Source organism: Neoroseomonas lacus (assembly GCF_014644535.1).
Lineage (GTDB): Bacteria > Pseudomonadota > Alphaproteobacteria > Acetobacterales > Acetobacteraceae > Neoroseomonas > Neoroseomonas lacus.
In genome coordinates this window covers 1-222752 of the sequence record NZ_BMKW01000012.1, presented here as the reverse complement: position 1 = coordinate 222752, position 222752 = coordinate 1, and the positions used below count along the sequence as shown (strand labels likewise).

Sequence of the window (222752 nt, the reverse complement as noted above, 5' to 3'; positions counted from 1 at the left end):
CCGCCGCGCGCCGGCCCGAAGTCGCTGCGGCGCGGATGGTCATGTGGATGCTGATCAGCGGCCTCTTGTAGGATAGGGCAGTCGTGAGATTACCAGCCCCAAAACGTCCAGGCATTCGGCGATCTGGATCGCCTCACACACTAGCCGCTCGCCACCGAGGGTGATCTGGCTTGGCACGTCGATGATCAGCCCCCGTCGTCTCCGAAACCCCTTCACATCCTGTTGCAGGGCTCAGATGGGAAGCCACCCGCCCCTAACCCGGCCACCACGCACAGCATGCGGAACCTCCGCCTCCCCTCCCGGGTCCGGTCCTCGACGAAGTCGTAGGCCCAGACATGGCCCGCATGCTCCAGCCTGAGCTGAACGCCGGACCCGTCCGCCAGCCAAAGGCGCCCTCGATTCGGCGGCCGCTGCGGTACTTTCAGCCCTGCCCGCCGCCAGATCCGCTCCGCCCGCTTGCGGTTCACCGCCCAGCCGGCGTCCCGTCGCAGTGCGGAGATCCGGTGATAGCCGTAGCGGCCATAGCGTTTCGCCTGCTCGATGATGTCGGCCGTCAGTCGGGCCTCATCGTCCACCCCGCGCGGCGCCTTTCGCCGCGTCGAGCGCTGCTGCCCCAACACTCGGCAGACCTTCCGCTTAGACGTGCCAAGCTCGCGCACCACGTGCTCGACGTAAACCCGGCGCCGCGCAGAGCTCACCATTCTCCCGAAGCGGCCTCCTTCAGCATCATCTTCTCCAGCGTCAGGTCCGACACGGCCTTGCGAAGCCGGGCATTCTCCCGCTCGAGATCTCTCAGCCGCTTCACATGGTCCAGCTTCAGACCGTCAATCTCCGTCCGCCAGCTGCAGTCCGTCGGCTCCGTCACGCCTATCGCGCGCACTGGCCTGCCGCCATCGGTTCTGACACGCGCTCCGACAGCGGCAACTCACACGTTGCATCGAGGCTCAGGCAGGCCACGAACGCCAAGGCCCTCGACGGCGAAGAGCCCGCCGGCGTCCTCCGCCGGATCCTCGAAGCGCAGGCTTCGGGAGATCGAGGTCACATAGAGCACGTCCAGACCGCGGCCGCCGAAGGCAACGCTCGTCGGATAGCGCACCGGAAACTTGAAATGCGACACTATCCGGCCCGCCGGATCAAAGCGCGCGATCGTCGCCGTGCGGATCAGCACCGACCACACATGCCCCTCCGCATCGACGGTCGCGCCGTCGGGTGCGGTTCCAAGGGGGCGCAGATCGGCGAAGACCCGTCTTCCCGATGGCGTGCCCGAAAGTGGGTCGTAGTCGAACGCCCAGATCGTCTGGCGCGTACTGTCTGCGAAGTAGAGGATCCGACCATCCGGGCTAAAGCAAGGGCCATTGGATGTGGCGATGTCCTCGACCAACAGCTCGGCCGTACCCTCCGGATTGAGCCGGAACAGGCCGCCGACGACGGGCTCGTCTTCAGCACGATGGAGATGCATCGTGCCAGCGACGAAGCGCCCCTGCCGGTCGGTCTTCCCGTCGTTCAAGCGGACATTCGGATGGCCCAGCCCGAGCAACGCGAAGGGATCTGTAACGCCCGTGGCGAAGTCGTGGCGATGGAAGCCATTCTGCAGCGATAGGATGGCACCGCCCGAACGGCACAGCGACATCGATCCGACCGGCGCGGGTACGACGAAATCCTGCCGCTCGCCGCTGACCGGATCCAGCCGGTGAATCGTGCCGCCGAGGGAGTCGATCCAGAACAGGCGCTGCGTCTCAGCGTCCCAGATCGGGCCCTCCCCCAGTCGATCCTTCGTCGCACCGACGCGGGTGATGCGCATCAGTCGAGCCGCAGATTGATGGACCGGATCAGCGTGCCCCAGCTCTCGCGCTCGCTCTCGATCATGGTGCGGAACTCGTCGGGGTTGTTGCCGATCAGGTCGGCGCCTTGCGCGGCGAACTGGTTCACCAGCGCCTCGGCCCTCTGCGCCTGATGGAGGGCTTCGATCTGTCGCGCAAGCACCGGCCGCGGCGTCCCCTTCGGCGCGAAGGCGCCATACCAGTAGGAGATGGCGATGTTGCCGAAGCCCTGGTCGGCGAGCGGCCGCACGCCCGGCAGCATCGGCACTTCATGATCGGCGGTGATGCCCAGTGCCTTGATCCGTCCCGCGGCGACCATTTCCGCATGGGCCGGCACGCCATCGAAGGCGAGCTTGATGTCGCCCGCCATCAGCAATTGCTGCATGCCGAGCGAACCGCGATAGGACACATCCGACATGCGGATGCCGGTGACCTGCTTCATCCGCTCGCCACACAGATGCCCGATCGCGCCGGGGTTCGCACCGTAGAGAATCGGCTGCGGCTGCGCATTCGCCCAGGTGATCAGGTCGGGGATGCTGTCCGGCGCGTCCTTGCTGACGTAGAGCACCATATGCGCGCGCATCGCCATGGTCATCGGCTCGAACTGGTCGAGCCGCACCGGTGGCGTCGCGTAGAGATTGGGCAAGGTTGCGAAGGTGGACGACGAGGTCAGCAGGATCGTCTCGCCATCCGGCCGCTGCTGGGCGACGTGCTGAGCGGCGATGACGGTGTTGCCCCCGCTGCGATTGTCCACCACCACGGGCTGCTCGAGGATCGGCTGCATCGCGGCGGCCAGGCGTCGCGCGAGGATGTCCGGCTCGCTGCCGCCATTGAAGGGGACCACGATGCGCAACGGCCGCCCCTGCGCACGGGCGGGGCTCGCAGCACCCATGACGAAGGGCGCGGCCAGCAGCGCGCGCCGGGTTGTCCTGATCATCTCGGCATCCTCCGTTGTCATTCAGTCTTCGGCGCGGAAGGCGACCAGCGCATCGAGCGCGCAGGCTCCCGTCTCCCGCACCAGGAAGGGATTCACTTCGACGCTGTCGATCTCATCCGCGTGGGCCGCGGCGAAGCGCGACAGGGCGCAGAGCGCCTCCACCAGCGCTGCCCGGTCGAGTGCCGGCCCGCCGCGCCAGCCCTTGAGCAGCGCCGCCCCGCGCGAGGCGTCGATCAGCGCCTCCGCCCGTTGCGGCGTGAGCGGTGCCGAGGCGAAGGCGACGTCGCGGAACAATTCCACCGCCACGCCGCCGAGGCCGAACATCACCATCGGCCCGAAGACCGGGTCGGTGAGCGTGCCGATGATGGTCTCGACGCCGCCGCGCGCCATCGGCGCGACCAGCACGCCGTCCAGCCGCGCATCGGGCCGTGCGATGCCCGCGCGTTCCGTCAGCGTCGCGAAGGCGGCGCGCACGGCGGTGCCATCCGCGACGTTCAGCATCACGCCGCCGACCTCCGTCTTGTGCGGAATGTCGTCGGACAGGATCTTCATCACGACCGGATAGCCGAGCCGATCCGCAGCCGCGACGGCGGCTTCCGCACCCGCACAGGCTTCCTCGGGCAGCACTGACACGCCGGCTGCGGCGAGCAGCGCCTTGGCCTGCGCCTCATTCGCGACGGTCATGCCGAGCGGGGCGGCCGTCGCGATGCCAGGCACGGGCTCCGCCTCGGCCTGGAGCCGCCGCAGTCGCGCAGCACCTGCCACGGCGCGCACGGCGCGGGTCGGGTCCTCGAAGACCGGCACGCCCATGGCTTCGAGTTGCTGACGCACCTCGTCGATATGCGTCATCACCGCGACGACGGTACGGTCGGGCTGCCTGCGCCGCAAAGCGAGGAAAGCGCCCTCGACCTTCGGGAAGCGCGTCATGTCGCGGCCGAGATGCGCCAGGTAGAAGAACAGCGCACCGAGATCGGCCCCGCCCATCATGGACTGGCTGATCGTCTCGATCACGTGCAGCCGGCCCGCGAGCTGCGCGGTGGTGTCGATCGGGTTGCGGCCGCCGGCCATCGGCTGCACGGCGCGGATGGCGTCGAGCGCATCCACAGACAGCGCCGGGACGGACAGTCCTGCCTCGATGCAGGCGTCAGCCATCAACACGCCGATGCCGCCCGAGACGCTGACGATGCCGGCACTCACAAGCGGCGGCAGCGGCGCGATGGCGCAGAGATAGGCGACATCCAGCATCTCCTCGATGGAGGAGACGCGCAGCGCGCCGCATTCGCGGAAGACCGTGTCGATGACGCGGTCCTCGCCGGCGAGCGAGCCGGTATGCGTCGCCGCCGCGGCCGCGCCGACCTCGCTGCTGCCGACCTTCATGATGATGACGGGCTTGCGCAGGGCGGCCGCCTTCAGCAGGGCGCGGCGCAGGCCGTCACCGTTGCCGCATCCTTCGAGGGAGGCGCAGATGACCCGCGTGCCGGGGTCGTCCGCCAGGTAGTCGATGGCTTCCGCGACGTCGATGTCCACCTCATTGCCGGTGGCGATGGCGCGGCTGATACCGATGCCGCGGAAACCCGCGACGGCGTAGATGTGCGAGCCGTAGGCGCCGGACTGCGTTGCCACGCCGACGCTGCCCGGCGGCGGCTTGGCCGTCGCCAGAAGGCTCGAGAAGGTGCCGAAGAAGCCATCAGGCGGGGAGATGCTGCCCAGGCAGTTGGGCCCGGTCAGGCGGATGCCATGGGCGCGCGCCTGTTCGCCAAGCCGCGCCTGCATCGCGACGCCCTCGCCGCCCTCCTCGGCGAAGCCGGAGGAGAGCACCTGCGCGAATTTCACGCCCCTGGCTGCGCAATCCTCGATCGCCTGGGCGACGAGCGGCGCGGGCAGCAGGATCAAGGCGCAGTCGGGCGTCTCCGGCAGGTCGGCGACGCTGCGCCAGGCCGGCAGCCCCTGCACTTCCTTGGCGCTGACATTGATCGGGTAGATCCGGCCTTGATAGCCGAGTTCCTTCAGATGCAGCAGCGTGCGGCCGCCGAGCTTCTCCGGGTCGCCCGAGGCACCGACGACCGCAACGGAACGCGGCCTGAACATCTTCTCCAGCGGATGCATCGGCCTGCCCTCACGCTGCGGCGACAAGCAGGCGCTGGGCCTGGACGCTGCGGTCACCGTATTCGAACTCCGCCATCATGATCCGCCGCGCCAGGCGGATGGCCTGCAAGCCCTCGGTCATGCCCATGCCGCCGTGGCACTGGATGGTGGATTGCGCGATGAAGCGCCCGGCCTCGCCGAGGCGCAGCTTGGCGAAGGCGATGTCGCGCCAGGCCTCGGGCCCACCCGCCGCGGTGGTGCGCAGCGCGTGGGACACTAAGCCGCGAAGGTTCTCGTATTCCACATACATCTCCGCCACGCGGTGACGCAGCGCCTGATGCGTCGCCAGCGGCACGCCGAACTGCACGCGGTTGAGCAGGTAGTCGATGGTCTGCTCCAGCAGCGCCCCGGCGGCGGAAACGCATTCGACGCAGGTCAGCAGCGCGCCAAGATCGCGCGCCTCGGCCGCGCGCCGCGCAACGGCTTCACCGCGCGCGAGGGTATCGGCGCCGATGCCGGTGAAGCGCCAATCGGCGGAAGGCCGGCCATCGATGCGCTGGTAGCGCGTGATGGCAACGCCGGGCGTGTCGACAGCCACCAGCAGCAACGCATCCTCGACGACGACTACTGCATGGGTCGGGTCGGGCGGGGTCTCGATGCCGACGACCGCACCGGTCAGGCGGCCATCGGCGAAGCGGAGCGCGTCGGCTTCGTCGTCACGCGCCGCTTCGGTCGGTATCAGCGCGATGCGGAAGCGACCCTCGGCGAGCGGCGCCACCACGGCCGGGTGCCCCGCCAGCAGATGCGGCAGCACGCCGCAGGCGGCGACGATCGGCAACGGCAGCCCGCCACGCCCGGCGCCGCCGACCAACGCGGCGAGGTCGGACAATTCGCCGCCGGCGCCGCCAGCCTCCTCGGGGATCGCCGTGGTGATCCAGCCAAGTTCGGCGATGGCATCCCAGTGCCGCCGCAGGCAGGCCGCCTGCTCGGTGGCGTCGGCGATCTGCGCGAGTTCGGTGTCGGCCGCCAGGCCGATGCTGCAGGCCTGCTCGAAGGCGTCGCCGCCGATGATGGGTTTGGCTGTGAAGGGCATGCGCGTCAGATTCCGAACAGCTGCTTGGCGATGACGTTCTTCTGCACTTCGCTGCTGCCGCCATAGATCGTGCGGACGCGGCCATACATGTAGTTCTGCACCCATTCGATGCCGGGGGCCTCGGCATTGGCGCCGGCGGCATCGGTCGGGCGGAAGCGCGGCGCGAGGCGTTCACCCACCGCATCCAGCGCGATCTCCGCGACATGCTGCGAGGTCACGCTGGTGGACAGTTTCAGCACGGAGGGCAGCAGGCCGAGCGAGCGGCCTTCCATGGTCGCCGCGATGGCTTCCTGCCCGAGCGCCTGCGCACCGCGCAGCTCGGCCTCGGCCATCAGCAGGCGTTCCTCCAGCGTGCTGCGCTTGAGCGCATGGCGCGGTGCGGCGAGTTCCTGCGCGAGCAGCGCGCGGGTGCGTTCGAGGTTCTTCAGCATCGGCGCGACATTGGCGCCGCCGAGGCGCTCGCGTTCCAGCAGGAACTTGCCATAGGTCCAACCCTGGCCTTCCTCGCCCACGCGGTTGGCGACCGGCACGCGGACATTGTCGAGGAACACCTCGTTGACATGGTGCCAGCCGTCGATGGTGCGGATTGGGCGGATGCTGATGCCAGGCGAATCCAGCTTGATCAGCAACAGGCTGATGCCCTGCTGCTTCTTCGCCTCCTTCGAGGTGCGGACCAGCGTGTACATCCAGTCCGATTCTTGCGCGTGGGAGGTCCAGGTCTTCTGGCCTTCCACGACATACTCATCGCCTTCCCGTCGCGCGGCGGTGCGCAGCGAGGCGAGGTCGGACCCCGCGCCCGGCTCGGAATAGCCCTGGCACCACCAATCCTGCCCGCTGAGGATGCCGGGCAGGAAGCGTTGCTTCTGCTCGTCGGAACCGAATTCGATGATGACGGGCCCAAGGTGGCGCAGCCCGTGATGGTACTGCGGCGGGCAGTCGCATTCGGCCATCACCTCGTCGAAGATGTGGCGCTGCTTCAGGTTCCAGCCGGTGCCGCCATGCTCCTTCGGCCAACCGGGAGCGCCCCAGCCATGCTCGAACAGGATCTTCTGCCAGGGGTACCAGACCTTGCGCGACAGCTTGCGATAGGTCGCGACCACCGCGCGTATCTCCGGCGGGCAGCGCATCATCGCGAAGTCGCGGACTTCCTCGCGGAAGGCGTCGTAGTCGATGGCGGCGGTCATGATGTTCAGCGTCCCTTGAAGACCGGCTTGCGCTTCTCGATCTGCGCGGTGCGGGCTTCCTTCGCGTCCTCGGTCTTGGACAATTCGTAGGTGAAGTTCTGCTCGAAGCGATAGGCGTCCTTGGGCGGCATCAGCTCGACCATGTTGCAGCTTGTCTTGGCATACTTGATGCCGAGCGGGCTCTTTTCCGCGATGCGCGCGGCCATCTTCATGGCCTCGGGCAACAGTTCCTCCGGCTTCCAGACGGAATCGACGACACCGAGGCGATACAGTTCGGAAGCGGGGAACTTGTCCCCTGTGAACATCAACCGCCGCGCGAAGGAGCGGGTGAAGAACTCGTTGGCCATCGCCGCGCCGCCGGCCAGCCCGACGTCGATCTCGGGCATCGAGAAATAGGCAGTCTCCGACGCCATCATGATGTCGCAGGCGGTCATCAGCCCGAAGCCCGCGCCAAGCGCCGCCCCGTTCACCGCCGCGATCACCGGCTTGGCGCATTCGCGGATGGCGTTGTTCGTCTCGCGCGTGATGCGGTTGTGGTGCCAATAGGCACCGGGGATGCTGGGATCCGGCCGCTGCTTCAGATCCGCACCGGCCGAGAAGATCTTGCCCTGTCCCGTCAACACCAGGACGCGAATGTCCTCGCGGTCGTTGGCCAGGTCGAAGATTTGGATGATGCGGTCGCGCACCTCGGCATTCACCGCATTGACCGGCGGCCGGTTCAGCGTGACCAGGCCAATATGGTCGGCGACTTCAAGCGTCACGACATCGGAAGACATGGCAATGCTCATTTCCTGAAGGATGGATCAGCCGGCCTGGATGCCGGCACGTCGGATGACCTCGCCCCATTTCGCCGATTCACGGGCCAGCATGGCGCCGAGCTCCTCGGGCGAGCTGGAGACCGGCGGGCTCGATCCGGCGGCCTGCATGCGGGCCTTCAGCTCGGGATCGGCCAGCACCTGGACGAGCGCCTGGTTCAGCCGCCGGATGATGGGCTCGGGCGTGCCGGACCGCACGCAGATGTAGTTGATGACGCCCACCTCGAAGCCCGGGATGGTCTCGCCGATGGTCGGCACATCGGGAAGCTCCGCCATGCGTTCGGCACTTGTCACCGCGATCGCGCGAAGATGTCCGGATTGCAGCAGCGGCAGCATCGGTCCGTAGGAGTCGATCGACATCGTCACACGTCCCGCCGCCACGTCCTGCAGGGCGGGGCCGGTGCCGCGATAGGGCACGTGCGACATGCGGATCCCGGCTTCCATGCACAGCAATTCGCCGGCGAGGTGACTGCCGGCGCCGATGCCGGAACTCGCGAAGGTCAGTTCGCCCGGCCGCGCCTTGGCAAGGGCGATGACCTCGGCGACGCTGCGTGCGGGAACGTCACGATGCACAGCCATCACATAGGCGCCGCGCGTCAGCAGGCTGACCGGCGCGAAGTCGCGATCCGGATCGTAGGGCAGCGACGCCATGAGATGCCGGTTCGTGATCAGCGGGCCCGGCGTGCCGTAGAGCAGGGTGTAGCCATCCGCGGGCGCCTGCGCGACTGCCACGGTGCCGATCGTCCCGCCCGCGCCGCCGCGATTTTCCACCACCACGGCCTGGCCCAGGACCGCGCCCAGTGGCTCGGCCACCAGGCGCGCGGACGGGTCGGCCCCGCCGCCCGGCACGAACGGCACGATCATACGCACCGGCCGCACCGGATAGGACTGCGCAACCGCCGACCGGGCCGCGGCAGCCGTGGCGAGACCACCCAGCAGGGCCCGGCGGGTCGTCATGCCCGATCCAGTTCGTTCGTTGACCATGGCCTGGTTCCCTTCCCGCGCCGACCGGCTCTCCAGCACTGCAGGCTGATCGACCGGTCAGTCAATGCCTCCAGTCTGGCGTCAGGGCGACGATCCCGCAAGTGCCCACTGAACGGTATTGCGCATGAAAGTGCCCTGGCCTTGCGGCGCGGGCCGGGTCGACATAGCCTTACCGCAATTGACCGAACGGTCAGGTCTCGCGGCAAGGCTGGCGGGACCCAAGGAGAGGAGATCGCCATGTTCACCACCACGCGACGCCTGCTGCTCAGCCTTGCCCTGCTGCCCGCAGGGCCCGCCATGGCCGACGACCAGAACCTCACCATGGGCGTCGGCTCCCCGGTCTCCTCGCTTGATCCGCACTACCACCTCCTGCGCTCCAACAACGAGGTGGCGCAGATGCTGTTTGACGGGCTGCTGACCACCGATGCACGGGCACAGCTCCAGCCCGGTCTCGCCGAGAGCTGGCGCACCGTGGGCGACGACATGTGGGAGTTCACGCTGCGCGAGGGCGTGCGGTTCCACGACGGCACGCCGCTGACCACCGACGATATCGCCTTCACCTTCGAGCGCATCCCGCAGATGCGTGGTCCCGGCGCCTCCTTCTCGGCCATGGTGCGGCCGGTGCAGCGGCTCGAGATCGTCAGCGACCGCATCGTGCGGATGCACACCAGCCGACCCGCCCCGCTGCTTCCCACCTATCTGTCGCAGGTGATGATCCTCAGCCGGCGACTGCATGCCGAGGCGACCACCAGCGACTTCAACAGCGGCAAGGCGGCGATCGGCACCGGCCCCTTCCGCCTGGTCTCCCATGCGTCGGGCGACCGCATCGTTGTCGCGCGCAACGACCAGTACTGGGGGCCCAAGCCGCAATGGGCCGGCGTCACCTACCGCATGATAACCAATGATGCGGCGCGCACCGCGGCGCTGCTGTCGGGCGATGTGGACATCATCGACCAGATATCGACGAGCGATCTCGAGCGACTGCGGCACGACAACCGCTTCCGCGTCGCGGAGACGACCAGCCTGCGCGTCATGTACATCACCCTGGATGGCACGCGGGAGCCGCCGGTGCCGCTGCTGTCCGCGCAGGGGGATCGCAACCCGCTCGCCGATCCGCGGGTGCGGCGCGCTCTCGCCATGGCGATCGACCGCCGCCAGCTTGTCGAACGCGTCATGGAAGGTGCCGCGCTGGCGACGGCACAGTTCATGCCCCCCGGCAGCTACAGCGCCATCCCGGACCGGCCCGTGCCGGCGGCCGATCCGGCGGGTGCCCGGCGGCTGCTCGCCGAAGCCGGCTATCCGCAGGGTTTCCAGATCACGCTGATGGGGTCGAACGACCGCTACATGAACGACGCACGCGTGGTCCAGGCGATCGGCCAGATGTGGACGCGCATCGGCGTGCGCACCACGGTCGAGGCCCAGCCCTATGCGACGTTTATCGGACGCGCGACGCGGCGCGAGGCGCCCGCCGCGCTCCTGACATGGGGCAACTCGACCGGCGAGGTCTCGGTCCTGCTGAACTCGGTGCTGCGCACGCCCAACCGCGATCGCGGGCATGGCGCCGCCAACCGGCTGCTGTATTCCAACCCGGCGATGGACGCCCTCGTCGCCGCGGCGGAGGTGGAGATGGATGACGCGAAGCGCGAGGACCTGCTGCGTCGTGCCAGCGCCGCCGCGTTGGACGACGGCATGCTGGTGCCGCTCTACCTGCAGAATGCGCTCTGGGCGATGCGGTCGGGCCTCACCTACGAGGCACGCATGGACGAACGCAATGACCCGACCACGGTGAGGGCCGCCGCGCGCTGAGCCGCGCGGCCGAACCAGTCAGATGTTGGTGGTGGTGATGCCACCATCCACCGCCAGCACTTGGCCGGTGACGAAGCTGGCCTGGTCGGTGGCGAGGAAGCAGATCGCGCGGGCGATGTCCTCCACCGTGCCGAGCCGCCCGAGCGGCGTGCGCGCGATGCGCCGCTGGTCCTTCTCTGCCGTGCGATGCTTCTGCGTGCCCTCGGTCGGCACGGCCGACGGCGCGATGGCGTTCACGCGAATGCCGCGCGGCCCCAGATCCGCCGCCGCGGCGCGGGTGATCCCCATCACGCCCGCCTTGATGCCGCTGTAGACGATGGAGGACGGCGTCGCCCGCAACCCAGCAGTGGAAGCGACATTGATGATCGCGCCGCCGCGTTCGGCGTCCATCGCCTCGGCCGCGGCCTGGATGCCCCAGATCACCGATTTGAAGCCGACCTCGACCATGCGGTCCACGGTTTCGGGCGCGATGTCCGGCACCGCCTGGTAGCGCACCCACGCGGCGTTGTTCACCAGCACGTCGAATCGCCCGGCCCGTTCGGCGAGGCCCAGCACCGCCGCGCGCATGCCGTCCCGCGTGCCGACATTCTGCGCGATGCCGATCGCCTTCCCGCCCGCCGCCTCGATCGCCGCGACCGTCGCGTCGACGAAGTCCTGCTTGAGGTCGTTCACCCCGACCACCGCACCCATCGCCGCCATCCGCAACGCCGTGGCGCGACCGATGCCGTTCCCCGCGCCGGTGATCAGCGCTGCGCGCCCCGCCAGCATCATGTCCTGAAGTTCCATGCTCTTCCCCTTCATCCCGGCACGATCAACGCATCCAGCGCCACCGCGCCTTGGCCCGCCGGACGCACCAGCAGCGGGTTGATGTCGATCTCGGCGATATCGGCCGCATGCTGCGCGGCGTAGCGCGACAGCGCGGCAATGGCGGAGGCCGCGGCGGCAAGATCCGCCTTCGGCCGGCCGCGCGCGCCATCCAACACCGCGAAGGCCTTGAGGCTGCGCAGCATGGCCATGGCCTCGGCCTCGTTCACCGGCGCGGGGCGTACCGCGACATCCTGCAGCACTTCGGCGAAGATGCCGCCCAGCCCGACCAGCACCACCGGGCCGAAGACCGGGTCGCGCTTCGCGCCAAGGATCATCTCGGTCCCGCCGTGCATCATGGGCGAGACGAGCACGCCCTCGATGCGGGCGGCGGGCGCCGCGGCACGCACCCGCGCCAGCATCGCGTCATAGGCCTCGGCGACGGCCTCCGCGCTGTCCAGGCCGAGCATGACGCCGCCGACCTCCGTCTTGTGCGGCAGGTCGGGCGAGACGATCTTCAGCACGACCGGCAAGCCCATCGCCATTGCCGCCTGCACGGCTTCGGCGGTGCTGGCGACAACGCGTTCCGGCAGGACCGGCACGCCGGCCGCGGCCAGCGCCTGCTTCGCCCCTGCCTCGGAGCGCAGTGCGGCCCCGTCGATCGTCGGCGCGGGCGGCAACGGGGCCGGGAGAGGCGGCAGCAACCGCGCCGCCGCCAGGTCGCAAAGCCCCGCCAGGGTCTGGGTTGAGGGCGCCACCCCATCCACCACGGGAAACCCCATGGCGGTGAGTTCCGCCACTGCATCCGCCGGGCCATGCACGGCGAGCATCACCACTTTGTCGGGATGCTTCTCCCGCACCGCACGCAGCGTCGGCATGTAGACGCTGCGCAGCCGCGGCAGATTCAGAGAGGCCGACATCAGCACCAGCAGCGCGTCGCAGGCATCGTCCTCTAGAAGCGCGGCCAGGATCGCCTCAAGGATCGCCGGCCGGCTCGACATCTGCGCCGTCGCATCCACCGGGTTGCGTGGCGAGGCATAGGGCACGACGTCCAGGATGCGGCGCTGCGTTTCGGCGGATGGCGACGGCAACGATAGCCCGGCAGCGGAAGCGGCATCCGCCAGCAGCACGCCGAAGCCGCCCGACGCCGTCAGCAGCATCGTGCGCCGCCCCTTGGGCAGGCGGTCGCCCAGCACCGCGGCCGCATGGCCGAGGTCGAGGAGTTGCTCCACGCTGTGCACGCGCACGGCGCCGGCGCGGCGGAACACGGCATCGAACACCGCATCCGACCCGGCCAACGCGCCCGTGTGGGATGCCGCCGCCGCCTGGCCCGCCTCCGAGGCGCCGATCTTCAGCACGATCACCGGCTTGCCGGCTTCGCGCGCCATCTCCAGCGCGCCGGTCAGGCGCGCGGCGTCGCGGCAGGTCTCGAGCACGCAGAGGATCACCGTCGTCGCATCGTCGCGCGCGAGGAAGGCGATCGCGTCGGCGATGTCGACGTCGCATTCATTGCCGGTGGTGATGAAGCGGCTCGCGCCGATGCCGCGCTCGCGCGCCAGCAGCGCAGTGTAGCTGCCGATGTTGCCGCTCTGCGAGGCAATGCCGAGGGGGCCAACCGGCGGCAACCCGTTCTCCAGCACCACCGAGAAGGTCGCGATGCTGCGCTCGGCGATGGAGGCCGCACCAAGGCAGTTCGGCCCCAGCACGCGCATGCCGCTGCGCTGCGCTGTCGCGCGCAGCCGGTCCTGCATGGCGAGCCCGGCCTCGCCGAGTTCCGCGAAGCCCGAGGAGAAGATCACCGCCGCCTTCACGCCCTTCGCCGCACAGGCGTCGAGCGCATCACCCGCGGCCTCGGCGGCGACGGCGATGATGGCGAGGTCCGGCGCTTCCGGCAGCGCCTCTACCGACGCGAAGGCCGGCAGGCCCTGCACCTCGGTCGCGCGTGGATTAACCGGGTAGACCGCGCCGGGAAAGCCGAAGCGGCGCAGCAGTTCCACCGGCCGGCCGCCGATTTTCGTCGCATCCTGCGACGCGCCGACGATGGCGATCGACCGCGGGGCGAAGATCGCCTCGAGGCCGGCACCGAGCGCCGCCATGGCTCAGCGCCCCTTGAAGTTCGGCTTGCGCTTCTCGACGAAGGCCGTGCGGGCCTCCTTCGCATCCTCGGTGCGCGACAGGGCGACGGTGAAGTTCTGCTCGAAGCGGTAGGCGTCGCGCTGCGGCATCAGATCCACCATGTTCGCCGAGGTCTTGGCGTAGTTGATGGCGAGCGGGCTCTTGTTGGCGATGGCCTCGGCGTAGCGCATCGCTTCGGGGAGAAGCTCGGCGGCGGTGGTCGCCTTCTCGATGATGCCGCGGCGGTAAAGTTCCGCGCCGGTCAGCCGCCAGCCGGTGTACATCATGGTCCGCATGGCCGAGCGGCCGAAGATGGTGCGCAGCATCGCGCCGCCGCCGGCCAGGCCGACATCGATCTCGGGCATGCCGAAGGCGGCGTCCTCGGCGGCGAGGTAGATGTCGCAGGCGGCCATCAGGCCCAGCCCGGCGCCGAGCGCCGCGCCATTGACCGCGGCAATCACCGGCTTGGCGCATTCGCGGATGGCGTTGCCGGTTTCGCGCGTCACGCGGTTATGGGCGTGGAAGGCGCCGGTTTTGGTCGGGTCGGGCCGGTCCTTGAGGTCGGCGCCGGCGCAGAAGGCCTTGCCGGCGCCGGTGAGCACCGCCACGCGGATGTCGTCACGCTCCGAGACGGCATCGAACACCTCGATGATCGCATCGCGCATCGCCCGGTTCAGCGCATTCACCGGCGGGCGGTTCAGCGTGACAAGCGCGATGTGGTCAGAGACCTCGAGCTTGACGATGTCCTCGGTCATGAACGGTTCCTTCCCATTGCTGCCGGACCCCATGAGGCTGACCGGTCGGTCAGTCCATTCCTACAGCGACCCTTGACGGCGTGCAACTCGGGAGAATTTCCGGTGGCCGAATCGTGGCGCCTATCGTGCCTTCAGCCCGTTGAAGATCAGGTCGAAATAGGACTCGGCGATCTGTCCCGGCGTCAGGTCCTTGTCCGGCCTGTACCAGCGATGCATCCAGTTCAGCGCGGACAGCACGAGCCGACCGGTCAGTGGCACATCGACCGCGCGGAAGTCGCCCGCGTCGATCGCATCCTGGATGAGTTGGCGGATCAGGCCCTCATAGCGGTCGCGCCACATCACTCGCTCCTTGTGACGGCGCAATTCCGGGTCGCTCCAGAAGGCGGCGGTCGAGGCGATCCAATTGGACCGGTAGCGTTGGAAATAGTCGCCCGTCGCGGTCATGAAGGCGCGGACCCGATCCGGCGGCGTGCCGTTCTCCGGCAATCGGTCCACTACGAATTCGTACAGCCGCTGCGTCGAGCCCAGCGCAATACGCGCGTAGATCTCGTCCTTGTCGACGAAGTGATGGTACAGCAGCGACTTCGAGATGCCGCAGGCCTCGGCGATGTCGCGCATCGAGGTGCCGTCATAGCCCTTGGTGGCGAACAGGCGCGCCGATTCACCCAGGATCTGCAGCATGCGGTCGCCGTTCTCGTTCACCTCGCCCGCAACGGCCTTCACTGCGGCACGCGCCATACGGTCTCTCCTTCGCTGCCCGGAGCACCAGGCCGCCCCGGTTCCGACCGGGCGGTCAGTCCGCCATAGTCGCACAGGCGAATCGGCGATGCCAACAGCGCCGAGTCACTCCAGCGTCACGCCGACACGGCGGATGATCGCACCCCACATCTCCTTCTCCTCCGCTATCATGGCCGCGAAGGCCGCGGGGCTGTTGGTTTCAATGACCGCCCCCTCATGCACCAGCGCGCGCCACAGTGGAGCGTCCTGCATGACGGCGAGTGTGGCCGCATGGATGCGCGCCAGCACCGGTTCGGGAATGCCAGCCGGTGCGAACAGCCCATACCAGTGCTGGCGGCCGAGATCGCTCACGCCTGACTCGGCGAAGGTCGGCGTTTGCGGCAGCGCGCCGACCCGGGTGTCGCCGGTCACTGCGATCACCTTCGCGCGCCGCTCGCCCACCAGGCCGAGCCAGGCCGGGATGCCATCGATGGCGAGCGGAAGGTCGTTGCGCACGATACCCTGCTGCATCGGTCCCGTGCCGCGATAGGGCACGTCGATCATGGTTATGCCCGCGGCGATCTGCAGCGCCTCGCCGGTCAGGTGCGTGGAGTTGCCACGTCCGGTGATGCCGTATTGCAGTGGGTCGCGCGCCGCCTTGGCGAGCGCCACGACGCCGGCCAGGTCATTCGCTGGAAGGTCGACATTGGCATAGAGCGCAAGGCGGGTGCGGATCAGCAGCGAGATCGGCTGGAACTGCGCGTCGGTGTAGGGCAGCCGCCGAAACAGGAAGGGATTGGTGAGAAAGGTCGTCGAGGTACCCATGAACAGGGTGGTGCCGTCCGCCGGGGCCGCGGCCACGAACTCCGCGCCGATGATCGTCGTCGCTCCGCCGCGATTGTCCACCACGACCGGCGAGTCGAGCCGCACCGCCAGCGCCTGTGCGAAGAGCCTAGCGAAGAGATCCGGGCCGCTGCCCGCACTGTACGGAACCACGAGGCGGATCGGCCGAGCTTGCGCGCGTGCTGGTCGGCCGGCGGCCAGGGCGATGGTCGCGCCAAGCGCGACGCGACGGGGCATGCGGAATGCCATGGTGCTTCCTCCGACGGTTTCTTCCCGACGCAGATCTAGACGGTGACTGACCGGTCGGTCAATGGACGGGAGGCGCATTCCCCTGCACAGCCTCGGCCAGGAAGTCCAGGAAGGCCCGTGTCTTCGCCGGGACCAGACCGGATTGACGGAAGACCGCATAGATGCCGAGGTCGAAGCCGGTATTGGTCACCCGCAGGCGCGGCAGCAGGCGCCGCAGGCGGCCCGAGGCAAGTTCGTCGCGCACCGTGTAGTCGTCCAGCAGCGCGATGCCATGCCCGGCGAGCGCCATCTCCCGCAGCACTTCGCCATTGTTGACCGTGAACCGTGCAGGGATCGTCAGTTCTTCCAGCACGCCCTGGTCGAGAAACCGCCAGACCACATCTTCCGGGCCCTGCCAGTAGGTGATGCACTGCTGCGCTAGAAGGTCTCGCGGCACGGCAACCCGCGGCATCCGGGCAAGATAGGCGGGGCTTGCCACCAGCATGCGCTCGCAGCGCAGCAGCCGCCGCTGCATCAGCGCGGCATCGGCGGGCGGGCTCAGGCGAAGTTCGACGTCGACTTCCTCTTCGGCCATGCGCACCGGGAACTCTGTCAGCCGCAACTCGACCCGCAATTCGGGGTAGCGCGCCTGGAAAGCCGGCATGAGCGGTGCGACAACGCGCATGCCGAACATGAGCCGGGAATGGACGCGCAACGTGCCGCGCGGCGTTGCCTGCAGGGCAGCGGCCGCAGCCTCGGCATCGGCGATGTCCTGCAGGATGGGCTCAAGCCGGGCGAGGTATTCCCGGCCGGCTTCGGTCAGCGTCAATGTTCGGCTGGTGCGGTTCAGCAGTTGCACGCCGAGGCTCGCCTCCAGCGCGGCCATCTGCCGCGACACCGATGCCGGCGACAGTCCGGCGCGCCGGCCCGCGGCGGAGAAGCTGCCTTCGCGTACCGCGCTCACGAAAAGCTCCATGGCTTGTAGCCGCCGCACATCCTCACCTTTACGTCAATCGCAAAGATCCTGTGTCAACTTACCGTATTGTTGCGTGGAGTGGCCAGCGCCTAGGCTCATCCCATCGCAGACAGGGGGGAATACTCATGGAATTCGGCGTCTTCATGCTGATGCAGCAGCGCGGCTACCACCAGACGTCGGATCAGGTGCTCCGCGCGGCCGTCGAGCAGACCATCGCCGCCGACCAGGCCGGCTTCGACACCGCCTGGTATGCCGAACACCACTTCTCCAACTACGGCCTCTGCCCGTCGCCGTTGATGATGGTCTCCCACATGGCGGGGCAGACGAAGCGCATCCGGCTCGGCAGCGCGGTCTGCGTGCTGCCCATGTACCATCCGGCGCGCCTGCTCGCCGAAGCGGGCTTTTGCGACGCCATCTCCAACGGGCGGCTCGAGCTTGGCATCGGTTCCGGCTACCAGAACTACGAGTTCGAGCGCTTCGGCGTGAAGATCGAGGAAGCGCTGCCGATCTTCCAGGAATTCCTCGACATCCTGAAGCTCGGCATGACGCAGAGGGGCTTCAGCTACGAGGGCAAGCACCTGCACCTGCCACAGACTGCCATCAGCATTCGCGCGGTGCAGAAGCCGATGCCGCCGATCTGGATCGCCACCGGCAATCCCGACACGATGGGCCTCGCGATCCGGGAGGGCCATTCGCTCTTCGTCACGGCACTGCTGCACGGCACCGAGAAATTGCAGCAGATGCGCGCCATGCTGTCAGGCATCGCCGAGAAGGAAGGCCAGGACATCGATGACACGCGCGTCGGGCTGCTGCGCTGCGCCTTCGCCAGCGATGACGAGGCAGAAATCGAGAGCTATTTGGAAAATGCGCGCTACCAGCGGCGTATTTCGGAAGCGCTGAAGTTCCGACGCGCCCATTCCGATGACGGCTTCCTAGTGCGGGAGGAGGAAAGCCCCAACGACGTCCCGCTCGAGCAGATGCGCGCCAACCTCCCGGTCGGCAGCGTGGACCGCGTGATCGAACGCATGGTCGAGGAGATCCGGATCCTCCGGCCGAAGCACGTCGCGATCCAGATCCAGCCCGGCGACTTCGACACGAGCGCCACGCTTCGGCAAATCGCCCTTTGGGGCGAACGCATCATTCCAGCCATCCGGCAGGAGCTTGCCAAGGACGCGACGTCTGCTTCCAAGGTCGCTGCGTGACGGGATGATGGGCTTGCGGCGGAGTGGCCACATCAATGGTTTCGGCGAACGGGATCGCTGTCTGTACAGGTAACCCCCACACCGAGAGACGCCACGCCGCGTGACTTGCCGGCCCTGCCCGCAGCAGGGCCGCGGCCGCATCGGTGCGCATCGCTGATATCCAAGCCCGTCGTCGCCCGGCAGGGTCGCTGCCAGCGGCGACAGACATCGACGCCCGGACCGCCATGCCGGCCGGCTCGAGGAGATGTCCGACCCTAGTGAGGCCTGGCTCAGTGCGGCGAGCGGCCACAAGCCATGCAGGCGCTCTCATTCAGGTCGTCGCAGCTTGGCATCCCCTAAGGCGAGCCGGCGCGCCACGCCGATCGGTTGCGCTTCAGGCGCGAGTTCACGCGCCCGAACTTGCCGTAGCGTGATGCGCCCGCCACTGGCGAGCGGCACAAGACCCTCGCCGACAACCGAGTGCGCCGGCGTCTCCTTGGCGTGTTTGAGTGCACGTGCATGGCTCGCCCCGCGAAGACAGGCCGGCATTGTCGTCGACTAAACGCCGCTGCGCGAATCTGTTGGCGGCCAGCATCCCTGGGCCTGGTGGGGCACTCCCTGCAAGTCGCTCCAAGTTCCCGCGCTTCGTCGCATCGGGAAACACGCAGAGCGTGAGGATTCCCGTTTAGCTCCAGCCGAGTTGGCGTCCCAGCGTTCAACCTTTTGGCGCCGACATCGCCGCTCACCTTCCGCGAGAAGGTGAGATCGACGTGTCTCGGCTGCCAGGATGCGTCGCCAGGGGCCAAATCCACAGCCACGGCCCCGCTAATCCAGTACCAGTTCCGGATACCCATCCGCAGCAATCCGCTCGCACCAAGCGCGATAATCCGGCGCGCTGCCGCTGTAGCGCGCGATGACGCGGGTCTGCTTGCCCTCGACATTGCTGTTCACGCCGGTGAACCAGGAATCCACCTGGTTCGACAGCAGCCCCTCGCCGCATTCCATGACATGGGTCATCCAGGCGGCAACCGCCTCGGGCCGCGCCGCGACATGGCGCTGGCCGTGCTGTTGCATGAACGCCAGCAGTCGGCTCACCCAGTCGACATTGTATTCGATGCTGCGCGGAATGTTGCCGAGTGCCGTATGTGGCCCGAGCAGCATCAGCAGATTCGGAAAGCCCTCCACCAGCATGCCCATCAGGGTCTGCGCGCCGCCGGACCACTTCTGCTTCAGCGTGACGCCGCCCTCGCCGCGGATGTCGATCCGGTCGAAGGAGCCGGTCAGCGCGTCGAAGCCGGTGGCGAAGACGATGATGTCGAAGGCGTAGTCGGCGTTGCTGGTGCGGATGCCGGAAGGCGTGATGCGCTCGATCGGCGTCTCCTTGATGTCCACGAGCGTGACGTTGGGCTGGTTGTAGACCTCATAGTACCGCGTCTCGAGCGGGACGCGACGCGTCCCGAAGCCGTGATCCGTCGGGATCAGCTTCTCCGCCACAGCCTGGTCCTTCACGCGGCTGCGGATCTTGCGGGCGATGAAGTCCGAGACGATGGCATTGGCCGCCGGGTCGATCAGCATGTCGCGGAACAGGCCGACCCAGATGCCGAAGCCCGGCTCGCTGTAAAGCCTTTCGAGGAAGGCTTCGCGTACCTCGGCAGTGACCTCGAAGGTGCCGCGCGGATCGCCGGTATGCAGAAAGCAGGCAAAGGTCTCCTCGCACCGACGGAAGATGTCGGGGTAGGACGCCTTGATCTGCACCTGTTCCTCATCCGTGATCGGACGATTGTGCAGCGGCGCGCACCAATTCGGCCTGCGCTGGAACACGGTCAACTGTGCGGCGGTCTTTGCCACTTCCTGGATGGTCTGCACGCCCGTTGCGCCCGTGCCGATCACCGCAACGCGCTTGCCTACGAAATCGACCGGCTCATGCGGCCAGTAGTAGGTGTGGAAGGATTGCCCCTGGAAACTGTCGCGCCCTTCGATATTCGGCAAGGTGGCGGCCGAAAGCGGCCCGACCGCCGTGATCAGGAAGCGCGCGGCGTGGACGCTGCCATCGTCAAGCGTCACCGCCCAGTCCCGGGTCGCCTCGCGATAGACCGCGCTGGCGACGCGGCTGTTGAACTGAATGTCACGCCGCAGGTCGAACCGATCCGCGACATGGTTCAGATAGCGCAGCGTCTCCGGCTGCGGCGCGAAATGTTCCGACCAGCTCCATTCCTGCAACAGTTCAGGCGAGAAGGAGAAGCCGTAGGAATAGCTCTCGGAATCAAAGCGCGCTCCCGGATAGCGGTTCCAATACCAGGTGCCGCCAACGCCGGTGCCGGTCTCGAACACGCGCACGCGCATCCCAAGCTGTCGCAACCGCAGCAGCTGATACATGCCGGACATGCCGGCGCCGATGATGATGGCGTCGAAATCATCGCTCATGGTCAGTCCACCCATTCACCGCCGCGCATCAGCGGCACGGCCTCGCCGTTCTCGTAGATGCCATCGACATCCGTCTCGGCCGAACCAATCATCCAGTCGACATGGATCAGGCTGCGATTGGCGCCGGCGGCGTCGAGCTCGGCGGCGGTCAGGTCATCGCGCACGAAGCACTTCGAATAGGCCTGGCCGAGCGCTATGTGGCTCGCCGCGTTTTCGTCGAACAGCGTGTTGAAGAACAGCAGGCCGGATTGCGAGATCGGGTTGGAATTCGGGACCAGCGCGACCTCGCCCAGCTGCCGCGCGCCATCGTCCGTGCCGATCATGCGTTCGAGCACCGAGGCACCGCTGCTCGCCGAACTCTCGACGATGCGCCCGCCCTCGAAGCGCACGGCGATGTCGCGAATCAAGGTGCCTTGATACGACAGCGGCTTCGTCGCGCGCACGACGCCCTCGGTCATCGCCGCATGCGGGGTGGTGAACACCTCCTCGGTCGGGATGTTGGGGTTGCCGCTGATGCCGTTCTTGGCTGGGCTCGCCCCGCCCATCCAGGCATGGCCATCGGCGAGACCGACACGCAGATCCGTCCCCGGCCCACGGAAGCGCAGCGCGCGGAAGCGCTTCGCGTTCAGCATGTCGCGACGGCGCAGCAGCGCGGCATTGTGGTCGCGCCAGGCAGCAACCGGGTCGGGCGTGTCGACGCGGGAGGCCTTGAAGATCGCATCCCACAGCTTCGCCAGCGCGACATCCGGCACGTCGTCGGGGAACACCGTCGCCGCCCAAGCCGGCGTGGCGGAAGCGACCAGCGTCCAATTGATCGCCGAGGTCACGATCAATTCCAGCGCCGGCTGATACGCCTTCGACCGCGCCCGATTGGCACGCGCCACCTTCTCCGGGTCTTCGTTCGCCAGCAGGGAGGGATCGTCGCCAACCACCGCCAGCCGGGCCGCGCCGGAACGGAAGGCCGCCGCCATGCCGTCGAACAGCCAGCCCGGCGCGGTGTCGAAGCTCTCGTCGCGCGCGAAGCGGTAGCGCGCGAGCGCCGAGCGGTCATCCGACAGCAGCGTCGTCACCAGCGAGGCGCCGGCCTTGTAGGCCTGCTCGGTGATGCGGCGCGACAGGTCCAGCGCCTCGACCGAGGCGGTCATCACCAGTTCCTGCCCCGGAGCCAGGTTCAACCCCACCCGAACGGCGAGTTCGGCCAGGCGGTCGAGCCGCGCCTCGAAGGTCATCGCCGCACCGGCGGCTACGTCGTCATTCATCGATCGCCTCCAAAGCCCCGCGCGCCGTGGCGCCGAGGACGAAACCGTCATAGCCGCGCGCCGCCACATCGGCGCAGGTCGCGCGATACCGCGCCATGCCGCCGGCATAGGGCATGAAGACACGCGGCTTGCCCGGCACATTGGCGCCCAGATACCAGGAATGCCCCGCCTGCGGCAGCAGCGTCGCATTGGCGGCATCGTTCACATGCGCCACCCAGCCTTCCATCGCCTCGGGCGTCGGCTCGATGCACGGAATGCCGTTGGCGCGCAGATGCGCGATGCAGTCGGTGATCCATTCGACATGCTGCTCGATGCAGACAGGCATGTTGGTCAGCACCGACGGGCTGCCCGGCCCAGTGACGGTGAACAGGTTCGGGAAGCCCGATACCTGCAAGCCGAGATAGGTCTTCGGCCCTTCCCGCCAGGCATGCTGCAGCGTCACGCCGTCGCGGCCGGTGATGTCCATGCGCAGCAGCGGCCCCGTCATCGCATCGAAGCCGGTGGCGAAGACGATGATGTCGAGCGGATGTTCGGCGCCGTCCCTGGTCAGGATGCCGTTCGGCGTGATGCGCTCGATCGGGCTCGCGCGCAGGTCGACCAGCGAGACATTGTCGCGGTTGAAGGCCTCGAAATAGCCGGTGTCGATCGGCGGCCGTTTGGTGGCGAAGGGGTGGTCGATATTGGCGAGAACGGCCGCCGTCTTTGGGTCCTTCACCACCTTGCCGATCTGCGCGCGCAGGAATTCGGCGGCGGTGTCGTTCGCCGCCTTGTCGGTCAGCAGGTCGCGGAAGCTCGCACGGAATTTCAGCCCGCCATGGTCCCAGGCGGCCTGGTAGATCGCCTCGCGTTCCTCGGGGCTGACGTCATGCGCCGAGCGGTCCTGGATCAGGAAGGGGTGGCCATTCGTCGATGCCTGCATCAGCCCGCGGATCTCTCCCGTGTTGGCCTTCGCCCAGGCCTTGAATTCCTCGGTCAGCTTCGCGTTGCGGGCAGGGATGGAGTAATTCGCGGTGCGCTGGAACACCGTGAGATGCCCGGCCGTCTCCGCGATCACCGGCGCGGCCTGGATGCCGGTCGAGCCGGTGCCGACCATGCCGACGCGCTTGCCGGTGAAATCCACGCCTTCCTGCGGCCATTGGCCGGTGTGGAACCAACGGCCGTCGAAATTCTCGCGCCCCGGAATGTCGGGCACATTGGCGGCGGAGAGGCAGCCCACCGCGGTGATCAGGTAGGTAGCGACATAGTGTTCGCCGCCTTCGGTGCGCACATGCCAGCGATTGCTCGCCGCGTCGTATTCCGCTCCCGCTACGCGCGCGTTGAAGCGGATGTCGCGGCGCAGGTCGAAGCGGTCCGCGACATGGTTGAGGTAGCGCATGATCTCGGCCTGGCCGGGGTAGCGTTCCGACCATTCCCATTCCTGCAACAGCGCTTCGTCGAAATAGAAAGCGTAGGAATGGCTTTCGGAATCGCAGCGCGCGCCGGGATAGCGGTTCCAGTACCAGGTGCCCCCCACCCCGTCGCCGGCCTCCAGCACCTGCACCGACAGGCCGAGCCGGTCGCGCAGGCAATGCAACTGGTACAGCCCGGCAAAGCCGGCGCCGATCACCACGGCATCGACGGTCTTCGCGCCGCGCGATTGGCTGGTGGCTGGGGTCATGATGGACGCCTCCTTGGTGCCGGCGACGGGCCGCCGCCGTGGCGGTCGGCCGTGCCGCGCGGCGCTGGCAATGGTTGGGAGGAAGTCTCCCGCGACGCGCGCCGCCTCGCAAGACGACATCGCGCGACCTTGCTGCGCCGCCCGCCGCTGCGTAGCGTTCCACCCGCAAGGACGGCGCGGCAGGCGCCGCACGAGGGAACGACGCCATGCCGATCATCGATGTCCAGGTGCATGTCTATGAGCGCGACCATCCGGGCCGCCCCTGGCTCGGCAAGCTGCACGGCCCGCCCGAGGTGACCGGCGACGACATGGTCAAGGCGATGGATGCCGTGGGCGTGGACGGCGCCATCATCGTTTCGATCTACGCCATGTATCGTTTCGATGCGAGCTATGCGCTGAGCGTGCGCCGCGCCCATCCGACCCGCTTCGCCCTGGTCAAGCCGGTGGACACGCGCGACCCGGGCGTCGAGGAGGCGATCGCCGATTGGGCGAAGACCGATGGCGCCGTCGGCATCCGCATCATGATGAATGACGACGTGCCGAAGGACCCCGCCGACCCCGGCGTCGGGCGCGTGCTCGCCGCGGCTGGGCGCGCCGGCCTGCCGGTCAATCTTCTGTGCTGGGGGCGGCTCGACCAGGTCGCCGGCCTCGCCGCGCGCCATCCCGGCACGCGGCTGGTGATCGACCATCTCGGCCTGCAGCAGCCCTTCGAACCGCCGGTGCCGGCCGAACCCTTCGCCGCCTTACCGCAACTGCTCGCTCTCGCCGAGCATGACAACGTCGCGGTGAAGATCAGCGGCGCCGGCACGCTCTCGCACCAGGGCTACCCCTACCCCGACATCTGGGACCCGCTGGCGCGCATCTACGACGCCTTCGGCTTCGACCGCTGCATGTGGGGCACCGACTGGACGCGCGCGACGGCCTTCCTGACCTATGCGCAGGGTGTCGATGCCTTCCGCCTGACCGATCGGTTGAACGAGACCGAACGCGCCGCGCTGATGGGCGGCACCGTCGAGAAGATCTACGGCTGGGCACCCGGCAAGCGCTGAAGCAAACGGAGGAAACGCACGGTGAATTTCAAGGACAAGGTGGCGGTCGTCACCGGTGGCGGCAATGGCATTGGCCGGGCGGTGTGCCTCGGCTTCGCGGCGCGCGGCGCCAGGGTGGTGGTGGTGGATCGCAACGGGGATGCCGCCGCCGCGGTCGCCGCCGAGACCGGGGGCAGCGCCATCGCCTGCACCGCGGATGTGACGCGTACGGCCGACGTGCAGGCCTATGTCGCCCGCGCGCTGGAGACCTTCGGCCGCATCGACTGCTTCCACAACAATGCCGGCATCGAAGGCCGCGTGGCACCGACCGCTGAGTATGACGAGGCGGTCTATGACGCGGTAATGGGCGTGAATGTGAAGGGCGTCTTCCTCGGCCTGCGGCATGTGCTACCGGTGATGATCCGCCAGGGCAGCGGCGCGGTGGTGAACACTGCCTCGACCGCCGGGTTAATCGGCACGCCGGGCATGCCGGCCTATGTCGCGTCCAAGCACGCCGTGATCGGGCTGACCAAGGTGGCAGCAAGCGAAGTCGGGCCGCAGGGCATTCGCGTCAACGCCGTCTGCCCTGGGCCGATCTCGACGCGCATGATCGCGGACATCGCGCGCCAGGTCTCGCCGAACAACCCCGACAGCGTAGAGGAGCGTTACACCGCCGGGCTGCCGCTGCGCCGCTACGGCACAGCGGAGGAAGTGGCGAATGTCGTCCTGTTCCTGTGCTCGGACCTCGCAGGGAATGTGACCGGCGCGCAGTATGTGGTGGATGGGGGGCGCACGGCGGCGCCAACGGGCGGGGCGTCGCTGGGTCGGATGGAGGTGTGACGAACTGACACGGCGTGACGGTCGTTGGAGGGGCGATGTCCCTCCAGCCTTCCCGTCACGCCGCATCCGCCTCCGGCGCATCCGGGTCGCCCGGCGCGGTCTCCCACCCCAACCCGACCAGCGCCACGGCCCGCCGCCCGGCGCGTTCGGCGCGCAGCACGATCGCACCGCGTTCCTCGAGCCAGCCGAGCATCCGCCGCGCCCGGCCCAGCGACCGGCTGCCATAGGCACGCGCGATGGTCGCATCCGACGGGCACGGCGCGCCGGCAAGCGCCGCACGAGCCAGCAGCAGATAGACGCCCTGCGCATCCTCGGGCAGCGCCTCGGCCCGTTCCACGGCGAGCGGCCAGTCGGTGCCTTCCATCGTCGCCTCATCGATGCCAGCCAGCGCGGTCGCCAATCGCCGGCGGAAGGCCGGCAATTCCATCGGCGGGCCGACAATTTCCTGAATGCGGCAGCGGACCAGGAAGTCCTGGTACAGTACCGCCGCCGGGCGGAACGGTGCCTCCGGGTCCGCCATGATCTGGCGCAGGATGGCTGCGAGGCGGCGGTCGCGCTCGGCGATTTCCTCCGCGCTGGGTGGGACGGCGGGCTCGGCCGGTGTCTCCGTCGCGGCGGGCGGGCGGTATTGCGCCAGTTGCTGCATCATGTCGGGCGCCGGCGCGCGCGGGGTGCGGCGCTGGCGCGGCGGCAGGGCGGCCTCGGGTTCGGGCGCGTTCAGGATTAGCGCGCGGGCCTCATCCATCGCCGCCTGGTCCGGTGGCGGCACCAGGCGCGGGCCGGCGCTGCGCGTGGCCGTCTCCACGCTGCCGATGCGCACCGGCAAGGGCCGGCGCGACATGGCGGGGCCGAGCGCGACGAAGGTGCCACGCGGCAGGTCGCGGAACATCTCGGCCTGGCGGCGCTCCATGCCCAGCAGGTCGGCCGCGCGCGCCATGTCGATGTCGAGGAAGGTGCGGCCCATCATGAAGTTGGACGCCTCGGCGGCGACGTTCTTGGCGAGCTTGGCCAGGCGCTGCGTCGCGATGACGCCGGCGAGGCCCCGCTTGCGCCCGCGGCACATCAGGTTCGTCATCGCCGCGAGAGCGAGGCGGCGGGCTTCGTCGGACACCTCCGAGGCCGCGGCGGGGGCGAAAAGCTGCGCCTCGTCCACCACCACCATGACGGGGGACCACAGGTCGCGCTCGGCCTCGAACATGCCGTTGAGGAAGGCGGCGGCGCAGCGGAGCTGGTCGTCCACCTCGACCGATTCGAGGTTCAGCACCACCGAGACGCGATGGCGGCGCACCAGCTCGGCATGGCGATACAGCGCGGCCTCGGAATGATCCGCCGCGTCGATCACCATATGGCCGTGCCGATCGGCGAGGGTGACGAAATCGCCTTCCGGGTCGATCACCACCTGCTGCACCCAGGGAGCGGATTGTTCCAGCAGGCGGCGCAGCAGATGCGACTTGCCGGAGCCCGAATTGCCCTGCACCAGCAGGCGGGTGGAGAGCAGTTCCTCGAGGTCGATGCGCGCAGCCTCACCCGAGGCCGCCGAACCCATCTCGATACCAACCGTCATCCGGCCACCCCCTTTTCGCCCGGGCGCGAGTCGCCCAGGCACCGCAGGGGTCCGGTCCTACCGCCGATCGGCAGAGGCCGGAAGGCGAGACAGGCGTCAGGCCGGGCGGAAGCTGATCGGCTTGGCGCCGTCCCACAGCACCGAGCGGCCGACCACCGCCAGGCGGTCGAGCCCCTCGCGGATGGTCAGCACATGGTTGCCGGCGAGCTGGCCGGCCTTGGAAGCGAAGCAGGTCGGGCCATAGGCGACCAGGATCTCGGTCTCGCTGACGCCACCCGGATAGACGATGACCTGGCCCGGGGCGGGGTAGGAGGTGGCGTTCTCGAAGCCGAGGCCGAGGTCGAAATCGCCCATCGGGATCCAGCAGGCCTCGCCCGACCAGCGGACATGGATGATTCGGTTGGAATAGGGGACGAAATCGCGGAACCGGGCGACGGTCTTCGGCGCGTCCTTCGTTTCGTAGAACGCCTCGAAGATCTCGCCGCCGATATCGATGATCACGTCCGCCACGTCGTTCGCTCCTGCTGGTATGCCGGGCTGGTGTAGCGGTTCAGCGCGTGGGAGAAAACGCTTCTCCCACGCGCCGACGGGTCAGGAATTCGGGCCGCGTTCCATCGAATAGGGCTGCCAGCGACGCAGCGCGCCCTTCGAGAGCACGGTCGGGTTGACGCAGGAAAGCGGCCACTTGCCCTGCAGGGTCAGCGCCAGTTCCTGCCCCACCCGCCGCTTTCGCGCCGGGTCGAAGCGAGACGATGCCGAGGCATTGTGCGGCGAGAGGATGACATGCGGCATTCTGTGCAGCGGGTTGTCCTGGCGGGTCGGCTCGATCTCGAAGACGTCGAGACCGGCGCCGGCGATCCACTTCTCCTCCAGCGCCTTGATCAGCGCGGCCTCGTTCACCGTCGGGCCACGCCCGGTGGTGATGAAGAGCGCGTTCTTCTTCATCTGGCGGAAATGGTGTTCCTTCAGGAAGCCGCGCGTCTCCGGGGTGTCCGGCAGATGCATGGAGACGAAGTCGGCCGTGGACAGCACCTCGGACAGGCTCGCCGGTTCCACGCCCAACGCCGAAAGGGTGAGTTCCTCGACGAACGGGTCGAAGGCCTTCATGCGCAGCCCGAAGGCCGCCGCACGGCGGGCAGTCGCGCGAGCAACACGGCCGAAGCCGATGAAGCCGAGCGTCTGGCCCATCAATCGCGGCACCGTCAGCAACTGTGGGCGGCCTTCCGCCCAGCGGCCCTCGCGCACCATGCGATCCTGTTCGATGCAGCGGCGATGTGTCGCCAGCAGCAGCATCATCGCGTGGTCGGCGACTTCCTCGATGAAGGTGTCCGGGCAATTGGTCACCGGGATGCCCCTGGCCGTCGCCGCCGCGACATCGACATAGTCTACGCCGACGGTGCCGAGCGCGATGTGGCGGCACTTGACCAACGCACCGATCATCGCTGCGCTGAACTTCATGCCCTTCGCATAGACGGCATCCGCACCAGAGGCCGCGGCGATGAAGCCCTCCTCCGTCGCCGGGCATTCGACGATCTCGGCGCCGAGCCCTTCCAGCGCCTCCATCTCGTACTCGTAGCCGCCGCCCGCGGTGGTGAAGGACGCGCCGGCGGGCGTCAGGATCGTATAGGTCGCCAAAATGGTTCTCCTGTCAGGAAAGCCGCCTCATTCCTTCACCGCACCGGTGAGGGAGGAGACGTAGTAGTCGACGAAGAAGGAATAGAAGATCGCGACCGGCAGCGAGCCGAGCAGCGCGCCGGCCATTAACGCGCCCCACTGGTACACGTCGCCGGTGACGAGCTCGGTGAGGATGGCGACCGAGACGGTCTTGTTCTCGCTGCTCTGGATGAAAGCGAGCGCGTAGATGAACTCGTTCCACGACAGCGTGAAGGAGAAGATGCCCGCGCTGATCAGCCCCGGCACCGCGAGCGGCAGGGTGATCTGGCGCAGGATCTGCAGCCTCGTCGCGCCATCGATCAGTGCGCATTCCTCAAGCTCATACGGGATCGACTTGAAATAGCCGATCAGCAACCAGGTGCAGAAGGGCACAAGGAAGGTCGGATAGACCAGGATCAGCGCCAGCGGGCTGTCGAACAGGCCGAGCTGGAACACCATTGTCGCCAGCGGGATGAATAGGATCGACTGCGGCACCAGGTAGGCGAGGTAGATGCCGAGCCCGACATACTGGCTGCCGCGGAAGCGCAGCCGCTGGATCGCATAGGCCGCCAGCGTGCTGGCGAACAGCGAGAGGAACGTGGAGGCGACCGCCACCTTCATCGTCGTCCACAGCCAATGCGGATAGGCCGTCTCGAAGAGCAGATGATAAATGTGCGAGAGCGTCGGCGACGAGATCCAGAACGGGTTGTGATTCTCGAGGTCGTAAAGCTCCGCGTTCGGTTTGAACGACGTCATCGCCATCCAGTAGAACGGAAACAGCAAGATGATCAGGAAGCAGAGCAGCGGCAGGTAGAGCACGACGACGCGTCGTGCCTTGCTGTCCCAGCTCAGCATCTCCGAGGTGTCGGTGGCCGAATGCTTGGTCTCGGCGGCGGCTTCGCTCATGGGGTGCTCCGTCGCTCGGTTAGTCGTTCGACTCGCCCTGCTGCCACTTGCGCCGCGCGAGAGCGAAGTAGCTGAACAGGGTGGCGAAGACGAGGAAGGGGATCATCGAGACAGCGATCGCGGCGCCTTCGCCCAGCTGCCCGCCGGGGATGCCGCGTTGGAAGGCGAGTGTCGCCATGATCTGTGTGGAATTCACCGGCCCGCCGCGCGTGATCGCATAGACCAGCTGGAAGTCGGTGAAGGTGAAGATGATCGAGAAGGTCATCACGATCGCCAGGATCGGCAGCAGCATCGGAAAGGTGATGTAGCGGAACCGCTGCCCCGGCGATGCGCCATCGAGCAGCGCCGCCTCGTAGAGCGAGGGTGAGATGGTCTGTAGCCCCGCCAGCAGCGAGATGGCGACGAAGGGGATGCCACGCCAAATATTCGCCGCGATCAGTGACCAGCGTGCATTCCATGGCTCGCCGAGGAAGTTGATGTTGGTCTCGCGCACATGCAGCACCTCGACCAGCAGGTAGGAAATGATGGAAAACTGCGTGTCGTAGATGAACCAGAACGCAATGGCAGAGAGGACCGTCGGCACGATCCAGGGCAGTAGGACGATGGCGCGCAGGATGCTCTTGAACGGCAGGTGGTTGTTCAGAAGTAGCGCCAGCCATAGCCCGAGCCCGAACTTCCCAACCGTCGCCACCGCCGTGTAGAAGACGCTGTAGAAGACGGCGTTCCAGAAGATCGGTTCTTCGAACAGGTACTGGAAATTCTCCAACCCGACCCACTGCCCGGCACGGCCGATCGTGGTGTCGGTGAAGGACAGCCAGATGCCCAGGCCAAGTGGATAGGTCAGGAAGACCAGCAGCAGCCCGACCGCCGGCAGCAGGCAGATGAAGACCAGGAAGGGCTTCCAGTCGAACAGCCGCGCCAGCGCACCTTGCCGCTGCCGTGGCCTGGCCCAGGTATCGATCGCTGTGACGGACATGATGCCCTCCCGCCTCGATGCGTGCCGCCGAACCGCCCGGCGGCACGCGGATGTCAGATGATCAGCGGTAGTAGCGACGGATGCGGCGTTCGGCGTTGCGGATCGCCTCCTGCGGCGTCGCCTGGCCGGAGGCCACCGAGGAATACATCTGAACCATGATGTATTCGGACTCGACGGTGCCTGCGGCCTGGCTGATCGGCCCGCTGTAGCCGCTCCAGAAGCGATGGTTCATGCCTTCCTTGTAGACAGCGATCTTCGGATCGGACGTCCACACGGCGCTGCTGCTGTAGGCCTTGAGCGGATGCGACCAGTAGCCGAGGCAGCCCGTCAGCCAGCGGTCGTACTGGTCGGATTCCATCATGAAGGCGAGCAGCGCCTTGGCGGCATTCGGGAAGCGCGTGTGCTTGAACACCATCGCATTCAGGATCGTCGCCGACTGCGGCGTCGATGCCGCGACACCGCGCGGCATCGGCGCATGTTCGATGTCCAGTGCGATCGCCTGCGTCGCCGGGTCGTTCTTCGCCGCGAAGTACAGCGAAACGCCATTCGGCGTCAGGAAGACCTGCTGCGCCAGGAAGGCCCGGTTGTTCGACGGATCGAGCCAGGACAGCGTGCCGTCGACGAAGGTCGGATACAACTCCTTCATGTAGTTCAGCGACGCCAGGGCCTCCGGGCTGTTGATCGCAACCTTGCCCTCCTCGTCGACCATGCGGCCGCCATGCGACCACAGCAGCCAGTTCGCTGTGCCGTTGCCGTCACCCACCGCATTGCCGAGCGCGAAGCCACCGGGCTTGTTGATGCGCTTCATCGCCTTCATCAAGTTCAGGAAGCCCGCATGGTCCTGCGGCACCTCGCTGAAACCAGCCTCAGTCACTGCCGACTTGCGATACACGATCGGGCCGGTCGAGCCGCCCATCGGCAGGCCGATCCAGTTGTTGGTACCGTTCTTCTTGCCGTACTTCTCGCCCAGGAACATCCAGCCGCCGTATTTCGTCCCGAGATACTCCGCGATGTCGGTCAGTTCGATGACCTTGTCGGCGTAAATGTGCGGGCTCTGGCCGAAGCCCACGACGATGTCGGGACCGGCACCGGTATTGGCGGTAACCGCCGTCTGGGACCCGATATCCTCCCAGCCGACGAAATCGGCCGTGACCTTTACGCCGGTCGCCTGGGTGAATTTCGCCAGGCTTTCGCGGAAGATCACCTCGTCGGGCGGCACGAAGCGCGAGGGGCGGATCAGGCGCAGTTCCGCATTCGCTTCAATCGGCAGTCTCGGCATCGTCGCGGGGCTGGTTGGAATGGCTGGCGCAGCCTGCGCCCACGCCTCGCCGCCCTGCATCGCCGCGGCGGCGATCGTCGATCCGGCAAGCCCGAGTGCCATGCGGCGGGTCAAATTGTTCATGATTGTTTCCTCCCGTTCCTGTTGCTTCAGATCCGTTGCCCGGACTGCCGGTCGAACAGATGGACCAGCGCCGGATCCGGCGAGACCGGCAGGATGTCCCCCGCTCGCGCCGAAACGCGTTCGCGGAAGGCACCGAGCACATGCGCCTCCCCGATATGCATCACCACCTGGGTCTCGGAGCCGGTCGGCTCCACCACATGCACCGTAGCCTTCAGCCCATCCGGGTCGAGACGGAAATGCTCCGGACGGATGCCGTAGATCACCTCCCCCGAGGCGGGCGCGCCTGGCGGCAACGGCCAGGCGCCCCCACCTGGGCCGTGGAAGGCGCCGCCCTCGATGCGCCCTTCCAGCATGTTCATCGCCGGCGATCCGATGAAGCCGGCGACAAAGACATTGGCAGGACGGTCATAGAGTTCGAGCGGCGCGCCGGCCTGTTCGATGCGGCCGTGGTTCATCACCACGATCAGGTCGGCCATCGTCATGGCCTCGATCTGGTCATGGGTGACATAGACCGTCGTCACCTTCAGCCGTTGATGCAGCTCGCGAATCTCCGAGCGCATCTGCACGCGCAGCTTGGCGTCGAGATTGGACAGCGGCTCGTCGAACAGGAAGACTTGCGGGTTGCGCACGATGGCGCGGCCCATCGCCACGCGCTGGCGCTGCCCGCCCGAAAGCTGGCGCGGGAAGCGCAGCAGCAGTTGCTCAAGGCCAAGGATCTTCGCGGCCTTCTGCACCTCGCGCTCCATCACCTCCTTGGGCGCGCCGGCCAGCTTCATGGAAAACGCCATGTTCTGGAACACGGTCATGTGCGGATAGAGCGCGTAGTTCTGGAACACCATCGCGATGTCGCGATCCTTGGGCGCGACGTTGTTCACAACCCGCCCACCGATCGAGATTTCGCCGCCGGTGATGTTCTCTAGCCCCGCGAGCATGCGCAGCAGGGTTGACTTGCCGCAGCCCGATGGGCCCACAAGAACGACGAACTGCCCGTCCTCGATGCCCACGCTGACCCCATGCAGGATCTTCGTGCTCCCAAACGCCTTCCGCACATCGCGGATGTCGACCGTCGCCATTCAGCCTCCCATTCGTGCCGGGCGGGATTGTTTTCCCCCGCCTCGCGCCGCTCCGCTCTACAGGCGGGACACAGCGGTCTCCTTGGACGTGATGAATTCCAGCAGTGCGGGCGTGCCGTTCCGCGTCTGCTCGATGCCGCGCCGGATGGCGGGAATGATCTCCGCCACCGTCGTCACCCGTTCACCATAGCCGCCGAAGGCGCGCGCCATGGCAGCATAATCGCCCGAAATGTCGGTCGAGCGATACTTTTCCGTGCTGACCGGCATGACCTTCAGCTCGATCGCCATGGAGAAGTTGTTCAGCAGGATGGACAGGATGGGGATGCGCTCGCGCACCGCCGTCTCGAAATCCATGCCGGTGAAACCGATCGCCGCATCACCCCACACATTGATGCAGAGCTTGTCCGGGGCGGCGAGCTTCGCCCCCATCGCCAATCCCAGCCCGTAGCCAAGCTGCGTCGTCTTGCCCCAGCCGAGATACGACAGCGGCGTGCGCGCCACCCAGAAGGGCGAGAGCTGGTCGCGCGGGCTGCCGGCATCATGGGTGATGATGGTGTTGTCGACATCGACGGTGCGCCACAGGTCGCGGATCACGCGATAGGGGTTGAGCGGTTCCGCATCGCTGTCCGTCTTGGCCGCCCAGGTGGCGAGCCATTCCTCGCGGTGCTGCCGGATCTCGGCGGCCACCGGCCCGGCATCGCGCGGCGCGCCGACCCGGTCCTTCAACGCTGCGATCAGCGCATCGAGCGCCAAGGCCGCATCGCCCACCAGCCCGATATCGCAGGCGATGTCCTTGTTCAAATGGTCGGGGTCGAGCGTCGCATGGATGATCTTCTTCCCCGCCGGCATCTTCACGCCGAAATTGGTCTCGGTGAAGGAGCACCCGACGCCGAAGATCACATCGGCATTGTTGAGGAAATGCCGTACCGGCTTCGGGATCGCGAGCCCACCCGAGCCGAGCGCGAGCGGATGATCCTCCGGGAAAGACGACTTGCCCCCGAGGCTCGTCGTCACCGGCGCTGCCAGCAATTCCGCGAGGGCCTTGAGCTGCGGCCAGGCGCGCGCCCAATGGATGCCGGTGCCGGCATAGATCACCGGCCGCTTCGCCCCCGCCAGCATCGCCGCCGCGCGCGTCACATCGGCCGGGTCGGGCCCGTAGCGTGTGGCGATGACGGGCGCATAAAGCAGCGGCTCCGGCACCTCCTCGTTCCACATGTCGGTCGGAATCTCGACCAGTACGGGACCGCCGCGGCCATTTCGCAGGCGCGAGAAGGCTCGGCGCAGGATATTCGGCACCTCGGCCGCCGAGGTGATCGGCTCTGCCGATTTCGTGATCCCGCGCATCTGGATCGACGAATTGAAGTTCGGGTCGACGTTGGCGATCCGCCGCGGATACCCCATCGGCAGCACCAGCACCGGGATGCTCTCCCCATAGCATTGCGCGACGCCGCCGTAGGCGTTCTCCGAACCCGGCCCGTGCTGCATGCAGAATGCGCCGATCTGCCGGCCGGAGGTGACGCGACTGATGGCATCGGCCATATGCAGGCCAATGCGTTCCTGGCGCACCATGATCGGACGGATGTCGATCTCAGCCGCATGTTCGATCAGGTGGTTCACCGGATAGCCCGTGAGGATATGGATACCCTCGCGCTTCATGATCTCGGCGATGGCGGCGCCCAGCTTCATCGTGTCGTTTCCTCGTTATCGGTGCTCTGGCGGCCCGACTGCTATGGCAGCCTAGACACCGGCCCGTCCCGTCGGCAACCCCTGGATGGACATTGCCCAAGCCACAGGCAGGCTTTCGCGGACCAGCGCGAGGCAGTCGCCGCTTCACGTTTTGATGGGCTGATCTCCTCGCGCGGCCTAGCCGCCGCGCCACACCATCGTTTAGCCTGCCGGGCGACGCGGCAAAGCCGCGCAGGGGAGACGTGACAAGATGCATCTGTCGGACCGCGTGACCGGTCTGTTCCTGGCCCTACTCGGCTCGCTGGCCTTCTGGGGGGGGTCACTGCTCCCGGCGGTGCCGGGGCAGGATGTCGGCCCGGCGGCCTTCCCCATGGTGATCGGCGCTGGCCTCGTTCTTTGCGGGATCATGATTGCCGCCGGCATTGGCCATAGCTTCGAAGCTGCGGAATCCGAGGAGGACGACCAGGCCCCTGGCCTCGCGCAGCATCTCGGACGCATGGGATGGCTAGCCGCCTTCCTGCCGCCGGTGCTGCTGATCTTCTACGTGCTCGTCGCCAATGCGCTCGGCTTCCTGCTGACCGCCGCGATCATCCTGCTGATCTCGGCGCGCGCCCTCGGCGCGACATGGCCGATGACGATCGGCACCGTGCTGCTTGCTCCGCCCTTCGTGCATCTCATCTTCTTTAGATTGCTTCGAGTGCCATTGCCCGACGGCTTACTGACGATGCCGTGGTGACACCATGAACTCCCTCCTCGAAGCCATCGCGATGGTGTCGACCGTCGAGGTCGCCATCGCCATCCTCGCCTCGGCCGTCTATGGCATGGTGATCGGCGCGTTGCCCGGCCTCACCGCCACCATGGCAACCGCGCTGCTGGTGCCAATCACCTTCTACCTCTCGCCCATCGCCGCCGTGGCGACCATCATCACCTCCTCCGCCATGGCGATCTTCTCCGGCGACATTCCGGGCTGCCTGATGCGCATCCCCGGCACGCCGGCCTCGGCCGCCTATACTGACGAATCCTACGCCATGACGCGCAAGGGCCAGGCGGAGCTCGCGCTCGGCGCCTCGCTTTGGTTCAGCGCCATCGGCGGCATCGTCGGCACCGTCGCCCTGATGGTTATGGCCCCCGCCCTGGCCGAGATTGCACTGTCCTTCTCGACCTTCGAGTATTTTTGGCTATCGCTGCTGGGGCTGATGTGCGCGACGCTGGTGGCGCGCTCCTCGCCGATCAAGGCGATCGCGGCCGCGCTGCTCGGGCTGCTGGTCGCCTGCGTCGGCATCGAGAATCCGGGCGGCGTGCCGCGCTTCACCTTTGGCAACACCGACCTGCTCGGCGGCATCGAACCGCTGCCCGCGCTGGTCGGTGTCTTCGCGGTCAGCGAGATCATGCGCGCCATGGTCTCGCCCCTGCCGCCGCCGATACCGAGTCGCAAATTCGGCTCGATCCTTGCCGGGCAGATCGACCTGACGCGACGTTTCCAAAAGCAGATGTGGCGCGGCAACATCATCGGCGTGCTGATCGGCGCGCTGCCCGGCGCGGGTGCGGACATGGCGGCCTGGGTCGCCTATGCCACCTCGAAGCGCTTCTCGAAGACGCCGGAGAAATTCGGCACCGGCCATCCAGAAGGCCTGGTGGAATCGGGCGCGGCGAACAACTCCGCGCTTGCCGGCGGCTGGGTACCGGCGCTGCTCTTCGGCATTCCCGGCGACACCATCACCGCCATCGCCATCGGCGTGCTCTACATGAAAGGGCTGAACCCGGGACCGACGCTTTTCACCGAGAAGGCGAGCAGCATGTACGCGCTGTACATCGTCTTCATCCTGGCGAACCTGCTGATGTTGCCGCTCGGCATCCTGATGATCCGCGTCTCGCGACACGTGTTGAAGGTGCCGCGCGCGGTGGCGATGCCGCTGATCCTGCTGTTGTGCGCGGTCGGCGCCTTCGCCATCGGCAACAACCCCTTCGCAGTGGTGCTCGTCGCCGTCTTCGGCATCGTCGGCTACATGATGGAACGCAACGGATATCCCGTCGCGGCCCTCGTGCTCGGCGTCGTCATGGGCACGATGGTGGAGCAGAACCTCGTCAGCTCCCTCATCAAATCCGATGGCGACATCCTGCCCTTCATCGAGCGTCCGATCTCGACCGGCCTCGCCGCGCTGACCATGACCGCTCTGCTGTGGCCGGTCGCGGTCTGGATCATCCGCCGCTTGCGGTCGCCCGAACGGGCGCGATAGCGTCATCCCGCGTCCAGGAGGAAACACAACAATGAACACGTTCACGCGCCGCGGCGCGCTCACCGCCGGTGCCCTTGCCGGGCTCGCTCCGCTGGCACGGCCCGCCTTCGGCCAGGCCCGCTACCCCATCCGCCCGGTCCAGGTCATCGTGCCCTGGGGTGCGGGTGGCGGCACCGATGCCACCGCCCGTATCGTCGCCGCCCTGCTCGAGAAGGAAATGGGCCAGCCCTTCAACGTCGTGAACCGCACCGGCGGGTCCGGCGTCGTGGGCCATTCCGCGATCGCCCAGGCGGCGCCCGATGGCTACACGATCGGCATGATCACGGTCGAGATCTGCATGATGCATTGGCAGGGCCTCACCGAGCTCAAGCGCACCTCCTACACGCCGCTAGCCCTGATGAACGAGGACCCGCCCGGCGTGCAGGTGAATGCCACCTCGCCCTACCGCGACATCAAGGCGCTGGCCGACGCGATCAAGGCGAGCCGTCCGGGCCAGTTCAAGGCATCCGGCACCGGCCAGGGCGGCATCTGGCACCTGGCGCTCGCCGGCTGGCTCGGCGCGATGGGGCTGCGCGCCGACCATGTGCGCTGGGTGCCCTCCAACGGTGCCGCGCCGGCGATGCAGGACCTCGCGGCCGGGGGCGTGGACATCGTCACCTGCTCGGTGCCGGAAGCGCGCGCCATCATCGAGGCCGGGCGCGCCCGCTCGCTCGCCATCATGGCACCGGAGCGCAACCCACAATTCGCCACTGTGCCGACGCTGAACGAATCGCTCGGCATCAACTACAGCGTCGGCGCCTGGCGCGGCATGGCGGCGCCGCTCAACCTGCCGGCACCGATCGCGCAGCAGCTTACCGCCGCGATGCAGAAGGTGTGGAACAGCCAGGAGTTCAAGGACTTCATGAACGCCCGCGGCTTCGGTATGAAGTGGGGCGATGCGGAGGGTCTCGCCAAGCACATGGAACAGACCGACGCTACGCTGGGTGCGGCGATGCGCGAAGCCGGGCTCGTGCGCGGCTGACAGCAAGGTTGGAGGGGCAATGCCCCTCCAACTGCTCATGCCTGAATCGAAGAGCCGCCGCCCCTCAACGTCCCTTGAACACCGGCTTACGCTTCTCCGCGAAGGCGGCCAGCGCCTCCTTGGTGTCCTCGGTCTTCGCCAACGCAGCCGTCTGCGTCTGCTCGTACACATAACCCTCGTGCAGCGGCATGTATTCGTTCAACGTAAAGGCACGCTTCGCCGCCTCGACCGCCAGCGGCACCTTGCCGGCGATCTCGCGCGCCATCGCCTGCGCCGCCGGCAACAGCTCGGCCTTCGGATAACAGCCGGACGCGACATTCATCCGGTACAGATCGGGCCCATGCAGCCGCCGCGCTGTCATCAGGAACATCCGCGCATCCGACTGGCCGAAATGCCGCAGCACGTGCTTCACGCCACCGGCGAGGCCGACATCGACCTCGGTCATCGCCATGAAGGCATCCTCGGCCACCAGGACGACGTCGCACACCAACGCCAGCACGCAGCCGGCGCCGATCGCTGCACCATTCACCGCCGCGATTACCGGCTTGGCGCATTCCATGACGCAGTCGAAGCCGCCACGCACCGCCCGGCTGTGGCGCGGATAGGCGCCGCGCTTCGTCACATCCGGCCGGTCGCGCAAATCCGCACCCGCCGAGAAGGTTTTGCCCGCACCGGTCAGGACAATCGCCCGGACCTCATCGCTGTCATGCAGCACGTCGAAGACGCGCATCACCTCCTCGCGGAACACGCCATTCTGCGCATTGACCGGCGCACGATCCATGAAGACTGTCGCCACACCCTCGGCAACCTCGATGCGGAAGACGGTCAGGTCCTCAAGGCCGGGACGTGTGCTCATGCCGTGAAGGCCTCGCCCTTGCTCGGCACCAGCACGCGGGCGCTGGCCCCTTCCATCTCCCGCACGAAGCCCGAGGCATCCGGCAGCAGCAGCCCGAAGGTCGCGTAGTGGCACGGAATGGCGGTGCGCACCGACGGCAGGAAGCGCTTTACCGCCAAGGCCGCGGTGCGCGGGCCCATGGTGAAGCGATCGCCCATCGGCACCATGGCGATGGCGGGTTTGTACAACTCGTCGATCAACGCCATGTCCGAGAAGATGTCGGTGTCGCCCATGTGATAGACGACCGGCTCCGCCTTGTCCTTCGGCGTCACGACGATGCCATTCGGCAGCCCGAGGCTCTGCGACACGCCATTTGCATCGAGCTCGGACGAGGAATGGAAGGCCACGGTCAGCGACACGCTGAACTCGCCCTGGTCCGTCGTCCCGCCGGTGTTCATCGGGTCGAGCGCGGTCACGCCCTGCCGCGCGAGGAACATCGCGAGATCATAGTTGGTAACCAGCTTTGCGCCGGTGCGCTTACAGATCGCCACCGTGTCGCCGATGTGGTCGCCATGGCCATGCGTCAGCAGCACATGCGTCGCCCCCGCGCTGGCCGCCTCAGGGTCGCCGTCGAAGGCCGGGTTGCCGGTCAGGAACGGGTCGATCATCACGACCGAGCTGCCAAAATCCAGCCGGAAGGCGGAATGGCCGAACCAGGTGATTTTCATCCGTGTCGCTCCGTGCTCAGGAAAAGGTCATGCGGATGGTGTCGGCGATCAGCGCGGGCTTTGCCTGGCCCTCGATCTCCATGGTCTGCCGCACCACGATGCGATGCGTGCCGTTGGCACCATCCTCCACGCCGACCAGCGCTTGGCGCAGCCGCACCTTCGCACCCGCCTGCACCGGATTGATGATGCGCACCTTGTCGGACCCGTAGTTCAGCGTGCGCGACGCCCAGGCAACCTTGTAGACGCCGGCGCCCAGCTTCGGCAGCAACGACAGCAGCAGATAGCCATGCGCGATGGTCTTGCCGCCCGGCATCTCGGCCTTAGCGCGTTCGACATCGACATGAATCCATTGGTGGTCGCCGGTCACCTCGGCGAAGCGGTCGATCATCTCCTGCGACACCTCGAGCCACTCGCCGACACCGAGTTCCTGGCCGATCAGCGCCTTCAGGGCGTCCGGTGATTCCACAACGCGCATGCGTTCCTCCTTGAATTCAGGGCGCGGAGTGTCGTGCCGGGCCGCGCCGCGATCAACCCCGCTTCCGGGCGCCGCCCGGCCGGCCAGGAGCGATCTGCGTTCGACCGCGCTCATGCGAGCCGCTCCAGGCCTCCATGTAATCGAGCACGTTCACGCGCCTGACCAATTCCAGTCAGGCACGATCTACTCTAGCCTTGCCGCATGCCCCTGCTGCCCGGCACGCCACGATTCGTCGCCGCCATGGTCGCGGCCCAGGTGCTGACGCAGATCGGCGCCTTCACCCTGCCCGCCTTGCTGCCAGTCTATATCGACCGCTGGTCGCTCTCGGGCACCGAGGCGGGCTGGCTGATCGGCATCTTCTTCGCCGCCTATGTCCCGGCCGTGCCGGTCCTGCTGGCGCTGACCGACCGCATACCGACCCGACGCATCTACCTGGTCGGCACAGGGGCGACGGCGCTCGCGCATCTCGGCTTCGGCCTGCTGGCCGATGATTTCTGGTCCGGCCTCGCCTTCCGGGCGCTGGCGGGCATCGGCTGGGCCGGGGCCTATATGCCTGGGCTGAAGGCGATCGCCGACCCGATGACGGGCAGCGCGCAGACCCGCGCGGTGTCGTGGCACGCGGCCGGCGTGGGGTTCGCCGGATCGCTGTCCTTCGCCATGGCGGGTGTGATCGCTTCGCTGGCCGGGCCGGATGCGGCCTTCCTCGCCGGCGGCATCATGGCGGCCGGCGCCTTCGCCATCGCCCTGGGAATCCTGCCCGACACGCCACCGCCGCGCCGCGCCGGTGGCCGGCGCCTGCTCGACTTCCGCCCAGTGCTGCGCAATCGCCGGGCGCTCGCCTGGATTGCGGGATATTGTGTTCATACGCTGGAACTGGCGGTGCTGCGCGCCTGGGGCGTCGCCTTTCTCGCAGCATCCTTCGCGGTGACCGCACCGCCCGCCTGGGTGCCCGGCCCGACCGTGCTGTTCACCATCGCGGGCCTCATCGGCAACGTGGTCTCGCTGTTTGGCAACGAGGCCTCGGAATGCTTCGGCCGGGCGCGCATCGTCAGCGTCGCGATGCTGGGAGGCGCGGCCTTGTCGCTGGTCACCGGCTTCAGCGCGGGTGCGCCCGCCCTGTTCGCGGTCGCCTGTGTCTTCGCCTGGAATGCGGCGATCTATCTCGACAGCTCGGCGCTGACCGCCGGCACCGTGCAAGCGGCCGAGCCGGCACTGCGCGGGGCAACGATGGGGGTACACTCCATGGCGGGCTATGCCGGGGGCTTCGTCGGACCATTGCTCACCGGCGTTGTGCTTGATGGCGCCGGCGGTGATGGCGCGTTGGCCTGGGGCTTCGCCTTCGGCCAGGTCGCGCTGATCACGCTGGCGGGCTTCGCCGTGTTGCGCTGGCTCGGCCGCCGCGCGTGACGGCCGATCCGGCCGCGGTCAGTCCACCGCGAAACAGTAGAACAGCCCCGCCCCGCCCGTGCTGCGCAGCCCGTCCTGCGTGCATCCGCGCGAGACATGCGACGCGTTCCATGACGCGGCCCGAGGATCGTTCGGCAGGCCCATCCGGTCGTGATGGCCGAGCATCGCGCCACCTTCCGCGCCGCCATAGGTCCAGTTACGACAGGTGCGGTCCTCGGTACCCGTGAAGCCTGTACCGTCGTCCTGAGAACCGGTCAGCACGTCATGCGTGTTCGGCGTGTCGCCGCGCCCATTCACCACGGCGCCGCGCTCGGTTAACGCGGTCTGCTTGGTCAGGTTGTTGTTGTCGCTGTGCAGTTCGGCGACGCTGCGGGCGATCACGACACCCTGCGCGTTGCGCCACGGCCCGGTGCCGATGCGGTCCCGCGCATTCACCGCCGGGGTTCCGGGCGCAGCACTGGTGCTTAGATAGGCGCGCCAGTTGCGCGGTCCCACGCCGGCGGCCAGCGCCAGCGACTGGCAATGCGCATCCGCCCCGGCCAACCCGCCGAGGTCGCCGCCGCGGCCACTGCCAATGCTGGTCACGAAGAAGGTCATCTGCCCCGGTTGCGGCGCTTGAGCCTGCGCGGCAGGGCAGACCGAGGCCATCGCGGCAAGCGCGGCAGCCAGCGACGTGATTCGTACCATCCGAAACCTCCCGATCCACACCCGGTCATGCGGGCGCTCTGGCAGGAGAATGGCCCAATCGGCGCCCCACGGCGACTCCCGCTGAAGTGTTCAAAGTCGGCTTAGCTGTGCGGCGCCGCTCATGCCAACGACCGAATGCTGCGACCGCCGGCATGCGTCTTATCAGGCCCTTGGACGCCGGACGAGAACCTCCCGGTTACTTGGCTTTCACCAGGCTCCCGGTGAGCCGCATGCGCGGCCTCGGCACGGGTCGGAGCCTCGTACCGCTGGTATCAGACCCGTCTGTCACGGCATCAACATCCTGGAGGCTGGACCGGATGCGGCATGCGAGGATGCGCCTGGAAACGCCGTCTCCAACGACCTGTCATGCCATCACGGCCATCGCGACGAACAGCCCGCCGGCCACTGCCACGCCGGCGCCGGTCACCTCACGCAGCCGCGACGACTCAAACCGCCGCGCCAGCAGCATGACACCCAGCCCGATCGCCGCCTGGGTCATCGCCAACGCCGCCAGATAGGCGGCAAGCGGGCCCTGTTCGGCACCGATGATCGTCTCGGCGTAGGCATGGCCATGAAACAGGCCGGCGAGCCCGAAGCCGACCGGCAGCAGCGCCGCCGGAACGCGGCGCCACAAAAGCGCGATCCCGACCGCAAGCACCGAGAATGCCACCAGCACCTCGACCGGGCCGAGCCCGAAGCCCGCCAAATGCACCAGACTGCCGCCAAAGCCACCCAGCACGAAGGCGAGGATCCCCGCGACGGCCAGCCCTGCCGTCAGCGTCGCCGCCAGTACGCCGGCGGCGAGCAGGAAGACCAGGTGATCCATCCCGATGACGGGATGTGCGATGCCTGAGATGAATGCCTGCCCCAGCGTTGAGGGCGTCGCGCCACCCATCGCGTGGTGGGCGAAGGCGGGCAGCGGCAGCAGGGCAAGCAGGGCGGCGAGGCGCTTCATGGTCGTCTCCTTTGCGCATCATCGTCGCCGCTGCGGCCCGCCCCTGCAAGGGTGTGTCGGGCGCGCTACATAGGGGGGCATGCTCGCGCAGGAACCGGTCATCCGCCTCTCCGTCTTCGCCGCCGTGCTGGTGGCGATGGCGCTGCTGGAACATGCCTTCCCGCGCCGCCCGCAACGGCTGGCCTGGCGGCGCTGGCCGTCCAACCTTGGGCTGGTGGCGCTCTCCTCGGTGCTGTTGCGGCTGGTGGCGCCAGCCGGGGTGGTCGGCGTCGCGATCTGGGCGCAGGGGCGCGGGATCGGGTTGTTCCCCGCGCTGGACGTGCCGGCCTGGGCAGCGGGGGCGATGTCGGTCGTGCTGCTCGACCTGCTGGTCTACGTCCAGCACCGGGTCTTCCATGCGGTGCCGGTGCTGTGGCGGCTGCACCGCGTCCATCATGCGGACCCGGAGCTCGATGCCTCTTCGGGGCTGCGCTTCCATCCGGTCGAGATCCTGCTCTCACTCGGCATCAAGGCCGTGGCGGTGGTGGCGCTGGGCGCGCCGCCGGAAGCGGTGCTGCTGTTCGAGGTGCTGCTAAATGCGACGGCGCTGTTCAACCACGCGAACCTGGCCTTGCCGGCCTGGCTCGACCGTGCGCTGCGGCAGGTGCTGGTCACGCCGGACATGCACCGCATCCACCATTCCGAGATCCGCGCCGAGACCGACAGCGATTTCGGCTTCTGCCTGTCCTGCTGGGACCGGATCTTCGGCACCTACGTCGCCGAACCGGCGAAGGGCCAACTCGGCATGGTGATCGGGGTCGAGGGCCTGCGTGCCGATGCCCAACAGCGCCTCGACCGCCTGCTGATCCAGCCCTTGAAGGATGGCGCCCATTGATGGCGGTCCAGACCACCCGGCGGGCCTGGCGGATGGGGTCCGGGGAAGACGGCGCCTTCCCCGGTTCACGCCCTCAGATCGGGCAAACCCCTGCCTCACACTGCAACCTTGCGAGGTCCACCGCCTCCGCCACCCCCGGATCGTGGATGCCGGCAACGATGCGGCGGAACTCGTCCTCCGACACCTCCTCCTCCGGCAGGTATTCGTAACCCAGGTCGCGATCGGGCCGGCTCGGCAGCACGGCGCAGCAGCGCAGATGCGGCTGGTGCGCGCGCAACAGGGCGCGGAAATCCTCGAGCCCGACACGATCCGTCGCGATCTTCAGCGTGTAGGACACCTGGTTGCCGCGCTCGGCGCCGATCCAATGCCGTTCCAGCAGCATCAACCAGCGATACTGCTCCTCGGGCGTCGCCTCGGGGGCAATGACCAACCGCTCGCCAAGGCCCAACCGTTGGATCAGCGGCAGGGTCGGGAAACCGACCACTGTGACGCCGGGGAAGGTCTCCAAGGCACGCGTGGGATAACCGCGGGCCGCGTAGTCGCCAATCAGCGGATCGCCGTCGGGCCCGCCACGGAACTGCACCCAGCGCAGATATTGCCGCCGCGCCGGCAGATGCGCGCCCTCGGTCAGGCCGAACAGCTTGCTGGTGGTGCCGGCGGGCTTGATCGTCGTCACCGTCGCCGGCGGCGCCATGCCGAGGCTCGCGGCGTAGCGTGTCGCCTCCTCCTTCGCCGCCGCGGAGAAGCGCGCCAGCGCGTCCCAGAAGGGCTTTGACCGCGCCTCATCCAGCAGGTCGCGAAAGGCCAGGCCAAAGCGCGCCCAGGCCCATTCATGCAGGCCGGTCGGGCCGATGCCGATGCGGTTGGTGCGCGCCACCTCGGCGGCATAGAGCGCATCCATCCGGTTCACCCGGACCAGGAAGCGCACGCCTAGCCGAACCGCATCCTCGACCCGCGCATCCCAGTCGCGCGCGACATCACCGCTCACGCCACCGGACGCCAGCGCCTCCAGCGCGACCGGGCAGGCGAGCAGCGGCGCGAAATCCGAGATCACGCAATACCCGCCGGTGACGTGCAGCACGACCTCGCCACAGGGATTGGTGGTGACCGGGAAGGCCGTTGTCGCGGCACACCGCGCGACATCTTCCAGCAGCGCCGCGCCATCCTCCACCCGATACCGCGCCGACCCCGCCTCGGCCGTCGCCGGCTTCTGGCGCGCGAAGCCGGTGCGCGCGTCCTCCAGCCGGTCGCCATTGATGAAGCCCGGCTCGCCATTGACATAGGCGCAGGCCGTCGCGGCCTCGAACAGCGTGCGGGCATGGCGCGTCATCGGCTCGTCATCCGCGCGCCCGAGCCGGTCCCAGAATTCCGCATCGACCATCAGCGAATGGTTCGCCGTCCACAGCCCGCCCTCGGCCTTCAGCCGAACGAAGCGCAGCGCGCCGGGATCGCGCCAGGATTTCGTCGCCATGCGCGCGGCACGCCGCGCACCGCCGACCTGCACCTCCGTGGACAGGATGTGGTCCGCGCGCAGCGCCTGTTCCCAGGGGCGCAGCACCTCGCCTTCCGGGTCGCGATCGCGCGCCGGTTCGATGACCTCGCGCCGCAGGTTGATGAAGGCGCGCAGCAGCGACAACGGTCCCGACGCCGGCCGCCCCTGCATGCCCTTGATCGGCACGCCGAGTGGCCGCACCCGTGAGAGGTCGATCAGCAGGGTGCGGTCACGCTCGCGCCGGAACGCCATGCCTTCCAAGATCTCGACCGCCTTTGCCCATCCCTCGCGCGTGTCGGCGATGGCGTAGTGCCGCGCATCGCCCGGCACGCGGTCGAGGTCATGCAACAATTCGCGCGCGAGGAAGCCGCGCACATCCGCCTCCTCGGCATCGCCGAAGGCGTCGAGGGACATGCCCCAGCGCAGCAGGCCGAATTCCACGCCGAAGCGATGCAGCGACGCGCGGTCCTTTGGCCAATCCGGATGGCTGGGTGAGAGATACAGCAGGAGCGCCGGCGCCATCGCCCAATCCACCGGACACAGATCGTCGTCATAGGCGCGCCCCACCCCGGCGCCGTTCAGCAGCAGGTAGAACTCAGTGAAGGAAGCGCCGGCCGTCGCGCAATTGGTGAATACCTCCATGTTGCGCGCTGCCTGGCCGGCATCACCATGCTGCAGGTGGCGGCCGGAGGTGATCAGCGCGCCGGTGGCGATGGCATTGCGCAACCGCGCCCGTTCCAGCCGCTCCGGCGCCGTGGGCGGGCGCCCGAGCAGCGCCATGTTGCCGGCGGCGACGCGGTCGGCCACGCGGCCGAAATCCTCGCCATCGGCGGCACGCAGCACGGTGCGCCTGGCGACCGCCAGGCCCATGCCGGGGTCGAAGGCGCGGGCGGGCAGCGGCACATCACCAAAGGCGGCGCCAGGGGGCGCAGGAACGTCGGGTGAAACAGGGACAAAACCGTGCATCATCTCCTCCGCCGCCGGTCGGGATACATCCGGCGGCACACTTAATATAGCGGTCGGGCGCCCCGTTTCACACCATATCTCGACATTGTGGCTCACAGCGTCGGGAGGCTCGGCGGCGCGGGCCGCCGCCTGCGGCCGGTGTCCCACCCCCCGCCCGGTGCGACGGCACGGCCCCACCTGGGCGCCGCCAGTGCCCCATTTCCCCCGCCATCAGCGCCGTGCCGCGCTTGACGTTCCGTTCCCGGAGGGCGAGACCGGCCCATCATGACCGCCGCCCCGCGCCTCCTCGCCCGTGCCCTGCTGCTGGGTGAACGCCTCGATCACCGGGGCCTGCCGCGCGAAGGGGCGCCAACCTTCGACCCGGTGCCGCTCGCCACGCCTGAAGGCTTCACCGCCTTCGCCTTCCGCTGGGGCGCGGTGGTCTTCGTCGGCGCCACCCCCGCGCAGGAAGCCGCGGTGATCGAAATGCTGAGGCCGCGGCTGACCAACGCCCTGGCCAAGCCGATCGAGGAGACCGCGCTCATCGCCGAGGGCGCCGAACAGGATGGCGTCGACCCGGATGGCGTGATCCGCCTGCGCGACCGCGCTGTCGCCCGGTTGGCGGTGGTCGCCGACGCGCTGGCGAAAAGCGCCGCCCTCGCCCATCAGGAATTGCTGCTGACCGAAGCGCTGGACCGGCTGGAACCCATCGTCACCACCCTGCGCACCGAGGGGCGGCTCGCTGCCTCCTCGCGCGCGCTGCACCGGCAGATCGGCCATGCGCTGGCCGCGCGCAGCCGTACCACCGCGCGCGTCGAGGCCGAGGACAAGCCCGAATTGCTGTGGGACCACCCCGAGCTCGAACGCCTGCACGCCCGTCTCGCCGACGAATACGAGTTGAAGGAACGCAGCGACGCGCTCGACCGCAAGCTGACGCTGATCTCCGACACCACCGAGGGCATCCTCTCGCTGATCCAGGGGCGGCGCGCGATGGGGCTGGAGATCGCGGTCGTCGTGCTGGTGGGCATCGAGGTGGTGTTCAGCGTCTGGCAGTACCTGCTGAAACCGCTACTGGGGTATTGAGCGGCGATGTCCCGCGCGGCGCGGCTGCTCGGGCTGATGCAGGCGCTGCGCCGCCGCCGCCGCGCGGTCGCGGCCGCCGACCTCGCCGCGGAACTTGGCGTCTCCCTGCGCACCATCTATCGCGACATCGTCACGCTGGTCGCCGAGGGCGCGCCGATCGAGGGCGCCGCGGGCCTCGGCTACCGCCTGCGCGAGGGCTTCTTCCTGCCGCCGCTGATGCTCACTGAGGACGAGGCCGATGCAGTGCTGCTCGGCCTGCGTCTCGTCGCGCAACGCGTCGATGCCGAGCTCGCGTTGGCGGCCGACGAGGCCTTCGCCAAGATCGCCGCCATCCTGCCACCGGCCGTCGAAGACGCGGCGGCGGCGAGCGCGCTGATCGCCGGCTCGCCCGCCGGTGCCGGCGCACCGCCCCATCTGGCCGCGCTGCGCGAGGCCATGCGCGGCGAGCACAAGGTCCGCCTCCGCTACGTCGATGCGACCGGCAAGGGCAGCGAGCGCGTCGTCTGGCCGATCGCCATCGGTTTCTTCATCGCAGCCGAGGTGCTCGCCGCCTGGTGCGAGCTGCGCGGGGATTTCCGCCATTTCCGCCTGGACCGCATCGCCGCCGCGACCTCCCTGCCCGACCGACTGCCGAAGCGCCGCCGCGTGCTGCTGGCCGAATGGCGCGCGCAATCCAACCTCGACGACTGACGGCTGCTGACGGAATCCGACACAGCCAGGCGGCATCCTTCGGCCATCCGCAACGGAGAACACGTCATGGCCGAGCCTTCCCTCATCATCCTCTATGTCGACGACGTCGCGCGCAGCGCCGCCTTCTACGAATCCCTGCTCGGCACCAGTCCAGCCGAAGCCTCGCCGGGCTTCGCCATGATCCCGCTGCGCGGCGGGCTCGGCCTCGGGCTGTGGGCGCGCGACGGCGTGGCTCCGGCGGCCGGTCCCGCCGGCGGCGGTGAACTGGCCTTCACCGTGACGGATGTGGACGCCACCCACGCCGCCTGGGCATCCCGCGGGCTGCCGATCGTCCAAGCGCCGACCACGATGGACTTCGGGCGCTGCTGCGTGGCGCTCGACCCGGACGGGCACCGGGTGCGGGCGTACAGGCCGGCCGCCATGTGATGCGCGGGCGGGCCGGCGACGTCATCCGCGCCGGTCGGCCCGGCCGTGCTGTCATGACGCGGCGAGGAATCTGCCTCCGGGTTGCCGACGATCGAGGCGGAGGATTCCCGCCTGATCGCGGCAGCCTTGCCACGACGCGACTGGTGGCGTGACGCAACGGCACCGGTGGCCGGCCCGGATCGTCCTGCTCGGCGCGGGTTCTCCCTATGGCCGTCGAGGTCCGCGGCGCGCCGGTGCGGCCGTTGGCGCAATGCCAAGGGCGTCGATCGGTACCGCCTCGGCCATCGCCATCAGCCCGGCGCGGTTCGGGTGCAGTCGGTCGCCCGCCCCGCCCACGGTGCTGTTGGGGATGAAGGATGGCTTCAGCTGTCCAGTCGCCTGGTCGATCGTCACCGCGTCGAAATCAGCGACGGCATCGAAGTTCCCCGGCGCGCGGATCCAGGCATTGATGGCGCGCCGGCGTTCATCGACCTGCGGCGTACCGTGCCCGCCATTGTAGCCGAGCGCCGTCGTCAGCGTCGCGCCGACGACGCGAATGTTGCGCTCGCGAAGGCGACGGATGCCCTCGCGCAATCCGGCGATCACCTGCTCCGCGGTGGCTTCGGTCGCGCCGAGGTCGTTGATCCCCTCCATCCAGATCACGGTCTTCACGCCCGAGACCTGGAGCACGTCGCGCTCGAGCCGCGACAGCGCCGAGGGGCCGCCGGGGATGGGCGTTGCCGGCGTGTAATCGGCCGGGCCGGTGACGCGGTTGCCGCCGATACCGGCATTGACCACCGAGACATGCGGGCCGAAGCGTGCGTGCAGCCGTCGCGACAGGGTGTCGGGCCAGCGATCGTCGCCGTTCATGGTGGTGTTGGTACCGTCCGTGATGGAATCGCCAAAGGCGACGATCACCGGCGTGCCGGGGGCGGCGCGCATCTCCACCATGTCGAGGAAGAACCACGACGCCGTGGTGTAGGGGAAGGCGGCGTCGTTCTCCTCCCGCGCATGGTCGCCGGCGCCGGGTGGCGAGACATAGCTCGTGGTCAGCGACTTGGCGTGCCACGTCATCGGCCCGGTCGACCCCGGGAGGTGGAAGCTGACGGCAAGCCGGCGCCCTTCCAGCAGCGGATTGCCGGGGCCGCGCATGAAGGGCAGGTCCACGGCGTCGCTCCAGGCCGTGGCGCCGGGGGCGATGGTGACGCTTGGCGCGCCGCTGAAGGTGACCGGACGGTTGGTGCCGCGTGCCACGCTGCCGCCGACGCCCTGCAGGCCGAGATGCACGGCCTGGATGACGAGCGGCCGGGTGCCAAAGGCGTTGGAGAAGCGCAGCCTTGCCGCCGGTCCCCAGATATCCGGGCGGACCATCATACGCATCGTCTGGTCGCGCGCGCCGGCCGGCGGGTCGGGAAAGGCGAAGGACTGGTCCGGCTGCGCGGATGGATTGCCCGACGGATAGGGGCCATGGGCCGAGGCGGTCCAGGCACCGGCCCAGACGCCGTCACGCGGCGGGCCGCGACGACGGTCCTGCGCCAGGGCGGGAGAGGAGACCAAGGCGAGCGCTAAGGGCGCCCCGAGCAGCGAGCGACGGCCGACACCTGTCATTGTCATTTCCTCCATGCCGGCGCTCTGCGGCACCGGAGGAGAAAAGCCTGAACCCGGACGATCGGCGCCGCAAGCCATGGTGGCGGGATCGGCCTGCGCCGCCGCTCCCGCCTGCGCTGGCTTACGCCGCCATCGCCGGCCGCGTCGCCCGCCAGGATGTCGCCTGTTCATAGGCATGCCCGGCGCGCAGTACCGTCGCATCCTCGAAGGGCCGCCCGACCAGTTGCACGCCGACCGGCAGCCCGCCCTCGCCGACGCCGGCGCAGACCGTCAGCGCCGGCTGGCCGGTCAGGTTGAACGGAATCGTGAAGTTGGGCGACTGGAAGGACGCCCATTTCCCCATTTCGGTGATCAACCGTGCCTCGCCGGGGGCGGCGGCGGTCAGCACCAGGTCGCAGCGCTCCATCACCCGGCCCATCGCGTCGCAAAGCTCGCGCCGCCGCCGCTGCGCCTGAAGGTAGTCGGCCGAGGAGATCGTCGCGGCCAGCGCGAGACGTTCGCGCAGGAACTCGCCGTAGTCGCGGAACTTCGTGCGCAGCCAGGGTTCGTGGACGACGAAGGCATCGGCCGCGAGGATCATCCACCCCGCCGCGTTGAAGTCGTGCAGCGAGGGCAGCGTGACTTCCTCGACGATCGCGCCGAGGCCTTCGAGGGTTTTCACCACGCTGGCGATGCCGGCGGCCATGCCTGGGCTGACGGGGCAATCCACCTCATGGAAATGGCGGATGACGCCGATGCGAAGGCCCTTCACGCCGCCGTTCAGGCGAGAGAGCAGATCCGGCTTCGGCCGGTTCGCCGAGGAGGCATCCGTCGGATCGTAGCCGGTCAGCGCATCGAGCATGATGGCGCAATCCTCGACCGTCCAGGCCAGCGGGCCGACGGTGTCGAGCGAATGCGACAGCGGCAACACGCCGCGGCGCGAGCACAGCCCGTAGGTCGGTTTGATCCCCGCCGTGCCGCACAGCGACGCCGGCCCGCGGATCGACCCGCCGGTGTCGGACCCCGTGCCGCCCAGGATCACCCCCGCCGCGACGGCCGCGCCCGTGCCCGAGGACGACCCGGCGGTGAAACGTGCCGTGTCCCACGGGTTGCGCGCCGGGGGCCAGGGCAAGTCGAAGCTCGGTCCGCCCCAGGCAAATTCGTGGGTGGCGAGCTTGCCCAGCATCACCGCGCCGGCCTCGGCCCAGGCGGTGACGGCGGCGGCATCGGCGGCCGGCACATGGTCGATCAGCACGCGCGAATGGCCGGTCGTGGGCACGCCGGCGGTCTCGTAGATGTCCTTGTGGCCGATCGGGATGCCATCGAGCGGGCCCTTCAACGTGCCGGCCATCTGCCGCGCCTCGGCGGCCTGCGCCTGGGCCAGCGCGATCTCGGGCGTGAAGCGGATGAAGGCGTGGATCTCGGGGTTCAGCGCTTCCGCCTTGGCCAGGCGGTCCTTCATGAACTCAACCGGGGAGAGCTGTTTCGCGGCGATCTGCTTCGCCGCCTCGGCGATGGTCGGGATCATCGGGCGGGCGCCTTCGGGGCGAAGGTCAGCGCCATTTCGGCGAAATTGTCGCGTGGGGTGCGCACGCGCGCGGCGAAGTCCAGCATGTGGCCGGAGACGGCGCGGATGCCCTCCTTCTCGACCTCGGTCAGCGGCAGGCCATGGCGCGCCATCAGCGCGTCGAATTGGGGCTTGTCCATCGGCTCAGGCATGGCGGCGCTCCTCGGCTATGCGTCGTTCGTCTCGAGTGCATGCTGCGCGCCAAGCCACGCAGGTCAATCCCGACGCTCAGCCCGGAACGACACCCGCGCGCGGGTATGCGCATCGCACATGCAGCCGATGCGCAAGCGCTCGCCGCCCTGCGCGCGGCACAGGCGGATCCTGCAATAGACACCTCACCGCCCCCAACAGTCCCGGCGCGGCGCGTGACAACCTCAGAAGCGACGCCGCAGACGCCTGGACAGGGCGCTGCGCGCCGGGCTTAACACCGCCATGGCCACCCCCATCACCTTTACCGCCCCGCACGCCTTCCTTGGCGCTCGCCCCGACGATCGCGCAGCGACCTTCTGCGTCGCCGGCGTGCCGATGGATATCGGCACCACCAACCGTGCCGGGTCGCGTGACGGCCCGCGCGCCATCCGCAGCGCCGCCCGCATGCTGACCGATGGCCGCCACCCCGACAGCGGCGCCGACCCGACGACACTTGACCTGTCCGATCTCGGCGAGTTCGAGATCGCGCTGGGCGACATTCCAGAAAGCCTGCGGATGATCGAGCAGCAGGCGGCAGGGCTGAACCACCTGCTCGCCTTCGGCGGCGAGCACGGCGTCACGCTGGCGTTGCTGCGCGCGCTGGTGAAGCGGATCGGGCAGCCGGTCGGCCTCGTGCATATCGACGCGCATCTCGATACCTCGGAGGATAATTTCGGCCAGCGCTTCGCCCATGGCTCGGTGTTCTGGCACGCCATCACCGAGGGGCTGATCGCGCCGAAGCGGATGATCCAAATCGGCATCCGCGCCCCCGCCTGGCCCGAGATGTATGCGTGGACGCGCGGCCAGGGCGTGACGATCGTCCCAGCACAGGACGTGCACGAGAGTACGCCGGCGGCGATCGCCGCGCAGATCCGCGCGGTGGTCGGTGATGGGCCGGCCTATCTGTCCTTCGACATTGACGGGCTGGACCCCGCCTTCGCGCCGGCGACCGGCACGCCCGAGATCGGCGGCCTCGCCACCTGGCAGGCGCAGGGGATCCTGCGGCGCCTCGGCGGGCTCGATTTTCGCGGCGCGGATGTGGTGGAGGTCGCACCCGCCTACGACGTGGCGGAGATCACTGCGCTGGCGGCGGCGACCATTGGCTGGGAGTATCTCTGCCTGCACGCCACCGCCCCCTAGCGATCGTGGTGACCGAGAGGGGCGCCGCCCCTCCCGCGCTCTCCCCGCCAAAGGCCCGAGGCCTTTGGAAACCGATACCTGGCGCCGATTCAGGCCGGGGCGACCTCGTCCAGGAAAGCGTCGACCGCCGACCAGGCCGCGGCGGCGCCGCGCGGATTACGGTCCTCCCGCAGAATTGACGCCCCATGCGCACCTGCCACCGGATTGAACTGGCGCCGGGGCCGGCCCGGCACCACGGCGAGGATCTCCGCCGCCCCGGCCTGTTCCGCCCGATCCGAATCCTGCGTGACGAAGACCGGGCAGGCAACGCGCGACGCCGCCGCGCGCACCGAAACGCCAGACAGATACTCGCCCGGCGAGAAGGCCAGCACCGCCGAGACCGACGCCCCCGCCCCCGCCGCCAGCAGGAACACCAGCGCCGCGGAATAGCTGCTGCCGAGCACCAGCACCCCGCCCTGCGGCCGACGCTCTCGCACATAGGCCAGCGCACCCTCAAGGTCCGGCATCGCCGCCATGAAGCCGGGATCGCGCGGCAGCCGCGCGGCCGTCTCGTTGCGTCGGCCCCAGCCGGGCCCGCCCGAACGCTGGTCGATCGCCAGCGTGTCGAAGCCACGCCGCGCGAATGCCGGAGCGATGGTCGCGTATTCGCCGAGATTCGACCCGGCCATGTGGAACAGCAGCACCATGCCACGCGCCGGCACACGTGACGCCGACAGCGCCTCCCCCGTCACCGCCAGCCCATCGGCGGCGCGCAAGCTGACCGGCGCCGCCACCGCCGCCCCTGAAGCCAGTGCCGCCACCCCGACCGCGGCGAGATGCCGTCGGGGCAATGCCACGCGGCTCACGCCCGCGCCGCCGCGAGAATGTCGCCATCCGTCGATTGCAGCAGCACGGCCAGCCGCTCACCCGGTGGCCGGGCTGCCTGCACCCGCAGCGCCTGGCCCTGCCAGCGGCTGGCCACCGCCATCCCGCGCACGACATTGGCGTAGGTCAGCGACCGCCCCCCATTCTCGCCGCCGCGCACCGGCACAACATGGCGCGGATCGTAGCCGACCAGCAGCAATGTCCCGGTGCCGCGCCCCTCGCCCGCCTGCACGGTGGCGGTGGCGCCATCGGTCACCCAAAGCGCCACGCCGGGCCTTGCCGCCTCGGCCTCCGCCGCGATCGCCGCCAGCACCGCACGGCGATTGGAACCGACCGCGTCACGCCGCCCCTGCACCACCAGCTGCGGCGTGTAGATCTGCCCCGGTCCATAGGCGCTATGCCGGATCGTCGCGGCGTAGCGACGCTGCCGCCGCGTCGATTCCTCCAGCGAGAAACTGTCGCGCCAGCCGAGGTTGTCCCAATAGGTGACGTGGAAGGACAGCACGAGCAGTTCCGGCCGGTCGCGCGCCAGCTCAACCAGCAAGGCATCGGCCGGCGGGCAGGAATTGCAGGATTGCGAGGTGAACAGCTCCGCGACCAGCGGCTGCGCCGGCGTGCCGGCAGCCATGGCCGGCGCGGCGATCAACGCCGGCGCGCCGGCAAGAAGGTGGCGACGATGCATACGTGGTCCCTCCGACGGCGCGGTTTGGCGCCCCTCGGCGGGATTTCGCCACCGCCCGCGCGCCGGTTACGCTACCCTCGGCGTCTCTCGGACGGCCATTTTTTCGGCCAGTTTCGCGATTGGCCAGACGATATGCGTCATTCTCACGGGGGGTACGCGTAATTTCACTTGCAATCCCATACCTAACCACACTATTTCCCGTCCGCACCCGGCGTTTCGGGTGCTGACGCCATCGCACGTGCCGCGAGGGCGTGTTTCTTGAAGTTCGGCGCCGGGCCGGCGCCGTCACCAGAAACACGCACCACAAGCAACGACGGGACGCGTCCTTTGTTCGATCCGGCCATCGCGTGGGCCGGAAGGTTCGAGGGAACCGCCTGTGTCGCCTGTCCGCCGCCTTGTGATGAGAAGCCATCGCACCAGTCGCAGCGCCTGATCCGCGCCGCTGCGTCGCCGTCCCGTCCCTAAGCCCACACCTCGGGCCGAGGGGAGTGCGGGGCGTCGTCCGCGGCGGACCGCCGGCAGGTTCCCTCCATCCCGCCGCCGCGCCCGGCCCTTTGTGGCCCGTGGCGCGGCGGCGGGCGCGTCCACCCCGTTTCCAAGGCCTGATGCGATGTCCCAGATCCGCCCGCGCGGCGCCGTCGCGCCGCTTCGCCGCCCCGCCCTGTCCAGCCGCCGCCCGAGCGTCGATGCCGTGGTTGCCGCGCTGCGCCCGGAGGAGCCGTTGCACTGCCTGCGCCCGCAGGCCGTGACCACGGCCGCGCGCGCCTTCACCGCCGCCTTTCCAGGCGACGTGCTCTACGCTGTGAAGTGCAATGCCGAGCCGACCATGCTGCGCGCCATCGCGGCCGGCGGCGTCGCGCATTTCGACTGTGCCTCGGAAGCCGAGGTGCGGCTGGTGCGCAGCCTGTTCCCCGAGGCGGCGATCCACTTCATGCATCCGGTGAAGGCGCGCAGCGCGATCCGCAACGCCTGGCAGCAGCACGGCGTGCGCGACTTCGTGCTCGATACGGATGATGAACTGACCAAGATCCTGCAGGAGACCGGCGGCGGCGATCTCGGCCTGGTGGTGCGGCTCGCCCTGCCCAAGGGCAATGCCGCCTATGACCTGTCGGGCAAGTTCGGCGCCACGCCGGTGGAAGCCGCCGCCCTGTTGCGCGCCGCGCGCCCGCATGCGGCGCGGCTAGGTCTTTCCTTTCATGTCGGCTCGCAATGCCTGGACCCGGCGGCGTGGACGCGTGCGCTCGTGCTCGCCGCCGAGGTGATCGCGGTCGCCGGCGTGGCGGTCGAGATCGTCGATGTCGGCGGCGGCTTTCCGGTCGCCTATCCGGGCTCCGAACCGCCGGCGCTGGCGGCTTTCATGGAGGCGATCCGCGCCGGCGCGGCGCTGCTGCCCGAGGGCGTGCGGCTTTGGGCCGAACCGGGCCGCGCGCTGGTCGCGGGTGGTGCGTCGGTGGTCGTGCAGGTGCAGTCGCGCCGCGGCGATGCGCTTTATGTGAATGACGGCGTCTATGGCGCGCTGTCGGATGCCGGCGCGCCGGGCTTTCGCTTCCCGCACCGGCTGCTGCGCCTCGATGGCGCGGCGGCCGAAATGACGCGGGTCTTTACACTTTTCGGTCCGACCTGTGACAGCGCGGATGTGATGCGCGGCCCCTGGACGCTGCCCGCCGATGTAGCGGAAGGCGACTGGATCGAGATTGGCCAGCTCGGCGCCTACGGCACTGCGCTGCGCACCGCCTTCAACGGCTTCGATCGCGCACATGTCACGGAAGTGTCCGATTCGCCCATGCTCGCCACACCGGGCTATGAGGTTGCCGCGCCCGCGCGCGCCGCCTGACCCACTCGCTGTCATAAGGATACAGAACGATGAAGCACGCCGCCTTCGCGGGCCGTTTGGTCATGCTCGGCTTCGGTTCGATCGGCCAGGGCGTCCTGCCGCTGATCCTGCGCCATATCGACATGCCGAAGGACCGCATCGAGATCGTCACCTCCGACGATCGCGGCGCGGGGACCGCGGCGGAGATGGGCATCAAGCACACGGTGCTGCCGCTGACGCGCGAGAATTACGAGGCCGAGTTGCGCGCGCGCCTGAGCAAGGACGACTTCCTGTGCAACCTCTCGGTCGATGTGTCCTCCGTCGCGCTCATCACGCTGTGCCGGGAGATCGGCGCACTGTATCTCGACACCTGCATCGAGCCCTGGCTCGGCGGCTATACCGACCCGTCGCTGTCGCCCTCGCAGCGGTCGAACTATGCGCTGCGTGAATCGGCACTGGCGCTGAAGACCGGCGCCGGCCCGACCGCGGTGACGACGCATGGCGCCAATCCCGGCCTTGTCTCGCATTTCGTCAAGCAGGCGATGCTCGATGTCGCGCGCGATACCGGCCACGACACGACCGTGCCGGCGACGCGCGAGGCCTGGGCGAAGCTTGCCGCCGATCTCGGCGTGAAGGTCATCCACATCGCCGAGCGCGACACCCAGGTCGCCGCTGACCGCCCGAAGAAGCGCGGCGAATTCGTCAACACCTGGTCGATCGACGGCTTCACTGGCGAGGGCTGCCAGCCGGCCGAACTCGGCTGGGGCAGCCACGAGAAGGCGCTGCCGCCTGATGGCAAGCGCCACGACTTCGGCTGCGATGCGGCGATCTACCTGATGCGTCCGGGCGCTTCCACGCGCGTGCGGTCCTGGACGCCGTTGGAAGGGCCGATGCATTCCTTCCTGATCACGCACAATGAATCCATCTCGCTCGCCGACTACTACACGCTGCGCGATGAGAAGGGTGCCGTGCTGCATCGCCCGACGGCGCACTACGCCTATCACCCCTGCGACGACGCGGTGCTCTCGGTGCATGAATTCGCCGGTCGCAACTGGGAGATCCAGCCCGAGAAGCGCCTGATGATGGAGGAGATCACCTCCGGCATGGACGAGCTCGGCGTACTGCTGATGGGGCACAAGAAGGGCGCCTATTGGTATGGCTCGCGCTTGACGGTGGAGGAGGCGCGCATACTGGCGCCTCACAACAACGCGACCTCGCTGCAGGTCTGCGTCGCGGTGCTCGCGGGGATGGTCTACGCCATCGAGCACCCGAATGAGGGCGTGCTCGAGGCCGACGAACTCGACCATGCCCGTGCGCTGGAGATTTGCTTCCCCTATCTCGGCGAAATGGCAGGGGTGTATTCCGACTGGACGCCGCTGCAGGATCGCGGCGCCCTGTTCCCCGAGGATGTCGACACCGACTGCCCCTGGCAGTTCAAGAACTTCCGGGTCGTCTGACCAATTGTCATGGGTGTATCCTCGGCAACGAGGAGACGCCCATGACCATCATCCGCCCCAACCGCCCCGCCCCGATCGGCGCGGAGGCCGTGCCCGACAGCCACGGCCTCAACCTGTTCCGCGCCGATCCGACACTTGCCAAGCTGCTGCCGCTGTATCTGCCGGCCGACCTGCTGGCGCATCTGCTGCCGCACCTCGACCGACTGGGCGCGCTTGCGGGCGGGCGGCTGGCCGATCTCGCCGCGACGGCGGATGTGAATCCGCCCGAATTGATCATGCGCACGCGGCGCGGCGAGGATGCGCAATCCATCGACTACCACCCCGCCTATCGGGAGATGGAGCGTCTCGCCTTCGGCGAGTATGGCCTCGCCGCCCTGTCGCATCGCGCCGGCGTGCTCGACTGGGATGCGCCGATGCCGGCGGCGGCGAAATACGCCATCACCTATCTGTTTGTGCAGGCGGAATTCGGCCTGTGTTGCCCGGTCTCGATGACCGACAGCCTGACCCGCACGCTGCGCAAATTCGGCGCCCCCGAACTCGTCGATCGCTACCTGCCGTCGCTGACATCGCAGGACATGGACTCATTGTTCCAGGGTGCGATGTTCATGACGGAACAGGGCGCCGGGTCGGATATCGCCAATACCGCCGTCACGGCGGCGCCGAATGAGGATGGCTCCTGGGCGCTTACGGGCGACAAATGGTTCTGCTCCAACGCCGATGCTGAATTGGCGATGGTGTTGGCGCGGCCCGAGGGCGCGCCGCCGGGCATCAAGGGCGTGTCGCTGTTCCTCCTGCCGCGGGTGCTGCCCGATGGCAGCACGAACCGCTACCGCATCGTGCGGCTGAAGGAGAAGCTCGGCACGCGCTCGATGGCCTCGGGCGAGATCAAGCTGGAAGGGGCAACAGCCTGGATGATCGGCGAGCCTGGCGCGGGCATGCGCCAGATGGCCGACATGGTGAACAACTCGCGCTTGTCCAATGGCGTGCGCGCGGCGGGGATGATGCGCAAGGCTGTGACCGAGGCGCTTTACATCGCCCATCGCCGCATCGCCTTCGGCACGCCGATCGTCGCGCTGCCGCTAATGCGTCGGCAACTCGCAAAGATGCTGGTGCGCGCGGAACAGGCGCGATCGATGGTGTTTCAGACCGCCGAGGCGCTGCGCCGGTCGGATTCCAGTGACGCCACCGCCTATCCGCTGCTGCGCATCCTGACGCCGCTGATCAAATTCCGCGCCTGCCGCGATGCGCGCATGGTGACCGGCGATGCGATGGAGGTACGCGGCGGCTGCGGCTATATCGAGGACTTCCCCGATGCACGGCTGGTGCGCGACGCGCATCTCGGCTCGATCTGGGAAGGCACCTCCAACATCGTAGCACTCGACGTGCTGCGCGCGGCGTCGCGGGAAGGTTCGCTGGAGGCGCTGGAGGCGCATCTCGCCGCGTTGCGCGCCGCGACACCGGAACCCCTGCCCGATCTGGTCGCGGCGACCACCCGCGCCTTCACCCTGGCGCGGCATGCCGGTGGAGATGGTGGGCCGGTGCTCGCACGCCAGGCGGGGACCGCGCTGTACAACATCGCCTCGGCGACCGCGATGGCGTGGGAAGCAGCGGCGATGAACCTGCCGGAACGTCGCGACCTCGCAGCGATGGTGCTGACGCACCGCGTGCTGCCGCGCGATCCGCTGGCCGGCGAGGCCGAGACTATTCCAGACACGTTGCTTCGCGACCCCGGCGACTGAGGGGCGATGAACCTTCCGCGATCTTGACGTGAATCAAGCCGCGGGGGCGGCGCGCTCGCCTATGGTTGGCTTCTTCGACGGCCGCTGCCGGCGCGGCCCGAGATTGACGGAGGTCAATCCCCATGACGGACAGCACCTCGCTTACGTCTCGCGGCGCGACGCCGGCGCGCTTCGCGATCGGCACGGTGCTGGCGGTGCGCGGTTCGGTGCTCGATCTCGGCTTTCCTGCTGACGCCCTGCCGGAGATTGGCGAGGCAGTCGAGATCGACTGGGACGGGCCAGAACGACTGGTCGCCGAGGTGCAAGGCCATCATGGTCCTGAGATGGCGCGCGCGGTCGCGATGCGCGAGACAGCAGGTCTGCGCCGCGGCACGCCGGTGCGTCGCACCGGGGCGCCGATCACCGTGCCGGTCGGCGAGGCGGTGCTGGGCCGCCTGCTTGATGTGCTTGGCGAACCGAAGGATGCCGGTGCGGCGCTGCCGGACGATGTCGAGCGTTGGCCGATCCATCGTCTGCCGCCGCCGCTCTCCGCGCAGCAGGGCAAGCACGAGTTGCTCGAGACCGGCATCAAGGTGATCGACCTGCTAGCGCCGATGGCGCGCGGCGGCAAGGCGGCGATGTTTGGCGGTGCCGGCGTCGGCAAGACGGTGCTGGTGACGGAGTTGATCCGCACCACGGTCGATACCTATACCGGCCTGTCGGTATTCGCCGGCATCGGCGAGCGCACGCGCGAGGGGCATGAGATGCTGCTCGACATGCGGCAATACGGCGTGCTCGATCGCACCGTGCTGGTCTATGGCCAGATGGCGGAACCGCCTGGCGCACGCTGGCGCGTCGGCCTGACCGCGATGACCATCGCCGAGTATTTTCGCGACACGATGCATCGCGACGTGCTGCTGCTGATGGACAATGTGTTCCGCTTCGTCCAGGCGGGCAGCGAGATTTCCGGCCTGCTCGGCCGCCTGCCCTCGCGCGTCGGCTACCAGCCCACCCTCGCGACGGAAGTTGCCGAACTGGAGGAACGCGTCGCCTCTGTCGCCGGCGCGACCGTCACCGCCATCCAGGCGGTCTATGTGCCGGCGGATGATTTCACTGACCCGGCGGTGACCGCCCTGTTCGGGCATCTCGACAGTTCCATCGTGCTGTCACGCGGCATGGCGGCGGAAGGGATGTATCCGGCCGTCGATCCGCTTGACTCCACCTCGACATTGCTCGACCCCGCCATCGTCGGTCAGGAGCATTACGACACCGCCGAGGCGGTGCGAGAAGCGATCGCGCATTATCGGTCCCTGCAGGATGTGATCGCGCTGCTGGGGCTTGAGGAACTCGGCCCGGCCGATCGCCGCATCGTGACGCGCGCGCGCAGACTGCAACGCTTCCTGACGCAACCCTTCAAGGTAACGGAGGCCTTCACCGGCAAGCCCGGCCGCACCGTTACCCGCGCGGCAACGGTCGCCGGCTGCCGCGCCATCCTCGCCGGCGAAGCCGATGACTGGTCGGAATCCTCGCTCTACATGGTGGGCGATCTTGACGAAGCGCGCGCTAAGGAAGCCACCGACACGGCGACGGCGGCCGCCTGATGCGCCTGACCATCGCCACGCCGGATGCGCTGCTGCTGGAACAGGATGGTGTCGTCTCACTGCGCGCCGAGGATGAGAGTGGCACTTTCGGCATCATGGCCGGGCATGTTCCCTTCCTGACAGCGCTCACACCGTCGGTCGTCTCCTGGCGCGACGAGAACGGCCGTGAGAAGCACTGCGCCGTACGGGGTGGCTTGCTGACCGTGCGCGACGGGCAGCAGATCGCGATCGCGACGCGCCAGGCCTTTCTCGGCGACGACATCGCGCGGCTGGAAGACAAGCTGCGCGCCGGCATCGCCGCTGCGGAGGAAAGCGAGCGCACCGAGCGCGTCGCCGCGGCACAAATGCAGGCGGCCGCGATACGGCGCATCATGGGCCTGCTGCGGCCGGGCCTTGCCGGACCGGGACGGCGTGGTGCGCCATGACCACGCCGGAGAAGCCACCCACCGACAGGTTGATCGAATCAGTGCGTCGCGAAAGCGCGCGGCGCGAGCGTCATCGTATCGAAGGCGAGCGGCCGATCGGGCTCAACCTCGCGACGATCGGCGCGCTGGGCTGGCTGTTCGTCGTGCCGATGCTGGCCGGCATGTTGGCGGGGCGCGCACTCGACCGGGCCTTCGGTAGCGGTATCTTCTGGACGGGCGCTTTCCTCGTCGCCGGCGCGGCGCTCGGCTTCTGGCTTGCCTGGCGACGGATGAACGAGATGGGACGCGACCGATGATCATGCTGGCCGAAGCCACCGCGGCCGCTGCTGCGGGGCTGCTTGCCGGTGGGCTGTTCTTCCTGGCGATGCGGCACAATGCGGAGATGTACCTCTCAGGTGGGCCGGCCTGGCGCCCGGCGGTGCTGCACCTGGCGCGGCTGTTGCTGCTTGGCGCCTTGCTGGTCGCGGCAGTACGCGTCGCCGGCGGCGCCGGGCTGCTGGGGGCCTTTGCCGGCTTTCTTGCCGCGCGCAGCCTCGCGCTGCGTGCCTGGCGGCCGCAGCCATGACGGACAGTCCGCTCACCGTCACGACGCTGTTCCATTTCGGGCCGGTGCCGATCACCACGCCGGTCGTCACCACCTGGGGGCTCATGGCGGTGCTCGCCATCGGCAGCGCGCTGGCGACGCGCCGCCTCACCCTGCGGCCGGGGGCGTTGCAGACCGCGCTGGAACTGCTCGTCTGTGGCATCGCCGAACAGATCCGCGCCATCATTCGCAGTGATCCCACACCGCTAATGCCGCTGGTCGGCACGCTGTTCATCTTCCTTGCCACGGCGAATCTGCTCGGGCTGCTGCCGGGGCTGGAACCACCGACCGCGCATCTGGAGACGACTGCGGCACTCGCCGGCATCGTCTTCGTCGCCACGCATGTCTATGGCGTGCGGTCGCTCGGGTTGAAGCGCTACCTCGCCGGCTTCGCGCAGCCGGTCTGGATCATGCTGCCGCTGAACATCGTGTCGGAATTCACGCGCAGCATCTCGTTGATGGTGCGGTTGTTCGGCAATCTCATGAGCGGCGTGTTCATCGGTGCGCTGGTGCTCTCCCTCGCCGGATTGTTCGTGCCGATCCCCTTCATGGCGCTCGATATCCTGACCGGCCTCGTGCAGGCCTACATCTTCGCGATTCTCGCCGCCGTCTTCATCGGTGCCGCCATCGGCGCCACGGACAGGAGCTGACCTACACATGAACTACGTCGAGCATGTCAGCATCGTCGCCGCCGCCTTCGCCGTCTCCTTCGGCGCCCTCGGGCCCGCCTTGGCGGAGGGTCGGGCCGTGGCTGCGACGATGGATGCCATCGCACGCCAACCGGAGTCCGCTGGCGTGCTGTCGCGCACATTGTTCGTCGGGCTCGCGATGATCGAGACCACGGCGATCTACTGCCTCGTCATCGCGCTGCTATTGCTCTTCGCTAACCCCTACGTCCGGTGATGCCGTGTCGCTCGACTGGTGGACGCTCGCGCTGCAGGCCGTCAACTTCCTCGTCCTGGCCTGGTTGCTGCAACATTTTCTGTTTCTGCCGGTGAGTCAGGTGGTGGCGGCGCGACGTGCGGAATCCAACAAGTTGCTCGCCGATGCCGAAGCCGGGCGCAAGCGCGCACAGGAGCTTGAAGGCGCGGCCCTGAAGCAGCGCGAAGGCTTCGCCAAGGAACGCGAGGCGATCCTCGGCGCGGCGCGGGAGGCCGCTGAGACGGAGGCGAAGGCGATGCTCGACCACGCGCGCGCCCAGGCCGACCAGGCGCTCGCGGAGGCGAAGCTGCGCACGACGCGCCAGGCGGAGGAAGCCGCCCGCGACCTTCGACGGCAGGCCGCGCGCCTTGCCGGCGCCATGGCCGGACGCCTCGCCAGCCAGGCGACGCCACCGGCCGAAGCCTTCCTGCCACGCCTGATCGAGGCGCTCGTCGCCCTGCCCGACGCAACGCGGCAAGCGCTGCGATCGGGGCCGCTGGAAGTCGCCAGCGCCGCGGCACTGCCAGCCGATACACAGGCCACCTTGTGCCAATCTATCGCGGAACATCTCGGCACGGATGTCGCGCTGCGCTTTGTCACCGACCCGTCGCTGATCGCCGGGCTGGAACTGCGCGGCGCGCATGCGGCGCTCCACGGCAATTGGGCGGCGGATCTCGAAGCCCTCACAGCGCGCGCCGCGGGTGATGACGGTGCCGTCTGACGCCCTGCGCGACTGGGCGAGCGACGCCGTCGCGCGCGTCGCCGCCGCCCAGATCGGCCCCGTCGCGGAAACGCTGGGTCGTGTCGAGGATGCCGCGGATGGCGTCGTGCGTGTCTCGGGCCTGGCGGATCTGCGCGCCGGCGAGATGGTGCGCTTCGCCGATGGCAGCTTCGGCCTCGCGCGCATTCTCGACCAACACAGCGTCGGCTGCGTGCTGCTCGACGAAGGCGCGCATATCGATGCCGGGCAGGTCGTGCACGGCACCGGCGACGTGCTGCGCGTACCCGTGGGCGGCGCGCTGCTCGGCCGCGTGGTCGACCCGCTGGGCCGCCCGCTCGACGGGCTCGGGCCGCTCGAGGCTTCGGACCGCGCGCCGATCGAACGCGGCGCGCCGCCGATCATCGACCGCGACCTGGTGACCGAGCCGCTGCAGACCGGCATCCTGCTGGTGGATGCGATGATCCCGTTGGGACGCGGACAACGCGAGCTGATCCTCGGTGACCGGCAGACCGGCAAGACGGCGATCGGTGTCGATGCCATCATCAATCAGCGCGACAGCGACGTGGTCTGCATCTATGTCGCGATCGGGCAGAAATCCTCCTCCGTACGGCAAGCGATCGAGGCGGTGCGCGCGCATGGCAATCCACAGCGGTGCATCTTCGTCGTCGCCGGCGCGTCCACCAGCCCGGGGCTGCAATGGCTCGCGCCCTTCGCCGGCATGACGATGGCCGAGCATGTCCGCGATGCCGGCGGCCATGCGTTGATCGTGCTCGACGACCTCACCAAACACGCCGCGACGCATCGCGAGATTTCCCTTCTGCTGCGCCAGCCGCCGGGCCGCGAGGCCTATCCGGGCGACATCTTCCACCTGCATGCGCGGCTGCTGGAACGCGCCGCGAAGCTCTGTGCCGCGAAGGGCGGCGGCTCCCTGACCGCGCTGCCGATCGCCGAGACCGAGGCCGGCAATCTCAGCGCCTATATCCCGACCAACCTGATCTCGATCACCGATGGGCAGGTCGTGCTCGACACGCGGCTGTTCCATGAAGGGCGGCGCCCGGCGGTCGATACCGGGCGCAGCGTGAGCCGCGTCGGCGGCAAGACGCAGGCGCCGGCGTTGCGCGGCGTGGCGGAGACTCTGCGCCTCGCCTATGCGCAGTTCGAGGAGCTCGAGATCTTCTCGCGGTTCGGCGCAACCACGGAGCCGCGCACGCGAGCCAAGCTTGAACACGGCCGCCGTATCCGCGAAGTGCTGCGCCAGGGCCGCCACGCGCCGCGCGACCTCGGCGTGGAAGTGGCGCTCCTGCTCGCGGTGGATGAGGGGTTGCTCGATCCCGTGCCGCTGCCGCGCATGCGCGACTTCACGGACGGCCTCGGGCCCTGGCTGAGCGGTGAAGCGGGTGACGCGCTGGCCCGTGTGCGCGACAGCGGCCACCTGACGGCCGATGACCGCGCCAGCTTGCGCGAGGCCCTGGCTCGCCGCGCTGCCGGCTTGGTGCCCGCCGCGCCATGACCGACCGCCTCGCCGGCATCGAGCAGCATATCGAGAGCATCGCGCAGCTCGGCACGGTGGTAGGCGCGATGCGCGGCGTGGCGGCGTCGCGCGTCCAGCAGACGCGGCATGTCATCGACGGCGTGCGCAGCTGGAGCGGGATCGTTGCCGCGGCTCTGGCGGAGGCGGTCGCCTTGCTGCCGCGCGATGCGGTAAGGCCCACGCCGGCAGGGCGCGAGGTGCTGGTGCTGTTCACTGCCGAACACGGCTTCGTCGGCGCCCTGCCTGAGCGCATGCTTGCAACCGCCGCACCTGATCGCGCCGCGGGAGCGTTTGTCTATTGCCTCGGCGCACGCGGTGCGGCGTTGGCGGAGGCGGAGGGTTGGAAGCCGGCCTGGACTGGCCCGATGGCCACGCAGGTCGGCGCAGCGACCGATATCGCGTCGCGCGTCGCCGAGACGATCTACGACACCTTCCTGCGCGGCGCGGCGACGCGTGTCGAGGTGCTGTTCCCTCTCGCCGCACCGGATGGGCGCGTGACGGCGGAACGGCGTCGATTGCTGCCACTGGATCTCGCGCGCTTTCGGCGTTCGAGCGAAGGCGAACGGCCGCTGACATATCTGCCGCCGGCGCGTCTGGTCGAACTTCTGGTGGGAGAGTACTTCCTGGCCGAGCTGGCGCATGCGGCGCTCGAGGCCTTCGCTGCCGAGAATGCGGAGCGGTTGCGGACCATGCAGTCGGCCCGCTCGAACATCGAGCATCGGCTTGACGACCTACATAGTGACGAGCGTCGCGCCCGGCAGGGATCCATCACCGAGGAACTGCTGGACGTGATCTCGGGTTCGACGGCGATTGCCGATTACGACCGCACCCACAGCAGTGGATAACGTGACGGTCGATCCGATGGCCCGCAGGAACACTGAGCCGGATTCCGATCAGGCGGACCACCTGATCGAGTGGAGAAGCTCGCATCGAGCAGCGATCCAGGGAGGCTTCCGTGAGCCAGAGCGACCGGAACGGCCTAGCGCCGCGCCTTGCCCTTCGCGATCTCGCGCTCGATCATCGAGCGGTCGGTGGCGCCTGATCGGCGCATGATCTCGCGCACAATGGCCGGCGAAATGCGATGACGCTTGGCGATCGACGCAACCTCTTCGTTCATCTCTGCTTCTGATTTCGGGGCAGTGGCCTCGACGGCTGGGCTTGCCATAGCGATTTCCTGTCAGGCGGCGACCGCGACATGGCCGCCTCGATGAACGCCGGCGTGCTGGCCGGGCAGTTACGCGGAGGCTGGCGGCTTCCGTTCGCATCGCTGCACGGAAGCCTCTCCAGCCGAGTGGGCCGGCAAGCTTCACCACCCCAGGGGGGAGTGATGCCGCCGGCCAGGGTCTTCTCTACCGGCGCGCCTTGCGTGCGGCATAACGTGCATCGCGCAATGCCTTCTGCTCGGCGGCGAGCGCCAAGGCACGCGCCTTCTTCTCGGCATCGAGCATCGCGGCGCGCTCTTCCTGCTCCATCGCGGCGGAGGCGGCTTCGCGCGCGGCCTCGGCATCGCGCAGCGCCTGTTCGGCAGCGAGACGCGCGAGTTCAGCCTGATGGGCGGCTTCCTCGGCGGCGAGGCGCACGGCCTCGGCGGCGGCGGCTTCGGCCTGCGCAGCACGTTCGGCCTCGCGGTCGGCGCGGCGCTTCTCGCGTGCCTCGGCGACGGCGCGCTGTTCAGCGAGTCGCTGTTGCACCACGGGGTCGTCCGGGCCGGGCTGTGCGCGGAAGCGCGCCAGCATGGCTTTGCGGGCACCGTCCGCGGCTTCTCGGCGGGCGTTGAAGTCGTCGCGCTTCAGACCTTGCATCTTTGCTTACTACTGTCCTGTGTCTCGGGTTGTGTTTGACGCTTGCCAAGGCGTCGATGGTGATCGGGGACGATCTGGCGGATCCCGGTGAGCGGGGGCGGTGCCGAAACGCCGGCCAGCCGTCACCGAGACCATGGCAGTGTCGCGCGTTGGCGCGACAGGCAGGTGGGCCGGCGATTGCCGCCGGCCCACCTGGCAGGCTTATCAGGCCTTGCGCAGGTTGGTAGCGGACATCTTGCCCTGCTGGCCGCGCTGGATGTCGTACTCGATCTTGTCGCCTTCCTGCGGCGTACCGATGCCAGAGCGCTCGACGTCGGAGATGTGAAGGAACACGTCCTTCGTGCCGTCATCAGGCTGGATGAAGCCGTAGCCCTTCGTGGCATTGAACCACTTGATGGTGCCGTTGGACATGGATTTGTACCGTTCGCGCAAAATGTCGCAGCCGCGCCGAATGGCGCGTCCGATCAATCTTCTGCTGGAGACGAGCGCCGAGCTCGATGCTCGATCGGGAGCCAAGGAGCACGCGCGGCGGGACCATAAAAAGCTGACGTGAAGTAGCTACGCCATGACGCGGCAAATTGGAAGGAACTAATCATGACCATCTGCGCACAGCAGGGTTGCGGGGCCGCGCGCCATTGGCCCTGTCGCCCGTATGACGCGAATGGCAGCCTTGAATGAATGGCGCGGCCACCTCGGTCCACATGGTGGCACCTCGCGGTCTTTTCCACCGAATACAATGAGATGCCCGGTCATCCTGTCTCAGCTGGGCTGCCGATCGGTCACTTGCGCCCCCGCAGGCCAGCATTACGTCACGCCATGGCCTCGCAACGCAACTCGAAGCGGCATTCGGGCTGTCCCGCTGCGGCGCAGGCGACCTCGCGGCAGATCGGTACACCGCTTCGCCCCGCCATCTCGAGGACGTAGCGCATGCCACCGGCGAAGCTGCCTTCGAACACGTAGCAGACGTGCCGGCCCGTCTCGGGCCCATAACCGAGGGCGAAGGCTGAATGGCGGACGACGACCGTCGCCGTCCCGGCGGCTTCGTCGAGCGCGGTGATCTCCAATTGCCCGTAGCCGCGCTGGGAGAGCCGCTTGAGGTAGTGGCGAAACGTCTCGACAGGCGTGAGGCCGTGAGTCTTGGCCTCGGCCCGGCACCATTGCAGGGCCGAGAGGTCGCTCGAGTCGTAGAGCGTCTGCCGATAGGCTTCGGGCCCGATGGCGGCCTCGACGCTCTTCTGCATGTTCACCAGGAAGTGGCGCGGCAGATAAATCATCGGCAGGCCATCGGTACGCCAGATGCCGGTTTCGGGATCGACGTCGATCGGGACTTGTGGCGCGCCCATGGCAACTCCTGACGATGCATGACCCGCGGACCATCGTGGCGAGCACGAGGTGATCGGGGAATCGCGAAGGATACAATGAGACAACGACACTCGACGCCTGGCCAGGGGGTGCGGCCTCGCCGATGCGTTACACGCCGCCGTCATGGCCGTTGGCGTCCAGGCGGCGCTCAACCTGGCCGCCGCGGGATCACCGGCAAGGCAACGTAGCCTGATGACACCCAGCCCCTCCCGACGCGCGGCGCCACATGGCTCATCCCCGTGGGTCCGCGCCTCCCCTGGCACGACCACCAGCATGCCCCCACCTGACGATGCGTCACGGCAGCCTCGCTGCCATCTTCAGGAGCCGGCTTGATGAGTGCATCGACCGAGTACACCCCGCCCAGCGTCTGGACGTGGGACAAGGCCAATGGTGGCCGCTTCGCCAACATCAATCGCCCGATCGCCGGGCCGACGCATGACAAGGATCTGCCGATCGGGCGTCACCCCCTGCAGTTGTATTCGCTGGGCACGCCGAACGGCGTGAAGGTCACGGTGATGCTCGAGGAGTTGCTCGCCCTCGGCCACCAGGGTGCCGAATACGATGCGTGGCTCATCCGCATCGGCGAGGGAGACCAGTTCGGTTCGGGCTTCGTCGCGGTGAACCCGAATTCGAAGATCCCGGCACTGGTCGACCGCAGCGGCGCGACGCCGGTCAGGGTGTTCGAATCCGGCGCCATCCTCGTCCATCTCGCCGAGAAATTCGACGCCTTCCTGCCCAAGGAGACCGCCGCACGCGCCGAATGCCTGTCCTGGCTGTTCTGGCAGATGGGCAGCGCCCCCTATCTCGGTGGCGGCTTCGGCCACTTCTACGCCTATGCGCCGAGCAAGATGCAGTATCCGCTCGACCGCTTCGCCATGGAGGTGAAGCGCCAGCTCGATGTCCTGGATCGCCGCCTGGCCGAGTCCAGCTACATCGCCGGTGAGGACTACACGATCGCGGACATGGCGATCTGGCCATGGTATGGGGGACTGGTGAAGGGCTGGCTCTACGGTGCCGCCGAGTTTCTCGACGTGCAGTCCTACGTTCATGTGCAGCGTTGGGCCGACATGATTGGCGAACGGCCGGCGGTGCGGCGCGGGCGCATGGTCAATCGCATGCAGGGCGAGCCCGCCAGCCAATTGCGGGAACGCCACGACGCGAGCGATTTCGACACCAACACCCAGGACAAGGTGGCGGCCGTCGGCTGAGCCAGGCGACGCGCGGCGAGGCTCCGAGCGTCAGGCACAACCGCTGATCGGCCACCAGCGCCCAGGGGGGGGCGGGCCATCCGACCCGCCCCCCGAAGCACATGGCGACCAGGCGAGATCAGAAATCCATGCCGCCCATGCCGCCCATCCCGCCCATACCGCCGCCAGGCGCGCCGCCGCCCGAAGTGTTCCGGTCGGGGCGTTCGGCCACCATGGCTTCGGTGGTGATCAGCAGGGAGGCGACCGAGGCCGCGCCCTGCAGCGCCGAACGCACGACCTTGGTGGGGTCGATGATGCCGGCCGCCACCAGGTCCTTATACGTGCCCGACTGCGCATCGTAGCCGTATTCGTAGGTGTCGGTGCGCAGCACCTCGCCGGCGACTACCGCGCCGTCCTGGCCGGCATTCGTGGCGATCTGGCGAACCGGCGCCTGGATCGCGCGGCGCACGATCTCGATGCCGGTCTGCTCGTCCGGGTTGGCACCCTTGAGGCCCGCCAGCTTCGTCGAGGCGCGCAGCAGCGCCACGCCGCCGCCCGGGACGATGCCTTCCTCGACCGCGGCGCGGGTCGCATGCAGCGCGTCATCGACGCGATCCTTGCGCTCCTTCACCTCGACCTCGGTCGAGCCGCCGACGCGGATGACGGCAACGCCACCGGCCAGCTTCGCCAGGCGCTCCTGCAGCTTCTCGCGGTCGTAGTCCGAGGCGGTCTCCTCGATCTGCGCCTTGATCTGCGCAATCCGGCCCTGGATCGCGTCCTTCTCGCCGGCGCCGTCGATGATCGTGGTGTTTTCCTTCTCGATCCGCACGGTCTTGGCGCGCCCGAGCATCTCCAGCGTCACGCTTTCGAGCTTGATGCCGAGGTCTTCGGAGATGACCTGGCCGTTCGTCACGATGGCGATGTCCTCGAGCATCGCCTTGCGGCGATCACCGAAGCCCGGCGCCTTCACCGCCGCAACCTTCAGGCCGCCGCGCAGCTTGTTCACGACCAGGGTCGCCAGGGCTTCGCCCTCGACATCCTCGGCGATGATCAGCAACGGACGCGTGGTCTGCGCCACGGCTTCGAGCAGCGGCAGCATCGTCTGCAGGCCGGACAGCTTCTTCTCGAAGATCAGGATGTAGGGATTCTCCAGCTCCGCGATCATCTTCTCCGCATTCGTGATGAAATACGGGGAGACATAGCCGCGATCGAACTGCATGCCCTCGACAATGTCGAGTTCGGTCGCCACGCTCTTGGCTTCCTCGACCGTGATGACACCTTCCTTGCCGACCTTGTCCATCGCCTTGGCGATCATCTCGCCGATCTCGGTATCGCCATTGGCGGAGACCGACCCGACCTGGGCGACCTCGGCCGAGCTCGAGATCTTGCGGCTGTTCTTCTCGAGGTCAGCGACGACCAGCGCGACGGCCTTGTCGATGCCACGCTTCAGGTCCATCGGGTTCATGCCGGCGGCCACGGCCTTGGCACCCTCGCGCACGATGGCCTGGGCCAGCACGGTCGCGGTGGTGGTGCCGTCACCGGCGGTGTCGCTGGTTCGCGTCGCCACTTCGCGCACCAATTGCGCGCCCATGTTCTCGAACTTGTCGGAGAGTTCGATTTCCTTGGCGACGGTCACGCCGTCCTTCGTGATGCGCGGGGCACCGTAGCTCTTGTCGAGCAGCACGTTGCGGCCCTTCGGGCCCAGCGTCACCTTCACGGCGTCGGCGAGGATGTCGACACCGCGGATCATACGCTCGCGCGCCGAGGCGCCGAACTTCACGTCCTTAGCAGCCATTGTGTTCTACCTTTGCAAATCGGTTGTCAGTGGTCGTCGCGAAGCGGCGCCTCAGGCGGCCTTCTTCGCAGCGGCCGAACCTTCGAGAATGCCCATGATGTCGGACTCCTTCATGATCAGGAGCTCCTCGCCATCGAGCTTCACCTCGGTGCCAGACCACTTGCCGAACAGGATGCGGTCGCCGGCCTTCACGTCGAGCGGACGAACTTCGCCCTTCTCGTTGATCGTGCCCGCGCCGACAGAGACGACTTCGCCTTCCTGCGGCTTTTCCTTGGCGGTGTCGGGGATGATGATGCCGCCGGCAGTCTTTTCTTCCGCGGTGACGCGGCGAACGAGAACGCGGTCGTGCAGGGGACGGAAGGTCATGCGGCCTTCTCCTTGAGCTTCTTGTGGATTGCGCTGCGGCTAGGAGAACAGGCGCTGCCGGTGGCAGCCGCTTGGCACTCTCATCGGCAGAGTGCCAATCATCTGGGCCTTCTCGGTCGGAATGTCCATCACTCATTGGATATCGTCATCAAGCCGGGCGACCGCCGTGCGTGCCCGCGCAGGTTGCCATGACAGGTGCGGCCATTCGGCTCGGCGCTGCGAAAGGCCGATCAGGATCGATCCGTTGGATCAAACTGCTGACCACGCCCCCGAAGCCCGGGACGGTATTGGCGGGCGACCTGTCGATGCGCGTCCATTGATGGTCCTGGCCGCATCCAGCAGTACCGCCACATCGATAGCGCGAGGGCGCTGCCCCTCGCGGCTCACACCCTCAGTCGCTGCTGCGATCGCCAACACCGATCGCGCTGACATCCGTGATCCACTTCCGGTGTAACCATGGCCGCAAGCCGGCGGCCAGCGAGGCCGCCTCTCCAGACCCACCCGGTCGATGTCGCCTCGGCGTGGCATTGCGCAAACAATCGACGCTGGTACGCTGGCCGGACAAGACGCGGCTCAGTCGCGCAGGTCCAAGAGGAAGCCCATGAAGATCACCCGCCGCCCGCTGCTGGCCGCGCCAGCACTCATGCTCGCTGGTCGTGCTCAGGCTCAGGGCGCACCCATCAAGGTGGGCACACTTCTTCCGCTCACCGGTGTGGCTGCGTCGGCCGGCAATTCCGCCAAGGCCGCCATCGAGCTGGCGGTGGAACTCGTCAACACGCCGCGGCCTGACCTCGCCTCGATGCCGCTGATGGCGACAACCGGGTTCCCGGCGATCGGCGGCCGGCCGCTCGAGGTGGTAATCGCCGACCAGCAGGGCAGCCCGTCGGTGGCGCAGAATCAGGCCCTGCGGCTGATCACCCAGGAACGCGTGGTGGCGCTGACCAACGGCTACCAATCCGGCCTGGCTCAGACCGCAAGCGCGATCGCGGAGCGTCACGGGATTCCATATGTGAACGGGGAGTCGGTCGCGACCAACCTGACCGAGCGCGGCTTCCGCTGGTTCTTCCGTACCACGCCGATCGGACCTGACATCGCCGCCATCTACGTGGAGTTTCTGAAAGCCGCGCGTATCGACGGGCGGCCCGTTTCCAAGATCGCGATCGTCAATGAGAACACTGAATACGGCACTTCGATTGCGGACGTGATCCGGCGGACGGCCGAGCAGGGCGGCATCAGCATCGAGTTGCAGATCCCCTACGCCGCCAACAGCGCCGATGTCTCGGCTCAGGTCCTGCAACTGAAGGGCGCTCAGCCGGATGTGGTGATCTTCATCAGCTACACCTCGGACGCCATCCTGTACGCTCGCACCATGCGCGCGCAGGGCTACCGGCCGCCGATCCTGATCGGTGACAATTCCGGCTTCTCCGACGACAATTTCGTGCAGACCGCCGGCGATATCGCGCAGGGCCTGATCAATCGCAGCGCCTTCGACCCAAGCCGTCCGGGCAGCAACTCGTTCAAGATCAATGCGCTCTATAAGGCGCGCACCGGCCGCGAGATGGATGACACGACGGCCCGGATGATGCAGGGCTTCCTGGTGGCGTGCGACGCCATCAACCGCGCCGGTTCCACCCAGCCCGCGGCGATCCAGGCGGCGCTGCGCGCCACGGACCTTTCGGCCGACCAATTGATGATCGGCTATCGCGGCGTGAAATTCGACGACAAGGGCCAGAACACCAAGGCATCCGTCTTGCTGGTGCAGCTGCGCGGGCGCGAATACGTCTCGGTCTGGCCGACTGAGACGGCAACGGCGCAATTGCAGCTGCCCTACAAGGGCTGGGAGTGAGCTACTTCCGATGATCCTCGCGCAGGTGGTGCTGAACGGCTTCCTGATGGGAGCCGTCTACGCCCTGTTCTCGTCAGGCCTTACGCTGATCTGGGGCATGATGAACGTCGTCAATTTCGCGCATGGCGACTTCGTCATGATCGCGATGTATGTCGCCTTCGTCGTGTTCACGGCGCTGCATCTCGGGCCGGTGTTCTTCGTGCCCGCCGCGGCGATGCTGTTGTTCCTGCTTGGCGTGACGGTCTATTTTGGCCTGGTACGGCATGTCATGCGCGGGCCGATGCTGGCGCAGATCCTGGGCACATTCGGTCTCGCCCTCGTGCTGCGCTACGCAACCCTGTGGATCTTCACGGCAAACTTCGTGTCGCTGCCGGAGAACCTGCTCGGCGATGTGGTGACCTTCGCCGGGCTGCGGCTGGAACCGTCGCGTGTCGCGGCGGGGATCGCGGCGCTGGCGCTCACCATCGGGCTGCATCTGCTGCTCACGCGCACCGCGCTAGGTAGCCGGCTTCTGGCGGTGGCGGAGGACCGCAACGCGGCGATGCTCGTGGGCATCCGGCCTGATCCGATGCAGGCCCTCGCCTGGGGGCTTGGCGCCGCGTGTACCGGTGTTGCCGGCGCGCTGATCGCCTTGTTCTTCTATATCTCGCCGCTGGTCGGGGAATCGCTGGCGCTGATTGCCTTCGTCGTCGTCTGCCTCGGCGGATTCGGCTCCGTTCCGGGCGCGCTGGTGGCTGGGCTGACGATCGGCGTGGTGGAATCCCTCACCTCCTTCTGGATCGGTCCGGCCTTCAAGGACGTCGTGGTCTTCGTCCTGTTCCTGGGCGTGCTCTGGTTCCGGCCGCAGGGACTGTTGGGCAAGGCATGAGTGCGCAGATCGCGGCCCGCGCGTTGACGCGCGGCGTGGGCAACCTGGTCCTGGGCGTGCTGGCGCTGGCGGCCCTGCTGTGCTGGCCGCTGCTGGTCGACAACGTCTTCTATCAGCGTATCGGCGCGCTGGTGATGCTGTCTGCCTTGTCGGCGTCGGCCTGGAACCTGGTGGGTGGCTATGCCGGGCAGATCTCCATCGGCCATGTGCTGTTCTTCGGCTGCGGCGCCTATGCGTCGCTACTCGGCTACACTTGGTTCGAATGGGCGCCGATGGTGGGCGCGCCCGTCGGCATTGCGCTTTCCTTGCTGCTCGCGACCATCGTCGGCACCCCGACGCTGCGGCTCAAGGGGCATTACTTCTCGATGGCGACCATCGCGCTGGCGGAACTCGCGCGGATCATCGTGGTCAACTCGCCGGTGCTTGGTGGTGGTGTCGGCGTCTCCGGGCCAGCCCTGCCGAGATCGATGGCCGACCTCTCCTTCATCAGCCCAGTCCCGTACTACTACATCTTCGGCGGTGTCCTCGCGGTGCTGCTGCTGTTCACCTGGCAGATGAGCCGCAGCCGCATGGGGTACTACCTGCGCGCGATCCGTGGGCAGGAACGGGCGGCGCGCAGCCTCGGCGTACCGGCGCCCCGCTTCAAGCTCTACGCGCTGCTGGTTTCGGCCGGCTTCACCTCACTCGCCGGGTCGCTCTATGCGACCATGGTCGGCTTCGTCGATCCGGACAGCGGCTTTGGCATCCTGCTGTCTGTCAAGATGGTGATCGCCGCGGCACTCGGCGGTGCCGGCACGTTGTTCGGGCCGCTGGTCGGTGCCGCGCTGCTGGTACCACTCGAGGAATTCACCAACGCGATGTTCGGCGGCGGCGGCACCGGCATCACCTATGTCGTCTATGGCGCGATCATCGTCTTCATCAGCCGCTTTGCACCGGGTGGCTTGGCCGAGATCCTGACGCGTCTCCAGGCATGGAGGGCACGTCGTGCAGGCTGACGCACCGCTGCTCGAAGCACGCGATATCGTCGTCACCTTCGGCAGCTTCCGCGCTGTCGATGGCGCCTCGCTCAGCATCGGAAAGGGCGAGATCATTGGCCTGATCGGCCCTAATGGTGCCGGCAAGAGCACCTTCTTCAACTGCCTCGCAGGCGACAGGCAACCGGCATCGGGCAGCATATGGCTGCGTGGTCACGACGTGACGCGGGCAACACCGGAGGAACATGCCCGGTTGGGCCTGGCGCGCAGTTGGCAGGTTCCGGCCGTCTTCGATGACCTCAGCGTGCGCGACAACGTCATGGTCGGCGCCTTCCTGCGCCACAGCCACAGGCGCGACGCGGCGGCGGCGGCGGACCAGGTCATTGAATTCACCGGCCTGGGGCCGATGGCCGAGGCGCGGTCCAGCAGCCTTGGCACACCGGCACGCAAGCGGCTTGAGATTGCCCGGGCACTGGCGACCGAGCCCGAGATCCTGTTGCTCGACGAGGCCCTGGCGGGGCTGACGCCAACCGAGGTGCGCATCGCCATCGAACTGGTGCGGCGCATCCATGCCAAGGGGATCACGCTCGTCATTGTCGAGCACGTGATGGAGGTGATCCTCTCGCTCGCCGATCGGGCGGTCGTGTTTCACCAGGGCAAGGTGATCGCGCAGGGCCTGCCGCGTGACGTGGTGCAGGATCCGGGCGTCATCGAGGCCTATCTCGGCCGCAGCCTCAGGCGCAAGGCAGTGCGGGCATGAGCGGGACTGAAGCGGCGCCGCTACTCAGCGTGCGCAACCTCGAAGTGCGCTATGGCGACTTGGTGGGTGTGGCCGATGTGTCGCTGGAAGTGCGCAAGGGAGAGGTGGTTGCGTTGCTTGGGTCCAACGGAGCCGGCAAGACCACGGTGCTGAATGCCATCATCGGCTTGGTAAGGCCGACGGCGGGGCAAGTGCTGTGGGAAGGCGCGCCGATCGGCGGGCTACCGGCCTTCTCGGTGGTGGGGCGCGGCCTTGCGTTGGCGCCGGAAGGCTGGCGCCTGTTCGTCAACCAGACGGTCGAGCAGAACCTGCGACTCGGCGCCACGCCGCTGCGTGACAGGCATCGCGAGGCGGCTTTGCTTGAGCATGTCTTCGCCTTCCTCCCGAAGCTGAAGGAACGACGGCGACAGGCCGCCGGCACGCTTTCCGGCGGGGAGCGGCAGATGCTGGCGGTCGGCCGTGCTCTGATGAGCGCACCGCGGCTGCTGCTGCTCGATGAGCCCTCGCTGGGCCTCGCGCCGGCCATCGTCGAGATGATGTACGAGAAGCTGCAGTTGCTGCGTGACGAGGGCCTGACCCTTTTGATCGCCGAGCAATCCGTGGAACTGGCCCTGGAGATCGCCGACCGTGGCTATGTCATCCAGACCGGGCGCTCCGTGCTGTCCGGCACCGCGGACGCGCTGGCCAGCAGCCCGGATGTCCAGCGCGCCTATCTCGGCATTGATGGCGACGAGATGCCAACGTCCTAACGATCAGGCGACCGAAGCCGCGCGAAGCGGAGCCTGGCCGATGACCCTGTGCTGCCTTGGAGGACCACCATGCGCCCACTGACCGTCGCCATGGTCTCGCGCAATTATTTCAATTTGCCGCTGTGGATCGCCCGCGGCGCCGGCTTGTTCGCGGCCGAGGGGCTCGATGTGACGCTAGACCACATCGAAGGCATCGAGGAAGTGAATGAGCGGCTGCGCGATGGCCGGGCGCAGTTGGCCTATGGTGTCACTGAGCATGTCATCCTCGATGCGGAGTCAGGAGGGCGCTCCGTGATCATCGGCGGCAATGTCAACAAGCTGCCCTTCTCGCTGATCGCCCGCCCCGGCATCGTCGGCATCGAGGGACTTCGCGGCATGCGGATCGGCGTCTCGTCGTTGCGCGCCGGCAGTTCATCGCTGATCATGAAGCTGCTGGCGGCACGCGGCCTGCACTATCCAGACGACTATGACTTGGTGCCGTGCGGGCCGATCCTCGCGCGGTGGAACCTGCTGCGCAGCGGCGGGATCGATGCCGGCCTGCAGGGCGCTCCGTTGAACAGCATCGCGCTGGAGCAAGGCTTTGTCTCGCTTTGCGAACCGCGCACCGAGGTTCCGCAATTCCAGTTCACCAGCCTTGATGTCCAGAAGGATTGGGCCTTGGCGAACGACGATGTGCTGCTGCGCTTCCTGCGCTGCTTTCTGGTTGCGCATGAACGCTTCTATAGCGATCGCGACGAGGCGAATGCAGTGGCGGTGACGGAGACAGGGATCGAACCCCGGCACGCCAACCTCGCCTGGGAAGAATACACCCGAGAAGCTATCTTCCCCCGCGATGGCGAGGCCAGTGCGGCCGGTGTGCAGGCATTGATCGAGACCAGCGCCCTGATCCGGGAACTGCCCTCACGCGCCGGTACGCATGCGGAGGACTACATCGACCGATCCTGGCTGGCACGGGCCCGGGCCTCGCTATAGAGGCGCCGGATCGCGGCGCGGGCTGCGCGACATCTCCCGGTGCGGGTTTCACGGCGGCAATAGGCCTGGCGGTCGCGCTGGTTGCCGCGGCTGTTGGTTGGGTCGGCAACGCCCAGGGGAGTGCCGGCGCGATCGCCGTGACGTTCACGCTGCCGCGATGCGGAGCACACCAGCCGGGTTCGTCGCTCGTCGTTCAACGCTGGACTGAATATCTGTCACTACGTGCGTGCTTCCATATGTCTGGTCCCGGCATTTCATGGTGCGGATTTGCCGTGAACCTCTGGGGCTCTGCGGCCCATGATCGGCAAATGAACTCGTAGGGCGTGAGGCCCTTCAGGGTCTTGAGGAGGCGGGCGTAGTTGTAGGCATCGAGGAACAGGGCGAGGTGACTGCGGAGGTCGTCGTGGCTGCCGTGGTGGTAGCGCTGGACGATGGCCTCCTTGAGCGTCCTGTTCATCCTCTCGACGTGGCCGTTCGTCCACGGGTGGTAGGGCTTGGTCAGTCGGTGCTCGATGCGGTTCTGGGTACAAGCGAGTTCGAAGGCATGGGTTCGGAAGATCTCGCCGCGCTCCATCGCCTCGCGGATGAGCGGGACGACCTGTCCGGCGTCAGCACCCTTGAGACCATCGACTTCACCGTCGCGCTGAACCTCACCGCTTGCTTCACGCCCGTCCGCAGCCCGGAAAGCAACGGCGTAACTGCCTCGTCGATTGAAGGTAGGCTCCTGAGCCAACGCTAACCAATCACCCTTCTGTTGCATTGGAAGGACCTTCAGCCAGACGAAGGTCGCGCCTGGGCCGCCGCGCAGATCGAGTCTGACGCTCGTGCTCTCGCGCTCCGCAAAGCATCGATCCAAACGGGCCGATGGCAGTCGGAAGGCGCTCGCCGACATCCCGGATGTCGACAGGCTCGAAGCACGACTCGCTGAGGTCGCAGCGCTGGCAGACGCCGAGGTGCAGCGCGTACTGGACCGCTTCCGGGAAGGTCTGAGGCCGCGAGATTGGTAAGCCCAGGCACATTCGCCGGGTCCGATCGCGATTCGCCTTAGAGCCTCACTCTGAATGCGAGCGGAACGGGGGTTGGATGGTCGGGGCGGCCGTGATTCCAACAGGTTGTCGAGACCAAGTTTGAGGAACAGCCTGATGCGGACCCCGACCACCCGCGCCCTTCATAGGCGAGATGGCCTGCCCTTCGGCAGTGAGTGACTGACGCGGAATTGGCCGTGCTGGCACCTTTGCTGCCGCCGCCTTCACGGGTGGGACGGCCACCACATTAGCCGATGCGCGAAGTCCTCAACGCGATCTTCTATGTCCCGTGCGGAGGCATTCCTTGGCGGATGCGGCCGGGCTGCTTTCCACCGCGGCAGACGGTTTATGGCTGGTTCAGTAGGTTCCGCGATCGCGGCGTCTGGGAGAGCGTGAACCACCACCTCGTCATGCTGGACCGCGAACGGGTCGGCCGAGAGACCAGCCCGTTCGCGGCCGTGATCGACAGCCAAAGCACCAAGACCACCAAAGCCGGCGGGCCTCGCGACTATGACGCCGGCAAGAACGTCCAGGGGCGCAAACGTTACGCCATGGTGGACATCGATGGCCGCCCCCTGGTTCTGCGGTGCCACGCCGCGTCAGTGCAGGACAGTGATGGCGCGATCCCTTTGCTCCAGGCCTCCAGAGGCAACTTCCCGTTCGTCGAAAAGGCCTTCGCCGACGCGGGTTACGCCGCCCGTCGCGTCGCCGATGCCTCCTGCATCGCCATCGAGATCGTGCGTAAGCCGAAGGACCAAATCGGCTTCGCCGTGCACCGAGGCGCTGGGTGGTCGAACGCTGCTTCGCCTGGCTCGGCCGTAACCGCCGCCTCGTCGAGGATTTCGAATCGACCATCACTTCCGCGGCGGCATTCCTATACGCCGCCTCCGTGTAACTGCTCACCAGACGATTGGCTCGTTCCACCTGAGTTCAGGGTCAGACTCTTACATTCGATGAGTGTTTAAGTTTGGCCAGGGCGTGGTCCCTCACCATTGGAACGCTGTCTGCTTCGACCGAAATGCATAAGCAATTTGCTCTGGGGGGCTTGCCTTCGTAGGCGGTCAGGTCTGGCATGGTGGCAGGAGGAACTCCATGACCCCCCTCACTCTCGTCGTCGTCTCGCGCAACTATTTCAACATGCCGGCCTGGCTTGGCTTGCATGCAGGATCGTTTGCCTCCGAGGGAATCGCGCTGACCATCGATCACATCGAGGGCATAGAGGAGGTCAATGAGCGCCTGCGCTCAGGCCAAGCACAGCTTGCCTACGGCGTGACGGAACATGTGATCCTCGACGCGGAAGCCGGAGGGCACCAAGCGATCATCGGCGGCAACGTGAACCGGCTACCGTTTTCCCTGATCGCGCGGCCGGGGATCGAAGGCCTCAAGGGGTTGCGCGGCAAGCGGATCGGGGTCTCCTCGCTCCACGCCGGATCATCATCCCTGATCATGCGGCTGCTCGCGGGCGAAGGCCTGAACTGGCCGGGCGACTATGACCTGGTGCCCTGCGGTCCCATCCTTGCGCGGTGGGATCTGCTGCGTAGCGGCGGCATCGACGCCGGCCTGCAGGGTGCGCCGCTCAACCACATAGCGCTCGACCAGGGTTTCGTCTCGCTGTGCGAGCCGCGGCAGAACTTCCAGTTCACCAGCCTTAATGTGGATACCCGCTGGGCAGAAGCACACCGCGATCCCCTTTTGCGGTTCCTGCGAGGTTTCCTTCGGGCGCACGAGCATTTCTGTAGCGATCGCAACTTGGCCCGCGACGTCGCAATGAAGGAAAGCGGCATTGAGCCTCACTACGCCGACCGCGCCTGGGACGAGTACACGCGCGACGATATCTTTCCCCGCGACGGCGAGGCCAGCGAGGCTGGGGTGCAGGCGCTGATCGAGGCGAGCGCCCTGATCCGCAACCTACCAACGCGCGCGCGCACTCACGCTGCCGACTACATCGACCGGCGCTGGCTGGCCGAAGCGCGAGCGTCACTGTGAACGCTTCCAATAGCCGGGGCATGGCAGAGCCCCTCGACTACGGAGACCGCGCCCGCATCGGGCTGATGGTGCCATCCGGCAACCAGGTCTGCGAGGCCGAAATCCACGCCATGCTGCCCACCGGCGTCGCCGCGCTGGTCACGCGCCTCGAATTGCGCGGCAGTTCGGAAGCCGAGTTGCTGCACATGATAGGTTCCCTGGAAGTAGCTGCACGCCTGTTGGCCGATGCGCGGCCGCGCCTGATCGGCTTCCACTGCACAGCCGTATCCACCTTCGCGCCGTCCATGGCGGGCGGCATCGTGCAACGGATACAAGACGCGACCGGCCTCCCGGGCACGACTACCGCCGATGCGATCCTCGGTGCCCTTGCCGCACTGGAGGCGCGCCGTGTGCTGCTGGTAACCCCCTACGTAGCGTCTGTGCATGAGAGAGAGATCGCCTTCCTCGCCGCGCAGGGGATAACCGTGTCCGGTGGCGCGATGATGGGACTGAACACCAATGCCGAGATGGCGGAACTCGCGCCCGAACGGATCGCCGCGCAGGTGCGCGCGGCGGCTGTCGCAATGCCGGGTGCGGATGCCTGCTTCATCTCCTGCACCGCCATCCGTTCCGCCGGGCTGATCGCACCGCTGGAAGCCGAGCTCGACATGCCGGTCATCACCAGCAACCAGGTCATGGCGTGGCACATGCTGCGCAGTTGCGCCATTGCCGATGCGGCAGCCGGGTTCGGGCGGCTCATGGACCCAGCCTGATCACCGGCTTGCCCCACCGCACCACCGCCTTATCATTGGCGCGACCCGCCCGGACCCAACCGGACCTCGAAGGAAACGCCCGATGACGCACCTCAACCGCCGCAGCCTCGGGGCCGCGGCATTCGCCCTTGCGGCCGCTCCGTCCATCCTGCAGGCCCAGGCACGCACCGTGCTGCGCATCGGCTGGACCAGCGGCGACGGTGCGCAGGACCCGTATGCGGTGGGTGCGCACCAGTTCCAGCAGGCGCTGGCGCGCCGCGTCGGCGAACGCGTGGATGTGCAATTCTTCCCGAATCGCGCCCTGGGGGATGAGCGCCCGATGCTGGATGGCATGCGCCTCGGCACCGTAGACATGGGCGTCATCACCAATGCGGTCATCGCGCAGATCGAACCCGCCTTCCAGGTGAACGACATGCCGTTCCTGTTCTCCAGCGAGGAGCAGGCGCATCGCGTGCTGGATGGTCCGGTCGGGCAGTCGCTGAAGACACGGCTGGAAGCGCGCGGCGTCATCCCGCTCGGCTACATGGAAGGCGGCTTCCGCCAGATGATCAACAACGTCCGGCCGATCGTGAAGCCGGAGGATCTTCGCGGCGTGAAGTTCCGCGTGCTGCAAAGCCCGATCTACATCGAGATGTTCCGCAGCCTGGGCGGCAACGCCGTGCCGATGGCCTGGGGCGAGACCTTCACCGCCGTGCAGCAGGGCGCGATCGACGGGCTGGAAATCCCACTCGGGGTCATCGACCAGAACAAGTATTATGAGGTGACGAAGTACCTGTCGCTGACCGGGCACATCTATTCGATGATCGGCCTGCTGATGGCCAAGCGTACCTTCGACCGACTGCCCGCCGACCTGAAGGGCCCGGTCACCGAGGCGGCCGCCGAGGCAACGCGAGCCCAGCGCGCCGCCAATGGCGCGGCGAATGCGGGGCTGCTGGAAAGCCTTCGCCGCAACAACATGCAAATCAACGAAGTGCCGGACAAGACGGCCTTCCGCCGCGGCGTGCTGCCGATGTATGAGAGCTTCCGCGGCCAGATCGGCGCCGACATCGTGCGGGAAGCGCTGGCCGCCGTGCAATGAGGACTCTGGGCCTGCTCGCCCGAGGCGTGGCGACTGCTACGCGCTGGTCCGTCGCCCTTGCCGCGGCGGGCATGCTCGGCTGCATCGTCTACCAGGTGATCACCCGTTACGTGCTGGGCGCCGCATCCTCCTGGAGCGAGGAAGCGGCGGTGCTGCTGTTCTCCTGGAGCGTCCTCGGCGGCCTCGCCCTCGGCGTGCATGACGGCTTCCATGTTCGCCTGACGCTGCTTCCCGACCTCCTGCCCAGCGGCGGGCGCGTCGGCTATGAGCGCCTGGTCGATGCTGCGACCATGGCGCTTGGCCTGTTCCTCGTCTGGTCGGCGTGGCGGTTCCTCGACATCACCTCCGGCTCCGTCTCGGCGGCAATCGGCTACCCGACGGAAATCCTCAATGCCCTCGCCATTGCCTGCGGCGTGCTCATGGCGTTGTTCGGCTTCGAACGCATGCTGCGCCCGGGTGGCGCGGTGCCCGACGACGAAGGCAGCATGGCGTGACCGAAATCACCTGGTTTCTCACCGCAGGCTTCGCCCTGCTGGTGATCCTTGGCGTGCCCTTTGCCATCTCCATCCCGCTGGTCATCTCCGGCGCGCTGATTGCGGCCGACATCGAACCGGCCTTCCTCGCGCAATCCGTCATCAGCGGGTCGCAGCAGTTCAGCCTGCTCGCCATCCCGCTCTTCATGCTGGCCGGAGAGTTGATGTCGGCCGGTGGCCTGTCGCAGCGCCTGGTGGACTTCGCCTCTACACTGGTGCGGCACCTGCGCGGCGGGCTCGCGATGGTCACCGTTCTGGCGGCGCTGGTGTTCTCGGCCATCTCCGGTTCGGCGCCCGCAACGACCGCCGCGATCGGTGCGATCATGATCCCGGCCATGGTCACGGCCGGCTATGACCGTGCCTTCGCGGCCTCCATCGCGGTCAGCGCCGGCGTGTTGGGGCCGCTGATCCCGCCCTCCATTGCCTTCGTCATCTGGGGGATCGTGGCCGAGCAATCCATCGGACGGCTGTTCCTGTCCGGCATCGTGCCCGGCATCGTCCTCGCCTTCGGTCTGCTGGTGATCTGCTGGGGCCATGCCTGGCGGAACGACGTGCCACGCCTGCCGCGCGCCAGCATCAGGGAAGCCGCGACGGCTTTTGCGCGCGGCCGCTGGGCGCTGGCTTCCCCCCTGGTCGTGCTCGGCGGGATCTATGGCGGCATCTTCACCCCGACCGAAGCGGCCGCCGTTTCCTGCGTCTATGCACTGCTGGTCGGGCTGTTCATCGAGAAGCAGTTGCAACTATCCGCGCTGCCGGCCATTTTCTTCCGTGCGATGCGCACCAGCGCGATCGTCTGCGCCATCATCGCGGTTTCGGCGGGCTTCGGCATCCTGGTGGCGCAGGAACAGATCGCGACACGCTTCGCGGCCTGGATGGCAGCCAACATCAGCGAGAAGTGGATGGCGCTCGCCGCGCTGAACATCGCCTTCTTCCTGTTGGCCGCAGTGATGGATGAGATCGCCATCATGGTGATCCTCGGTCCGATGCTGATCGCCATCGCTAATCGCTTCGGCGTGGACCCGATCCATTTCGGCGCGATCATCGTGACCAACGTGTCGATCGGCATGGCCGCACCGCCGATCGGCTACTGCCTGTTCATCGGCATGGCAATCAGCGGGCTGTCACTGACACGCATCAGCCGCGCGATCTGGCCGCAAATCCTGTGGATGCTCGTAGTGCTGTTCCTCACCACCTATGTTCCCAGCTTCGCGCTGATGTTCCAACCGGCAGCGCGGTAGCGCTGAGCACGTTCGGGCCGATGGGCCCGAACGGACGCTATAGGCTGATCGCCTGCCCCGTGGCGGGATCGAAGACGTGCAGATGCGCGGGGTCGGGACGGATCGCGACGACGTCGTCGATCGCCGCGCGATGCGTTGCGCGCACCTCGGCGATGACACGCAGCTTCGGCGCCAGTTCCACCTCGATGAGCCGTTCGCTGCCGATCAGTTCCACGATCCAGACCTTCCCGGGGATCGCACCCGGGCTGCCTGCTTCGACAATGGCCACGTCCTGTGGCCTGACGCCGACAACGAGTTCGGTCGGCGCCCCAGGCGGAATCGGAATCGGCAATGGCGTTCCTGCCACCGTCAACACACCATTCCGCAGTTGGGCCGGAATCAAATTCATCGGCGGCGTGCCGATGAATCCGGCGACGAACAGGTTGGCCGGCTTGCCATAGACGTCTTCCGGCGTACCGATCTGCTGGACCACGCCTTCATTCATCACCACGACAAGGTCTGACATGGTCATCGCTTCAAGCTGGTCGTGCGTGACATAGACCGTGGTGGTACCGAGATCGAGGTGGAAGCGGCGTAACTCGCCACGCATCGCCGCGCGCAGCTTGGCGTCGAGGTTCGAAAGCGGCTCATCCATCAGGAAGATGTCGGGGCGCCGGACCATGGCGCGGCCAAGTGCCACGCGCTGCCGCTGCCCGCCGGACAACTGCTTCGGTTTGCGGCCGAGAAGGTGCAGGATCTCGAGCACCTTGGCGACGGCGCCGACCTTCTCCTGCTTCTCCGCCTTCGGCGTCCGGCGCACTTCCAGTCCGTAGCCGATGTTCCGCGCCACATCCATCGTCGGGTAGAGAGCATAGGACTGGAACACCATGGCGATGTTGCGATCGCCAGGCGGCAGCGTATCGACGCGGCGGTCGCCGAAGCGGATCTCGCCGGCCGTCGCCTTCTCCAACCCCGCGATCAGGCGCAGCAGCGTCGTCTTGCCGCAGCCCGATGGGCCCAGCAGGGTGACGAACTGCCGCGAGGGCACGCGCAAATCAAGCGCCTTCAGGACCGTATTGCTGCCGAAGGACTTCGACAGTCCCTGCATGACGACATCTGTCATCCCTTCACCGCCCCCGCGCCAAAACCCGCCACCAAGTGGCGCTGCATGAAACCGAACAGGATCGCCATAGGCAGCGTCATGAGGACCGACGACGCCATCATCAGCGCCCAGTCCACATGCGTTCCGTCGAAGAAATGCATCACGCCCACCGTCAGCGGCAGGTTCTCCATCGAGTTCATGAACACGCGCCCGAACAGGTAGTCGTTCCACGATACGATGAGAGAGAAGATCGACGCCGCGATGATGCCCGGCAGTGCGACCGGCAGCACGATCTGACGGAATACCTGGAGTCGCGATGCGCCATCGACCAGCGCGGCCTCCTCGATCTCGATCGGTACGCCGCGGAAGAAGGCCCACATCAGCCATAGGCAGAACGGCAGCGTGATGCAGACATAGCCGAGGATCAGCGAGAACAGCGTGTCCGTCAGGTCCAGTGACACCATGGTCAGGAACATTGGGAAGACGAAGATCACGCTCGGCACCATGTAGCCCAGAATGGCGATGTAGGGCACCGACCGTTGCCCCCAGAAGCGGAAGCGCGTGAGCGAATAGGCCGCAAGCGTCGCGATGGTGATGGAGATGAGCGTCGAACCCACCGAGACGATGATGGAGTTGCCGAACCAAGTTAGGAAATAGGCAGAAGGCGCCACACCCGCGCCGGGCGCGCTGGCCACGGAACTGCCGAACAGCAATTCCCGATACGCCTCGAAGGTGACGTTCTCCGGCCAGAGGGTGGGTGGCCAGCGGAAGATCTCCTCCTTCGGCTTCAGGCTGGTGGAGATTGCCCACAGCAAGGGGAAGCAGACCACGAAAGTTATCGCGCCCAGCACCGCATACAGGATCGCCGCTGCCCAGGGTCTCATGCGGATTTGTCCTCCCGGCCAAAGCCGGAAATACGGATGTAAACCACGGATCCCGCCAGCAGCAGCAGCAGCATGATGACGCCGGAAGCAGCGCCGACCCCCATGCGCAGATTAGCGATCGACTGGTCGAAGGCGTAGAGCGCGAGATTGTAGGTCGAGGTGCCCGGCCCGCCGCGCGTCAGGAGGTAGATCTCCTCGAACTTGTTGAAGGTCCAGATAGTGCGGAAGACAATGACCACCGCCAGCACCTCGGCGAGCTGCGGCAGGGTGATGTCGCGAAACCTGCGGAGGGCGCCGGCGCCATCCACCTTGGCGGCGTCGTACAATTCGGTCGGGATGGTCTGCAGCCTGGCCAGCACGACAATCACGACAAAGGGCGTGTACTTCCAGACATTCAGCATGATGGCACTGGCCATCGCCATGTTCGGCGTGGACAGCCAGGCGATCCGCTCGTCGATGATGCCCGCCGACATCAGCAGGTGGTTGACGATGCCAATCTCGGCATTGAATAGCCAGCGCCAGTTCAGCGCGATCACCACCGTCGGCACGATATAGGGAAACAGCAGCAGGCCTCGGAACACGTTCATGCCCTTGAGCGGCTGATGCAGCAGCAAGGCCAGGCCAACGCCAATTAGCGCCTGCAGCACGGTGGACCAGCCGGTCCAGACGAGCGCCTGGGTGAAGCTCTCCCAGAACAGCGGGTCATCCAGCACGAACAGGTAGTTGTCGAAACCGACGAAGGGCTGTTCGTCCGGCCGCAGCGGATTGTAGCGGACGAAGGACAGGCGTACCGCCTCGGCGATCGGCCAGACCAGGAAGACACCGACCGCAACAATGAGGGGGAGCATGAACAGCACCCCCACTTGGCGGTCACTCAGCCGGAGTTTCACGCGATCATTACCCCAGCAGGCGACGGTTTTCGCGGCGGATATCCTCGAACTGGCGATGACCCCACTCGACTGCGGCACGCGGGTTCTCATTGTTCACCAGGATGCGCTGGGCAACCTGCGACCACACGTTGCGCCCATGGCCGATGCCGGCAAGCGGATTGATGCCCTTCTTCAGCTCATGCCCGGAATTGCAGGCGTAGGGGACGAAACCGGTGAAGATCACGTCCACGCTGCGCTTCTTCTGCTGGTACATCGGGTTGTTGAGCAGGTCCGGTGACGTCGCCTGGTCCTTGAAGACCGGACCGACATTGGGGAACAGGCTGTTCGAATAGCGCACCATCCATTCGGTGCTGTTCATCACATGGGCCATCGCCTCCTTCGCCTCGCGGATGAAGGGGTTGTTCTGGCGCGGCATGATGAAGCCGTTGATGTCGGTCCAGGACCAGCGCGCGCCGGTGCGCGGATGGGCCGGATTCAGGTAGTATTCCATCTTGTCGTAGATCGGCTTCGCCTCGTCGAAGGCGCGGCCCATGGTGCGGCCCCAGTAGAAGCTGCTGCCGGTGCGGCCGGTAACGTGCTGGTCCACCACCTGCAGAAAGCTGAACTCCACCGCCGAACGCGGCATCGTGGCATAAAGCTCCTTGATGAACTCATAGGCTTCGATCGTCGCCGGGGTGTTGAAGGTGGTCTCGAAGTTGCGGGCGGGATCCCAGGTCAGGCCACCGGCCTGCCAGATCAGTTGCTGGATATGATAGTCGCCACAAAGATTGCGGCCGAGCGCCATGGTGAAGCCGGCGGTGCCTTGCCGCTTCGCCTGGATCGCCTTGGCGCCATTCAGCAGGTCGGTCCAGGTCCAGTTGGTCGGATCCGAGAGGCCGACTTCCTGGCGCACATCATCCTGCATGATGAAAAGGCAGCCCTGGTGGTGCAGCGGCACCGCGTATTGCGTGCCCTTCCAGGTGCCGAAATCATCGATGGTGAAGCCGTCCACCAGGCGTTCGCGCGCACGGATCGCGGTGTTGACGTCCTGCATCGGCTCCAGCAGGCCCTCGGCTGCGAGCTGATAGGCGATGGGTGATTCCACGCTGATCAGCGCCGGTGGCCGGCGCGCAGCGAGGTCGGTCGCCAGCTTTGTATAGACGCCGTCCCAGGCGATCTGCTCGGACTCAAAGCGCAAACCAGGCGCATTGCGCTGCGCCCATTCGTTCAGACCATTGGTGAACACGCCGATATAGGGGCCGGGTTCGCCCCAGACCCGCGCGACGCGTTCACGCGTCTGGGCGTAGGCGGGTGCCGCGAACGCAGCGGCGGTAAGCCCGGTGGCAAGGGCGGCACGACGGCTTAGACTCATCGTCATCGTCTTGGATTCCTTCCCTTCGCCGGCCTGTCCGCTCGTTGGTTGGACGGCGTCGGTCGGCATTGATTGGAAGCGTATGGGTCTGCGCTAGGTCTGGTCAACTTGCGACGTATGGTCGAGTGCACCGCTCGTGGTGGCGTGTCTGCCGACAACGCCAGAATGCGACTGCACGATCTCGCAACCCGCTTTCGGCGACGGCGTTGGCAGGCCGGCCTTTGCAGCTACGGCCTCGATTGTCGACATAGGTGGCGCTATCGTAGTGCAGCGCACTCCACCGCAATGCTGCCGGCGCTCACGACGGCGCCCCATTGGTTGCCGCGCCTGGGACGTCGGGCGTGATGCGCAAGCACTACCTAAAGGCGCTGTCCGCAAAACTGGTGGAGGCGCTCACCAAGGATCTACCAGGCGTGCATCGTTCGACATCGAGAATGGGATCGCGAACGCGTGCTTGACGTTGTGCTGCCAGTTACACCGGCAGTCGATTCCAGAGGCCTTGCGCAGCTATCGCACGTGAGTACGCGGCTCGCGATGACAGAGATCATCAGTGTCGCTCCCGCTGCCAGGCCCGGCAATTTCCTGGTCGCTCCACCGCAAACTCCGACTGGCCGGACTATAGCAGCAAGGACGTACCCTACATGGCCGCGGGCACGGCCTCGGGCAGACCGCAGACCCGAAGGGCTTGCCCTCGATCTTTCTGTCGAAACCGACGCTGTTGATGGGTGCGAAGACACAGAATGCAACGAGATGATCGCGACCTTCGCTTGGCATCGCGCCGCTGTGGAGCGAATGGTCTGCGGCGCGGTGTGCACAGCGCTGCCCCGCTGAGGCTCCACCGCGGGGCTCGGGCTGGAAGCACCCGGAGCATCGGTCGCGGAACCGAAGCCCAACGATGACGAAGCCTTCCGAAACCCAACGCGTGATCCTCAGCAGGGCGGCACAGCATGGCGCGCTGCTCGCCGCACCACCCAAGCATCTGCCGGCAGCAGCCCGCCAGAGCGTCCTGCGCAGCCTGCTGGCGAATGGCCTGCTGGAGGAGGTCCATAGTCATCGGCCCCACAGAACGCGAACTTTTCCCGGAGGGGGTCAGCCGGCGGCGCCTGGAAGGTGATGCACCTCGACCGGCGAGCGCAGGCTGTAGGCCGCCCAATCCTCCATCAGCCGAACCCGCTTCGTGCACATGTCGCCGCGCCGATAGGCTGCTTCCACCTTATTCCCCACAGTATGGGCGAGCGCCATCGCGACAGCTTCGTGCGGGTGACCCGTCGCCTAACTGGCCCAGTCCCGAAACGTGCTGCGAAAGCCATGCACCGTCACCGCCTCGCCGCCCGCATCGCGCCAACGCGGGGCCTCGCCGTCCTTCAGGCCATCCGTCGCCATCCTCCGCACAAGCTGCGAGAGGGTCATGTCGGACAAGGGACGGCCCTGGCGCCGGCCGGGAAAGACCAGTGCGGTCGGGTCGGGCTTGCTGCCATCATCGGGCAACTGGTCCAACAACGCAGCCAGGGCGGCTTCCGACAGGGGAACGCGGTGCTCTCGGCGCGTCTTCATCCGAGCGGCGGGGACGGTCCACACGCGGGACGAAATGTCCACCTCGCGCCAGATCATCCCTCGCCCCTCCCCTGAGCGGGCGGCCGTCAGGATACAGAAGCGCAACGCCCGCGCGCCGTTCCCTGGCTTCCGGTTGAGCGCCCGCATGAAGGCCGGCATTTCCTTCAGCTACAGCGCGGGGCGATGCTCTACCGGGGCGATCATGCTGCGGCGGGGAAGCAGATGGTCCAGATGGCCACGCCATCGGGTGGGGTTCTCTCCCTGGCGCCAGCCCTGCACCCGCGCATAGTCCAGAATGGCTTCGATCCGCCCACGCAGCCGGCTGGCCGTCTCGGGCTTGGTGGCCCAGATCGGTTGCAGCGTAGCCAGCACGTTGGCCGTCTCGATCACCGCCACCGGCATGGCGCCGATGTGGGGAAAGGCGTGGGTAGTCAGGGTCGCGGTCCACTGTGCCGCGTGCTTGCCGCTGCGCCAGCCGCCTTCATGGGCAGCGACATAGAGCCCGGCCACCCGCTCAAAGGTCCGGGCACCGGCCTCATCCCCGGCCGCCGTGCGGGCCGTTTCGGTGGCTGCGGCGTCGACCTGCGCCTTCCGTTGGTCGAGGGGGTCAATGCCGTCGCCGATCAGCCGGTGCGCCTGCGCGGCCCGTTCCCGCGCGTCCGCAAGGGTGACCGCGCCGAGCCCCGCGCCGAACCGAGGCCCATGTCCCGCCGCCGGCCGGCGATACTGTAGCGGAGCATCCACGTCGCGGACCCGCTGCGCTGCACCACCAGCATCAGCCCCGACCCGTCCACACGGGTGCCGGGTCCGGCCTGCCGCACCACTAACGCCGTCAATGCCTGCTTGCTCGCCATGTCTGCCCCACAGCCTCGGCCCGAGTCGGGAATTTTCCCCACAAATGCCGGTGAGAGAGACACCCACCCCACGATCCCCACCGATTTCCCCACAACATAGGGCCGGTTGGAGCGGGATGCCATCGGACAGAGACGGGCAGCGGGAGACACAAGAATGGCGGATTTCCGACAGCCTTTAGCGAGTCACTGGATGTGGGTGGATGATTGCGAAAGTCGATGAATGGTTATCTGGCGGAGGGAGTGCGCCCAGGTTCGAACCGTCGCCGACCTGTTGCCTGGAAGACTGCCGGCAGGTGCCACGGTTGGGGCCTCAGTGAAGCTCTGGCTCTATTGGGTTAGTGAAATGCTGGCGTCCGTCCGCCCGAGCAAAAGCACGCCTCCTCTATGTGGACTTCCGCGTCATGAATGAAGATATATCTTGCTTTTTGGCTCCAGAAAGCCATATGAAAAACGATAACTTCCCTGGCGGCCGAACTTGGCCGGGCTTGGGCAAGAGATGGAACCGTAATTTAGCATGGCTTTGCGGACCGCCGACATCCTCTATAAGGACCGGCTAGCAGGCGCCCTCACAGAGACGGCCGGCCGTGGGACCCGCTTTACCTACGCCCCGGGCTGGACCGAGGACATCGCCTGTTGCTTCCCGGCGGTTCGGCGGGAACATGAATGGGCACGGGGGCTCCACCCGTTCTTCGAGCATCTCGCACCAGAAGGTTGGCTGCGTGAGCAACAGGCTAGGGTCGCTCATGTCATCGAGGAAGACGACCTCGGTCTTCTCCTGCGATATGGCGCAGACTGCATTGGCGCTGTGAGCCTGCGCCTCCCTGACGAGATAGCCCCAGCTCCTGAGATCACTGAGGCGACGGCGAGCCCCGGCAGGACGGTCTCCGGTATCCAGAAGAAGCTGCTCGTGGTGAAGGACGGGAACGGTTTCCGACCGGCAGCCTCGCAAGGGCTTGCGCCCTACATTGCCAAGTTCAACTCGGAGCGGATCAACACCCTGGTGCGCAACGAGGCTCTGAGCCTCCGCTGGACGGCCGCAGTGCTCGGCGCGAACGAGGTCACGAAGTTCGAACTGGCCCATGTGTCGGTGGTCGAAGAGACAGCTCTTATCGTCAGCCGATTCGACCGGGGGGCACGCGGCGAAAAGCTAAGGCTTGAGGACTGCGCGCAGATCCTTTGCAAACCGCGCGGGCAGGATTACGCGGGCAAGTACGATGCAGCGTATGAGGATATTGCGTCGATCATCAAACGGTACTCGGCGCGCCCGCCAATCGACCTGTTGCGCTTCTACCGCCGCCTGCTTGTCTTCGCGCTCGTCGGGAACTGCGATGCGCACCTGAAGAACTTCTCGCTGCTCGAAACACCCGCAGGACTACGCCTGTCGCCTGCCTATGACGTGTTGAATACCGCGATCTACGATGGCTTCGATCAGACGCTGGCGCTCACTATCGGCGGGCGCAAAGTAAATCTGGATGCGGCCGACGGTCCCCTGCTTCGCCGCTTTGGGCTGGAGATCGGCTTGCCGACGCGGGCGGTCGACCAGACCTTCTCGGATCTCAAGCGGCAGGTGCGCAAGGCCGCGCCGATCATCACTCCGCCCGCGGCGGAAGGCCCGGACGGCTTCGTAACCCGTTTCGCAGAGATCGTGACAAACGCATGTCTGAGAATCCTTGGGGAATAGCGCCGTTGAACTGGCGAGCGCTGGTCGACGAGGCCTTGCGGCGACGAAAGGCCGAGAAGCTTACTCAGCGGGAGCACGCCGCGCTGGCGAGCGTCAGCGTTCCGACTATGGCAACCTTCGAGCGCGGAGAAACGACGCTCACCTTGTCCAAGGCGTTCGACATCTTGCGCGTCGTCGGTCTGGTAGACGAGCAAACCGAGCAGGGAGCGCAGGAAGCATTTGTGCGCGAAGCATTCGAGCGTTGGCGCAGGCTGACGGAAGGGCTGCCGAAAGACTCGCCCGGGCGGTTCCCGCATGGCTGGTATCGCTTCGATTACTGCGTCGAAGGCGATTTGAAAACACTCAGCCTTACAGCCTTCGAGGAAATCCTCGACAAGGCGGTGACGAGGCATACGGGGTGGCCAGTGTTCTGGGTTCCACAGAGGCCCGAGATCGCGCCGCGCGAAGTGGACGGCACGATTGAGTGCTGGCTTGCCCCTGAAGGGCATGAGGGCATTGAACGTGGCTTCAGTGATGCAGCCCACAGCGATTTCTGGCGCGCGGCGCCGAGCGGCCGGCTCTTCCTTATCCGTGGATACCAAGAAGACAGCCAGGAGACGTTCTCGCCAGGCACAATCATGGATACGACGCTGCCCATATGGCGCATGGGCGAGGCACTGCTGCATGCCGAGAAATTCGGCGCGCTCATGCGAGGGAATGACCGCGCACCGCTGACGATCCGCTTCAGAGCGTTATACTCCGGGCTAGGCGGCCGCGTACTGCGCTCTTGGGCAAACCCCTTGGCCGATCTCCTGATCGAGGGGCATGCCGCTCGGAGCGATGAGGCAATGCTTGAGACTGCCATCCCTGCCCAGGGCGTCACTGCTCGTCTGGCTGAGCACCTCTTTCCACTGGTCTCCTCGCTCTACGAACGCTTCGGCGTTGTTGGTCTTTCTGAGAGCCGAGTAAAGGCGGAAGTCGATCGGCTGCTCAACAGTCGTTCTCGCTGAGGCCTACTGCCGAACGGCCGGCCATCACTCGGTACTCTCTGGGCCGACATTAGAGCCCGCCTCATCCAGCGCCGACAAGGCCTGCCGGAGATAGTCCCTGACTGCGTCCAGATCCGGCGAAGGCTCAAAGCGATCACGTTGCGCGAGGCGCAGCACAGCGAGGAAGACGGCATCGGACCCGGCCATCAGGGCGATGAGGTGTTCACCGCGCGGGCCACGCTTTCCGCCGAACCATCCCTTCACAGCGCGTTCGCTGGCGCCCGTCCAGCGCATGATGGTCTTCGCTGAGACGCCGTCCGAGGTCATTTCGCATCGCAGCGCGTCGGCTCCCACAACCTCACGGGCTTCGCGCTGCGCGGCATGAATGGCGAGGCTTCGGTGCTGCTAGAGGGCCCTGCCACTGAGCCGGCCTTCGCTGACATCCGCACGCACATCGAGGCAGCTTACGACGACTCGACTCTCTACGACACAAATCTGAAGGAGGCCTACGCCCGCTGGTATGCTGATTGGCTGGACCGCCTGCGGGCCTTCATCGGCGACGACCAGCCTCGCCCAGCTGGCGGGCGAACGCTTCTGGTGGTAGCGCAGTGCGGGTCCGAGCGCGCGCCTGTGGTCGGCCAGGCACTGTACTTCGAAATTGACAAGCGCATCGAACGGGTGAGCGCCATTGATGCTGAGGTGCACTTGTTGCTCTTCGATCAACTCCCGGCCTCGCCGCGCGCGGCCCTCGCGGCCCGCGGGACAGCTAGGCACGCGTTGCGCGGCAAGGTGCAGGCGATCGATGCTCGGTCGGGTGCAGCCGAAATCAACACCGACTGGTTCGTGGACCGCGGATTCGTGCTCCACCGCGCTCCACGCCCGTTCCGCCCGGCACTTAGTGCTGGGAAGCAGCAGGTCACGGTCGAGATCGAGCGTCCCCTGATCGAGCAGTTCGAGTACGAGTTCGGCCCCCCTGACAAATGGGTCCCGGAACTCGGGCCAGAAGAGCTTAGCGATGACGAGGCGGGCGAGGCCTGGAGCCTGGTGCTGGGTTTGATCCCGGAGCACGAGTCAGAAGCCGTGGTGGCGTCGCGGCAGGACGGCGCAGTGCAGCATCAGAGCTGGTTGCCGTTGCTGGAGTATTCCCCGGACTCGGGATCCTACATCCTGCTGTCGCGCGGGCGCCGTCGGCGTGACGGGTAGGTGTGGCGTGGCGCCTGGGCCGTCGTGCTGTCCTCCTGACCGCGCGCTGGCAACCACGGCCTTGGTGGGTTGATGGGAGTGCCACGCGGGTGATGCTCATCGGAAGCGCTTGGATGTCCCAGCGCGAATGCGAACTCGGCCGCCGGCAACGGGCCTCACGTCGCTGTTTTTCAAGCGCCTTTTCCCGCGTACGAAATCAGCCCGGTCAACAGGTGCGGAGAGAATCGGGCCTCCGGAGACGTGACCGGGGCCGCTCGCGGGCGCAGCCTGTCAACAGGTCGGGCGCCGAACCCGCAGGATAACTGCGCCCCACGGCGCGAGGGCCTCGGGCGGAGACCATATCTAGTAGGGGAAATGGCGGACAGGGTGGGATTCGAACCCACGATACGCTTTTGACGTATACGCACTTTCCAGGCGCGCGCCTTCGACCGCTCGGCCACCTGTCCGGAGGGCGCGGACCATAGTCAGGGAGCGGCCCTAGGGCAACCCATTGGCCGCGCCCTTTTCACATCAATCGGCAAACTGTCCCGCCGCTTGGATCAGCGGCCGCCACTTCGCGATATCAGCCTGCCAGAATGCCCGATGAACCTCCGGCGTCGCCCGCGCAATCGGCACAGGTGCAGTGCCCAGATCGGCGAATCGGCTCGCCACCGCCGGGTCCTGCAGCGCCTTCACCAGCGCCTGGTTCAGCCGCGCCACGATCGCCGCCGGCGTACCACGCGGCGCATAGAGACCGTGCCACACGCTTACCTCGAAGCCCGGCAGACCGCCCTGGGCCGAGGTCGGCAGGTCGGGCAACGCCGCAATGCGCTCAGGCGTCGTCACGGCAAAGGCACGCACCGTGCCGGCGCGGATCTGCTCGGTCGTGTTGGTGGTCTGGTCGCACATCAGGTCGACCGTGCCGGACACAAGGTCATTCATCGCCGGGCCAGTACCGCGGTACGGCACCGTCGTCATCCGCGTGTCGACAGCCTTCATCAGCAGCAACCCGCACAGATGGCTTGCCGCGCCGATGCCGGCATTGGCGTAGTTCAGCCCCTCACCCCGCTGGCGGATCAGCGCAACGAGTTCAGACAGGTTGGTCGCCTCGATGTTGCGCCGGGCGATCAGCGTCATCGGCACCTCGGTCACCATGCCGATCGGCTCGAAGCCGTTCACCGGGTCATAAGCCAACCGACGGTACAGTGTCGGGATCGTCGCCATGCCGATGTGGTGCAGCAGGATGGTATACCCATCCGGACGCGCGCTCGCGACGCGCTGCGCACCGATCGTGCCGCCAGCGCCCCCACTGTTCTCGACCACCACCGGCTGCCCGAGATCCGCGCCCATCGCCTGGGCGATCAGGCGTCCGACCGTGTCAGTCGGTCCGCCGGCCGCGAACGGGATCACCATCGAGATCGGTCGGTTGGGGAAATTCGCCTGCGCTAAAGCCGGCGTGGCGAGGCCCGCGGCAACCGCAGTGATCGCGACGGAAAGCGCGCGGCGGGAAATACTTGTCATGGGCGTCCTCCTGAAGCTGCGGAGGCGACGGGCCCGCAGCGGCCGCCCAAGGCAATTGGGCGAACGCCAATGCAAGTCAAGGGCAGTTCCGGGTCATGAAGCCGAAGGCTGCGCCCGGCCAGCCTCCGCCCGCTACAGTGTTGTCACGCATCCATCTTCAGAGCGGCAATGAAGGCGCTTTGCGGAATCTCGACCTTGCCGAATTGCCGCATGCGCTTCTTGCCTTCCTTCTGCTTGTCCAGAAGCTTGCGCTTGCGGCTGATGTCGCCGCCATAGCACTTCGCCGTCACGTCCTTGGACATTGCGGAAATGGTCTCGCGCGCGATCACGCGCCCGCCGATCGCCGCCTGGATCGGGATCTTGAACAGCTGGCGCGGGATCAGCTCCTTCAGCTTCTCGCAAATCTGCCGGCCACGACGGTCCGCCTGGGTGCGGTGCGCCATGAAGGACAGCGCATCCACCGGCTCGGCATTCACCAGGATCGAGATCTTCACCAGGTCGCCGGCCTCGTAGCCCTCCATCGCATAGTCGAAGCTCGCATAGCCGCGGCTGATGGATTTCAGGCGGTCATAAAAGTCGAACACCACCTCGTTCAGCGGCAGCATGTAGACCGCCATCGCACGGCTGCCGACATAGGTCAGTTCCACCTGCCGCCCGCGGCGCTCGTTGCACAGCGTCAGCACCGGGCCGAGGTATTCGTCCGGCACCATGATCGTCGCCTTGATCCACGGCTCCTGGATCTCGGCAATGACGCTCGGGTCCGGCATGTCGGCCGGGTTGTGCAGATCGAACTCCTCGCCATTCGTCCGCTTCAGCTTGTAGACGACGGAGGGCGCGGTCGCGATCAGGTCAAGGTCGAATTCGCGCGACAGCCGCTCCTGCACGATCTCCAGATGCAGCAGCCCAAGGAAGCCGCAGCGATAGCCGAGGCCAAGCGCCGCCGAGGTCTCCATCTCATAATGGAAGCTGCTGTCGTTCAGCCGCAGCTTGGCCACGCTCTCGCGCAGCTTCTCGAAATCATCGGCATCGACGGGATACAGCCCGCACCACACCACCGGGATGGACGGCTTGAAGCCCGGCAGTGCCTCGGTCGCCGGGTTGCGGTCATCGGTGATGGTGTCGCCCACATTGGTGTCGGCCACGGTCTTGATGGCGGCCGTGACGAAGCCCATCTCGCCCGGCCCGAGGCTCTCGCAGGCGACCATCTTCGGCGTGAAGACACCAACCTGCTCCACCGTATGAACGGCGCCGTTCGACATCATCCGGATGCGCTGGCCCTTGCGCAGATGCCCATCGCGCACCCGCACCAGCACCACCACGCCCAGATAGGCGTCGTACCAACTGTCGACCAGCAGCGCGGTCAGCGTCTTGGACGGATCGCCCTTGGGCGGCGGCAGCCGGGTGACGATCGCCTCCAGCACGCCCTCGATGTTCAGCCCGGTCTTGGCGCTGATCATCACCGCGTCGGAGGCATCAAGGCCAATGACATCCTCGATCTGCTGCTTCACGCGGTCGGGTTCGGCCGCCGGCAGGTCGATCTTGTTGAGCACCGGCACAATCTCATGCCCGGCATCCAGTGCCTGGTACACATTGGCCAGCGTCTGCGCCTCGACCCCCTGGGAGGCATCGACCACCAGCAGCGACCCCTCGCAGGCGGCGAGCGACCGGCTGACCTCATAGGCGAAGTCGACATGGCCCGGCGTGTCCATCAGGTTCAGGACGTAGGTCTTGCCGTCCTTCGCCGGGTAGCTGATGCGGACGGTCTGCGCCTTGATGGTGATGCCGCGCTCGCGCTCGATATCCATGCTGTCGAGCAGCTGTTCCTTCATGTCGCGCGCGGCCACCGTCCCGGTCGTCTGGATCAGGCGATCGGCGAGCGTGGACTTCCCATGGTCGATATGCGCGACGATGGAGAAGTTGCGGATCAGTTCAAGCGGCGTGTCGGTCATGGGAATCCGGCGTCGGGACGGGCGCAAGGGCGCACCCGCCTGTCATAAGGGGGGACATAGGGCAGTCGGCCCCCAAGTCAAAGCGACTTGGCGTGCGGGCGGACGGCCTTGCTGCCGCGGCATCGACGGCGCGGCCAGCCTGGTCCAGTCTTCGCGGCGGCCTGGGCCGGCGCAGGGACCGGATACCAGGATCAGAGCGCGGAGTCCCCCGGCATGTTCCAATGGCCCAACAACGCCCTCGCCGACGCAGCGCCGGCCAAGCACCGCCCCACCCCGGTGAGCGCCGCATGACCCGCCTGACGCGCGAAGCGCTGCGCGGGCGGGCGCAGACCGTGCTTGGCATCATCGACCCCGCCGAACTCGGCCCGACGCTGATGCATGAGCATCTGATCTGGGACATCCGCACCCCCACCATGCGCGCCGACCCCGACCAGGGGCCGGAGATCACGCTCTGCAACTGCTTCGCCATCAATTACGGCCGCAAGCGCAAGGTCCCGGGCAACCTGCGCTTCCGCTGCGAACCGACCGCGCTTGCCGAACTGGCCCTGATGCGGCAGGCCGGTGGGCGAACCATGGTGGAACTCACCTGCGGCGGGCTCGACCCCGACCCCGGCGCGCTGGCCAGGCTGGCGGCCGAATCCAACCTCAACATCGTCATGGGCTGCGGCCACTACGTCCATGAGTACCAGGACCCGGCCAACGCCACCCGCGGGCCGGATGATTTCGCCCGCGAGATCATCGACCAGGTGCAGCTCGGCGCCTGGGGCACGGATGTGCGCGCCGGCATCATTGGCGAAATCGGCTGCCAGGCCCCCTGGACCGCGCAGGAACAGCGCGTCATGCGCGGCGCCCTGCTGGCCATGGCCGAGACCGGCGCCGCGGTGAACGTCCATCCCGGCCGGCACCAGGACCAGCCGCAGGAGATCGCCGATTTCGTGACCGCGGCCGGGGCCGACCCGTCGCGCATCATCATCAGCCACATCGACCGCACGATCTTCGATGAGGCCCGCATCCTCCGCCTGGCCGACAGCGGCGTGGTCATCGAATTCGACCTGTTCGGCCAGGAACAGAGCTACTACGCACTCGGCGCCATCGACATGCCGAACGACGCCATCCGGCTGCGGCTAATCCGCGCCCTGATCGAGCGGGGGCACCTCGATCGCGTCGTGATCAGCCACGACATCTGTTACCGCACGCGGCTGTCGCGCTGGGGTGGCCATGGCTACGGCCACATCTTCGACAATGTGGTGCCGCTGATGCGCGAGCGAGGCTTCACCGAGGCGGAGGTCGAGGCGATCGTGATCGGCAATCCGCGCCGGCTGCTGACCTTCGTGTGACCGTCAGCGGCAGACCGGGCGCTGGGATCGTGGATACAGGCCAATCATCTTCCCCGACTTCCGGTAGACATCCGCGCCGGACACCAAGACGATAGCGGTTCGACGCAAGGGGATGTTCATGGCGGACCGACATCGGCAGGCTGGCGGCAGCCTGGCGCCGACCTGTCACGGGCGGACATCGTCGCGGGTGAAGGGTCTCGGCGCGCTGCTGGCGCTGCTCGCCCTGCTGGGCTGCGTCAACCCCGACCGCGGCATCAATCCACCTCTGCCCCGCGGCGCCCGCAATGACGGGTATGGGCTGGCGGAGATCAATGCGAGTTCCGGCCGGGCGGACCTGCTTGTGCTGGTGGCTTTCTCCGGTGGCGGCAAGCGTTCGGCGGCCTTCGCGCATGGCGCATTGCGCGCGATGCGGGATGTGCCGGTCAGCCTCGGCGGCCCGCCCTCCAACCTGTTGGAGGAGGTCGACCAACTGGCCGGCGTCTCGGGTGGCAGCTTCACCGCGGCGCATTACGCGCTGTATGGCAAACAGTCTTTCGAGACCTTCCCCGAGGCATTCCTCTACCGCAACTTCTTCGACTATGTCTGGGGCACCTACTTCCTGCCCTGGCAATGGGGCTGGCTGATCGACCCCTATGTCGGCACCAACGACCGCATGACCGGGGTCTATGACCGGCTGATGTTCCACGGCGCCACCTTCCGGGACCTGATCGCCCGCGGCCGACCGCGCTTGTCGATCAACGCGACGGACCTCGCGACCGGCTTCGCCTTTCCTTTCCTGCCCCATACGTTCGACGTGATCTGCTCCGACCTCGCCCGCTTCTCGGTGGCACGGGCGGTCGCGGCGTCCAATGGCTTCCCGCTGCTGTTCACGCCCATCACCCTGACCAACCATCGCGGGCCAAACTGCGATGCGCCGCTGCCGGTGAACCTCTCGATGATGCCCATGCTGGCGGAATTCAACCGGCGGCGGCTGCTCGAGATCGTCGCCCGCGCGGCGGACCCAGAACGCACGCCTTGGGTCCACCTTCTCGACGGCGGCATCTCCGACAATCTCGCTTTGCGGGCGACGCTGAACTTCGCCGCGCTCGGCGGCACGGACACGCCCGAATTCACCGCTCGCACGATGCCATTGCGGCGGTTCCTGATGATCAGTGTGGACGGTCAATCCGCCACCGATCCGGCGCTGTCGCGGCAACGCATGGTGAACGGGGTGATCCAGGTCTTCGACGCCGTCTCCGGCGCGCAGATCGACAACTACAACCTCGAAACACTCACCGTCGCCGCCTTCGAGGTGGACCGCCTGGTGAGCCGCCAACGCGAACGGCGCTGTCAGCAGGGTGCGGTCATCGAAGGCCATGCCTGTGACGACGTGCAGGGCCTACTGGCGCATGTGTCGCTGGCGGACGTACCGGACGCCCACACGAGAGAGAGGCTGCGGTCGATCCCGACCAGCCTCGGCCTGTCGCGGGAGGAGGTGGACCTGCTCGTCGCGGCGGGGGAGACGGTGATCCGCGGCAATGGCCCGATCGCCGCCTTCCTGGCGCCTGCGGCCCCGCGCGCCCAACCCGCACGACGCTGATCTCCGGCATCTCCCGCCAGGGTGAGCGGGCGGCGGCCGGCACGGCCGGACCTATCCCGGCGAGGGCGAGTGAGGCAGCAGCGGCGCCAACCGCCACATGGCGACCGCACCCAGCAGCGGCCCGATGCCGAGCAGCGCGAAAGCCCCGCCCACCCCCAGCGCCGCCATGGCATGGGGCAGCACGCCGATCACCACTGCCGTCAGCAGGAAGCCCAGCGAGGTCTGCACCGTCAGCATGGTCCCGACATAGTCGGGCGGCGAGAGACTGACGACGCAGGCCGAGAACTGCGCCGAATCCGCCACCACCGAGAAGCCCCACAGGAAGGCGAGCCCCAGCCCCAGCGCCGGCCAGGCCGAGGCCGGCCCGATCAGCAGCGCGCAGGCGCCGGAGACCACCATGCAGGCGGCCGCGACCTTCGCGCGGTTCCACCGGTCCGCCGCCCAACCCGCCAGCACGCAGCCGGCCGCCCCGGCCGCCACCACGCCGAACACCCAGGCGCCAACCTGCGGCCGCCCCAGCACCCCGGCCAGGAACACCCCGATCCAGGCCCACATGGCATAGAGCTCCCACATGTGGCCGAGATAACCGAGATTGGCGAGGCGCAGCCCGCGGTTCCGCCACGCCTCCAGCGCCTGTCCCGGGTGAAAAGGCGGCCGTGCACCGAGCAGCGGCCCTGGCCGGAACGGCAGGATCAGCAACGCGCCCAGCACCGCCAGCCCCCCTGCCCCGGCATAGGCGCCGCGCCAGTCCAGCGAATCCACGATCGCCGGCAGCAGGTGCGGCAGCGCCGAGCCCAGGGTCAGCGCCCCCACCACCAACCCAATCAGCAAGCCGAGATCGCCCTTCGCCCAGGAGGCAGCCAGCTTCATCCCAACGGGATAGACGCCCGCCATCGCCGCCCCGGCGACCACCCGCAACGCCAGCGCGGCCGTCCCCGCCGGCGCCACCTGCGTCTGCGCCAGCGTCGCCGCAGCGGCCAGCAGCGCGCAGGAGAGGAACAGCCGGCGCGGCTCGATGCGGTCGGCCAGCGACAGCAGCGCGCTGACCAGCGTCCCCACCACGAAGCCTAGTTGCACGCAGGCGGTCAGCCAGGCCGCATGCCCGGGTGTGATGATCCCCTGCGCGATCAGCCCCGGCACCGCGACCGTTCCCGCGAACCACACCGACAGCACCAGCACGATCGCCACCGCCAGCAACGCCATATGCAGGCGCTTGGCGGCGGCGAGGGCGGTCATGCCCGCAATACCGCCCCGGTCGCCTTGGCGACGGCGGCGACGACGCGATCGGCCACGGCCTCGATCTGCACGTCCGTCAGCGTAGCCTCGCGCGGCTGGATGGTGACCTGGATGGCCAGGCTGACCTGGCCGTCCGGCACGCCCTTGCCCTGGTAGCGGTCGAACAGCGAGACATCGCTGATCAGCGCCTTGTCCGCGCCGCGCGCGGCACGCAGCAGCGCCTCGGCGGCAACGGTGTCATCCACCAGGAAGGCGAAGTCGCGGCGCAGCGGCTGGAATGCCGGCAGGTCCGGCGCGCCCTTCTTGCGGCGCTTGGGTTCCGGCACGGCGTCGAGAAGCACCTCGAACGCCACCGCTGGCCCCGGCAGGTCGAGTGCCGCCAGCACCGTCGGATGCACTTCGCCGAAGGTGGCGAGCACCACCTTCGGCCCCTGCCGCACCACGCCCGAACGGCCGGGGTGGTAGAAGCCCGGCGCATCCGCCGTCACCTGCAACGCCGCCATCGGCACGCCGAGCGCAGCGAGCACCGCGATGGCGTCGCCCTTCGCATCCATCGCATCGACGCCGCGCGCGGGGGTGTTCCACATGCGCGGCGTGGACCCGTGCCGCACGCCGGCGGCAACGGCCGCCTGGCCTTCCGGCGTCACGTCGCGGTAGGCGGCGCCGAGTTCGCACAAAGCCACATCGCCGAAGCCGCGCGCCGCATTGCGCGAGGCTGCCAGCAGCAGCGAGGCGACCGGCGTCGGGCGCATCTGGTCGAGATCGGCGGCGATCGGGTTGACCAGGCGCAGCGCATCGGGCGTGGCACCGAACATCGCCGCGGTCTTCGCTTCCATGAAAGCGAAGGTTACGCCCTCGAGCATGCCGCGCGCCGCGAGCACACGCCTCGTCAACGCCGCGCGCGACTGCTTCGCGGTGAAGGCCGGCGGCGGAATGACGGCCAGCGCCGGCAGCGACACCGCCGGCACCGCATCCAGTCCGCCCAGGCGCAGCACTTCCTCGACCAGGTCCGCCTCGGGCTCGATGGCGGCGCAGCCCTCGGCGGCCTTGGCCGCCCGGGCGCGGTCCAGCCCCTCATACTGCGTCAGCGCACCACCACCCGCGTGATACGCGGACAGATCCGACGCCACGTCATTGCGCCAGGACGGGACGGCGACCGTGACGCTCGCCGCATCGCGCGCTTGCACCGCGAAGCCAAGGCGTTCCAGCCGCCCCATCGCCTCATCCGTCGGCAGGTCGAGCCCGCCATAGGTCGCGACGCGTTCAAACCGCAGCGTGGCGCTGCGCTTCCAGGCGGGTTCGGCGCCGGCTTCGCTGATCTCGCTGGCCTCGCCGCCGCACAGTTCGATGATCAGCCGCGTCGCCGCTTCCAGCCCGTCGCGCAGGAAGGCCGGATCGACGCCACGTTCGAAGCGCGACCGCGCATCGGTGCGCACATCATGCCGCCGACCCGACAGCGCGATGCGCACCGGGTCGAACAGCGCGCATTCGATGAAGCATTCGGTCGTCGCCTCGTCACAACCCGATGGCATGCCGCCGATGACGCCGCCGAGCGCCTCCGCCCCGGCCTCATCCGCGATCACACCATCCTCGGCGGTCAGCACGTAATCCTTGCCGTTCAGCGCGACGAGCGTCTCGCCCTCGCGCGCCATGCGCATGGTGAGGTTCGTGCCCTTCACCTTCGCCACGTCGAAGACATGCAGCGGGCGGCCGAGGTCGAAGGTGAAGAGGTTGGTGATGTCCACCAGCGCGCTGATCGGCCGCAAGCCGATCGCCGTCAGCCGGTCCTGCAGCCATTGCGGGGACGGCCCGTTCTTCACGCCACGCACAGCGCGCCCCAGTACATGGAGACAGGCGCGCGGGTCCTCGATCTTCCAGTTCAGCGGCGCCTCGTACGTCGCCGGCACCGGCGGTGCGGACCACGGCTTCAGCGTGCCGAGCCCCGCCGCCGCCAGGTCCCGCGCGATGCCGCGCACCGAGAGCGCATCGCCACGGTTCGGCGTGACGCTGATCTCGATGATCGGGTCGTCGAGGCCGGCCCACTTCACGTAGGATGCGCCGATCGGCGCATCCGCCGGCAGGTCCACGATGCCCGAATGGTCGTCGCCCAGGCCCATCTCGCGCGCCGAGAGCATCATCGCCTCGGACTTCACGCCGCGGATCTCGCCGACCTTGAGCGTGACGCCGGTGCCGGGGACGAACTCGCCCGGCAAAGCGGCGACGCCCACCAGCCCGGTGCGCGCATTGGGCGCGCCGCAGACGACGGAGCGTTCGACGCCATCACCGATATCGACGCGCAGCTGGCGCAGGCGGTCGGCGTTCGGGTGCTGGGTGGCCTCGATGACGCGGGCGATGCGGAAGGTGGCAAGCGCGGCACCGCGATCCTCGATGCCTTCGACTTCGAGGCCGATGGCGTTGAGGGTGCGGGCGATCTCATCGACGCCGGCCTCGGTGTCGAGATGGTCGCGCAGCCAGGACAGGGTGAACTTCATCGCGGCGGGCTCATTCGTGAGAGTTGAAGGTTGGAGGGGCCTTGCCCCTCCAAGCCACCCCACCAAAGGCCTAAGGGCCTTTGGAAACCAATACTTGGCGCCGGGCGCAGCATGCGGCGATCGTTCAATCGCGCATGGCCCGGCGCACCAGTCCAACAGACAAAAATAGAAGGGGGGTTCGGGGGAATACTTTCCCCCGACCCGTCAGACGCCTTCATGCAACGTCGCCGGCGCCAGCGGATCGGCCGCGTAATGACGCAGCCAGCGCACATCCGCCTCGTAGAACGGCCGCAGGTCCGGGATGCCGTGCTTGAGCATGGTGATGCGCTCGATCCCCATGCCGAAGGCGAAGCCCTGCCACTCGCGCGGGTCGATGCCGCAATTGGCCAGCACCTTCGGGTGCACCATGCCGGAGCCGAGGATTTCCAGCCAATCCCCGCCCTTGCCGAGTTCGCCGGTCTTCCGCGACCAGCCGATGTCGACTTCCATGCTCGGCTCTGTGAAGGGGAAGTAGGACGACCGGAAGCGCACCGGCAGGTCACTGATGCCGAAGAAGGCGCGCAGGAAGTCGATCAGGCAGCCCTTGAGGTGGCCGAGGGTGATGCCGCGGTCGATCACCAGGCCTTCGACCTGGTGGAACATCGGCGAATGCGTCGCGTCGTGGTCGGCGCGATAGGTGCGGCCGGGGACGATGACGCGGATCGGCGGCTCCTGCGCGATCATCGTGCGGATCTGCACGGGGCTCGTATGGGTGCGCAGCACGGGACGGCGGCCGTTCACCTCGGGCAGGTAGAAGGTGTCGTGATCCTGCCGCGCCGGATGGTGGTCGGGGATGTTGAGCGCGCCGAAATTGAACCAGTCGCCCTCGATGTCCGGCCCTTCGGCGACCTTGAAGCCCATCGCGCCGAATAAGGCGGTCAGTTCCTCCATGGTGCGGGCGATGGGATGGATGCCGCCCTCGGCGGCTGTGCCGGGGGCGAAGGGGCGCGGCGGCAGGGTGATGTCGAGCCGCTCGGCAGCGAGGCGGGCATCCAGCGCTGCGGCGTCGAGCACCACGCGGCGCGCCTCGATGGCGGCCTCGATGCTGCCCTTCAGGCGGTTGAGTGCGGCGCCGCGCTCCTTGCGCTGCTCGGCGGGCACGGCGCCGAGCCCCTTGAGCAGCCCGGACAGGCTGCCGGACTTGCCCATGACGCCGACGCGCACGGCGTCGAGCGCTCGCAGGTCAATGGCGGCGGCCAGGGCGGCTTCGGTCTCGGCCTGCAGGGAAGCGAGGTCGTCAGTCATTGGCACCATGTCCAGAAAGCACGAAGGGCCGCATCCCGTCGCCGGGAAGCGGCCCTCTGCTAAACGCTGAAGTGGCCCGGGGGAACCCCCCGAGCCAAGGCAATCAGGCGAGCTTCGCCTTCGCCTGCTCGACCAGCGCCGCGAAGGCCGCCGGTTCGTCGAAGGCGAGCGCCGCCATCACCTTGCGGTCGATCTCGATCCCCGCGGCCTTGATGCCGGCCATGAAGCGGGAATAGGTCAGGTCATGCTCACGGACCGCGGCATTGATGCGCTGGATCCATAGACCGCGGAACTCGCGCTTCTTGTTGCGACGGTCGCGGTACGCATACTGCAGCGCCTTCTCGACCCGCTCGAGCGCGGGGCGATAGGCGGTGGAGGAACGGCCAACATAGCCCTCGGCGAGCTTGAGGACCTTCTTGTGACGGGCGTGCTTCGTTACGCCCCGCTTTACACGAGCCATTGCTGCGCCCCTTCCTTACCGGTCCAGCCCATAGGGCAGCCACTGCTTCACGGTATCGCCGTCCTGCTTCGCAAGGACGAACATGCCGCGGTTCTGGCGCTTCATGGTGGTGGTCTTGGCGGTCAGCATGTGGCGCTTGTTGCCGGCGCCGGCCTTGACCTTGCCGGTGGCGGTCAGTCGGAAGCGCTTCTTAACGCTCGACTTCGTCTTCATCTTGGACATTTGGCCCTCCTGTCGGGGTCGGCGCGCCCTGCTCCGCCGCACCATGCGACGGGGACGCGTGTTCCCGGCCGGGCATGTCCATCGGGCCACGACGCGGGAGGCGGGCGTATACGCCGAGCCCCCGGCCACCGCAACCCCTCCGTCACGGCAACGAGACCTTCATGGTTGTGGTGTTTCCTAGGGGCTTTCCGATGCCGTGACGGAAGGCCCACGCCCTTGGACATCGCCACCGCCTTGCCGCCAGCGGCCCTCGATGAGGCACTCGCCCCGCATTTCGCCTCGCTGCGCGCCTTCATGGACCGCCGCATCGCCGAATTGAGCGCGGAGGTCTCCGCCTCCGTCCAACTCATGGGCATGAGCGAGGAGGCGATCACCGCCCGGCTGAGCGAGGTCCACGCCCAGGTCGCCAGGCTGATCGCCATCCCGGCCTCCGGCGCCCGCAATTCAGGGCTGGAACTGGAAGCTGTGGTGCAAGCCACGGAATCGGCCGCCGACACCATCCTCGAAGCGGCCGAAGCCATCCAGACCTGGCTCGATGGTGGGGCGCAGGATACGGAATCGATCGCCGCCCTGACACAGCGGGTGAACGACATTTTTCAGGCCTGCTCGTTCCAGGACCTGACCGGGCAGCGCATCCGCCGCGCCATCAAGCAGCTCCAGCATGTCGAAACGATGCTGGAAGGTCTGATGCCGGGCGGCGCCAGCCCCGCCGAGGGCGAAGCACCCGTCGCCAAGCTCGAAATCCTGGGCCACGAGCAGACGGTGGACGAGGCGGCCGCCGCCGGCCCCGACCTCGCCCAGGCGGAGATCGACCGGCTGCTGAACGGCTGACCAGGCCGGCATGCCGCGCGGGGATGTTCCGTGGGGGTGGAGGCCCGGCGCACACGCGGTATCGAAGCACGCCCACCCGGACGACGGCGCCGTACGGGGCGGGCAGGCGGCGTCAGGAAGATGGGCAGCCTTGTTGCGAGGGCGGGTACCCGGCGGCGGCGGCACGGCCTATATCGGGGCCATCATGGTTCCCTTCCGCAAGATGCACGGCCTCGGCAACGACTTCGTCGTGGTGGATGCGCGCGCCGCCGCGCTGCCGGTCACCCCGGCCCGCGCCGCCGCCATCGCCGACCGGCATTTCGGCATCGGCTGCGACCAGTTCATCGTGCTGGAGCCGCCGCCGCCCGGCGCGGATGTCTTCATGCGCATCCGCAACCCGGATGGCTCGGAGGCCGAGGCCTGCGGCAATGCGACGCGCTGCATCGCCTCGCTGGTCGCCGATGAGCGCGGCGCCGACCGCGTGGTGGTACGCACCATCGCCGGTGCATTGCCGGTCGAACGTCTGCCCGGCGGGCTGTGGCGGGCGGATATGGGCCCGGCCCGGCTCGGCTGGCAGGAGGTCCCGCTGGCCCGGGCAGTGGACACGCTGCATGTACCGCTCGCCCTCGGCCCGGTCGCCGACCCGGCGGCCTGCTCCATGGGCAACCCGCATGCGACATTCTTCGTCGATGACCTCGACGCCATCCCGCTGAGCGAGATCGGCCCCAGGCTCGAACACGACCCGATCTTCCCGGAACGCGCCAATATCGGCTTCGCGCAGATCCTCGCCCCGGACCGCATGCGGCTCGTTATCTGGGAACGCGGCGCGGGGCTGACCTTGGCCTGCGGCTCGGGCGCCTGCGCCGGCATCGTGAACGCCGTCCGTCGTGGCCTGACCGGACGACGCGCCACCGTCACCATGCCGGGCGGCGACCTCATCATGGAATGGCGGGAATCGGACGGCCATGTGCTGATGACCGGCCCGGTCGCCACTGCCTTCTCCGGCACGCTCGACCTCGGCGCCTACGCGTCATGACCCCGACGCCCGACGACCAGGCAGCTCCCCTGGGCAGCGGCAGCGGGGATCGGACGGCCGAAGCCGTCAGCGTGCTGACCTTCGGCTGCCGCCTCAACACCTATGAATCCGAGGCGATGCGCGACCTGGCGTCCCGCGCCCTGGCGGGCGACGCAGCGAAGGCCGGCCATTCCGGCGCCATCGTGGTGAACACCTGCGCCGTCACCGCCGAGGCCGAACGCCAGGCCCGCCAGGCGATCCGCCGTGCCCATCGGGACAATCCCGGCGCGCGCATCATCGTCACCGGCTGCGCCGCGCAGATCGCCCCCGAGAAGTGGGCCGCCATCCCCGGCGTCGAGCGCGTCATCGGCAATGCCGACAAGCTGAAGCCCGAGACCTGGGCGGCCCTCGACGCCCCCCCTGCCCCGGTCAGCGACATCATGGCGGCGACCGAGACCGCCGCGCATCTCGTCACCGAATTCGCCGGCCGCGCCCGCGCCTTCGTGCAGGTGCAGCAGGGCTGCGACCATCGCTGCACCTTCTGCGTCATCCCCTTCGGGCGCGGGCCGTCGCGCTCGGTGCCGATCGGCGTGATCGTCGAACAGGTGCGCGCCCTGGTCGCCGCCGGCTATCGCGAGGTGGTGCTGACCGGCGTCGACATCACCTCCTACGGCCCCGACCTGCCGGGCCGGCCGAGCCTCGGGCAGATGGTCCGCCGCCTGCTCGCCCTGGTGCCGGACCTGCCGCGCCTGCGGCTCTCCTCGCTGGACCCGGTGGAGGTCGATGACGACCTCTGGCGCCTGATCGCCGAGGAACCGCGGCTGATGCCGCATCTGCATCTCTCGCTGCAGCATGGCGCCGACCTCATCCTCAAGCGCATGAAGCGGCGGCATCTGCGCGCCGATGCCATCGCCATGGCCGAGCGCGCCCGCCGTCTGCGCCCCGACATGGTGTTCGGCGCCGACCTGATCGCCGGCTTCCCCACCGAGACCGAGGCGCATTTCGCCGAGACCCTGTCCCTCGTCGAGGCCTGCAACCTCTCCTTCCTGCATGTGTTTCCCTATTCCGAACGTCCCGACACCCCCGCTGCGCGCATGCCGCAACTGCCGGTGCCGCTGCGTCGCGAACGCGCCGCTCGGCTGCGGGAGGCCGGGGCCCGGGCAGCCGTGCGGCTGTTCACCGCGCGCATCGGACAGGAGGAAGCCGTGCTCTTCGAACATGCCGACCGTGGCCACACGGAACATTTCGCTCCGCTGCGTCTGTCACGCGGCATCGCCCAGCCCGGCGAGATCCGCCGCCTGCGCGTCTCCGGCGCCACCGCCGACGCCCTGCTGGCGGAGGCCGCCTGATGGCGCTGCGCGACCTCTGGACGCGCCTGCGCGGCAGCGATCCGACCCAGCCCAGCGAGCCACCCGAACCGCCGGAGCGCGACAACCCGCCCCAGCCGGCCCCGCCACCCGAGGCACCGCCGCGCCCGCCAGAGCCTCCCGCCGCACCGCCGTCCCCGGTCGAGGACCCGGTCCCCGATGCCCCGGCGGAGACGCCCCCGCCCTTCCGCGAACCCCCGGTAGAAGCGCCGCCGGTCGAACTGCCGCCGCCATCGCCATTGCCGCCCGCCGAGGCGCCACCCCCGCAAGCCAGGGAACCGGCCGCGAAGGGCGGCTGGTTCTCCCGCCTCAAGGCCGGCCTGGCGCGCTCCACCGCGAAGCTCACCGACAGCGTCACCGGCATCTTCACCAAGCGGAAGCTGGATGAGGCGGCGCTGGAGGAACTTGAGGAAACCCTGATCGCCGCCGATCTTGGCGTCGCCGCCTCGCGCCGCATCGTCGAGGGCTTCCGCAAGACCCGCTTCGGCAAGGAAGTCACCGACGAGGAGGTGAAGGCGACGCTGGCCGACGAGATCGCTGCCATCCTCGGCCCCGTCGCCCGGCCGCTGGTGATCGAGCCCGCCCGTGCGCCGCATGTCGTGCTCGTGGTCGGCGTCAACGGCACCGGCAAGACGACGACGATCGCCAAGCTCGGCAAGCAGTATCGCGATGACGGGCTGAAGGCCGGCTTCGTCGCCGGCGACACCTTCCGTGCCGCCGCGGTCGAACAGCTCCAGGTCTGGGCCGAACGCACCGGCGCGCGCTTCTTCCCGCCTGCCAAGCCCGGCGCCGATGCGGCCGGCCTCGCCTTCGACGCGCTGACGACGGCGCGGGCCGAAGGGCTCGACGTGCTGCTCGTCGATACCGCCGGGCGGCTGCACAACAAGACCGCGCTGATGGAAGAACTGCGCAAGGTGATCCGCATCATCCGCCGCGTCGATGAGACGGCGCCGCATTCCGTGCTGCTGGTGCTCGACGCCACCACCGGCCAGAACGCGGTGCAGCAGGTGAAGGTGTTCGGCGATATGGTGGACGTCACCGGCCTCGCCGTCACCAAGCTTGACGGCTCGGCCAAGGGCGGCGTCGTCGTCGCGCTGGCACAGGAATTCGGCCTGCCGGTGCACGTCGTGGGCGTCGGCGAAAAGGCGGAGGATCTGCGCCCCTTCGCGGCACACGATTACGCGCGGGGCCTGCTGGGGCTGGACTGAGGCCACCGGCTGGCGGCATCGTCCGCCCCATGACGAACAAGCCCATCGCACGCACCCCGATCCCCGACATCAACGACCTGCCGGAAGACATCCGCAGCCGCGTCCTGACGGTGCAGGAGAAGTCGGGCTTCATCCCCAATGTCTTCCTGATGCTCGCGCATCGGCCGGCCGAGTTCCGCGCCTTCATGGCCTATCACGATACGCTGATGGACAAGGCCGAGGGTGTCACCAAGGCGGAACGCGAGATGATCGTCGTCGCCGTCTCATCGCTGAACCAGTGCCAGTATTGCGTCGTCGCGCATGGCGCCATTCTGCGCATCCGCGCGAAGAACACGCTGATCGCCGACCAGATCGCCGCCAATTGGCGCAAGGCCGACATCACGGACAAGCAGAAGGCGATGCTCGACTTCGCCATCAAGGTGACGCTGCGCGCCAATGAGGTGAACGACGCGGACCACGAGGCGCTGCGCCAGGCCGGCTTCGATGACGAGGCGATCTGGGATATCGCCGCCATCGCCGCCTTCTTCGGCATGTCGAACCGCCTGGCGAATGTCACCAACCTGCGCCCCAATGCCGAATTCTACGCCATGGGAAGGGGCTGAGATGGCCGAGCACCGCTGGGAGCGCCTGACCGCGCCCGAACTCCGCGCGCTCGCCGCACGCGATGCCGTCGTCATCGTGCCGGTCGCAGCCCTCGAACAGCACGGCCCGCATCTGCCGGTCTGGACTGACAGCTTCATCGGCCACGCCGTCTCGGTGCGTGCCGCCGAACTCTGCGCCGACCTGCCGGCGGTGGTGCTGCCGCCGATGTGGCTGGGGATGTCGGAACATCACTTCCCGTTCGGCGGCACCATCAGCCTCGACTACGCGACCTTCGCCGCGGTGCTGCGCGGCATCGTGAAGTCGCTGTTGGCCGACGGCTTTTCCCGCGTCATGCTGTTCAACAGCCATGGCGGGAATATCGACGCGCTCGCCGTCTCGGCGCGCGAACTCGCCCATGAATTCGGCATCCCCGTGCTGACGACGACGATCACCAAGGTCGCGCCCGGCGAGATCACCGCCGCGCTGACCGCGCAGACGGGCATCCAGCATGCCTGTGAGGGCGAGACGAGCCTGTGGCTGCATCTCGACCCCGCCCAGGTTCGCATGGAGGAGATCGCCAACACCGTCTCCTCAGATGCACCGGCCGGCAATCCTGTGTCGTCGCGCTTCTGGTCCTTCTCCGAGCGCGCGCCGGTCACCGGCGTGCGTGGCGACCCGCGTGCGGCGACCGCGGAAAAGGGCAAGGCAATCTTCGAGGGGATGGCCGCCGGCCTGGCGAAGGAGCTGCGCAACGCGGCGAACTGGACGGTTCCCGACGATGTCTGGAGGCGCGGGCGCGCGCAGGGCCCGCGGTGATCCCACCCTTCTTCGGGCAATGGGAATCCGTCGGGCGCATCGCCGAAATCATCGCCGGCACGCTGCGCGCGGCGGATGACCCACTCTGGCCGCGTTCTGGCGCGGCGGGGGCGGCGGATTACCAACGCTGGGCCGAGCATCTGTGCGGCGTCGCCTGCCTGCGCATGGCACTCGCCGCGCGGGGCATCGCGCCGCCGCGCGCGATCGACCTTGCGCGCGAGCTGACGCATCGCGGCGGCTATGTCCTGCAGCCGGATGGCGATATCCGCGGCCTGATCTACGCGCCGGCCGCAGCCTGGTTGCGAGAGGTGGCGCGCCTGCCTGCCACGGTGCGCGTCGATGTGCCCGCCGAGGCCATCCCTGCGATGCTCCAGGGCGGCGGGATGTTCATCGCCTCGGTGCATCCGGCGATCCGCCGCGCGGGGGCGGAAGCGCCGTCGCGGGGCGGCCACCTGGTGCTGGTCTTCGGTGCCGAGGGCGGCACGCTGCGCTTCAACAATCCGTCAGGCGACACGCCTGCCTCGCAAGCCGACGCGCGGCTGCCGGTGGCCGATTTCGCGCGGTTCTTCGCCGGCCGGGGCATCGCCCTGGCAGAGTGAGTGGCGACGCACCGAACTTGCGGCCCTCGCCGCGGCGGCCCATCTCCACCCCATGTCTGACCTTCTCCGCGTCAAGCCGAATCCCGCTGACCCGCGCCTGACGCGCCGCGTCACCGGCATCGACCACACCGGCGCGCCGATCGAGACCGCCGTCACCGTCGAACGGCCGATGACGCTGTTCCTCAACGGGCAGGAGATCGTCACCATGATGACGATCGGCGACCGGCCGGAGGATCTCGCCCTCGGCTACCTGCTGAACCAGGGCATGCTGAAGCCCGATGCGGTGGTGACAGGCGTCGACTACGACGACGACCTCGGCGTGGTCATCGTCCGAACGCCGGAACGCACCGATTTCGAGGAGAAGCTGCGCAAGAAGACGCTGACCTCCGGCTGCGCCCAGGGCACCGCCTTCGGCGACCTGATGGAAGGCTTCGCGCAGGTGTCGCTGCCCAAGGCCGAGCTGCGCACCTCCTGGCTGTATCGCCTGCTGCACCGGATCAACACGCTGCCGACGCTGTATCTCGAAGCCGGCGCCATCCATGGCTGCGCGCTGTGCCTGCGCGACCAGCCGGTCGTCTACATGGAAGATGTCGGCCGCCACAATGCGGTGGACAAGATCGCCGGCTGGATGTTCCGCGAGCGCGAAACGCCGGACGACAAGATCTTCTACACGACCGGCCGGCTGACCTCGGAGATGGTCATCAAGACCGTGCGCATGGGCATCCCGATCCTGGTCTCGCGGTCAGGCTTCACCGCCTGGGGCGTGGAGCTGGCGAAGGAAGCCGGCCTCACCCTGATTGGCCGCTGCAAGGGTCGTCGCTTCGTCGCCCTGGCCGGCACCGAGCGCATCGTCTTCGATGCCGACCTAGCCTACGTCGAAGAGGAATCCGCGAAACACTGGCGCAAGAACAGCGCCGAAGCGATGGCGGCCGGCGATGATGCGTCGTGACACGCTGGGCTGCATCCTCGCCGGCGGGCTGGCACGACGAATGGGCGGCGGCGACAAGCCACTGCGCATGCTCGGCGGCCGGCCGATGCTCGACCACGCGCTTGGCCGGCTCGCCCCGCAGGTTGCCGCGACGGTGCTGAACGCCAATGGCAACGCGGCGCGCTTCGACGCCTATGGCCTGCCGGTGGTGGCGGATGGGCTGCCAGATCATCCGGGGCCGCTGGCGGGCATCCTCGCCGCTCTGGAATGGTGCGTGACGCATCGACCGGAGCTCGACTGGGTCGTGTCCACCCCCGGCGATGCCCCCTTCATCCCGCATGACCTGGTGGCGCGGCTGCATGCCGTGCGCGCCGCTGCCGGCGTGCCACTGGCCTGCGCGCGATCGGACGGCCAGACACACCCGCCGGTCGGGCTGTGGCCCGTCGCGCTGCATATGGAACTGCGCGCGGCACTCCTCGCCGGGGAGCGCAGGATCGACCGCTGGACCGCCCGCTACGGCTGCACCCATGCCGACTGGCCGACCACGCCGATCGACCCCTTCTTCAACGCCAATGCGCCCGAGGACCTTGCCGAGGCGGAACGCCTGCTGCCGCTGTTGCTTTCGGCGGACCGGCCCACCATAGACAGATGAGCGGCCGTTGAAGGAAACGCCTCCATGAAAGCCATGCTGTCGGGCATCGTCGTCGCCATCATCGTCGCGATCGGCGCCGCCTATGTCCTCGACACCGAATTCCAGCGCACTGCCGCGGTCGCCTTCACGACCACCGGCGCGCGCATCTGACGCCCGGGCGTCAGCGCAGCACCTGCGCGATGCCGAGCACAGCCAGCGCCACACCGACCACGCTGCCAAGGCCAGGCCGGCCCGGCATTTCCATGCGGCTTGGCGCGGCAGGATCGTAGAGCAACCTGACCGGTCCCGGCTGCTCGCGTCGCGCGATCATGCGCAGGTCCCGGGTCACGACACTGACCGGCGCGCCGTCCGGCAGCGTGAAGTCGATCCGCCAGGAAGGTCCTGTCTCCGTTGGCAGGAAGGTGATCCGCGCGACGGCACGTCGCCAGCGCAGCCGTCGGTAAACCCCACGCAGATCGCGCCGCAGCAGCACCGCCGCGAGAACCCACAGCAGAAGCCCCGACGTCGCCGCATCCACTACAGCATCCCGGCGAAGGGCATCACCAGCAGGCGGTCGCCGGGGGCGACGGCGATCACTTCCTCGGGCAATTCGGCAAAGCCGTCCGACTGCGTCAGCGAGGAAAGCAACCCGGCCCCCTCGCGCGGGAAATTGCGCGCGATCGTCTCACCGGCCTCGGTGGCCAGCGTGACGCGCACATATTCCCGCCGCCCGGCCTTCTTGCGATAGGCGAAATCGGCCGTCACCGCGAAGCGCGGCATCGGCCGGTCCTCCGCGCCCGCCAGGCGCAGCAGCAGCGGCCGCGCGAGGTGCAGGAAGCACACCACCGCCGCCACCGGGTTGCCGGGCAGGCCAATGACCGGTGTGCCGGCGACCACCCCCATCGCCGCCGGCCGCCCCGGCTTCACCGCCAGGCGCCAGAACACGAGGCGACCGCTGGCCTCGATGGCGGCACGGACATGGTCCTCCTCGCCCGTCGAGACGCCGCCGCTGGTGAGCAGCAGGTCGTGGCTCTTCGCGGCCTCGGCCAGCGCCGCGGCGGTGCGCGCCGGATCATCCGGCAGGATGCCGAGATCGCTCGCCACGCAGGGCAGCCCGCCAAGCAGCGCCAGCAGCGTGAAGCGATTGCTGTCGAAGGTCTGCGCCGGGCCCAAGGCGCCGCCGGGTTCGGCCAATTCGTCGCCGGTCGAGAACACGCCGACGCGCGGCAGTCGCCGCACCGCCACCACCGCCTGGCCGAGCGCCGCGGCGAGCCCCGCCTCGGCCGGGCCGATGAGCCGTCCGGCGGGCAATGCCACCGTGCCACGCGGGACGTCCTCGCCGGCCGGCCGCGCATTGGCCCCCGGCTTGAGGCCGGGCGGCACCAGGATGGCGGGGCCATCGCGCGTCACGTCTTCCTGCATCACGCAGCTATCGGCGCCGGGCGGCATGGGCGCGCCGGTGAAGACGCGCATCGCCTCCCCCGCCGCCACCGGACGCGCGGCAAGATGCCCGGCGGCCACCCGGCCGGCCTCGAGCAGCCGCGTCGGTGCGCCCGGCCGCAGATCGGCATGGCGAAACGCCCAGCCATCCACAGCGGCATTGGTGAAGGGCGGCAGCGGGGTCTCGGCGACGAGGTCGCGCGCCAGCACCCGGCCACGGGCGGCGGTCAGCGCCACCATCGCCTCGCCCTCGGCCGGCGGGATGCGCTCGGCGATCAGCGCCTGCGCCTGTTCCACCGACATCAGTGCGCCGCCAAAGGCGAAGCAGTCGTCACTGAGCTGCGCCACTCAGGCCTCCTGCCGCTGCGTCCAAGCGACGGCGTCGACCGGCTGCGCATGGGCGAGCACCAGCGCGGCGATCGCCTCGATGTCGTCCAGATGCGCGCAGGGCAGGTCGTAGGGTGCGGCGACATCGGCAGCGACGGCGACGATCCCCGGCATCTCCGGCCGCATCCAGGGCTTGGCGTTGGCGGCGCGATGCACCTCGATCTTCGGATGCGCGTCGCGCTTGAAGCCTTCGACGATGATGAGGTCGGCCGGGTCCATCCGCGCGACCAGTTCCGGCAGCGTCGGCTCGCGCGCGGTGCGCAGTTCCGTCATCAGCGCCCAGCGCGCGCCGGAGGCGACCATCACCTGCTGCGCGCCAGCCTTTCGGTGTTCCCAGGAATCCTTGCCCGGCACATCCACATCGAAGCGGTGATGCGCGTGCTTGAGCGTGGAGACGGCGAGCCCGCGCCCGATCAGGCAGGGCAGCAGCTTCACCATCAAGGTCGTCTTGCCCGCCCCGCTCCAGCCGGCGAGGCCGATGATGCGTGTCACGTCCGCTCCCCGAAATGCGACGGGCGCATGACTATCGCCATGCGCCCGTCCCATGTGCGTCCCCGGCGGCGCGCGGTCAATCGGCGCCGGCCGCCTTGGCGGTGTCCGGCGGGGTGGCGGCGCGCCCCTTGGCCAGTTCCTCCGCGACCCAGAGGTTGTGGTGCTGCTTCGCCCAATTGAGGTCCACCTGGCCAGTCGTCATCGCCTCGACCGCACCATCCATGCCGAGCGTGCCGATGTAGATATGCGCCAACATGACCGCGATCAGCAGCACCGCGGTGATGCTGTGGATCATGTGGCTGAGCTGCATGCCGGTCACATCGGTGAAGACGAAGGGGAAGATCAGCATGTAGCCGGTGACCGCCACCGCCGCGCCGCCGAGCACGGTGATCCAGAAGATTCCCTTCTGCCCGGCATTGAAGCGGCCGCTGTCAGGTTCGCCATGACCAACGAGGCCACCGCCGGCCTTCAGCCAGCGGATGTCGGTGCCGTTCGGGATGTTGTCCTTCACCCAGATCAGCAGCATCAGCACCAGGCCGAGCGTGAACGGAAAGGCGAGGAAGTTGTGCGCGTACTTGCCCCAGTGGCTGACCTCTGTGAAGGCTTCCGGCCCCATCAGCGGCAGGAGGACATGCCGGCCGAAGGTGAGGTTGAGACCCGACAGCGCCAGCACGATGAAGCAGGACGCCACCATCCAGTGATTGGCACGCTCGAAGGCGTTGAAGCGCAGGATCGTGCGGCCGGAACGCCCGCCCTCGATCGGGATGCGCCCGCGCACCAGGAAGAACACGGACAGCAGCGCCAGCATGCCCAGCACCGCGATCCCGCCCACCCAGGCCAGCGTCACATTGTGGAATTCGCGCCATTTGCGCCCCTCCGGCTGGATCAGGTTGGCGGCGCGCTGGTCGGGGATAGTGATGCGGCCATGCACGGTCTCGCCGCGCAGCAGCGCCTGCACGGCGCGTTCGTCGGCGAGCGACGGCGATGCCGTCGTACCCTGCGCCATCGCCGGCACGGCGCCGAGGCCGAGCACGAGGATGGCCAGCAAGGCGAGGATGCGGATCATCATCTCAACACTCCTCAGATCGCGACGGATTCGCGGTAGGCGGTCAGCCAGCCCCAGGCACCCGAGCCGTAGCCGCGCTTCTGCACGCGCTCACGGTAGATCTGCGCGATCACCTCGCCATCCCCGGCGAGCAGCGCCTTGGTCGAGCACATCTCGGCGCAGAGCGGCAGCTTGCCTTCCGCGAGGCGGTTCGCCCCGTACTGGATGTATTCCGCCTCGCTGAGATCCTCCTGCGGGCCGCCGGCGCAGAAGGTGCATTTGTCCATCTTGCCGCGGCTGCCGAAATTGCCGAGGCGCGGATATTGCGGCGCCGCGAAGGGGCAGGCGTAGAAGCAATAGCCGCAGCCGATGCACAGATCCTTGTCGTGCAGCACCACCGCATCGGCGGTGGTGTAGAAGCACGAGACCGGACAGACCGCCGCGCAGGGCGCATCCGTGCAGTGCATGCAGGCCATCGAGACCGAGCGCTCCCCGGCCTTGCCGTCATTCAGCGTGACGACGCGGCGGCGGTTAATGCCCCAGGGCACCTCGTTCTCGTTCTTGCAGGCGGTGACGCAGGCGTTGCATTCGATGCAGCGGTCGGAGTCGAGCAGGAACTTCATGCGAGCCATGGTGATGCTCCTCCCTTACGCCGCGCGGATCTGACAGAGGGTGACCTTGGCTTCCTGCATGAAGGTCACCGGGTCATAGCCATAGGTCGTGATCGCATTCACCGATTCACCAAGCACGATCGGGTCCGCCCCCTGCGGATACTTGCTGCGCTGGTCCTCCTGCATGAACCAGCCGGCGAAGTGGAAGGGCATGAAGGCGACACCGGGGCCGACGCGTTCGGTCACCAGCGCCTTCATCCTCGTCGCCTTGCCCTGCGGCATCTCCGGCCCGTTCACCAGCACCCAGGAACCGTCCCGGATGTTGCGGGCCGAGGCGTCGCGCGGGTTGATCTCGACGAACATGTCCTGCTGCAGTTCGGCGAGCCATGGGTTCGACCGCGTCTCCTCGCCGCCGCCCTCGTATTCGACGAGGCGGCCGGAGGTGAGGATGATCGGGAAGTTCGGCGCTAGGTCCTTCGCCCGGTTCTGCACCGACTGCCCCAGATGCGGCAGGCGGAAGGCGCGCCGGTCCGGCAGCGTCGGATACTGTGCGATCAGGTCGGTGCGCGGCGTGTAGATCGGTTCGCGATGCACCGGGATCGGGTCGGGCAGGTTCCACGCATTGGCGCGCGCCTTGGCGTTGCCATAGGCCATCACGCCATGGTCCATCGTCACCCGGATGATGCCCATGGACAGGTCGGTCGCCCAGGAGGCGGACCCGCCCTGCGCCTGGATGGAGGCCTTCTCCGCCGCGGTGAGTTCGGCATCCCAACCGAGCCGCGCCATCACCGCCGTGGTGAATTCCGGATAGCCGTCCGTCAGTTCCGAGCCCTGCGAATAGGACCCGTCGGCCAGCAGCGACACGCCGTTGCGCTCGACGCCGAAGCGCGCGCGGAAGGTGCCGCCACCCTGCTTCACATGCAGGTTCGTATTGTACAGGATGTGGGTCCCCGGATGCCGCCATTCCGGCTTGCCCCAACAGGGCCAGGGCAGACCGTAGAAGTCACCGCGGATGCTCTCCGGCGCGTCGTCCCTGGCGCGCAGCGTCACCAGGTCGAACTTGTCCTGGTGCTGCATGTGCAGCTTCATCCGTTCCGGCGATTGGCCAGTATAGCCGGTCGAGATGGCGCCGCGGTTGATCTCGCGCAGGATGCTCTCGGGCGTCGGCCGGTTGTCGATGACCTCAAGGGGCGCGAAGATTTCGGCCTGCATGCGGAAGGTCATGTTCCGCTTCGCCGCCGCCGCGTCGATCGCCCCGCACAGGCGATACATCGCCTCGTAGTCATCCTTGCTCTCGAAGATCGGGTTGACGACCTTGAAGCCCCACTGGATCGACCGGTTTGATGAAGTTCGGGTGCCCTCGGTCTCGAACTGCGAACAGATGGGAAGCAGGTACGTGTTGTCCTTGCGTTCCGACATCACCGCGAAGCTGGTCGGATGCGGATCCGCAACCACCAGCAGATCGAGCTTCTCCAACCCCTTCACCGCTTCCGGCATGCGGGTGACGGTGTTGCCGCCATGGCCGAACACCACCATCGCCTTCAGGTTGTCGCGCTGGGCGAGGCCGGTCTGCGCATTCACCGGCATCGTCACCGCGTCGAAATACCGCGTGGTGGGGATGCCGGGCGTCTCCATCATAGTCTGGCTGTCGAAGCGCGCGACCATGCTTTCGTAGGACACGCCCCACACGCGCGACCAGTGCCGCCACGCATTGGCATCGAGGCCGTAATAGGCCGGCAGCGACGTCACATCGAGGCCGAAATCCGTCGCCCCCTGCACGTTGCAGTGGCCGCGGAAGATGTTCGCCCCGGCCCCGGCGCTGCCGACATTGCCAGTCGCCAACAGCAGGATCGAATAGGCGCGCACATTGGCGGTGCCGACGGTCTTCTGCGTCGCCCCCATGCACCAGATCAGTGTCGAGGGCTTCTGCGTAGCGAACAACTCGGCGACCTTGCGCATCTGCGCCTCGGGCACGCCGGCGACGCGCTCGACCTCGGCCGGCGTCCACTTCGCCACCTCGGCGCGGACCTCGTCCATGCCGTAGACGCGCTGGCGGATGAAGTCCTTGTCCTCCCAGTTGTTCTGGAAGATGTGCCACAGCAGGCCCCAGATGATCGGGATGTCGGTGCCCGGGCGGATGCGCACATATTCGGTCGCATGCGCCGCCGTGCGCGTGAAGCGCGGGTCGATGACGATCAGGTTGGCGCGGTTCTGTTCCTTGCCCGACAGCACATGCTGCAGGCTGACCGGATGCGCCTCCGCCGGGTTGCCGCCCATGATGATCATGGTCTTGGCGTTGCGGATGTCGTTGTAGCTGTTCGTCATCGCGCCGTAGCCCCAGGTATTGGCGACGCCGGCGACGGTGGTGGAATGACAGATGCGCGCCTGGTGATCGACGCTGTTGGTGCCCCAGAAGGCAGCCATCTTGCGATAGAGGTAGGACCCCTCGTTCGAGAATTTCGCGCTGCCCAGCCAGAACACGCTATCGGGGCCCGAGGCCTGGCGCACCGCCATCAGCTTGTCGGCGATCTCGGTGAGCGCGGCGTCCCACGACATCCGCTGCCACTGCCCGCCCACCAGCTTCATCGGATATTTCGTGCGCCGCTGGCCGTGCACGATCTCGCGCACCGAAGCGCCCTTGGCGCAATGCGTGCCGCGGTTGATCGGGCTGTCCCAACTCGGTTCCTGGCCGACCCAGACGCCGTTCTGCACTTCGGCCGTCACCGTGCAGCCCACCGAGCAATGGGTGCAGATGTTCTTCACCCGCGTCACCGGCTCGGCATGGTTGACCGGCCCGGCGGCGGCCGGGCGCATCGTGGTCAGCGGTATCGCGCCGAGCGCGGAAAGCCCGACGCCGGTCACGCCCGCCTGCTTGAGGAAGGCGCGGCGATCGAGCCCACCAGAGGACAGCCCGGCATAGGCCGCCGCGAGGCGCTGCCGCCCGGCGCGCGCTTCGGAACGCTTGATCAGCATGACGCTTCGCTCCCTGGCCTGATTCAGCCGCCGTAGCGGTTGGTGCGATAGAAGGCCTGCACATCCGCGCTGTTGGCCTGGTAGCGCGCCTTCACGCGTTCGGCTTGGTCCTCCTTGCGCGCGATGCCGGTCGGGACGGAATCGGCCCGCTGCGGGTCGTAGGTGCCGGCCGCCTCGGCAATGCCGGCGGTCGCCGCTACGGCTGCGCCGCCCAGGCCCAGCGCCTTCAGGAAACCGCGCCGTTCGGCGACGTCCTTGTCCTTCGTGCTCATCTCACCCTGCTCCCAGAATGTCATGCGGGCAGCTCGATGGCCGCCTGCTCGATCTCGATGGCGGTGCGGCCGAGCCGCCCGACCGCGCGGTAGAATCGCGCCACCTCCGCCTTTTCGAGATCGGTGAAGAATCGCCCGGCCCATGGCCGGATATGCTTGTCGAAGAAGCCCTCGGCGGCCGGCGCGCCGCCGGCGAAACTGCCCGCCAGCAGCCCGGCATAGACCTCGCACACCGAGGCAATGTGGTCTTCCGGGTCGGAAGTCCCCGCGGCGCGTTCCAGCCCGAGCCGCGCCAACTCGCCACGCAACTCCGCGAGCGGCCGCTCATGCAGGAATCCGGTGAGGTAGTAGGACGCGTAGGGCAGCAATTCGCCACCGCCGAGCCCGATGAACAGGTTGTGGAATTCGCGCTCCGTCGAGACGCTGTCGGCCACCGTGGCGGCGGCGGCGAGCCCGCCATAGGCCTCGCCAAGCGCGGTGCGGCCGCCCTGCAGGCCCGCCAGGGCATCAATCAGCAGGGCGTCTGGCGCAGCGACCAGGAGGCGCCCGAGCAGCGCGAAAAGGCGCGCACGCTCCGTCGTCATGGCCTGCTCATCGGCGTCACGGATGCCCTGGACGGACATGCTGACCTTCAACTCCCCGGTCACATGATTTCCGACTAGAATACTCTGAAAATGGGTTGCAAAACAACACTTTGAAATCATTGCGAGTTGTTGCGAATTTCTCTTAACTTGGCAGGGCCGATCCATGCCGGCGCGTGGCCGGCATCGCCATGACGTCCTCCGCCAAGGGCCTCTCGGCCGCCACGACGGGTGCTGGCGGAACCGCCGCCTCCTCCGGTGCCGATACGCACGGCTGCTCGGCCTCGGGCGCGGCAGCCTCGGCCATCGGCCGGGTCGCGACCGCCTCCTCCGGCGCCGGCCCAAAGGCCTGGGCAAGCATCTCCCGAAGATTGCCGGTCAGGTTCAGCGACGCCCCCGGCACGCCATCCACGGCATTGTAGTCCCAGGCGTAATCGGCCGGCCCGACGAAGTCGCGAATGGCGGGGTCGAGCGTCCAGGCGCGCCGCAGCGCCGCGCGTTGCAGCACCGCCGGCACGCCCTTGCGCAGGAAGGCGGTGATGTCGCTCTCGAGCGTCAGGCTCTCGATCGGCGGCAGGGTCGCGAGGTCGAGCGGCAGTTCCTCGGCCACCGGCACCGCGGCGGGGACGGCCGGCACCGCTTCCGGCGCGGCCGGTTCCTCGGCGGGCAGCCCGGCCTCAACCGCGCGCTTGCGGCGTGACCAGCGGGAGAAGAAGCCTTCCTCGCTCATCCTTCCTCCAGCCGCGATCGGCGGCCGAGTGAATCGGTATCCGCACGGTCGCGCTTGCGCTTGTGGAATTCACGTTGCTTGTGGTGTTCGGCGACGAAGCGTTCGACGACCAGCCGCAACCGAGGCGAGAGCGGCAAGGCTTCCAGCAGGTCGCTGCCGGATTCGGCGTAGAGCTGCGCCTCCCCCGCATCGACCGTGACCGTCTGCAGGCGGAAACCCGGCGCGTCATCGACCGGCCGCAACACGACCCAAACGCAGGGTGAAGCCTGCTGCAGGTTGTGGATGTAGTTATCGGTATCGGTCGGGTGCAGCGCGAGATCGGCGCTGCCGGCGAAGAACAGCGTGCGGCCGGATTCCTCGCGCAGCACGGTCCAGGGCGGGAGGTCCGGCGCCTCCTCCAGCACCTCCCGCGCCAACCAGGCATGATCCGCCCAGGCCGTCACGCCGGGACGGCGTTCCGCCACCACGCCGACGGGGATGCGGATGGTGCCTGGCACTTCCAGCATCATGCCGCATCCTCCCGCGCTCGCAGCGGCAGGCCGGCGACCAGGTTCTGCGGCTTCATGCGCAACCGCTTCGCCGCATCCATCGCCAGCGCCAGGTACACCGGCCGCCCGGCAACGCGCGGCAGCACGCGCGACGTATCGGCGAAGTCCAGCACGCCGAGCCAGATGATGCGCGCCAGCCTCTCCTGCCGCACCTTCTTGCCGAGCCAGAGGTCGTTGGCGATCGCGCTCGCCTCGGCATCGAGGCCGACATGCCAGGTCCAGTTGGCATCCTCGATGACCGGCACGGCACGGATCGTCACCACCTCGCCGAACAGGTGGCGGATGAAGCGCTCCAGTGCGCGGGCGATGCCGCGCTGCCCGTCGCGCCCCTCGGCGATGTCGAGGGCGAGATCATGCGCATCCGACCGTCCGCGATAGAGATGCGCGTTGGTCTCGCCCAACACGTCCAGTTCGACCTCGCGCGGCGGCGCGCCAGCCTCGGTCAGCAATTGCCCGAGCGTGCCGAAACCGCCGTCGCGGCCCCGCATCTCGACGACCTCCTCATCCGCCAGCAGCATCGCGCCCTGGTGGATGGCGACGCGCTGCGGGCGGTAGAGCAACTCGCCGGCGCGCAGCGCATAGGGGTCGCCCTCGCCTTCCAGCGCGGCGCGGGCGACGAGGTGGGTGAGCATCTGCAACAGGATCGGCGGGATGCCCGACACACCCTCGCGATACAGCGCGATCCAGGCGCCCTCGAGCGAGGGTTCGGCGATGACGCGGTCGCGGAAGGCGAGGAACTGGCCGACATTCTCCCGCGCATCGGCATCGGCCAGGGCCGCCACCCGTGCGGCCGCGACCGCCTGGACGGGATCGTCCATCAACGCGGCATGCAGGGCGCGCTCGGCGTCGCAGGCCTCCTCGGGCGGGATGAGTTCCGGCCGGGCGAGGAAGGCGCGCCACAGATCCGCCGTCGCCGCCAGGCGGCCGTGCTCGACCAGGTCACACAGATGATGGCCGGAGGCGACCCAGAAATCGCCGGGAGAAAGCAGGCCGTTCATTCGGCACCTTTGGGCTCGTGCATCCGATTCAACTCTCCGGTGCCCGGGGCCTGCGGCGCCTCCGCCCTCCGACCATCGGCAGCTTCGGAACGGCGCATCCGATTCATCTCTCCGGTGCCCGGGGCCTGCGCCCCGGAAGCATCGGATGCGCGGGCCATGCGCGCGAGATCGGGACGGATCGGTTCCTCCTCCTCGCCCTCGACGGAGACGGCGGCGAAGACCGGCATCGTCTCCAGGCTGCGCTGATGCGGCGCACGTTCATGCAGGGTGCGGAACCGCTCGCGCACGTCGCCGCCCTCGACGCTGCGCGTGAGGGCAAGCAGCGTGCCGGGCGGATGCTCGCACAGCGTCTCGGCGAAGGCGATCTCCTCCTCGGCCGCCGCCCGCGCCGTGGCATCGTCGGGCGCGCCAAAGGCGCCGCACAGATGCGCCGCCAACGCCGCGACGGCCGCCTCGCGCTGCGCCGCGCTGGCCTCCACCACCTCGACCAGGGTGGACCAGCCGAAGGAGGAAAGCCCCAGGAAGCCGGCGCGGAAGGCCTGGCGCCGATGGCCGTCCATCGCCATGACATCGTCGTGCCAGAAACAGAACCCGCCGGGCACCGCCCATTCGCCAGGCTCGGCGGCGCGCGGGAACACCACGGCGTCAGAGGGGTCGAGCCGGATGGTGCGCGGCAGTCGCGTCATGCCGCCACCGCCTGCGCCAGCGCGATGCGTTCCCGGGCGCCGTCGCGCTGGATCAGCAAATCGCCGGTCGTCGGGTCGATGCCGCGCACCGCACCCTGCGCCAGTGTCGGGTCAAGCCGCGCCAGGTAGCGTTCCGCCACCAGCCGGAAGCCGCCCGCCTGCCAATCCGCCAGCGTCGCCATGAGATGCCGTGCCCAGCTTGCGGTCAGTTCGGCCGGGGTGGTGTCGTCATAGCCTTCCTCCAGGAGGGTGGTGCGGTCCGGGTCGAGCCCCTGCTCCACCCTCGCGCCGGCGGCGAAAGCGAGTTCGATGCCCACCACCAGCCAGTCCGGCACGGCATCCTCGGCACAACCGGGCGGGGCGGCAATGCGCGCGAGGCCGACCACACCGCCATTCAGCCGGATGGTCGCCGGCCAGTCGAAGGTCATCGCCTGCTCGGGCGGGCCATAGGCGCCGATCGCATCGACCGCCGCCGTCGCCGCCGCCAGCAATGCCGGGCGCGCGGCGGCCAGCGTCTGCTCGGGTTCGAGCACCACCGCCGCCTCGACCCGCGCCCAGGAGCGCACCCAGGCCAGCGCGCCGGCGCCATGCTCAGGCGCCATCGCCACGGCGCGCGTCATCGCGTCGCCGCCCTCGCGCAGCGCGAGGATGGGGGTGAAGACGCTCGGCAGGTCTGGCAAGGCCTCGGACACCGCGCTCCCTCGCAACATGGTTACCCTGGGCATATATGCGCAGGGCTGCTCCGGTCCAGCAGGGGCACGCGCAAGGGAGTGTCAATTGACGCGCAAGACCGACGAGCGGATCGCGCTGGTGTGCAGTTGCGAAGACAGCATGCGCCTCGACGAGAAGGCCATCGCGCGCGGCTGTGGGGCCGAATTGCGCACTGCCGAGCAGCTTTGCATGGCGCAGCTCGACCGCTTCATGGCGGCGCTCGGCACCGGCAGGCCGCTGACCGTCGCCTGCACCGCCCAGGCGCCGCTGTTCGCCCAGGAGGCCGAGCAGGCCGGCGCGCCGGCACCGACCTTCGTCAACATCCGCGAACAGGCCGGCTGGGCCGCCGAAGGCCGCGCCGCCGGGGCGAAGATGGCCGCGCTGCTCGCCGCTGCCGCCGAACCGATGCCTGCGACGCCGCTGGTGACGCTGGAAAGCCGGGGCGTGACGCTGCTGCTTGGCCGCGACGGCGTGGCGCTGGACGCCGCGGCGCGGCTGCAGGACCGACTCGACCTGACCGTGCTGCTGACCGGGGCGGAGGACGTCACCCCGGCCGCCACCGCGCCCTTCCCGGTGATGAAGGGGCGGGCGCGCGCCGCCACAGGCTGGCTCGGTGCCTTCGAGGTCACGGTCGATGGCGCCGCGCTGCCGCGCCCCTCCTCACGCGCCCGGTATGAATGGGCGCCGGGCAAGAATGGCGCGACCAGCCGCGCGGACATCGTGCTCGACCTGACCGGCAACCCGCCGCTGTTCCCGGCGCATGAGGTGCGCCAGGGCTATCTGCGCGCCGACCCGGCGGATGCCGCCGCGGTCGAACGCGCCATCGCCAAGGCCGCAGAGCTGGTCGGCACCTTCGACAAGCCGCGCTTCATCGCCTTCGACGGCGCGCTGTGCGCCCATGCGCGCAACAAGCGGAACGGCTGCACGCGCTGCATTGATTTGTGTCCGACCGAGGCGATCACCTCGGGGACCGGGCCGCTCAAGGATCAGGTCGTCATCAGCGCCGAGATCTGCGCCGGCTGCGGCGCCTGCGCCGCGGTCTGCCCGACCGGGGCGGCGACCTACACCCTGCCGCCGCCCGCTGCCCTGGCGCGACGGCTGCGGCGTCTGCTGCTCGCCTATCGCGAGGCGGGCGGCGAGGCGCCGGTCGTGCTGTTCCATGACGCGGCGCAGGGCGACCCCTTGCTCGACGCGCTGGCCCGGCATGGCGACGGGTTGCCGGCACGCGTGCTGCCGATCGCGGTGAACGAGCCGACCGCGCTCGACCTCTCGCTGATCGCCGGCGCCTTCGCCTGGGGGGCGAGTGCCCTGCGCGTACTGCTGCCGGGCCGGCCCGGGCATGGCGCCGAGGGGCTGCGGCGGAACCTCGACTACGCCAATGCTGCGCTGGACGGGATGGGGCTTGGCCACGCCACGCTCCGCGCGCGAGCGATCGAGACCGACGACCCCTTCAGCCTTGGCGACGCGCTGGCCGCCCTGCCCCACGCGGCCTTCGGCTTCGCGCCTTCCAGCCACCAGGCGGCCGGCACGCCGCGCGAGATGGCGTTGCAGGCCCTCCGCGGCCTGCGCGCCGCCGCCGCCGCGCCGGTCGAGACTGTGGCGATGCCGGCGCTCGCGCCGTTCGGCCTGGCGCGGGTCGCGACGGCGGGCTGCACGCTGTGCCTGGCCTGCACCTCGGTCTGCCCGACCTCGGCCTTCAGCGCCAATCCCGAGACGCCGCAACTGCGCTTCCTCGAGGATGCCTGCGTGCAATGCGGGCTGTGTGCGGCGACCTGCCCGGAGAAGGTGATCACCCTCGAACCCCGGCTGAACTTCAGCGAGGCCGCCGCCGCGCCGCAGGTGGTCAAGCAGGAGGAACCGGCCGCCTGCGCGCAATGCGGCAAGCTGTTCGGCACCAAGGCCTCGATCGCGCGGGTCAAGGCGAAGCTCGCCGCGCATTGGATGTTCACCGACCCGGCGCGGATGGCGATCCTGGAACTCTGCGAGGATTGCCGCGTCGCCGAGGCGACCAGCGGGCGCATCGACCCCTATGCCGGGCCGGCACGGCCGGCGACCAGGACAACCGAGGACTACCTGCGCGAGGCCGAGCGGGCGAAGCCGAAGGAGCCGTAGCCCCAGGCGTTGGCATGCTTCCTGCGCAGCCGCCGACCGCCTCGCCGGGCATCGCGCCCGATGCGGGCCGTCATCGGCATCCCGCCCCTGGCGAACCGCAGCGAGGATCCCATGTCGATCTCCTCCATCGGCCGCAGCAATGCCGCCAGCATGATGCAACAGATGCGCGAACGCATGTTCACGCAGGCTGATTCCGACCAAAGCGGCGGACTCTCCCTCGATGAGTTCAAGGCGGCGGCGAAACAGGGCGGCCCGCCACCTGGTGGGCCCCCACCAGGCGGGGCGGCAGGATCTGCCCAGGGGTCGGCCAATGCTGCCGGCACCGTGGCAAGCTCCGCCTTGGATTCGGTGTTCAACGCGCTCGACACGGATGGCGATGGCACCGTCAGCCAGGCCGAGTTGTCGGCGCGCGAGAGCCAAGGCGGCCATGGCGCGGTCAGCAGCGACGGTATGCCGGCGCTGCTCTCGGCGCAGGAAGAGTCCAGCACCGATACGACCGAGCGCAACGGCAGCGACCTCGGCCAGGCGATCGACCAGATGATCCGCAAGCTGGTCGAAGCCTATAGCAGCCAGAACAGCGGCCAATCGACCGCCACCAACGTCTCCGCCTGACCCGCCCCGCCGGCCGGTCGCCAAAACGGCGCTGAACCGGGCGGGTCTGTTACTTTACGATTTTAGGTACGAACAGGCTTGAGAAGCTGGCGTCTCGTTCGCTGGCGTCTCGTTCTATGCTTATATACCTATCATAAACCGGAATCCGACGCCAGTCCCGATGCCTCCTTGCCAACAGGCTCAAGGGTCTCACTCACCGAGGGCGCCGCATTCGCCAGAGCGCCGCGCTGACTGTCGGAGACCTGCGCTGGCAAGACCCTTCCCCGCGCCGAAGCAATCAACCGACGCAACGCCATCCGCGCGCGATAATCCTCCTGCCTGGCCAGCAGCGCGCGCAACGTCGCTATCGCGGCCTTGGTATCGCCCATGGCGTCCGTGCAACGTGCCATCATGATCTCTGCATCATGGCGGTTTCGCTGCTTCTCATCCTTCCGATCGGTGATCGACCGGGCAAGGCGTGCCGCCCTGTCGAAGTCGCCGGCCCGAAAGCGGACCTCCGCTTCAGCCATGACGACCTCGACGGTGTCCGGCGCGAAGCTCGACGCCTTCGTCACTGCCGCAAGACCAATCCGCCAGGGCGTCCGGGGCGCCCGCGCGACGGCAGTGAGATAGCCCGGATCGTCCTTCCGACATCGCATCAGCGGCGCGAGTTCATGCAAAGCCGGCGGCTGAGCGTGGACCGCCCGGAATATCGTCTTCACCGCGCCAAGGCGCGCCAGCCTTTCCGCGGCGTGATGGCCAAGAAAGGGGGCAAGCACCATTCGGGTCCGCGGGCTCGCGAGCCGCAGCGCATGTCGTTGGTCGTTTCGCGCGAAGGGATCGAAGACCAGGATGGCCTGCCCGGCGTCCACGATCGACGTTGCTGCATCACCCCACGGCCCGCTCCAATCTTGCCGCGAGCCTTCGGGATAGCGCCGATCCCACGGCACCAGCTCAGGCGATAGCGTCGATTGTGGCGCATAGGCCAGGACAGTGCTGCCAGGTACGATCGCGGAAAATGCGCAGGCAGCGTAGCCACCCATGGAGACGCCATAGAAGCTGTGCGCATCGAATTCGCGGGAGATTGCGGCAAAGCCGCCGGCACCGAACCAATCGAGCAGGTCGGCGCCGCGATACCAGTCATTCCGTCGCGGGGTGACACACAGCGCACCCATGCCCAGGCTCCGGACGAAGCGCGCACCCCAGGCAGAATCGGGGTGGCCCGGGCGGATGCCCATCGGTGGAAAAAGCAGGACGAGACGGGAACTGCCCTGAGGGACAAAGAGGTCAATCGTATAGCCCGGAAGCTCGATGCGTTCGGCGCGATCAGACATCCATGCCTCGGGCCAAAGCGCTGTTGGGCAGGTCGCTGCCGGTCGCCTGCATGCCCTCGCCCCGCCCTCTCAGTTCCGCGGCAGCCGCGCCACGGAGGGCGCATCGGGGTTCTGCGCCCGGTGGCGCAGCAGTTGGTCGGCCAGCACGATGGCCAGCATGGCCTCGCCCACCGGCACCGCGCGGATGCCGACGCAGGGGTCGTGGCGGCCCTTGGTCTGCACCTCGACCTCCCGCCCCTGGCGATCCACCGAGGCGCGCGGCGTCAGGATGGAACTGGTCGGCTTCACCGCGAAACGGGCGACCACTGGCTGGCCGGTGCTGATGCCGCCGAGGATGCCGCCGGCATGGTTGGACTGGAAGGCCACCGTGCCGTCGGGGTTCATGCGCATCTCGTCGGCATTGCCCTCGCCGGTCAGGGCGGCGGCGGCGAAACCATCGCCGATCTCGACGCCCTTCACGGCGTTGATGGACATCAGCGCGGCGGCGATCTCGGCGTCGAGCTTGCCGTAGATCGGCGCGCCGAGGCCCGGCGGCAGCCCTTCGGCGACGACTTCGATGACGGCGCCGACGGAATTGCCGGATTTGCGGAGTTCCAGCAGGCGCTGTTCCCAGCGCGCGGCGGCGGCGCGGTCGGGACAGAAGAAGGCGTTCTCATCGACGGCCGACCAGTCCCAGGCGGCGCGATCCACCTGGTCCTCGCCGACCTGCACCAGCGCGGCGCGGATGCGGACGTCCGGACCGAGGACGCGGCGCGCCACGGCGCCGGCGGCGACGCGCATCGCCGTCTCCCGCGCGCTCGACCGCCCGCCGCCGCGATAGTCGCGGATGCCGTATTTCAGGTCGTAGGTAATGTCGGCATGGCCGGGGCGGTAGCGTTCGGCGATCTCCGAGTAATCCTTCGACCGCTGGTCGGTATTCTCGATGTGCAGGGCGATCGGGGTGCCGGTGGTCAGGCCGTCGAAGACGCCCGAGAGGATGCGGACCTGGTCGGCTTCCTGGCGCTGCGTCACGAATTTCGACTGGCCGGGGCGGCGGCGGTCGAGGAAGGGCTGGATGTCGGCCTCGGTCAGGGCCAGGCGCGGCGGGACGCCATCGACCACGCAGCCAATGGCCGGGCCGTGGGATTCACCCCAGGTGGTGACGCGGAAGAGGTGGCCGATGGTGTTGTGGGACATGGGGGGCCTAGTGCGTGATGGCCAAGGGCCGGGACGGCCCGGCGGCGGCGGCGGCGGCGGCGGCGGCGGCGGCGGCGGCGAGCGCCGGCAGCGCCTTCCCCGTCGGGACGTCAAGGCGGCGGCAATGTTGGTTGCGATGCGGAAGGGACATGGCCTGCGGCATTAGAGCAGTTCGCGCGGTGGCGGGAGGGGGCCACACCTGCCCTGCGTGTCGGACCCGGCCGAAGCCTGGATCGCCCGGATCGCTGCCTCGACCACCTGCCCGGGTCCGAGCGCGCTGTCGCGGGACAGGCTGCGCCAGGCGGCAAAGCCCAGCATCACACGAAGCACCGCGCGCGGCAGGGGGCCGAACGGCGCCCCGAGCGTCTCCTCCCAACGCCGCATCGTCGGGCCGAGCCTGAGCTCGGTGACCTCCCGGGTCGGAGCGTGGACCTCGGCGTCGCGCAGCACGCAGGCGGCGAGCTGCTCGTTGCGCCGGTACCAGCCATAGATCGCGCCAAGGCCGGCCCGAAGGCGATCCGGACCTTCGGGCCAGGCGACAGGTTCCGGGGGCGGATCGCGTTCCGTGGCGAGGCCCGAGCAGGCCAGCAGAAGGCTCCGTTCATCGGGGAAATGGGCATAGAGCGTGTGGCGTTGAACGCCCGCGCGCTCGGCGACCAGGCTGAGCGGCGTTCGTGCCGGGCCGAGGCTGCCATGCAGGGCGACGGCGGCCTCGACGATACGCAGGCGGGTTTCAGCCTGGCGTTCCGCGCGGCGCTTCAGGGTGTAGGTTCGGGGCATGTGATTTTCGTTACACAGAACAGTGCATTCAATGTTGATCGCGGAACATTTTTAGGGAACATTATCGTGCAGTCAAATCAATAGTGCCTGCCGGCATGCCTCGCCAGAACCCAGGGAGGACATCATGGAAGCCAACATCGACGAGATCGCGGAGGGCATCTATCGCCTGTCAGTCCATGTGCCGGACATCGCGCCGCCGACCGGTTTCACATTCAATCACTTCCTGCTGCGCGGTGAGGAGCCGCTGCTGTTCCACACCGGCCTGCGACGGATGTTCCCCATCGTCCGTGACGCCGTGGCGCGGCTGATCCCGCCGGACACGCTGCGCTGGATTGCCTTCGGCCATTACGAAGCCGACGAGTGCGGCGCGATGAACGAATGGCTGGCGGTGGCGGCGCAGGCCCAGGTGGCGCACGGCCAGACCGGATGCATGGTGTCGCTGAACGACATGGCCGACCGCCCGCCGCGTGTCCTCGAGGACGGCGCGCGGATCGACCTCGGGCGCGGTCTGTCTGTGCGATACGTCGATACGCCGCATATCCCGCATGGCTGGGATGCCGGCGTGCTGATGGAGGAAGGCACCGGGACCTTGCTTTGCGGTGACCTTTTCACCCAGCTCGGGGGCGGCGCGGCGCTGACCACCGGTGATATCGTCGGCCCGGCCATCGCGGCCGAGGACCTGTTCCATTTCTCCAGCCTGCATCCGGGCATGGGCGCCACCATCCGCCGGCTGGCCGGGCTCGCGCCAGACAGGCTGGCGCTGATGCACGGCCCTGCCTTCGAGGGCGACGGCGCGTCGGCGCTGCGCGCCCTCGCCGATGATTACGAGCGGCGCATCGCCGCCACAGTTGCTGGCCTGGCCAGGCCAGCAGCGACTTAGCCGGGGTGGTGCGCCGCACGCGGCGGCATCACCGGTCCATCCGCGGCGCGCCGCGATAGGTGCAGGTGGCGAAGACCGTGGTGACCTCGCCCGGCGGCTGGCCGGGTTCGGGGGGGCGCATCTCGATCACGCGCTCAACCATGATGGGGCGGGCCATGTCGCAATAGCGCGCGGCCAGGGCGCTGACCGGTTGGCCGGCATCGGTGCGGTACACGATGGCATCGCCGCACCGGCAGCGGATGCGCAGGCGCTGTTCGGCCTCTTCCTCGCTGACGCGCACGGCCTCGGGGCCGGTGGTGCGGATGGCGACCCAGCAGCGGCCTTCATACGTCAGTTGGGCGCGAGCGGCGCCCGGCACCAGCAGCGTGGCGCCAAACAACGCGGCGCCACCTCCGCCTCACCCCTTCTCGACCGTGATATCCGGCGCGTCGGGGTTTTTCATGCCCACGATGTGGTAGCCGGAATCGACGTGGTGGACCTCGCCCGTCACGCCGGCCGCGAGGTCGGAGAGCAGGTACATGCCCGAGCCGCCGACTTCCTCGATCGTCACGTTGCGCCGCAGCGGGGAATTGTACTGGTTCCAGCGCAGGATATAGCGGAAGTCACCGATGCCGCTCGCCGCCAGCGTCTTGATCGGCCCGGCGGAGATCGCGTTCACCCGGATGCCGCGCTCGCCGAGGTCGGTCGCCATGTAGCGGACGGAAGCCTCCAGCGCCGCCTTGGCCACACCCATCACGTTATAATGCGGCGTGACACGTTCGGCCCCGAGATAGGACAGCGTCAGCATCGAGGCGCCCTCGGACATCAGCGCCGCCGCCCGCTGGCCCACCGCGACGAAGGAGAAGCAGGAGATATCCATCGCCTGCAGGAAGGCCGCGCGCGGCGTGTCGAGATACCGTCCGCGCAGGAACTGCTTGTCGGCATAGCCGATGGCATGGACCAGGAAGTCGATCTTGCCCCATTCCTTGGCGATCGTCTCGAAGGCCGCGTCCATGGACGCGTCATCCGACACGTCGCAGGGCAGCATGAGGGTGGAGCCGATGCTGGCCGCCAGCGGCCGGACGCGCTTCTCGAGCGCCTCGCCCTGGTAGGTGAAGGCAATCTCGCCCCCCTGCGCCGCGATGGCTCGCGCGATGCCCCAGGCAATGGAGCGGTCATTCGCCACACCCATGATCACGCCCCGCTTGCCCTGCATCAGGGTGCCGGTGGCGATCCGGGGCTCTGGCGTGGCGTCATTCATCACAATTGGGGCCCGTCTGGTTGCTGGCAGGGATCGGTGGTGCCATGGCCTCGGGGCAGGAGCAAGTGCTTCCACCCCCTTGCGGCCCTGGCGCGCGGGCCGATACAGGCAGGTGAAGGAGTACCCCCGATGAGCGGCAGCGCCACCACCGACGACCCGATCGCCCTGTTCGAAGCCTGGATGGCCGAGGCCGCCGTGTCGGAGCCGAGCGACCCCAACGCGGTGTGCCTGGCCACCGCCACGCCGGATGGCGTGCCCTCGGCACGCATGGTGCTGCTCAAGGGCGTCGATGCGCGGGGCTTCGTGTTTTACACCAACCTCGAAAGCCGCAAGGGTGGGGAACTCGCCGCCAACCCCAATGCGGCGCTGTGTTTCCACTGGAAGTCGCTGGCCCGGTCGGTGCGCGTCGAGGGCGCGGTCGAGGCGGTGAGCGATGCCGAGGCGGACGCCTATTATGCCTCGCGCGCGCGGACCTCGCGGCTGGGGGCCTGGGCGTCGAAGCAATCGCGGCCACTCGAATCGCGCTTCGCGCTGGAGAAGGCGGTGGCGGAATACGGGCTGAAATACGCGATCGGGGAGATCCCGCGGCCGGGCTTCTGGTCGGGGTTCCGCGTGCTGCCACGGCGGATCGAATTGTGGCGGGACATGCCGTTCCGGCTGCATGAGCGGCGCGTCTTTCATCGTGTAGGCGATGGGTGGCGGATCGAGACGCTGTATCCGTGATTAAGCAGGAGGGGATTTGCGCCTCCTGACCACCCCACCAAAGGCCTAAGGGCCTTTGGAAACCTCCTTTTGGCGTTGGGCATGAGGGCCGGAATGGATCGCCGCAGCGTGCAACGCGCACAGAAGCGGGTCTCGACGCCGGTCCCGGCCGTCGAGCGCGGTACCAAACGATGCCGTCCCAAAGGCCGCTGGCCTTTGGTGGGGTGCCATGGAGGGGCCGCGCCCCTCCAACCTTCCTTGTCTGCGCCACGCCCATGATCCCTACCCCTCAGGCCGAGGCGGCCGCCTTCCTCGCCCGCCTCTCCGGCGCGACGCCGGTCGAGACGCACATCTCCGCCGTCTATGTCGGCCGCGACACCGCCTGGAAGATGAAGAAGGCAGTCGCGCTGGGCTTTCTCGACTTCACCAGGCTTGAGGATCGCGAGCGCTTCTGCCGGCGCGAACTGGACCTCAACCGTCCGCATGCGCCGGCGATCTACCGCGATGTGGTGCCCATCACGCGCGGGCCGGATGGCGCGTTGCGCGAGGGGGGCGACGGGCCGGCGGTGGAATGGGTGCTGCGCATGGCGCCCATCCCGGCCGGACAGTTCCTCGATCAGGTGACGCCCGATGCGGCGCTGCTCGATGCCATGGCCGATGCGGTGGCGGTGATGCATGGGGCGGCAGAACGCGCCGAAGTCGACACGCCGGCGGTGATGCGGGCGATCCTCGATGGCAATGTGCCCTCGGCGCTGCACGCCGGCATCCCGCAAGCGCGGGTCGAGGCCTGGGCGACGGCGGCGCGGGTGGAACTGGCGCGCCTCGCGCCGGTGCTGGCGAGACGGGGGGCGCGGGGCTTCGTGCGGCGCTGCCATGGCGACCTGCATCTGGGCAATCTGTGCCTGTGGGAGGGCCGGCCGACGCTGTTCGACGCGCTCGAATTCGACGAGACGCTGGCGCGCATCGATGTTGGATACGACCTCGCCTTCCTGTTGATGGACCTTGATCTGAGGCACGGGCGCGCGGCGGCGAACCGGGTGCTGAACCGCTATGTCGCGCGGACCGGCGATGCCGGGATCGTCGCCGGGCTGCCTTTCTGGCTGTCGATGCGGGCGATGATCCGCGCCCATGTCGAGGCGGCGCGCGGGCGTGACTGGGGCGTTCTGTTGACGGCGGCGGAGGCGCATCTGCGCCCGGCGCCCGCACGGCTGGTGGCGATCGGCGGCTTGCAGGGGACGGGCAAGTCGACGCTGGCGCGCGCGCTGGCGCCGGATCTCGGCCGCTGCCCCGGCGCCCTGGTGTTGCGTACGGATGAGGCGCGCAAGCGCCGTTTCGGGGTGGCCCCGGAACACCGGCTGCCGCCGGAGGCGTATGACGAATCGGTCAGCCGGGACGTGCATGCCGAGGTCTTCGCCATGGCGGCGGTGGCGCTCTCGGCGGGCCAGGCGGCGGTGCTCGATGCCGCCTTCCTCGACCCGGTGCAGCGGGCGGCGGCGGAAGCCGTGGCGCGCGAGGCAGGGCAGGACTTTGACGGCATCTGGCTGGAGGCGCCGCTCGATGTGTTGCGCGCGCGCATCGCGGGCCGGCGCGGCGATGCCTCGGATGCGACGGAAGCCGTGTTGCTGCGGGCGGCGGCGGTCGATCCGGGGCCGATCACCTGGCATCGCGTGACGGCGGATGACGGCGCCGTCATGGCCGCGCGCGTAGGCCTTGGCATGGATGGCGGTTCCGTGTGCTAGTGTAGTCCCTCGACAAGCTGTGTTCGCAGCGAGGAAGGGGAGCTTCACATCATGGCCTATCGCCGCCTGCTGCTGCCGCTGACAGGGACCGCCGCCGGGGAAGCCGCGCTGGCGACCGCGCTGATCGCCGCGCGCGTCTGGTCCGCGCATGTCCATTGCCTGCATGTCCGCGTCGATGCGCGCGATGTCGCGCCGTTGGCGGGCGAAGGCCTGTCGGGCGCGATGATCGAGGAGATGATGGCCGCGACCGAACGCGAGAGCGGCGAGCGCGCCGATCGCGTGAAGACGCTATTCGACAAGTTCACCTCCGGCCTCGGCGGCGTGACGCTGGCGGACAATCCCGACACCGCGGCGAAGACGGGGGGGCCGACGCTGTCCTTCGAATCCATCGCGGGGCGCGAGGAGGACATCGTCGCGCAGCAGTCGCGGCTGTACGATCTGGCGGTGGTGCCGCATCCGGAGGCGGGCGAGGATGTCTCCTCCTCGGATGCGCTGCACGCCATCCTGTTCGATTCCGGCCGGCCAGTGCTGATCGCGCCACGCGTGGCACCGATCGACATTGGCACGCGCGTCTGCGTCGCCTGGAACGGCACGGCGGAGAGCGCGGCGGCGGTCGCGGCCGCCCTGCCCTGGCTGCACAAGGCCTCGGCGGTGCAGATCCTGTGCTCGGAGGAATATCAGCGGCGCGGGCCGAAGGCCGAAGGGCTGCAGGCCTATCTGCGCTGGCATTCGATCCCGGCCGAGGTCGTCGTCTTCAAGCCGCAGACGCGCGAAGTGGGCGCCGGGCTGCTCGGCGCGGCGCGCGATTTCGGCGCCGACCTGCTGACCATGGGGGCCTATTCGCATTCGCGGCTGCGCCAGCTGATCCTCGGCGGCGTGACGCGGCATGTGCTGGAGAATGCCGAGATCCCGGTGCTGATGTGCCGCTGAGGCGGCGCGCCACCGTTCGCTGACCGGTCGCGGCGGTTCCGCAAGGGCCGCCGCGATCATCGCCGCCAATGGCCGCCATCACGCCTCGACCGTGGCGAACGGCGCGGCGGAAGGCCATGTTCCGTCTCGAACAGAAGCCCGTCACGGCGGGCGCAGCGAGATGGAGAAGACCCCATGATCGACATCCGTCCCTTCAGCAGCTTGGGCAAGGCGAATTTCGGCTGGCTCAACGCCAACCATCACTTCTCCTTCGGCCATTACCGCGATGAGTCCCGCGACCAGTGGGGCCGACTGCGCGTGTGGAACGACGACGAGATCGCGCCAGGCAAGGGCTTCGACCCACACCCGCATCGCGACATGGAAATCATCACCTATGTCCGCGAGGGTGCAATCACCCACCGCGACAACCTCGGGAACGAAGGCCGCACCGAAGCGGGCGACGTGCAGGTGATGAGCGCCGGCACCGGCGTCGTGCATTCGGAATACAATCAGGAACCCGGCAAGACGACGCTGTTCCAGATCTGGATCATCCCCGATCGTCGCGGGGTGAAGCCGTCCTGGGGCGCGAAGCAGTTCCCCAAGGAGAAGCGCGAGGCGGGGTTCGAGGTGTTGGCCTCCGGCCGCCCCGGCGATGCGGACGTCGGCGCGCTGCCGATCAACGTGGATGGCGCGGTGATGGCCGCGACGCTGAAGAAGGGCCAGACGCTGGTGCAGCAGCTCGCCGAGGGGCGCGCCGCCTATCTGGTGCCGGCGAAGGGCGCGGTGACGGTGAATGGTGCCGCCGCCAACGCCCGTGACGGCATCGCCATCCGCGACGAAGCGGAAGTGAGCATCACCGCGACGGAGGATGCGGAGCTGGTGATGGTGGAGGTCGCGGCGGAGTGATTATTCCGATGGCAGTTCTATTTCTGCGGAGATAGGCTGCCATCCATGGACGTGGCCGACACTGCGGACCGCCGCCTCGCGCCGATGGAGGTTGAGGCGGCGGAACTTGAGTATCAGTGCCTGTTGGCCGAGCGGGCCCATTTCGACGCCGGCTACTGGGCGTTTCAACGCTACAAATTCTGGGGACTGGCGAGCGCCGTACTTGGCGCACTGACGACTGGCAGCGCGCTTGAAGTGGCCAGGCAGATACCTGGCGTCGGCGACGCGGGCCGGGTCGCGCTCACGGGCCTTCTCGCGCTGCTGCTGACGATCGCCACAACCGTGCTGAATTTCCTCGACCCCAAGGGGCAACGGGATCGTCACGAAGCGGCGGGAAAGAAGTTGGCGGCGCTGCGGGCGGAGGTGCGGCTGTTTCGCCGAGGCGCAAGCGCCATGAAGCCCGATGCGGAGGTGGCGTTCGCCGCACTGCTTGAGCGGCATGCGGGGATACTGGCCGACGCGCCAAGCCTCAATGATCGCCGCCATCACGCGGCGAAGAAGCAACTTGGCAGCAATGTTCACTACAACGAGTTGCGACGGATCACCGGGCGCAACACGTAGGCACTCGGGCAGCGCGAGTACGCAGAGCTGCTTGCGGAACCCTGGCGCCTGCATGATTCGATTCATGCGCGATCCGCTGCAGGCGACAATTGCACGGCGCTGTGTCGTTCCCCGCCATGCCTCGGCACGAAGCACTCCCCCAATGAGGTGCGCGCGACCAACGGCCAGGCTCGACCACACGTCAGCTTGGCGTGCGGAACGGGCACCGACCCGTGCATTGTCGGCTATCGCCACGCGGTCTGCGGCCATGCCGGTGGTTCGGGCGACGTCAGTGGCGCCAGGGGACCGCGTCGGCCGGGACCGCCACCGGCACGCGACGCGGGCGGAAATGCCAGCCCTCCGCATCGAGCCGTCGCGCCAGGCCAATCAGCGGCGGGTCGAGGAAGACCAGCGCGGAGCCATGCACCATCCCGCCCAGGATCAGTGCCGGGTGGTCGGCGCCAAGCGAAGCCTCGGCCACCGCATGCAGCAGCAGCATCTCATCCGGCGTGATGGCCGGGCAGGTCGGGCAGCCGATTTCGACCATGCGGCTCGCCTGAAGCGCGATGCCGTGCATCAGCGCATGGGCCGACAGGCCGGCGGCCTTCGGGGCCGGCGCCTCCTCCAGCGCGGCCATCACCAGCGGCAGCGGGTCATCCTTGCGCCGCGCGGCGGCGACCCAGGGGCGGATGCAGGCGGTCAGCACCAGCGTCGCGGCCGGGTCCAGCCCCTCGACCCAGCTCGGCCAGGGCGGTGCCAGGCGGGGAAAGGGCAGGATGTGACCCATCGCGGCACGACCTCATTGCATCGGGGCCGCCTGTCTAGCGCATATTGCGAATGCTTCGCAATTGCGTTTATCACGCTGTCACATCCCTGTCGTTGAATCGGCCCGCCGGGCGCGGCATTGCTGCACCCCCGGCGCCTCGCCGGGACCTGGGGAACCCGCATGGAATATTCGCGCCGCTTCAAGTTCCTGCTCTGCGCCCCCGGCTTCGATGAGGCTGGCGACCTGGAGGGCGAACGCCTGCACCAGATCGTCCGTGAGATCGAACAGGACGGCTACCAGGTGGTGCGCGCGCGGCGCGATGACGATGCGGAACTCGTGGTGCGCACCGACGCCGCGATCGGGTGCATGATCGTCGACTGGGGCAAGAAGGGGTTGCAGGGCAAATCGGCGCAGCTGATTTCTCTGACCCGCAAACGCGGTCTCGATGTGCCGGTCATCCTGCTGGTGCGCCGCCACCGGCTGGAGGACATTCCGGTCGAGGTGCTGGACGACGTTGATGGCTTCGTCTTCCTGGCGGAGGAGACGCCGGACTTCATCGCCAAGAATCTCGTCTCCAGGTTGCGCCAATATGCCGAGAGCCTGAAGACGCCCTTCTTCGGCGCGCTGGTCGATTATGCCGAACAGGGCAACATGCTGTGGACCTGCCCGGGGCATAATGGCGGCGCCTTCTATCGCCGCTCCCCGATCGGGCGGATTTTCGTCGAGCATCTCGGCGAGGCGGTGTTCCGCGACGACCTCGACAACTCCGTGCTGCAACTGGGCGACCTGCTGACGCATGAAGGCCCCGCCGCGGCGGCCGAACGCGCCGCCGCCGAGATCTTCGGGGCCGAGCGCACCTATTTCGTGCTCAATGGTACGTCGACCTCGAACAAGGTCGTGCTCTCCGCCCTGCTGGCGGAGGACGACCTCGTGCTGTTCGACCGCAACAACCACAAGGCCGCGCATCACGGCGCGCTGTTCCTGGGCCAGGCCATCCCGGTCTATCTCGAGACCGATCGCAATGCCTTCGGCCTGATCGGGCCGATCTGCCCCGAGGCGATGGAGGAGGCGGCGATCCGCCAGGCCATCCGCGACAATCCGCTGGTCACCGACAAGTCCCGCGCCGATGCGCCGCGCCCGTTCCGCGCAGCGGTGATCGAACAATGCACCTATGATGGCACCATCCTCTCGGCCGAGCAGGTGATCGCCCGCATCGGGCATCTTTGCGACTACATCCTGTTCGACGAAGCCTGGGCCGGCTTCATGAAGTTCCACCCGCTGTTCCGCGGGCGCTTCGGCATGGGGCTGAAGGAACTCGGCCCCGACAGCCCGGGCATCATCGTCACGCAATCCACGCACAAGCAGCTCGCGAGCTTCTCGCAGGCCTCGCAGATCCATGTGAAGGACAGCCATCTTGGCGATCAGCGCCGACGCGTCGAGCATCGCCGCTTCAACGAATTCTTCCTGCTGCATGCCTCGACCAGCCCGTTCTATCCGCTGTTCGCCAGCCTCGATGTCGGCGCGCAGATGATGAAGGGGCGGTCGGGCGAGGTGTTGTGGGACGACACCATCCGTCTCGGCATCGAATTGCGGAAAAAAATGCGCATGACGGCGCGCGACTTCGCCGCCACCGAAGCCAACCCCGCGCGCCAGTGGTTCTTCGACCCCTTCGTGCCCGACACGGTCCATCTCGACGGCCGCGCCGTCGCCTGGGAGGAGGTGCCGACAGATTTCCTTGCCACCGATCCGAGCCTGTGGGAATTGCGCGAGGGCGAGGCCTGGCACGGCTTCCGCCATGTCGCACCAGGCTGGGCGATCACCGACCCGAACAAGCTGACGGTGCTGACGCCGGGCTTCGACCGTGCCGCTGGCAGCTATGCCGAGCACGGCATCCCGGCGCCGGTGGTGGCCGAGTATCTGCGGCAGAACCGGATCGTCTGCGAGAAGAATGACCTCAATTCGCTGCTGTTCCTGCTGACGCCCGGTGTCGAGAGCAGCAAGGCCGGCACGCTGCTGTCGCACCTCGTCACCTTCAAGAAGCTGCACGACCAGAACGCGCCGCTCGAGGAGGTGATCCCAGACTTCGTTGCCCGCCGACCGGCGCGCTATGCCGGGATGCGGCTGCGCGACCTGTGTGCGGGGATGCACGCGCTGTACCGCGAGGCCGGCACCTCGGCGCTGCAGGGCGCGCAGTTCCGCGCCGAGCATCTGCCCGAGATCGCCATGGCGCCGCATGTCGCGGTGCGCGCCCTCGCCCGCAACACGGTGGACTACCTGCCGCTCGACCAGCTCGACGGCCGCATCGCGACGACGCTGTGGGTGGTCTATCCGCCGGGGATCGCGACCATCGTGCCAGGCGAACGGCTCGGCGACCGCGCGCGGCCGATGATTGACTACCTGCGCGCCTTCGAGGCCGCCGCCAATGCCTTCCCCGGTTTCGAGAGCGAGGTGCAGGGGCTGCATCGCGAGACGCAGGCTGACGGGACTGTGCGCTTCTACACCTACGTCACGCAGGAGTAGCCTTCGGTGACAACCGAAGGAGCCATGATGCCGAGCCTTCCCGATGGCACGCCGATCCCCGCCCTGGGCCAGGGCACCTGGCACCTGGGCGAGAGTGCCGGCGCGCGCGCGGCCGAGGCCGATGCGCTGCGGCTCGGCCTCGACCTCGGCATGACGCTGATCGACACCGCCGAGATGTATGCCGAAGGCGGTGCCGAGGAGGTGGTGGGCGAGGCGATCGGCGGCCGGCGGGACGAGGCGTTCCTCGTTTCCAAGGTCTATCCGCACAATGCGTCGCGCCGTGGCGCGGTGGCTGCCTGCGAGCGGAGCTTGAAGCGGATGAAGGTCGAGACGATCGACCTGTATCTGCTGCATTGGCGCGGGTCGGTGCCGTTGGCCGATACGGTCGAGGCCTTCGATGCGCTGAAGCGCGCCGGCAAGATCCGCCATTGGGGCGTGTCCAACTGCGATGTTGACGACCTGGAGGAACTCGGGGATGCGCTGGCGGATTGCGCGACGGACCAGGTTCTCTACAGCCTGGAGCATCGCGGCGTGGAATACGACCTGCTGCCCTTCTGCGCGCGGGCGCGGATGCCAGTGATGGCCTATTCGCCGGTCGGCCAGGGTGGGCGGATGCTGCGCCATGCCGTGCTGGGCGAGGTCGCGAGGCGCCACGGCGCGACGCCGGCGCAGGTCGCGATCGCCTGGACGCTGCGCGATGGCAATGTGGTCAGCATTCCGAAGGCGGCCGACCCGGCGCATGTGCGGCTGAACGCGGCGGCGCGGGAGGTCGTGTTGACGGCGGAGGATCTTGCGACGCTCGATGCGGGGTTTGCGCCGCCGCGGCACAAGCGGGGGTTGGCGATGTTGTGACCTGGAGAGGGGCTTTGCCCCTCTCCAGATCTCACCCCACCAAAGGCCTAAGGGCCTTTGGAAACCTCGATCTGGCACCGGGCGCCAGGGGCCGGATCAGTGCCAGAACCAGATCCTGTGCGCGGGGCATGCTTGATCGAGGCGGTCGGCCTGTGCTGCTCGTCGCCAAGAGCCGGCCCTCCCGAGAAGCTTCCCGGCAATTCACCGGAATGGCCTCCCGGCAAAGCGATCCTTGGAACCTTCATTGCGGCGTGGGCCCGGCGGCAGAACATCGTCGGGCGCCGGCGTGGATCGCGGCATTCATCCCGACCACGACGCCCGATTCCAAAAGACGGCATTCCAAAGCGCCCGGCACGTTGGCGGGGCGGCTTGGAGGAGCGGCGCCCCTCCAACCATCGCGACCCTGTACGGCGCTATCGCCGCCTCATCGGAACACCGGCACCGCGCCGTCATCCGAATTGTCCGGCATCGGGACCTCGATGTGCACGGTGGACGGGTCCACCCCCGGGCCACGCTCGATCCAGTAGGTCACGGTCTGCGGGAAGGTGATGACGACGCCGACGATGATCAGCTGCAGGCACAGCCAGGGCAGCGCGCCCCAGTAGATGTCCTTGGTCAGCACTTCCTTGGGTGCCACGCCGCGCAGGTAGAACAGCGCGAAGCCAAAGGGCGGGTGCATGAAGGAGGTCTGCAGGTTCACGCACAACAGCACGCCGAACCACACCAGGTTGATGTCGAGCTTCGCCGCCACAGGGGCGAGCAGCGGCACCACGATGAAGGCGATCTCGAAGAAGTCGAGGAAGAACGCCAGGAAGAACACGAAGACGTTGACGAAGATGAGGAAGCCGGTTTGACCGCCGGGCAGGTGCGACAGCAGGTGTTCGATCCATCGGCTGCCGTCGACGCCCTGGAACACCAGAGAGAACACCGTCGCGCCGATCAGGATGAACAGCACCATCGAGGTGATGCGCCCTGTATTGGCCATCGCCTCGCGCAGCAGGGCGAAGGTGAAGCGGCCATTGACGATGGCGATCAGGATCGCGCCCATCGCGCCCATGGCGCCCGCCTCGGTCGGCGTGGCGAGGCCGAGGAAGATGGTGCCGAGCACGAGGAACATCAGCACCAGCGAGGGCACCATGCCCTTCAGCACCTTCCAGTACAGCGGCCAGCCGCGCACCATCCGCGCCTCGGGCGGCAGCGGCGGCACCTTCTGCGGCGAGACCAGGCTGACCAGGCCGATGAAGGCCAGGAACAGCGACACCTGCAGGATCGAGGGGCCGATCGCGCCGGCATACATGTCGCCCACCGACTTGCCGAGCTGGTCGCCGAGGACGATCAGCACCAGCGAGGGCGGGATCAGCTGCGCGATGGTGCCCGAGGCCGCGATGACGCCGGTCGCGATGCGCATGTCGTAGCCGTAGCGCATCATCACCGGCAGGGAGATCATGCCCATGGCGATGACCGAGGCGGCCACCGTGCCGGTGATCGCGCCGAGCACCGCGCCCACCAGCACCACGGCATAGGCGAGCCCGCCCGGGATCTTGCCGAACAGCTGGCCGGTGCCTTCCAACAGGTCCTCGGCGAGACCGCATCGTTCCAGCACCGCGCCCATCAGGGTGAAGAACGGAATCGCCAGCAGCACCTCATTTGACAGGATGCCGAAGACGCGTAGCGGCAGGTTGCCAAGATAAGCCGTGGTGAAAAAGCCCATCTCGATCGAGATGAAGCCGAAGAACAGGCCGACCGCCGACAGCGAAAACGCCACCGGGAAGCCCAGCAGCAGGAAGACGACCAGCCCGCCGAACATCAGCGGCGGCATGATCTCGAGACTCAGCATGGGCTTACTGCTCCGGCCGGTGGTATTCGGCGAGATGCGCCGTCGCCGGGTCGTCGATGCCGCGCAGCGCGGCGATACGTTTCACGAGTTCCGACAGGCCCTGGATGCTGACCAGCGCGAAGCCGAGCGGCAGCAGCACCTTTACCGGCCAGCGGATCAGCCCGCCGGCATTGGGCGAGCCTTCGTCGCGGATGAAGGATTCCCAAAAGAACGGCCAGGTCATCCAGACCAGCAGCAGCATGCCCGGCAGCAGGAAGAAGATGATGCCGAAGACATCGATCCACAGCCGGGCACGCGGCGAGACGCTGCCATAGACCAGGTCGACCCGGACATGTTGGTTGCGATTGAGGGTATAGGCGGCGCCGAGCATCACCGTGCCAGCGAAGAGGTACCACTGCGCCTCGAGCCAGGCATTGGAGGACCATGACAGGCTATAGCGGCTCAGCGCATTGCCGGCGCTGACGACGCAGGCGCCCAGCACCATCCAGTCGGCGACCCGGCCGAAGCGTTCGTTCACCGCGTCTACGGCACGGCTGAAGGCGAGCAATGCGCGCATTCTAGTAGGCGACGGGGGCGCTTACCGCCCCCCCCTGGCAACACATGGCGCTGTGCCCCCCCGCGTGAAGTTCAGTCCGGATTAACGATTCGCCCCCCTTAGCCCTGCCGCATCACCGATGCAAACCCGTCTCGGGCTGGCGGCGGCGCGGCGGCGGGGGGTATCCTTTCCCGGTGACGCAGTTCCTCTACCGTCCATGCTGACGGCCCTGGCATTGCTGGTCGGGTTGCTGGCCGCCCTCGGCGCGGTGGCTGTGCCGCTGGCCGGCCGCCCATCGGGGGCAAGGCTGGTCTTCGGCGCGACGGCACTGGCCGGCCTGGGGCTGGTGGCCGGCGGGGTGGCGGGGCTGCTGGACGGGCCTTCGGCGCTGAACCTGCCCTTCGGGCCGCCCTGGGGGCCGGCGCGGCTGGCGCTCGATCCGCTCTCGGCCTGGTTCCTGTTGCCGCTGGGGCTGTCGGTCGGCTGCGCCGGGCTGTTCGCCTTCGGCGGCGCCCATGGGCCGGTGGCGCCGCGCGAGCTGGCGCCCTGGCCGGTCTTCGTCGCCGGCATGGTGCTGACCATCCTCGCGGCGGACGGCTTCACCCTGCTGCTGGGGTTCGAGGCGATGTCCGTCGCCTCCTGGGCGCTGGTCGCGCACGACCATGCGCAGGCCGAGAACCGCCGCGCGGCGCGGATGTATCTAGGATTCGCGGGGTTTGGCGGGCTGTGCCTGGTGCTGGCCTTCGGCGTGCTGGCGGGTGGCGCGGGGGATGTCGCCTTCGCCGCGCTGCGCGACACCCCGCCCGAGGGCGCCCGTGCCGCCGCCGTGCTCGCCCTGGTGCTGGCCGGGGCGGGGTCGAAGGCTGGCATCGCGCCGCTGCATGTCTGGCTGCCGCTCGCCCATCCGGCGGCGCCGAGCCATGTCTCGGCGGTGATGTCCGGGGCGATGACCAAGGTCGCGCTGTATGTGCTGGCGCGCTTCGCCTTCGACCTGATGGGGCCGGCGCAGCCTTTCTGGCTGGGGGCGCCGCTGATCGCCCTCGGCGCGGCCTCGGCGGTGATCGGCGCGCTGCGGGCGAACCTTGAGGAGGACACCAAGGTCCTGCTCGCCTGTTCGACCATCGAGAATATCGGGCTGATCGCCATGGGCCTCGGCCTGGCGCTGGCGTTTCGCGGGGCGGACCTGCCGGCGCTGGCGGCGCTGGCCGCGGCGGCGGCGCTGCTGCACACGCTGAACCACGCCGTGTTTAAGACGCTGCTGTTCCTGGTGGCGGGCGAGGTTCTGCATGGCGCGCTGTCGCGTCGGCTCGACCGGCTGGGCGGGCTGATCCACCGCATGCCGGTGACCGCCTGGGCGGCGCTGGCCGGCGTGGCGGCCGCCGCCTCGCTGCCACCGCTCTCGGGCTTCGCCTCGGAATGGCTGTTGTTGCAGGCGTTGCTCGCGGCCTGGCGGGTCGGCGACATCGCCTTCCAGATGGGGGTCGCCGCGGCGACCGCGCTGGCGGCACTGGCGGCGGCGCTGGCGGCGGCGGCGATGGTGCGCTTCTGGGGGCTGGTGTTTCTCGGCCGGTCGCGCACGCCACGCGCGGCGGGGGCGGAGGAGAGCACCGGCGCCGCGCAATATGCCCTGTTGCTGCCGGCCGGGCTGACCGTGCTGCTAGGGCTGCTGCCGGGGGTCATGCTCGACCTAGCGGAACCGGCGCTGCGTCTGATGGTGGGCAGCACGGCACCGCAGGCCGGCTGGTTCGCGATCGGCGCGGCCGAGGGGGGCGCGCGGTATTGGCCGGTGCCGGTCGCGCTGCTGGTCGCCGGGGCGGTCGGGCTCGCGGTCTGGGTCGTGCGCCGGCGCGCACCGGCGGGCGTGGTGGTCGGCCCGGCCTGGGATTGCGGCTTCATCACCGCGCCGCCGCATTTCCCCTTCGGCGACCCCGCCGGCCAGCCGAGCGCCGCCGGTTTCGGCCAACCGCTGCGGCGGATGCTCGGGGCCGGCCTGCTGGGCGCGCATGAACGGGTGACGATGCCGGCACCGGGCGAGACCCGGGCGGCGGTGTTGCAGGCCGGCTTCGCCGACCCGGTGCTGAGTGCGCTTGAAGGGCCCGTCCCGCGCTGGCGCGACGCGGTGGCGGCACAGGCGGAGCGGCTGCGCGGGCTGTCGATCCGCCAATGCCTCGGCCTGACCTTCGGGGCGGTGGTGCTGATGCTCGCGCTGCTCGCCTGGCTTGGGGCACATTAGCATGGCGGTGGTCTGGTCCGTCCTGGCGCAACTGCTGCACATCGCGCTGATGCTCGCCGCAGCACCTGTTCTGACCGGCGTGGTGCGTTGGCTGAAGGCGCGGATGATGGGCCGGCGCGGGGCGCATCCGCTGCAGCCGCTGCGCGACCTGCTGAAGCTGCTGCGCAAGAAGCCGGTGATGGCGGAGAATGCCTCCGCGGTGTCGCTGGCCGCCCCGTATCTGGCGGCCGGGGCGGCGATGGCGGCGGCGGTGCTGGTGCCCTCCTTCGCGCGGGGGATGGCCTTCGCCCCGCTGTCGGACCTGATCCTGGTGGCGGGGCTGCTGGCGCTCGGGCGCGTCGCGATGGCGCTGGCGGGGATGGATGTCGGCACGCCCTTCGGCGGTCTTGGCGCGTCGCGCGAGATGTCCTTCGCCGCGCTCGCCGAACCGGCGCTGATCGTGGCGGTGCTGTCGCTGGCGATCCTGGCGGGGACGACGAATCTCGATGCCATCGCCGGGGCGTTCCGCGACAGTGCCTTGGGGCTGCGCGTGTCGCTCGGCCTCGCTATGGTGGCGCTGTTCGCCGTGGCGGTGACCGAGAATGCCCGCATCCCGGTCGACAATCCCTCGACGCATCTGGAACTGACCATGGTGCATGAGGCGATGATCCTCGAAGCCTCCGGCCGGCACCTCGCGCTGTGGGAATACGCGGCGTCCCTGCGGCTGCTGCTGTGGCTGGCGTTCCTGGCTGCGATATTCCTGCCGCTCGGCCAGGCGCCGGCCGGTGCCGCGCCGCAGTGGTGGGTGGTCGGGCTGGCGGCCTGGGCGGTGAAGATGGGTGGGCTGGCGCTGGGCCTCGCCGCCTTCGAGAGCGCGATCGCCAAGATGCGGGTGTTCCGGGTGCCGGAATTCCTCGGCGCTGCCTTGCTGCTCGGGCTGCTCGGCGCGGTGCTGCTGTTCGTCTCGACGGGGCTGACGTGAGGTTCGGGCAGCTCACCTACGACCTGGCGCATCTGCTCGGCGGCGCGGTGCTGCTGATGTCCTTTGTTCTGCTGTATCAGCGGCGCATCGGGGCGGTGATCAACGCCTTCGCCATGCAGGGAACGCTGCTGGCGCTCGCCGCTGCCTGGCAGGCCCATGCGCAGCACGCGCCGGGGCTGTACCTGACCGCGCTGCTGGCCTTCGGGGCCAAGGGCGTTCTCATCCCGATCGCGCTGCACCGGATGGTGCGCGAATTGAACCTGCACCGCACGGTGGAGACCGCGCTCGGCATCGGGCCGTCGATGATCGCGGGCGTCGGGCTGGTCGGGCTCGCCATCCTCGCGGTGCTGCCGGCGACCGAGGGGGTGCGGGCGCTGGCGCGCGAGGACATCGCCCTCGCGCTGTCGGTCGTGCTGCTCGGCATGCTGATGATGATCACGCGGCGCAACGCGATCAGCCAGGTGATCGGGCTGCTGTCCCTGGAGAACGGGTTGATCCTCGCCGCCATCGGCGTCACCGGCATGCCGCTGGTCGTGGAACTGTCCACCGCGGCGCTGGTGCTGATGGTCGCCATGGTCGCCGGCGTCATCACCTTCCAGATCCGCGAACGGCTCGACACCGTCGATACCGGCAGCCTGGAAGAACATCGCGGGGAGCGTCGTTGATGCCCCTGCAATGGGTGATCGTGTTCTTCGCCTGGGCGGGCGCGGTGGTGCTGGCGGCGATGCCGAACCAGCGCCACGCGACGGTGGTGAATGCGGCGGTGAGTGCGGGGATGTTCCTGCTCGCGGTGGCACTGATGGCGCTGCCCTTCGAGCAGCATGGCTGGACCCGCACCGACGTGCTGAACATGCCCTTCGTGCTGGTCTCGACCTTTGTCGGGCTGACCACGGCGGTGTTCTCGGCGGCGACGCTGGAACAGGAAGGCTTCGACCATTGGCGCAGCCGCGCTTACCACGCCGCCTATCAGATCTTCATGGGGGCGCAGACGCTGGCGCTGCTCGCCGACAATCTCGGCGTGATGTGGGTGGCGATCGAGATCGCGACGCTCGCCACCGTCTCGATGGTCGCCGTGCACCGCACGCCGGCGGCCTTCGAGGCGGCGTGGAAATTCTTCATCCTGTGCGGGGTGGGCATCGCGCTCGCGCTGTTCGGGACCATCGTGCTGTACCTCGCCGCGCAGCCGCTGCTGACCGAGGAGACCGGGTTGTCCTGGACGGCGCTGATGGCGGTCGCGGCGCGGTGCGACCCGGCGACGCTGAACCTCGCCTTCGCCTTCCTGCTGCTGGGCTATGGCACCAAGGCGGGGCTGGTGCCGCTGCATTCCTGGCTGCCGGATGCCCATGCCGAGGGGCCGGTGCCGATCTCCGCCGTGCTGTCGGGATTGTTGCTGAACGCAGCGATGCTGGCGGTGCTGCGCGCCAAGTCGATCGTCGGCGCCAACCCCGAGGCCGTCACGCCGGGCCCCTTCCTGCTGGCCTTCGGCCTGGCTTCGGTGCTGCTCGCCGCCTTGGCCTTGTGGCGGCGCCGGGATGCGCGACGCTTCTTTGCCTGGTCGAGCATCGAGCATATGGGCATCGCCGCCTTCGCCTTCGGGCTGGGCGGGCCGGCGGCGAATCTGGCGGGGCTGCTGCACCTGATCGGCCATGCGCTGGTCAAGAGCGCGGTGTTCTTCGGCGTCGGCCGCGCCGCGCAGCTCAAGGGCAGCCAGAAGATCGCCGATATCGGCGGGCTGGTGGCGACGCACCCGGCGCTGGGTTGGGGGCTGGCCGTCGCCATCCTGGCCATCGCCGGCATGCCGCCCTTCGTGATCTTCGCCTCGGAATTCCGGCTGTTCTCGGTGGCGGCGGCGGAGCTGCCCTGGCTCGCCATCACGCTCGCGCTCGGCATGGTCACGGCGCTGGCGGCGCTGATCACCGTGCTGCAGGCGCTGTGCTTCGGGGTACCGACACCCGACAGCGGCGGTGCGCTGAATGGCTGGCGGGAGGTAGCCTCGGCGGTGCCGGTCTGGCTGCATCTGCTGGTCGCCGTGGGGTTGGGCATCGCCATGCCGTTGGGGTTGGCGACCATGTTGGCCACCGCCGCGCAGGTGATCGGATGAGCGCCAGCACCCTCATCCGCGCCGGCGCCCCGCAAGGCGCGCAACCGGCCGAGCGCTATCTGCTGGCGGCCGAAGCCTGGGCCCGCCTGCCCGCCGCGCTGCTGGCCGAGCCGGGGCTGGCGCTGCTCGCGCTCTGGGCCGAACCCGGCATGGTGCATGCGGCCTTCCTGGAGGAGGCAAGCGCGGCGGTGCTGCTCGCCTCCGCCCCGGCGGAGGGCGGCCGGTATGCCGCGCTCTCTCCTGTCCGCCCCGGCGCCATCCGTTTCGAGCGCATGATCCGTGATCTGTGGGGACTCACGGCCGAAGACGCCGTGGACCTGCGCCCCTGGCTTGACCATGGGCGGTGGGAGCTCGCTGGGCCGATGTCTGGCCAGCCCGCCGCGCTGCCCGGTGCCGAGGCGCCGCAGCCGGCATTCCTGCCCGTCGAGGGCGAGGGCATCCACCAGATCCCGGTCGGGCCGATCCATGCGGGCGTCATCGAACCCGGCCATTTCCGCTTCCATGTCCAGGGCGAGGTGGTGGTGCGGCTGGAGGCGCGGCTCGGCTATGCGCATAAGGGCACGCTGTCGCTGATGCTTGGCAAGCCGGCGCGTGCGGCGGCGGCCTTCGCGGCGCGGCTGTCGGGGGATTCCACGGTGGCGCATGGCTGGGCCTTCGCCGCCGCCGTCGAGGCTGCGCTCGGCGTGGCGGTGCCGCCGCGGGCCGTCGCGCTGCGCGGGGTGATGGCGGAGCTGGAGCGCGTCCATAACCACCTCAATGATTGGGGCTTCATCTGCAACGATGCGGCCTTCGCCTTCCCGCATGCCCGCTGCGGGTATCTGCGGGAGGGCGTGCTGCGCGCCTGCGCGGCGGCCTTTGGGCATCGGCTGATGATGGACCGCGTGCTGCCGGGCGGCGTGGCCCCCGACATCGCGGCGGGCGGGGCGGCGGCGATCCTGGCCGCGCTCGATGCGGTGGAGGCCGAGATGCCGGCGCTGCTGCGCATCTATGACAGCCATTCCAGCCTGCAGGATCGGATGGTGGGGACTGGATTCCTCGACCCCGACCATGCCGCGCGCTTCGCCGCCGGCGGGTTTGTCGGGCGTGGGTCGGGGCGCGGTTTCGATGCGCGGCTGCGGCCGGGCTATGCGCCCTATGACTGGTTGTTGCCGACCATCGCGGTCGAGACCGGCGGTGATGTCGATGCGCGGGTGCGGGTCCGTGTCGCCGAACTGGCGGCCTCGATCGGCATAGTGCGCCGGCTGCTGGCCGATCTGCCGGCGGGGGAGACGCTCGCCCCCCTGCCCGCCCTGGCCGGTGAAGGCAGTGCGTTGATCGAGGGGTTCCGCGGCGAGTGTTTCGCCTGGCTGCGGCTGGATGAGAGCGGGGTGATCCGCGGGCTGTTCCTGCGCGACCCGTCCTGGCTGCAATGGCCGCTGCTGGAAGCAGCGATCGCGGGCAACATCGTCGCGGACTTCCCGCTCTGCAACAAATCGTTCAACTGCTCCTATTCGGGGGTGGACCTGTAATGCTCTGGCCTCGCCTCGCTCGCGCCCTGGTCGGCCGGCCATTGACCGATCCCGCGCCCGCGCTGTCGCAGCCGACCATCGCCGCGCTGGGCGAACGGCTGGCGGCAACGGCGCGCGCCCGGCTCGGCCGCAGCCTGTCGATTCGCGAAATCGACAGTGGCTCCTGCAATGGCTGCGAGCTGGAGGTGAACGCGCTGCAGAACGTCGCCTACGACCTCGAGCGATTCGGGCTGCGCTTCGTCGCCTCGCCCAAGCATGCCGACGTGCTGCTGGTGACCGGGCCGGCCTGCCGCAACATGGCCGAGGCGATGGAGCGCGCCCTCGCCTGCACGCCGGAACCGCGTTGGGTCGTCGCCGCCGGGGACTGCGCGGTCGATGGCGGCGTGTTCAAGGGATCGTACGCCGTGCATGGCGGCGTCGGCGCGGTGTTGCCGGTGGACCTGCTCATTCCGGGCTGCCCGCCCTCGCCCGAGCAATTACTGGAAGGGCTGCTGGCGCTACTGGAGGCCGAGGCGCCGCCGCGGCGCGCCACGCCATAAAATTAGCCCGGCTGGATTGCTCCAGCCGGGCCAAAGACCCCGCCTTGCGGAAGGGTCAGTCAGGCGACGACCTGCCGGGAATAAGCCGTCGCGACAGAACGGAGGATCGCAGGTCACGCCTCTCGAGTGCGTGGCAGGAACCTTAATAAACCGCAACTCGTACAGGTTGTACGAAAATCGGCAACGCAACCCAACGATGGGGCATGCGGCGGGCGCCGGCGCCCGGCCGAAGGCAGCGTCCAGCGCCGCGACGCCGCCGGCATTCTCGGTCGGATGGATGATCGAGTGCGGGTCCGGGCCGGCGCCGCCGATCGGGATGGGCTTCGCGACGCCGTCGCGAACGGCCGTTCAGATTAGGCAGAGTTCGGCCAGGTCACGCCGCAGTTGCGGCGGCAGCCGGTCGAGCCCGCGTGGCGCCGGCCGGCCGGTCGCCACATCGGGCGGCGCTTCTTCCGGCTTCAGGTAGCGCCAACCCTGGAAGGCCTTCATCGGCCGCGCCTCGACCGGGACCAGCGTGGGGTCGAGCAGCAGCGCGGCGCAGGGGGTGTTGTCGTCCCATTGTTCCTCACGCAGGCCGAGGATGCGTTGGCGCACCCGCACGAAGCCGGCCACCACCCAGTAAATCGAGCCACCATCGGTGACCTCGTCGATCCGCTTGGGGAACATGCGGGTCCAGGCGCGCAGCGGCGGGTCGGTGCGCAGGCGGTCGGCTTGCAGCGCCGACAGCGCGGCGACATCCTTGGGCCCGACCGAGAGTTTGATGAGGTGCAGCACGGCCTATCCATGTCGCCTCGGCGGTCGAGTCGGCAAGTGGCCTCGTGGCCGAGGCCGGACAAGTTCCCGCGTGACAGAGCGTAACCGGGCTCGCGCCCGCGGCGAAAAGCCCCCTGCAAGGCAGCCATCTCGGTCGCCCTGGAGAGATGCCCGCATGGCAAGTGCCGCCACGCAACGCCCGCTGTCCCGCCCTCCGCGGGACCTGCGCCTCGACATCATCCGGGGGTGGCTGCAGGTGTCGATCTTCGGGGCCCATGCGGTGGGCTCGTCGTTCGGGGCCTATGGCATCCATGCCGCCTGGGGCCTGTCGGACAGTTCCGAGCAGTTCCTGTTCCTGTCGGGCTTCGTGCTCGCCTCAGTGCATACGGCCAAGGCCAGCCGGGACGGCGCGCTGGCGGCGGCGCGCGACATCTGGCGCCGCGCCTTCCGTCTGTGGCTGGTGCATCTGCTGCTGTTCCTGATGACCGGGGCGCTGATCCTTTGGGCCGAAATGGGCATTCCCCTGCCCGGCGAGGTCGACCGGCTCGGCTGGGGGACGCTCGCCCATCAGCCGCTGGTGGCGCTGCCGGGGGCGATGCTGCTGCTCTACATGCCGGTCTACATGGACATCCTGCCGGTCTTCGTCCTGTCGATGCTGGCGTTGCCGGGCTTCCTGTGGCTGGTGCAGCGGTTCGGGGCGGCGGCGCTGCTCGCCCCCGGGGCGGTCTGGGGCGGGGTGCAATTCGACCTGTGGCATTGGCCAGCCTGGATGGGCACCGGGCTCGAACCCCTGGCCTGGCAGTTCGTCTTCATGATCGGCGCCTGGTTCGGCCGGCGTGCGCTGCTGAACGGGGCGGCGATCGGGCGGGTCAACGGGGTGGTGGTGGCGGCGGCCGCGCTGGTCGCCTTCGGCGCGGCGCTTAGCATCGCCATCCGCATCGAGCCCGCCTTCGACATCGGCCTGATCTGGACGCTGGCGGGCAAGACGCATCTGGGTCCGGTGGCGCTGCTGCACGCGCTTGCCCTTGCCTACCTATTTGCCGTGCTGGTGCCGAAGGATGCCGCCTGGATGCACCACCCGCTGGCGCAGGCCATGGCGGCGGCGGGGCGGCACAGCCTCGACGTGTTCCGCACCGGGCTGTTCCTGGCCTGGGGCTTTACTGTGGCCTATCGGTTGATGCCGGGCGCCTGGTGGGTCGACCCGGTGCTGACCCTGCTTGGCGTCAGCATCCTGCTCGGCCAGGGCCTGCTGGTGGATCGCCGGCGCATGACGCCGGTCCTGGTGACGCGATGAGCGCCGCCCTCGGCTACCCCGCGCCGCCGCTGCGCTTCTTGGCTCGGCCCGTTCGTCCTATGGTGCGCGCGCAGCATAAGGGGCGCGCCGTGGCAGGCGAGAGTGACGGCCAGTGGGAGGCATGGATGGTGGCCGCGCAGGCCGGGGATGCGCGCGCCTATGACCGTCTGCTGCGCGACTGCCTGCCGCTGCTGCGCGCCATCGCGCGCCGCCGGATCCGCGATTCGCACGAAGCCGAGGATGCGGTGCAGGACACGCTGCTGACCATCCACCGCATGATCGCGACCTACGACCCCGACCGCCCGCTGCGCCCCTGGATCGTCGCCATCGCCGAGCGCCGCTGCGTCGACCGGTTGCGCCGGCGCGGCCGCGGGGCGGGACGGGAAACCCCGATCGACGACCATGCCGAGACCCTCGCCGCCCCGGCTGGCGAGACGGGTGAGGAACGTATCGCCGGCCGCCAGCTGCGCGAGGCCGTCGCCGAATTGCCGGAAAGCCAGCGCACGGCGCTGCGCCTGGCGAAGCTTGAGGACTTACCGCTGGCCGAGGCGTCACGCCGTTCCGGCCTGTCGATTGGCGCATTGAAGGTCGCGACCCACCGGGCCCTGCGCTCGCTGCGACGGCGATTGGGTGCGGAGGACGAACAGTGACCACTACCGAGGAACTCATCGCTCGCCTCTCCGCCGATCTTCGCCCGGTGCACCGGCTCGCGCCGCCCCTGCGTCGCGCGGCCGCCTGGCTTGCCTTCGCCTTGATGGTCATTGTGGCGGCGGTTGCCTGGCACGGCCCGCGACCAGACCTCGCCGATCGGCTGGCCGATGCACAGGAAATGATCCAGTGGCTTGCCTCGGCGGCGACCGGGGTGCTGGCGACGATCGCCGCGTTCCAGCTTGCCTTGCCCGATCGCTCACCCCGCTGGGTGTTGCTGCCGGTTCCCGCCGCGGTGCTGTGGGTCGGCACGCTCGGGGCCGGTTGCCTGGCCGACGTGCTGCGGATTGGGCCGCAGGCGCTGGTGCCAGGGGTGTCCTGGGGCTGCATGGGCTTCATCCTGGGCCTTGGCATTCCGCTGTCGGGTTCCCTGGTCTGGCTGCTGCGCTATGCGGCGGGCATCCGTCCCCTGCCGGTGGCGGCGATGGGCGGGCTCGCCGGCGCCGCGCTCTCGGCAGCGGGGCTGTGGCTGTTCCACGAACTCGACGGCGCGGCCGAGGCGTTGGTCTGGCATGTCGGCATGACGCTCGTCGTGGTCGGCCTGTTCCTCGCCTTCGGGCGGTCGTGGGAGACCCGCGCGACAGCGCGCTTCACCGCCGCTTAAGGCGCAGCGCACCACAATGAGGGCCCATACCTCCATGAGGCCCCCATGCGCGCCTTTCTCAATCTATCGGTCGGTCTGAAATTACTCACGACCAGTCTACTCGCCCTGCTCATGTTGGGTGGCGTCGCTGCCACGGTCATGCTGACCGGACGACAGCTGTCGGAAACCCTGGCGCATCAGGAACAGCTCAGTCAGGCTTCGGCGCTGCTGACCGAAGCGATGGGCACCGTCGCCGCCGCCCCCGCCCAGGTCCAGACCATGCTCACGGCGAACCAGGCGGACGATGTCGGGACGGCGCGCGACGGTGCCCTCGCGGCGCTGGATGGTACGGCCATGCTGGCGCGCCGCGCCGCCGACGTTGCCAATGACGCATCGGTCACCGCGCTGCTGACGCGCCTGGTGGACGCGGCCTCGGACTACGGCACGGCGATCCGCAACCAGGCGGAACAGCGCACGGGCATCATCCAGTCACGCGATGAGGGGTTCCTCGCCCGCGGTGCGGAATACGACCAGGCCTTCGAAGGGGCGAATGCGGCGATCGAATTCGACCTGTCGGGCGAAGCGCGGGAGGACGCGCGCACGCGCTTCATCGCCTTCCACCAGGGGTCCACGAACATGCGGGCCTCGACGCTGCGCTTCCTCGCCACGGGGGATGACACGCAGGCGCAGCGGGCGCGCCGGGCCGCGGCGCAGTCGCGCGTGCATCTGCGCGGCGCGGTGTCGACAGCCTCCAACCAGCCGCGCGTGAAGGAGGAACTGGAGCGCATCGGCCGCATCGCCGAGCAGGCTTCCGAGGCCGCCATGGCGACCATACAGCGTGGCCACGACCTCGCGCAGTACACGACCGATCGCGCCGAGCCGGCACGCGCGGCACTGGTCGCCGCCGTCACTGCCGCCAATGACCGGCTGCGGGCGATCGACCTCGACGCGGGCGAGGCGGTGAAGGCGGCGCTGCGTCATCAGACGACGCTCGTCGGCATCGCCGCGGGCGCGATCGCGCTGGTGCTGCTGCTCTCGGCCTGGACGCTGGCCCGCACGGTCGGCGCGCCGCTGCGCCGCATGGCCGGCACGATCGGCGCGATCGCCGCCGGGGAGGCCGCCGTCACCGTCACCGATCGCGGCCGCCGCGACGAGATCGGCCGCATCGCCGAGGCCGTGGAAGGGTTGCGCGTCATGGTGCGCGAGGCCTTCAGCCGTGGCCAGATGATCGAACAGATGCCGATCGGCGTTTCCGTTGCCGACCCGGCCAATGAGTTCCGCATGACCTATGCGAATGGCCATGCACAGGAACTGATCCGCAGCGTACAGGACCATCTGGCCGTCAAGGTCGACAGCATGGTCGGGCAGAGCATCGACATCTTCCACCAGGATCCGGGGCGCATCCGGGGGCTGCTCGCCGACCCGGCGAACCTGCCGCACAAGGCGCGCATCGTGATGGGCGAGGAGACGCTCGAACTCAACGTGTCGGCGCTGCGCGACGCGCAGGGGCAGTATGTCGGTGCCATGCTCGCCTGGCAGCGCGTGACCGAACAGGCGCGGCTGGCCGACAGCTTCGAGGGCGATGTCGGCGCGGTGGTGGATTCCGTCGCAACCTCGGCCCGCCAGATGCAGGATGCCGCGCGCACCCTCACCGACGCGGCGGCCGAGACCGGGCGCGAGGCGGTCACCGTCTCCGAGGCCGGCATGCAGGCCAATGCGGATGTGCAGGCAGTCGCCGCGGCGGCCGAGGAGATGGCGGCCTCGGTCGAGGAGATCACCCGCCGCGTCGCCGAGGCGGCCGATGTGGCCCGGCGCGCGGTGGCCGAGGCCAAGGCGACCGATTCGACCGTGCGCGGCCTCGCCGAAGCGGCCTCGCGCATCGGTGATGTGGTGAGGCTGATCGGCGAGATCGCCGGGCAGACCAACCTGCTCGCCCTCAACGCCACGATCGAGGCGGCCCGCGCCGGGGAGGCCGGCAAGGGCTTCGCCGTGGTCGCCTCCGAGGTAAAGAGCCTCGCCGGCCAGACCGCCAAGGCGACCGAGGAGATCGGCCGCCAGATCAGCGAAATGCAGGGAGCGACGACCCACGCGGTGGAGGCGATCCGCGCCATCGGCACGACGGTCGACCGCACCTCGGACATCGCTACCGCGATCGCCGCGGCGGTCGAACAGCAGGGGGCGACGACGCGCGAGATCGCGCGCTCCGCCGCCCAGGTGGCCGAAGCGACCGGCACCGTGGCGCAGCGGATCGAAGGCATCCGCAATGCAGCGGACGCCACCGGCGGGTCGGCCGCCGCGGTGTTGCAGGCGTCGAACGCGCTGTCGGGCGATGCGGCAACGCTGCGCGAACGCGCCGACAACTTCCTCAGGGCCGTGCGCGCGGCCTGATGGCGGCTGCTTGAGCCTGGCGCGGCGGCCCTGCGCCGCCACGCCGTCGACCGAAGACCGATCGCGCCAGGGTGCGTGCCTCGCGCGACCGGCACGAGGGCTGGTGCCCCCGCCGTCCTTCCCGCTCGTGTGACTTTCGCCCCAACCTGCTAGATGGCGGCCCAGCAGAGCAGGAGGCACCCATGGGCTACAAGGTCGCGATCATCGGTGCCACCAGCGCGGTGGGGCGCGAGATCATCAAGACCCTCGCCGAACGGGGCTTCCCGGTGGATGAGGCAGTGGCTCTCGCCTCGGGGCGTTCGGCCGGGCAGGAAATCTCCTTCGGCGAGAAGACCGTGCTGAAGGTGCGCGACCTCGACCGCTATGATTTCGCCGGCACGCATCTCGCGCTGTTCTCGCCGAGCGCGGCGATTTCCGCGGTGCATGCGCCGCGCGCGGCGGCGGCCGGCTGCCTGGTCATCGACAACACCTCGCAGTTCAGCATGGAACCGGGCGTACCGCTGGTGGTGCCGGAAGTGAACCCGCACGCCATGGCGAAGCGGCCGAAGAAGGGGATCATCGCCAACCCCGATGGCTCGACCATCCAGATGGTGATGGCGCTGAAGCCGCTGCATGACATCGCGAAGGTCAGGCGCGTGGTGGTGGCGACGTATCAGTCCGTCTCCGGCGCGGGGAAGGAGGCGATGGACGAGCTGTGGTCGCAGACCCGCGGCGTCTTCGTCAACGACCCGCCGCTCGCCGAACAATTCACCAAGCCGATCGCCTTCAATGTCATCCCGCATATCGACGCCTTCATGGACGATGGCGCGACGAAGGAGGAATGGAAGATGGCGGTGGAGACGCGCAAGATCCTCGACCCCGACATCCAGGTGGTTGCCACCTGCGTGCGCGTGCCGGTGATGATCGGCCATAGCGAGGCGGTGCATGTGGAGTTCGAGACCGCGATCACCGAACGCCAGGCGCGCGAGGCGCTGCGCGAGGCGCCGGGGATCACCGTGCTCGATCACCGCGACGATGGCGGCTATGCGACGCCGATCGAGATCGCCGGCGAGGATTCGGTGTTCATCTCCCGCCTGCGGCGCGACACCACGGTGCCGCATGGGCTCGCCTTCTGGTGCGTGGCGGACAATCTGCGCAAGGGCGCAGCGCTGAACGCCGTGCAGATCGCCGAGGAGGCGCATCGGCTCGGGCTGCTGGAGGCGCCGCGGCTTTCCATTCCCGGGTGATTCCGGCGTAGCCTTCCCCCGTCAACGTCGGCCCGGGCCGGCGAGGCGGGAGGACGGCGATGGGCGCACGCATCAACCGGGCGATCGAACTGCTCGGGCAAGAGCAGGCGATCTACTACACGGGCCACCACACCGGCCATGTGCTGACCGAGGCGCAGGGCCGCGCGGATGCCGCGACCTGGGCGGACTACATCAATATCGGCATGGAGCATGGCGCCTTCGATATGGCGGGGCTCGCCGCCTATATGGCGGGTCTGGTGGCGGGTGGACCGACGCGGTCAGGGCACCGCACGCCGGCGGTGATCGTCGAGGCGCCGATCGGCGGCATCGACGAAGCCGGCATCCGGCACAATGCCTGGCAGTTCCGCCAGATCCTCGGCCGTGGCGTGCATGGGGTGTTGCTGTGCCAGGCGGAGTCGGCCGCGGCGGTGCGCGCCTTCGTCGAGGCCTGCCGCTATCCGCACCAGGCGACGGGGGTGGACCCGGCGCTGCCCTACCCGCTCGCGCGCATGGATGGCGCTGTGGTGCCGGCACCGGGGGTCGGGCTGCTCGGGGTGGGCACGCGTGGGCGCGGGTCGGAACCGACCGCCGCGCCGGTCTGGGGCATCACCGAGGCCGAGTATTTCCGTCGCTGCGATCCCTGGCCACTGAACCCCGAGGGCGAGTTGCTGCTCGGCGTGAAGATCGAGAGTCCCGAGGGCGTCGCGCGCTGCGAGGAGATCCTCGCCGTCCCCGGCCTTGGCTTCGCCGAGATGGGGCCGGGGGATCTCGGCCTGTCGCTGCTCGGCGATGTGGTGGTGCGGGTCGATCCTTATGCGACCGAGGTGCTGGCGGCGCGCGACCGGGTCTTCGCGGCGGCGCGGGCGCGCGGGCTCGCCTTTCTGGAGGGATGCTCACCGGCAACCATCGCCGCGCGGCTCGATGCCGGGGTGCGCGTCATCGCCGGCGGGCAGGAGGAGACGGCGCGGGTCGGCCGTGCGCATCAGCGCCGCGCCATGGCGGTCTGACGGCTCAGGCGCGGGCCTTGCGAGGCCAGGCGAGCACCAATCCGCCGGCGGCGATCAGCGCGCAACCGGCCAGCGCCCAGAGCCCCGGCAGCCGCGCGAACAACAGCGCATCGAAGCCAAGCGCGAAGACGATGCGCGAATAGTACCACGGCGCGATGACCGAGACCTCCGCCCGCCGCACCGCGCCGGCGATGCACAGCAGCGCCAGCGTCTGCACCGCCGCATAGAGCACGGCGAGCGCCAGGTCGCCGGCACCCGCCGCGCGCCACAGCCAGGGCATCGCCGGGCCGAGCAGCACCACCCCGGCCAGCGCCCCTTGCAGCGTCGCGTCCCATTCTGTGGCGACGCCGCGGATGCGCCGCGTCAGCACCTGGTAGAACGCATAGGTCAGCGCGGCCGAGACCGGCACGGCGGCGGCCCAGCTGAACAGCTCGCCACCCGGGCGCACCACCACCAGCATGCCGGCGAAACCGAGGGCGAGGGCGATCCAGCGGCGCGGCGTCACGCTCTCGCGCAGCACCAGGGCGCCGAGCAGCACCAGGATGATCGGGGCGGTGAAGCCGAGGGCCGAGGCCTCGGTGACCGGCACCAGCGAATAGCCGAGCACGGCAAGCGTGCTGGAGAAGATCAGCATCGCCGCCGCCAGCCGCTGGTCCTTCGCGCGCGGGGGCATCGCCAGGCGGCGGACCTCGCCCGCCGGGTTCGCGCTGCGGGCGAGCCAGAAGGCCGCGCCCACCAGCACCAGCAACGAGCGCAGGAAGGTGATCTGCACCGGATGCAGCGCGCCGGCGAGGATCTTCGCCAGCGCATAGCCGAGGGTGTAGAGCAGCCCCGCCGCCAGGGTCAGCAGGATGGCCCGGGTGGCCTGACTCATCGGCTATCGGGGTAGTCGCGGCCGGGGCGGGCGCGGTACGCGGGCAGTGACCAGCTATTGGCGATGCCCGCCGCGCGGGCGCCGAAGGCGACGAGACCGCCGAACGAAATGGCCAGCACGCGGCCCGCGCCGGCTTCCTGCAGCAGGATGAACATCGCCGCACCGAGCGCGGCGGCGGTGGCGTAGATTTCCCGGCGCAGCACCAGCGGCACCTCGGCGCAGATGATGTCGCGCAGGATGCCGCCGGCCGTCGCGGTGATGGTGCCCATCAGGATCGCGACCCAGGGCGCGGCGCCGGCGCGCTGCGCGGCCTCCGCCCCCAGCACGGCAAACAGGCCGAGGCCGATGGCGTCGGCCCAGAGCAGCACGACGAAGCGCCGCTCCAGCCGATGCGCGGTGAAGAAGACCACCAGCGCGAGGCCCGCCGCCAGCGCCACCATGCCCGGCACCGCCAGCCAGAAGACGGGTTGGTTGAGAATGACGTCGCGCACCGTGCCGCCGCCGAAGGCGCAGAGGCAGGCGACCAGCATGAAGCCGACCGGGTCGAGCTGCTTGCGCGAGGCGGTCAGCGCGCCGGCGACAGCCAGGACGGCGACGGCGAGCCAAGTGAGCGCCGCCAAGAGGTGGTCGAAGGGGGTCATGGGCCGGCGCGGGACGCCATTGGAGAGGGGCCCTGCCCCTCTCCAAACCTCACCCCGCCAGGGTGCCGGGCACCCTGGACCGCCGGGAATTGGCGTCGGGCATGCCCACCTGAAAGATCGCGCCGAGCAGGATGCCGCGCGCCGGGCACGAAGCGCCCGCCATCTGCACGGCGAGCCCGCCTGGCCCAACGACAGGTATCCGTTTCCAAAGGCCACCCGGCCTTTGGTGGGGTGAGGTCCGGAGACGGGCAAAGCCCCTCTCCGTCACCGCGGCCCGGTCGCGCGCATCCGCCCCCGTCCGTCACCACCCCGCGCAAGAAGGCCGCCTCACTCCGCCGGCACCGTCGTCACCCGCCGGCTGCGCGCCTCGGACTGCGCCGAGCCGGCGCAGAGCAGCGACAGCCCCAGCAGCGCCGCGACCACTGGCAGCACCAGCCCCGGATGCCCCATGTCGATCAGGTAGCCGAGCGGCACCGGCGTGATCGCACCGCCCAGCGGCAGGCCGGCGGAGACGAAGCCGAATACCTTGCCGATCTCGCCGGGCGGGGCGGCGTCCTTCAGCATCACGTCGCGCGGGGTGCGCGAGGTGCCCATGGCCAGACCGCCAAGGAACCCCACGATCGGCAGGACGAATTCGGGCATCGGCAGCAGGCCGAGGGCGAGGATCATCGCCATGGCGAAGACCGTCAGCACCACGACGAAGCCGATCAGGTTGCGCTTCGACGTGTCCGCGACCCAGCCGCCGACCAGCGTGCCGGAGGTGGCGCCGACCAGGTAGCCGGTCAGCACCATCGAGGCGACGGCGACGGGCGTGCCCCACAGCTTTCCCAATACGGTGATGACGAAGGCCTGAATGCCCGACCCCGCCATGGAGGAGAGCAGGAAGAACGCGAAGAACAACAGGATGGGGCGTGACAGCAGGATCTCGCGCCCCGACGGCCCGCCTTCGGCTTTCCGAGCCTTGGGCTGGTCGCGCAGGATACGGCTTTGCACCAGGATGGCGGCGACCACCGGCAAGCCGAGCAGCCCAACGAACAGCAGGGCGAAGCGCCAGCCCATGGTGGCCGCCAGCAGGGCGACCACCGGCGGGGCAAGGGCGAAACCCAGATTGCCGGTGAAGGTGTGCAGCGCGAAGGCGCGGCCCATCCGGTTCTTGTCGATCGAGCCGGCGAGGATGGCGTAGTCCGCCGGGTGGATCACCGAATTGCCGATGCCCGAGAGGATGGCGAGCAGCCAGATCGCCCATATGCCCGGTGCCACCGCCATGGCCGAGACCGACAGTGCCATCAGCAGCGTGCCGCCCACCAGGAAGCGGCGGGCGCCATGCCTGTCCACCCAGAAGCCGACCGGTGTCTGCAACAGCGCCGTGGTGCCCGACATCAGCGCGACGGCGAGGCCAAGCTCGGCGAAGGAGACGTTGAATTCGGCCTGCCAGAACAGGAACAGCGGCGGCAGCGACAGCATGTAGAAATGTGAGAGGAAATGCCCGGTCCCGATCAGCGCGATGATGCGCGCATCCTGGCCGATGCCGGCGGGCGGTGGGGGGTCGGCGGGCATGGGTGCACCCTGGCCTGTGACGTTCGCGGCAAGGCTGGGCGCATGTCCGTTTTCCGTCAACGGTGCGGGAGCCTGACATTCCCTTCATGCGGATGGCGGCGGCGATAACGCTGGTGCTGCCAGACGGCGGCGTCAGACCGAGATCGAGGGGGAACGAGAACCGCCGGCGAGAATGCCGGGAAGCTCGCTGTTCAACCCCATCGATTATGACAGGCTCGTGCGAAATCCGGTGGGTGTGCTGCCGGCCTTGGAGCCCGACCCGCCAGGCATCTGGCATCGCGCGCGGCGCTCGCTTGAACGGAAGGGGCGGCGCGAATGGCGCGGGTTTTTGCGAATCATTCGCAATCCCTTGACTGGGCATCGAAAGTCGCGCCACGGATTTGACGCTGTCCCGCGCCGCACCATACAAGAGCATGTGAAAAGGCCGTTCCCCGGTTCGGGGATTGGGGATCGCGGCCCACTGGAGTTGACCGACCCATGTCGAAGATCACCGACACCCGGGAGGCCGTGATGGTTGGCCGCCGGACGGATGGCAGCCTCGTCCGCCGCCCATTGTCGCCGCACCTGCAAGCCTATGACATGATGCAGATGACCTCTGCGCTGTCGATCACCCACCGCATCACTGGCACGCTGTGGTCGATCGGCATGGTGTTCCTGGTGTGGTGGCTCGTCGCCGCCGCCGCCGGCGAGGCCTCCTTCAACGCCGCGCAATGGTTTTTCGGGTCGTTCATCGGCGTCATCGGGCTGATGGGGCTGACCGCGGTGGCCTGGTACCACACGCTGGCCGGCATCCGGCACCTGTACTGGGATTCGGGGCGCGGCTTCGACCTGCCGACGACCTACCTCACCGGCCGGGCGGTGCTGATCGGCACCGCGGCGCTGACCGCGCTGACCTGGCTCATCATGCTCATCACCTGGATCTGACGCCGATGGCCGCGCCGACGATACGTTCGCTTCGCTCCCCGCTCGGCCGCGTGCGCGGCATGGGCTCCGCCAAGGGCGGCACGCATCACTGGTGGATGCAGCGTGTCACCTCCATGGCACTGCTGCCGCTGACCATCTGGCTGGTCTTCGCCCTGGCGCGCATGCCCGATGCCAGCTGGCTGGAAGTGACCATCTGGATCGGTCGGCCGTTCAATGCCGTGCTGCTGCTGTCCTTCCTCGCCGCCGCCTTCCACCACATGGCCGGCGGCCTGCAGGAAGTGATCGAGGATTATGTGCGCGGGGACCTCGCCAAGGTCGGTTCGCTGATGGCGCTGAAGGCGGCCTGTTTCCTGCTGTGGCTGTCGGCGACGCTCGCCGTGCTGCGGATTGCGGTCTGACCGACCCCTGGCGGGGTCGCCGAAGCGACCCAGCTTGACGTGGTGACGATTGGCAGAAGGCGGACAGCGGGGCGTTCTTCCCCGTACCGCGGACAAACGAGACGGATGCGATGAACGCGATCAGCAAGCCTTCCAACGGCGCCTACCGCATCGTCGACCACACCTACGACGTCGTCGTCGTGGGCGCGGGCGGCGCGGGGCTGCGGGCGACCTTCGGCATGGGGGCGGCCGGCCTCAAGACCGCCTGCATCACCAAGGTGTTCCCCACCCGCTCGCACACCGTGGCGGCGCAGGGCGGCGTTGGTGCCGCGCTCGGCAACATGGGCGAGGATGACTGGCGCTGGCACATGTACGACACCGTGAAGGGGTCGGACTGGCTCGGCGACCAGGACGCCATCGAATACATGTGCCGCGAGGCGGTGCCCGCGATTATCGAGCTGGAGCACTACGGCGTGCCGTTCTCGCGCACCGAGGACGGCAAGATCTACCAGCGCCCCTTCGGTGGCCACATGACGCATTACGGCAAGGAACCCGCCATGCGGGCCTGCGCCGCGGCCGACCGCACCGGTCACGCCATCCTGCACACGCTGTACCAGCAGTCGCTCAAGCATAACTGCGAGTTCTTCGTCGAGTATTTCGCCCTAGACCTCATCATGGACGATGAAGGCGCCTGCCGCGGCGTGATGGCGTGGTGCCTGGAAGATGGTTCCATGCATCGCTTCCGCGCGCAGACGGTGGTGCTGGCGACGGGCGGTTATGGCCGCGCCTATTTCTCCTGCACCTCGGCGCATACCTGCACGGGCGATGGCGGCGGCATGGCGCTGCGCGCCGGCCTGCCGTTGCAGGACAACGAGTTCGTGCAGTTCCACCCGACCGGCATCTACGGCTCCGGCTGCCTGGTGACGGAGGGGGCCCGCGGCGAAGGCGGCTACCTGACGAATTCCGAGGGCGAGCGCTTCATGGAGCGCTACGCGCCGACGGCGAAGGACCTCGCCTCGCGCGATGTCGTCTCCCGCGCGATGTCGATGGAGATCCGCGAAGGCCGCGGCGTTGGCCCGCATAAGGACCACATCCACCTGCACCTGGAACACCTGGGCGCGGAGATCCTGCACGAACGGCTGCCCGGAATTTCCGAGACGGCGAAGATCTTCGCCGGCGTGGATGTGACGAAGGAGCCGATCCCGATGCTGCCGACCGTGCACTACAACATGGGCGGCATTCCCACGAATATTCACTGCGAAGTCCTGGCCGCGACCAGCACCGACCAGGACAAGGTGGTGCCCGGCCTGATGGCGGTGGGCGAGGCCGCCTGCGTCTCGGTGCATGGCGCCAACCGGCTCGGCACCAATTCGCTGCTCGACCTGGTAGTGTTCGGCCGCGCCGCGGCGCATCGCGCGTCCGAGACGATCAAGCCGGGGGCGACGCAGATGCCGCTGCCGCCCAAGGCCGGCGAGGCCTCGCTCGATCGCTTCGATCGCGTGCGCAACGCGAAGGGCAGCGTCAGTGTCTCCGACCTACGGCTGAACATGCAGCGCACCATGCAGACCCACGCCGCCGTGTTCCGCACCTCCGACCTGCTGAAGGAAGGTGTCGAGAAGATGGACAAGGTCGCCGCGACCTACAGCGACATCAAGATCGCCGACCGCAGCCTGATCTGGAACAGCGACCTGATGGAGGCGCTGGAGCTGGACAACCTGCTCGGCAATGCGCTGACCACGATCCATGGCGCCGAGGCGCGGCATGAATCGCGCGGCGCCCATGCCCAGGAAGACTACCCCAACCGCGACGACGTGAACTGGATGAAGCACACGCTGGCGCGCGTCGATGACAAGTACGGGGTGAAGCTCGACTACCGCGACGTGAAGATGCGCACGCTCACCAATGAAGTGCAGGTCTTCCCGCCCAAGGCGCGCGTGTACTAGGACCTGAACCGATGGCAACCTTCACGCTTCCCAAGAACTCCACGGTCGGCGAAGGCCGCACCTACCCCGCCCCGGCCGGGTCGAAGAACGTCAAGGCGTTCAAGATCTATCGCTGGGACCCGGATGGCGGCGCCAATCCGCGCACCGACACCTACGAGATCGATCTCGACAAATGCGGGCCGATGGTTCTCGACGCCCTCATCAAGATCAAGAACGAGGTGGATTCGTCGCTGACCTTCCGGCGGTCCTGCCGCGAGGGCATCTGCGGCTCCTGCTCGATGAACATCGACGGGCTGAACACGCTGGCCTGCCTCAAGCCGATCGACGAGGTGAAGGGCGATGTCCGCATCTCCCCGCTGCCGCATATGCCGGTGGTGAAGGATCTGGTTCCGGACCTGTCGCAGATCTACGCGCAGCTGCGCTCGGTCGAGCCCTGGCTGAAGGCTGACAGCCCGCCGCCGCCCGATGGCGAGCGACTGCAGTCCAAGGAGGAACGGGCGAAGCTCGACGGCCTCTGGGAATGCATCCTGTGCTTCTGCTGCTCGACAGCCTGCCCGTCCTATTGGTGGAATGGCGACCGGTATCTTGGCCCGGCGGTGCTGCTGCAGGCCTATCGCTGGATCGCCGACTCGCGCGACGAACACACCGGCGACCGGCTCGATGCGCTGGAAGACCCGTTCAAGCTGTATCGCTGCCACACCATCATGAACTGCACCCGCGCCTGCCCGAAAGGGCTGAACCCGGCGCAGGCGATCGGCGAGATCAAGAAGCTGATGGTCGAACGCCAGGGCTGACAGTCGCGACCGGCCGCGGCGGCGCCAGTCGCCGCGGCCGATTGGCGCCTACGGGCCGCCCTCCGTAACCTTTCTCCCGGGCTGACCGGCCGCAGCGATGCAATCGCCGGCTATGCAGCGCGCGTATCCGTGCCAGCATGGGGCACGACCCGGCCCCAGACGCCGGGCAGAGGATACGGAGAAAGAAGCCCATGACCCGCCGGACCCCCTATGTGGCCGCCCTCGGCCTCGCGGCGCTGCTGGCCGCGCCCGCCATGGCGCAGACCCTGACCATCGGTTCCGCCGCCCCGGTCACGACCATCGACCCGCATTTCCACAATGTCGGGCCGAACAACGCCCTGACCATGCACATCTTCGACCGGCTGGTGGAACGCGACGGGCGGGCGCGCCCGCATCCCTCGCTGGCGGTGTCCTGGCGCGTGGTGTTCGACACGGTATGGGAGTTCAAGCTGCGCGAGGGCGTGACCTGGCACGATGGCCGGCCCTTCACCGCCGACGACGTGGTGTTCACCTTCTCCCGCGTGCCGAATGTGCCGAACAGCCCCGGCGGCTTCCAGGGCTTCCTGCGCGCCATCACCCGGGTCGAGGTAGTCGACGCCCACACCCTGCGCCTGCACACCCGCGCGCCGCATCCGCTGATGCCGCTCGACCTCGCCTCGGTGTCGATCATCTCGCGCCATGCCGGCGAAGGTGCCGCGACCGAGGATTACAACAGCGGCCGGGCGGCGATCGGCACGGGGCCTTATCGCCTGGTCTCCTACAGCTCCGGCGACCGTATCGAGATGGCGCGCAACGACGCCTGGTTCGGCCCTGCCCAGCCCTGGACGCGCGTCAACTACCGCATCGTCAACAACGACGCCGCGCGCACCGCCGCGATGCTTGCCGGCGACCTCGACCTGATCGAGCAAGTACCGACCTCCGACCTCGCCCGGCTGCGGCGCGACCCGCGCGTGACCGTTACCGAGATCCCGTCCCTGCGCACCGTCTACATGGCGCCGGATTATTCGCGCGACGGCGGCACGCCGCTGATCACCGACAATGCCGGCCAAACGCTGCCGGTGAACCCCTTCAAGGACGCACGGGTGCGTCGCGCGCTCTCGATGGCGATCAACCGTGACGCGCTGGTCGAACGCGTGATGGAAGGTGCCGCCACCAGCACCGCGCAATGGCTGCCCGAAGGTGCCTTCGGCTACAATGCCGCGGTCCATCCGCGCCCCTATGACCCCGATGGCGCGAAGCGGCTGCTGGCCGAGGCCGGCTACCCGGACGGCTTCCGCATCACCATGCACACGCCGAACGACCGCTGGCCGAACGACGCCCGGCTGGCCCAGGCCGTGGCGCAGATGTGGACGCGCATCGGCGTACGGACCCAGGTCGATGCGCTGCCCTGGACCGCCTTCGTGCCGCGCCGCACCCGCATCGAATACGCCATGCAGATGGCCGCCTGGGGCAGTTCGACCGGCGAGGGCTCGAACTTCCTCATCAACACGCTGGCCACCAACAACCGCCAGCGGCTGACCGGGGCGAACAACAACGCCCGCTTCTCCGGCCCGGTGTTCGACGAGTTGGCGGCGCGCGGCTCGGCGACGCTGGACGACGAACGGCGCGAGGCGATCTGGCACGAGGCCGTCGCGCTCTATGCCGAGGAGGAACCGCTGATCCAGCTGATCCAGTACGTGAACACCTGGGCGGCGCGGCGCGGCCTGACGCACGAACCGCGGATGGACGAGCGCACCGTGGCCATGGGCGTGCGGCCGACGGCGCAGTAGGGGCCGCAGAGCCGCTCCGGCCTATTTTTTCACTGGTGATCGGAGAGGGGCGCGCCGCCCCTCTCGACCCTCACGCCGGCCGCCCCACCACGAAGCGTCGATAGATCGCCCCCAGCGTGATCAGCGCCAGCCCGAGCCCCAGGAAGGACAGCACGCGCCACAGCCCGACCAGCGCGTCCATGTCCACCAGGAACACCTTGAAGGTCACCAACGCGATGACGGCAAGCGCGGCCAGGCGGATCTCCCGCCGCCCGGTGCGGATGCCGATCGCGACCATCACCGCACCCAACAGCAGCCAGGCACCGGAATAGGCGTACATTTCCGCCTCGCCGATCGGCAGTGCGCCGATCTTCACCGGGTGGAAGGCGCGGCGCACCTCCAGCGTCACCCAGGCGAAGCCGGCCGCCAGGCCATAGGCCGCGAGCAGCGGCCGCGCCCCCGGTGGCTCGCGCAGTTCCGCCACGCGCGCCACCGCCCAGCCCACCAGCAGCGCGGGCAGCAGATAGGCCGGCGCCAGCGCATTCAGCACCGGCAGCGCGCCGACGTCGCGGTTGGTCACCCAGGGATTCGTCGCCAGCAGGATCAGCCCGACCAGCAACCCCACCACCCCCGCCACCCGCGCGGCCAGGAGCATCGTCACCCGCCCGCCGCGCCGATGCAGCAGCAGCGCCGCCATGGCGCAGGCGAACAGCGCGGTGCATTGCCAGGCGGCCTCGGCGAAGTCCCAGCGTTCCTCGCCCAGCGCGCCGGGATGGAAGCCGTGGCGTATCTCCAGCAGCACCAGCAGCGTGGCGAACAGCGCCGCGCCGCCCTCCAGCAACCGCACCACGATGCCGTCCCGCCCGCGAAGGAAAATCCGCGCCGCCCACCAGAAACACGCCGCCGGCACGCCATAGGCGAGCAGCAACCCGTTCAGCAGCGGCATCGCGCCCCAGTCGTAGCCGAGCACGAAGCCGTTCAGCACCAGCCGCACCAACACCAGGGCGGCAACCACCGCCGCGACGCGCCGCAGTGCATCGAGCCCCGTGCGCGCGGCGATCATCGCCAGCGGCGGCAGGAACAGCGCGACGGCGAGCGTCAGCCACTGGTCGCGGAGCACCATGGCGACGCCGAGCGCCAAGGCCGCCACCGCCGCCGCCGCATGCGCACCGGCGCGCTGCGGGTCGGCCGCCCGCATGCCCCGTGCCGCCGCGCCCACATGCAGCGCGGCAAGCGCCGCGGCCGCCAGCGCCCAGCTCGGATCGGTGGCGAAGCCGCGCACCCGGCCATAGGCGACCAGCAGCGTCACCACCGGCACCGTGGCGGCGAGCCCCGCCCAGGCCAGCCCGCCGCGCGCCTCCAGCGTCAGCCCGGCCAGCAGATGCAGCAGCGCGAAAATCAGTGCGACGGTCAGGTAAGGCGTCAACGCCGTCGGCACCCAGTCACCGGGAATGACCGTCTGCACGACGCCTTCGACGGTCACGGCCTCGTCGGTCGGCGCCCAGCCCGGCACCAGCCAGACCAGCAGCATCACCAGCCCCAATCCGGCGGCGATCCAGGGCAGCCGCACCAGCCGCGCATCACGCAGCCCGGCCAGGATCGCGACCGGCGAGAGCAGCAGGATGCCCACCGGCGCGGCGAGCCCGGCCTCGAACACCGCCAGCGGCAGCAGCCCCGCGCCGAGCAGCGCCGGGGGCAGATGCGCCAATCGCCGACCAAGCACCCCGCCCAGCGCCTCGCGCGGCAGCAGGAACAGGAAGCAGGCCGCCGCCGCCGGCACGAAGATCGCCGGCGCCCAGAGGTCGAGCCCCTGCCCGACCACCGTGCCGAACAGCACCCACAGCGCCCCGGCGACCGTCGCGCACCAGCCGAGCCAGCCCCAGGCCGTCGCCCGCACCACCATCATCGCCGCCGCGACAACCACCAGCAGATAGGCGAACAGGCCCGGCAGCGACGGGTCATCGGTCGCCACCAACGCCGGCGTGGCAAAGGCGCCGACCAGCCCGACCACCGCCACCAACGGCCCGCGCCGCAACGACAGCAGCATCCCCAGCGCGCCCGCCGCCGCCATGCCGGCAAAGCCGAGCAGGGGCGGCAGCAATTCGTACATCGCGGTGGCGGCATAGGTCGCCCCGAACAGGGCGGCGACGCCACCCGCGGCGAGCGCGGGCGGCGCATAGTCCGGCAGGCCGCCGGGGGTCTGGGTGGCGGCGGAACGCCGGGCCAGCCATTCCCCACCGAGGATCAGCGCGAGGCCGAGCAGCCCGGCCAGCACGCAGCGTATCCCCGGGCCAAGCCAGCCTTCCTCAACCGCGAAGCGGATCAGGAAGACGCCCGCCAGCAGCAGCGCCCCGGCGCCGAGCCAGACGCCCCAACGCTGGGTGATCAGTTCCTCGAGGTTGCGCTTCGGTTCGTCACCGGCCGGCCGCGACCAGGGCGGCAGCGGGGCCTCGGGGGCGGCTTCGGTCTCGGACGCCGGCGCCGCATCGTCCGCCGGCGCGGCGACCGGCGCCGCCTCGGCGGGCGATGGCGCATATGCCGGTGGCACGGCCGGCGCGGCCTCCGGCGGCCTGAATCCGGCGGATATCAGCGCACCGGCCATGCCGCCGAGTTGCGCGCTCAGGGCGGCGACCTCCGTGCGCAGGGCCTCGGCCTCGCGCCTGGCGCGCCCGGCGCGGGCGAAAGCGGCAATGCCGAGCCCCCAGCCGCCAAGGAAGATGATGCCGAGGAGAAGCGCCAGACTTTCCATGACAACCACGCTTCCAGCCCACGTCAGCCCGCGTCAAGGCGCGCCGCGCTTGCACCTGTGACATGCATCGCCTAGAAGCGGCCCGCGTCGGCACCCCTGGAGGCCGGCGCTTGTCGTGCTGGCATGTCCGCAAGGCCCCGGCACGGCGACAGCATCATTTTGAAGGAACACGACCATGGTCCAGACCATTCGGATCGAGGCCGAAGCGCGCGAGCAGGCAGGTAAGGGGGCAGCCCGCGCAACCCGGCGTCAGGGGCTCGTCCCCGCTGTCATCTACGGTGCCAAGCAGGCGTCGACCCTCGCCGCGCTCGACCCGCGCGACGTGATGAAGCAGATGAACAAGGGCGGCTGGCAGTCGCACCTGTTCGAGGTCGCGGTGAAGGGTGGCGCCACCGAGCGTTGCCTGATGCGCGACGTGCAGTTCCACCCGGTCACCGACCGCCCGATCCATGTCGATTTCCAGCGCCTGTCCGCCGGGTCGCGCATCCGCGTGAAGGTCGCCGTTCACTTCCTGAACGAAGACACCTGCCCGGGCATCAAGGCCGGCGGCGTGCTGAACGTCGTGCGCCGTGAGATCGAAGTGATGGCCGACCCGGAGAATGTGCCGGAAGCCTTCGAGATCGACCTGGCCGCGGCCGAGATCGGCGACGGCATGCGCTGGTCGGCCGTGAAGGACCAGTTCGGCGCCAAGCCGGCGATCATCGGGCGCGACTTCATGGTTGCCTCGATCGCCGCGCCGACCGTGGTCGAGGACGCCCCCGCCGCGGCCCCGGGCCCGGTCGAGGCGATCAAGCAGAAGGCGCCTGCCGCCGGTGCAGCCGCGCCGGCCAAGGGCGGCAAGAAGAAGTAAGGAAGACGGGGGAGGAACACCTCCCCCGAATCCCCCACCGCTTTTTGTCTTTTGGCGCCGCCCCCGGCGGTCATCCCCAACAGATAGAAAAAGGAGGGGGGCTCGGGGGAGTTCCCTCCCCCGACCTTTCTTTTCCTTGCCATGCCCCCGCAAGACGGACCACTCCTCTGGGTCGGCCTCGGCAATCCGGGCAGTGAGCACGCGCGCCAGCGCCACAACATCGGCTTCATGGTGCTCGACGCGATCGCGCGCCGCCATCGCTTCTCCCCCTGGCGCAAGCGCTTCAAGGGCGAGGTGAGCGAGGGCACCATCGCGGGCCGTCGCGTCTGGGCGCTGAAACCGCTGACCTACATGAATGCCAGCGGCGACGCCGTGCAGCAGGCCGCCGCCTTCCTCAAGATCCCGCCCGAGGATGTCACCGCCTTCCACGATGAGCTCGACCTCGCACCGGGCAAGGTGCGAGTGAAGAAGGGCGGCGGCGTCGCCGGCCACAACGGCCTGCGCGACATGCGCCGCGCCTTCGGTAGCCCGGAGTTCTGGCGCGTGCGCGTGGGCATCGGCCATCCGGGCCACAAGGATGCGGTGACCGGCCATGTGCTTGGCAATTTCGCCAAGCAGGACCAACCCTGGCTGGAAAAGCTGCTGGATGCGGCGGCCGATGCCGCGCCGATGCTCGCCGAGGGCCGCGCCGAGGATTTCATGACACGCGTCGCGCTGCTGACGCAGGAGACATGATGGAAGACGACCTGCATCCCGATTTCAGCTTCGCCGGCCCCGGCCCGCAGGACATGGCGAATGGCACGGCCATTCTCGCCACCGCGCTGCTGCGCGAGGCGGAAAGTCTGGCGCAGACGGCCGCCGGGCTGCGCGGCACGCTCGCGCTCTTCGCCATGGACGGCCCCGCCGAGCTGGAGGACCACCGCATGATGCAGGCCGGCGCGCGCGCGGCCTCGGTGCTCGCCGGTGCGCTGGTGCTGGTGGCGCGGGACCTGCTGCGCTTCACCGGGGAACCGGTGCGCGCGGCGCAGGAGACGCTCGGCCGGCTGCCGCATGGCTCGCTGTCGGTCGGCGAGGTGGTGGGGCACCTGCGCGCGGCGGCGCTCGCGCCGGTGACGGATGACGGCGCGGCGCGCATCGCGGCCGCAACCATCGCCGAGACCTTCGCTTCGGCATTCGAGGCCGCCTGGCACGGCACGGCACCCGCCATTGGCGGCAAAGGGGATTGAGATGGGCTTCAATTGCGGGATCGTCGGGCTGCCGAATGTCGGCAAATCCACCCTGTTCAACGCGCTGACGCAGACCGCGTCGGCCCAGGCGGCGAATTACCCCTTCTGCACCATCGAGCCGAATGTCGGCCGCGTCGCGGTGCCGGACAAGCGGCTCGATGAGCTGACGCGCGTCGGCAAGTCCCAGAAGACAGTGCCGACCAGCCTGGAATTCGTCGACATCGCCGGCCTGGTGCGCGGCGCCTCGAAGGGCGAAGGGCTGGGCAACCAGTTCCTCGCCAATATCCGCGAAGTGGACGCCATCGTCCATGTCCTGCGCTGCTTCGAGGACACCGACGTCACCCATGTCGAGGGCAGCGTCGACCCGATCCGCGATGCCGAGACCGTCGAGACCGAGCTGATGCTCGCCGACCTCGACAGCCTGGAGAAGCGTGCCTATGGACTGGTGAAGCGCGCGCGCGGCGGCGACAAGGAAGCGGTCGCGCAGATGGCGCTGATCGACCCGATCAAGGCCGCGCTCGAAGCCGGCAAGCCGGCGCGCACCGCCATCCCGAAGGGTGAGGAAGTGGCGGCGTCGCGTCTGCAGCTGATGACGTCGAAGCCCGTGCTGTATGTGGCGAATGTCGAGGAAGCGAGTGCCGCGACCGGCAACGCCTTCTCGGCGAAGGTGTTCGAGAAGGCGAAGGCCGAAGGCGCGCAGGCGGTCGTGGTCTCGGCGGCGATCGAGGCCGAGATCAGCCAGATGGCGGAAGCCGACCGGGCGGAGTTCCTGTCGTCCCTGGGCCTCGAGGATTCTGGTTTGGATCGCATCATCCGCGCCGGCTACACGCTGCTCGGGCTGATCACCTATTTCACCTGCGGGCCGAAGGAAGCGCGCGCCTGGACCATCCTGCGGGGGATGAAGGCGCCGCAGGCCGCCGGCGTGATCCATGGCGACTTCGAACGCGGCTTCATCGCGGCGGAAACCATCGGCTACGACGACTACGTGGCACTGGGCGGCGAGCAGGGTGCCAAGGAGGCCGGCAAGATGCGCGTCGAAGGCAAGGAATACGTCGTGAAGGACGGCGACGTGATGCTGTTCCGGTTCAACGTGTAAGGCCCCATCCAATCATTGCCTCCCCAGATCGGGATCGCTGCGAAGGACCGGGGCATGGGATTTCGGGCGATGGTGGCATCGAGGCGCGGATGGTGTAGCGCGGCGATAGCCGCGATCCTGGTGCTGATGGCGGGGCCCGCCTTCGCCTGTTCCTGCTCGTCGGGCGGCAATCCCGACATGCTGGTGCTGGGCGCACCGCTGGCATTCCGCGGGCGCGTGGTGGCCGTCGAGGCGCTGGACAACACACAAGCGCCCCGGCAGCGCGCCACCGTGGAGGTCACGCAGCTTTGGAAGGGCGACCTGCCCGCCAGGGTCGAACTGAGTGCGGGTGGCTCGGATTCGCTGTGTGGCGTGCATTTGTCGGTCGGCGACGAGCGCGCTTTCTTCCCCGGCCGGTTTCGCGAGGGCGGGCTGGGGATCAGCCAATGCAGCATGTGGGCGGCACGGGAAGCAGAACCGGCGTTGTCCCGGCTCGGAGAGCAGCTTTCCGCTGCCGATGCTGCTGTGCGTGCCAACCCGGATGCGATGGCCCCGCTGCTCCGCCGGGCCGAGGCGCTCCGGCGATGGCGGGACCATGACCGCGCTCTGACGGCCTATCAGGCGGTCGTCGCAGCGGCACCTGACCTGGTTTCCGGGCAGACCGGCATGGCGCGCGTGCTGCTCGGCCAGGGCCGTGCGGCGGAGGCCGTGACGGTCCTGGAGCGGGCGAAGGCGCGGCTCGGGGCGCATCCCGAATTGCTCGGCACGATCGCCCTTGCGCATGCCGCGATGGGAGACTTCCAGGATCTCTCGCAGGCTGATTTCCGCGACGCCGATCTGTCCAATATCGATCTGTCCCGACAGGTGCTCCGTGGCGCGGACTTCTCCGGCACCTATCTGAGTCGTGTTCGCCTTGAGCAGAGCGACCTGCGGGGCGCGCGCTTCGAGGGTACACGCTTCGCCGGGGTCGACATGCAGCGCGCCGACCTGCGGGGCGCAAGCTTCATTGCGTCACTCGGGTTTCCGTATGTGCTGGGCGCCGATCTTCGCGAAGCCCGGCTGGAGCGGATCGACGTGCCGGAAGGCTTCTCCTTCCGCGATGTCGACATGCGCGGCGCGACCTTGCTTGAGAGCCAATTCCGAAGCGTGGACTTCGTCGGGGTCAATTTGAGAGGTGCCCGGCTGACAACCGTTCACATGAGAAGAGGGGACTTCGTCTGGAGCAGCCTGGATGGTGCTGTCCTGCGCAACGTGACTTTCTCTGCCGTCTACATGACAGAAGCCCCGCCTGTGCCGCGACGCCTCCTGTCTGCGCCGAGCGACCTGCCTGGCGTGCGGCTGATCGACGTCCGATTCGAGCCGTGATCAGCGCCCTGGCAGCGCCGTCCGCGCCGCCCCCGTCACCGGGTCGGGCGGCGGCAGCGCCGTCCCGCGCGGCCCGACCGCCCCGGCGCGCGAATACTGGTCATCCCCGCAGGCGGCCAGTGCCAGCATCAGCAGCAGGACAGGCGCGAGGAATCGGACAACCGCGGGTCGTGTCATGTCGCCGACTTAGCACGCGCCCCCCGTCGCGCTAAACCGCCTTCGCGCAGCGCGGAGTCATCATTCCATGTCCGACCTCATCACCCCCATGATCGGCTTCATCGGCGGGTCCGGCGTCTATGACCTAGCCGGTCTCGAGGACCGCAAATGGGTGAAGGTCCGCACCCCCTGGGGCGACCCGTCGGATGAGATCCTGACCGGCGTGTTGTCCGGCGTGCACGTCGCCTTCCTGCCCCGCCACGGGCGCGGCCACCCCACGCCACCCTCCGCGCTGAACTACCGCGCCAATATCGACGCCATGAAGCGCATCGGCTGCACCGAACTGATCTCGCTCTCCGCCGTCGGTTCGCTGAAGGAAGAACTGCCACCGGGCCATTTCGTCATCGTCGACCAGTTCATCGACCGCACCTTCGCGCGCGAGAAATCCTTCTTCGGCACCGGCTGCGTCGCGCATGTCTCGGTCGCCAACCCGGTCTGCCCGCGCCTCGGCGACGCGCTGGAAGCGGCGGCGAAGACCACCGGCATCCCCTACAGCCGCGGCGGCACCTACCTGGTCATGGAAGGCCCGCAATTCTCCACCAAGGCGGAAAGCATGCTGTACCGCCAATGGGGCTGCGACGTGATCGGCATGACCAACATGCCCGAGGCGAAGTTGGCCCGCGAGGCCGAGCTTTGCTACGCCACCATGGCCATGGTGACGGACTACGATTGCTGGCACCCCGAGCATGAGCACGTCACCGTCGAACATGTGGTGAAGGAACTGTTCTCCAACGCCGACAAGGCGCGTGCCCTGGTGAAGACCGTGGTGCCCGCGCTTGGCGCGCCGCGCGGGCCTTGCCCGGCGGGATGCGACCGCGCGCTCGACTGGGCGCTGATCACGGCGCCGGAGAAGCGGGACCCGGATATTCTGGCAAAGCTCGACGCGGTGGCGGGCCGGGTGCTGTAGGCCGGGCGGTAGCCAGGACGCCGCCGCGGGTTGGAGGCATGTCCCGCGCGCCCCGGCGCAGACCGCAAGGGTGGGGGGACAGTGCTGGATTTTCGGATATGTTGCTGTTATGTTTTCGACATCAAGCGGTGAATTGCGCCTGTTCGCCATCATCGTTCGGGCGGTTAAAAGACTAAGATCCTAAAGTGCGCAATATCAATGGCTTCGGTCATTGATAATGCGCCCTGGCACGTGGCGCGCCGATCGCTCGAAGATGACGGGGCAATCCGGGGCGCCAGCGTGCGCCCCGGCATCCGTGGCCATCGCGCGGCGTGGCGGCATGCCGCAGTGCTAGGCTTCCGGGTCTCCATCGGCCACGCGCAACATGGCCGAGGGGACTGTGCGGGGCAACGCGCCCCCGCGCCCTTCCGCGCCTTATGCGATCGGCCGTCCAAGCGCCGCCAGATAGCGTTCCGCAACCCGCGCCTTGACCTCGGGGTTGATGATGCGCGGCGGGAAGCGGCCGGCCGCGAAGTCCGAGAACGCCTCTGCCGCGATGCGCGTGATCATTGAGCGGCTTTCATGCGTCACGCCGGCGGTGTGCTGCGTGCAGATCACGTTGGGCATGGACAACAGCGGGTGGTCGCCCGGCGGCGGTTCCTGCTCCCACACATCCAGGCCGGCGGCGGCGATGTGGCCCGACTTCAACGCGGCAACCAGGGCCATCTCGTCATGGATCGACCCGCGCGCCGTGGTCACCAGCACCGAGCCCGGCTTCATCGCGGCGAAGGCGTTGGCCGCCATCATCGCGCGGGATTCCGGCGTCAGCGGGCAATGCAGGGAGACGATGTCGCACTGCCCCAGCATGGTGGCGAGGTCGTCGATCTTCTCCGCCCCACGATCGGCGACGGTCGCGGCATCCACATACGGGTCGTAGGCCAGCACGCGGCAGTGGAAGGCGGCGTTCAGGATGGCCGCGGTGCGCGTGCCGACATTGCCGATGCCGACGATGCCGACCGTCTTGCCATAGAGATTGCGGCCCATGAACTCCTCGCGCCGCTGGGCCCGGCCCTCGCGCATCGCGGCGTGGCACTCGCCGAAACGCTTGAGCAGCGACAGCATCATGCCCACGGCGTGTTCGGCCACGGCCTCAGCATTGCCGCCGGCCTGGTTGACCAGCAGCACGCCCGCTCGGGTGCAGGCGGCCGGTTCGATGGTGTCGTAGCCCGCCCCCTGGGAGGCCGCCATCAGCAGGTTCGGCAGCCGCGCGAGCAACTCGTCATGCACATGCATCGGCTTCGGCAACTCGTCGCGCGAGGCGCGGACGTAATAGCCCTGGCAGGTCTCGAGAACCTTCAGCGCCGCCTCTACGCCGTCATCGAGCGTCATGCGCACGACCTCGAGCGCGGGGTCCTTCGCCGCAGTGTCGAGGAAGGACTGATGCGGCACCTTGATCAGGTAGCCGATGCGGAAACGGGCAGCGGATGCGGACACCTGGCGACTTCCCCCTTGATTGGTCCGCCTTGCGTAGCGCGGGACGCGGGGGGACGCCAGACGGGGCCGCGACGCGCGCCGCCGGCCGGCACCGGTGTGTCCGCATGGCGCGCGGGCCGGTCCCGGATGCCGGCGGGCGCCATCAGGCGCAGGTGCCGCGGCCTCTCAGCGCTGCAGCGAGATCAGGTAGGCCACCACATCGTCCAATTCCTCCCGCGAGAGGTGGAAGTCCGGCATGTTCGGGTGTGGCGTCTGCAGGAAGACGCGCAGCGACATCGAGGTGGTGGACGGCATCCGCGCGATGGAGCGGAAACTCGGCGCCGCGTCACCGGAAGGCCCAGCGCCACCCGGGGTGACCTGGTGGCAACTGGCGCACCAAGTCGTTGCAAGCCGCAGGCCCGAGGCGGGATCGCCCACCTCGGTCTGGGCGAGGGCCGGCAGGGACGCGCCGGCAAGCAGCATCAGGACAGCAAGGCCACGCATGGAAACCTCCCGTAGAGCGGCGGACAGGATGCGGCGTTGCATCTGGCAATGCCAGCGATCAGGCCAAGTACACGCCGCCGTTGATGTGGTACACCTGCCCGGTTATCCACGCCGCCGGCTCTGAGGCCAGGTAGGTCATCAGCCCTGCGATCTCCTCCGGCCGCCCCATCCGACCGAGCGGCATCGCTTTGGCCATCTCCGCCAGTTCCTCATCGGTATTGCCGTAGCGCGGCTGCGCCGTGTCGGTCAGGCCCGGCGCGATGGCGTTGACGCGAATGCCATGCGGCGCCAGCGCCAGCGCCATCGACCGCGTGATGCCGATGACGCCGGTCTTCGTCGCCGAATAATGCACGCCGAGCACCGCCCCGCGCACGGAGGAGGATGACAGGTTCAGGATGACGCCCTTGATACCGGCGGCGACCATGTGCCGCGCCGCCTCCTGGGCGCAGAAGGCGCTGCCCTTGAGGTTCACATCCAGCACCGCGTCCCACTGCGCCTCGGTCATCTGGAGAAATTCGACGCGGGGGAAGATGCCGGCGTTGTTCACCAGCACGTCGAGATGGCCGAGCCCGTCGATCGCCGCCTGCACCAGTGCGGCGCAGGATGCGGCGGCGCCGACATCGCCCTGCACCAGCACTGCCTTGCGGCCCGTGGCGGCGATGTCGACGGCAATGGCCTCGGCAGCTTCGCGGTTGTCCAGCCAGTTCACCGCGACATCATAGCCCGCGGCGGCGAAGGCCCTCGCGGCGGCGGCGCCGATCCCCTGCTGCGCGCCGGTCACCAGGACAGTCTTGGTGGTCATGCGGTGTCTCCCATGTTGCAAGGCAGCATCGCGGGGCTTGCCGAGGGACGCAACGGGTGGCACCCCTGACGCCAAGCATGAGGGAAGGAAACGCCATGGACATCACCGGGCTGTTCTCGCTGGCCGGGCGGCGCGCCCTGGTGACGGGCGCCTCGGGCGTGCTGGGCGCGCATTTCGCCCGCGTGCTGCATGGCGCCGGGGCCGCTGTCGCGCTGGCGGCGCGGCGCACGGAAGCGACCGCCGCGCTGGCCGCCGAACTTGGCGCAGGCGCGGTTTCCGTGCCGTTGGATGTGACGGATGCGGCCTCGATCCCCGTCGCCTTCGATGCGGCGGAAGCGGCGCTCGGCGGGCCCTGCGACATCGTCATCAACAATGCCGGCATCGCGGTGACCAAGCCCTTCCTCCAGCAGAGCGCGGCGGATTGGGACAGCGTCATCGACGTGAACCTGCGCGGCTGCTTCCTGGTCGGGCAGGAGGCCGCGAAACGCCTAGCCGCGGCGAAGCAACCGGGCAGCATCATCAACATCGCCTCGGTGCTGGGCGAGCGCATCATTCCGGGCGTCGCGGGCTACACCGCGGCCAAGGCCGGGCTGCTGCAATTGACGCGACAGATGGCGGTGGAACTCGCGCGCTTCGGCGTGCGGGTGAACGCCATCGCGCCCGGCTATGTCGCCACCGACATCAACCGCGACTACTTCGCGTCCGAGCCCGGCCAGGCGATGATCAAGCGCATCCCGCAGCGGCGGTTGGGTTCGCCCGACGACCTGACCGGTCCGCTGCTGCTCCTCGCTTCCGCCGCCGGCGCGCATATGACGGGCGCCACGGTCACGGTAGATGGCGGCCATTCAGTCAACCCGCTGTAGACTCCAGTTTCATCGCGCGATTCAGCTCTCCGGCGCATGGGCGCCTTCGACCATCACGCTCAAGGACGACGCATCATGGATTTCGTGCTGCCCCCGGATATCGAGGAGGTCCGCCTCCGCATCCGCCGCTTCGTCGACGAGAAGCTGATCCCGCTCGAAGCCGACCGCGCCAATTACGACGAGCACGACAACATCGCCCCTTCCGTGCTGGTGCAGATGCGCAAGGCCGCCAAGGCCGAGGGGCTGTGGGCCTTGCAGATGCCCAAGCGCCTGGGCGGGATGGAATTGCCGCGCATTGGCATGGCCGCCTGCTACGAGGAAATGAACCGCTCGATCTTCGGCCCGGTGGTGTTCAATTCGGCCGCGCCGGATGACGGCAACATGATGATCCTCGACAAGGTGCTGCCCGAGGCGATGAAGCCGCGCTGGCTGCAGCCGATCGTCAATGGCGATGTGCAATCGGCCTTCGCCATGACCGAGCCGGATGGCTGCGGCTCGGACCCGAACCTGACCTATACGAAGGCCGAGCGCGTCGGAAATGACCGCTGGCGCATCACCGGGCGCAAGCACTTCATCACCGGTGCGGGCAACGCGAAGATCTTCATCATCATCGCCCGTACCTCCGACGACGACCGCAAGGGCCTGTCCGCCTTCCTGTTCGATGCCGACACGCCCGGCTGGAAGATCGTCCGCCGCATCCCAATCATGGGGCCGGAGGAACATGGTGGGCATTGCGAACTGGAATTCGACGGGTTGGAAGTGCCCGACGACCAGCGCCTGCTCGGTGTCGGTGACGGGTTGAAGCTGACACAGATGCGTCTCGGCGTCGCGCGGCTGACGCATTGCATGCGCTGGACGGGCCTCGCGAGGCGCTCACTGGAAATCGCGATGGATCGCATCAAGCAGCGCGATTCCTTCGGCATGAAGCTGATCGACCGCGAGAGCGTGCAGGGCCTGGTCGGCCAGGCGGCGATGGAGATCGAGATCGGCCGCCTGTTGACCATGCGCGCCGCCTGGGCGCTGGACCAGGGCTCCTTCGCGCGCAAGGAGGTTTCGATGGCGAAGATCGTCGTCGCCGACGCGTTGCAGAAGGCTGTGGATACGGCGCTGCAGCTGCTCGGCGCGCGCGGCTATTCGAAGGACACTGTCATCGAGTGGATCTACCGCTACGCCCGACAGGCGCGGCTGGTCGATGGTGCGTCGGAGGTGCATCGCATGGTGCTCGCCGGGCAGCTGCGCAGCGAGGGCGACGGCTTCTTCCGCTGGGGTCAGCACGGGCATGGATGACGCGCGGCGCGCCCGCCTGACCGAATGGCTGCGGGCCGCCGCCGGCGATGCGTCGCTGACGATCACGGCGACGTCGCTGCTATCGGGCGGCGCCATCCAGCAGAACTGGGCGCTCGACGTCAGCGGCGGGCGCGCCTGGGTGCTGCGCACGGACAATGCGGCAACGCTCGCGGTCAGCCATGGTCGCGCACAGGAATACGCGCTGCTGCGCGCGGCCTTCGCCGCCGGCGTCACGGTGCCGGAGCCGCTGTTCCTGTGCGAGGACGCCGCCGTGCTCGGCGCACCGTTCTTCGTCATGCGGCGCGTCGCGGGCACCGCTGCGGGGCATCGCGTGGTGCGCAGCGACACGCTCGGCGGCGGGCGCGAGGCCTGTGTGCGCGCATTGGGGCGCGAGTTGGCGCGCATCCACTCCATCACGCCGCCGCGCGACGACCTGGCGTTTCTCGGTGCGGCGCCGGCCGATCCCTGCGCCGCCTTCATCGCCGACCAGCGCTCCGCGCTCGACCGCCAGCGCCTGCCACGGCCAGTGCTGGAATGGGGGCTGCGGCATCTGGAACGCACAGCGCCGGCGGCGGTGCCGCCCGTGCTGGTCCACAACGACTTCCGCACCGGCAACATCATGCTCGATGAGAACGGCGTGACCGCCGTGCTAGACTGGGAATTCGCGCTGTGGTCCGACCCGCATGCGGATCTCGGCTGGCTCTGCGCGAAGTGCTGGCGCTTCGGGTCCGACGCGCAGGAGGCCGGCGGCATCGGTTCGCGCGCCGCGCTGTATGAAGGCTATGGCAGCGTCGATGATGCGCGGGTGCGCTGGTGGGAAGTCGCCGCGCATATCCGCTGGGCATCGATCGCGGTGGACCAGGCGGAGCGCCACATCTCGGGCGTCGAGCGCAATCTTGAACTCGCCCTGACCGGGCACATGGTGCCGGGATTGGAATGGGAGATCCTGCGCATGGTGGAGGCCCGCGATGCTGCGTGAACCGCCCGACGCCGCCGATCTTCTCGCGACCGCGCGCGATGTGCTGCTGAACGAATTGCTGCCCGCGCTGCCGGCGGAGAAGGCACTCGCCGCCAGGATGGTGGCGAATGCGATGGCGATCGCCGCGCGCGCCGCGGCGCAGGACGATGCCTGGGAAGCCGCCGCGCTGGCGCGCATGCCCGGCGACCCGCGCGAATTCGCCGCCGCCATTCGCGAGGGCCGCTTCGACCCCGGCGCCGCGCATCACGCCGAGGCCGCCGTACTGCTCGATGAGATCACCCGCGCGCGCTGCGCCGTCAGCGCGCCGCGCGCTCTCGGCAAGGGATGAGTGCCATGGAAGACGACCTGCCGAAATCCGCGGCCAACCATGTGGCGCTCTCGCCGGTCTCCTTCCTGACGCGGGCGGCGCACATCTGGCCGGGGCGCACCGCCATCATCCATGGCGAGCGGCGTGTGACCTATGCGGAGTACCTCGCGCGTAGCCGGCGCCTCGCCGCCGCGCTGCGGCGCGCGGGCGTCGCGCCGGGCGATGTCGTCGCCGCGCTGCTGCCGAACATTCCGGAAATGCTCGAAGCGCACATGGGCGTGCCCATGGCCCATGCGGTGCTGTGCCCGATCAACACGCGGCTCGATGCGCCGACGGTGCGCTTCATCCTCGGCCATTCGGGCGCGAAGGTGCTGTTGCTGGACCGCGAGTTCGCAGCGCTGGTCGGCATCGCGATGGTGGGCGTGGCGGACCCGCCGCGCATCGTCATCGTCGATGACGCGGAAGGCCCGGGCGGTGCCGCGATCGAGGCGACGCCTTATGAGGATTTCCTCGCCGGCGGCGATGCCGACTTCCCCGTCGCACCGCCGGATGACGAATGGGCGGCGATCTCGCTCTCCTATACCTCGGGCACCACGGGCGATCCGAAGGGCGTCGTGGTGCATCATCGCGGCGCTTATCTGAATGCCTGCGGCAATGCGCTCGCCTTCGCGCTGTCGCCGCAAAGCGTCTATCTCTGGACGCTGCCGATGTTCCATTGCAATGGCTGGACCTACACCTGGGCCGTCACCTTGCAGGGTGGCACGCATGTATGCCTGCGTCGCGTCGATCCGGCGCGCATCTTCGCGCTCATCGCCGATCATGGCGTGACGCATCTCTGCGCCGCGCCGATCGTGCTCACCATGCTGATCCACGCGCCGGCGGAACAGCGCCGCAGCTTCGCGCATCGCGTCGGCATCGCCACCGGCGGCGCGGCTCCGCCCTCCCCGGTGATTGCGGCGATGGAGGAACTCGGCTTCGACGTCACGCATCTGTATGGCCTGACGGAATGCTACGGGCCGTCGCTGCTGTGCGCCTGGCAGCCGGAACTCGCCAATCTTGCCTTGCCTGACAAGGCCACCTTCATGGCGCGCCAGGGCGTGCCACTGCCGACGCTGGAAGATGCCAGCGTGATCGACACCGAGACCGGCGCCCGCGTGCCCGCCGATGGCGCCACGCTCGGCGAGATCGCGCTGCGCGGCAACACAGTGATGAAGGGCTATCTGCGCAATCCGAAGGCCAACGCGGCCGCCTTCGTCGATGGATGGTTCCGCACCGGCGACCTCGGCGTGCTGCACCCCGATGGCTACATCGAGGTGAAGGACCGCGCCAAGGACATCGTCATCTCGGGTGGGGAGAACATCTCCAGCCTCGAGGTCGAGGAGGCGCTGTATCGCCACCCCGACGTGATGGAAGCCGCCGTCGTCGCGCACCCCGACCCCACATGGGGCGAGGTGCCGCACGCCTTCGTCACGCTGAAGCCCGGGGCGACCGCGACGCCGGCGGAGATCATCGCGCATTGCCGCGCGCACCTCGCGCATTTCAAGGCACCGCGGCACGTCACCTTCGGCGACCTTCCCAAGACGGCCACGGGCAAGATCCAGAAGTTCGAGCTGCGTCGCGCGCTGCGCACGGACTGACTATTTGCCCGGTGCCTGCGGTGCCGGCTGCGGCTTTGGCGCCGGCGGTCGCGGCGGCGTTGACGGGCCGGAGATGACGTCGAAATCGTACTCGGTGCGCTGCATGATGGCCTCCTGAAGGTGGGGCCGCCTTGCACCTGGTGTCTTACGGGAAGCGGGAGATCGGAGTGTCCCGAAACGCGAAAGCCGCCAGGGCTTTGGCGGCTTTCGGGGAAACTCGGTCGCGTGACTGGTCCCTAGGCCGCTGGTGGATACCAGCGGTACCAAAATCGGGTCGTCGGGATGGTGTTCGCAACCATGGCGGCACCCTAATCCCGGCCGGGGCCACAGGGCAAGCCCGTGATTCACGCAAGGCCTGCCATCGCGATGGGCATTGCCGGTACCGCCGCGGCCGGCCGGGCGCGCAGGCCGCTTGCACCGCCCGGCCGCTCAGATAGATAGGGCAAGGACCCCCTTTCCGACGGAGCGTGTGACATGGACCGCCGCCTTCTCCTCGGCGCCGCCACCGGCCTGCTGGCCGCGCCGGCCGCCCTGCGCGCCCAGACCCTGCCCAAGATCACCATCGGCATGTCCGGCTGGACCGGCTTCGCGCCGCTGACGCTCGCCGAGCAGGCCGGGCTGTTCCGCGCCAACGGCATCGAGGTCGAGACCAAATTCGTGCCGCAGCGCGAGCGCAACCTCGCCCTCGTCGCCGGCGCGCTGAACTGCGTCGTCACGACGGTCGACACCATGATCCTGTGGGCCAGCGCGGCACCGCTCGTGCAGGTGCTGGTGCTGGACCGTTCGCGCGGCGGCGACGGCGTTGCCGTGCGCCCGTCGATCACTGGCTGGGCCGACCTCAAGGGCAAGACGATCGCCGTGGATGGCGCCGGCACCACGCCCTATTTCGTGCTCGCCTACATGATGCGCGAGAACGGGCTGTCCATCCGCGACATCACCGCCGCGACGCTGGCCCCGCAGCCGGCCGCGCAGGCCTTCGTCGCCGGGCAGTTCGACGGCTGCTCGACCTACGAGCCCTATCTGTCGCAGGTGCGCGGCATGGGGGCGGACAAGGGCAGGATCCTCGCCACCACGCTCGACTACGCTTGCGTGGTCGACACCCTCGCCTTCCAGCCCGCCTTCATCCAGGCGAACCCGGAAGCGGTGCGCCGCGTGGTGAAGTCGTGGTTCGACGCGCTGGCGATGATCGCGAATGAACCCGACCGTTCGTTCGAGATCATGGGCCGCCGCGTCAACCAGACTGGCGAGCAGTTCAAGGCCAGCGCGCAGTTCATCGAATGGCTCGACCAGGCGAAGAACAAGGACTACGTCGCCAATGGCCTGCCGCAATTCATGCAGAAGGCGCACACCGTGCAGCGCGAGACCGGCGTGGTGCGCCAGGACGTCAACCTCGCGCCGCTGCTGAACACCACCTTCCTCGGGTGAGATGAAGCCGCTCGTCCCCGTCTCGACCGGCGCCCGCATCGTGCTGGGCGCCGGTTTCTTCGTGGTCTTCGTGGCCTTCTGGGGGGCCGCAACCTGGTCCGGCTGGGTGCCGCCGCTGTTCCTGGCATCGCCGGAACGCACGCTGCTCGCCGGCTGGTCGCTGCTGACCGAATTCGGCTTCGCCGGCGACATCGCCATCACCGTGTTCCGTGTCGTCGGCGGTTTCCTGATCGCGGCGGCGGCCGGCGTGCCGCTCGGCCTGATGATGGGCGCCTTCAAGCCGGTCGAGGCCTTCTTCGAGCCCTTCATCTCCTTCGCCCGCTACCTGCCGGCTTCCGCCTTCATCCCGTTGCTGATCCTGTGGGCCGGCGTCGGCGAAGCGCAGAAGCTGTCCGTCATCTTCATCGGGTCCTTCTTCCAGGTCGTCATCATGGTCGCTCTGATCGCCGGTGCGACGCGCATGGACCTGGTCGAGGCCGCCTACACCCTCGGCGCGCGCTCGCGCGGCATCCTGCGCCGTGTCATCATCCCCGCCGCTGCGCCGCAGGTGATGGAGACGCTGCGCCTCGTCCTCGGCTGGGCCTGGACCTATGTCATCGTGGCGGAGCTGATCGGAGCGACCTCGGGGATCGGCCACATGATCATGGACAGCCAGCGCCTGCTGGACACCGGGCAGATGATCTTCGGCATCGTGGTGATCGGCGTGATCGGGCTGGTCACCGACTTCCTGTTCAAGGCGCTGAACCGGCGGCTGTTTCCCTGGGCGGTGCTGTGATGCGTCGGGCTCTGCTGGCGCTGGTCATCCTTTCCGCCGGGCTGCGTGACGCGGCGGCGCTGACGCCGACGCCGGTCCGTCAAATTCACTTCGACGGCTGGCATGCGCGCCTCGATACGGCGGCGTTGGCCGTGCTCGCGCAGATCGCCGCCGAGCCGCCAGCTGGCCGGTGGTATGTCGTCGAAGGCTTCACCGACGCCTCGGTGCCGCCGCCGCATGACCGGGCGATGGGCCTGGCGCGCGCCCGGGCGGCCGGCGCGGAACTGATCCGCCTCGGCATCCCGGCGCAGCTCGTGCACATGCGCGGCTATGGCGCGACCGACCCCTTCTCGCCGCCGCGTGGCCCGGCGGGGATGGTCGATCCGGCGGCCAACCGCGTCACGGTCTGGGTCTGCTACGCGGATGCCACCATCTGCCGTGACGTGCGGCGGTCCGCGCCATGAGCCGCAAGCGCCTGGCCATCACCGGCGTCACCCGCAGCTTCGCGGGGCATCGCGGCGCGGCGCCGATGCTCGCCCTGCGGCCGATCGACCTGATGGTCGAGCCGGGCGAATTCGTCGCCATCCTCGGCCCATCCGGCTGCGGCAAATCGACGCTGTTGCGCATCGTCGCTGGGCTCGACCAACCCACCGGCGGCACCGTCACGCTGGACGGCGTGCCCGTCACGGCGCCCGGGCCGGATCGCGGCATGGTGTTCCAGTCCTACACGCTGTTCCCGTGGCTGACCGTCGCGCAGAACATCCGCTTCGGCTTGGCCGAACGCGGCGTGCCGGAAGCCGAGCAGCAGGCCATCGCGGCACGCTTCATCGCCCGCACCGGCCTCACGGGGTTCGAGAACCACTGGCCGCGGCAGCTCTCGGGCGGCATGCAGCAGCGTTGCGCCCTGGCGCGCGCGCTGGCCAATGATCCCGAGATCTTGCTGCTCGACGAGCCCTTCGGCGCGCTCGACCACCAGACGCGCGAGCTGATGCAGGAACTGCTGCTGGAGATCTGGGACGCGGATCGCAAGACGGTGCTGTTCGTCACCCATGACATCGACGAGGCGATCTTCCTCGCCAACCGCGTCGTGGTGATGTCGGCGCGGCCCGGGCGCATCAAGGCCGAGGTGCCGGTCTCCCTGCCCTATCCGCGCGACTGGACGATGAAGACGACGCCGGCATTCGCCACGCTGAAGGCACGGCTGATGGGCGAGATCCGCGAGGAAGTGCGCAAGGCGGCGATGGCCTGAACGCGGCAGGCGGGGGAGGGCACTTCCCCCGAATCCCCCACCGCTTTTTGTCCATGGCGCTGCCCCCGGCGGTCGTCTCCAACAGATAGAAAAAGGAGGGGGATCGGGGGAGTTCTCTCCCCCGACCTTACTGCTGCCCGTTGCCCTCGACGAAGGGAAGCGCCATTCAAAGCACCATGGCGATTCCCGACAGCATCCCGCGCAGCGCCCTCATCACCGGTGGCGCCAAGCGCCTCGGCCGCGCCATGGCGATCGCCCTGGCGGAGGCCGGTTTCGACCTCGCCATCCACTACGCCGCCAGCCTGGTCGACGCCGAGGAGACGGTCGCCGCGATCCGCGCCCTCGGCCGCCGCGCCGTGGCGGTGCAGGGCGACCTGGCATCGGAGGCCGATGTCGTGCGCCTGCTGCCGGCAGCGGAGGCCGCGATCGGGCCGGTCGGCGTACTCGTGAACAACGCCTCGACCTTCGAGCGCGACGAATGGCACGACGCGACGCGCGGCAGTTGGGACCAGCATATCGAGCCCAACCTGCGCGCGCCCTTCGTGCTGACCCAGGCCTTCGCCCGCGCGCTGCCGGCCGGGGCGGAGGGCGTGGTGGTGAACATGCTCGACCAGCGTGTCTGGTCGCTGACGCCGCATTTCGTCTCCTACACCGTCTCCAAGGCGGCGTTGTGGACGCTGACGCAGTCGCTCGCGATGGCGCTGGCGCCGCGCATCCGCGTCAATGCGATCGGCCCCGGCCCGGCACTGCCCAGCCCACGTCAGTCGCAGGAACAGTTCGACCGCCAGGCGCGGTCCGTGCCGCTGCGCCACAGCACCTCGCCCGAGGAAGTGGCGCGAGCGCTGCTGGCAATTCTCGCCTTGCCATCGATGACCGGGCAGATGATCGCCCTCGATGGCGGGCAACATCTGCAATGGTCGCCCGGACAGGGCGTGGAGCCTGAGGAATGACGATCGAACCCGACGCCGCCGCCGGTGTGCGTCATGTCTTCGTGCGCGGCCTGACGCTGCAGGCGCGACTTGGCGTGTACGCGCACGAGAAAATACAATCCCAGCGTGTGGTCATTGGTGTTGATCTAGCGGTGCGCGACCCGCATGCTCCCTCCGCCGAGGGACCCGATGAATTATCAAGGGTCGTCGACTACGGGGTCGTCGCAGAAACCGTGCGTCGAATCGCATGCGCGGGACACGTTCGTCTGGCGGAGACCCTCGCGGAACGCATCGCGCTAGCGATGCTCGCGGATGTTCGCGTGTTGCGTGTGCGCGTGTCGATCGAGAAACCCGACGTGCTTCCGGATGTGACCAGTGTCGGCGTTGTCGTTGAAAGGACGCGATTTTGAAACCGTCCGCGGGCGGATTTTGTCCACTGCCCGGCCAAGGCGTGTTTGCGGCAATGCGGGTCAAGCGAAGATTCCATCTTGACGCTGCCTTCGTCGCAGCCCTTTCAAATTTATCTTTTACATTCAATAGCTTCGTCAATAAAATCAGAACCGCCCAATTCCAGGGCAGGTCGCTGAAACCCTTTTGTAACCACGTACTTCACACCTTCGGCCGCCCTTCGCCCACAGACTTATCCACAAGTTTGGTGGACAAATCGGCTCCGGGTGCCGTCATCTTGGTCGCGCCATGACCGAGCCCGCAGAACCAGGCCCCCCGCAGGACGGTTTGGCGGTCATCGAGGCCGCCCTGCCGACCCTGCCACTCGCGCCTGGCGTGTATCGGATGCTCGATGCCAAGGGCGATGCGCTCTATGTCGGCAAGGCGCATTCGCTGCGCAAACGCGTCACCTCCTACACGCAGGTGTCACGCCTGTCGGAACGCCTGCGCCGCATGGTGTTCGAGACGCGCAGTCTCGAGATTGTCACCACTGCCTCCGAAGCCGAGGCGCTGCTCCTCGAGGCGAATTTCATCAAGCGGTTGCGGCCGCGCTTCAACATCGTCCTCCGCGACGATAAATCCTATCCCTGGCTGCTGATCACCGACGACCATCCCTACCCGCAGATCGCCAAGCATCGCGGCGAACGCCGCAAGGGTGCGTCGTATTACGGCCCCTTCGCCTCCGCCTGGTCGGTGAACCAGACCATCACGGCGCTGCAGCGCGTCTTCCTGCTGCGCTCCTGCCGCGACACCGTGTTCGACAGCCGGACGCGGCCCTGCCTGTTGTTCCAGATCAAGCGCTGCTCGGCACCCTGTGTCGACCGCATCAGCAAGGATGACTACGCCGCGCTGGTGCGCGAGGCGAAGGAGTTCCTTTCCGGTGGGACGCCCTCGATTCAGAAGCGCTTGGCCGCCGAAATGGAACACGCCGCCGCGCATCTGGAATTCGAGCGCGCGGCCGCGCTGCGCGACCGTATTCGCGGCCTGACGCATGTGCAGGGAACCGACCGCGTCAATCTCGACGGCGTCGGCGATGCCGATGTGGTGGCGCTGCACCAGGCGGCCGGGCAGTCCTGCGTGCAGGTGTTCTTCTTCCGTGGTGGACGCAACAACGGCAACCGACCCTATTTCCTCAACCACGCCAAGCAGGACCAGACGGCGGAGGAGGTGATGGGCACCTTCCTCACCCAGCTCTACGACGACCTGCCGCCGCCGCCGCTGGTGCTGCTCTCCCACACGCCACCGGAGGCCGCGCTGATCGCCGAGGCGCTCACCATCAAGGCCGGCCGGCGCGTCGAACTGCATCGCCCGCAGCGGGGCGAGAAGAAGGAGGCGATCGACCACGCCGCGACCAATGCGCGCGAGGCACTGGAACGCCGGCTCGCCGAAGGCACCGCTCAGGCGCAGCTGCTCGATGGCGTGGCGACGTTGTTTGGCTTGTCGACGCCTCCCGAGCGCATCGAGATCTACGACAACAGCCACATCCAGGGTGCCAACCCCTATGGCGTGATGGTTGTCGCCGGTCCGATGGGATTCATGAAGCAGGCCTATCGGAAGTTCTCGATCAAGACGGCAGCGGGCAATGACGACTTCGCGATGATGCGCGAGGTCTTCGACCGGCGCTTCGGCCGCGCCCTGCGCGAAGATCCGAGCCGCGAGTCCGACGCCTGGCCCGACCTGGTGCTGATCGATGGCGGCGCCGGCCAGCTTTCCGCCGCCCAGGCGGTGATGGCCGAACTCGGCGTCGAGGACATCCCGCTGGTCGCCGTCGCCAAGGGACCCGACCGCGACGCCGGGCGCGAATGGTTCCACATGGCCGGGCGCGAGCCGATCCAACTGCCGCCACGCGACCCGGTACTTTATTATTTGCAGCGGCTGCGCGACGAAGCGCACCGTTTCGCGATCTCGACCCATCGCGCGGGGCGGTCCAAGACACTGACCAAATCGGAACTGGATGACGTCCCCGGCGTCGGGACCGCGATCAAGCGGCGGTTGCTCAACCATTTCGGCTCGGCGCGCGGGGTGCGCCAGGCTGGGCTGGCCGACCTCGAGGCGTGCCCCGGCATCGGCCCGGCCGCCGCGCGCCGCATCCATGACCATTTCCACCCCGGCGCGACGGTGGCCCCGCGCGCGGGGACCGGCTAAAGCAGCCTCACGCATGCCGACAGACCTACCCAACCTGCTGACGCTATCCCGCATCGCGGCCATTCCCGTATTGGTCGCGGTGGCCGCGATCGGCACGGCCTGGGGCGACATGGCGGCCTGCGTCGTGTTCAGCGTGGCCGGCATCACCGACTATTTCGACGGCAAGATCGCGCGCGACCGCGGCGTGACCTCCTCCTTCGGCCGCATGCTCGACCCGATCGCCGACAAACTGCTGGTCGGCGCGGCGCTGATGTTGCTGGCCGGGCTTGGCCGGCTGTCCGCCGCCGCGCTGTACCCGGCCATCGTCATCATGCTGCGCGAGATCATGGTCTCGGGCCTGCGCGAATATCTCGCGGAACTGCGCGTCGGCCTGCCGGTGACCAGGCTCGCCAAGTGGAAGACCGGCTTCCAGATGGGCGCGCTCGGCACGCTTCTCGCCGGCGATAGCGGTGCCTCGGTGATTGGCCTCGGCGTGCTGCCGGTCTCGCTGATCGGCGAGGCGGGGCTGTGGATCGCGGCGGCGCTGACGCTGGCGACCGGCTGGGACTATCTGCAGGCCGGGCTGCGCCACGCGGGTCAGGCCGATGCGCGGGCCGCGCAAGCCGGCGCGACGCCAGACAACACGGCGGCCAGCCCTTGAGCGTGGCGGGCGGCGGGCGCATCTTCACACCATGATGGCGGAGCGAAACACGATGCAGCGCGCATCCCGAGGCGGTGTCCTGCTGGTCGCCACCTTGCTGGCCGGCTGCGGCCCCGATTGGCAACCTTCCTGGAACATGGCGAGCAACCCGGTCGTCGAGGGGGACAGCCTGACGATCCGCCGCGTGACGGGCCAGGATGTCGAATTCACGCCGTTGGAATCCGAGAGCATGCAGGATCTGCGCGCATCGGTCGGCACACTGCTGAGCGGCACGCCGCGCGGACCCGACGCGGCACTGAGATCGGTGCCGGACTACAACCCGGTGCCGCGACCCAACATCGAGGCACAGACGCGCCGGCCGGGTTCATCCACGCCGCCGTCGGTGCTGACCACGCCGGGGCCGGACGCCACCCCGGAACCGGCGCGCCCGAGGGCGCCAACCCTGCCGCCCGCCTCCCGCGTCGAAGGCACGCAGTTGCAGGTGCCCGGCCAGCCGCCGAGCACCGTCACCGGCGGCACCGACCGCGTGCAGACGCTGAGCCAGCCGAACAGCGCCGGCGGCGGCGTTGCCGTGCGCGATGGCGGCACCACCACCGTCATCCAGCCGGGCGGCCGCGTCACCACCATCCCGACCCCGCGCTGATCCCATGCGGGTCCTCTATTTCGCATGGTTGCGCCAGAAGGTCGGCATCGCCGAGGAAGAGGTCGCGCCGCCGGCTGAGGTGCGCGACGTTGCCGGGCTGATCCGCTGGCTCGCCGCGCGGTCGAGCGGCCATGCCGCGGCCTTCGCCGACCCGCGCCAGGTGCGCGCCGCGGTGAACCAGGACTTCGCCACGCCCGACCAGCCGGTCGCGGCGAATGACGAGGTCGCCTTCTTCCCCCCCGTCACCGGCGGCTGACCATGGCACGGATCCTGGTGCAGGACGCGGCCTTCGACCTGGCCGCCGAGACTGCGGCCGTGACCGCGGGGCGGGTCGATGTTGGCGGTGTCGCCAGCTTCCTTGGCGTGTGCCGGGGCGATGACGGGCTCGCCGCGCTGGTGCTCGAGCATTATCCGGGTATGACCGAGCGCGCGATCTCCCGCATCGCCGAACAGGCCGAGGCGCGCTGGCCGCTGACTGCCTGCACCATCATTCACCGCACCGGCCGCATCCTGCCCGGTGAACCCATCGTGCTGGTGCTGACCGCATCATCCCATCGTGCCGCCGCGCTCGAATCCTGCGCCTTCCTGATCGACTGGCTGAAGACTGGCGCGCCGTTCTGGAAGCGCGAGGAATTCGCCTCGGGCGACCATCGCTGGGTCGCGGCGAAGGCCGAGGACGACGAAGCGGCCGCCCGCTGGACCGGAGCCGCGTGACGAAACCCCCGCATCTCGACGCCGTCGTCATTCCCTGCCGCGACATCAACCGCCAGCGCGCCTTTTACGAGCGCATCCTGGAAGGGCCGCCGGCAGAGACCGGCAGCGGCTGGCTGCGCTTCGACCTCGGCCATGTCAGCCTGGCGCTGCGCGCGCGCGGCGACGCGCTGTTCCCGCGCGAGGGGCAGCCGGGGGTGATGCTCGCCTTCCATCTCGATTCGCGCGACGAGGTGGAACGCTGGCATCGCCGGCTGCTGATGGCCAAGGTCGCCGTGCTGGACCCGCCGGGGCCGCTGCCCTCGGGGGAATATGCGCTGCATGCGGCGGACCCGGAGGGCAATGTGCTGTGCCTGTTCGCGTCATGAGGCGGCGGGCTGTTACTTTGGGATTTTAGGATTTTACGTCCCTATCGGCTGCAGTGCCGGTGCAGGGCACCCGTTGATTTTTGGAACATAACACGAACAAAGACGACGAGTCCATCGCAACCGCCGCGCGGAAGATCCGAGGGGGGCCGCGCCTTTGAACCATCCCGCCAAAGGGCACGTCCCCCTTGGACTGCCGTCTGTCGGCATCGCGCGTTGCTGTCAGGATGACTGCCGAGGCCCGCTTTGGCGCGCGGGGCGTCTCATACGGAGCGCGCCTGCCCGTAGTGCCCTGCGCTAGATCGAGGTTTCCAAAGGCCCTTTGGCCTTTGGTGGGGGTGGCCCGGAGGGGGCAAAGCCCTCTCCGGCTCTACCGCGGGGCGGCACCACCCCAGCGCGATTGCGGCGCCCCCCTCCGCGCTTCCGTTACCCGCCTACTCCGCGACGCGCGTCCAGCCCTCGCCCGGATTGAACGTGGTGATTGCCGCCGCCTCGCGTGCCGTCTGCGGTCCCAGGTCGCGTTCCCACACCTGCCCGTCATGGCTGACCATGAAGGTCTTGATGCCCGAGACACTGTAGCGTGCCGGCCAGGCGACCGCCGCGAAGCCGCCGATCATCCGGCCATTCACAATGTAGTCCATCGCCCCGCCCGGTGCCGCCGGGCCCTGTGATTCCAGCATGCGGAACAGGTAGCCATGGAAGGGTTGCGGCGTATCGCCGCCGCCATGCGAATAGCCCCCGGCACTCGCCGCCGCGGCCAGCGGGCCGAGCGGGCTCTCCGGCTCGCCTTCCTCGGTGTGCCAATACAGCCCGTCGCGTTGCCCGGGGGTGGAGAAGAAGCGCCGCGCATAGGTGCGAAACGCGCCGACGCGTCCGGCAGTGCGCGCATATTCGTCCTGCGCGCGCACCAGCTCGCGCAACACGTCGATGGTGTCGAGTTCATTGCGCCCGATGCGGCGGTCCACGACAGCCTGCGTCGCGGCGGCCGTGTCGAAACGCCATACGCCGCCGCGTTGCAGCATCACCAGCGGCAAGGGCCAGCCATCATCGCCGACCTGAAGCTCGGCCCGGTCAGGTGCCGGGCGAACGATCTCCGACTTCTGATCATAGGCGGTGAGGAAGCGTTCGCGCGCCGCGCGGTCCGCCACCGGGTCGCCCGAGCGCACCAGCCGCACCCCGGCGGTACCGAGGACGCGCAACGCCTGCCGGTCGCCCGGCGCGCGCAACGCGGCGACGAGCGCGGCGAAGCCGGCCTCCGGCGTCGGATAGGTCGCCGGCGGGATCGTCCGCCGCGCCGCCGGCCGGGATTCGGCGGCCGGTGCCTCAGGGGGTACCACCGGGGCCGGTGCCTGGGCCAGCGCGGCTGAGGCGATCAACAGGGCGGCGAGGCCGCCGATCAGGGATGTCCTGGTCATTGCCATGTTCCTCACCGCCGCCCGCCACCACCACGTCCGCCGCCGCCACCGCCGCGTCCGCCACCGCCGCCACCCTGACGTGCCGAGACCTGGCCCTGCCGGCTGGAGGCGCCACGCTGCGCCGCCGCGCGGTCACGCCCGCCGTCGCCCATGCCCTGGAAGCCTTGCGGTGCTTGCCGCGCCGGGGTCTGCGCCGGGCGGGCCTGCGGGCGTCCGCTCGGGCTCTGGCCGACGGCGGGGCGCTGCTGGATCGCACCACCACGGTTTCCGGGGCCACCAGCGCCGCCGGGGCGGCCGGCACCACCAACGCTGCCCGCACTGCCCGCGCCACCGGGGCGGCCGGCGCCACCGATGCCGCCTGGACCGTCCGCACCACCAGGACGGCCCGCACCACCAACACTGCCCGGACCGCCCGCACCACCGGGGCGGCCGGCGCCACCGATGCCGCCTGGACCGTCCGCACCACCAGGACGGCCCGCACCACCAACACTGCCCGGACCGCCCGCACCACCGGGACGGCCGGCACCGCCAACGCCGCCTGGACCGCCCGCGCCGCCGGGACGGCCGGCGCCACCAATGCCGCCTGGACCGCCCGCACCACCGGGGCGGCCGGCGCCACCGATGCCGCCTGGACCGTCCGCACCACCAGGACGGCCCGCACCACCAATGCCGCCCGGGCCACCCGCGCCGCCGGGACGGCCGGCACCACCAATGCCGCCAGGGCCGCCGCCGATACCTTCGCCGCGCTGTGCCTGATCCACCCGGCCGCGCATCTGGTCGCGGGCCTGATTGCGATTCGCGCCATCGACGCCGGGGCGGTTCGCGCCGACGTTGTTGCGCACCCGGTCGTTGGAATACGCCACCCCGCCACGGTGGGTGGTGTCGTGCGACCAGTTGTTGCCGCTGATCTGGTTACGGTTGACGTTGATGTTGTTGTAGCGGCTGGCATTCACGTTGATGTTGCCGCCACCCCAATTGGGGCTGCCCCAGCCCCACAGCGAACCGACGATCGCCGCGCCACCGGCGAAGGCCATGCCGGTGAGCAACGCGCTGCCGAGACCCCAGCCGACCGGCGGGGGGTAGTAGGCCGGCGGGCTCTGCGGGTAGGGCCAGGTGCCATAGACCACATTGGGGTCATAGGCCGGTACATAGACCACCTCCGGCTGGGTCGGCGCGATGGTGATGACCTGCGGGGGCGGTGCCACCACCACCGGCGGCGCGCCGGGTGCCGGCGGCGGCACGTTGACCGTCTGCGTCACATTCACCGTCTGCTGCGGGCCCGATTGCAGCGCGCCATTGGCCTGGGCGCGGCCGCGCAGCACCTGGATGCTGTTCATCACATCCTGCTGCTGGGCCAGCACGGCGTCACCGAGTTGCTGCGTCCATTCGAGCTGATCGTTCATCATGGTCAGCACGTCGGGGAAGGGCACCAGGGACTTCACCGAGGGGTCCCAGGATTGCGCCACCAGTGCCTGCGCCAGCGCGTCGCCGCGCAGCGCGGCGTTCTGGCCCTGGCCAAGCCAGCGCTTGGCCTGCACCACCTCGAGCGGGTAGGTCGAGGCCATCAGCATCTGCATCAGCAGGTCGTCGGGATAGAGCGCGATCGGGGCGAGCAGCTGTTCGAGCTGCGCCTGGGTCAGATTGTCCTGCTGGCCGGTGGTGGCGACCGGCTGCGGGGCGGCGGCCGGGGCCGGCGTGGCCTGACTGAAGGCTGACCGGGGCGGCAGCGACATGACCGCCAGCATGGCAACGGCCCCGGCGAGCAGCGAACTCGATCCCAACAACCCACGTCGCCGCCCGCCCGCCCACGAAGGCCATCCGAGCACGTCCATTCGATCCTCCCGCAGCGGCGCTGGCGCGTCCAACGCATGAGGCAGGCTACGACGGTCCAGGACATCGTGGGAGATCGCATTTGGCGGCGGCAACGAAGCCCGGTGCGGTGGCGTGACGCCCCCGCCTTGCCAGCCGGGCAGGCCGAGGCGAGCATTCCGCCATGATCTCCAACCACAGCGACAGCCTGGGGCGGGCCGGGTGGCGAGCGCGGTGCGCGCGGGCATGAGGGCGGCCGCCGCCATCCTCGCCGGCGCCGCCCTGTTGCTGTGGCCTGCGGTGCTGAACGGCTATCCGCTGGTGTTCAGCGATACCGGCGGCTTCCTGCACCAGACGCTCGGGCCGCTGATGCTTTGGGACAAGCCCTGGATCTATGGGCCCTTGCTGCATCTGACGCATTGGCGCGTCTCGCTGTGGTTGCCGATGGTCGCGCAGGGGCTGGTGGTGTCGCATTTGCTGTGGCTGGTGCAGCGCGCGCTGGGTGGGGCGGCGGCGGGGCGGCATCTGGCGGTGTGCCTGGTGGCGGCGCTGCTGACCGGCGCGCCCTTCACCGGCGCGATGTTGATGCCGGATGTCTTTGCGCCGGTGGTGGTGCTGGCGCTGTTCCTGCTGGGGCCGGGGCGAGGGTCGCTGGGCGCGGGCGAGAGGGGCTGGGTGGTGGCGCTGGCGAGTGTCGGGATCGCCGCGCATCTGTCGCATCTGCCATTGGCGGCAGCGATGGTCGCGCTGGCGCTGCTGGCCGGGTTGCCGCGGCGGCGCGGGATCGTCGATGCCGCCTGGGTCGCCGTGCCGGTCGTCGCGGCGGTGGTGCTGTTGCTGGTGACGAATTTGGTCGGGCATGGGCGCCTGGCGCTCTCGCCGCATGGGGCGACCTTCATGCTGGCGCGGTTGCAGGCAGATGGGCCGGCGACCGAGGTCATCCGCGACCGCTGCCCCGATGCGGGATGGTATCTCTGCGCCTTCGTCGATCGGCTACCGATGGACGCGAATGACTTTCTTTGGCGCCCCGACAGTCCGGTGAATCGCGATGCGGCCGGGCAGCCGCGCTTTCTCGGCGGCGCGCTCATCTCGGCCGAGGCGGGGAAGATCGTGAGCGAGACGCTGCGCGCGCACCCCGTCGCGGTGATGGAAGCGGTATTGAGCAATACACTGCGACAGATGGTCACGGTCGGGGTTGGCGACACGTTGGGGGCAGAGAACCTCGCCACCGCGCTGCGGCCGCGCATCGCCGAGGGCTTCCCGCCGCGCGAACTGGCCGCCTTCGATGCCGGAATGCAGGCGCGCGGTGTGCTGGCAGCGGTGGTGGCGCCGCTGAACGCGTTGGATGCCGGGGTCTTGCTGCTGGCGCTGCCGTTGCTGGCCTGGGGTGGCTGGCGGGCCTGGCAGGCGGGGGATGTGGTGGCGCTGGCGTATCTCGGCGCGATCCTGCTGGGGGTGGTGGTCAATGCGGCGGCGACGGGTGGGTTGTCCGGCGTGTTCCCACGCTATCAGGCCCGCATCGCCTGGCTGTTGCCGGTCGCCGCCATGCTGTTGCTGTCACGGCGGCGCGCATGATCGCGGTGCTGGCCATTCTCGGCGGGGCGGCGTTGTTGCTGTGGCCGGCGCTGCTCAACGGCTATCCGTTGGTGTTCATCGACAGCGTTTCCTATCTCGGCCAATCGCTGTTTCCGGAATGGCCGTGGGACAAGTCGCCGGCCTATGGCGGCTTCCTGGCGCTGTTCCAGGCGGGCTGGTCGCTGTGGGGGCCGGCGGTGGCGCAGGTAGTGATCCTGTCGCATTTGCTGTGGCTGACGCAGCGTGGGGTACGGGGCAAAGCCTCAGCGGTCGGGCATGGGCTGCTGTGCGCCGGGGTGGCGGGGCTGACGGCGGCGCCATGGTTCGCCGTGACGCTGATGCCCGACATCTTCGCCGCGATTGGGCCGCTGTGCCTGCTATTGCTGGGCTTCGCGCGGGAGAGGCTGGCGGCGGCCGAGGCGGTGTGGCTGGTGTTGCTCGGCGCGCTGGCGGTGGCGGTGCATCTGTCGCATCTGCCGACGGCGTTGGCGCTGGTGGTGTTCGTTGGACTTGTCTCGCGCCGCTTGGTGCCGGCGCTGCGGGCGGCGCTGCCGGTGGTGCTGGCGGTGGGCGGCCTGGTGGCCGTCAATGCCTGGGTCGTTGGGCGGGCGACGCTCTCGCCGCATGGCGCGGTGTTCCTGCTGGCGCGGCTGCAGGCTGACGGGCCGGCGGCGGCGACCATTCGCGCCCATTGCCCGCAGGCCGGGTGGCATCTGTGCGGCTTCGTCGACCGGCTGCCGATGGATAGCGATGCCTTCCTGTGGGATGCGCAGGCGCCGCCCAACCGCAGCGTCGATGGGCGACCGATCGCCATGGGCGGCATGCGCCTGGCGCCGGAGGCGGCTTCCATCATCGCGGCGACGCTGCGCGAGCATCCGCTCGAGGTGGCCGAGGCGATGACGCGCAACACCCTGCTGCAACTGCAGCGCTTCGCGGTGGGGGACACGCTGAGCGACCGGCACCTCGCACTGTCCGCCCGGCGGGCGGTGGCGCGGCTGCCGGCCTCGGCGCTCGCGGCCTTTGACGCCGGGGCGCAGATGCGCGGCGACTTGCCGGCGCTGGCGGCGCCGTGGCTCGCGCCGCAGGTGCCGGTGGTGATGGTCTCGCTGGCGCTGGCTTTCGTGGCGCTGTGGCGCGCGGTCCGGCGGCATGACCGCGTGGTGGCGGGGCTGCTGGGCGGGATGCTGGTGGCGGTGGTGGTGAATGCCTTCGCCACCGGGGCATTGTCCGTGCCGGTGGACCGGTATCAGGCGCGCATCATCTGGCTGGTGCCGCTGGCGGCGGCGCTGGGGCTCGCGCCACGTTTCGGTGTGGGCCTGACCGATGCGGAGCGGGTGCGTGCGAGGATGGGCGAATGGCAGAACTCCTCCTCATCCTCCCCATCTTCCTGATCGCCGGTCTGGTGAAGGGGGTGGCGGGCTTCGGCCTGCCGACCGTCAGCATTGCGCTGCTCGCACTGTTCCGGCCGCTGCCGGAGGCGATGGCGCTGATGTTGGTGCCCTCCTTCGCGACCAATATCTGGCAGGCGGTGACGGGCGGCACGCTGCGGCAGGTGGCGCCGCGCATCGGGGGGTTCCTACTTTGCTCGGCGCTGGCGGCCTTCCTCGCAGCGGGGCAACTCGCGCGGGCGGATGTCGTGCTGCTGTCGGGGCTGCTCGGGCTGTGCCTGGTGGGGTCGGCGGCGGTGGCGCTGGCGGCGCCCAGCCTGCCGGCGCCGGGTGCGCGCACCGAATCCTGGCTGGGGCCGCCGATGGGGCTGGTCTCGGGCGCGATCGCCGGGCTGACCGGCAGCTACATCGTGCCGGCGGCGCCCTGGCTGCAGGCGATCCGGCTGCCACGGGAGCAGTTCGTGCAGGGCTTCGGCCTCGCGGTGGTCATGGTGAACGGATCGATGGCGGCGGGGCTCGCCGGAGGCGGCATGCTGCCGGTGGGCGTTGGGCTGGCGTCATGCCTGGGGCTGCTGCCCGCCTTCGCCGGAATGGAGGTGGGGCGGCGGCTGCGCAGGCGGCTGAACGAGGCGGCGTTCCGGCAGGTGGTGCAGGTGGCGCTGGGGTTGCTCGGGGTGTGGCTGGTGCTGCGGGCGGTGGGATGAGCAGCGCGTGCGGAGAGGCGCGCCGCCCGTCGCGGTGCCGCGCCTGGCGAGAGGCCGAAGGACCGTTTTGACCCTCGACATGACGCCCCAGGCGCAGAGTCCGGCAGCGGCGCCAGTGGGTTTCAGCCCGGCGGGCTCCTACCGAATGACCAGCGCATTCCCCGGCGAGCCGATCCCGCCGCGCAGGTTCAGCGGTGCTGCGGTCATGAAGCCCGTGTACCGCCCGGTTGCCGCGCTGTCGGCGGCCAAGGCCTCCAGGTCGAAGAACTCGCCCAGGCACAGGCCGAGTCGCGCGATGGCCAGGTGCAGCGCCGGCTTCCAGGGAAAGATTGGCCAGGCTTCGACGGTCGGGTTGTCGGCGGCGACCGCGGCGATGCCGGCATCCCAGAGGAAGCGCCACATCGGCTCGTTGCCATCCAGCCCCGAATAATCGCGCGCGCCGTTCACGCCCTGGATCATGAGGTGGCGCGCCTGGGCATCCGGCGCGGCGCGAAAGGCGGTTAGCCAGCCGGTGCGCACCAGGAGGATGTCTCCCGGGCGCAGCGCCGTCCCCTGCGCGGCGAGGCAGGCGGCGAGGTCCTCGGCGGCGGCGCGTTGCCCGCCCATGGGCGACCAGTCGCGCCCGGTACGGGCGAAATGGCGGACCAAGTCGGCCAGCACGCAGCGCCCGGCGATGCCATGCGCCAATGCCTTGTCGATGCCGTTGCGGCTGTCCGCGCCATGCACGATCGAGGAGAGCGGCGCGTGGTTGTAGAAGCCATGCGTCGGGTCGGCGAAATGCGACAGCCCATCCCACTGCGTGCTGCCCTGCAGCCAGAAGCCGTCCAGCCGGTCGTCGCGAGTGACGCGGCCGGGATGTTCCTCCGACAGCATGACAGGGTGCGGCGCCTCCCGCCGGCGATGCGCGCCGGGCAGCGCTAGGCCGAAAGGCTCGTCGAGCGGCAGGTTGATGTTGAAGCGACGGCCGGTGCGGATCTCCTCGCGCGCCGCGGCGACCGTCGCCTCGGTGATGCGGTTCAGCGTGCCGACCTGGTCATCCGGGCCCCAGACGCCCCAGGACAGGGGCAGGCCGGTCGGATCATCGGGCGGGCGGGGCAGGTCGTCGTAGCGCGGCGGGTTCGTCATGGTGAGATGGTAGCGCCGCCACGGCACGCGTCACCTGCCCTCGCAGCACGGCGCGCCCGTGAAGGCCGAGATGGCATGGCGGCGGACCGCGCTGATCGCCTCGCGCCGATGATGCACGCAGCTGTCGATGGACGGCAGCGCGTCGCGCCCGGCGATCGAGGAGACATGCGGGCCAAGGTCGCGCAGCAGCCCGTCATGCATGCCGTAGATCCAGCCATGAAGGTGCAGCTCGACGCCGCGCGCCCAGGCATTCTCGACGATCGGCGTCGCCGCCACGCGGCGGACCTGCATCTCGATGTTGATCTCGCACAGCCGTTCGAAGCGGTGCGCGTCGTCGGGCATGGCGTCGAACACCGCGCGATGCTTGCGGAAGAACATCGACAGCGGCTGCAGCCAATGGTCCACCAGCGCCCCGCGCCGTTCCACCATCGCCCGCTGCACCCCGCCGCAGCCGTAATGCCCGGCCACGATCACATGCCGCACGCCGAGCGTGTCGATCGCATATTCCAGCACCGAGAGGATGTTGAGGTCGCCGGTATGCACGACATTGGCGATGTTGCGATGGACGAAGACCTCCCCGGGGTCGAGGCCCAGCACGTCATTGGCGGTCACCCGGCTGTCCGAGCAGCCGATCCAGAGGTAGTTCGGCGTCTGCTGTTCCGACTGGCGGCGAAAGAAGGTCGGGTCCTCGCGCGTCTTGCGCTCGGCCCATTCCAGGTTGCGGTCGAACAGGTGGTCCAAGGTCTCGGTCATGTCGTCCCGGGTCCGTGCCCCGCGGCCGGGGCGCCGGCGCAAGGTTGGCGCGCCGCCGGCACCGGCTACAAGCCCATTGCAGCCGCGCGGCCTGCCGAGGGAGCACGCCCAGCCCCGGGGGCGCACGCCTCCGGTCGCCCGCCGCGCCACCCTCCCCGGCGCCGCCCTGCCGCCCGCTGCCCCTGCGCTGGCCCAGCCCGGACCCGGCCGGCTGGGCGGCGTGCTGTCGGCGCTGGCGGCCGCGGCCGTGCTGGGGCACATGATGCAGTCGTGACCATGCATCGGACGACCTTGCGGGGGCAGATCGCCGCCCGCACCCGCAACCCTGGCCGGCGGCGGCAGCGGTGGCGTTGCGCCTTGGCGTTGATGGCCCTGCTGGCCGGCCCGGCGGCCGCACAGGACGACATCGTGAGCGTGGTCGGCCAGCCCGTCCTGGCGTTGGCGCAGCGGCCGGAACTGACCACCGGGCTGCGCTTCAACAGCGGGGGGCATCGCAGCGCGCTGGCCGCCCGGCTGCGCGACCCCGGCCCGCCGGTCGCGCTGGTGGCGGAGCGCTTCCTGCAGGGCTGGGCCTGCCGCCCGTCAGGCTGCCGCGATGGCGGCGTCTTCCTTGCCTATGATCGAAGTGATGAGCGCATCTACCTGATGCTGACGGATTACGGCGCTGTGCGCCTGTCGGTGCCGCCCGATCCGCGCGGATGGCCGGAGGAATTGCGTGCCGGGGTGCACGACTTCGTCCCAGCGCTGGCGGCGGCGATGGGCACGCGCTGAGCGGTCCCCGATCGGCCGGTCGGCCGATCGGGGGAAGCGCGTCAGACGAAGGCGATCTGCTCGATGGTGCCGCTGAAATTGTACAGCGTCGCGCTGGTGCCATCATCGAAATTCAGCACCGTGTCGAGGAGGCCGTCGCTGTCGACCATCAGTTGCTCGATCGAGCCGACGGTCAGGCCGCCGTCAAGGCGGATCCAGTCCCGCGCCGTGAAGTCGAGCACGATGTCGTCGCCGCCGGCCGGGCCGAAGGCGAAGATGTCGCGCCCGGTGCCGCCTTCCAGCGTGTCGCTGCCGGCACCACCATGCAGTATGTCCCAACCGGCCTGGCCAAGCAGCAGGTCGTCACCCTCGCCACCTTCGAGAGTGTCCAAGCCGCCGCCGCCCTCCAGCGTATCGGCGCCGGCATCGCCCTGCATGAGGTCGCCACCCTTGCCGCCGAGGAGCGTGTCCTGCCCCTCACCGCCCGCCAGCCAGTCGGCATCGTCGCCGCCGTCCAGCAGGTCACCGCCGGCACCGCCCGAGAGTGTGTCGAGGCCGACGCCTCCAAGCAGGACATCGTTGCCCTGATCGCCATCGAGACGATCCTGGCCGCCACCGCCGAAGAGCGCGTCCTGGCCGTCGCCGCCGAGCAGGACGTCACTGCCTTTCTGGCCCTCAAGCTGGTCATCGCCGCCACCACCAAGCAGCGTATCAAGGCCGTTGCCGCCGTCGATCGTGTCGTCGCCGAGGCCGCCCGACAGCGAGTCGGCGCTGTCGTAGCCGATGATGGTGTCGCCGCCGGCACCGCCGGCCAGCACATTGGCTTGGTTGTTGCCCTCGACGAGCATGCCTTCCGACGCCTTGGTGGTGAAGGTCCAGCTCGTATCGTCGAGGATCCCGGCGAAGGCGTTGCCGGTGATGCCGCCGGCGCCGCCTTCGGCCTGCACGGCGATGTCGTCGACCGCCCACCACCAATTGTTGCCCGCGTCGAACAGGCCGAAGCGGATGATGGCTTCGGTCGCCCCGGCCGGATTGTCGAGCGAGACGGTCACGCTCTCATTCGTCGCATCGGACTTGTAGTCGGCGGAGGAGGCATCCGAATCGAACAGCATCACGCGCGACCAAGTAACGCCGCCGTCATAGGAAACGTCGACGGCCGCCTTCTGGGTGCCTTCGGCCCGCCAGCTGGAGTCGAAGGTCACCGTCGCCGTGCGGGCCTCGACGCCGGCGAGCGAGATATTCGGCGTCTTGATATAGGCGTTGAACAGATTCGAGCCGACATCGGCCGCGCCGTCGTCATACTCGTCTGCGTCGGCCACCAGCACGGCGCCCGAGGCATTGGTGAAGTCGGCACGACCCTGGTTGCCCGTGCTGGTGGCCCAGGAATTCTTGTCCAGCACCGTCCAGCCGAAGAATTCCAACGGCCCGCCGGTCGGTGTCGTGGTGTTGTCCTTGGTCCAGCCCTCGGGCGCCTCGGTCGTGAAGTCGGTGCCGTCGCCGCCACCTTCGGTGGGGCTGACGAAGGGGCCGAGCTCGACCTTCTCGAAATCCTCGGTAAACAGCGTGATGCGCGTCGAGGTGTCGCGCAGCGCACCGTCATCGACCTGCACATAATATTCGACACCGGCTTCCAGCGTGCCGGCGAGGTCGATGGTGACCGTCTTGCCGTCAATGGTGACCGCGTCCGAGGTGACCGCGACGGATTCGAAGACGGAGCCATCGGCGACGCGACGCACGACGATGTTGCCCTCGCCGGCGACCACGGCTTCGTTGAAGCTGATGGTGAGATCGGCATCGACCGGGACCGCCGCAGCATCGTCGGCCGGCGTCGTCCCCACCACCTCGGGCGCGGCCAGATCGGCCTCGGTTGCGAAGTTCCAGGCGGTCGGATCGCTGATGCCGAAGAAACCGTTGCTGCCGTCGGTGAAGGCGCCCTCGTCGATCAGCACGTAATACGAGGTCTCGGCGGCGAGCGCCTGCGGCAGGTTGATCGTCACCGTGTCCCCGGCGACGCTGACCGCGCCGGCGGTCACATCGATGGTGGCGACGACGCTGTTGTCCTTGGCGTTGTGGATGGTGATCGTGCCCATGCCGAGTTCCACCGCCTCGTTGAAGCGGAAGGACAGGGCGGTGTCGACACCGACGCGTGCCTCGTCATCGGCCGGCGTGATGAAGGCCTCGATCTGCGGCGGCAGCGGGTCGGCGGCGCCTTCGAGCACCGAGCCGCTCTGCAGCCCATCTGAGCCCACGGTGAAGGAGATGTTGAGGAAATCGAGGATCGTCGCGACCACCGAGGTCGCCGGCACGCCATCGGCGAGGGTCGCCAGTTCCTCATTCGCGGCAATGAAGGTCCGCCGCTCGCTGTCGGTCTGGTTGCCGTGGCCGGAGCCGGTGTTCGGATCGCGGCCATGGTCGGTGGAGACAACGACCAGCCAATCCTCCTCGGGATTGGCCGCCTCGCGGGCATCGACCGCGGCCAGGATCTCGGCCAATTGTTGCGACACGGTGTTGATCGCGGCCGCGTAGGCGTCGCCAAAACCCGAATTGTGGCCGGCGCCGTCAACGTCATCGAGTTGCAGGAACATGAAGTCGGGCGCGACGGTGTCGATCATGTTGACCGCCGCATCGGTCACGGTTTGGTCGGAGAGGCCACTCAGCGCGTAGTCGATGATGCCGGACTCCACCTCGGCGGAGAAATGCCCGGTGTTGATGTCGTCCCAATGGACGATCGAGGCGATCGTCGCATCCGGGATTGCCGCATCGACCAGTTCAAAGACGCTGTCGACCTCGCCGTTGATCGCCGCGCCATTGTTGCTGGTGACGCCATGCTGGTCCGTCCAGACGCCGGTCAACAGGGTGGACCAGCCTGGTCCGCTCGAGGTTGCCTGTTCGGAATCCGTGCCTTCCTCCCCGCCGGTATAGCTCTCGACGATATCGAGGCTGTTCAGCGCCTCGGCGCCCCCTTTGAGGCCTTGCAGCAGCAGCTGTTCCAGCTGGAGCCCATCTATCCCGACAAATACGACGTGTTGTTCAGACATTCACCGCTCTCTCGCGCCATGGGGGCACCCGATGGGTGCCGGCGCAACGGGAAGTACCGTTCAGAAAAGTCAGCCCCTTCGCAGAGTGGCTAAGATTCCATGAAGAAATATCAATATGATGGTCAGCTCGGCACGAAAAAGGGCGGCTGGTTGCCCAGCCGCCCTTCTGTCCGTTGCCACGCCGGAGGCGTGGATCAGGCCTCAGCTGCCTCCTCGGCCACTTCCTGCTTCGGGCCGCTGTCGAGGCCCTTGGCGGCAACGTTGCGGTCCACAAGTTCGATCACCGCCATGGTCGCGGCATCGCCGTACCGCACGCCGGCGCGCAGCACGCGGCAATAACCGCCCGCACGACCCTTGTAGCGGTCGGCGATCTCGGTGAAGAGCTTCGCCACCACCTTCTCGTCGCGGATCTGCGCCATCGCCTGACGGCGGGCATGCAGGCCGCCGCGCTTGCCGAGCGTGATGATGCGCTCGACATACGGGCGCAGCTCCTTCGCCTTGGGCAGCGTGGTGGTGATCTGCTCGTGCTTCAGCAGCGAGGTCGCCATGTTGCGGAACATGGCGAGGCGGTGGGACGAGGTGACATTGAGCTTACGCCCAGCCATTCCGTGACGCATGGTGGTTTATCCTTAACCGGGCAGCCCTTAGAAGGGCTCCTCGACCTTCTTCGCGAGTTCCTCGATGTTCTCGGGCGGCCAACCGGTGACGGTCATGCCGAGGCCCAGGCCCATCGAAGCGAGGACTTCCTTGATCTCGTTCAGCGACTTGCGCCCGAAATTCGGGGTGCGGAGCATTTCCTGCTCGGTCTTCTGAACCAGGTCGCCGATATAGACGATGTTGTCGTTCTTCAGGCAGTTCGCGCTGCGAACCGACAGTTCCAGCTCGTCCACCTTGCGGAGGAGGTTGCGGTTGAACGGCAGGTCGTCGCGGATCTCTTCCTCGACGCGCGCGCGCGGCTCGTCGAAGTTGATCAGGATCTGCAGCTGTTCCTGCAGGATGCGGGCGGCGACGCCCACCGCATCCTCGGGGGCGAGCGTGCCGTCCGTCTCGACCGTCAGGATCAGCTTGTCGAAATCGGTGCGCTGGCCGACACGGGTCGGTTCCACGCGATACGCCACGCGGCGCACCGGGGAATAGATCGCATCGACCGGGATCAGGCCGATCGGCGCATCCTCGGGCCGGTTCTCGGCCGCCGGGACGTAACCCTTGCCGATATCGACCGTCAGTTCCATCACGAGCTTCGCCCCGTCATCGAGCGTGCACAGCACGAGCTCGGGGTTCGCGATCTCGATGTCGCCGGTGGTCTGGATCTGGCCGGCAGTGACTTCGCCAGGGCCGGTCGCGGTCAGAGCTAGCCGCTTCGGGCCATCGCCCTGCATGCGGATGGCCAGCTGCTTCACGTTCAGGACGATGTCCGTCACGTCTTCGCGCACGCCCTGGATGCTGCTGAATTCATGCAGCACGCCGTCGATGCGGATGGCGGTGACGGACGCACCCTGCAGCGACGACAGCAGCACGCGACGCAGCGCGTTGCCCAGCGTCATGCCGAAACCGCGCTCCAGCGGCTCCAGCACGACGGTCGCCGTGCGCAGCGGGTCCGCCCCCATTTCGACGGACTTCTGCGTCTCGATCAGCGAACGCCAATTCCTCTCGAGCACGATCACTCTCTCCTTCAGGCCATGCCGCCGTACAGCGTCGGGCCGCGTTCAACCGCGACCCGGGTGGCGCGTCCTCAGACATGCCACCCTAGTAGCGCGTCCTCAGACGCGACGACGCTTGCGCGGCCGGCAGCCGTTATGCGGGATGGGCGTCACGTCCTTGATGGCGGTGACGTAGAAGCCGACCGCCTGAAGGGCGCGCAGCGCCGATTCACGACCCGAACCGGGGCCGGACACCATGATTTCCAGCGTTTCCATGCCGTGTTCGCGGGCCTTGCGGCCAGCGTCCTCGGCCGCGACCTGCGCGGCATACGGCGTGGACTTGCGGCTGCCCTTGAAGCCCTGCGACCCGGAGGACGACCAAGCAATCGCGTTGCCCTGGGCGTCCGTGATGGTCACGATGGTGTTATTGAAGGACGCCAGCACATGGGCAACGCCCGAGCTGATGTTCTTCCGTTCCTTGCGCTTGACCGGGCCACGGGCGCCGGCGCGGGGTTCGCGGGCCATACTACTTCGTCACCTTCTTCTTGCCGGCGATCGCCACGGCCTTGCCCTTGCGGGTGCGGGCGTTCGTGTGGGTGCGCTGGCCGCGGGTCGGCAGACCCTTGCGGTGACGCAGGCCACGGTAGCAGCCGAGATCCATCAGCCGCTTGATATTCATCGCCTGTTCACGCCGGAGGTCGCCCTCGACGCGGTAGTCACGATCAATCATCTCGCGGATGCGAAGGACTTCGTCATCCGTCAGCTGGTTAACACGGCGGTCGTCGGGGATACCGAGCTTGCCGCAGATATCCTTCGCATTCGACGGCCCGATGCCGAAGATGTAGCGAAGCGAAATGAGCACCCGCTTGTTGGTCGGGATGTTCACGCCGGCGATGCGCGCCACAGTGCCTCTCCTGGGGCCATGCCCCGAAAACCGCCGCTTGAGGCAAGAAGCCCCTTCGGCGCAGTGAACCAGTCGTGCAACGAAAATCGGCGGCCAGAGTAACCCCCGTCCGCGGGAGGGGGCGATCTAGCCTCGGCCGCCTGTTCCGTCAACCCCTAGCGGACAGGATGACGCCGATCTGTCGGGCCACCTCGTCCATGGACGCCATCCCATCGACCCCGCGCAGCTTTCCCTGCGCGGCGTAATAGGGCAGCAGCGGTGCCGTCTGGCGGTGGTAGGCCTCGAGCCTCGCTGCCACCGTCTCGGCCTTGTCGTCGGCGCGACGGGTGAATTGCGTCCCGCCGCAGACATCACATACACCGGCCTTGGCGGTCGGCTTGAAGGTATCGTGGTAGCCCGCCCCGCAGGTGGCGCAGGTGAAGCGCCCCGCGATGCGGTCGACCAGGGCCGAGTCGTCGACCTTCAGCTCGATCACATGGTCGAGCTGTAGCCCCTTCTCGGCGAGCATGCGGTCGAGGGCGGCGGCCTGCGGCTCGGTGCGCGGGAAGCCATCCAGGATGAACCCCTTGGCACAGTCGGGGCGCGAGACGCGGTCCGCCAGCATGGCGGTGATCACCGCGTCGGGCACGAGCTCGCCCCGTTCCATGATCGCCTTGGCGGTCAGGCCGATCTCGCTGCCAGACTTGACCTCGGCGCGCAGCATGTCCCCGGTCGAGATCTGGGCGATCCCAAATTGGTCCTCCAGGCGCTTGGCCTGCGTCCCCTTCCCCGCTCCCGGCGGGCCCAGAAGGATCAGGTTCATTCGTACTTCCCCTCGCTCAGCGCGGCCGAGGCGAACCGCGCCCGCCCAGCCTGGCCTTCTTGATCAGGCCTTCGTACTGGTGGGCGAAGAGATGCGACTGCACCTGCGCCACCGTGTCCATGGTGACAGAGACGATGATCAACAGGGAAGTGCCTCCGAAATAAAATGGCACGCCATACTGGCTGATCAGGATCTCGGGGATGATGCAGACGATGACCAGATAAATGGCGCCGATCACCGTCAGCCTGGTCAGCACCCGGTCCAGATAGTCCGCGGTGTTCTGCCCCGGGCGGATGCCGGGCACGAAACCGCCATACTTCTTCAGGTTGTCCGCCGTCTCGGTAGGGTTGAACACCACGGCGGTGTAGAAGAAGGCGAAGAACACGATCAGCGCCATGTAGAGCACCATGTAGAGTGGTCGCCCATGGGCCATCATGCCGGTGATCGTCTGCAGCCAGCCTTCCTGCGTCGGATCGGTCGAGAAGCCGGCAATCGTCGCCGGCAGCAGCAGCAGCGAGGAGGCGAAGATCGGCGGGATGACACCCGCGGTGTTCAGCTTCAGCGGCAGATGGGTTGCCTCGCCGCTGAACATACGATTGCCAACCTGGCGCTTCGGGTATTGCACCGGGATGCGCCGCTGGGCGCGCTCGATGAACACCACAAAGGCGATCACGCCGAGCGCCACCAGCAGGAAAAAGATGATGAAGATGGTTGACAGGGCACCGGTTCGGCCAAGTTCCAGCGTGCTGATCAGCGCCGAAGGCAGGTTAGCGACAATACCCGCGAAGATGATCAGGCTGATGCCGTTGCCGACGCCGCGCGCGGTGATCTGCTCGCCGAGCCACATCAGGAACATGGTGCCGCCGACCAGCGTGATGACGCAGGACAGGCGGAAGAACCAGCCGGGGTCATAGACGGCGGCGCCGAATTGCCCGCGCATCGACTCGAGCCCCACGGCAATGCCCCAGGCCTGGAACACCGCGATGATGACGGTCAGATAGCGGGTGTACTGGTTGAGCTTCTTGCGACCCGACTCGCCTTCCTTCTTCAGCGTTTCCCAGGCGGGAATCGCCGCGGTCATCAACTGCACGATGATCGAGGCGCTGATATAGGGCATGATGTTGAGCGCGAAGACGGTCATGCGCCCGAGCGCACCACCGGTGAACATGTCGAACATGCCCAGGATGCCCGACCCGTGCTGGGCCAGGATCTCCCCCATCACCGCGGCATCGACGCCGGGGACGGGGATATAGGTGCCGATGCGGACAACAATAAGCGCACCCAGGGTGAACCAGATGCGCTTCTTGAGTTCGGTCGCCTTGGCGAGCACCCCGAAGTTGAGGTTCGACATCGCCTGTTCAGCCGCCGACGCCATGCCTATCCTCCTGGAGACCGTTCGACCGCGGCAGGACGCCGGCGGCCGCGACTCGGTCCCTGCCTACAAGCGCACTGCGGCGCACAGGTTTCCCCGCGCGCCGCAGCGAAGACCGGACCCTGACCTAGCCATGCGGCCGGTCGGGCACAAGGGTCACTCGGACGCGGCTTCCGCCGGCGCGGCCGTGACCGTGACGGCACCACCCGCCGCCTCGATCGCCGCGATGGCGGCCGCCGAGGCACCGGAGACCGCAATGATCACCGCGCGCTTGATCTCTCCCTTCGCCAGCAGACGGACACCCGCATACTTGGCGGCGGAACGCACCAGGCCAGCCGCCTTGAGCGCCGCTTCGTCGATCGGCTGACCGGCCGGCAGGCGCCCGTCCTCGATCGCCGCATCCAGCGTACCGAGGTTCAGGATGGCGTAGTGAACGCGGAAGATGTTCACGAAGCCGCGCTTGGGCATGCGCCGATAGATCGGGAGCTGACCGCCCTCGAACCCATTCAGCGACACGCCGGTGCGGGCCTTCTGACCCTTCACGCCACGGCCCGAGGTCTTGCCCTTGCCGGAGCCGATGCCACGGCCGATGCGCTTGAACTTCGGGCGGGCGCCCTCGTTGTCGCGCAGTTCATTGAGCTTCATGTGATCAGCCCTCCACCTTGATGAGGTGGGCCACCTTGCGGATCATCCCACGCACGGCCGGGGTGTCTTCCAGCTCACGCGTGCGATGACGCTTGTTGAGGCCGAGACCGATGAGGGTCTCCTTCTGGCCCGGCTTGCGGCCGATCGGGGACCCAAGCTGGGTCACCGTCACGGTCTTCTTTTCGTCAGCCATTCGCGGCCTCCGTCGCCTCAGGGGCGTCCTTCTTCTGGCCGAGCATGTCGGCGACCTTCTTGCCACGACGCGCGGCAACCGCGCGCGGCGAGGTGCAGCGCGTCAGCGCCGCGAAAGTCGCCTTGACCATGTTGTGCGGGTTCGCGGAGCCGGTGCACTTGGCGACGACGTCGCCCATGCCCAGCGTCTCGAACACCGCACGCATCGGACCACCGGCGATGATGCCGGTACCGGCGGGCGCCGCGCGCAGGATGACGCGACCGGCACCGAACTCGCCGATCACATCGTGGTGCAGGGTCCGGCCTTCGCGCATCGGCACGCGGATCATCGTGCGCTTCGCACGTTCCGTCGCCTTGCGGATAGCCTCCGGCACTTCGCGGGCCTTACCCGCACCCCAGCCCACGCGACCCTTCTCGTCGCCGACCACGACCAGCGCGGCGAAGGAGAAGCGACGGCCACCCTTCACCACCTTGGCGACGCGGTTGATGGTGACGAGCTTGTCCTTCAGCTCATCGCCGTCCTGACGGTCCTGACGATTGCTGTTGTCGCCGTCACGACGGCGGCCCCGGCGCTCGCGACCACCATCGCCGCCACCCTCGCCGCCGGACCTCGGTGCATATGCCATTTGTCAGCCCCTCAGAACGACAGCCCGCCCTCGCGGGCGCCGTCCGCGAGCGCCTTGACGCGCCCATGATACAGGTAGGGACCACGGTCGAAGACGACTTCCGTCACCCCGGCCGCAATCGCCCGCTCAGCGACCAGCTTGCCGACGGCCGCCGCGGCGTCCTTGTCGGCGCCGGTCTTCATTCCCTCGCGCATCGACTTCTCGATCGACGAAGCGGCGGCGAGCGTACGCCCCTGCTTGTCGTCGATGATCTGCGCGTAGATGTGCTTGCCCGAGCGGAACACCGACAGGCGCACGCGCCCGCCGGATTTCTGCCGGAGCTGGAAGCGGAGGCGACGCCGGCGGCGTGCCTCGAGGTCGAGCTTGCTGGCCATTACTTCTTCTTACCCTCCTTCCGGAGGATGGTCTCGTTCGCGTATTTGACGCCCTTGCCCTTGTAGGGCTCGGGGCCACGATAGGCGCGGATCTCGGCCGCCACCTGACCAACCTGGCGCTTGTCGGAGCCTTCCACCTTCACGGCGGTCGGCCTCTCGCAGGTGATCTTGATCCCGGCAGGGATCGGGTAGCGGATCTCATGGCTGTAGCCGAGGTTCAGCACCAGATCAGAGCCCTGCACCGCGGCGCGGTAGCCGGTGCCATTGATCTCCATGGCCTTCACGAAGCCAGTGGAGACACCCGTCACCATCGAGTTGATTAGGCTGCGCGTCGTCCCCCACATGGTCCGCGAGCGGCGGTCCGTGCGGCGGGGAGAGACGGCAACCTCGGTCGGCTTGATCTCGACATCCACGTCATCCGTGAGGTCGAGCGTCAGCTCACCGAGCTTGCCCTTGGCAGTCAGCGTGCGGCCAGCCAGCGCGAGCGTAACGCCCGCGGGAACCGGCACAGGATATTTCCCAACGCGAGACATCTGTTCAGCCCCCGTCAGAACACGCGGCAGAGGACTTCGCCGCCAACATTGGCGGCGCGGGCCTCATTTTCGCTCATCACGCCGCGCGGCGTGGAGAGGATCGACGTGCCGAGCCCGTTATAGAACTTCGGCAGCTCCGCGATCTTCGAATAGACGCGCCGGCCAGGCTTGGAGACGCGCATGATCTCCTTGATGGCGGGCTCGCCTTCCGAATACTTCAGCTCGATATCGATGAACCGCAGCCCAGGGCGCAGTTCTTCGGTGCGCCAGGCGCGGATGTAACCCTCGCGCTTCAGCACTTCGAGCACGTTCTCGCGCAGCTTGGACGCTGGCGCCTTGCAGCGCGACTGGCGCGCCGACTGGGCGTTGCGAATGCGGGTGAGCATGTCACCCAACGGATCGGACATGGACATGGCCGGTCCTTCCTTACCAGCTCGCCTTGACCACACCGGGGATCTGGCCCTTCGAGGCCAATTCCCGCAGCTGGTTACGGCAGAGCTTGAACTTGCGGTAATTCCCGCGGGGGCGCCCGGTGATCTCACAACGCAGGCGGACGCGGTTCTTCGCGCCGTTGCGGGGAAACTGTGCGAGCTTCAGCGTCGCTTCGAAGCGCTCCTCCACCGGAAGTTCGCGATCCATGATCACGGACTTCAGGGCGGCGCGCTTCGGCGCGTGAAGCTTCGACAGCTTCTCACGACGCTTGTTCTTCTCGACAGACGAGGTCTTGGCCATGCCGTCTAGGTCCTCCGGAACCTGCCGGGGCTGCCCCCGGCGGTTTTCCAAAAATCAGTTCTGGAAGGGAAGTTGGAAGGCCTTCAACAGGGCCTTCGCTTCCTTATCGGTCTTCGCCGTGGTGACGAAAACAATGTCCATGCCGCGGATCGCGTCGACCTTGTCGTAGCTGATCTCGGGGAACACGATCTGCTCCTTGAGGCCAAGGGAGAAATTCCCCCGCCCGTCGAAGCCCTTGTTCCCCGGCAGCCCACGGAAGTCACGCAGGCGAGGCAGTGCGATCGTCACGAGCCGGTCAAGGAACTCGTACATGCGCTGCTGGCGGAGCGTCACCTTCGTGCCGATCGCCATGCCTTCGCGGATCTTGAAGCCCGCGATGGCCTTCTTCGCCTTGGTCTTCACCGGCTTCTGGCCCGAGATCATCGTCAGCTCGGCGACAGCGGCGTCGAGCTTCTTCTGGTCGCCGGCGGCTTCGCCGACGCCCATGTTGATGACGATCTTCGTCAGCTTCGGCACTTCCATCGGGTTCTTGTACCCGAATTCCGAAGAGAGGGCCTTGCGCACCTCCTCCTCGTAGAAGCGGCGTAGCCGCGGCTGTTCCTTCACGTCGCTCATGCGTCGAGCACCTCGCCGGAGGCCTTCGCCACCCGGACCTTCTTGCCGTCCTCGAGCACCTTGAACCCGACCCGGGTCGGCTTGCCCGACTTCGGATCCAGCAGAGCGAGATTGGAGAGGTCGATCGACGCCTCCTTCTCGATGATGCCGCCGGGGCGGCCCATGCCTTGCGGCTTCTGGTGCTTCTTGGCCAGGTTGATGCCCTGCACGAAGGCGCGGCCATCGGCGGGGACAACCCGGATCACTTCACCCTGGCGACCCTTGTCCTTGCCCGTGAGGACCTGGACGCGATCACCCTTACGGATCTTCGCTGCCATGATTACAGCACCTCCGGAGCCAGGGAGATGATCTTCATGAACTTCTTGGCACGCAGCTCACGGACCACCGGCCCGAAGATGCGCGTGCCGATCGGCTCATTCTGCTTGTTGATCAGCACCGCCGCATTGCGGTCGAAGCGGATCACGGTGCCGTCGGCGCGGCGGACGGGGTAGGAGGTCCGCACGATCACCGCGCGTTCCACCGTCCCCTTCTTCACCTTGCCGCGCGGAATCGCTTCCTTGACGGAGACGACGATGATGTCGCCCACGCCCGCGGTCTTGCGCTTTGAGCCGCCCAGCACCTTGATGCACTGGACGCGACGGGCGCCGGAATTGTCCGCAACCTCGAGGTTGGATTCGACCTGGATCATGGATCAGGCCTCCGCCGAACCAAGGAAGGCCGGACGGTCGAGCGAGGCGCCATTGCGCTCGATCACGACCCAGGACTTCGACTTGGAGATCGGACGGCATTCCTCGATCTGCACCACGTCGCCTTCCTTGCACAGGTTGGCATCGTCATGCGCAGCGTACTTCTTCGAGCGCCGGATGAACTTCTTGTAGAGCGGATGCATCACGCGACGCTCGACCAGGACCGTGATGGTCTTGTCCGTCTTGTCGCTGGTGACCCGCCCGGTGAGGACGCGCTTCGGCATGGCCGCTGGTCTCCTCTCAGGCCTGAGGTGCGGAAGCGCGCGCACGCTCCCCGATGATGGTCTTCACCCGCGCGATGTCGCGACGGACCTGCTTGATACGCGAAAGCGCCTCAAGCTGGCCGGTCGCGCGCTGGAAACGCAGGTTGAACTGCTCCTTGCGCAGGTCGAGCAGCATGGTCGAAAGCTCATCCGCCGACTTCGCGCGGACATCGCCGATCTTTGTCGCAGCCATAATCAGGCCTCCGCACCCAGACGGGTGACGAACTTGGTCTTGATCGGCAGCTTCGCCGCACCGAGGCTGAGCGCTTCACGCGCCGTCTCGGCATTGACGCCGTCGATCTCGAACATGACACGGCCCGGCTTCACGCGAGCCACCCAATACTCGGGCGCCCCCTTGCCGGAACCCATGCGGACTTCCGCCGGCTTGGTCGAGACCGGCACATCCGGGAAAATGCGGATCCACACACGGCCCTGACGCTTCATCGCGCGAGTGATCGCGCGACGGGCGGCCTCGATCTGGCGCGCGGTCACGCGCTCCGGCTCGAGGGCCTTCAGGCCGAACCCGCCGAAGGACAGCGTGAAGCCGCCCTTCGCCAGGCCGTGAATGCGGCCCTTATGGGCCTTACGAAACTTTGTGCGCTTAGGCTGCAGCATTGTCCTTCACCTTCAGCGCTGAGGCGCCTGTTCCGCGGCGCGCTTGTCCTGCGCCATCGGATCGTGCCCCATGATCTCGCCCTTGAAGATCCACACCTTCACACCGCAGGTGCCATAGGTGGTCTTCGCCGTCGCCACGCCGTAGTCGATATCGGCGCGGAGGGTATGCAGAGGCACGCGGCCTTCACGATACCATTCCATGCGCGCGATCTCGGCCCCGCCCAGGCGACCCGAGCAGTTGATACGAATGCCGCCGGCGCCGAGGCGCATGGCGGACTGCACCGCACGCTTCATCGCGCGGCGGAACGCCACGCGGCGCTCCAGCTGCTGCGCGATGTTCTCGGCGACCAGCGTCGAGTCGATCTCGGGCTTGCGGATCTCGACGATGTTCAGCGCCACTTCGGCACCGGCCATCTTCATGAGGTCCTTGCGCAGCACCTCGATGTCCGCGCCCTTCTTGCCGATCACGACGCCCGGACGGGCGGCGTGGATCGTCACGCGGGGCTTCTTCGCCGGACGCTCGATCACGATGCGGGAGACGCCGGCGCCCTTCAGGCGCTTCAGCAGCTTCTCACGCAGCTTGAAGTCTTCGTGCAGCAGCTTCGCGTAGTCATGACCGGCGTACCACCGGCTGTCCCACGTGCGGTTGATGCCGAGGCGAAGCCCGATCGGATTGACTTTATGGCCCATATTACGCGGCCTCCTGCTCGGTGGTGGCAGCCAGCTGCTGTTCGGCCACCACGATCTTGAGGTGGCTGAACCACTTCTCGATGCGGGAAGAACGGCCGCGGCCACGCGCATGGAAACGCTTCATCACCGAAGCGCGGCCAACCTCGGCCAGCTGCACGACCAAGCGGTCGACATCGAGGCTGTGGTTGTTCTCGGCGTTGGCGATGGCGGATTCCAGCGTCTTCTTCACCGTCACGGCGATGCGACGCTTGCTGAAGGTCAGCTCGGCCACCGCGTCCTGCGCGCGCTTGCCACGGATCATGCCGGCGACAAGGTTCAGCTTGCGCGGGGAGACGCGGATGTTCCACGTCACCGCCTGGGCTTCGGTCTCCGCCAGCAGGCGGGGGTGCTTCGGCTTGCTCATCGGATCAGCCCCGCTTCGCCTTCTTGTCGGCCGCGTGACCGGTGAAGGTGCGCGTCGGCGAGAATTCGCCGAACTTGTGGCCGACCATGTTCTCGGTGACCTGCACCGGCAAGAACTTCTTGCCGTTGTAGACACCGAAAACCAGGCCGACGAACTGCGGCAGGATCGTGCTGCGACGCGACCAGATCTTGATGATCTCGTTGCGCGTCGAAGCGCGAGCGGCTTCCGCCTTGTTCAGCAGGTAGCCGTCGACAAACGGCCCCTTCCATACGCTGCGCGACATTGTCGTCAGCCCTTCGTCGCGTTGCGGCGGCGGACAATGAAGCCGTCGGACCGCTTGTTGTTACGGGTCTTCGCACCCTTCGTGGGCTTGCCCCACGGGGTGACCGGATGCCGGCCACCCGAGGTACGGCCTTCACCACCGCCATGCGGATGGTCAACCGGATTCATCACCACGCCGCGGTTATGCGGCATGCGCCCCAGCCACCGGCTGCGACCGGCCTTGCCGAGCTGCTGGTTGCTGTTGTCGGGGTTCGACACCGCACCGATCGAGGCCATGCACTCGGACCGGATCAGGCGCAGCTCGCCCGACTGCAGCTTCACCTGCGCGTAGCCACCATCCTTGCCGACCAGCTGGGCGAAGGTGCCCGCCGAGCGCGCCAGCTTGCCACCCGCACCGGGCTTCAGCTCGATGTTGTGGATGATGGTGCCCACCGGGATCGCCGCCATCGGCATCGCGTTGCCCGGCTTGATGTCGGCCTTCTCGGCCGAGATCACAGTGTCGCCCACCTTCAGGCGCTGCGGCGCCAGGATATAGGCAAGCTCGCCATCCTGGTACTTCACCAGCGCGATGAAGGCCGTGCGGTTCGGATCGTATTCCAGCCGCTCGACGAGGGCCGGCACGCCGAACTTCGTGCGACGCTTGAAATCCACCAAGCGATAGGCGCGCTTATGTCCGCCACCACGGAAGCGGACGGTGATGCGGCCGTGCTGGTTGCGCCCGCCCGAGGAATGCTTCCCTTCGGTCAGACCCTTGACCGGCGCGCCCTTCCACAGCTCGGAACGATCGATGAGGATCGTGCCGCGCAGCGAGGGCGTGACCGGGTTGAAATTCTTCAACGCCATGACTTACGCGAGCCCCGTCGTGAGGTCGATGCTCTGGCCTTCGGCCAGGCGCACCATCGCCTTCTTCCAATCCGAACGGCGGCCCGGAAAGTTCTTGAACCGCTTGGTCTTGCCCTTGACCACGATCGTGTTGACCGCGAGGACCGTGACACCGAACAGACCTTCGACAGCCGCCTTGATCTGCGGCTTCGTCGCGTCCGTCGCCACCTTGAAGGTGACCTGGCCGCGCTCGCTGTTCAGCGTCGCCTTCTCCGTCACCAGCGGCGACAGGATGGTCTGGTACATGCGTTCCCGGCCGATCACCGGGCGCTTCTGCTTCGCGTCGCTCATGCCAGCCGCTCCTTCAGCGCTTCGACGCCGGCGCGGGTGACCGCGAGCACGTCGTGCTTGAGGATGTCATAGACATTCGCGCCCATGGTCGGCAGCACCTGCACCTTCGGCAGGTTGCGCACCACGCGGGCGAAATGCTCATCCGCCGCGGCATCGACCACCAGCGCGCTGTTCCAGCCCAGCGCCTTCAGCTTCGCGGCCATCTGGCCGGTCTTGGCATCAGCGCCGAGCGTCGCGGTGTCGAGCACCACGAGCTTGCCCTCGGCCGCCTTCTGGCTGAGCGCGGAGATGAGCCCGAGACGGCGCACCTTCTTGTTCAGGCTGTAGCCATGATCGCGCACGACCGGGCCGTGCACGACGCCGCCCTTGCGGTACTGCGGTGCGCGCAGCGAACCCTGGCGGGCGTTGCCCGTACCCTTCTGGCGATAGGGCTTCTTCGTGGTCCCGGAGACCTCGCCCATGCCCTTCGCCTTGTGGGTGCCGGCGCGGCGCTTGGCGAGCTGCCAGTGCACGACGCGCGCCATGATGTCGGCGCGCGGGGCGGCGCCGAACAGCGCCTCCGGCAGCTCGATCTCGCCGGCGGCGGCGTTGTCGAGAGTGATGACGTTGATCTGCATCTCTACGCCCCTCAAGCCGCGGCCGTCGGGAAGGGAGCGTCAGCGTGACGCGCGCGCTTCTCAGCGTCGCGGATCATCACATAGCCGCCCTTCGAACCGGGCACCGCGCCCTTGATCAGCAGCAGACCCTTCTCCGCGTCGACGAGCGCCACTTCCAGATTCTGGGTGGTCACACGCTCGACACCGAGATGGCCGGCCATCTTCTTGTTCTTGAAGGTCTTGCCCGGATCCTGACGGTTGCCGGTCGAACCATGCGAACGATGGCTGACGGACACGCCGTGGGAGGCTTCAAGACCCGCGAAGTTCCAGCGCTTCATCGCACCCGCGAAGCCCTTGCCGACCGTCACGCCGGTGACGTCGACCTTCTGGCCCTTCACGAAATGCGCGGAAGACAGAACGGTGCCGGGCTCGAGCACCGCATCGGCGCCCACCCGGAACTCGACCACCTTCTTCGGCGCTTCGACGCCGGCCTTCGCGAAGTGACCCTTGTTCGCCTTGGAGACGTTCTTGGGCTTCGCATCGCCGATGCCGAGCTGGACGGCGTCATAGCCGTCCTTCTCCGGGGTGCGCTTGGCCACCACGCGGACATTGTCCACATGGAGCAGCGTCACGGGAACGGTCGAACCGTCCTCATTGAACAGCCGGGACATACCCAGCTTTTTCGCGATCAGGCCCGTACGGCCCGTTTTCGCGGCCATGGCTCTATTTCCCTCTGGCCTTAGATCTTGATTTCGACGTCCACGCCCGCGGCGAGGTCGAGCTTCATCAGCGCGTCCACGGTCTGCGGGGTGGGGTCAACGATGTCGAGAAGACGACGATGAGTCCGAATCTCGAACTGCTCGCGCGACTTCTTGTCGACATGCGGAGAGCGGTTCACGGTGAAACGCTCGATATGCGTCGGCAGAGGGATCGGGCCCCGCACGCGCGCACCGGTCCGCTTCGCGGTGTTGACGATCTCCCGCGTGCTGCCATCGAGCACGCGGTGATCGAACGCCTTGAGGCGGATACGGATGTTCTGGTTGTCCATGGATTGGGACCCGAATTCCTGCCGTTACTTACTTCGTGATCGACGCGACGACGCCGGCGCCGACGGTGCGGCCACCTTCGCGGATGGCGAAGCGCAGCCCTTCATCCA

At 68.4% G+C, this 222752-nt stretch carries 226 protein-coding genes, 1 tRNA gene and 4 pseudogenes (1 of these 231 running past the window's edge); 107 read left to right on the top strand and 124 right to left on the bottom strand.

What is annotated here, in order from left to right; genetic code table 11:
• The 9 genes and pseudogenes from IEY36_RS23145 to IEY36_RS23100 all read right to left on the bottom strand — a co-directional run.
• Nucleotides 1-43: the 5' end (the start) of a hypothetical protein gene (locus IEY36_RS23145; RefSeq protein WP_188971305.1), read on the bottom strand. It extends 290 nt beyond the left edge of the window; the window shows 43 of its 333 coding nt (coding positions 1-43); it begins with the start codon at nt 41-43; its stop codon lies beyond the left edge, outside the window.
• A gap of 220 nt (nt 44-263) precedes the next feature.
• Nucleotides 264-880: pseudogene (locus tag IEY36_RS30780) on the bottom strand (IS3 family transposase); the annotation flags it as partial.
• Nucleotides 881-925: 45 nt separating this feature from the next.
• Nucleotides 926-1801: an SMP-30/gluconolactonase/LRE family protein gene (locus tag IEY36_RS23130; RefSeq protein ID WP_188971300.1), complete on the bottom strand. Its 876-nt coding sequence runs from the start codon at nt 1799-1801 to the stop codon at nt 926-928.
• The gene (locus tag IEY36_RS23125) at nt 1801-2757 is read right to left on the bottom strand and encodes a Bug family tripartite tricarboxylate transporter substrate binding protein (protein ID WP_188971298.1); all 957 of its coding nucleotides are present in this window, start codon (nt 2755-2757) and stop codon (nt 1801-1803) included. The genes IEY36_RS23130 and IEY36_RS23125 overlap by 1 nt, the downstream gene beginning before the upstream one ends.
• Nucleotides 2758-2778: 21 nt before the next feature.
• Entirely contained in the window at nt 2779-4863 is a 2085-nt protein-coding gene (locus IEY36_RS23120) for an acetate--CoA ligase family protein (RefSeq protein WP_188971296.1), read from the bottom strand.
• Nucleotides 4864-4873: 10 nt separating this feature from the next.
• On the bottom strand, nt 4874-5935 hold the full coding sequence (locus tag IEY36_RS23115) for an acyl-CoA dehydrogenase family protein (protein WP_188971294.1): 1062 nt from the start codon (nt 5933-5935) through the stop codon (nt 4874-4876).
• Nucleotides 5936-5940: 5 nt separating this feature from the next.
• Entirely contained in the window at nt 5941-7119 is a 1179-nt protein-coding gene (locus IEY36_RS23110; protein ID WP_188971292.1) for an acyl-CoA dehydrogenase family protein, read from the bottom strand.
• Nucleotides 7120-7124: 5 nt separating this feature from the next.
• On the bottom strand, nt 7125-7895 hold the full coding sequence (locus IEY36_RS23105) for an enoyl-CoA hydratase/isomerase family protein (protein WP_188971290.1): 771 nt from the start codon (nt 7893-7895) through the stop codon (nt 7125-7127).
• A gap of 27 nt (nt 7896-7922) precedes the next feature.
• A complete protein-coding gene (locus IEY36_RS23100) occupies nt 7923-8891 on the bottom strand; it encodes a Bug family tripartite tricarboxylate transporter substrate binding protein (protein ID WP_188971288.1) in 969 nt (322 codons plus the stop codon).
• A gap of 264 nt (nt 8892-9155) precedes the next feature.
• Between IEY36_RS23100 and IEY36_RS23095 the strand changes: the two genes are divergently transcribed.
• Nucleotides 9156-10724, top strand: coding sequence for an ABC transporter substrate-binding protein (locus IEY36_RS23095; RefSeq protein ID WP_188971286.1), 1569 nt, complete (start codon nt 9156-9158; stop codon nt 10722-10724).
• Nucleotides 10725-10742: 18 nt separating this feature from the next.
• Here the strand turns inward: IEY36_RS23095 and IEY36_RS23090 are convergent, their stop codons facing one another.
• From IEY36_RS23090 to IEY36_RS23065, 6 genes are all read right to left on the bottom strand, one after another.
• Nucleotides 10743-11510 (bottom strand): SDR family NAD(P)-dependent oxidoreductase, encoded by a 768-nt coding sequence (locus IEY36_RS23090; RefSeq protein ID WP_229681516.1) that lies wholly within the window; start codon nt 11508-11510, stop codon nt 10743-10745.
• 11 nt (nt 11511-11521) lie between these two features.
• Nucleotides 11522-13624, bottom strand: coding sequence for an acetate--CoA ligase family protein (locus tag IEY36_RS23085; RefSeq protein WP_188971283.1), 2103 nt, complete (start codon nt 13622-13624; stop codon nt 11522-11524).
• 3 nt (nt 13625-13627) lie between these two features.
• A complete protein-coding gene (locus IEY36_RS23080) occupies nt 13628-14398 on the bottom strand; it encodes an enoyl-CoA hydratase/isomerase family protein (protein WP_188971282.1) in 771 nt (256 codons plus the stop codon).
• 120 nt (nt 14399-14518) lie between these two features.
• A complete protein-coding gene (locus tag IEY36_RS23075; protein ID WP_188971281.1) occupies nt 14519-15136 on the bottom strand; it encodes a TetR/AcrR family transcriptional regulator in 618 nt (205 codons plus the stop codon).
• 105 nt (nt 15137-15241) lie between these two features.
• Nucleotides 15242-16207: a Bug family tripartite tricarboxylate transporter substrate binding protein gene (locus tag IEY36_RS23070; RefSeq protein WP_188971280.1), complete on the bottom strand. Its 966-nt coding sequence runs from the start codon at nt 16205-16207 to the stop codon at nt 15242-15244.
• A 58-nt stretch (nt 16208-16265) separates the two neighbouring features.
• Nucleotides 16266-17162 carry a LysR family transcriptional regulator gene (locus IEY36_RS23065; protein ID WP_268238176.1) on the bottom strand — a complete coding sequence of 299 codons (897 nt, stop codon included), beginning with the start codon at nt 17160-17162 and terminating at the stop codon, nt 16266-16268.
• Nucleotides 17163-17287: 125 nt separating this feature from the next.
• Here IEY36_RS23065 and IEY36_RS23060 point away from each other — a divergent pair, with 125 nt between their 5' ends.
• Nucleotides 17288-18364, top strand: coding sequence for an LLM class flavin-dependent oxidoreductase (locus tag IEY36_RS23060; protein ID WP_188971278.1), 1077 nt, complete (start codon nt 17288-17290; stop codon nt 18362-18364).
• Between the two features lie 804 nt (nt 18365-19168).
• On the opposite strand, the gene IEY36_RS23055 is transcribed toward IEY36_RS23060, so the two are convergent.
• From IEY36_RS23055 to IEY36_RS23045, 3 genes are read right to left on the bottom strand one after another with little or no spacing between them, the layout of a single operon-like run.
• Nucleotides 19169-20767 (bottom strand): flavin-containing monooxygenase, encoded by a 1599-nt coding sequence (locus IEY36_RS23055; RefSeq protein WP_229681514.1) that lies wholly within the window; start codon nt 20765-20767, stop codon nt 19169-19171.
• A 2-nt stretch (nt 20768-20769) separates the two neighbouring features.
• The gene (locus tag IEY36_RS23050; protein WP_229681513.1) at nt 20770-22026 is read right to left on the bottom strand and encodes an aminopeptidase; all 1257 of its coding nucleotides are present in this window, start codon (nt 22024-22026) and stop codon (nt 20770-20772) included.
• Nucleotides 22019-23683 carry a flavin-containing monooxygenase gene (locus IEY36_RS23045; protein WP_188971274.1) on the bottom strand — a complete coding sequence of 555 codons (1665 nt, stop codon included), beginning with the start codon at nt 23681-23683 and terminating at the stop codon, nt 22019-22021. The genes IEY36_RS23050 and IEY36_RS23045 overlap by 8 nt, the downstream gene beginning before the upstream one ends.
• Before the next feature lie 206 nt (nt 23684-23889).
• On the opposite strand from IEY36_RS23045, the gene IEY36_RS23040 reads away from it, so the two are divergent.
• On the top strand, nt 23890-24732 hold the full coding sequence (locus tag IEY36_RS23040) for an amidohydrolase family protein (protein WP_188971272.1): 843 nt from the start codon (nt 23890-23892) through the stop codon (nt 24730-24732).
• Nucleotides 24733-24753: 21 nt separating this feature from the next.
• Nucleotides 24754-25551 (top strand): SDR family NAD(P)-dependent oxidoreductase, encoded by a 798-nt coding sequence (locus IEY36_RS23035; protein WP_188971270.1) that lies wholly within the window; start codon nt 24754-24756, stop codon nt 25549-25551.
• 55 nt (nt 25552-25606) lie between these two features.
• Here the strand turns inward: IEY36_RS23035 and IEY36_RS23030 are convergent, their stop codons facing one another.
• The 8 genes from IEY36_RS23030 to IEY36_RS22995 all read right to left on the bottom strand — a co-directional run bounded on the left by IEY36_RS23030 (nt 25607) and on the right by IEY36_RS22995 (nt 34811).
• Nucleotides 25607-27115 carry an ATP-binding protein gene (locus IEY36_RS23030; RefSeq protein WP_188971268.1) on the bottom strand — a complete coding sequence of 503 codons (1509 nt, stop codon included), beginning with the start codon at nt 27113-27115 and terminating at the stop codon, nt 25607-25609.
• 96 nt (nt 27116-27211) lie between these two features.
• Nucleotides 27212-27625 carry a DUF3830 family protein gene (locus IEY36_RS23025; protein WP_188971266.1) on the bottom strand — a complete coding sequence of 138 codons (414 nt, stop codon included), beginning with the start codon at nt 27623-27625 and terminating at the stop codon, nt 27212-27214.
• A gap of 81 nt (nt 27626-27706) precedes the next feature.
• Nucleotides 27707-28750 (bottom strand): C-terminal binding protein, encoded by a 1044-nt coding sequence (locus IEY36_RS23020; RefSeq protein ID WP_188971265.1) that lies wholly within the window; start codon nt 28748-28750, stop codon nt 27707-27709.
• A 27-nt stretch (nt 28751-28777) separates the two neighbouring features.
• Nucleotides 28778-29674 carry a carbohydrate ABC transporter permease gene (locus tag IEY36_RS23015; protein WP_188971264.1) on the bottom strand — a complete coding sequence of 299 codons (897 nt, stop codon included), beginning with the start codon at nt 29672-29674 and terminating at the stop codon, nt 28778-28780.
• A gap of 19 nt (nt 29675-29693) precedes the next feature.
• Nucleotides 29694-30650 (bottom strand): carbohydrate ABC transporter permease, encoded by a 957-nt coding sequence (locus IEY36_RS23010; RefSeq protein ID WP_188971263.1) that lies wholly within the window; start codon nt 30648-30650, stop codon nt 29694-29696.
• Nucleotides 30651-30711: 61 nt separating this feature from the next.
• Nucleotides 30712-32052: an ABC transporter substrate-binding protein gene (locus IEY36_RS23005; RefSeq protein ID WP_229681512.1), complete on the bottom strand. Its 1341-nt coding sequence runs from the start codon at nt 32050-32052 to the stop codon at nt 30712-30714.
• 26 nt (nt 32053-32078) lie between these two features.
• The gene (locus tag IEY36_RS23000; protein ID WP_188971262.1) at nt 32079-33125 is read right to left on the bottom strand and encodes an ABC transporter ATP-binding protein; all 1047 of its coding nucleotides are present in this window, start codon (nt 33123-33125) and stop codon (nt 32079-32081) included.
• A gap of 57 nt (nt 33126-33182) precedes the next feature.
• The gene (locus IEY36_RS22995) at nt 33183-34811 is read right to left on the bottom strand and encodes a thiamine pyrophosphate-requiring protein (RefSeq protein ID WP_188971261.1); all 1629 of its coding nucleotides are present in this window, start codon (nt 34809-34811) and stop codon (nt 33183-33185) included.
• Nucleotides 34812-35061: 250 nt separating this feature from the next.
• Between IEY36_RS22995 and IEY36_RS22990 the strand changes: the two genes are divergently transcribed.
• The 3 genes from IEY36_RS22990 to IEY36_RS22980 are packed head-to-tail and all read left to right on the top strand — an operon-like array spanning nt 35062 to nt 38069.
• The gene (locus IEY36_RS22990) at nt 35062-35547 is read left to right on the top strand and encodes a tripartite tricarboxylate transporter TctB family protein (protein WP_188971260.1); all 486 of its coding nucleotides are present in this window, start codon (nt 35062-35064) and stop codon (nt 35545-35547) included.
• Nucleotides 35548-35551: 4 nt separating this feature from the next.
• Nucleotides 35552-37048: a tripartite tricarboxylate transporter permease gene (locus IEY36_RS22985; protein ID WP_188971259.1), complete on the top strand. Its 1497-nt coding sequence runs from the start codon at nt 35552-35554 to the stop codon at nt 37046-37048.
• A 31-nt stretch (nt 37049-37079) separates the two neighbouring features.
• On the top strand, nt 37080-38069 hold the full coding sequence (locus IEY36_RS22980) for a Bug family tripartite tricarboxylate transporter substrate binding protein (protein WP_188971258.1): 990 nt from the start codon (nt 37080-37082) through the stop codon (nt 38067-38069).
• Between the two features lie 64 nt (nt 38070-38133).
• On the opposite strand, the gene IEY36_RS22975 is transcribed toward IEY36_RS22980, so the two are convergent.
• Genes IEY36_RS22975 through IEY36_RS22965 form a run of 3 tightly spaced genes read right to left on the bottom strand, consistent with a single transcriptional unit; the run spans nt 38134 to nt 40107 of the window.
• The gene (locus tag IEY36_RS22975; RefSeq protein ID WP_188971257.1) at nt 38134-38925 is read right to left on the bottom strand and encodes an enoyl-CoA hydratase/isomerase family protein; all 792 of its coding nucleotides are present in this window, start codon (nt 38923-38925) and stop codon (nt 38134-38136) included.
• Nucleotides 38922-39632 (bottom strand): metal-dependent hydrolase, encoded by a 711-nt coding sequence (locus tag IEY36_RS22970; protein WP_188971256.1) that lies wholly within the window; start codon nt 39630-39632, stop codon nt 38922-38924. Before IEY36_RS22970 ends, IEY36_RS22975 begins: the two co-directional genes overlap by 4 nt.
• Nucleotides 39633-39648: 16 nt before the next feature.
• The gene (locus IEY36_RS22965; RefSeq protein ID WP_188971255.1) at nt 39649-40107 is read right to left on the bottom strand and encodes a MaoC family dehydratase; all 459 of its coding nucleotides are present in this window, start codon (nt 40105-40107) and stop codon (nt 39649-39651) included.
• 201 nt (nt 40108-40308) lie between these two features.
• On the opposite strand from IEY36_RS22965, the gene IEY36_RS22960 reads away from it, so the two are divergent.
• The gene (locus tag IEY36_RS22960) at nt 40309-41514 is read left to right on the top strand and encodes an MFS transporter (protein ID WP_188971254.1); all 1206 of its coding nucleotides are present in this window, start codon (nt 40309-40311) and stop codon (nt 41512-41514) included.
• Nucleotides 41515-41532: 18 nt separating this feature from the next.
• Here IEY36_RS22960 and IEY36_RS22955 read toward each other — a convergent pair whose 3' ends face one another.
• On the bottom strand, nt 41533-42201 hold the full coding sequence (locus tag IEY36_RS22955; RefSeq protein WP_188971253.1) for a hypothetical protein: 669 nt from the start codon (nt 42199-42201) through the stop codon (nt 41533-41535).
• A gap of 364 nt (nt 42202-42565) precedes the next feature.
• Nucleotides 42566-43156, bottom strand: coding sequence for a HupE/UreJ family protein (locus IEY36_RS22950; protein ID WP_188971251.1), 591 nt, complete (start codon nt 43154-43156; stop codon nt 42566-42568).
• Nucleotides 43157-43235: 79 nt separating this feature from the next.
• On the opposite strand from IEY36_RS22950, the gene IEY36_RS22945 reads away from it, so the two are divergent.
• Nucleotides 43236-44030: a sterol desaturase family protein gene (locus IEY36_RS22945; RefSeq protein ID WP_188971249.1), complete on the top strand. Its 795-nt coding sequence runs from the start codon at nt 43236-43238 to the stop codon at nt 44028-44030.
• Between the two features lie 73 nt (nt 44031-44103).
• Here IEY36_RS22945 and IEY36_RS22940 read toward each other — a convergent pair whose 3' ends face one another.
• Nucleotides 44104-46491: a recombinase gene (locus IEY36_RS22940; RefSeq protein WP_188971247.1), complete on the bottom strand. Its 2388-nt coding sequence runs from the start codon at nt 46489-46491 to the stop codon at nt 44104-44106.
• 261 nt (nt 46492-46752) lie between these two features.
• Between IEY36_RS22940 and IEY36_RS22935 the strand changes: the two genes are divergently transcribed.
• The 3 genes from IEY36_RS22935 (at nt 46753) to IEY36_RS22925 (ending at nt 48666) form a co-directional block, all read left to right on the top strand.
• Complete coding sequence (locus IEY36_RS22935) at nt 46753-47550, top strand: RMD1 family protein (RefSeq protein ID WP_188971245.1); 798 nt, start codon at nt 46753-46755, stop codon at nt 47548-47550.
• Between the two features lie 6 nt (nt 47551-47556).
• Complete coding sequence (locus IEY36_RS22930) at nt 47557-48240, top strand: helix-turn-helix transcriptional regulator (protein ID WP_188971242.1); 684 nt, start codon at nt 47557-47559, stop codon at nt 48238-48240.
• 66 nt (nt 48241-48306) lie between these two features.
• On the top strand, nt 48307-48666 hold the full coding sequence (locus tag IEY36_RS22925) for a VOC family protein (protein WP_188971240.1): 360 nt from the start codon (nt 48307-48309) through the stop codon (nt 48664-48666).
• A gap of 204 nt (nt 48667-48870) precedes the next feature.
• On the opposite strand, the gene IEY36_RS22920 is transcribed toward IEY36_RS22925, so the two are convergent.
• From IEY36_RS22920 to IEY36_RS22910, 3 genes are all read right to left on the bottom strand, one after another.
• Nucleotides 48871-50253, bottom strand: coding sequence for a GDSL-type esterase/lipase family protein (locus IEY36_RS22920; RefSeq protein WP_229681511.1), 1383 nt, complete (start codon nt 50251-50253; stop codon nt 48871-48873).
• Between the two features lie 121 nt (nt 50254-50374).
• Nucleotides 50375-51760, bottom strand: coding sequence for an amidase (locus tag IEY36_RS22915; RefSeq protein ID WP_188971236.1), 1386 nt, complete (start codon nt 51758-51760; stop codon nt 50375-50377).
• Nucleotides 51757-51951: a hypothetical protein gene (locus IEY36_RS22910; RefSeq protein WP_188971234.1), complete on the bottom strand. Its 195-nt coding sequence runs from the start codon at nt 51949-51951 to the stop codon at nt 51757-51759. Before IEY36_RS22910 ends, IEY36_RS22915 begins: the two co-directional genes overlap by 4 nt.
• Before the next feature lie 280 nt (nt 51952-52231).
• Between IEY36_RS22910 and speB the strand changes: the two genes are divergently transcribed.
• Nucleotides 52232-53128, top strand: coding sequence for an agmatinase (gene speB, locus IEY36_RS22905; RefSeq protein ID WP_188971232.1), 897 nt, complete (start codon nt 52232-52234; stop codon nt 53126-53128).
• A gap of 89 nt (nt 53129-53217) precedes the next feature.
• On the opposite strand, the gene IEY36_RS22900 is transcribed toward speB, so the two are convergent.
• Both IEY36_RS22900 and IEY36_RS22895 read right to left on the bottom strand, forming a co-directional pair.
• Entirely contained in the window at nt 53218-53964 is a 747-nt protein-coding gene (locus IEY36_RS22900) for an alpha/beta hydrolase (RefSeq protein WP_229681510.1), read from the bottom strand.
• A 5-nt stretch (nt 53965-53969) separates the two neighbouring features.
• On the bottom strand, nt 53970-54674 hold the full coding sequence (locus IEY36_RS22895) for a DUF1223 domain-containing protein (RefSeq protein WP_188971230.1): 705 nt from the start codon (nt 54672-54674) through the stop codon (nt 53970-53972).
• A 610-nt stretch (nt 54675-55284) separates the two neighbouring features.
• Here IEY36_RS22895 and IEY36_RS22890 point away from each other — a divergent pair.
• The 12 genes from IEY36_RS22890 to IEY36_RS22835 all read left to right on the top strand — a co-directional run bounded on the left by IEY36_RS22890 (nt 55285) and on the right by IEY36_RS22835 (nt 66289).
• Nucleotides 55285-56508 carry a type III PLP-dependent enzyme gene (locus IEY36_RS22890; RefSeq protein ID WP_188971228.1) on the top strand — a complete coding sequence of 408 codons (1224 nt, stop codon included), beginning with the start codon at nt 55285-55287 and terminating at the stop codon, nt 56506-56508.
• Nucleotides 56509-56537: 29 nt separating this feature from the next.
• Nucleotides 56538-57944 (top strand): homospermidine synthase, encoded by a 1407-nt coding sequence (locus IEY36_RS22885; RefSeq protein ID WP_188971226.1) that lies wholly within the window; start codon nt 56538-56540, stop codon nt 57942-57944.
• A 41-nt stretch (nt 57945-57985) separates the two neighbouring features.
• The gene (locus IEY36_RS22880; protein WP_188971225.1) at nt 57986-59683 is read left to right on the top strand and encodes an acyl-CoA dehydrogenase family protein; all 1698 of its coding nucleotides are present in this window, start codon (nt 57986-57988) and stop codon (nt 59681-59683) included.
• Nucleotides 59684-59805: 122 nt separating this feature from the next.
• A complete protein-coding gene (gene atpD / locus IEY36_RS22875) occupies nt 59806-61263 on the top strand; it encodes a F0F1 ATP synthase subunit beta (RefSeq protein WP_188971223.1) in 1458 nt (485 codons plus the stop codon).
• Nucleotides 61263-61688 carry a F0F1 ATP synthase subunit epsilon gene (locus IEY36_RS22870; RefSeq protein WP_188971221.1) on the top strand — a complete coding sequence of 142 codons (426 nt, stop codon included), beginning with the start codon at nt 61263-61265 and terminating at the stop codon, nt 61686-61688. The genes atpD and IEY36_RS22870 overlap by 1 nt, the downstream gene beginning before the upstream one ends.
• A complete protein-coding gene (locus tag IEY36_RS22865) occupies nt 61685-61984 on the top strand; it encodes an AtpZ/AtpI family protein (protein ID WP_188971219.1) in 300 nt (99 codons plus the stop codon). The genes IEY36_RS22870 and IEY36_RS22865 overlap by 4 nt, the downstream gene beginning before the upstream one ends.
• Complete coding sequence (locus IEY36_RS22860; protein WP_188971217.1) at nt 61981-62253, top strand: N-ATPase subunit AtpR; 273 nt, start codon at nt 61981-61983, stop codon at nt 62251-62253. Before IEY36_RS22865 ends, IEY36_RS22860 begins: the two co-directional genes overlap by 4 nt.
• Entirely contained in the window at nt 62250-62921 is a 672-nt protein-coding gene (locus IEY36_RS22855; RefSeq protein ID WP_188971215.1) for a F0F1 ATP synthase subunit A, read from the top strand. The genes IEY36_RS22860 and IEY36_RS22855 overlap by 4 nt, the downstream gene beginning before the upstream one ends.
• A 7-nt stretch (nt 62922-62928) precedes the next feature.
• Nucleotides 62929-63174, top strand: coding sequence for a F0F1 ATP synthase subunit C (locus tag IEY36_RS22850; RefSeq protein ID WP_188971213.1), 246 nt, complete (start codon nt 62929-62931; stop codon nt 63172-63174).
• Nucleotides 63175-63178: 4 nt separating this feature from the next.
• Nucleotides 63179-63913, top strand: coding sequence for a F0F1 ATP synthase subunit delta (locus IEY36_RS22845; protein ID WP_188971211.1), 735 nt, complete (start codon nt 63179-63181; stop codon nt 63911-63913).
• Nucleotides 63903-65423, top strand: coding sequence for a F0F1 ATP synthase subunit alpha (locus IEY36_RS22840; RefSeq protein WP_229681509.1), 1521 nt, complete (start codon nt 63903-63905; stop codon nt 65421-65423). Before IEY36_RS22845 ends, IEY36_RS22840 begins: the two co-directional genes overlap by 11 nt.
• Nucleotides 65420-66289 carry a F0F1 ATP synthase subunit gamma gene (locus IEY36_RS22835; RefSeq protein WP_188971207.1) on the top strand — a complete coding sequence of 290 codons (870 nt, stop codon included), beginning with the start codon at nt 65420-65422 and terminating at the stop codon, nt 66287-66289. The genes IEY36_RS22840 and IEY36_RS22835 overlap by 4 nt, the downstream gene beginning before the upstream one ends.
• A 134-nt stretch (nt 66290-66423) precedes the next feature.
• Here IEY36_RS22835 and IEY36_RS22830 read toward each other — a convergent pair whose 3' ends face one another.
• The 4 genes from IEY36_RS22830 to IEY36_RS22815 form a co-directional block, all read right to left on the bottom strand.
• Nucleotides 66424-66609, bottom strand: coding sequence for a hypothetical protein (locus IEY36_RS22830; RefSeq protein ID WP_188971205.1), 186 nt, complete (start codon nt 66607-66609; stop codon nt 66424-66426).
• A 184-nt stretch (nt 66610-66793) separates the two neighbouring features.
• On the bottom strand, nt 66794-67246 hold the full coding sequence (locus tag IEY36_RS22825) for a DUF6481 family protein (protein WP_188971203.1): 453 nt from the start codon (nt 67244-67246) through the stop codon (nt 66794-66796).
• A gap of 204 nt (nt 67247-67450) precedes the next feature.
• Nucleotides 67451-67657, bottom strand: a complete 207-nt coding sequence (locus tag IEY36_RS22820) for a cold-shock protein (protein WP_188971201.1) — start codon at nt 67655-67657, stop codon at nt 67451-67453.
• A 398-nt stretch (nt 67658-68055) separates the two neighbouring features.
• Nucleotides 68056-68589, bottom strand: coding sequence for a DUF5943 domain-containing protein (locus IEY36_RS22815; RefSeq protein ID WP_188971199.1), 534 nt, complete (start codon nt 68587-68589; stop codon nt 68056-68058).
• Between the two features lie 351 nt (nt 68590-68940).
• Between IEY36_RS22815 and yghU the strand changes: the two genes are divergently transcribed.
• Nucleotides 68941-69816: a glutathione-dependent disulfide-bond oxidoreductase gene (yghU, locus tag IEY36_RS22810; protein ID WP_188971197.1), complete on the top strand. Its 876-nt coding sequence runs from the start codon at nt 68941-68943 to the stop codon at nt 69814-69816.
• Nucleotides 69817-69934: 118 nt separating this feature from the next.
• On the opposite strand, the gene groL is transcribed toward yghU, so the two are convergent.
• Both groL and groES read right to left on the bottom strand, forming a co-directional pair.
• On the bottom strand, nt 69935-71590 hold the full coding sequence (gene groL / locus IEY36_RS22805) for a chaperonin GroEL (protein ID WP_188971195.1): 1656 nt from the start codon (nt 71588-71590) through the stop codon (nt 69935-69937).
• A gap of 51 nt (nt 71591-71641) precedes the next feature.
• Nucleotides 71642-71956, bottom strand: coding sequence for a co-chaperone GroES (gene groES, locus IEY36_RS22800; protein ID WP_188971193.1), 315 nt, complete (start codon nt 71954-71956; stop codon nt 71642-71644).
• A 601-nt stretch (nt 71957-72557) separates the two neighbouring features.
• Here groES and IEY36_RS22795 point away from each other — a divergent pair.
• The 6 genes from IEY36_RS22795 to IEY36_RS22770 all read left to right on the top strand — a co-directional run bounded on the left by IEY36_RS22795 (nt 72558) and on the right by IEY36_RS22770 (nt 78125).
• Complete coding sequence (locus IEY36_RS22795) at nt 72558-73802, top strand: ABC transporter substrate-binding protein (RefSeq protein ID WP_188971191.1); 1245 nt, start codon at nt 72558-72560, stop codon at nt 73800-73802.
• 10 nt (nt 73803-73812) lie between these two features.
• Complete coding sequence (locus IEY36_RS22790; protein ID WP_188971189.1) at nt 73813-74670, top strand: branched-chain amino acid ABC transporter permease; 858 nt, start codon at nt 73813-73815, stop codon at nt 74668-74670.
• The gene (locus tag IEY36_RS22785) at nt 74667-75665 is read left to right on the top strand and encodes a branched-chain amino acid ABC transporter permease (protein WP_188971187.1); all 999 of its coding nucleotides are present in this window, start codon (nt 74667-74669) and stop codon (nt 75663-75665) included. The genes IEY36_RS22790 and IEY36_RS22785 overlap by 4 nt, the downstream gene beginning before the upstream one ends.
• Nucleotides 75655-76404: an ABC transporter ATP-binding protein gene (locus IEY36_RS22780; protein ID WP_229681508.1), complete on the top strand. Its 750-nt coding sequence runs from the start codon at nt 75655-75657 to the stop codon at nt 76402-76404. Before IEY36_RS22785 ends, IEY36_RS22780 begins: the two co-directional genes overlap by 11 nt.
• Nucleotides 76401-77153, top strand: a complete 753-nt coding sequence (locus tag IEY36_RS22775) for an ABC transporter ATP-binding protein (protein ID WP_188971185.1) — start codon at nt 76401-76403, stop codon at nt 77151-77153. Before IEY36_RS22780 ends, IEY36_RS22775 begins: the two co-directional genes overlap by 4 nt.
• Before the next feature lie 69 nt (nt 77154-77222).
• Nucleotides 77223-78125 (top strand): ABC transporter substrate-binding protein, encoded by a 903-nt coding sequence (locus tag IEY36_RS22770; protein ID WP_188971183.1) that lies wholly within the window; start codon nt 77223-77225, stop codon nt 78123-78125.
• Nucleotides 78126-78318: 193 nt separating this feature from the next.
• On the opposite strand, the pseudogene IEY36_RS30775 reads toward IEY36_RS22770, so the two are convergent.
• Nucleotides 78319-78672, bottom strand: a pseudogene (locus tag IEY36_RS30775) (integrase core domain-containing protein); the annotation flags it as partial.
• A 595-nt stretch (nt 78673-79267) separates the two neighbouring features.
• Between IEY36_RS30775 and IEY36_RS22760 the strand changes: the two are divergent.
• From IEY36_RS22760 to IEY36_RS22735, 6 genes and pseudogenes are all read left to right on the top strand, one after another.
• Nucleotides 79268-80045 (top strand): annotated as a pseudogene (locus IEY36_RS22760) (IS5 family transposase).
• Nucleotides 80046-80242: 197 nt separating this feature from the next.
• On the top strand, nt 80243-81136 hold the full coding sequence (locus IEY36_RS22755) for an ABC transporter substrate-binding protein (RefSeq protein WP_188971180.1): 894 nt from the start codon (nt 80243-80245) through the stop codon (nt 81134-81136).
• A 20-nt stretch (nt 81137-81156) separates the two neighbouring features.
• Complete coding sequence (locus tag IEY36_RS22750; RefSeq protein ID WP_188971178.1) at nt 81157-81888, top strand: maleate cis-trans isomerase family protein; 732 nt, start codon at nt 81157-81159, stop codon at nt 81886-81888.
• Between the two features lie 82 nt (nt 81889-81970).
• Nucleotides 81971-82966: a TRAP transporter substrate-binding protein gene (locus tag IEY36_RS22745; RefSeq protein WP_188971176.1), complete on the top strand. Its 996-nt coding sequence runs from the start codon at nt 81971-81973 to the stop codon at nt 82964-82966.
• The gene (locus IEY36_RS22740) at nt 82963-83460 is read left to right on the top strand and encodes a TRAP transporter small permease (protein WP_188971174.1); all 498 of its coding nucleotides are present in this window, start codon (nt 82963-82965) and stop codon (nt 83458-83460) included. The genes IEY36_RS22745 and IEY36_RS22740 overlap by 4 nt, the downstream gene beginning before the upstream one ends.
• Nucleotides 83457-84737, top strand: a complete 1281-nt coding sequence (locus IEY36_RS22735; protein WP_188971172.1) for a TRAP transporter large permease — start codon at nt 83457-83459, stop codon at nt 84735-84737. The genes IEY36_RS22740 and IEY36_RS22735 overlap by 4 nt, the downstream gene beginning before the upstream one ends.
• Nucleotides 84738-84774: 37 nt before the next feature.
• Here the strand turns inward: IEY36_RS22735 and IEY36_RS22730 are convergent, their stop codons facing one another.
• The 8 genes and pseudogenes from IEY36_RS22730 to IEY36_RS31435 all read right to left on the bottom strand — a co-directional run.
• A complete protein-coding gene (locus tag IEY36_RS22730) occupies nt 84775-85839 on the bottom strand; it encodes an ABC transporter ATP-binding protein (protein WP_188971170.1) in 1065 nt (354 codons plus the stop codon).
• Entirely contained in the window at nt 85836-86702 is an 867-nt protein-coding gene (locus IEY36_RS22725) for a carbohydrate ABC transporter permease (protein WP_188971168.1), read from the bottom strand. Before IEY36_RS22725 ends, IEY36_RS22730 begins: the two co-directional genes overlap by 4 nt.
• A complete protein-coding gene (locus tag IEY36_RS22720) occupies nt 86699-87550 on the bottom strand; it encodes a carbohydrate ABC transporter permease (RefSeq protein WP_229681507.1) in 852 nt (283 codons plus the stop codon). Before IEY36_RS22720 ends, IEY36_RS22725 begins: the two co-directional genes overlap by 4 nt.
• Nucleotides 87551-87599: 49 nt before the next feature.
• Nucleotides 87600-88949: an ABC transporter substrate-binding protein gene (locus tag IEY36_RS22715; protein ID WP_188971164.1), complete on the bottom strand. Its 1350-nt coding sequence runs from the start codon at nt 88947-88949 to the stop codon at nt 87600-87602.
• Nucleotides 88950-90032: 1083 nt separating this feature from the next.
• Nucleotides 90033-90185 (bottom strand): hypothetical protein, encoded by a 153-nt coding sequence (locus IEY36_RS30770; RefSeq protein WP_229681506.1) that lies wholly within the window; start codon nt 90183-90185, stop codon nt 90033-90035.
• A gap of 30 nt (nt 90186-90215) precedes the next feature.
• Entirely contained in the window at nt 90216-90644 is a 429-nt protein-coding gene (locus tag IEY36_RS30765) for a tyrosine-type recombinase/integrase (protein ID WP_229681505.1), read from the bottom strand.
• A 21-nt stretch (nt 90645-90665) separates the two neighbouring features.
• Entirely contained in the window at nt 90666-91241 is a 576-nt protein-coding gene (locus IEY36_RS30760; protein ID WP_229681504.1) for a tyrosine-type recombinase/integrase, read from the bottom strand.
• Between the two features lie 35 nt (nt 91242-91276).
• Nucleotides 91277-91351, bottom strand: a pseudogene (locus tag IEY36_RS31435) (hypothetical protein); the annotation flags it as partial.
• A gap of 514 nt (nt 91352-91865) precedes the next feature.
• On the opposite strand from IEY36_RS31435, the gene IEY36_RS22705 reads away from it, so the two are divergent.
• Both IEY36_RS22705 and IEY36_RS22700 read left to right on the top strand, forming a co-directional pair.
• Nucleotides 91866-93032, top strand: coding sequence for a type II toxin-antitoxin system HipA family toxin (locus IEY36_RS22705; RefSeq protein ID WP_188971162.1), 1167 nt, complete (start codon nt 91866-91868; stop codon nt 93030-93032).
• Nucleotides 93008-94021, top strand: coding sequence for a helix-turn-helix transcriptional regulator (locus IEY36_RS22700; RefSeq protein ID WP_188971160.1), 1014 nt, complete (start codon nt 93008-93010; stop codon nt 94019-94021). Before IEY36_RS22705 ends, IEY36_RS22700 begins: the two co-directional genes overlap by 25 nt.
• Nucleotides 94022-94045: 24 nt before the next feature.
• Here IEY36_RS22700 and IEY36_RS22695 read toward each other — a convergent pair whose 3' ends face one another.
• Nucleotides 94046-94327: a hypothetical protein gene (locus IEY36_RS22695; protein WP_188971158.1), complete on the bottom strand. Its 282-nt coding sequence runs from the start codon at nt 94325-94327 to the stop codon at nt 94046-94048.
• A 54-nt stretch (nt 94328-94381) separates the two neighbouring features.
• Between IEY36_RS22695 and IEY36_RS22690 the strand changes: the two genes are divergently transcribed.
• On the top strand, nt 94382-95203 hold the full coding sequence (locus tag IEY36_RS22690) for a hypothetical protein (RefSeq protein ID WP_188971156.1): 822 nt from the start codon (nt 94382-94384) through the stop codon (nt 95201-95203).
• A gap of 355 nt (nt 95204-95558) precedes the next feature.
• Here the strand turns inward: IEY36_RS22690 and IEY36_RS22685 are convergent.
• The 3 genes from IEY36_RS22685 to lepA all read right to left on the bottom strand — a co-directional run bounded on the left by IEY36_RS22685 (nt 95559) and on the right by lepA (nt 98652).
• A tRNA-Ser gene (locus tag IEY36_RS22685) sits at nt 95559-95649 on the bottom strand.
• A gap of 64 nt (nt 95650-95713) precedes the next feature.
• Nucleotides 95714-96703, bottom strand: coding sequence for a tripartite tricarboxylate transporter substrate-binding protein (locus IEY36_RS22680; protein ID WP_188971154.1), 990 nt, complete (start codon nt 96701-96703; stop codon nt 95714-95716).
• Between the two features lie 143 nt (nt 96704-96846).
• Complete coding sequence (gene lepA / locus IEY36_RS22675) at nt 96847-98652, bottom strand: translation elongation factor 4 (RefSeq protein WP_188971152.1); 1806 nt, start codon at nt 98650-98652, stop codon at nt 96847-96849.
• 287 nt (nt 98653-98939) lie between these two features.
• Between lepA and IEY36_RS22670 the strand changes: the two genes are divergently transcribed.
• Nucleotides 98940-99989 (top strand): phosphotriesterase family protein, encoded by a 1050-nt coding sequence (locus IEY36_RS22670; protein ID WP_188971150.1) that lies wholly within the window; start codon nt 98940-98942, stop codon nt 99987-99989.
• Nucleotides 99990-100107: 118 nt separating this feature from the next.
• On the top strand, nt 100108-101568 hold the full coding sequence (locus tag IEY36_RS22665) for a patatin-like phospholipase family protein (RefSeq protein ID WP_188971148.1): 1461 nt from the start codon (nt 100108-100110) through the stop codon (nt 101566-101568).
• 51 nt (nt 101569-101619) lie between these two features.
• Here IEY36_RS22665 and IEY36_RS22660 read toward each other — a convergent pair whose 3' ends face one another.
• The 5 genes from IEY36_RS22660 to rpmI form a co-directional block, all read right to left on the bottom strand.
• Nucleotides 101620-102804 carry an MFS transporter gene (locus IEY36_RS22660; RefSeq protein WP_188971146.1) on the bottom strand — a complete coding sequence of 395 codons (1185 nt, stop codon included), beginning with the start codon at nt 102802-102804 and terminating at the stop codon, nt 101620-101622.
• Nucleotides 102801-105296, bottom strand: a complete 2496-nt coding sequence (pheT, locus tag IEY36_RS22655; protein WP_188971144.1) for a phenylalanine--tRNA ligase subunit beta — start codon at nt 105294-105296, stop codon at nt 102801-102803. Before pheT ends, IEY36_RS22660 begins: the two co-directional genes overlap by 4 nt.
• Before the next feature lie 204 nt (nt 105297-105500).
• Entirely contained in the window at nt 105501-106580 is a 1080-nt protein-coding gene (pheS, locus tag IEY36_RS22650; protein ID WP_188971142.1) for a phenylalanine--tRNA ligase subunit alpha, read from the bottom strand.
• A 103-nt stretch (nt 106581-106683) separates the two neighbouring features.
• The gene (rplT, locus tag IEY36_RS22645) at nt 106684-107040 is read right to left on the bottom strand and encodes a 50S ribosomal protein L20 (RefSeq protein WP_188971140.1); all 357 of its coding nucleotides are present in this window, start codon (nt 107038-107040) and stop codon (nt 106684-106686) included.
• Nucleotides 107041-107055: 15 nt separating this feature from the next.
• On the bottom strand, nt 107056-107262 hold the full coding sequence (rpmI, locus tag IEY36_RS22640) for a 50S ribosomal protein L35 (RefSeq protein ID WP_188971138.1): 207 nt from the start codon (nt 107260-107262) through the stop codon (nt 107056-107058).
• A 216-nt stretch (nt 107263-107478) separates the two neighbouring features.
• On the opposite strand from rpmI, the gene IEY36_RS22635 reads away from it, so the two are divergent.
• The 10 genes from IEY36_RS22635 (at nt 107479) to IEY36_RS31140 (ending at nt 115389) form a co-directional block, all read left to right on the top strand.
• The gene (locus IEY36_RS22635) at nt 107479-108093 is read left to right on the top strand and encodes a protein phosphatase CheZ (protein ID WP_188971136.1); all 615 of its coding nucleotides are present in this window, start codon (nt 107479-107481) and stop codon (nt 108091-108093) included.
• 184 nt (nt 108094-108277) lie between these two features.
• A complete protein-coding gene (gene dapF, locus IEY36_RS22630; protein WP_456307057.1) occupies nt 108278-109108 on the top strand; it encodes a diaminopimelate epimerase in 831 nt (276 codons plus the stop codon).
• Nucleotides 109105-110436: a tRNA (N(6)-L-threonylcarbamoyladenosine(37)-C(2))-methylthiotransferase MtaB gene (mtaB, locus tag IEY36_RS22625; protein ID WP_188971134.1), complete on the top strand. Its 1332-nt coding sequence runs from the start codon at nt 109105-109107 to the stop codon at nt 110434-110436. Before dapF ends, mtaB begins: the two co-directional genes overlap by 4 nt.
• Nucleotides 110437-110693: 257 nt before the next feature.
• The gene (gene ftsY, locus IEY36_RS22620; RefSeq protein ID WP_308423197.1) at nt 110694-111662 is read left to right on the top strand and encodes a signal recognition particle-docking protein FtsY; all 969 of its coding nucleotides are present in this window, start codon (nt 110694-110696) and stop codon (nt 111660-111662) included.
• A 29-nt stretch (nt 111663-111691) separates the two neighbouring features.
• A complete protein-coding gene (locus IEY36_RS22615; RefSeq protein ID WP_188971130.1) occupies nt 111692-112264 on the top strand; it encodes a peroxidase-related enzyme in 573 nt (190 codons plus the stop codon).
• Nucleotide 112265: 1 nt separating this feature from the next.
• Nucleotides 112266-113060 (top strand): creatininase family protein, encoded by a 795-nt coding sequence (locus IEY36_RS22610; protein WP_188971128.1) that lies wholly within the window; start codon nt 112266-112268, stop codon nt 113058-113060.
• On the top strand, nt 113057-113659 hold the full coding sequence (locus tag IEY36_RS22605) for a hypothetical protein (protein ID WP_188971126.1): 603 nt from the start codon (nt 113057-113059) through the stop codon (nt 113657-113659). The genes IEY36_RS22610 and IEY36_RS22605 overlap by 4 nt, the downstream gene beginning before the upstream one ends.
• Before the next feature lie 52 nt (nt 113660-113711).
• On the top strand, nt 113712-114608 hold the full coding sequence (fdhD, locus tag IEY36_RS22600; protein ID WP_188971124.1) for a formate dehydrogenase accessory sulfurtransferase FdhD: 897 nt from the start codon (nt 113712-113714) through the stop codon (nt 114606-114608).
• Nucleotides 114595-115239, top strand: a complete 645-nt coding sequence (mobA, locus tag IEY36_RS22595; protein ID WP_308423196.1) for a molybdenum cofactor guanylyltransferase MobA — start codon at nt 114595-114597, stop codon at nt 115237-115239. Before fdhD ends, mobA begins: the two co-directional genes overlap by 14 nt.
• A gap of 24 nt (nt 115240-115263) precedes the next feature.
• Nucleotides 115264-115389, top strand: coding sequence for a hypothetical protein (locus IEY36_RS31140; RefSeq protein WP_268238174.1), 126 nt, complete (start codon nt 115264-115266; stop codon nt 115387-115389).
• 10 nt (nt 115390-115399) lie between these two features.
• Here IEY36_RS31140 and IEY36_RS22590 read toward each other — a convergent pair whose 3' ends face one another.
• The 13 genes from IEY36_RS22590 to IEY36_RS22530 all read right to left on the bottom strand — a co-directional run bounded on the left by IEY36_RS22590 (nt 115400) and on the right by IEY36_RS22530 (nt 126673).
• Complete coding sequence (locus IEY36_RS22590; RefSeq protein ID WP_188971122.1) at nt 115400-115756, bottom strand: hypothetical protein; 357 nt, start codon at nt 115754-115756, stop codon at nt 115400-115402.
• Entirely contained in the window at nt 115756-117006 is a 1251-nt protein-coding gene (locus IEY36_RS22585) for a molybdopterin molybdotransferase MoeA (protein WP_188971120.1), read from the bottom strand. Before IEY36_RS22585 ends, IEY36_RS22590 begins: the two co-directional genes overlap by 1 nt.
• Entirely contained in the window at nt 117007-117537 is a 531-nt protein-coding gene (gene mobB, locus IEY36_RS22580) for a molybdopterin-guanine dinucleotide biosynthesis protein B (protein ID WP_268238173.1), read from the bottom strand.
• A 76-nt stretch (nt 117538-117613) separates the two neighbouring features.
• On the bottom strand, nt 117614-118606 hold the full coding sequence (locus tag IEY36_RS22575) for a formate dehydrogenase subunit gamma (protein WP_188971116.1): 993 nt from the start codon (nt 118604-118606) through the stop codon (nt 117614-117616).
• Nucleotides 118607-118617: 11 nt separating this feature from the next.
• Complete coding sequence (fdh3B, locus tag IEY36_RS22570; RefSeq protein WP_188971114.1) at nt 118618-119214, bottom strand: formate dehydrogenase FDH3 subunit beta; 597 nt, start codon at nt 119212-119214, stop codon at nt 118618-118620.
• A gap of 15 nt (nt 119215-119229) precedes the next feature.
• Nucleotides 119230-122166: a formate dehydrogenase subunit alpha gene (locus IEY36_RS22565; protein WP_188971112.1), complete on the bottom strand. Its 2937-nt coding sequence runs from the start codon at nt 122164-122166 to the stop codon at nt 119230-119232.
• 23 nt (nt 122167-122189) lie between these two features.
• A complete protein-coding gene (locus tag IEY36_RS22560; RefSeq protein WP_188971110.1) occupies nt 122190-122438 on the bottom strand; it encodes a twin-arginine translocation signal domain-containing protein in 249 nt (82 codons plus the stop codon).
• Between the two features lie 20 nt (nt 122439-122458).
• Entirely contained in the window at nt 122459-123022 is a 564-nt protein-coding gene (locus tag IEY36_RS22555) for a TorD/DmsD family molecular chaperone (RefSeq protein WP_229681503.1), read from the bottom strand.
• 142 nt (nt 123023-123164) lie between these two features.
• A complete protein-coding gene (locus IEY36_RS22550; protein WP_188971108.1) occupies nt 123165-123749 on the bottom strand; it encodes a DUF3306 domain-containing protein in 585 nt (194 codons plus the stop codon).
• Nucleotides 123746-124258 carry a DUF3305 domain-containing protein gene (locus IEY36_RS22545; protein WP_188971106.1) on the bottom strand — a complete coding sequence of 171 codons (513 nt, stop codon included), beginning with the start codon at nt 124256-124258 and terminating at the stop codon, nt 123746-123748. The genes IEY36_RS22550 and IEY36_RS22545 overlap by 4 nt, the downstream gene beginning before the upstream one ends.
• Nucleotides 124255-125295, bottom strand: coding sequence for a DUF6352 family protein (locus IEY36_RS22540; RefSeq protein WP_188971104.1), 1041 nt, complete (start codon nt 125293-125295; stop codon nt 124255-124257). The genes IEY36_RS22545 and IEY36_RS22540 overlap by 4 nt, the downstream gene beginning before the upstream one ends.
• Nucleotides 125292-125981, bottom strand: a complete 690-nt coding sequence (locus IEY36_RS22535; RefSeq protein ID WP_229681502.1) for a DUF6505 family protein — start codon at nt 125979-125981, stop codon at nt 125292-125294. The genes IEY36_RS22540 and IEY36_RS22535 overlap by 4 nt, the downstream gene beginning before the upstream one ends.
• On the bottom strand, nt 125978-126673 hold the full coding sequence (locus IEY36_RS22530) for a biotin/lipoate--protein ligase family protein (protein WP_188971102.1): 696 nt from the start codon (nt 126671-126673) through the stop codon (nt 125978-125980). Before IEY36_RS22530 ends, IEY36_RS22535 begins: the two co-directional genes overlap by 4 nt.
• Before the next feature lie 85 nt (nt 126674-126758).
• Here IEY36_RS22530 and IEY36_RS22525 point away from each other — a divergent pair, with 85 nt between their 5' ends.
• Together IEY36_RS22525 and IEY36_RS22520 are read left to right on the top strand one after the other, a co-directional pair.
• The gene (locus IEY36_RS22525; protein WP_229681501.1) at nt 126759-128804 is read left to right on the top strand and encodes a 4Fe-4S dicluster domain-containing protein; all 2046 of its coding nucleotides are present in this window, start codon (nt 126759-126761) and stop codon (nt 128802-128804) included.
• A gap of 60 nt (nt 128805-128864) precedes the next feature.
• Nucleotides 128865-129416, top strand: a complete 552-nt coding sequence (locus IEY36_RS22520) for an EF-hand domain-containing protein (RefSeq protein WP_188971100.1) — start codon at nt 128865-128867, stop codon at nt 129414-129416.
• 131 nt (nt 129417-129547) lie between these two features.
• Here IEY36_RS22520 and IEY36_RS22515 read toward each other — a convergent pair whose 3' ends face one another.
• The 3 genes from IEY36_RS22515 to IEY36_RS22500 all read right to left on the bottom strand — a co-directional run bounded on the left by IEY36_RS22515 (nt 129548) and on the right by IEY36_RS22500 (nt 132685).
• Nucleotides 129548-130729, bottom strand: coding sequence for a tetratricopeptide repeat protein (locus tag IEY36_RS22515; RefSeq protein WP_188971098.1), 1182 nt, complete (start codon nt 130727-130729; stop codon nt 129548-129550).
• Nucleotides 130730-130798: 69 nt separating this feature from the next.
• Nucleotides 130799-131905: a chorismate synthase gene (aroC, locus tag IEY36_RS22510; protein ID WP_188971096.1), complete on the bottom strand. Its 1107-nt coding sequence runs from the start codon at nt 131903-131905 to the stop codon at nt 130799-130801.
• A 162-nt stretch (nt 131906-132067) separates the two neighbouring features.
• Complete coding sequence (locus IEY36_RS22500; RefSeq protein WP_188971092.1) at nt 132068-132685, bottom strand: TetR/AcrR family transcriptional regulator; 618 nt, start codon at nt 132683-132685, stop codon at nt 132068-132070.
• A 124-nt stretch (nt 132686-132809) separates the two neighbouring features.
• Here IEY36_RS22500 and IEY36_RS22495 point away from each other — a divergent pair, with 124 nt between their 5' ends.
• Nucleotides 132810-133565, top strand: a complete 756-nt coding sequence (locus IEY36_RS22495; RefSeq protein ID WP_188971090.1) for an oxygen-binding di-iron domain-containing protein — start codon at nt 132810-132812, stop codon at nt 133563-133565.
• Nucleotides 133566-133593: 28 nt separating this feature from the next.
• On the opposite strand, the gene IEY36_RS22490 is transcribed toward IEY36_RS22495, so the two are convergent.
• Nucleotides 133594-133944 (bottom strand): hypothetical protein, encoded by a 351-nt coding sequence (locus tag IEY36_RS22490; protein ID WP_188971088.1) that lies wholly within the window; start codon nt 133942-133944, stop codon nt 133594-133596.
• 18 nt (nt 133945-133962) lie between these two features.
• Nucleotides 133963-134805 carry an enoyl-ACP reductase FabI gene (gene fabI / locus IEY36_RS22485; RefSeq protein ID WP_188971086.1) on the bottom strand — a complete coding sequence of 281 codons (843 nt, stop codon included), beginning with the start codon at nt 134803-134805 and terminating at the stop codon, nt 133963-133965.
• Nucleotides 134806-134934: 129 nt separating this feature from the next.
• On the opposite strand from fabI, the gene pdxH reads away from it, so the two are divergent.
• The 5 genes from pdxH (at nt 134935) to IEY36_RS22460 (ending at nt 139661) form a co-directional block, all read left to right on the top strand.
• Nucleotides 134935-135528 (top strand): pyridoxamine 5'-phosphate oxidase, encoded by a 594-nt coding sequence (gene pdxH / locus IEY36_RS22480; RefSeq protein ID WP_188971084.1) that lies wholly within the window; start codon nt 134935-134937, stop codon nt 135526-135528.
• A 254-nt stretch (nt 135529-135782) separates the two neighbouring features.
• The gene (locus IEY36_RS22475; protein ID WP_188971082.1) at nt 135783-137246 is read left to right on the top strand and encodes a bifunctional aminoglycoside phosphotransferase/ATP-binding protein; all 1464 of its coding nucleotides are present in this window, start codon (nt 135783-135785) and stop codon (nt 137244-137246) included.
• Between the two features lie 51 nt (nt 137247-137297).
• Complete coding sequence (locus IEY36_RS22470; RefSeq protein ID WP_188971080.1) at nt 137298-138176, top strand: universal stress protein; 879 nt, start codon at nt 137298-137300, stop codon at nt 138174-138176.
• Between the two features lie 174 nt (nt 138177-138350).
• Entirely contained in the window at nt 138351-139061 is a 711-nt protein-coding gene (locus tag IEY36_RS22465; protein ID WP_188971078.1) for a pirin family protein, read from the top strand.
• 45 nt (nt 139062-139106) lie between these two features.
• Nucleotides 139107-139661, top strand: coding sequence for an SLATT domain-containing protein (locus tag IEY36_RS22460; protein ID WP_188971076.1), 555 nt, complete (start codon nt 139107-139109; stop codon nt 139659-139661).
• A 268-nt stretch (nt 139662-139929) separates the two neighbouring features.
• Here the strand turns inward: IEY36_RS22460 and IEY36_RS22455 are convergent, their stop codons facing one another.
• Complete coding sequence (locus tag IEY36_RS22455; RefSeq protein WP_188971074.1) at nt 139930-140427, bottom strand: hypothetical protein; 498 nt, start codon at nt 140425-140427, stop codon at nt 139930-139932.
• 159 nt (nt 140428-140586) lie between these two features.
• Between IEY36_RS22455 and IEY36_RS22450 the strand changes: the two genes are divergently transcribed.
• The gene (locus tag IEY36_RS22450) at nt 140587-142926 is read left to right on the top strand and encodes an Orn/Lys/Arg family decarboxylase (protein ID WP_188971072.1); all 2340 of its coding nucleotides are present in this window, start codon (nt 140587-140589) and stop codon (nt 142924-142926) included.
• Between the two features lie 27 nt (nt 142927-142953).
• Entirely contained in the window at nt 142954-143778 is an 825-nt protein-coding gene (locus IEY36_RS22445) for an aldo/keto reductase (protein WP_188971354.1), read from the top strand.
• 424 nt (nt 143779-144202) lie between these two features.
• Here IEY36_RS22445 and IEY36_RS22440 read toward each other — a convergent pair whose 3' ends face one another.
• Entirely contained in the window at nt 144203-145615 is a 1413-nt protein-coding gene (locus IEY36_RS22440) for a TRAP transporter large permease (protein ID WP_188971070.1), read from the bottom strand.
• 4 nt (nt 145616-145619) lie between these two features.
• Entirely contained in the window at nt 145620-146171 is a 552-nt protein-coding gene (locus tag IEY36_RS22435; protein WP_188971068.1) for a TRAP transporter small permease subunit, read from the bottom strand.
• Nucleotides 146172-146367: 196 nt separating this feature from the next.
• On the opposite strand from IEY36_RS22435, the gene IEY36_RS22430 reads away from it, so the two are divergent.
• The 6 genes from IEY36_RS22430 to IEY36_RS22405 are packed head-to-tail and all read left to right on the top strand — an operon-like array spanning nt 146368 to nt 153492.
• Nucleotides 146368-148383: a proton-conducting transporter transmembrane domain-containing protein gene (locus IEY36_RS22430; RefSeq protein ID WP_188971066.1), complete on the top strand. Its 2016-nt coding sequence runs from the start codon at nt 146368-146370 to the stop codon at nt 148381-148383.
• 1 nt (nt 148384) lies between these two features.
• Entirely contained in the window at nt 148385-149344 is a 960-nt protein-coding gene (locus IEY36_RS22425; RefSeq protein WP_188971064.1) for a respiratory chain complex I subunit 1 family protein, read from the top strand.
• Nucleotides 149341-150009 carry a hydrogenase-4 component E gene (locus IEY36_RS22420; RefSeq protein ID WP_229681500.1) on the top strand — a complete coding sequence of 223 codons (669 nt, stop codon included), beginning with the start codon at nt 149341-149343 and terminating at the stop codon, nt 150007-150009. The genes IEY36_RS22425 and IEY36_RS22420 overlap by 4 nt, the downstream gene beginning before the upstream one ends.
• Nucleotides 150009-151445, top strand: coding sequence for a hydrogenase 4 subunit F (locus IEY36_RS22415; protein ID WP_188971062.1), 1437 nt, complete (start codon nt 150009-150011; stop codon nt 151443-151445). Before IEY36_RS22420 ends, IEY36_RS22415 begins: the two co-directional genes overlap by 1 nt.
• Nucleotides 151442-152953 carry a hydrogenase large subunit gene (locus IEY36_RS22410; protein ID WP_188971060.1) on the top strand — a complete coding sequence of 504 codons (1512 nt, stop codon included), beginning with the start codon at nt 151442-151444 and terminating at the stop codon, nt 152951-152953. The genes IEY36_RS22415 and IEY36_RS22410 overlap by 4 nt, the downstream gene beginning before the upstream one ends.
• Entirely contained in the window at nt 152953-153492 is a 540-nt protein-coding gene (locus IEY36_RS22405) for an NADH-quinone oxidoreductase subunit B family protein (RefSeq protein WP_188971058.1), read from the top strand. The genes IEY36_RS22410 and IEY36_RS22405 overlap by 1 nt, the downstream gene beginning before the upstream one ends.
• A gap of 348 nt (nt 153493-153840) precedes the next feature.
• On the opposite strand, the gene IEY36_RS22400 is transcribed toward IEY36_RS22405, so the two are convergent.
• Nucleotides 153841-154266: a DUF1489 family protein gene (locus tag IEY36_RS22400; protein ID WP_188971056.1), complete on the bottom strand. Its 426-nt coding sequence runs from the start codon at nt 154264-154266 to the stop codon at nt 153841-153843.
• A 154-nt stretch (nt 154267-154420) separates the two neighbouring features.
• Between IEY36_RS22400 and opgC the strand changes: the two genes are divergently transcribed.
• The 6 genes from opgC (at nt 154421) to IEY36_RS22370 (ending at nt 161451) form a co-directional block, all read left to right on the top strand.
• The gene (gene opgC, locus IEY36_RS22395; RefSeq protein ID WP_188971054.1) at nt 154421-155539 is read left to right on the top strand and encodes an OpgC domain-containing protein; all 1119 of its coding nucleotides are present in this window, start codon (nt 154421-154423) and stop codon (nt 155537-155539) included.
• A complete protein-coding gene (locus IEY36_RS22390; RefSeq protein WP_229681499.1) occupies nt 155536-156189 on the top strand; it encodes a sigma-70 family RNA polymerase sigma factor in 654 nt (217 codons plus the stop codon). Before opgC ends, IEY36_RS22390 begins: the two co-directional genes overlap by 4 nt.
• Nucleotides 156186-156851 carry an NrsF family protein gene (locus tag IEY36_RS22385; protein ID WP_188971052.1) on the top strand — a complete coding sequence of 222 codons (666 nt, stop codon included), beginning with the start codon at nt 156186-156188 and terminating at the stop codon, nt 156849-156851. Before IEY36_RS22390 ends, IEY36_RS22385 begins: the two co-directional genes overlap by 4 nt.
• A gap of 45 nt (nt 156852-156896) precedes the next feature.
• Entirely contained in the window at nt 156897-159218 is a 2322-nt protein-coding gene (locus IEY36_RS22380) for a methyl-accepting chemotaxis protein (protein WP_188971050.1), read from the top strand.
• Between the two features lie 182 nt (nt 159219-159400).
• A complete protein-coding gene (locus IEY36_RS22375; RefSeq protein ID WP_188971048.1) occupies nt 159401-160444 on the top strand; it encodes an aspartate-semialdehyde dehydrogenase in 1044 nt (347 codons plus the stop codon).
• A gap of 59 nt (nt 160445-160503) precedes the next feature.
• The gene (locus tag IEY36_RS22370; RefSeq protein ID WP_188971041.1) at nt 160504-161451 is read left to right on the top strand and encodes an aldolase/citrate lyase family protein; all 948 of its coding nucleotides are present in this window, start codon (nt 160504-160506) and stop codon (nt 161449-161451) included.
• A 4-nt stretch (nt 161452-161455) separates the two neighbouring features.
• Here the strand turns inward: IEY36_RS22370 and IEY36_RS22365 are convergent, their stop codons facing one another.
• From IEY36_RS22365 to IEY36_RS22355, 3 genes are all read right to left on the bottom strand, one after another.
• A complete protein-coding gene (locus IEY36_RS22365; protein WP_188971039.1) occupies nt 161456-162325 on the bottom strand; it encodes a DMT family transporter in 870 nt (289 codons plus the stop codon).
• Entirely contained in the window at nt 162322-162966 is a 645-nt protein-coding gene (locus IEY36_RS22360) for a trimeric intracellular cation channel family protein (RefSeq protein WP_188971037.1), read from the bottom strand. Before IEY36_RS22360 ends, IEY36_RS22365 begins: the two co-directional genes overlap by 4 nt.
• A 327-nt stretch (nt 162967-163293) precedes the next feature.
• Nucleotides 163294-164523: an MFS transporter gene (locus tag IEY36_RS22355; protein WP_188971035.1), complete on the bottom strand. Its 1230-nt coding sequence runs from the start codon at nt 164521-164523 to the stop codon at nt 163294-163296.
• A 477-nt stretch (nt 164524-165000) separates the two neighbouring features.
• Between IEY36_RS22355 and sdhC the strand changes: the two genes are divergently transcribed.
• From sdhC to IEY36_RS22330, 5 genes are all read left to right on the top strand, one after another.
• Nucleotides 165001-165447, top strand: a complete 447-nt coding sequence (gene sdhC / locus IEY36_RS22350; RefSeq protein ID WP_188971033.1) for a succinate dehydrogenase, cytochrome b556 subunit — start codon at nt 165001-165003, stop codon at nt 165445-165447.
• Nucleotides 165448-165452: 5 nt separating this feature from the next.
• A complete protein-coding gene (gene sdhD / locus IEY36_RS22345) occupies nt 165453-165845 on the top strand; it encodes a succinate dehydrogenase, hydrophobic membrane anchor protein (RefSeq protein WP_188971031.1) in 393 nt (130 codons plus the stop codon).
• A gap of 110 nt (nt 165846-165955) precedes the next feature.
• Complete coding sequence (sdhA, locus tag IEY36_RS22340) at nt 165956-167767, top strand: succinate dehydrogenase flavoprotein subunit (protein ID WP_188971029.1); 1812 nt, start codon at nt 165956-165958, stop codon at nt 167765-167767.
• An 11-nt stretch (nt 167768-167778) separates the two neighbouring features.
• Nucleotides 167779-168561 carry a succinate dehydrogenase iron-sulfur subunit gene (locus IEY36_RS22335; protein ID WP_188971027.1) on the top strand — a complete coding sequence of 261 codons (783 nt, stop codon included), beginning with the start codon at nt 167779-167781 and terminating at the stop codon, nt 168559-168561.
• 191 nt (nt 168562-168752) lie between these two features.
• Complete coding sequence (locus IEY36_RS22330; protein ID WP_188971025.1) at nt 168753-170330, top strand: ABC transporter substrate-binding protein; 1578 nt, start codon at nt 168753-168755, stop codon at nt 170328-170330.
• A 70-nt stretch (nt 170331-170400) separates the two neighbouring features.
• On the opposite strand, the gene IEY36_RS22325 is transcribed toward IEY36_RS22330, so the two are convergent.
• Nucleotides 170401-173058, bottom strand: a complete 2658-nt coding sequence (locus tag IEY36_RS22325) for a DUF2339 domain-containing protein (RefSeq protein WP_188971023.1) — start codon at nt 173056-173058, stop codon at nt 170401-170403.
• 175 nt (nt 173059-173233) lie between these two features.
• Here IEY36_RS22325 and IEY36_RS22320 point away from each other — a divergent pair, with 175 nt between their 5' ends.
• From IEY36_RS22320 to IEY36_RS22300, 5 genes are all read left to right on the top strand, one after another.
• On the top strand, nt 173234-173908 hold the full coding sequence (locus IEY36_RS22320) for a 50S ribosomal protein L25/general stress protein Ctc (protein WP_188971022.1): 675 nt from the start codon (nt 173234-173236) through the stop codon (nt 173906-173908).
• A 141-nt stretch (nt 173909-174049) separates the two neighbouring features.
• On the top strand, nt 174050-174643 hold the full coding sequence (pth, locus tag IEY36_RS22315; protein WP_188971020.1) for an aminoacyl-tRNA hydrolase: 594 nt from the start codon (nt 174050-174052) through the stop codon (nt 174641-174643).
• Complete coding sequence (locus IEY36_RS22310; RefSeq protein ID WP_188971018.1) at nt 174640-175134, top strand: hypothetical protein; 495 nt, start codon at nt 174640-174642, stop codon at nt 175132-175134. Before pth ends, IEY36_RS22310 begins: the two co-directional genes overlap by 4 nt.
• 1 nt (nt 175135) lies before the next feature.
• Nucleotides 175136-176230 carry a redox-regulated ATPase YchF gene (ychF, locus tag IEY36_RS22305; RefSeq protein WP_188971016.1) on the top strand — a complete coding sequence of 365 codons (1095 nt, stop codon included), beginning with the start codon at nt 175136-175138 and terminating at the stop codon, nt 176228-176230.
• A gap of 54 nt (nt 176231-176284) precedes the next feature.
• A complete protein-coding gene (locus tag IEY36_RS22300) occupies nt 176285-177574 on the top strand; it encodes a pentapeptide repeat-containing protein (protein ID WP_188971014.1) in 1290 nt (429 codons plus the stop codon).
• Here IEY36_RS22300 and IEY36_RS22295 read toward each other — a convergent pair whose 3' ends face one another.
• On the bottom strand, nt 177575-177751 hold the full coding sequence (locus IEY36_RS22295; RefSeq protein ID WP_188971012.1) for a hypothetical protein: 177 nt from the start codon (nt 177749-177751) through the stop codon (nt 177575-177577). It lies immediately after the preceding gene.
• Nucleotides 177752-177818: 67 nt separating this feature from the next.
• Here IEY36_RS22295 and IEY36_RS22290 point away from each other — a divergent pair, with 67 nt between their 5' ends.
• Nucleotides 177819-178697: an S-methyl-5'-thioadenosine phosphorylase gene (locus tag IEY36_RS22290; RefSeq protein ID WP_188971010.1), complete on the top strand. Its 879-nt coding sequence runs from the start codon at nt 177819-177821 to the stop codon at nt 178695-178697.
• Between the two features lie 414 nt (nt 178698-179111).
• On the opposite strand, the gene IEY36_RS22285 is transcribed toward IEY36_RS22290, so the two are convergent.
• The 3 genes from IEY36_RS22285 to IEY36_RS22275 form a co-directional block, all read right to left on the bottom strand.
• A complete protein-coding gene (locus IEY36_RS22285) occupies nt 179112-180170 on the bottom strand; it encodes an NAD(P)-dependent oxidoreductase (RefSeq protein WP_188971008.1) in 1059 nt (352 codons plus the stop codon).
• Nucleotides 180171-180335: 165 nt separating this feature from the next.
• Nucleotides 180336-180653, bottom strand: a complete 318-nt coding sequence (locus IEY36_RS22280) for a c-type cytochrome (protein WP_188971006.1) — start codon at nt 180651-180653, stop codon at nt 180336-180338.
• Nucleotides 180654-180711: 58 nt separating this feature from the next.
• Entirely contained in the window at nt 180712-181455 is a 744-nt protein-coding gene (locus tag IEY36_RS22275) for an SDR family NAD(P)-dependent oxidoreductase (RefSeq protein ID WP_188971004.1), read from the bottom strand.
• A gap of 95 nt (nt 181456-181550) precedes the next feature.
• Here IEY36_RS22275 and IEY36_RS22270 point away from each other — a divergent pair, with 95 nt between their 5' ends.
• The 17 genes from IEY36_RS22270 (at nt 181551) to IEY36_RS22190 (ending at nt 195839) form a co-directional block, all read left to right on the top strand.
• A complete protein-coding gene (locus tag IEY36_RS22270) occupies nt 181551-182318 on the top strand; it encodes an SDR family NAD(P)-dependent oxidoreductase (protein WP_188971002.1) in 768 nt (255 codons plus the stop codon).
• A 75-nt stretch (nt 182319-182393) separates the two neighbouring features.
• Nucleotides 182394-183605 (top strand): acyl-CoA dehydrogenase family protein, encoded by a 1212-nt coding sequence (locus IEY36_RS22265; RefSeq protein WP_188971000.1) that lies wholly within the window; start codon nt 182394-182396, stop codon nt 183603-183605.
• Nucleotides 183598-184584 carry a phosphotransferase family protein gene (locus IEY36_RS22260; protein WP_188970998.1) on the top strand — a complete coding sequence of 329 codons (987 nt, stop codon included), beginning with the start codon at nt 183598-183600 and terminating at the stop codon, nt 184582-184584. The genes IEY36_RS22265 and IEY36_RS22260 overlap by 8 nt, the downstream gene beginning before the upstream one ends.
• The gene (locus tag IEY36_RS22255; RefSeq protein WP_188970996.1) at nt 184574-184912 is read left to right on the top strand and encodes a DUF6285 domain-containing protein; all 339 of its coding nucleotides are present in this window, start codon (nt 184574-184576) and stop codon (nt 184910-184912) included. Before IEY36_RS22260 ends, IEY36_RS22255 begins: the two co-directional genes overlap by 11 nt.
• A 5-nt stretch (nt 184913-184917) precedes the next feature.
• Nucleotides 184918-186528 carry an AMP-binding protein gene (locus tag IEY36_RS22250; protein ID WP_188970994.1) on the top strand — a complete coding sequence of 537 codons (1611 nt, stop codon included), beginning with the start codon at nt 184918-184920 and terminating at the stop codon, nt 186526-186528.
• Nucleotides 186529-187002: 474 nt separating this feature from the next.
• The gene (locus IEY36_RS22245) at nt 187003-187953 is read left to right on the top strand and encodes an ABC transporter substrate-binding protein (protein ID WP_188970992.1); all 951 of its coding nucleotides are present in this window, start codon (nt 187003-187005) and stop codon (nt 187951-187953) included.
• 1 nt (nt 187954) lies between these two features.
• Complete coding sequence (locus IEY36_RS22240; RefSeq protein WP_188970990.1) at nt 187955-188728, top strand: ABC transporter permease; 774 nt, start codon at nt 187955-187957, stop codon at nt 188726-188728.
• Nucleotides 188728-189171 (top strand): OmpA family protein, encoded by a 444-nt coding sequence (locus tag IEY36_RS22235; RefSeq protein ID WP_188970988.1) that lies wholly within the window; start codon nt 188728-188730, stop codon nt 189169-189171. The genes IEY36_RS22240 and IEY36_RS22235 overlap by 1 nt, the downstream gene beginning before the upstream one ends.
• Nucleotides 189168-189956: an ABC transporter ATP-binding protein gene (locus tag IEY36_RS22230; RefSeq protein ID WP_188970986.1), complete on the top strand. Its 789-nt coding sequence runs from the start codon at nt 189168-189170 to the stop codon at nt 189954-189956. The genes IEY36_RS22235 and IEY36_RS22230 overlap by 4 nt, the downstream gene beginning before the upstream one ends.
• A 176-nt stretch (nt 189957-190132) precedes the next feature.
• Nucleotides 190133-190906 carry an SDR family oxidoreductase gene (locus tag IEY36_RS22225; RefSeq protein WP_188970984.1) on the top strand — a complete coding sequence of 258 codons (774 nt, stop codon included), beginning with the start codon at nt 190133-190135 and terminating at the stop codon, nt 190904-190906.
• The gene (locus IEY36_RS22220) at nt 190903-191295 is read left to right on the top strand and encodes a dihydroneopterin aldolase (protein ID WP_188970982.1); all 393 of its coding nucleotides are present in this window, start codon (nt 190903-190905) and stop codon (nt 191293-191295) included. Before IEY36_RS22225 ends, IEY36_RS22220 begins: the two co-directional genes overlap by 4 nt.
• A gap of 286 nt (nt 191296-191581) precedes the next feature.
• The gene (gene uvrC, locus IEY36_RS22215; RefSeq protein ID WP_188970980.1) at nt 191582-193477 is read left to right on the top strand and encodes an excinuclease ABC subunit UvrC; all 1896 of its coding nucleotides are present in this window, start codon (nt 191582-191584) and stop codon (nt 193475-193477) included.
• 13 nt (nt 193478-193490) lie between these two features.
• A complete protein-coding gene (gene pgsA, locus IEY36_RS22210; protein ID WP_188970978.1) occupies nt 193491-194117 on the top strand; it encodes a CDP-diacylglycerol--glycerol-3-phosphate 3-phosphatidyltransferase in 627 nt (208 codons plus the stop codon).
• Nucleotides 194118-194169: 52 nt separating this feature from the next.
• On the top strand, nt 194170-194760 hold the full coding sequence (locus IEY36_RS22205) for a hypothetical protein (RefSeq protein ID WP_188970976.1): 591 nt from the start codon (nt 194170-194172) through the stop codon (nt 194758-194760).
• Nucleotides 194761-194764: 4 nt separating this feature from the next.
• Nucleotides 194765-195016: a molybdopterin converting factor subunit 1 gene (moaD, locus tag IEY36_RS22200; protein WP_188970974.1), complete on the top strand. Its 252-nt coding sequence runs from the start codon at nt 194765-194767 to the stop codon at nt 195014-195016.
• Nucleotides 195017-195018: 2 nt separating this feature from the next.
• Nucleotides 195019-195474, top strand: coding sequence for a molybdenum cofactor biosynthesis protein MoaE (locus tag IEY36_RS22195; protein WP_188970972.1), 456 nt, complete (start codon nt 195019-195021; stop codon nt 195472-195474).
• On the top strand, nt 195471-195839 hold the full coding sequence (locus IEY36_RS22190) for a VOC family protein (protein WP_188970970.1): 369 nt from the start codon (nt 195471-195473) through the stop codon (nt 195837-195839). The genes IEY36_RS22195 and IEY36_RS22190 overlap by 4 nt, the downstream gene beginning before the upstream one ends.
• A gap of 431 nt (nt 195840-196270) precedes the next feature.
• Here the strand turns inward: IEY36_RS22190 and IEY36_RS22185 are convergent, their stop codons facing one another.
• Both IEY36_RS22185 and IEY36_RS22180 read right to left on the bottom strand, forming a co-directional pair.
• Nucleotides 196271-197251 carry a DUF2950 domain-containing protein gene (locus tag IEY36_RS22185; protein WP_229681498.1) on the bottom strand — a complete coding sequence of 327 codons (981 nt, stop codon included), beginning with the start codon at nt 197249-197251 and terminating at the stop codon, nt 196271-196273.
• Nucleotides 197252-197262: 11 nt separating this feature from the next.
• Nucleotides 197263-199083 carry a DUF3300 domain-containing protein gene (locus IEY36_RS22180; protein ID WP_188970968.1) on the bottom strand — a complete coding sequence of 607 codons (1821 nt, stop codon included), beginning with the start codon at nt 199081-199083 and terminating at the stop codon, nt 197263-197265.
• A 223-nt stretch (nt 199084-199306) separates the two neighbouring features.
• On the opposite strand from IEY36_RS22180, the gene IEY36_RS22175 reads away from it, so the two are divergent.
• The 3 genes from IEY36_RS22175 to IEY36_RS22165 are packed head-to-tail and all read left to right on the top strand — an operon-like array spanning nt 199307 to nt 202727.
• Nucleotides 199307-200635 (top strand): hypothetical protein, encoded by a 1329-nt coding sequence (locus tag IEY36_RS22175; protein ID WP_229681497.1) that lies wholly within the window; start codon nt 199307-199309, stop codon nt 200633-200635.
• Nucleotides 200632-202026: a hypothetical protein gene (locus tag IEY36_RS22170; RefSeq protein WP_188970966.1), complete on the top strand. Its 1395-nt coding sequence runs from the start codon at nt 200632-200634 to the stop codon at nt 202024-202026. The genes IEY36_RS22175 and IEY36_RS22170 overlap by 4 nt, the downstream gene beginning before the upstream one ends.
• Nucleotides 201990-202727, top strand: a complete 738-nt coding sequence (locus IEY36_RS22165; protein ID WP_188970964.1) for a sulfite exporter TauE/SafE family protein — start codon at nt 201990-201992, stop codon at nt 202725-202727. Before IEY36_RS22170 ends, IEY36_RS22165 begins: the two co-directional genes overlap by 37 nt.
• 138 nt (nt 202728-202865) lie before the next feature.
• On the opposite strand, the gene IEY36_RS22160 is transcribed toward IEY36_RS22165, so the two are convergent.
• Nucleotides 202866-203852, bottom strand: a complete 987-nt coding sequence (locus tag IEY36_RS22160; RefSeq protein ID WP_188970962.1) for a cyclase family protein — start codon at nt 203850-203852, stop codon at nt 202866-202868.
• Nucleotides 203853-203882: 30 nt separating this feature from the next.
• Nucleotides 203883-204605: a carbonic anhydrase gene (locus IEY36_RS22155; RefSeq protein ID WP_188970960.1), complete on the bottom strand. Its 723-nt coding sequence runs from the start codon at nt 204603-204605 to the stop codon at nt 203883-203885.
• Between the two features lie 270 nt (nt 204606-204875).
• Between IEY36_RS22155 and IEY36_RS22150 the strand changes: the two genes are divergently transcribed.
• Nucleotides 204876-205376 carry a hypothetical protein gene (locus tag IEY36_RS22150; RefSeq protein ID WP_188970958.1) on the top strand — a complete coding sequence of 167 codons (501 nt, stop codon included), beginning with the start codon at nt 204876-204878 and terminating at the stop codon, nt 205374-205376.
• A 41-nt stretch (nt 205377-205417) separates the two neighbouring features.
• On the opposite strand, the gene IEY36_RS22145 is transcribed toward IEY36_RS22150, so the two are convergent.
• The 29 genes from IEY36_RS22145 to IEY36_RS22005 form a co-directional block, all read right to left on the bottom strand.
• Nucleotides 205418-208393 (bottom strand): Ig-like domain-containing protein, encoded by a 2976-nt coding sequence (locus IEY36_RS22145; RefSeq protein WP_188970956.1) that lies wholly within the window; start codon nt 208391-208393, stop codon nt 205418-205420.
• A 194-nt stretch (nt 208394-208587) separates the two neighbouring features.
• A complete protein-coding gene (gene rplQ, locus IEY36_RS22140; protein WP_188970954.1) occupies nt 208588-209010 on the bottom strand; it encodes a 50S ribosomal protein L17 in 423 nt (140 codons plus the stop codon).
• Between the two features lie 27 nt (nt 209011-209037).
• Complete coding sequence (locus IEY36_RS22135; RefSeq protein ID WP_188971344.1) at nt 209038-210054, bottom strand: DNA-directed RNA polymerase subunit alpha; 1017 nt, start codon at nt 210052-210054, stop codon at nt 209038-209040.
• Between the two features lie 99 nt (nt 210055-210153).
• Entirely contained in the window at nt 210154-210558 is a 405-nt protein-coding gene (gene rpsK, locus IEY36_RS22130) for a 30S ribosomal protein S11 (protein WP_137127401.1), read from the bottom strand.
• 1 nt (nt 210559) lies between these two features.
• Nucleotides 210560-210937, bottom strand: coding sequence for a 30S ribosomal protein S13 (rpsM, locus tag IEY36_RS22125; protein WP_188970952.1), 378 nt, complete (start codon nt 210935-210937; stop codon nt 210560-210562).
• Between the two features lie 148 nt (nt 210938-211085).
• Nucleotides 211086-211739 (bottom strand): adenylate kinase, encoded by a 654-nt coding sequence (locus IEY36_RS22120; RefSeq protein WP_188970950.1) that lies wholly within the window; start codon nt 211737-211739, stop codon nt 211086-211088.
• Between the two features lie 16 nt (nt 211740-211755).
• Nucleotides 211756-213114 (bottom strand): preprotein translocase subunit SecY, encoded by a 1359-nt coding sequence (gene secY / locus IEY36_RS22115; RefSeq protein ID WP_188970948.1) that lies wholly within the window; start codon nt 213112-213114, stop codon nt 211756-211758.
• 153 nt (nt 213115-213267) lie between these two features.
• Nucleotides 213268-213756 (bottom strand): 50S ribosomal protein L15, encoded by a 489-nt coding sequence (rplO, locus tag IEY36_RS22110; RefSeq protein ID WP_188970946.1) that lies wholly within the window; start codon nt 213754-213756, stop codon nt 213268-213270.
• 4 nt (nt 213757-213760) lie between these two features.
• Nucleotides 213761-213949, bottom strand: coding sequence for a 50S ribosomal protein L30 (rpmD, locus tag IEY36_RS22105; RefSeq protein ID WP_188970945.1), 189 nt, complete (start codon nt 213947-213949; stop codon nt 213761-213763).
• Nucleotides 213942-214574: a 30S ribosomal protein S5 gene (gene rpsE / locus IEY36_RS22100; protein WP_188970944.1), complete on the bottom strand. Its 633-nt coding sequence runs from the start codon at nt 214572-214574 to the stop codon at nt 213942-213944. Before rpsE ends, rpmD begins: the two co-directional genes overlap by 8 nt.
• 11 nt (nt 214575-214585) lie before the next feature.
• Complete coding sequence (gene rplR / locus IEY36_RS22095) at nt 214586-214948, bottom strand: 50S ribosomal protein L18 (protein WP_188970943.1); 363 nt, start codon at nt 214946-214948, stop codon at nt 214586-214588.
• Nucleotides 214948-215481 carry a 50S ribosomal protein L6 gene (rplF, locus tag IEY36_RS22090; protein ID WP_188970942.1) on the bottom strand — a complete coding sequence of 178 codons (534 nt, stop codon included), beginning with the start codon at nt 215479-215481 and terminating at the stop codon, nt 214948-214950. Before rplF ends, rplR begins: the two co-directional genes overlap by 1 nt.
• A 14-nt stretch (nt 215482-215495) precedes the next feature.
• On the bottom strand, nt 215496-215894 hold the full coding sequence (rpsH, locus tag IEY36_RS22085) for a 30S ribosomal protein S8 (protein WP_188970941.1): 399 nt from the start codon (nt 215892-215894) through the stop codon (nt 215496-215498).
• Between the two features lie 13 nt (nt 215895-215907).
• A complete protein-coding gene (gene rpsN, locus IEY36_RS22080; RefSeq protein ID WP_188970940.1) occupies nt 215908-216213 on the bottom strand; it encodes a 30S ribosomal protein S14 in 306 nt (101 codons plus the stop codon).
• Between the two features lie 54 nt (nt 216214-216267).
• A complete protein-coding gene (rplE, locus tag IEY36_RS22075) occupies nt 216268-216828 on the bottom strand; it encodes a 50S ribosomal protein L5 (protein ID WP_188970934.1) in 561 nt (186 codons plus the stop codon).
• Entirely contained in the window at nt 216825-217145 is a 321-nt protein-coding gene (gene rplX / locus IEY36_RS22070; protein ID WP_188970933.1) for a 50S ribosomal protein L24, read from the bottom strand. The genes rplE and rplX overlap by 4 nt, the downstream gene beginning before the upstream one ends.
• A 2-nt stretch (nt 217146-217147) precedes the next feature.
• Nucleotides 217148-217516 (bottom strand): 50S ribosomal protein L14, encoded by a 369-nt coding sequence (gene rplN, locus IEY36_RS22065; RefSeq protein ID WP_188970932.1) that lies wholly within the window; start codon nt 217514-217516, stop codon nt 217148-217150.
• 3 nt (nt 217517-217519) lie between these two features.
• A complete protein-coding gene (gene rpsQ, locus IEY36_RS22060) occupies nt 217520-217798 on the bottom strand; it encodes a 30S ribosomal protein S17 (protein ID WP_188970931.1) in 279 nt (92 codons plus the stop codon).
• A 16-nt stretch (nt 217799-217814) separates the two neighbouring features.
• Nucleotides 217815-218030 (bottom strand): 50S ribosomal protein L29, encoded by a 216-nt coding sequence (gene rpmC / locus IEY36_RS22055; RefSeq protein ID WP_188970930.1) that lies wholly within the window; start codon nt 218028-218030, stop codon nt 217815-217817.
• 2 nt (nt 218031-218032) lie between these two features.
• The gene (rplP, locus tag IEY36_RS22050) at nt 218033-218452 is read right to left on the bottom strand and encodes a 50S ribosomal protein L16 (RefSeq protein ID WP_188970929.1); all 420 of its coding nucleotides are present in this window, start codon (nt 218450-218452) and stop codon (nt 218033-218035) included.
• Between the two features lie 12 nt (nt 218453-218464).
• A complete protein-coding gene (gene rpsC, locus IEY36_RS22045; RefSeq protein WP_188970928.1) occupies nt 218465-219142 on the bottom strand; it encodes a 30S ribosomal protein S3 in 678 nt (225 codons plus the stop codon).
• A 1-nt stretch (nt 219143) separates the two neighbouring features.
• Nucleotides 219144-219545 (bottom strand): 50S ribosomal protein L22, encoded by a 402-nt coding sequence (gene rplV, locus IEY36_RS22040; protein WP_188970927.1) that lies wholly within the window; start codon nt 219543-219545, stop codon nt 219144-219146.
• Between the two features lie 4 nt (nt 219546-219549).
• Complete coding sequence (rpsS, locus tag IEY36_RS22035) at nt 219550-219828, bottom strand: 30S ribosomal protein S19 (RefSeq protein ID WP_188970925.1); 279 nt, start codon at nt 219826-219828, stop codon at nt 219550-219552.
• Between the two features lie 5 nt (nt 219829-219833).
• On the bottom strand, nt 219834-220670 hold the full coding sequence (gene rplB / locus IEY36_RS22030) for a 50S ribosomal protein L2 (protein ID WP_188970923.1): 837 nt from the start codon (nt 220668-220670) through the stop codon (nt 219834-219836).
• Nucleotides 220671-220673: 3 nt separating this feature from the next.
• The gene (locus IEY36_RS22025; protein ID WP_456307056.1) at nt 220674-220970 is read right to left on the bottom strand and encodes a 50S ribosomal protein L23; all 297 of its coding nucleotides are present in this window, start codon (nt 220968-220970) and stop codon (nt 220674-220676) included.
• A 26-nt stretch (nt 220971-220996) separates the two neighbouring features.
• Nucleotides 220997-221617, bottom strand: coding sequence for a 50S ribosomal protein L4 (rplD, locus tag IEY36_RS22020; RefSeq protein WP_188970919.1), 621 nt, complete (start codon nt 221615-221617; stop codon nt 220997-220999).
• 11 nt (nt 221618-221628) lie between these two features.
• The gene (gene rplC, locus IEY36_RS22015; protein ID WP_188970917.1) at nt 221629-222315 is read right to left on the bottom strand and encodes a 50S ribosomal protein L3; all 687 of its coding nucleotides are present in this window, start codon (nt 222313-222315) and stop codon (nt 221629-221631) included.
• Nucleotides 222316-222335: 20 nt separating this feature from the next.
• Nucleotides 222336-222644 (bottom strand): 30S ribosomal protein S10, encoded by a 309-nt coding sequence (rpsJ, locus tag IEY36_RS22010; RefSeq protein ID WP_137127378.1) that lies wholly within the window; start codon nt 222642-222644, stop codon nt 222336-222338.
• Nucleotides 222645-222672: 28 nt separating this feature from the next.
• Nucleotides 222673-222752: EF-Tu C-terminal domain-related protein (locus IEY36_RS22005; RefSeq protein WP_188971342.1), on the bottom strand; the 80-nt coding region annotated here is incomplete at its 5' end.

Bases quoted from the DNA above. Each gene is read 5' to 3' on its own strand.
- IEY36_RS23130 (WP_188971300.1), bottom strand. From the start codon at position 1,801: ATGCGCATCACCCGCGTCGGTGCGACGAAGGATCGACTGGGGGAGGGC.
- IEY36_RS23125 (WP_188971298.1), bottom strand. From the start codon at position 2,757: ATGATCAGGACAACCCGGCGCGCGCTGCTGGCCGCGCCCTTCGTCATG.
- IEY36_RS23120 (WP_188971296.1), bottom strand. From the start codon at position 4,863: ATGCATCCGCTGGAGAAGATGTTCAGGCCGCGTTCCGTTGCGGTCGTC.
- IEY36_RS23115 (WP_188971294.1), bottom strand. From the start codon at position 5,935: ATGCCCTTCACAGCCAAACCCATCATCGGCGGCGACGCCTTCGAGCAG.
- IEY36_RS23110 (WP_188971292.1), bottom strand. From the start codon at position 7,119: ATGACCGCCGCCATCGACTACGACGCCTTCCGCGAGGAAGTCCGCGAC.
- IEY36_RS23105 (WP_188971290.1), bottom strand. From the start codon at position 7,895: ATGTCTTCCGATGTCGTGACGCTTGAAGTCGCCGACCATATTGGCCTG.
- IEY36_RS23100 (WP_188971288.1), bottom strand. From the start codon at position 8,891: ATGACGACCCGCCGGGCCCTGCTGGGTGGTCTCGCCACGGCTGCCGCG.
- IEY36_RS23095 (WP_188971286.1), top strand. From the start codon at position 9,156: ATGTTCACCACCACGCGACGCCTGCTGCTCAGCCTTGCCCTGCTGCCC.
- IEY36_RS23090 (WP_229681516.1), bottom strand. From the start codon at position 11,510: ATGGAACTTCAGGACATGATGCTGGCGGGGCGCGCAGCGCTGATCACC.
- IEY36_RS23085 (WP_188971283.1), bottom strand. From the start codon at position 13,624: ATGGCGGCGCTCGGTGCCGGCCTCGAGGCGATCTTCGCCCCGCGGTCG.
- IEY36_RS23080 (WP_188971282.1), bottom strand. From the start codon at position 14,398: ATGACCGAGGACATCGTCAAGCTCGAGGTCTCTGACCACATCGCGCTT.
- IEY36_RS23075 (WP_188971281.1), bottom strand. From the start codon at position 15,136: ATGGCGCGTGCCGCAGTGAAGGCCGTTGCGGGCGAGGTGAACGAGAAC.
- IEY36_RS23070 (WP_188971280.1), bottom strand. From the start codon at position 16,207: ATGGCATTCCGCATGCCCCGTCGCGTCGCGCTTGGCGCGACCATCGCC.
- IEY36_RS23065 (WP_268238176.1), bottom strand. From the start codon at position 17,162: ATGGAGCTTTTCGTGAGCGCGGTACGCGAAGGCAGCTTCTCCGCCGCG.
- IEY36_RS23060 (WP_188971278.1), top strand. From the start codon at position 17,288: ATGGAATTCGGCGTCTTCATGCTGATGCAGCAGCGCGGCTACCACCAG.
- IEY36_RS23055 (WP_229681514.1), bottom strand. From the start codon at position 20,767: ATGAGCGATGATTTCGACGCCATCATCATCGGCGCCGGCATGTCCGGC.
- IEY36_RS23050 (WP_229681513.1), bottom strand. From the start codon at position 22,026: ATGAATGACGACGTAGCCGCCGGTGCGGCGATGACCTTCGAGGCGCGG.
- IEY36_RS23045 (WP_188971274.1), bottom strand. From the start codon at position 23,683: ATGACCCCAGCCACCAGCCAATCGCGCGGCGCGAAGACCGTCGATGCC.
- IEY36_RS23040 (WP_188971272.1), top strand. From the start codon at position 23,890: ATGCCGATCATCGATGTCCAGGTGCATGTCTATGAGCGCGACCATCCG.
- IEY36_RS23030 (WP_188971268.1), bottom strand. From the start codon at position 27,115: ATGACGGTTGGTATCGAGATGGGTTCGGCGGCCTCGGGTGAGGCTGCG.
- IEY36_RS23015 (WP_188971264.1), bottom strand. From the start codon at position 29,674: ATGAGCGAAGCCGCCGCCGAGACCAAGCATTCGGCCACCGACACCTCG.
- IEY36_RS23010 (WP_188971263.1), bottom strand. From the start codon at position 30,650: ATGTCCGTCACAGCGATCGATACCTGGGCCAGGCCACGGCAGCGGCAA.
- IEY36_RS23005 (WP_229681512.1), bottom strand. From the start codon at position 32,052: ATGAACAATTTGACCCGCCGCATGGCACTCGGGCTTGCCGGATCGACG.
- IEY36_RS23000 (WP_188971262.1), bottom strand. From the start codon at position 33,125: ATGGCGACGGTCGACATCCGCGATGTGCGGAAGGCGTTTGGGAGCACG.
- IEY36_RS22995 (WP_188971261.1), bottom strand. From the start codon at position 34,811: ATGAAGCTGGGCGCCGCCATCGCCGAGATCATGAAGCGCGAGGGTATC.
- IEY36_RS22990 (WP_188971260.1), top strand. From the start codon at position 35,062: ATGCATCTGTCGGACCGCGTGACCGGTCTGTTCCTGGCCCTACTCGGC.
- IEY36_RS22985 (WP_188971259.1), top strand. From the start codon at position 35,552: ATGAACTCCCTCCTCGAAGCCATCGCGATGGTGTCGACCGTCGAGGTC.
- IEY36_RS22980 (WP_188971258.1), top strand. From the start codon at position 37,080: ATGAACACGTTCACGCGCCGCGGCGCGCTCACCGCCGGTGCCCTTGCC.
- IEY36_RS22975 (WP_188971257.1), bottom strand. From the start codon at position 38,925: ATGAGCACACGTCCCGGCCTTGAGGACCTGACCGTCTTCCGCATCGAG.
- IEY36_RS22970 (WP_188971256.1), bottom strand. From the start codon at position 39,632: ATGAAAATCACCTGGTTCGGCCATTCCGCCTTCCGGCTGGATTTTGGC.
- IEY36_RS22965 (WP_188971255.1), bottom strand. From the start codon at position 40,107: ATGCGCGTTGTGGAATCACCGGACGCCCTGAAGGCGCTGATCGGCCAG.
- IEY36_RS22960 (WP_188971254.1), top strand. From the start codon at position 40,309: ATGCCCCTGCTGCCCGGCACGCCACGATTCGTCGCCGCCATGGTCGCG.
- IEY36_RS22955 (WP_188971253.1), bottom strand. From the start codon at position 42,201: ATGGTACGAATCACGTCGCTGGCTGCCGCGCTTGCCGCGATGGCCTCG.
- IEY36_RS22950 (WP_188971251.1), bottom strand. From the start codon at position 43,156: ATGAAGCGCCTCGCCGCCCTGCTTGCCCTGCTGCCGCTGCCCGCCTTC.
- IEY36_RS22945 (WP_188971249.1), top strand. From the start codon at position 43,236: ATGCTCGCGCAGGAACCGGTCATCCGCCTCTCCGTCTTCGCCGCCGTG.
- IEY36_RS22940 (WP_188971247.1), bottom strand. From the start codon at position 46,491: ATGATGCACGGTTTTGTCCCTGTTTCACCCGACGTTCCTGCGCCCCCT.
- IEY36_RS22935 (WP_188971245.1), top strand. From the start codon at position 46,753: ATGACCGCCGCCCCGCGCCTCCTCGCCCGTGCCCTGCTGCTGGGTGAA.
- IEY36_RS22930 (WP_188971242.1), top strand. From the start codon at position 47,557: ATGTCCCGCGCGGCGCGGCTGCTCGGGCTGATGCAGGCGCTGCGCCGC.
- IEY36_RS22925 (WP_188971240.1), top strand. From the start codon at position 48,307: ATGGCCGAGCCTTCCCTCATCATCCTCTATGTCGACGACGTCGCGCGC.
- IEY36_RS22920 (WP_229681511.1), bottom strand. From the start codon at position 50,253: ATGACAGGTGTCGGCCGTCGCTCGCTGCTCGGGGCGCCCTTAGCGCTC.
- IEY36_RS22915 (WP_188971236.1), bottom strand. From the start codon at position 51,760: ATGATCCCGACCATCGCCGAGGCGGCGAAGCAGATCGCCGCGAAACAG.
- IEY36_RS22910 (WP_188971234.1), bottom strand. From the start codon at position 51,951: ATGCCTGAGCCGATGGACAAGCCCCAATTCGACGCGCTGATGGCGCGC.
- speB (WP_188971232.1), top strand. From the start codon at position 52,232: ATGGCCACCCCCATCACCTTTACCGCCCCGCACGCCTTCCTTGGCGCT.
- IEY36_RS22895 (WP_188971230.1), bottom strand. From the start codon at position 54,674: ATGCATCGTCGCCACCTTCTTGCCGGCGCGCCGGCGTTGATCGCCGCG.
- IEY36_RS22890 (WP_188971228.1), top strand. From the start codon at position 55,285: ATGTCCCAGATCCGCCCGCGCGGCGCCGTCGCGCCGCTTCGCCGCCCC.
- IEY36_RS22885 (WP_188971226.1), top strand. From the start codon at position 56,538: ATGAAGCACGCCGCCTTCGCGGGCCGTTTGGTCATGCTCGGCTTCGGT.
- IEY36_RS22880 (WP_188971225.1), top strand. From the start codon at position 57,986: ATGACCATCATCCGCCCCAACCGCCCCGCCCCGATCGGCGCGGAGGCC.
- atpD (WP_188971223.1), top strand. From the start codon at position 59,806: ATGACGGACAGCACCTCGCTTACGTCTCGCGGCGCGACGCCGGCGCGC.
- IEY36_RS22870 (WP_188971221.1), top strand. From the start codon at position 61,263: ATGCGCCTGACCATCGCCACGCCGGATGCGCTGCTGCTGGAACAGGAT.
- IEY36_RS22865 (WP_188971219.1), top strand. From the start codon at position 61,685: ATGACCACGCCGGAGAAGCCACCCACCGACAGGTTGATCGAATCAGTG.
- IEY36_RS22860 (WP_188971217.1), top strand. From the start codon at position 61,981: ATGATCATGCTGGCCGAAGCCACCGCGGCCGCTGCTGCGGGGCTGCTT.
- IEY36_RS22855 (WP_188971215.1), top strand. From the start codon at position 62,250: ATGACGGACAGTCCGCTCACCGTCACGACGCTGTTCCATTTCGGGCCG.
- IEY36_RS22850 (WP_188971213.1), top strand. From the start codon at position 62,929: ATGAACTACGTCGAGCATGTCAGCATCGTCGCCGCCGCCTTCGCCGTC.
- IEY36_RS22835 (WP_188971207.1), top strand. From the start codon at position 65,420: ATGACCGACCGCCTCGCCGGCATCGAGCAGCATATCGAGAGCATCGCG.
- IEY36_RS22830 (WP_188971205.1), bottom strand. From the start codon at position 66,609: ATGGCAAGCCCAGCCGTCGAGGCCACTGCCCCGAAATCAGAAGCAGAG.
- IEY36_RS22825 (WP_188971203.1), bottom strand. From the start codon at position 67,246: ATGCAAGGTCTGAAGCGCGACGACTTCAACGCCCGCCGAGAAGCCGCG.
- IEY36_RS22820 (WP_188971201.1), bottom strand. From the start codon at position 67,657: ATGTCCAACGGCACCATCAAGTGGTTCAATGCCACGAAGGGCTACGGC.
- IEY36_RS22815 (WP_188971199.1), bottom strand. From the start codon at position 68,589: ATGGGCGCGCCACAAGTCCCGATCGACGTCGATCCCGAAACCGGCATC.
- yghU (WP_188971197.1), top strand. From the start codon at position 68,941: ATGAGTGCATCGACCGAGTACACCCCGCCCAGCGTCTGGACGTGGGAC.
- groL (WP_188971195.1), bottom strand. From the start codon at position 71,590: ATGGCTGCTAAGGACGTGAAGTTCGGCGCCTCGGCGCGCGAGCGTATG.
- groES (WP_188971193.1), bottom strand. From the start codon at position 71,956: ATGACCTTCCGTCCCCTGCACGACCGCGTTCTCGTTCGCCGCGTCACC.
- IEY36_RS22795 (WP_188971191.1), top strand. From the start codon at position 72,558: ATGAAGATCACCCGCCGCCCGCTGCTGGCCGCGCCAGCACTCATGCTC.
- IEY36_RS22790 (WP_188971189.1), top strand. From the start codon at position 73,813: ATGATCCTCGCGCAGGTGGTGCTGAACGGCTTCCTGATGGGAGCCGTC.
- IEY36_RS22785 (WP_188971187.1), top strand. From the start codon at position 74,667: ATGAGTGCGCAGATCGCGGCCCGCGCGTTGACGCGCGGCGTGGGCAAC.
- IEY36_RS22775 (WP_188971185.1), top strand. From the start codon at position 76,401: ATGAGCGGGACTGAAGCGGCGCCGCTACTCAGCGTGCGCAACCTCGAA.
- IEY36_RS22770 (WP_188971183.1), top strand. From the start codon at position 77,223: ATGCGCCCACTGACCGTCGCCATGGTCTCGCGCAATTATTTCAATTTG.
- IEY36_RS22755 (WP_188971180.1), top strand. From the start codon at position 80,243: ATGACCCCCCTCACTCTCGTCGTCGTCTCGCGCAACTATTTCAACATG.
- IEY36_RS22750 (WP_188971178.1), top strand. From the start codon at position 81,157: ATGGCAGAGCCCCTCGACTACGGAGACCGCGCCCGCATCGGGCTGATG.
- IEY36_RS22745 (WP_188971176.1), top strand. From the start codon at position 81,971: ATGACGCACCTCAACCGCCGCAGCCTCGGGGCCGCGGCATTCGCCCTT.
- IEY36_RS22740 (WP_188971174.1), top strand. From the start codon at position 82,963: ATGAGGACTCTGGGCCTGCTCGCCCGAGGCGTGGCGACTGCTACGCGC.
- IEY36_RS22730 (WP_188971170.1), bottom strand. From the start codon at position 85,839: ATGACAGATGTCGTCATGCAGGGACTGTCGAAGTCCTTCGGCAGCAAT.
- IEY36_RS22725 (WP_188971168.1), bottom strand. From the start codon at position 86,702: ATGAGACCCTGGGCAGCGGCGATCCTGTATGCGGTGCTGGGCGCGATA.
- IEY36_RS22720 (WP_229681507.1), bottom strand. From the start codon at position 87,550: ATGCTCCCCCTCATTGTTGCGGTCGGTGTCTTCCTGGTCTGGCCGATC.
- IEY36_RS22715 (WP_188971164.1), bottom strand. From the start codon at position 88,949: ATGACGATGAGTCTAAGCCGTCGTGCCGCCCTTGCCACCGGGCTTACC.
- IEY36_RS30770 (WP_229681506.1), bottom strand. From the start codon at position 90,185: ATGGCGCTCGCCCATACTGTGGGGAATAAGGTGGAAGCAGCCTATCGG.
- IEY36_RS30765 (WP_229681505.1), bottom strand. From the start codon at position 90,644: ATGCGGGCGCTCAACCGGAAGCCAGGGAACGGCGCGCGGGCGTTGCGC.
- IEY36_RS22705 (WP_188971162.1), top strand. From the start codon at position 91,866: ATGGCTTTGCGGACCGCCGACATCCTCTATAAGGACCGGCTAGCAGGC.
- IEY36_RS22700 (WP_188971160.1), top strand. From the start codon at position 93,008: ATGTCTGAGAATCCTTGGGGAATAGCGCCGTTGAACTGGCGAGCGCTG.
- IEY36_RS22695 (WP_188971158.1), bottom strand. From the start codon at position 94,327: ATGACCTCGGACGGCGTCTCAGCGAAGACCATCATGCGCTGGACGGGC.
- IEY36_RS22690 (WP_188971156.1), top strand. From the start codon at position 94,382: ATGAATGGCGAGGCTTCGGTGCTGCTAGAGGGCCCTGCCACTGAGCCG.
- IEY36_RS22680 (WP_188971154.1), bottom strand. From the start codon at position 96,703: ATGACAAGTATTTCCCGCCGCGCGCTTTCCGTCGCGATCACTGCGGTT.
- lepA (WP_188971152.1), bottom strand. From the start codon at position 98,652: ATGACCGACACGCCGCTTGAACTGATCCGCAACTTCTCCATCGTCGCG.
- IEY36_RS22670 (WP_188971150.1), top strand. From the start codon at position 98,940: ATGACCCGCCTGACGCGCGAAGCGCTGCGCGGGCGGGCGCAGACCGTG.
- IEY36_RS22665 (WP_188971148.1), top strand. From the start codon at position 100,108: ATGGCGGACCGACATCGGCAGGCTGGCGGCAGCCTGGCGCCGACCTGT.
- IEY36_RS22660 (WP_188971146.1), bottom strand. From the start codon at position 102,804: ATGACCGCCCTCGCCGCCGCCAAGCGCCTGCATATGGCGTTGCTGGCG.
- pheT (WP_188971144.1), bottom strand. From the start codon at position 105,296: ATGAAGTTCACCCTGTCCTGGCTGCGCGACCATCTCGACACCGAGGCC.
- pheS (WP_188971142.1), bottom strand. From the start codon at position 106,580: ATGACTGACGACCTCGCTTCCCTGCAGGCCGAGACCGAAGCCGCCCTG.
- rplT (WP_188971140.1), bottom strand. From the start codon at position 107,040: ATGGCTCGTGTAAAGCGGGGCGTAACGAAGCACGCCCGTCACAAGAAG.
- rpmI (WP_188971138.1), bottom strand. From the start codon at position 107,262: ATGTCCAAGATGAAGACGAAGTCGAGCGTTAAGAAGCGCTTCCGACTG.
- dapF (WP_456307057.1), top strand. From the start codon at position 108,278: ATGGTTCCCTTCCGCAAGATGCACGGCCTCGGCAACGACTTCGTCGTG.
- mtaB (WP_188971134.1), top strand. From the start codon at position 109,105: ATGACCCCGACGCCCGACGACCAGGCAGCTCCCCTGGGCAGCGGCAGC.
- IEY36_RS22615 (WP_188971130.1), top strand. From the start codon at position 111,692: ATGACGAACAAGCCCATCGCACGCACCCCGATCCCCGACATCAACGAC.
- IEY36_RS22610 (WP_188971128.1), top strand. From the start codon at position 112,266: ATGGCCGAGCACCGCTGGGAGCGCCTGACCGCGCCCGAACTCCGCGCG.
- fdhD (WP_188971124.1), top strand. From the start codon at position 113,712: ATGTCTGACCTTCTCCGCGTCAAGCCGAATCCCGCTGACCCGCGCCTG.
- mobA (WP_308423196.1), top strand. From the start codon at position 114,595: ATGATGCGTCGTGACACGCTGGGCTGCATCCTCGCCGGCGGGCTGGCA.
- IEY36_RS31140 (WP_268238174.1), top strand. From the start codon at position 115,264: ATGAAAGCCATGCTGTCGGGCATCGTCGTCGCCATCATCGTCGCGATC.
- IEY36_RS22575 (WP_188971116.1), bottom strand. From the start codon at position 118,606: ATGATGATCCGCATCCTCGCCTTGCTGGCCATCCTCGTGCTCGGCCTC.
- fdh3B (WP_188971114.1), bottom strand. From the start codon at position 119,214: ATGGCTCGCATGAAGTTCCTGCTCGACTCCGACCGCTGCATCGAATGC.
- IEY36_RS22565 (WP_188971112.1), bottom strand. From the start codon at position 122,166: ATGCTGATCAAGCGTTCCGAAGCGCGCGCCGGGCGGCAGCGCCTCGCG.
- IEY36_RS22560 (WP_188971110.1), bottom strand. From the start codon at position 122,438: ATGAGCACGAAGGACAAGGACGTCGCCGAACGGCGCGGTTTCCTGAAG.
- IEY36_RS22555 (WP_229681503.1), bottom strand. From the start codon at position 123,022: ATGACGACGGAGCGTGCGCGCCTTTTCGCGCTGCTCGGGCGCCTCCTG.
- IEY36_RS22550 (WP_188971108.1), bottom strand. From the start codon at position 123,749: ATGAGCGAGGAAGGCTTCTTCTCCCGCTGGTCACGCCGCAAGCGCGCG.
- IEY36_RS22545 (WP_188971106.1), bottom strand. From the start codon at position 124,258: ATGATGCTGGAAGTGCCAGGCACCATCCGCATCCCCGTCGGCGTGGTG.
- IEY36_RS22540 (WP_188971104.1), bottom strand. From the start codon at position 125,295: ATGAACGGCCTGCTTTCTCCCGGCGATTTCTGGGTCGCCTCCGGCCAT.
- IEY36_RS22535 (WP_229681502.1), bottom strand. From the start codon at position 125,981: ATGACGCGACTGCCGCGCACCATCCGGCTCGACCCCTCTGACGCCGTG.
- IEY36_RS22520 (WP_188971100.1), top strand. From the start codon at position 128,865: ATGCGGGCCGTCATCGGCATCCCGCCCCTGGCGAACCGCAGCGAGGAT.
- IEY36_RS22515 (WP_188971098.1), bottom strand. From the start codon at position 130,729: ATGTCTGATCGCGCCGAACGCATCGAGCTTCCGGGCTATACGATTGAC.
- aroC (WP_188971096.1), bottom strand. From the start codon at position 131,905: ATGTCCCACAACACCATCGGCCACCTCTTCCGCGTCACCACCTGGGGT.
- IEY36_RS22500 (WP_188971092.1), bottom strand. From the start codon at position 132,685: ATGCCCCGAACCTACACCCTGAAGCGCCGCGCGGAACGCCAGGCTGAA.
- IEY36_RS22495 (WP_188971090.1), top strand. From the start codon at position 132,810: ATGGAAGCCAACATCGACGAGATCGCGGAGGGCATCTATCGCCTGTCA.
- fabI (WP_188971086.1), bottom strand. From the start codon at position 134,805: ATGAATGACGCCACGCCAGAGCCCCGGATCGCCACCGGCACCCTGATG.
- pdxH (WP_188971084.1), top strand. From the start codon at position 134,935: ATGAGCGGCAGCGCCACCACCGACGACCCGATCGCCCTGTTCGAAGCC.
- IEY36_RS22475 (WP_188971082.1), top strand. From the start codon at position 135,783: ATGATCCCTACCCCTCAGGCCGAGGCGGCCGCCTTCCTCGCCCGCCTC.
- IEY36_RS22470 (WP_188971080.1), top strand. From the start codon at position 137,298: ATGGCCTATCGCCGCCTGCTGCTGCCGCTGACAGGGACCGCCGCCGGG.
- IEY36_RS22465 (WP_188971078.1), top strand. From the start codon at position 138,351: ATGATCGACATCCGTCCCTTCAGCAGCTTGGGCAAGGCGAATTTCGGC.
- IEY36_RS22460 (WP_188971076.1), top strand. From the start codon at position 139,107: ATGGACGTGGCCGACACTGCGGACCGCCGCCTCGCGCCGATGGAGGTT.
- IEY36_RS22455 (WP_188971074.1), bottom strand. From the start codon at position 140,427: ATGGGTCACATCCTGCCCTTTCCCCGCCTGGCACCGCCCTGGCCGAGC.
- IEY36_RS22450 (WP_188971072.1), top strand. From the start codon at position 140,587: ATGGAATATTCGCGCCGCTTCAAGTTCCTGCTCTGCGCCCCCGGCTTC.
- IEY36_RS22445 (WP_188971354.1), top strand. From the start codon at position 142,954: ATGCCGAGCCTTCCCGATGGCACGCCGATCCCCGCCCTGGGCCAGGGC.
- IEY36_RS22440 (WP_188971070.1), bottom strand. From the start codon at position 145,615: ATGCTGAGTCTCGAGATCATGCCGCCGCTGATGTTCGGCGGGCTGGTC.
- IEY36_RS22435 (WP_188971068.1), bottom strand. From the start codon at position 146,171: ATGCGCGCATTGCTCGCCTTCAGCCGTGCCGTAGACGCGGTGAACGAA.
- IEY36_RS22430 (WP_188971066.1), top strand. From the start codon at position 146,368: ATGCTGACGGCCCTGGCATTGCTGGTCGGGTTGCTGGCCGCCCTCGGC.
- IEY36_RS22425 (WP_188971064.1), top strand. From the start codon at position 148,385: ATGGCGGTGGTCTGGTCCGTCCTGGCGCAACTGCTGCACATCGCGCTG.
- IEY36_RS22415 (WP_188971062.1), top strand. From the start codon at position 150,009: ATGCCCCTGCAATGGGTGATCGTGTTCTTCGCCTGGGCGGGCGCGGTG.
- IEY36_RS22410 (WP_188971060.1), top strand. From the start codon at position 151,442: ATGAGCGCCAGCACCCTCATCCGCGCCGGCGCCCCGCAAGGCGCGCAA.
- IEY36_RS22405 (WP_188971058.1), top strand. From the start codon at position 152,953: ATGCTCTGGCCTCGCCTCGCTCGCGCCCTGGTCGGCCGGCCATTGACC.
- opgC (WP_188971054.1), top strand. From the start codon at position 154,421: ATGGCAAGTGCCGCCACGCAACGCCCGCTGTCCCGCCCTCCGCGGGAC.
- IEY36_RS22390 (WP_229681499.1), top strand. From the start codon at position 155,536: ATGAGCGCCGCCCTCGGCTACCCCGCGCCGCCGCTGCGCTTCTTGGCT.
- IEY36_RS22380 (WP_188971050.1), top strand. From the start codon at position 156,897: ATGCGCGCCTTTCTCAATCTATCGGTCGGTCTGAAATTACTCACGACC.
- IEY36_RS22375 (WP_188971048.1), top strand. From the start codon at position 159,401: ATGGGCTACAAGGTCGCGATCATCGGTGCCACCAGCGCGGTGGGGCGC.
- IEY36_RS22370 (WP_188971041.1), top strand. From the start codon at position 160,504: ATGGGCGCACGCATCAACCGGGCGATCGAACTGCTCGGGCAAGAGCAG.
- IEY36_RS22365 (WP_188971039.1), bottom strand. From the start codon at position 162,325: ATGAGTCAGGCCACCCGGGCCATCCTGCTGACCCTGGCGGCGGGGCTG.
- IEY36_RS22360 (WP_188971037.1), bottom strand. From the start codon at position 162,966: ATGACCCCCTTCGACCACCTCTTGGCGGCGCTCACTTGGCTCGCCGTC.
- IEY36_RS22355 (WP_188971035.1), bottom strand. From the start codon at position 164,523: ATGCCCGCCGACCCCCCACCGCCCGCCGGCATCGGCCAGGATGCGCGC.
- sdhC (WP_188971033.1), top strand. From the start codon at position 165,001: ATGTCGAAGATCACCGACACCCGGGAGGCCGTGATGGTTGGCCGCCGG.
- sdhD (WP_188971031.1), top strand. From the start codon at position 165,453: ATGGCCGCGCCGACGATACGTTCGCTTCGCTCCCCGCTCGGCCGCGTG.
- sdhA (WP_188971029.1), top strand. From the start codon at position 165,956: ATGAACGCGATCAGCAAGCCTTCCAACGGCGCCTACCGCATCGTCGAC.
- IEY36_RS22335 (WP_188971027.1), top strand. From the start codon at position 167,779: ATGGCAACCTTCACGCTTCCCAAGAACTCCACGGTCGGCGAAGGCCGC.
- IEY36_RS22330 (WP_188971025.1), top strand. From the start codon at position 168,753: ATGACCCGCCGGACCCCCTATGTGGCCGCCCTCGGCCTCGCGGCGCTG.
- IEY36_RS22325 (WP_188971023.1), bottom strand. From the start codon at position 173,058: ATGGAAAGTCTGGCGCTTCTCCTCGGCATCATCTTCCTTGGCGGCTGG.
- IEY36_RS22320 (WP_188971022.1), top strand. From the start codon at position 173,234: ATGGTCCAGACCATTCGGATCGAGGCCGAAGCGCGCGAGCAGGCAGGT.
- pth (WP_188971020.1), top strand. From the start codon at position 174,050: ATGCCCCCGCAAGACGGACCACTCCTCTGGGTCGGCCTCGGCAATCCG.
- IEY36_RS22310 (WP_188971018.1), top strand. From the start codon at position 174,640: ATGATGGAAGACGACCTGCATCCCGATTTCAGCTTCGCCGGCCCCGGC.
- ychF (WP_188971016.1), top strand. From the start codon at position 175,136: ATGGGCTTCAATTGCGGGATCGTCGGGCTGCCGAATGTCGGCAAATCC.
- IEY36_RS22300 (WP_188971014.1), top strand. From the start codon at position 176,285: ATGGGATTTCGGGCGATGGTGGCATCGAGGCGCGGATGGTGTAGCGCG.
- IEY36_RS22295 (WP_188971012.1), bottom strand. From the start codon at position 177,751: ATGACACGACCCGCGGTTGTCCGATTCCTCGCGCCTGTCCTGCTGCTG.
- IEY36_RS22290 (WP_188971010.1), top strand. From the start codon at position 177,819: ATGTCCGACCTCATCACCCCCATGATCGGCTTCATCGGCGGGTCCGGC.
- IEY36_RS22280 (WP_188971006.1), bottom strand. From the start codon at position 180,653: ATGCGTGGCCTTGCTGTCCTGATGCTGCTTGCCGGCGCGTCCCTGCCG.
- IEY36_RS22275 (WP_188971004.1), bottom strand. From the start codon at position 181,455: ATGACCACCAAGACTGTCCTGGTGACCGGCGCGCAGCAGGGGATCGGC.
- IEY36_RS22270 (WP_188971002.1), top strand. From the start codon at position 181,551: ATGGACATCACCGGGCTGTTCTCGCTGGCCGGGCGGCGCGCCCTGGTG.
- IEY36_RS22265 (WP_188971000.1), top strand. From the start codon at position 182,394: ATGGATTTCGTGCTGCCCCCGGATATCGAGGAGGTCCGCCTCCGCATC.
- IEY36_RS22260 (WP_188970998.1), top strand. From the start codon at position 183,598: ATGGATGACGCGCGGCGCGCCCGCCTGACCGAATGGCTGCGGGCCGCC.
- IEY36_RS22255 (WP_188970996.1), top strand. From the start codon at position 184,574: ATGCTGCGTGAACCGCCCGACGCCGCCGATCTTCTCGCGACCGCGCGC.
- IEY36_RS22250 (WP_188970994.1), top strand. From the start codon at position 184,918: ATGGAAGACGACCTGCCGAAATCCGCGGCCAACCATGTGGCGCTCTCG.
- IEY36_RS22245 (WP_188970992.1), top strand. From the start codon at position 187,003: ATGGACCGCCGCCTTCTCCTCGGCGCCGCCACCGGCCTGCTGGCCGCG.
- IEY36_RS22240 (WP_188970990.1), top strand. From the start codon at position 187,955: ATGAAGCCGCTCGTCCCCGTCTCGACCGGCGCCCGCATCGTGCTGGGC.
- IEY36_RS22235 (WP_188970988.1), top strand. From the start codon at position 188,728: ATGCGTCGGGCTCTGCTGGCGCTGGTCATCCTTTCCGCCGGGCTGCGT.
- IEY36_RS22230 (WP_188970986.1), top strand. From the start codon at position 189,168: ATGAGCCGCAAGCGCCTGGCCATCACCGGCGTCACCCGCAGCTTCGCG.
- IEY36_RS22225 (WP_188970984.1), top strand. From the start codon at position 190,133: ATGGCGATTCCCGACAGCATCCCGCGCAGCGCCCTCATCACCGGTGGC.
- IEY36_RS22220 (WP_188970982.1), top strand. From the start codon at position 190,903: ATGACGATCGAACCCGACGCCGCCGCCGGTGTGCGTCATGTCTTCGTG.
- uvrC (WP_188970980.1), top strand. From the start codon at position 191,582: ATGACCGAGCCCGCAGAACCAGGCCCCCCGCAGGACGGTTTGGCGGTC.
- pgsA (WP_188970978.1), top strand. From the start codon at position 193,491: ATGCCGACAGACCTACCCAACCTGCTGACGCTATCCCGCATCGCGGCC.
- IEY36_RS22205 (WP_188970976.1), top strand. From the start codon at position 194,170: ATGCAGCGCGCATCCCGAGGCGGTGTCCTGCTGGTCGCCACCTTGCTG.
- moaD (WP_188970974.1), top strand. From the start codon at position 194,765: ATGCGGGTCCTCTATTTCGCATGGTTGCGCCAGAAGGTCGGCATCGCC.
- IEY36_RS22195 (WP_188970972.1), top strand. From the start codon at position 195,019: ATGGCACGGATCCTGGTGCAGGACGCGGCCTTCGACCTGGCCGCCGAG.
- IEY36_RS22185 (WP_229681498.1), bottom strand. From the start codon at position 197,251: ATGACCAGGACATCCCTGATCGGCGGCCTCGCCGCCCTGTTGATCGCC.
- IEY36_RS22180 (WP_188970968.1), bottom strand. From the start codon at position 199,083: ATGGACGTGCTCGGATGGCCTTCGTGGGCGGGCGGGCGGCGACGTGGG.
- IEY36_RS22175 (WP_229681497.1), top strand. From the start codon at position 199,307: ATGAGGGCGGCCGCCGCCATCCTCGCCGGCGCCGCCCTGTTGCTGTGG.
- IEY36_RS22170 (WP_188970966.1), top strand. From the start codon at position 200,632: ATGATCGCGGTGCTGGCCATTCTCGGCGGGGCGGCGTTGTTGCTGTGG.
- IEY36_RS22165 (WP_188970964.1), top strand. From the start codon at position 201,990: ATGGCAGAACTCCTCCTCATCCTCCCCATCTTCCTGATCGCCGGTCTG.
- IEY36_RS22160 (WP_188970962.1), bottom strand. From the start codon at position 203,852: ATGACGAACCCGCCGCGCTACGACGACCTGCCCCGCCCGCCCGATGAT.
- IEY36_RS22155 (WP_188970960.1), bottom strand. From the start codon at position 204,605: ATGACCGAGACCTTGGACCACCTGTTCGACCGCAACCTGGAATGGGCC.
- IEY36_RS22145 (WP_188970956.1), bottom strand. From the start codon at position 208,393: ATGTCTGAACAACACGTCGTATTTGTCGGGATAGATGGGCTCCAGCTG.
- rplQ (WP_188970954.1), bottom strand. From the start codon at position 209,010: ATGCGTCACGGAATGGCTGGGCGTAAGCTCAATGTCACCTCGTCCCAC.
- rpsK (WP_137127401.1), bottom strand. From the start codon at position 210,558: ATGGCCCGCGAACCCCGCGCCGGCGCCCGTGGCCCGGTCAAGCGCAAG.
- IEY36_RS22120 (WP_188970950.1), bottom strand. From the start codon at position 211,739: ATGAACCTGATCCTTCTGGGCCCGCCGGGAGCGGGGAAGGGGACGCAG.
- secY (WP_188970948.1), bottom strand. From the start codon at position 213,114: ATGGCGTCGGCGGCTGAACAGGCGATGTCGAACCTCAACTTCGGGGTG.
- rplO (WP_188970946.1), bottom strand. From the start codon at position 213,756: ATGAAGCTCAATGAACTGCGCGACAACGAGGGCGCCCGCCCGAAGTTC.
- rpmD (WP_188970945.1), bottom strand. From the start codon at position 213,949: ATGGCTGACGAAAAGAAGACCGTGACGGTGACCCAGCTTGGGTCCCCG.
- rpsE (WP_188970944.1), bottom strand. From the start codon at position 214,574: ATGGCATATGCACCGAGGTCCGGCGGCGAGGGTGGCGGCGATGGTGGT.
- rplR (WP_188970943.1), bottom strand. From the start codon at position 214,948: ATGGCCAGCAAGCTCGACCTCGAGGCACGCCGCCGGCGTCGCCTCCGC.
- rplF (WP_188970942.1), bottom strand. From the start codon at position 215,481: ATGTCTCGCGTTGGGAAATATCCTGTGCCGGTTCCCGCGGGCGTTACG.
- rpsH (WP_188970941.1), bottom strand. From the start codon at position 215,894: ATGTCCATGTCCGATCCGTTGGGTGACATGCTCACCCGCATTCGCAAC.
- rpsN (WP_188970940.1), bottom strand. From the start codon at position 216,213: ATGGCCAAGACCTCGTCTGTCGAGAAGAACAAGCGTCGTGAGAAGCTG.
- rplE (WP_188970934.1), bottom strand. From the start codon at position 216,828: ATGAGCGACGTGAAGGAACAGCCGCGGCTACGCCGCTTCTACGAGGAG.
- rplX (WP_188970933.1), bottom strand. From the start codon at position 217,145: ATGGCAGCGAAGATCCGTAAGGGTGATCGCGTCCAGGTCCTCACGGGC.
- rplN (WP_188970932.1), bottom strand. From the start codon at position 217,516: ATGATCCAGGTCGAATCCAACCTCGAGGTTGCGGACAATTCCGGCGCC.
- rpsQ (WP_188970931.1), bottom strand. From the start codon at position 217,798: ATGCCGAAGCGCGTCCTCACCGGGCGGGTCACCAGCGACAAGACGGAC.
- rpmC (WP_188970930.1), bottom strand. From the start codon at position 218,030: ATGGCTGCGACAAAGATCGGCGATGTCCGCGCGAAGTCGGCGGATGAG.
- rplP (WP_188970929.1), bottom strand. From the start codon at position 218,452: ATGCTGCAGCCTAAGCGCACAAAGTTTCGTAAGGCCCATAAGGGCCGC.
- rpsC (WP_188970928.1), bottom strand. From the start codon at position 219,142: ATGGGCCATAAAGTCAATCCGATCGGGCTTCGCCTCGGCATCAACCGC.
- rplV (WP_188970927.1), bottom strand. From the start codon at position 219,545: ATGAGCAAGCCGAAGCACCCCCGCCTGCTGGCGGAGACCGAAGCCCAG.
- rpsS (WP_188970925.1), bottom strand. From the start codon at position 219,828: ATGTCGCGCAGCGTATGGAAGGGGCCGTTTGTCGACGGCTACCTGCTG.
- rplB (WP_188970923.1), bottom strand. From the start codon at position 220,670: ATGGCGTTGAAGAATTTCAACCCGGTCACGCCCTCGCTGCGCGGCACG.
- rplD (WP_188970919.1), bottom strand. From the start codon at position 221,617: ATGCAGATCAACGTCATCACTCTCGACAACGCCGCCGCCGGCGAGATC.
- rplC (WP_188970917.1), bottom strand. From the start codon at position 222,315: ATGGCCGCGAAAACGGGCCGTACGGGCCTGATCGCGAAAAAGCTGGGT.
- rpsJ (WP_137127378.1), bottom strand. From the start codon at position 222,644: ATGGACAACCAGAACATCCGTATCCGCCTCAAGGCGTTCGATCACCGC.